The 230,686-nt window shown below is 43.8% G+C and carries 235 protein-coding genes, 3 rRNA genes, 2 pseudogenes and 1 riboswitch (2 of these 241 only partly in view); of the genes and pseudogenes, 38 read left to right on the top strand and 202 right to left on the bottom strand.

Translation table 11 applies throughout. The features are described 5' to 3' along the window. The 87 genes from ACZ444_RS07445 to smc form a co-directional block, all read right to left on the bottom strand. Nucleotides 1-1,093, bottom strand: the 5' portion of a protein-coding gene (locus ACZ444_RS07445) for an ABC transporter ATP-binding protein (RefSeq protein WP_382357321.1). Its footprint begins 437 nt before the window's first position; 1,093 of the gene's 1,530 nt are visible here — the first part of the coding sequence; it begins with the start codon at nt 1,091-1,093; the stop codon falls past the left edge of the window. 323 nt (nt 1,094-1,416) lie between these two features. Continuing rightward, nucleotides 1,417-2,535, bottom strand: a complete 1,119-nt coding sequence (locus tag ACZ444_RS07440) for a BMP family lipoprotein (protein ID WP_382357320.1) — start codon at nt 2,533-2,535, stop codon at nt 1,417-1,419. A 98-nt stretch (nt 2,536-2,633) separates the two neighbouring features. Next, nucleotides 2,634-3,359 (bottom strand): GntR family transcriptional regulator, encoded by a 726-nt coding sequence (locus ACZ444_RS07435; RefSeq protein WP_464433230.1) that lies wholly within the window; start codon nt 3,357-3,359, stop codon nt 2,634-2,636. Nucleotides 3,360-3,566: 207 nt separating this feature from the next. After that, nucleotides 3,567-5,870, bottom strand: a complete 2,304-nt coding sequence (locus ACZ444_RS07430; RefSeq protein ID WP_382357370.1) for an FtsK/SpoIIIE family DNA translocase — start codon at nt 5,868-5,870, stop codon at nt 3,567-3,569. A 129-nt stretch (nt 5,871-5,999) separates the two neighbouring features. Next, nucleotides 6,000-6,203, bottom strand: a complete 204-nt coding sequence (locus ACZ444_RS07425) for a YlzJ-like family protein (protein ID WP_382357318.1) — start codon at nt 6,201-6,203, stop codon at nt 6,000-6,002. Between the two features lie 7 nt (nt 6,204-6,210). Beyond that, on the bottom strand, nt 6,211-6,942 hold the full coding sequence (locus tag ACZ444_RS07420; protein ID WP_382357317.1) for a ClpP family protease: 732 nt from the start codon (nt 6,940-6,942) through the stop codon (nt 6,211-6,213). Between the two features lie 117 nt (nt 6,943-7,059). Continuing rightward, nucleotides 7,060-7,929 (bottom strand): 4-hydroxy-tetrahydrodipicolinate synthase, encoded by an 870-nt coding sequence (dapA, locus tag ACZ444_RS07415; protein WP_382357369.1) that lies wholly within the window; start codon nt 7,927-7,929, stop codon nt 7,060-7,062. Nucleotides 7,930-7,992: 63 nt separating this feature from the next. Next, a complete protein-coding gene (gene dapG / locus ACZ444_RS07410) occupies nt 7,993-9,225 on the bottom strand; it encodes an aspartate kinase (RefSeq protein ID WP_382357316.1) in 1,233 nt (410 codons plus the stop codon). Between the two features lie 13 nt (nt 9,226-9,238). Then, a complete protein-coding gene (gene asd / locus ACZ444_RS07405) occupies nt 9,239-10,285 on the bottom strand; it encodes an aspartate-semialdehyde dehydrogenase (protein ID WP_382357315.1) in 1,047 nt (348 codons plus the stop codon). Nucleotides 10,286-10,339: 54 nt separating this feature from the next. Then, nucleotides 10,340-10,924, bottom strand: coding sequence for a dipicolinate synthase subunit B (gene dpaB / locus ACZ444_RS07400; RefSeq protein ID WP_382357314.1), 585 nt, complete (start codon nt 10,922-10,924; stop codon nt 10,340-10,342). Further along, on the bottom strand, nt 10,924-11,814 hold the full coding sequence (gene dpaA, locus ACZ444_RS07395; protein ID WP_382357313.1) for a dipicolinic acid synthetase subunit A: 891 nt from the start codon (nt 11,812-11,814) through the stop codon (nt 10,924-10,926). Before dpaA ends, dpaB begins: the two co-directional genes overlap by 1 nt. 129 nt (nt 11,815-11,943) lie before the next feature. Continuing rightward, complete coding sequence (locus ACZ444_RS07390; RefSeq protein ID WP_382357312.1) at nt 11,944-12,189, bottom strand: YlmC/YmxH family sporulation protein; 246 nt, start codon at nt 12,187-12,189, stop codon at nt 11,944-11,946. Nucleotides 12,190-12,244: 55 nt separating this feature from the next. Further along, the gene (locus ACZ444_RS07385) at nt 12,245-13,474 is read right to left on the bottom strand and encodes a M16 family metallopeptidase (protein ID WP_382357311.1); all 1,230 of its coding nucleotides are present in this window, start codon (nt 13,472-13,474) and stop codon (nt 12,245-12,247) included. A 30-nt stretch (nt 13,475-13,504) separates the two neighbouring features. Next, the gene (locus ACZ444_RS07380) at nt 13,505-14,461 is read right to left on the bottom strand and encodes a polysaccharide deacetylase family protein (protein ID WP_382357310.1); all 957 of its coding nucleotides are present in this window, start codon (nt 14,459-14,461) and stop codon (nt 13,505-13,507) included. A gap of 93 nt (nt 14,462-14,554) precedes the next feature. After that, nucleotides 14,555-16,678: a polyribonucleotide nucleotidyltransferase gene (locus ACZ444_RS07375; protein WP_382357309.1), complete on the bottom strand. Its 2,124-nt coding sequence runs from the start codon at nt 16,676-16,678 to the stop codon at nt 14,555-14,557. Nucleotides 16,679-16,793: 115 nt separating this feature from the next. Further along, nucleotides 16,794-17,063: a 30S ribosomal protein S15 gene (rpsO, locus tag ACZ444_RS07370; RefSeq protein ID WP_382357308.1), complete on the bottom strand. Its 270-nt coding sequence runs from the start codon at nt 17,061-17,063 to the stop codon at nt 16,794-16,796. 125 nt (nt 17,064-17,188) lie between these two features. Continuing rightward, a complete protein-coding gene (locus ACZ444_RS07365; RefSeq protein WP_464433782.1) occupies nt 17,189-18,142 on the bottom strand; it encodes a bifunctional riboflavin kinase/FAD synthetase in 954 nt (317 codons plus the stop codon). A 9-nt stretch (nt 18,143-18,151) separates the two neighbouring features. Beyond that, nucleotides 18,152-19,048, bottom strand: coding sequence for a tRNA pseudouridine(55) synthase TruB (gene truB, locus ACZ444_RS07360; RefSeq protein WP_382357306.1), 897 nt, complete (start codon nt 19,046-19,048; stop codon nt 18,152-18,154). Nucleotides 19,049-19,132: 84 nt separating this feature from the next. Continuing rightward, nucleotides 19,133-19,426, bottom strand: coding sequence for a 30S ribosome-binding factor RbfA (rbfA, locus tag ACZ444_RS07355; protein WP_464433825.1), 294 nt, complete (start codon nt 19,424-19,426; stop codon nt 19,133-19,135). 84 nt (nt 19,427-19,510) lie between these two features. Then, nucleotides 19,511-19,789, bottom strand: coding sequence for a DUF503 domain-containing protein (locus tag ACZ444_RS07350; RefSeq protein ID WP_382357304.1), 279 nt, complete (start codon nt 19,787-19,789; stop codon nt 19,511-19,513). Next, nucleotides 19,786-21,960 (bottom strand): translation initiation factor IF-2, encoded by a 2,175-nt coding sequence (gene infB / locus ACZ444_RS07345; protein ID WP_382357303.1) that lies wholly within the window; start codon nt 21,958-21,960, stop codon nt 19,786-19,788. The genes ACZ444_RS07350 and infB overlap by 4 nt, the downstream gene beginning before the upstream one ends. A gap of 20 nt (nt 21,961-21,980) precedes the next feature. Continuing rightward, complete coding sequence (locus tag ACZ444_RS07340; protein WP_382357302.1) at nt 21,981-22,280, bottom strand: L7Ae/L30e/S12e/Gadd45 family ribosomal protein; 300 nt, start codon at nt 22,278-22,280, stop codon at nt 21,981-21,983. Next, nucleotides 22,270-22,551, bottom strand: a complete 282-nt coding sequence (gene rnpM, locus ACZ444_RS07335) for an RNase P modulator RnpM (protein WP_382357301.1) — start codon at nt 22,549-22,551, stop codon at nt 22,270-22,272. Before rnpM ends, ACZ444_RS07340 begins: the two co-directional genes overlap by 11 nt. 12 nt (nt 22,552-22,563) lie before the next feature. Further along, a complete protein-coding gene (gene nusA, locus ACZ444_RS07330) occupies nt 22,564-23,721 on the bottom strand; it encodes a transcription termination factor NusA (protein WP_382357300.1) in 1,158 nt (385 codons plus the stop codon). Nucleotides 23,722-23,736: 15 nt separating this feature from the next. Next, nucleotides 23,737-24,207, bottom strand: coding sequence for a ribosome maturation factor RimP (gene rimP, locus ACZ444_RS07325; RefSeq protein WP_382357299.1), 471 nt, complete (start codon nt 24,205-24,207; stop codon nt 23,737-23,739). Between the two features lie 267 nt (nt 24,208-24,474). Next, on the bottom strand, nt 24,475-28,767 hold the full coding sequence (locus ACZ444_RS07320) for a PolC-type DNA polymerase III (protein ID WP_382357298.1): 4,293 nt from the start codon (nt 28,765-28,767) through the stop codon (nt 24,475-24,477). 176 nt (nt 28,768-28,943) lie between these two features. Continuing rightward, nucleotides 28,944-30,203, bottom strand: coding sequence for an RIP metalloprotease RseP (gene rseP, locus ACZ444_RS07315; protein WP_382357297.1), 1,260 nt, complete (start codon nt 30,201-30,203; stop codon nt 28,944-28,946). Nucleotides 30,204-30,292: 89 nt separating this feature from the next. Next, nucleotides 30,293-31,084, bottom strand: coding sequence for a phosphatidate cytidylyltransferase (locus tag ACZ444_RS07310; protein ID WP_382357296.1), 792 nt, complete (start codon nt 31,082-31,084; stop codon nt 30,293-30,295). A gap of 15 nt (nt 31,085-31,099) precedes the next feature. Next, on the bottom strand, nt 31,100-31,861 hold the full coding sequence (locus tag ACZ444_RS07305; RefSeq protein WP_382357295.1) for an isoprenyl transferase: 762 nt from the start codon (nt 31,859-31,861) through the stop codon (nt 31,100-31,102). 504 nt (nt 31,862-32,365) lie between these two features. Then, nucleotides 32,366-32,923: a ribosome recycling factor gene (gene frr / locus ACZ444_RS07300; protein WP_382357294.1), complete on the bottom strand. Its 558-nt coding sequence runs from the start codon at nt 32,921-32,923 to the stop codon at nt 32,366-32,368. A 2-nt stretch (nt 32,924-32,925) separates the two neighbouring features. Then, entirely contained in the window at nt 32,926-33,648 is a 723-nt protein-coding gene (pyrH, locus tag ACZ444_RS07295; RefSeq protein WP_382357293.1) for a UMP kinase, read from the bottom strand. 101 nt (nt 33,649-33,749) lie between these two features. Then, nucleotides 33,750-34,640, bottom strand: coding sequence for a translation elongation factor Ts (gene tsf, locus ACZ444_RS07290; RefSeq protein WP_382357292.1), 891 nt, complete (start codon nt 34,638-34,640; stop codon nt 33,750-33,752). An 88-nt stretch (nt 34,641-34,728) separates the two neighbouring features. Next, nucleotides 34,729-35,526 carry a 30S ribosomal protein S2 gene (gene rpsB, locus ACZ444_RS07285; protein WP_382357291.1) on the bottom strand — a complete coding sequence of 266 codons (798 nt, stop codon included), beginning with the start codon at nt 35,524-35,526 and terminating at the stop codon, nt 34,729-34,731. 168 nt (nt 35,527-35,694) lie between these two features. After that, nucleotides 35,695-36,096 (bottom strand): DUF6115 domain-containing protein, encoded by a 402-nt coding sequence (locus ACZ444_RS07280; RefSeq protein WP_382357290.1) that lies wholly within the window; start codon nt 36,094-36,096, stop codon nt 35,695-35,697. Nucleotides 36,097-36,231: 135 nt separating this feature from the next. Then, entirely contained in the window at nt 36,232-37,002 is a 771-nt protein-coding gene (locus tag ACZ444_RS07275; protein ID WP_382357289.1) for a FliA/WhiG family RNA polymerase sigma factor, read from the bottom strand. Nucleotides 37,003-37,052: 50 nt separating this feature from the next. Continuing rightward, nucleotides 37,053-37,532 (bottom strand): chemotaxis protein CheD, encoded by a 480-nt coding sequence (locus ACZ444_RS07270; protein WP_382357288.1) that lies wholly within the window; start codon nt 37,530-37,532, stop codon nt 37,053-37,055. Between the two features lie 4 nt (nt 37,533-37,536). Then, nucleotides 37,537-38,175 carry a chemotaxis protein CheC gene (locus ACZ444_RS07265; protein ID WP_382357287.1) on the bottom strand — a complete coding sequence of 213 codons (639 nt, stop codon included), beginning with the start codon at nt 38,173-38,175 and terminating at the stop codon, nt 37,537-37,539. Between the two features lie 82 nt (nt 38,176-38,257). Next, a complete protein-coding gene (locus tag ACZ444_RS07260) occupies nt 38,258-38,851 on the bottom strand; it encodes a CheB methylesterase domain-containing protein (protein WP_382357286.1) in 594 nt (197 codons plus the stop codon). Continuing rightward, nucleotides 38,848-39,717, bottom strand: a complete 870-nt coding sequence (locus tag ACZ444_RS07255; RefSeq protein WP_382357368.1) for a MinD/ParA family protein — start codon at nt 39,715-39,717, stop codon at nt 38,848-38,850. The genes ACZ444_RS07260 and ACZ444_RS07255 overlap by 4 nt, the downstream gene beginning before the upstream one ends. Then, nucleotides 39,707-40,837, bottom strand: coding sequence for a flagellar biosynthesis protein FlhF (gene flhF, locus ACZ444_RS07250; protein ID WP_382357285.1), 1,131 nt, complete (start codon nt 40,835-40,837; stop codon nt 39,707-39,709). Before flhF ends, ACZ444_RS07255 begins: the two co-directional genes overlap by 11 nt. Beyond that, entirely contained in the window at nt 40,834-42,870 is a 2,037-nt protein-coding gene (gene flhA / locus ACZ444_RS07245; protein ID WP_382357284.1) for a flagellar biosynthesis protein FlhA, read from the bottom strand. Before flhA ends, flhF begins: the two co-directional genes overlap by 4 nt. Nucleotides 42,871-42,893: 23 nt before the next feature. Then, a complete protein-coding gene (flhB, locus tag ACZ444_RS07240; RefSeq protein ID WP_382357283.1) occupies nt 42,894-43,982 on the bottom strand; it encodes a flagellar biosynthesis protein FlhB in 1,089 nt (362 codons plus the stop codon). Nucleotide 43,983: 1 nt separating this feature from the next. After that, nucleotides 43,984-44,763 carry a flagellar biosynthetic protein FliR gene (fliR, locus tag ACZ444_RS07235; RefSeq protein WP_382357282.1) on the bottom strand — a complete coding sequence of 260 codons (780 nt, stop codon included), beginning with the start codon at nt 44,761-44,763 and terminating at the stop codon, nt 43,984-43,986. Nucleotides 44,764-44,766: 3 nt separating this feature from the next. Continuing rightward, nucleotides 44,767-45,036, bottom strand: coding sequence for a flagellar biosynthesis protein FliQ (gene fliQ / locus ACZ444_RS07230; RefSeq protein WP_382357281.1), 270 nt, complete (start codon nt 45,034-45,036; stop codon nt 44,767-44,769). 15 nt (nt 45,037-45,051) lie between these two features. Beyond that, nucleotides 45,052-45,717, bottom strand: coding sequence for a flagellar type III secretion system pore protein FliP (fliP, locus tag ACZ444_RS07225; protein ID WP_382357280.1), 666 nt, complete (start codon nt 45,715-45,717; stop codon nt 45,052-45,054). Continuing rightward, the gene (locus ACZ444_RS07220; RefSeq protein WP_382357279.1) at nt 45,710-46,345 is read right to left on the bottom strand and encodes a flagellar biosynthetic protein FliO; all 636 of its coding nucleotides are present in this window, start codon (nt 46,343-46,345) and stop codon (nt 45,710-45,712) included. The genes fliP and ACZ444_RS07220 overlap by 8 nt, the downstream gene beginning before the upstream one ends. A gap of 14 nt (nt 46,346-46,359) precedes the next feature. After that, nucleotides 46,360-46,722, bottom strand: a complete 363-nt coding sequence (locus ACZ444_RS07215; RefSeq protein WP_382357278.1) for a response regulator — start codon at nt 46,720-46,722, stop codon at nt 46,360-46,362. 24 nt (nt 46,723-46,746) lie between these two features. Continuing rightward, nucleotides 46,747-47,889: a flagellar motor switch phosphatase FliY gene (gene fliY, locus ACZ444_RS07210; RefSeq protein WP_382357277.1), complete on the bottom strand. Its 1,143-nt coding sequence runs from the start codon at nt 47,887-47,889 to the stop codon at nt 46,747-46,749. Beyond that, on the bottom strand, nt 47,882-48,877 hold the full coding sequence (gene fliM, locus ACZ444_RS07205) for a flagellar motor switch protein FliM (RefSeq protein ID WP_382357276.1): 996 nt from the start codon (nt 48,875-48,877) through the stop codon (nt 47,882-47,884). Before fliM ends, fliY begins: the two co-directional genes overlap by 8 nt. A gap of 70 nt (nt 48,878-48,947) precedes the next feature. Beyond that, complete coding sequence (locus ACZ444_RS07200; protein ID WP_382357275.1) at nt 48,948-49,367, bottom strand: flagellar basal body-associated FliL family protein; 420 nt, start codon at nt 49,365-49,367, stop codon at nt 48,948-48,950. 18 nt (nt 49,368-49,385) lie between these two features. After that, nucleotides 49,386-49,577, bottom strand: coding sequence for a flagellar FlbD family protein (locus ACZ444_RS07195; RefSeq protein ID WP_382357274.1), 192 nt, complete (start codon nt 49,575-49,577; stop codon nt 49,386-49,388). 46 nt (nt 49,578-49,623) lie between these two features. Next, the gene (gene flgG / locus ACZ444_RS07190; RefSeq protein ID WP_382357273.1) at nt 49,624-50,442 is read right to left on the bottom strand and encodes a flagellar basal body rod protein FlgG; all 819 of its coding nucleotides are present in this window, start codon (nt 50,440-50,442) and stop codon (nt 49,624-49,626) included. Between the two features lie 72 nt (nt 50,443-50,514). Next, complete coding sequence (locus tag ACZ444_RS07185; RefSeq protein WP_382357272.1) at nt 50,515-50,898, bottom strand: TIGR02530 family flagellar biosynthesis protein; 384 nt, start codon at nt 50,896-50,898, stop codon at nt 50,515-50,517. Nucleotides 50,899-50,903: 5 nt separating this feature from the next. Further along, nucleotides 50,904-51,401 (bottom strand): flagellar hook assembly protein FlgD, encoded by a 498-nt coding sequence (gene flgD, locus ACZ444_RS07180; RefSeq protein WP_382357271.1) that lies wholly within the window; start codon nt 51,399-51,401, stop codon nt 50,904-50,906. Then, a complete protein-coding gene (locus tag ACZ444_RS07175; RefSeq protein WP_382357270.1) occupies nt 51,398-52,885 on the bottom strand; it encodes a flagellar hook-length control protein FliK in 1,488 nt (495 codons plus the stop codon). Before ACZ444_RS07175 ends, flgD begins: the two co-directional genes overlap by 4 nt. Before the next feature lie 39 nt (nt 52,886-52,924). After that, on the bottom strand, nt 52,925-53,515 hold the full coding sequence (locus tag ACZ444_RS07170; protein ID WP_382357269.1) for a MotE family protein: 591 nt from the start codon (nt 53,513-53,515) through the stop codon (nt 52,925-52,927). Then, nucleotides 53,499-53,966, bottom strand: coding sequence for a flagellar export protein FliJ (gene fliJ / locus ACZ444_RS07165; protein ID WP_382357268.1), 468 nt, complete (start codon nt 53,964-53,966; stop codon nt 53,499-53,501). Before fliJ ends, ACZ444_RS07170 begins: the two co-directional genes overlap by 17 nt. Nucleotides 53,967-53,968: 2 nt before the next feature. Next, nucleotides 53,969-55,282, bottom strand: coding sequence for a flagellar protein export ATPase FliI (gene fliI / locus ACZ444_RS07160; protein ID WP_382357267.1), 1,314 nt, complete (start codon nt 55,280-55,282; stop codon nt 53,969-53,971). Further along, on the bottom strand, nt 55,279-56,043 hold the full coding sequence (gene fliH, locus ACZ444_RS07155) for a flagellar assembly protein FliH (RefSeq protein ID WP_382357266.1): 765 nt from the start codon (nt 56,041-56,043) through the stop codon (nt 55,279-55,281). The genes fliI and fliH overlap by 4 nt, the downstream gene beginning before the upstream one ends. Continuing rightward, entirely contained in the window at nt 56,036-57,046 is a 1,011-nt protein-coding gene (fliG, locus tag ACZ444_RS07150; protein WP_382357265.1) for a flagellar motor switch protein FliG, read from the bottom strand. Before fliG ends, fliH begins: the two co-directional genes overlap by 8 nt. A 14-nt stretch (nt 57,047-57,060) precedes the next feature. Further along, nucleotides 57,061-58,668 (bottom strand): flagellar basal-body MS-ring/collar protein FliF, encoded by a 1,608-nt coding sequence (fliF, locus tag ACZ444_RS07145; protein WP_382357264.1) that lies wholly within the window; start codon nt 58,666-58,668, stop codon nt 57,061-57,063. 116 nt (nt 58,669-58,784) lie between these two features. Beyond that, entirely contained in the window at nt 58,785-59,096 is a 312-nt protein-coding gene (gene fliE, locus ACZ444_RS07140; protein ID WP_382357263.1) for a flagellar hook-basal body complex protein FliE, read from the bottom strand. A 64-nt stretch (nt 59,097-59,160) separates the two neighbouring features. Then, nucleotides 59,161-59,619: a flagellar basal body rod protein FlgC gene (gene flgC, locus ACZ444_RS07135; RefSeq protein WP_382357262.1), complete on the bottom strand. Its 459-nt coding sequence runs from the start codon at nt 59,617-59,619 to the stop codon at nt 59,161-59,163. A gap of 2 nt (nt 59,620-59,621) precedes the next feature. Then, nucleotides 59,622-60,017, bottom strand: coding sequence for a flagellar basal body rod protein FlgB (gene flgB, locus ACZ444_RS07130; RefSeq protein WP_382357261.1), 396 nt, complete (start codon nt 60,015-60,017; stop codon nt 59,622-59,624). Nucleotides 60,018-60,376: 359 nt separating this feature from the next. Beyond that, a complete protein-coding gene (gene codY / locus ACZ444_RS07125) occupies nt 60,377-61,156 on the bottom strand; it encodes a GTP-sensing pleiotropic transcriptional regulator CodY (protein WP_382357260.1) in 780 nt (259 codons plus the stop codon). A gap of 35 nt (nt 61,157-61,191) precedes the next feature. After that, nucleotides 61,192-62,586, bottom strand: a complete 1,395-nt coding sequence (hslU, locus tag ACZ444_RS07120) for an ATP-dependent protease ATPase subunit HslU (protein WP_382357259.1) — start codon at nt 62,584-62,586, stop codon at nt 61,192-61,194. A 15-nt stretch (nt 62,587-62,601) separates the two neighbouring features. Then, nucleotides 62,602-63,147, bottom strand: coding sequence for an ATP-dependent protease subunit HslV (gene hslV / locus ACZ444_RS07115; RefSeq protein WP_382357258.1), 546 nt, complete (start codon nt 63,145-63,147; stop codon nt 62,602-62,604). Between the two features lie 22 nt (nt 63,148-63,169). Next, nucleotides 63,170-64,069 carry a tyrosine recombinase XerC gene (xerC, locus tag ACZ444_RS07110; RefSeq protein ID WP_382357367.1) on the bottom strand — a complete coding sequence of 300 codons (900 nt, stop codon included), beginning with the start codon at nt 64,067-64,069 and terminating at the stop codon, nt 63,170-63,172. 335 nt (nt 64,070-64,404) lie between these two features. Then, nucleotides 64,405-66,489 (bottom strand): type I DNA topoisomerase, encoded by a 2,085-nt coding sequence (gene topA, locus ACZ444_RS07105; RefSeq protein ID WP_382357257.1) that lies wholly within the window; start codon nt 66,487-66,489, stop codon nt 64,405-64,407. 88 nt (nt 66,490-66,577) lie between these two features. Then, nucleotides 66,578-67,276 (bottom strand): DNA-processing protein DprA, encoded by a 699-nt coding sequence (gene dprA / locus ACZ444_RS07100; RefSeq protein WP_382357256.1) that lies wholly within the window; start codon nt 67,274-67,276, stop codon nt 66,578-66,580. A 260-nt stretch (nt 67,277-67,536) separates the two neighbouring features. After that, nucleotides 67,537-68,439, bottom strand: a complete 903-nt coding sequence (gene sucD, locus ACZ444_RS07095; RefSeq protein WP_382357255.1) for a succinate--CoA ligase subunit alpha — start codon at nt 68,437-68,439, stop codon at nt 67,537-67,539. Nucleotides 68,440-68,479: 40 nt separating this feature from the next. Continuing rightward, on the bottom strand, nt 68,480-69,640 hold the full coding sequence (sucC, locus tag ACZ444_RS07090; protein WP_382357254.1) for an ADP-forming succinate--CoA ligase subunit beta: 1,161 nt from the start codon (nt 69,638-69,640) through the stop codon (nt 68,480-68,482). A 143-nt stretch (nt 69,641-69,783) separates the two neighbouring features. After that, on the bottom strand, nt 69,784-70,056 hold the full coding sequence (locus ACZ444_RS07085; RefSeq protein WP_382357253.1) for an EscU/YscU/HrcU family type III secretion system export apparatus switch protein: 273 nt from the start codon (nt 70,054-70,056) through the stop codon (nt 69,784-69,786). Then, nucleotides 70,053-71,303, bottom strand: a complete 1,251-nt coding sequence (locus ACZ444_RS07080; protein WP_382357252.1) for a hypothetical protein — start codon at nt 71,301-71,303, stop codon at nt 70,053-70,055. The genes ACZ444_RS07085 and ACZ444_RS07080 overlap by 4 nt, the downstream gene beginning before the upstream one ends. A gap of 16 nt (nt 71,304-71,319) precedes the next feature. After that, nucleotides 71,320-72,099: a ribonuclease HII gene (locus ACZ444_RS07075; protein ID WP_382357251.1), complete on the bottom strand. Its 780-nt coding sequence runs from the start codon at nt 72,097-72,099 to the stop codon at nt 71,320-71,322. 142 nt (nt 72,100-72,241) lie between these two features. Continuing rightward, nucleotides 72,242-73,096 carry a ribosome biogenesis GTPase YlqF gene (gene ylqF / locus ACZ444_RS07070; RefSeq protein WP_382357250.1) on the bottom strand — a complete coding sequence of 285 codons (855 nt, stop codon included), beginning with the start codon at nt 73,094-73,096 and terminating at the stop codon, nt 72,242-72,244. A 10-nt stretch (nt 73,097-73,106) separates the two neighbouring features. Then, nucleotides 73,107-73,667 (bottom strand): signal peptidase I, encoded by a 561-nt coding sequence (gene lepB, locus ACZ444_RS07065; RefSeq protein ID WP_382357249.1) that lies wholly within the window; start codon nt 73,665-73,667, stop codon nt 73,107-73,109. A gap of 160 nt (nt 73,668-73,827) precedes the next feature. Then, a complete protein-coding gene (gene rplS / locus ACZ444_RS07060) occupies nt 73,828-74,172 on the bottom strand; it encodes a 50S ribosomal protein L19 (RefSeq protein ID WP_382357248.1) in 345 nt (114 codons plus the stop codon). Between the two features lie 117 nt (nt 74,173-74,289). Beyond that, nucleotides 74,290-75,027: a tRNA (guanosine(37)-N1)-methyltransferase TrmD gene (trmD, locus tag ACZ444_RS07055; protein ID WP_382357247.1), complete on the bottom strand. Its 738-nt coding sequence runs from the start codon at nt 75,025-75,027 to the stop codon at nt 74,290-74,292. Then, entirely contained in the window at nt 75,027-75,539 is a 513-nt protein-coding gene (gene rimM / locus ACZ444_RS07050; RefSeq protein WP_382357246.1) for a ribosome maturation factor RimM, read from the bottom strand. The genes trmD and rimM overlap by 1 nt, the downstream gene beginning before the upstream one ends. A 4-nt stretch (nt 75,540-75,543) precedes the next feature. Next, the gene (locus ACZ444_RS07045; RefSeq protein ID WP_382357245.1) at nt 75,544-75,939 is read right to left on the bottom strand and encodes a YlqD family protein; all 396 of its coding nucleotides are present in this window, start codon (nt 75,937-75,939) and stop codon (nt 75,544-75,546) included. A gap of 86 nt (nt 75,940-76,025) precedes the next feature. Further along, on the bottom strand, nt 76,026-76,253 hold the full coding sequence (locus ACZ444_RS07040; RefSeq protein ID WP_382357366.1) for a KH domain-containing protein: 228 nt from the start codon (nt 76,251-76,253) through the stop codon (nt 76,026-76,028). A gap of 20 nt (nt 76,254-76,273) precedes the next feature. Next, nucleotides 76,274-76,540, bottom strand: a complete 267-nt coding sequence (rpsP, locus tag ACZ444_RS07035) for a 30S ribosomal protein S16 (RefSeq protein WP_382357244.1) — start codon at nt 76,538-76,540, stop codon at nt 76,274-76,276. A 136-nt stretch (nt 76,541-76,676) separates the two neighbouring features. Beyond that, complete coding sequence (gene ffh, locus ACZ444_RS07030) at nt 76,677-78,020, bottom strand: signal recognition particle protein (protein WP_382357243.1); 1,344 nt, start codon at nt 78,018-78,020, stop codon at nt 76,677-76,679. Between the two features lie 11 nt (nt 78,021-78,031). Then, nucleotides 78,032-78,349 (bottom strand): putative DNA-binding protein, encoded by a 318-nt coding sequence (locus ACZ444_RS07025; protein WP_382357242.1) that lies wholly within the window; start codon nt 78,347-78,349, stop codon nt 78,032-78,034. A 67-nt stretch (nt 78,350-78,416) separates the two neighbouring features. Next, the gene (gene ftsY / locus ACZ444_RS07020; protein WP_382357241.1) at nt 78,417-79,424 is read right to left on the bottom strand and encodes a signal recognition particle-docking protein FtsY; all 1,008 of its coding nucleotides are present in this window, start codon (nt 79,422-79,424) and stop codon (nt 78,417-78,419) included. Between the two features lie 14 nt (nt 79,425-79,438). Further along, on the bottom strand, nt 79,439-83,005 hold the full coding sequence (smc, locus tag ACZ444_RS07015; RefSeq protein WP_382357240.1) for a chromosome segregation protein SMC: 3,567 nt from the start codon (nt 83,003-83,005) through the stop codon (nt 79,439-79,441). A 149-nt stretch (nt 83,006-83,154) separates the two neighbouring features. Between smc and ACZ444_RS07010 the strand changes: the two genes are divergently transcribed. Then, nucleotides 83,155-83,379 (top strand): DUF1128 domain-containing protein, encoded by a 225-nt coding sequence (locus ACZ444_RS07010; RefSeq protein WP_382357239.1) that lies wholly within the window; start codon nt 83,155-83,157, stop codon nt 83,377-83,379. A gap of 76 nt (nt 83,380-83,455) precedes the next feature. Here ACZ444_RS07010 and rnc read toward each other — a convergent pair whose 3' ends face one another. The 7 genes from rnc to recG all read right to left on the bottom strand — a co-directional run bounded on the left by rnc (nt 83,456) and on the right by recG (nt 90,026). Next, nucleotides 83,456-84,142, bottom strand: a complete 687-nt coding sequence (gene rnc, locus ACZ444_RS07005) for a ribonuclease III (protein WP_382357238.1) — start codon at nt 84,140-84,142, stop codon at nt 83,456-83,458. Nucleotides 84,143-84,251: 109 nt separating this feature from the next. Continuing rightward, the gene (gene acpP / locus ACZ444_RS07000; RefSeq protein WP_382357237.1) at nt 84,252-84,491 is read right to left on the bottom strand and encodes an acyl carrier protein; all 240 of its coding nucleotides are present in this window, start codon (nt 84,489-84,491) and stop codon (nt 84,252-84,254) included. Between the two features lie 55 nt (nt 84,492-84,546). Continuing rightward, a complete protein-coding gene (gene fabG, locus ACZ444_RS06995) occupies nt 84,547-85,287 on the bottom strand; it encodes a 3-oxoacyl-[acyl-carrier-protein] reductase (RefSeq protein WP_382357236.1) in 741 nt (246 codons plus the stop codon). Then, complete coding sequence (gene fabD, locus ACZ444_RS06990) at nt 85,287-86,228, bottom strand: ACP S-malonyltransferase (protein WP_382357235.1); 942 nt, start codon at nt 86,226-86,228, stop codon at nt 85,287-85,289. Before fabD ends, fabG begins: the two co-directional genes overlap by 1 nt. 2 nt (nt 86,229-86,230) lie before the next feature. Next, nucleotides 86,231-87,232, bottom strand: coding sequence for a phosphate acyltransferase PlsX (gene plsX / locus ACZ444_RS06985; protein ID WP_464433761.1), 1,002 nt, complete (start codon nt 87,230-87,232; stop codon nt 86,231-86,233). Continuing rightward, on the bottom strand, nt 87,216-87,809 hold the full coding sequence (gene fapR, locus ACZ444_RS06980; protein ID WP_382357233.1) for a transcription factor FapR: 594 nt from the start codon (nt 87,807-87,809) through the stop codon (nt 87,216-87,218). Before fapR ends, plsX begins: the two co-directional genes overlap by 17 nt. A gap of 183 nt (nt 87,810-87,992) precedes the next feature. Further along, a complete protein-coding gene (recG, locus tag ACZ444_RS06975) occupies nt 87,993-90,026 on the bottom strand; it encodes an ATP-dependent DNA helicase RecG (protein ID WP_382357232.1) in 2,034 nt (677 codons plus the stop codon). A 229-nt stretch (nt 90,027-90,255) separates the two neighbouring features. On the opposite strand from recG, the gene ACZ444_RS06970 reads away from it, so the two are divergent. After that, the gene (locus tag ACZ444_RS06970) at nt 90,256-91,539 is read left to right on the top strand and encodes an NCS2 family permease (protein ID WP_382357231.1); all 1,284 of its coding nucleotides are present in this window, start codon (nt 90,256-90,258) and stop codon (nt 91,537-91,539) included. Nucleotides 91,540-91,611: 72 nt separating this feature from the next. On the opposite strand, the gene ACZ444_RS06965 is transcribed toward ACZ444_RS06970, so the two are convergent. Together ACZ444_RS06965 and ACZ444_RS06960 are read right to left on the bottom strand one after the other, a co-directional pair. Continuing rightward, nucleotides 91,612-93,276, bottom strand: coding sequence for a DAK2 domain-containing protein (locus tag ACZ444_RS06965; RefSeq protein WP_382357230.1), 1,665 nt, complete (start codon nt 93,274-93,276; stop codon nt 91,612-91,614). Nucleotides 93,277-93,330: 54 nt separating this feature from the next. Then, complete coding sequence (locus ACZ444_RS06960) at nt 93,331-93,693, bottom strand: Asp23/Gls24 family envelope stress response protein (protein ID WP_382357229.1); 363 nt, start codon at nt 93,691-93,693, stop codon at nt 93,331-93,333. Nucleotides 93,694-93,940: 247 nt separating this feature from the next. Between ACZ444_RS06960 and rpmB the strand changes: the two genes are divergently transcribed. Beyond that, nucleotides 93,941-94,129 carry a 50S ribosomal protein L28 gene (gene rpmB, locus ACZ444_RS06955; protein ID WP_382357228.1) on the top strand — a complete coding sequence of 63 codons (189 nt, stop codon included), beginning with the start codon at nt 93,941-93,943 and terminating at the stop codon, nt 94,127-94,129. A 106-nt stretch (nt 94,130-94,235) separates the two neighbouring features. Here rpmB and spoVM read toward each other — a convergent pair whose 3' ends face one another. The 14 genes from spoVM to ACZ444_RS06885 all read right to left on the bottom strand — a co-directional run bounded on the left by spoVM (nt 94,236) and on the right by ACZ444_RS06885 (nt 109,460). Further along, nucleotides 94,236-94,319 (bottom strand): stage V sporulation protein SpoVM, encoded by an 84-nt coding sequence (spoVM, locus tag ACZ444_RS06950; RefSeq protein ID WP_382357365.1) that lies wholly within the window; start codon nt 94,317-94,319, stop codon nt 94,236-94,238. A 56-nt stretch (nt 94,320-94,375) separates the two neighbouring features. After that, on the bottom strand, nt 94,376-95,017 hold the full coding sequence (locus ACZ444_RS06945) for a thiamine diphosphokinase (RefSeq protein WP_382357227.1): 642 nt from the start codon (nt 95,015-95,017) through the stop codon (nt 94,376-94,378). Between the two features lie 4 nt (nt 95,018-95,021). Beyond that, a complete protein-coding gene (gene rpe / locus ACZ444_RS06940) occupies nt 95,022-95,684 on the bottom strand; it encodes a ribulose-phosphate 3-epimerase (protein ID WP_382357226.1) in 663 nt (220 codons plus the stop codon). Between the two features lie 3 nt (nt 95,685-95,687). Further along, a complete protein-coding gene (gene rsgA / locus ACZ444_RS06935; protein WP_382357225.1) occupies nt 95,688-96,569 on the bottom strand; it encodes a ribosome small subunit-dependent GTPase A in 882 nt (293 codons plus the stop codon). Beyond that, nucleotides 96,570-98,582, bottom strand: coding sequence for a Stk1 family PASTA domain-containing Ser/Thr kinase (pknB, locus tag ACZ444_RS06930; RefSeq protein WP_382357224.1), 2,013 nt, complete (start codon nt 98,580-98,582; stop codon nt 96,570-96,572). It abuts the gene before it with no gap. Beyond that, the gene (locus tag ACZ444_RS06925; protein WP_382357223.1) at nt 98,582-99,337 is read right to left on the bottom strand and encodes a Stp1/IreP family PP2C-type Ser/Thr phosphatase; all 756 of its coding nucleotides are present in this window, start codon (nt 99,335-99,337) and stop codon (nt 98,582-98,584) included. The genes pknB and ACZ444_RS06925 overlap by 1 nt, the downstream gene beginning before the upstream one ends. Nucleotides 99,338-99,382: 45 nt before the next feature. Further along, complete coding sequence (gene rsmB, locus ACZ444_RS06920; RefSeq protein ID WP_382357222.1) at nt 99,383-100,732, bottom strand: 16S rRNA (cytosine(967)-C(5))-methyltransferase RsmB; 1,350 nt, start codon at nt 100,730-100,732, stop codon at nt 99,383-99,385. Then, nucleotides 100,733-101,674, bottom strand: a complete 942-nt coding sequence (gene fmt, locus ACZ444_RS06915; RefSeq protein WP_382357221.1) for a methionyl-tRNA formyltransferase — start codon at nt 101,672-101,674, stop codon at nt 100,733-100,735. Between the two features lie 28 nt (nt 101,675-101,702). After that, nucleotides 101,703-104,111: a primosomal protein N' gene (priA, locus tag ACZ444_RS06910; RefSeq protein WP_382357220.1), complete on the bottom strand. Its 2,409-nt coding sequence runs from the start codon at nt 104,109-104,111 to the stop codon at nt 101,703-101,705. Then, nucleotides 104,108-105,316, bottom strand: a complete 1,209-nt coding sequence (gene coaBC / locus ACZ444_RS06905; RefSeq protein ID WP_382357219.1) for a bifunctional phosphopantothenoylcysteine decarboxylase/phosphopantothenate--cysteine ligase CoaBC — start codon at nt 105,314-105,316, stop codon at nt 104,108-104,110. Before coaBC ends, priA begins: the two co-directional genes overlap by 4 nt. Nucleotides 105,317-105,389: 73 nt before the next feature. Continuing rightward, a complete protein-coding gene (rpoZ, locus tag ACZ444_RS06900) occupies nt 105,390-105,590 on the bottom strand; it encodes a DNA-directed RNA polymerase subunit omega (RefSeq protein ID WP_382357364.1) in 201 nt (66 codons plus the stop codon). Between the two features lie 7 nt (nt 105,591-105,597). Next, nucleotides 105,598-106,215, bottom strand: a complete 618-nt coding sequence (gene gmk / locus ACZ444_RS06895; RefSeq protein WP_382357218.1) for a guanylate kinase — start codon at nt 106,213-106,215, stop codon at nt 105,598-105,600. 11 nt (nt 106,216-106,226) lie between these two features. Next, a complete protein-coding gene (gene remA / locus ACZ444_RS06890; RefSeq protein WP_382357217.1) occupies nt 106,227-106,493 on the bottom strand; it encodes an extracellular matrix/biofilm regulator RemA in 267 nt (88 codons plus the stop codon). A gap of 312 nt (nt 106,494-106,805) precedes the next feature. Further along, the gene (locus ACZ444_RS06885; RefSeq protein ID WP_382357216.1) at nt 106,806-109,460 is read right to left on the bottom strand and encodes a calcium-translocating P-type ATPase, SERCA-type; all 2,655 of its coding nucleotides are present in this window, start codon (nt 109,458-109,460) and stop codon (nt 106,806-106,808) included. A 213-nt stretch (nt 109,461-109,673) separates the two neighbouring features. On the opposite strand from ACZ444_RS06885, the gene ACZ444_RS06880 reads away from it, so the two are divergent. Then, nucleotides 109,674-111,380, top strand: coding sequence for an Rqc2 family fibronectin-binding protein (locus tag ACZ444_RS06880; RefSeq protein WP_382357215.1), 1,707 nt, complete (start codon nt 109,674-109,676; stop codon nt 111,378-111,380). A gap of 106 nt (nt 111,381-111,486) precedes the next feature. Here the strand turns inward: ACZ444_RS06880 and ACZ444_RS06875 are convergent, their stop codons facing one another. The 31 genes from ACZ444_RS06875 to ACZ444_RS06725 all read right to left on the bottom strand — a co-directional run bounded on the left by ACZ444_RS06875 (nt 111,487) and on the right by ACZ444_RS06725 (nt 145,167). Then, complete coding sequence (locus ACZ444_RS06875; RefSeq protein ID WP_382357214.1) at nt 111,487-112,347, bottom strand: LysR family transcriptional regulator; 861 nt, start codon at nt 112,345-112,347, stop codon at nt 111,487-111,489. 75 nt (nt 112,348-112,422) lie between these two features. Then, the gene (locus ACZ444_RS06870; protein ID WP_382357213.1) at nt 112,423-113,811 is read right to left on the bottom strand and encodes a solute carrier family 23 protein; all 1,389 of its coding nucleotides are present in this window, start codon (nt 113,809-113,811) and stop codon (nt 112,423-112,425) included. A 137-nt stretch (nt 113,812-113,948) separates the two neighbouring features. After that, the gene (gene pyrR / locus ACZ444_RS06865) at nt 113,949-114,491 is read right to left on the bottom strand and encodes a bifunctional pyr operon transcriptional regulator/uracil phosphoribosyltransferase PyrR (RefSeq protein WP_382357212.1); all 543 of its coding nucleotides are present in this window, start codon (nt 114,489-114,491) and stop codon (nt 113,949-113,951) included. Nucleotides 114,492-114,662: 171 nt separating this feature from the next. Continuing rightward, nucleotides 114,663-115,580: an RluA family pseudouridine synthase gene (locus tag ACZ444_RS06860; RefSeq protein ID WP_382357211.1), complete on the bottom strand. Its 918-nt coding sequence runs from the start codon at nt 115,578-115,580 to the stop codon at nt 114,663-114,665. Further along, the gene (lspA, locus tag ACZ444_RS06855; RefSeq protein ID WP_382357210.1) at nt 115,549-116,043 is read right to left on the bottom strand and encodes a signal peptidase II; all 495 of its coding nucleotides are present in this window, start codon (nt 116,041-116,043) and stop codon (nt 115,549-115,551) included. The genes ACZ444_RS06860 and lspA overlap by 32 nt, the downstream gene beginning before the upstream one ends. Nucleotides 116,044-116,167: 124 nt before the next feature. After that, on the bottom strand, nt 116,168-118,924 hold the full coding sequence (gene ileS, locus ACZ444_RS06850) for an isoleucine--tRNA ligase (protein ID WP_382357209.1): 2,757 nt from the start codon (nt 118,922-118,924) through the stop codon (nt 116,168-116,170). Nucleotides 118,925-119,250: 326 nt separating this feature from the next. Next, nucleotides 119,251-119,778 carry a DivIVA domain-containing protein gene (locus ACZ444_RS06845; RefSeq protein ID WP_382357208.1) on the bottom strand — a complete coding sequence of 176 codons (528 nt, stop codon included), beginning with the start codon at nt 119,776-119,778 and terminating at the stop codon, nt 119,251-119,253. A 134-nt stretch (nt 119,779-119,912) separates the two neighbouring features. Then, nucleotides 119,913-120,689: a YlmH family RNA-binding protein gene (locus tag ACZ444_RS06840; RefSeq protein WP_382357207.1), complete on the bottom strand. Its 777-nt coding sequence runs from the start codon at nt 120,687-120,689 to the stop codon at nt 119,913-119,915. 12 nt (nt 120,690-120,701) lie between these two features. Then, nucleotides 120,702-120,965, bottom strand: a complete 264-nt coding sequence (locus ACZ444_RS06835) for a YggT family protein (protein WP_382357363.1) — start codon at nt 120,963-120,965, stop codon at nt 120,702-120,704. A gap of 6 nt (nt 120,966-120,971) precedes the next feature. Continuing rightward, entirely contained in the window at nt 120,972-121,406 is a 435-nt protein-coding gene (locus tag ACZ444_RS06830; protein WP_382357206.1) for a cell division protein SepF, read from the bottom strand. Between the two features lie 15 nt (nt 121,407-121,421). Then, a complete protein-coding gene (locus ACZ444_RS06825) occupies nt 121,422-122,093 on the bottom strand; it encodes a YggS family pyridoxal phosphate-dependent enzyme (protein WP_382357362.1) in 672 nt (223 codons plus the stop codon). 23 nt (nt 122,094-122,116) lie between these two features. Further along, nucleotides 122,117-122,911, bottom strand: a complete 795-nt coding sequence (pgeF, locus tag ACZ444_RS06820) for a peptidoglycan editing factor PgeF (protein WP_382357205.1) — start codon at nt 122,909-122,911, stop codon at nt 122,117-122,119. A gap of 50 nt (nt 122,912-122,961) precedes the next feature. Then, nucleotides 122,962-123,234, bottom strand: a complete 273-nt coding sequence (locus ACZ444_RS06815; protein ID WP_382357204.1) for a YlmC/YmxH family sporulation protein — start codon at nt 123,232-123,234, stop codon at nt 122,962-122,964. Between the two features lie 197 nt (nt 123,235-123,431). Beyond that, entirely contained in the window at nt 123,432-124,211 is a 780-nt protein-coding gene (gene sigG, locus ACZ444_RS06810; RefSeq protein WP_382357203.1) for an RNA polymerase sporulation sigma factor SigG, read from the bottom strand. A gap of 120 nt (nt 124,212-124,331) precedes the next feature. Then, the gene (sigE, locus tag ACZ444_RS06805) at nt 124,332-125,051 is read right to left on the bottom strand and encodes an RNA polymerase sporulation sigma factor SigE (protein ID WP_382357202.1); all 720 of its coding nucleotides are present in this window, start codon (nt 125,049-125,051) and stop codon (nt 124,332-124,334) included. A gap of 78 nt (nt 125,052-125,129) precedes the next feature. Continuing rightward, on the bottom strand, nt 125,130-126,050 hold the full coding sequence (gene spoIIGA / locus ACZ444_RS06800; RefSeq protein ID WP_382357201.1) for a sigma-E processing peptidase SpoIIGA: 921 nt from the start codon (nt 126,048-126,050) through the stop codon (nt 125,130-125,132). 305 nt (nt 126,051-126,355) lie between these two features. Beyond that, complete coding sequence (gene ftsZ / locus ACZ444_RS06795) at nt 126,356-127,510, bottom strand: cell division protein FtsZ (RefSeq protein WP_382357200.1); 1,155 nt, start codon at nt 127,508-127,510, stop codon at nt 126,356-126,358. 103 nt (nt 127,511-127,613) lie between these two features. After that, on the bottom strand, nt 127,614-128,897 hold the full coding sequence (gene ftsA / locus ACZ444_RS06790) for a cell division protein FtsA (protein ID WP_382357199.1): 1,284 nt from the start codon (nt 128,895-128,897) through the stop codon (nt 127,614-127,616). A gap of 223 nt (nt 128,898-129,120) precedes the next feature. Then, the gene (locus ACZ444_RS06785) at nt 129,121-129,966 is read right to left on the bottom strand and encodes a cell division protein FtsQ/DivIB (protein WP_464433754.1); all 846 of its coding nucleotides are present in this window, start codon (nt 129,964-129,966) and stop codon (nt 129,121-129,123) included. A 173-nt stretch (nt 129,967-130,139) separates the two neighbouring features. Continuing rightward, nucleotides 130,140-131,252, bottom strand: coding sequence for a stage V sporulation protein E (gene spoVE / locus ACZ444_RS06780; protein WP_382357197.1), 1,113 nt, complete (start codon nt 131,250-131,252; stop codon nt 130,140-130,142). Between the two features lie 106 nt (nt 131,253-131,358). Continuing rightward, nucleotides 131,359-132,708 carry a UDP-N-acetylmuramoyl-L-alanine--D-glutamate ligase gene (murD, locus tag ACZ444_RS06775; RefSeq protein ID WP_382357196.1) on the bottom strand — a complete coding sequence of 450 codons (1,350 nt, stop codon included), beginning with the start codon at nt 132,706-132,708 and terminating at the stop codon, nt 131,359-131,361. Continuing rightward, nucleotides 132,705-133,670 (bottom strand): phospho-N-acetylmuramoyl-pentapeptide-transferase, encoded by a 966-nt coding sequence (mraY, locus tag ACZ444_RS06770; RefSeq protein WP_382357361.1) that lies wholly within the window; start codon nt 133,668-133,670, stop codon nt 132,705-132,707. The genes murD and mraY overlap by 4 nt, the downstream gene beginning before the upstream one ends. Before the next feature lie 60 nt (nt 133,671-133,730). Continuing rightward, complete coding sequence (locus tag ACZ444_RS06765) at nt 133,731-135,095, bottom strand: UDP-N-acetylmuramoyl-tripeptide--D-alanyl-D-alanine ligase (RefSeq protein ID WP_382357195.1); 1,365 nt, start codon at nt 135,093-135,095, stop codon at nt 133,731-133,733. Then, nucleotides 135,095-136,576 carry a UDP-N-acetylmuramoyl-L-alanyl-D-glutamate--2,6-diaminopimelate ligase gene (locus tag ACZ444_RS06760; protein ID WP_382357194.1) on the bottom strand — a complete coding sequence of 494 codons (1,482 nt, stop codon included), beginning with the start codon at nt 136,574-136,576 and terminating at the stop codon, nt 135,095-135,097. The genes ACZ444_RS06765 and ACZ444_RS06760 overlap by 1 nt, the downstream gene beginning before the upstream one ends. Before the next feature lie 147 nt (nt 136,577-136,723). Beyond that, on the bottom strand, nt 136,724-138,658 hold the full coding sequence (locus ACZ444_RS06755; protein ID WP_382357193.1) for a stage V sporulation protein D: 1,935 nt from the start codon (nt 138,656-138,658) through the stop codon (nt 136,724-136,726). Nucleotides 138,659-138,786: 128 nt separating this feature from the next. Further along, nucleotides 138,787-140,970 (bottom strand): penicillin-binding protein, encoded by a 2,184-nt coding sequence (locus ACZ444_RS06750; protein WP_382357192.1) that lies wholly within the window; start codon nt 140,968-140,970, stop codon nt 138,787-138,789. A gap of 15 nt (nt 140,971-140,985) precedes the next feature. Continuing rightward, nucleotides 140,986-141,363, bottom strand: coding sequence for a cell division protein FtsL (gene ftsL, locus ACZ444_RS06745; protein WP_382357191.1), 378 nt, complete (start codon nt 141,361-141,363; stop codon nt 140,986-140,988). Continuing rightward, nucleotides 141,360-142,340, bottom strand: a complete 981-nt coding sequence (rsmH, locus tag ACZ444_RS06740) for a 16S rRNA (cytosine(1402)-N(4))-methyltransferase RsmH (RefSeq protein ID WP_382357190.1) — start codon at nt 142,338-142,340, stop codon at nt 141,360-141,362. Before rsmH ends, ftsL begins: the two co-directional genes overlap by 4 nt. A 31-nt stretch (nt 142,341-142,371) precedes the next feature. Continuing rightward, entirely contained in the window at nt 142,372-142,803 is a 432-nt protein-coding gene (mraZ, locus tag ACZ444_RS06735; protein WP_382357360.1) for a division/cell wall cluster transcriptional repressor MraZ, read from the bottom strand. Between the two features lie 239 nt (nt 142,804-143,042). After that, nucleotides 143,043-144,668: a bacillithiol biosynthesis cysteine-adding enzyme BshC gene (bshC, locus tag ACZ444_RS06730; protein WP_382357189.1), complete on the bottom strand. Its 1,626-nt coding sequence runs from the start codon at nt 144,666-144,668 to the stop codon at nt 143,043-143,045. A gap of 118 nt (nt 144,669-144,786) precedes the next feature. Next, nucleotides 144,787-145,167, bottom strand: coding sequence for a DUF3397 domain-containing protein (locus ACZ444_RS06725; RefSeq protein ID WP_382357188.1), 381 nt, complete (start codon nt 145,165-145,167; stop codon nt 144,787-144,789). A 160-nt stretch (nt 145,168-145,327) separates the two neighbouring features. On the opposite strand from ACZ444_RS06725, the gene ACZ444_RS06720 reads away from it, so the two are divergent. Then, complete coding sequence (locus ACZ444_RS06720) at nt 145,328-145,798, top strand: N-acetyltransferase (RefSeq protein WP_382357187.1); 471 nt, start codon at nt 145,328-145,330, stop codon at nt 145,796-145,798. Between the two features lie 108 nt (nt 145,799-145,906). Here ACZ444_RS06720 and ACZ444_RS06715 read toward each other — a convergent pair whose 3' ends face one another. The 3 genes from ACZ444_RS06715 to ACZ444_RS06705 form a co-directional block, all read right to left on the bottom strand. Beyond that, entirely contained in the window at nt 145,907-146,392 is a 486-nt protein-coding gene (locus ACZ444_RS06715; RefSeq protein ID WP_382357186.1) for an RsfA family transcriptional regulator, read from the bottom strand. Nucleotides 146,393-146,584: 192 nt separating this feature from the next. After that, entirely contained in the window at nt 146,585-146,761 is a 177-nt protein-coding gene (rpmF, locus tag ACZ444_RS06710; protein ID WP_382357185.1) for a 50S ribosomal protein L32, read from the bottom strand. 35 nt (nt 146,762-146,796) lie between these two features. Then, the gene (locus tag ACZ444_RS06705) at nt 146,797-147,327 is read right to left on the bottom strand and encodes a YceD family protein (RefSeq protein WP_382357184.1); all 531 of its coding nucleotides are present in this window, start codon (nt 147,325-147,327) and stop codon (nt 146,797-146,799) included. A gap of 171 nt (nt 147,328-147,498) precedes the next feature. Here ACZ444_RS06705 and ACZ444_RS06700 point away from each other — a divergent pair, with 171 nt between their 5' ends. Continuing rightward, nucleotides 147,499-148,710 (top strand): nucleotidyltransferase, encoded by a 1,212-nt coding sequence (locus tag ACZ444_RS06700; RefSeq protein ID WP_382357183.1) that lies wholly within the window; start codon nt 147,499-147,501, stop codon nt 148,708-148,710. 42 nt (nt 148,711-148,752) lie between these two features. Here ACZ444_RS06700 and ACZ444_RS06695 read toward each other — a convergent pair whose 3' ends face one another. Then, complete coding sequence (locus tag ACZ444_RS06695) at nt 148,753-149,775, bottom strand: SepM family pheromone-processing serine protease (protein ID WP_382357182.1); 1,023 nt, start codon at nt 149,773-149,775, stop codon at nt 148,753-148,755. A 224-nt stretch (nt 149,776-149,999) separates the two neighbouring features. On the opposite strand from ACZ444_RS06695, the gene ylbJ reads away from it, so the two are divergent. Then, on the top strand, nt 150,000-151,208 hold the full coding sequence (gene ylbJ / locus ACZ444_RS06690; protein WP_382357181.1) for a sporulation integral membrane protein YlbJ: 1,209 nt from the start codon (nt 150,000-150,002) through the stop codon (nt 151,206-151,208). A gap of 44 nt (nt 151,209-151,252) precedes the next feature. Here the strand turns inward: ylbJ and coaD are convergent, their stop codons facing one another. The 7 genes from coaD to ACZ444_RS06655 form a co-directional block, all read right to left on the bottom strand. Beyond that, nucleotides 151,253-151,732, bottom strand: a complete 480-nt coding sequence (gene coaD / locus ACZ444_RS06685; RefSeq protein ID WP_382357180.1) for a pantetheine-phosphate adenylyltransferase — start codon at nt 151,730-151,732, stop codon at nt 151,253-151,255. Nucleotides 151,733-151,747: 15 nt separating this feature from the next. Next, nucleotides 151,748-152,302 carry a 16S rRNA (guanine(966)-N(2))-methyltransferase RsmD gene (rsmD, locus tag ACZ444_RS06680; protein WP_382357179.1) on the bottom strand — a complete coding sequence of 185 codons (555 nt, stop codon included), beginning with the start codon at nt 152,300-152,302 and terminating at the stop codon, nt 151,748-151,750. A 417-nt stretch (nt 152,303-152,719) separates the two neighbouring features. Then, nucleotides 152,720-152,980: a YlbG family protein gene (locus ACZ444_RS06675; protein ID WP_382357177.1), complete on the bottom strand. Its 261-nt coding sequence runs from the start codon at nt 152,978-152,980 to the stop codon at nt 152,720-152,722. Nucleotides 152,981-153,025: 45 nt separating this feature from the next. Further along, nucleotides 153,026-153,460 (bottom strand): YlbF/YmcA family competence regulator, encoded by a 435-nt coding sequence (locus tag ACZ444_RS06670; RefSeq protein ID WP_382357176.1) that lies wholly within the window; start codon nt 153,458-153,460, stop codon nt 153,026-153,028. A gap of 55 nt (nt 153,461-153,515) precedes the next feature. After that, nucleotides 153,516-153,749, bottom strand: a complete 234-nt coding sequence (locus tag ACZ444_RS06665) for a YlbE-like family protein (protein WP_382357175.1) — start codon at nt 153,747-153,749, stop codon at nt 153,516-153,518. Between the two features lie 9 nt (nt 153,750-153,758). Beyond that, nucleotides 153,759-154,175 carry a YlbD family protein gene (gene ylbD, locus ACZ444_RS06660; protein WP_382357174.1) on the bottom strand — a complete coding sequence of 139 codons (417 nt, stop codon included), beginning with the start codon at nt 154,173-154,175 and terminating at the stop codon, nt 153,759-153,761. 101 nt (nt 154,176-154,276) lie between these two features. Continuing rightward, a complete protein-coding gene (locus ACZ444_RS06655; protein ID WP_382357173.1) occupies nt 154,277-155,341 on the bottom strand; it encodes a CAP domain-containing protein in 1,065 nt (354 codons plus the stop codon). Nucleotides 155,342-155,683: 342 nt separating this feature from the next. On the opposite strand from ACZ444_RS06655, the gene ACZ444_RS06650 reads away from it, so the two are divergent. Together ACZ444_RS06650 and ytvI are read left to right on the top strand one after the other, a co-directional pair. After that, complete coding sequence (locus ACZ444_RS06650; RefSeq protein WP_382357172.1) at nt 155,684-156,049, top strand: YugN family protein; 366 nt, start codon at nt 155,684-155,686, stop codon at nt 156,047-156,049. 197 nt (nt 156,050-156,246) lie between these two features. Then, nucleotides 156,247-157,305, top strand: a complete 1,059-nt coding sequence (ytvI, locus tag ACZ444_RS06645; protein WP_382357171.1) for a sporulation integral membrane protein YtvI — start codon at nt 156,247-156,249, stop codon at nt 157,303-157,305. Nucleotides 157,306-157,331: 26 nt separating this feature from the next. Here the strand turns inward: ytvI and ACZ444_RS06640 are convergent, their stop codons facing one another. The 7 genes and pseudogenes from ACZ444_RS06640 to cyoE all read right to left on the bottom strand — a co-directional run bounded on the left by ACZ444_RS06640 (nt 157,332) and on the right by cyoE (nt 163,728). Beyond that, a complete protein-coding gene (locus ACZ444_RS06640; protein WP_382357170.1) occupies nt 157,332-157,787 on the bottom strand; it encodes a DUF420 domain-containing protein in 456 nt (151 codons plus the stop codon). A 108-nt stretch (nt 157,788-157,895) separates the two neighbouring features. Then, on the bottom strand, nt 157,896-158,825 hold the full coding sequence (ctaG, locus tag ACZ444_RS06635; RefSeq protein ID WP_382357169.1) for a cytochrome c oxidase assembly factor CtaG: 930 nt from the start codon (nt 158,823-158,825) through the stop codon (nt 157,896-157,898). Nucleotides 158,826-159,014: 189 nt separating this feature from the next. Continuing rightward, nucleotides 159,015-159,338 carry a cytochrome c oxidase subunit IVB gene (gene ctaF, locus ACZ444_RS06630; RefSeq protein WP_382357168.1) on the bottom strand — a complete coding sequence of 108 codons (324 nt, stop codon included), beginning with the start codon at nt 159,336-159,338 and terminating at the stop codon, nt 159,015-159,017. A 3-nt stretch (nt 159,339-159,341) separates the two neighbouring features. Then, nucleotides 159,342-159,965 (bottom strand): cytochrome (ubi)quinol oxidase subunit III, encoded by a 624-nt coding sequence (locus ACZ444_RS06625; RefSeq protein WP_382357167.1) that lies wholly within the window; start codon nt 159,963-159,965, stop codon nt 159,342-159,344. A gap of 1 nt (nt 159,966) precedes the next feature. After that, nucleotides 159,967-161,820 carry a cytochrome c oxidase subunit I gene (gene ctaD, locus ACZ444_RS06620; protein WP_382357166.1) on the bottom strand — a complete coding sequence of 618 codons (1,854 nt, stop codon included), beginning with the start codon at nt 161,818-161,820 and terminating at the stop codon, nt 159,967-159,969. Nucleotides 161,821-161,835: 15 nt separating this feature from the next. Further along, complete coding sequence (coxB, locus tag ACZ444_RS06615; RefSeq protein ID WP_382357165.1) at nt 161,836-162,903, bottom strand: cytochrome c oxidase subunit II; 1,068 nt, start codon at nt 162,901-162,903, stop codon at nt 161,836-161,838. A gap of 133 nt (nt 162,904-163,036) precedes the next feature. Next, a pseudogene (cyoE, locus tag ACZ444_RS06610) lies at nt 163,037-163,728 on the bottom strand (heme o synthase). 631 nt (nt 163,729-164,359) lie between these two features. Here cyoE and ACZ444_RS06605 point away from each other — a divergent pair. Then, nucleotides 164,360-165,283, top strand: coding sequence for a COX15/CtaA family protein (locus ACZ444_RS06605; protein ID WP_382357164.1), 924 nt, complete (start codon nt 164,360-164,362; stop codon nt 165,281-165,283). Between the two features lie 16 nt (nt 165,284-165,299). On the opposite strand, the gene pyc is transcribed toward ACZ444_RS06605, so the two are convergent. The 3 genes from pyc to ACZ444_RS06590 form a co-directional block, all read right to left on the bottom strand. Next, the gene (gene pyc, locus ACZ444_RS06600; RefSeq protein ID WP_382357163.1) at nt 165,300-168,743 is read right to left on the bottom strand and encodes a pyruvate carboxylase; all 3,444 of its coding nucleotides are present in this window, start codon (nt 168,741-168,743) and stop codon (nt 165,300-165,302) included. Beyond that, nucleotides 168,710-169,912 (bottom strand): putative lipid II flippase FtsW, encoded by a 1,203-nt coding sequence (gene ftsW, locus ACZ444_RS06595; protein ID WP_382357162.1) that lies wholly within the window; start codon nt 169,910-169,912, stop codon nt 168,710-168,712. The genes pyc and ftsW overlap by 34 nt, the downstream gene beginning before the upstream one ends. A gap of 145 nt (nt 169,913-170,057) precedes the next feature. After that, on the bottom strand, nt 170,058-170,339 hold the full coding sequence (locus tag ACZ444_RS06590; protein WP_382357359.1) for an Fpa/YlaN family protein: 282 nt from the start codon (nt 170,337-170,339) through the stop codon (nt 170,058-170,060). A 284-nt stretch (nt 170,340-170,623) separates the two neighbouring features. On the opposite strand from ACZ444_RS06590, the gene ACZ444_RS06585 reads away from it, so the two are divergent. Next, on the top strand, nt 170,624-170,830 hold the full coding sequence (locus tag ACZ444_RS06585) for a YlaI family protein (RefSeq protein WP_382357161.1): 207 nt from the start codon (nt 170,624-170,626) through the stop codon (nt 170,828-170,830). A gap of 34 nt (nt 170,831-170,864) precedes the next feature. Here the strand turns inward: ACZ444_RS06585 and ACZ444_RS06580 are convergent, their stop codons facing one another. After that, complete coding sequence (locus tag ACZ444_RS06580) at nt 170,865-171,173, bottom strand: YlaH-like family protein (RefSeq protein WP_382357160.1); 309 nt, start codon at nt 171,171-171,173, stop codon at nt 170,865-170,867. A gap of 148 nt (nt 171,174-171,321) precedes the next feature. On the opposite strand from ACZ444_RS06580, the gene ACZ444_RS06575 reads away from it, so the two are divergent. Continuing rightward, complete coding sequence (locus ACZ444_RS06575) at nt 171,322-171,492, top strand: DUF5325 family protein (protein WP_382357159.1); 171 nt, start codon at nt 171,322-171,324, stop codon at nt 171,490-171,492. 13 nt (nt 171,493-171,505) lie between these two features. Here the strand turns inward: ACZ444_RS06575 and ACZ444_RS06570 are convergent, their stop codons facing one another. Both ACZ444_RS06570 and ACZ444_RS06565 read right to left on the bottom strand, forming a co-directional pair. Beyond that, nucleotides 171,506-172,315 (bottom strand): inositol monophosphatase family protein, encoded by an 810-nt coding sequence (locus tag ACZ444_RS06570; RefSeq protein WP_382357158.1) that lies wholly within the window; start codon nt 172,313-172,315, stop codon nt 171,506-171,508. 209 nt (nt 172,316-172,524) lie between these two features. Continuing rightward, entirely contained in the window at nt 172,525-172,722 is a 198-nt protein-coding gene (locus ACZ444_RS06565; protein WP_382357157.1) for a hypothetical protein, read from the bottom strand. A 203-nt stretch (nt 172,723-172,925) separates the two neighbouring features. Here ACZ444_RS06565 and ACZ444_RS06560 point away from each other — a divergent pair, with 203 nt between their 5' ends. Further along, nucleotides 172,926-173,543: a YktB family protein gene (locus ACZ444_RS06560; protein WP_382357156.1), complete on the top strand. Its 618-nt coding sequence runs from the start codon at nt 172,926-172,928 to the stop codon at nt 173,541-173,543. A 209-nt stretch (nt 173,544-173,752) separates the two neighbouring features. On the opposite strand, the gene ACZ444_RS06555 is transcribed toward ACZ444_RS06560, so the two are convergent. The 6 genes from ACZ444_RS06555 to ACZ444_RS06530 form a co-directional block, all read right to left on the bottom strand. Next, nucleotides 173,753-174,022 (bottom strand): UPF0223 family protein, encoded by a 270-nt coding sequence (locus ACZ444_RS06555; RefSeq protein ID WP_382357155.1) that lies wholly within the window; start codon nt 174,020-174,022, stop codon nt 173,753-173,755. 484 nt (nt 174,023-174,506) lie between these two features. Continuing rightward, nucleotides 174,507-175,913: a dihydrolipoyl dehydrogenase gene (gene lpdA, locus ACZ444_RS06550; RefSeq protein ID WP_382357154.1), complete on the bottom strand. Its 1,407-nt coding sequence runs from the start codon at nt 175,911-175,913 to the stop codon at nt 174,507-174,509. A gap of 3 nt (nt 175,914-175,916) precedes the next feature. After that, nucleotides 175,917-177,176, bottom strand: a complete 1,260-nt coding sequence (locus ACZ444_RS06545) for a dihydrolipoamide acetyltransferase family protein (protein WP_382357153.1) — start codon at nt 177,174-177,176, stop codon at nt 175,917-175,919. Nucleotides 177,177-177,198: 22 nt separating this feature from the next. Next, complete coding sequence (locus ACZ444_RS06540; RefSeq protein ID WP_382357152.1) at nt 177,199-178,176, bottom strand: alpha-ketoacid dehydrogenase subunit beta; 978 nt, start codon at nt 178,174-178,176, stop codon at nt 177,199-177,201. 3 nt (nt 178,177-178,179) lie between these two features. Next, nucleotides 178,180-179,262, bottom strand: coding sequence for a pyruvate dehydrogenase (acetyl-transferring) E1 component subunit alpha (gene pdhA / locus ACZ444_RS06535; protein ID WP_382357151.1), 1,083 nt, complete (start codon nt 179,260-179,262; stop codon nt 178,180-178,182). A 368-nt stretch (nt 179,263-179,630) separates the two neighbouring features. Next, the gene (locus tag ACZ444_RS06530; RefSeq protein WP_382357150.1) at nt 179,631-180,380 is read right to left on the bottom strand and encodes a YkyA family protein; all 750 of its coding nucleotides are present in this window, start codon (nt 180,378-180,380) and stop codon (nt 179,631-179,633) included. Nucleotides 180,381-180,680: 300 nt separating this feature from the next. Between ACZ444_RS06530 and def the strand changes: the two genes are divergently transcribed. The 3 genes from def to rnjA all read left to right on the top strand — a co-directional run bounded on the left by def (nt 180,681) and on the right by rnjA (nt 183,684). Further along, the gene (def, locus tag ACZ444_RS06525; RefSeq protein ID WP_382357149.1) at nt 180,681-181,232 is read left to right on the top strand and encodes a peptide deformylase; all 552 of its coding nucleotides are present in this window, start codon (nt 180,681-180,683) and stop codon (nt 181,230-181,232) included. A 571-nt stretch (nt 181,233-181,803) separates the two neighbouring features. Continuing rightward, nucleotides 181,804-182,013, top strand: a complete 210-nt coding sequence (locus ACZ444_RS06520; protein ID WP_382357358.1) for a DNA-dependent RNA polymerase subunit epsilon — start codon at nt 181,804-181,806, stop codon at nt 182,011-182,013. 3 nt (nt 182,014-182,016) lie between these two features. Then, nucleotides 182,017-183,684, top strand: coding sequence for a ribonuclease J1 (gene rnjA / locus ACZ444_RS06515; RefSeq protein WP_382357148.1), 1,668 nt, complete (start codon nt 182,017-182,019; stop codon nt 183,682-183,684). Between the two features lie 113 nt (nt 183,685-183,797). Here rnjA and ACZ444_RS06510 read toward each other — a convergent pair whose 3' ends face one another. The 3 genes from ACZ444_RS06510 to ACZ444_RS06500 all read right to left on the bottom strand — a co-directional run bounded on the left by ACZ444_RS06510 (nt 183,798) and on the right by ACZ444_RS06500 (nt 188,230). After that, entirely contained in the window at nt 183,798-184,457 is a 660-nt protein-coding gene (locus ACZ444_RS06510; protein WP_382357147.1) for a potassium channel family protein, read from the bottom strand. 176 nt (nt 184,458-184,633) lie between these two features. After that, nucleotides 184,634-186,472 (bottom strand): ABC transporter ATP-binding protein, encoded by a 1,839-nt coding sequence (locus ACZ444_RS06505; protein WP_382357146.1) that lies wholly within the window; start codon nt 186,470-186,472, stop codon nt 184,634-184,636. Between the two features lie 9 nt (nt 186,473-186,481). Then, complete coding sequence (locus ACZ444_RS06500; RefSeq protein ID WP_382357145.1) at nt 186,482-188,230, bottom strand: ABC transporter ATP-binding protein; 1,749 nt, start codon at nt 188,228-188,230, stop codon at nt 186,482-186,484. A 220-nt stretch (nt 188,231-188,450) separates the two neighbouring features. Between ACZ444_RS06500 and ACZ444_RS06495 the strand changes: the two genes are divergently transcribed. After that, nucleotides 188,451-189,287, top strand: a complete 837-nt coding sequence (locus ACZ444_RS06495) for a mechanosensitive ion channel family protein (protein ID WP_382357144.1) — start codon at nt 188,451-188,453, stop codon at nt 189,285-189,287. A gap of 63 nt (nt 189,288-189,350) precedes the next feature. On the opposite strand, the gene cbpB is transcribed toward ACZ444_RS06495, so the two are convergent. Together cbpB and fadH are read right to left on the bottom strand one after the other, a co-directional pair. Further along, nucleotides 189,351-189,803, bottom strand: a complete 453-nt coding sequence (gene cbpB / locus ACZ444_RS06490; protein ID WP_382357143.1) for a cyclic-di-AMP-binding protein CbpB — start codon at nt 189,801-189,803, stop codon at nt 189,351-189,353. A 155-nt stretch (nt 189,804-189,958) separates the two neighbouring features. Then, entirely contained in the window at nt 189,959-190,726 is a 768-nt protein-coding gene (gene fadH, locus ACZ444_RS06485; RefSeq protein WP_382357142.1) for a 2,4-dienoyl-CoA reductase, read from the bottom strand. Nucleotides 190,727-190,901: 175 nt separating this feature from the next. Here fadH and ACZ444_RS06480 point away from each other — a divergent pair, with 175 nt between their 5' ends. From ACZ444_RS06480 to ACZ444_RS06465, 4 genes are all read left to right on the top strand, one after another. Then, the gene (locus ACZ444_RS06480) at nt 190,902-191,756 is read left to right on the top strand and encodes a metallophosphoesterase (protein ID WP_382357141.1); all 855 of its coding nucleotides are present in this window, start codon (nt 190,902-190,904) and stop codon (nt 191,754-191,756) included. A gap of 111 nt (nt 191,757-191,867) precedes the next feature. Next, complete coding sequence (locus ACZ444_RS06475; protein ID WP_382357140.1) at nt 191,868-192,446, top strand: SCO family protein; 579 nt, start codon at nt 191,868-191,870, stop codon at nt 192,444-192,446. A 132-nt stretch (nt 192,447-192,578) separates the two neighbouring features. Beyond that, nucleotides 192,579-193,058: a YkyB family protein gene (locus ACZ444_RS06470; RefSeq protein WP_382357139.1), complete on the top strand. Its 480-nt coding sequence runs from the start codon at nt 192,579-192,581 to the stop codon at nt 193,056-193,058. A 132-nt stretch (nt 193,059-193,190) separates the two neighbouring features. After that, nucleotides 193,191-193,403, top strand: a complete 213-nt coding sequence (locus ACZ444_RS06465; protein WP_382357138.1) for a hypothetical protein — start codon at nt 193,191-193,193, stop codon at nt 193,401-193,403. 5 nt (nt 193,404-193,408) lie between these two features. On the opposite strand, the gene ACZ444_RS06460 is transcribed toward ACZ444_RS06465, so the two are convergent. Both ACZ444_RS06460 and ACZ444_RS06455 read right to left on the bottom strand, forming a co-directional pair. After that, entirely contained in the window at nt 193,409-193,735 is a 327-nt protein-coding gene (locus ACZ444_RS06460) for a hypothetical protein (protein WP_382357137.1), read from the bottom strand. A gap of 260 nt (nt 193,736-193,995) precedes the next feature. Beyond that, nucleotides 193,996-194,175, bottom strand: coding sequence for an FbpB family small basic protein (locus tag ACZ444_RS06455; RefSeq protein WP_382357136.1), 180 nt, complete (start codon nt 194,173-194,175; stop codon nt 193,996-193,998). A 261-nt stretch (nt 194,176-194,436) separates the two neighbouring features. On the opposite strand from ACZ444_RS06455, the gene ACZ444_RS06450 reads away from it, so the two are divergent. Next, nucleotides 194,437-194,772 carry a PilZ domain-containing protein gene (locus ACZ444_RS06450; RefSeq protein WP_382357135.1) on the top strand — a complete coding sequence of 112 codons (336 nt, stop codon included), beginning with the start codon at nt 194,437-194,439 and terminating at the stop codon, nt 194,770-194,772. A gap of 547 nt (nt 194,773-195,319) precedes the next feature. On the opposite strand, the gene ACZ444_RS06445 is transcribed toward ACZ444_RS06450, so the two are convergent. Both ACZ444_RS06445 and ACZ444_RS06440 read right to left on the bottom strand, forming a co-directional pair. Further along, on the bottom strand, nt 195,320-196,684 hold the full coding sequence (locus ACZ444_RS06445; RefSeq protein ID WP_382357134.1) for a TrkH family potassium uptake protein: 1,365 nt from the start codon (nt 196,682-196,684) through the stop codon (nt 195,320-195,322). A 166-nt stretch (nt 196,685-196,850) separates the two neighbouring features. After that, nucleotides 196,851-197,255, bottom strand: coding sequence for a YwpF family protein (locus ACZ444_RS06440; RefSeq protein ID WP_382357133.1), 405 nt, complete (start codon nt 197,253-197,255; stop codon nt 196,851-196,853). A 296-nt stretch (nt 197,256-197,551) separates the two neighbouring features. Here ACZ444_RS06440 and ACZ444_RS06435 point away from each other — a divergent pair, with 296 nt between their 5' ends. The 7 genes from ACZ444_RS06435 to ACZ444_RS06405 are packed head-to-tail and all read left to right on the top strand — an operon-like array spanning nt 197,552 to nt 201,253. Further along, nucleotides 197,552-197,758: a DUF1657 domain-containing protein gene (locus tag ACZ444_RS06435; RefSeq protein ID WP_382357132.1), complete on the top strand. Its 207-nt coding sequence runs from the start codon at nt 197,552-197,554 to the stop codon at nt 197,756-197,758. Nucleotides 197,759-197,806: 48 nt separating this feature from the next. Next, complete coding sequence (locus tag ACZ444_RS06430) at nt 197,807-198,268, top strand: YhcN/YlaJ family sporulation lipoprotein (RefSeq protein ID WP_382357131.1); 462 nt, start codon at nt 197,807-197,809, stop codon at nt 198,266-198,268. Between the two features lie 18 nt (nt 198,269-198,286). Then, nucleotides 198,287-198,766, top strand: a complete 480-nt coding sequence (gene spoVAC / locus ACZ444_RS06425; RefSeq protein ID WP_382357130.1) for a stage V sporulation protein AC — start codon at nt 198,287-198,289, stop codon at nt 198,764-198,766. Between the two features lies 1 nt (nt 198,767). Further along, nucleotides 198,768-199,784: a stage V sporulation protein AD gene (gene spoVAD, locus ACZ444_RS06420; protein ID WP_382357129.1), complete on the top strand. Its 1,017-nt coding sequence runs from the start codon at nt 198,768-198,770 to the stop codon at nt 199,782-199,784. Further along, complete coding sequence (spoVAE, locus tag ACZ444_RS06415; RefSeq protein ID WP_382357128.1) at nt 199,781-200,131, top strand: stage V sporulation protein AE; 351 nt, start codon at nt 199,781-199,783, stop codon at nt 200,129-200,131. The genes spoVAD and spoVAE overlap by 4 nt, the downstream gene beginning before the upstream one ends. A gap of 8 nt (nt 200,132-200,139) precedes the next feature. Next, nucleotides 200,140-200,343, top strand: a complete 204-nt coding sequence (locus ACZ444_RS06410; RefSeq protein WP_382357127.1) for a DUF1657 domain-containing protein — start codon at nt 200,140-200,142, stop codon at nt 200,341-200,343. Between the two features lie 52 nt (nt 200,344-200,395). Next, a complete protein-coding gene (locus tag ACZ444_RS06405; protein WP_382357126.1) occupies nt 200,396-201,253 on the top strand; it encodes a DUF421 domain-containing protein in 858 nt (285 codons plus the stop codon). 32 nt (nt 201,254-201,285) lie between these two features. Here the strand turns inward: ACZ444_RS06405 and ACZ444_RS06400 are convergent, their stop codons facing one another. The 9 genes from ACZ444_RS06400 to ACZ444_RS06360 all read right to left on the bottom strand — a co-directional run bounded on the left by ACZ444_RS06400 (nt 201,286) and on the right by ACZ444_RS06360 (nt 208,953). After that, nucleotides 201,286-202,269 (bottom strand): zinc-binding dehydrogenase, encoded by a 984-nt coding sequence (locus ACZ444_RS06400; RefSeq protein ID WP_382357125.1) that lies wholly within the window; start codon nt 202,267-202,269, stop codon nt 201,286-201,288. Continuing rightward, entirely contained in the window at nt 202,250-203,209 is a 960-nt protein-coding gene (locus ACZ444_RS06395) for an ArsA family ATPase (protein ID WP_382357124.1), read from the bottom strand. The genes ACZ444_RS06400 and ACZ444_RS06395 overlap by 20 nt, the downstream gene beginning before the upstream one ends. 64 nt (nt 203,210-203,273) lie before the next feature. Further along, a complete protein-coding gene (locus ACZ444_RS06390) occupies nt 203,274-203,531 on the bottom strand; it encodes a cory-CC-star protein (RefSeq protein WP_382357123.1) in 258 nt (85 codons plus the stop codon). A gap of 68 nt (nt 203,532-203,599) precedes the next feature. After that, nucleotides 203,600-205,342: a carbon starvation CstA family protein gene (locus tag ACZ444_RS06385; RefSeq protein ID WP_382357122.1), complete on the bottom strand. Its 1,743-nt coding sequence runs from the start codon at nt 205,340-205,342 to the stop codon at nt 203,600-203,602. 110 nt (nt 205,343-205,452) lie between these two features. Further along, nucleotides 205,453-205,617 carry a hypothetical protein gene (locus ACZ444_RS06380; RefSeq protein ID WP_382357121.1) on the bottom strand — a complete coding sequence of 55 codons (165 nt, stop codon included), beginning with the start codon at nt 205,615-205,617 and terminating at the stop codon, nt 205,453-205,455. Between the two features lie 2 nt (nt 205,618-205,619). Then, a complete protein-coding gene (locus ACZ444_RS06375) occupies nt 205,620-207,041 on the bottom strand; it encodes a hypothetical protein (protein ID WP_382357120.1) in 1,422 nt (473 codons plus the stop codon). 200 nt (nt 207,042-207,241) lie between these two features. Beyond that, entirely contained in the window at nt 207,242-207,814 is a 573-nt protein-coding gene (gene thiT, locus ACZ444_RS06370) for an energy-coupled thiamine transporter ThiT (protein ID WP_382357119.1), read from the bottom strand. A 119-nt stretch (nt 207,815-207,933) separates the two neighbouring features. Next, nucleotides 207,934-208,034, bottom strand: a riboswitch (TPP riboswitch). 81 nt (nt 208,035-208,115) lie between these two features. Further along, a complete protein-coding gene (locus ACZ444_RS06365) occupies nt 208,116-208,478 on the bottom strand; it encodes a hypothetical protein (RefSeq protein WP_382357118.1) in 363 nt (120 codons plus the stop codon). A 19-nt stretch (nt 208,479-208,497) separates the two neighbouring features. Next, nucleotides 208,498-208,953, bottom strand: a complete 456-nt coding sequence (locus tag ACZ444_RS06360) for a DUF6884 domain-containing protein (protein WP_382357117.1) — start codon at nt 208,951-208,953, stop codon at nt 208,498-208,500. Between the two features lie 223 nt (nt 208,954-209,176). On the opposite strand from ACZ444_RS06360, the gene ACZ444_RS06355 reads away from it, so the two are divergent. Together ACZ444_RS06355 and ACZ444_RS06350 are read left to right on the top strand one after the other, a co-directional pair. Further along, on the top strand, nt 209,177-211,129 hold the full coding sequence (locus ACZ444_RS06355; protein WP_382357116.1) for an aconitate hydratase: 1,953 nt from the start codon (nt 209,177-209,179) through the stop codon (nt 211,127-211,129). Between the two features lie 179 nt (nt 211,130-211,308). After that, nucleotides 211,309-211,659 (top strand): thiol-disulfide oxidoreductase DCC family protein, encoded by a 351-nt coding sequence (locus tag ACZ444_RS06350; RefSeq protein ID WP_382357115.1) that lies wholly within the window; start codon nt 211,309-211,311, stop codon nt 211,657-211,659. A 26-nt stretch (nt 211,660-211,685) separates the two neighbouring features. Here the strand turns inward: ACZ444_RS06350 and ACZ444_RS06345 are convergent, their stop codons facing one another. From ACZ444_RS06345 to ACZ444_RS06335, 3 genes are all read right to left on the bottom strand, one after another. Beyond that, complete coding sequence (locus ACZ444_RS06345) at nt 211,686-212,507, bottom strand: VanW family protein (protein WP_382357114.1); 822 nt, start codon at nt 212,505-212,507, stop codon at nt 211,686-211,688. A gap of 84 nt (nt 212,508-212,591) precedes the next feature. Continuing rightward, on the bottom strand, nt 212,592-212,843 hold the full coding sequence (locus ACZ444_RS06340) for a hypothetical protein (protein ID WP_382357113.1): 252 nt from the start codon (nt 212,841-212,843) through the stop codon (nt 212,592-212,594). A gap of 247 nt (nt 212,844-213,090) precedes the next feature. Further along, entirely contained in the window at nt 213,091-214,305 is a 1,215-nt protein-coding gene (locus ACZ444_RS06335; RefSeq protein WP_382357112.1) for an NAD(P)/FAD-dependent oxidoreductase, read from the bottom strand. A 169-nt stretch (nt 214,306-214,474) separates the two neighbouring features. Between ACZ444_RS06335 and ACZ444_RS06330 the strand changes: the two genes are divergently transcribed. Further along, entirely contained in the window at nt 214,475-215,128 is a 654-nt protein-coding gene (locus ACZ444_RS06330; protein WP_382357111.1) for a DNA-3-methyladenine glycosylase family protein, read from the top strand. A gap of 257 nt (nt 215,129-215,385) precedes the next feature. Next, a complete protein-coding gene (locus ACZ444_RS06325; RefSeq protein WP_382357110.1) occupies nt 215,386-215,661 on the top strand; it encodes a hypothetical protein in 276 nt (91 codons plus the stop codon). A 54-nt stretch (nt 215,662-215,715) separates the two neighbouring features. Here ACZ444_RS06325 and dacB read toward each other — a convergent pair whose 3' ends face one another. The 4 genes from dacB to ACZ444_RS06305 form a co-directional block, all read right to left on the bottom strand. Next, nucleotides 215,716-217,194, bottom strand: a complete 1,479-nt coding sequence (gene dacB / locus ACZ444_RS06320) for a D-alanyl-D-alanine carboxypeptidase/D-alanyl-D-alanine endopeptidase (protein ID WP_382357109.1) — start codon at nt 217,192-217,194, stop codon at nt 215,716-215,718. 177 nt (nt 217,195-217,371) lie between these two features. Next, complete coding sequence (locus tag ACZ444_RS06315; protein ID WP_382357108.1) at nt 217,372-217,614, bottom strand: stage VI sporulation protein F; 243 nt, start codon at nt 217,612-217,614, stop codon at nt 217,372-217,374. A gap of 199 nt (nt 217,615-217,813) precedes the next feature. Further along, nucleotides 217,814-218,254, bottom strand: coding sequence for a GNAT family N-acetyltransferase (locus tag ACZ444_RS06310; protein WP_382357107.1), 441 nt, complete (start codon nt 218,252-218,254; stop codon nt 217,814-217,816). Nucleotides 218,255-218,281: 27 nt separating this feature from the next. Beyond that, nucleotides 218,282-218,515 carry a YppG family protein gene (locus tag ACZ444_RS06305; RefSeq protein ID WP_382357106.1) on the bottom strand — a complete coding sequence of 78 codons (234 nt, stop codon included), beginning with the start codon at nt 218,513-218,515 and terminating at the stop codon, nt 218,282-218,284. Nucleotides 218,516-218,679: 164 nt separating this feature from the next. Between ACZ444_RS06305 and ACZ444_RS06300 the strand changes: the two genes are divergently transcribed. Further along, complete coding sequence (locus ACZ444_RS06300; protein WP_382357105.1) at nt 218,680-219,471, top strand: DUF2268 domain-containing putative Zn-dependent protease; 792 nt, start codon at nt 218,680-218,682, stop codon at nt 219,469-219,471. 24 nt (nt 219,472-219,495) lie between these two features. On the opposite strand, the gene ACZ444_RS06295 is transcribed toward ACZ444_RS06300, so the two are convergent. After that, the gene (locus ACZ444_RS06295; protein ID WP_382357104.1) at nt 219,496-219,828 is read right to left on the bottom strand and encodes a hypothetical protein; all 333 of its coding nucleotides are present in this window, start codon (nt 219,826-219,828) and stop codon (nt 219,496-219,498) included. A 202-nt stretch (nt 219,829-220,030) separates the two neighbouring features. Here ACZ444_RS06295 and ACZ444_RS06290 point away from each other — a divergent pair, with 202 nt between their 5' ends. Together ACZ444_RS06290 and yjcZ are read left to right on the top strand one after the other, a co-directional pair. Beyond that, the gene (locus ACZ444_RS06290; protein WP_382357103.1) at nt 220,031-220,135 is read left to right on the top strand and encodes a YjcZ family sporulation protein; all 105 of its coding nucleotides are present in this window, start codon (nt 220,031-220,033) and stop codon (nt 220,133-220,135) included. A 272-nt stretch (nt 220,136-220,407) separates the two neighbouring features. Continuing rightward, nucleotides 220,408-220,581 (top strand): annotated as a pseudogene (gene yjcZ / locus ACZ444_RS06285) (sporulation protein YjcZ); the annotation flags it as partial. An 86-nt stretch (nt 220,582-220,667) separates the two neighbouring features. Here the strand turns inward: yjcZ and ACZ444_RS06280 are convergent. Further along, on the bottom strand, nt 220,668-222,140 hold the full coding sequence (locus ACZ444_RS06280; protein ID WP_382357102.1) for an MDR family MFS transporter: 1,473 nt from the start codon (nt 222,138-222,140) through the stop codon (nt 220,668-220,670). 336 nt (nt 222,141-222,476) lie between these two features. Between ACZ444_RS06280 and ACZ444_RS06275 the strand changes: the two genes are divergently transcribed. After that, the gene (locus ACZ444_RS06275) at nt 222,477-222,611 is read left to right on the top strand and encodes a YjcZ family sporulation protein (RefSeq protein WP_382357101.1); all 135 of its coding nucleotides are present in this window, start codon (nt 222,477-222,479) and stop codon (nt 222,609-222,611) included. Between the two features lie 130 nt (nt 222,612-222,741). On the opposite strand, the gene rrf is transcribed toward ACZ444_RS06275, so the two are convergent. The 3 genes from rrf to ACZ444_RS06260 all read right to left on the bottom strand — a co-directional run bounded on the left by rrf (nt 222,742) and on the right by ACZ444_RS06260 (nt 227,737). Next, nucleotides 222,742-222,857 (bottom strand): 5S ribosomal RNA (gene rrf / locus ACZ444_RS06270). A gap of 129 nt (nt 222,858-222,986) precedes the next feature. Further along, nucleotides 222,987-225,912 (bottom strand): 23S ribosomal RNA (locus ACZ444_RS06265). Nucleotides 225,913-226,170: 258 nt separating this feature from the next. Further along, nucleotides 226,171-227,737: ribosomal RNA gene (locus tag ACZ444_RS06260) — 16S ribosomal RNA — on the bottom strand. Together the 16S, 23S and 5S rRNA genes form the textbook arrangement of a ribosomal RNA operon. 394 nt (nt 227,738-228,131) lie before the next feature. Between ACZ444_RS06260 and ACZ444_RS06255 the strand changes: the two genes are divergently transcribed. Beyond that, entirely contained in the window at nt 228,132-228,875 is a 744-nt protein-coding gene (locus ACZ444_RS06255; protein ID WP_382357519.1) for a hypothetical protein, read from the top strand. A 42-nt stretch (nt 228,876-228,917) separates the two neighbouring features. Here ACZ444_RS06255 and leuS read toward each other — a convergent pair whose 3' ends face one another. Further along, nucleotides 228,918-230,686 carry the 3' portion of a leucine--tRNA ligase gene (gene leuS / locus ACZ444_RS06250; protein ID WP_382357520.1) on the bottom strand. 646 nt of this gene lie beyond the right edge of the window, so only the last 1,769 of its 2,415 coding nucleotides appear in the window; its start codon lies off the right edge, out of view; the stop codon is at nt 228,918-228,920.

Below are 230,686 nucleotides of genomic sequence, written 5' to 3'. Positions count from 1 at the left end.
GCTTTTGGTAGTACGTTTGCAGCACCATATTTTCACCAATCGTAAAATCCAGAACAAGTCCGTATTTCTGCCGGTCCTGAGGAATATGGCCCACTCCGCTCTCAGTCACTTTACGGGGAGATAAATTGGTGATATTTTTGTTATTCAACGTAACGGTGCCGGATTCGGCTTTATGCAGACCGGTAATCGCTTCGACTAATTCAGATTGGCCATTGCCGTCCACACCAGCGATTCCAACAATCTCACCGGCACGCACTGAAAGATTTAAATCTTTCACCATAGCAACTTTACGATTATCTTTCACCTTTAAATCTTCAACCTTCAGGACAGTTTCTTTTGGCTCAGCCGGTTTTTTATCTGTATGAAAACTAACGTTGCGGCCTACCATAAGTGACGCCAATGCATCCGCAGACGTATCAGCTACATCAACCGTATCGATTCCCTCACCTTTGCGAATCACAGTACAGCGGTCAGCACTGTCCATAATTTCCTTCAGCTTATGTGTGATTAGAATGATCGACTTGCCTTCAGCAATCAAAGAGTTCATAATTTCTTTCAGTTCAGTGATCTCCTGGGGCGTCAGAGCTGCAGTAGGCTCATCAAAAATTAATACCTCCGCACCCCGGTACAATGTTTTAAGAATTTCGACACGCTGCTGCATACCAACGGAAATATCACGGATCTTAGCTGAGGCATCTACACGCAAACCGTAGCGATCCGACAATTCCTGGACGTCTTGTTCAGCTTTTTTTAAATTAACCTTCCCAAATTTAGTCGGTTCATTTCCCAGAATAATATTTTGTGTAACCGTAAAAGGTTCTACAAGCATAAAATGCTGATGCACCATACCAATGCCCAGTTCATTCGCAACGTTCGGGTCTGTAATATTAACAGGTTCGCCATTGACGCGAATTTCTCCTTTTTCCGGCTGATAAAGTCCGAATAATACATTCATCAGCGTCGATTTGCCAGCACCATTCTCACCTAACAAAGCATGAATTTCCCCTTTTTTCAGCCGGAGGGTAACACGATCATTGGCAACAACTCCAGGAAATTCCTTGCGAATATCGATCATTTCGACGACATAATCCACGTTTATCACTCCTAAAATCAACGATCACGTAGCTGCATTCAAAATTGCCAAAAGAAAATGTCTTTCCAGCATCTTTTCATTTGGCAATTTCAGCTATGACGTTGTGCCGCTCTATGGAAAAGAGGCTGGGACATATTTATATAACAGAAAACCGATCAGCCACTAAAACGCCAGTGTCATGAGCGCCGAAAATAGACACCGTTTTCCGCGGACGAGATGAGTCTTTGTTCCCGCAGAGTCTGCATATATTTCCTGTGCGCTTTTTTGATATCACACGTGTTAGAGTTAATAAATTCGTTATTCCCAGCCTCTTTCAATCTGTTCTACAGTGAATCCAGATAATCATCCAGTTCATCATGTGTTTGCGGAACATCAACGTCACCGTCAATGATTTTTTGTTTCCAATCCGCTGCGGCTTCTGCAATCTCATCTGTATAAGCTTCATCATTTGTATCCACTAAACCAACACCGTTATCTTCAACACCGAATTCTAAAACGTCGCCGCCAGGGAAGTCATCATCCATGGCCATGTTGCTAACCTGCTGAACAGCGTTATCAACGCGCTTAACCATAGATGTTAAGGTGACATTTTGATCGCCAATCTGGCCTTCATCGTACTGGTCACGGTCGACTCCGATGACCCAGATATCACGATCCGGATCACTGTTTTTAATATCTTTCGCTTGTGCAAACACCCCATTGCCTGTTGCGCCTGACGAATGATAAATAATATCAATGTCTTCATTATACATACTGGAAGCAATCAGTTTTCCGTCATCTGGCGCATCAAAGGCACCTGCATATTGAACATCCACTTCAATATCAGAATCAACTGTTTTAACACCTGCTACAAAGCCTGCCTCAAATTTATTAATCAGATCGGAATCCGTACCGCCAATAAAGCCAACTTTACCGGTATTGGTTTTATTGGCTGCGGCGACACCTGCAAGAAAGGAACCTTCATGGTCAGCAAATGTGATACTGGCAACGTTATCGCCTTCAACTACTGAGTCAACAATTGCAAAGTTTGTATCGGGATATTGATCAGCAACATCGCTGATGGCATCTTCCAGTTTGTAACCGATACCAAAAACCATATTATAATCTTCACGAACCATCCGGTTTAAGTTTGGTTCGTAGTCGGAATCATTATTTGACTGGGCATAATCAAATCCTTCACCTTTTTCCAGGTCATGCTCTTTTCCCCATTCCTGCAAGCCTTCCCACGCAGATTGGTTGAACGATTTGTCATCAACACCCCCAACATCTGTTACCAGACCGGATGAAAAGTCGGCTGTTTCACCTTTAGCTGTTTCACTTTTTTCGGCATCTCCATTATCGGAACTGGAGTCCTCATCGGCAGAATCTCCCCCGCCACAAGCTGCAAGTACAACCCCAAAAGTCAGCAGCACCAGCAGCATAAGTGATTTTCGGTTAGTCAATTCAATTCCCCCTTATTATTTAATAATACTAATATTGGCAAAACTAAAACGCAATTGGTCAGGCTATCACCTCCTCCTAAAAGGGTCTATGAAACCCTTTACATTCGCTTCCTTACAACATGAAAACTGAACATATCAGGCTGAAAGAAATTGGCCGAATACAGAACCGGCTCATCATTGGCTGTATAATGCATTTGCTTCAACAGCAACAGCGATTGGTCAGGATGACATCGCAATATATCATGAATGCGTTCATGATAACTGACAGGTTCTATATACGTTACAGCATAAGCAACATGTTTACCGGAATAGGCCTCCATTAGTTTAAAAATTGAATCTGACTCGTTAACATGATCCAGCGGAATGAGTCCTTCGGGCAATTTATCGATACAAAACACAACTGGCTGATCATCTGCTGTCCGGACACGTTCAACTTTTGCCAGGGTTTGAATGTCTTTTGGTGAAAATTTAAGCTGCTCTTCCCTGGTCGGTTCCTGGAACTCTGTTGATAAAAATTGTGAACCCGGAACCTTGCCTGATTGCTCTATCATGTGTGTCACACTATACAATTGCTCGATGCCAGAGGAGAAAATGGGCTTAGGATTGACAAACGTTCCAACACCATGACGGCGTGTTAAAATAGTTTCCTCTTCCAGGATGCGTAATGCCTCTCTGAGTGTTGCACGTGAGACACCAAGATCATTTGCCAGTTCAAATTCAGAAGGGAGTTTTTGTTTTGCATGATATTTACCGTTTTCGATATCATGTTTAATCTGATCAATTACTTGTAAGTATAGATGCCGTGAATCATATTTCAGCGACACAGTATCCCTTCCTATCTTTTAAAATATAAGAGCAGTTCGAGAAATCTGACATCTGACGTAAGACTCTCAAATTTGCCATAATTGTAACATGCCCTACATCATAAATAAACACATTTATAGAATGATTTTCTAAAATTTTAAATTTGATAAAAAATACCAAATAGCAGCATCTCTAAATCATGTCTAGATACCGCCATTTGGTAAGACCTAAGACGATTTTTCCTCCTGAGATTGGGTAGCCAGTACTTTTCGTGGTTTGCTTCCTTCATAAGGTCCGACGACCCCATGATCTTCCATCGCATCAATTAAACGCGCTGCTCGATTATAGCCGATCCGGAACCGCCTTTGCAGCATCGAAACACTGGCACTCTGCATTTCTATAATAAGCTGCACCGCGTCATCATACAGGTCATCATCCACATCGGATACTGTTTCACTTGGCTCCTCCGGCATCATGTCATCCTGGTAGGAGGCCTTTTGCTGATCAATACAGTAATCAACGATCCGTTCAACTTCTTCATCTGACAGGAATGCTCCCTGTACCCTGATTGGTTTTGACGAACCAACCGGCATGAACAGCATATCACCGCGGCCCAGTAATTTTTCAGCACCACCAGCATCAAGGATCGTCCGCGAATCTGTTGCTGAGGAAACACTAAAGGCAATACGAGACGGGATATTGGCTTTAATGACACCTGTGATAACATCCACTGATGGCCGTTGTGTCGCCAGAATAAGATGGATACCAGCTGCGCGGGCCATTTGTGCCAGTCTCGTAATCGCTTCTTCTACTTCATTAGAGGCAACCATCATTAAATCGGCCAGTTCATCCACCAGAACCACAATATATGGGAGATTGGGCTGCCGGTCCTCGTCTGCAGCTGTCTCATTGAATTTACGGATGTAGTCATTATACCCCTCGATATTACGTGTCCCTGATTCTGAAAAAAGTTCATATCGCCTGTCCATTTCAGTTACAACTTTTTGCAGCGCATTGGAAGCTTTTTTCGGATCAGTCACAACAGGCGTCAATAGATGAGGAATACCATTATAGACATTCAGTTCCACTTTTTTCGGATCAATCATCATCATTTTAACTTCATGCGGTTTAGCCCGCATCAGAATCGTTGTAATAATCCCGTTCACACAAACACTTTTTCCGCTTCCTGTTGCACCAGCAATCAGCATATGCGGCATTTTGCTTAATTCTGAAATAATGGCCTCACCGGAAATATCCCGTCCAAGCCCGAATAATAGTTTGGAAGATTGATTTTGTGCTGTTGTGTCCAGCACTTCCCGCAGTGACACCTTCGCAACGTCCTGATTGGGCACCTCAATTCCGACAGCTGATTTCCCGGGAATGGGTGCTTCAATCCGAATATCTCTCGCTGCCAGTGCCAATGCCAGGTCATCATGCAAATTGACAATCTTGCTCACCTTGACACCAGCTTCAGGCGAAATCTCATACTTGGTAACTGCAGGACCAACATGAACTTTTGTCACTTTTGCCTTAACATTAAAGCTCTGAAATGTCTGCTCAAGTTTTCGGACAGTTGCCTGAATTTGCGACTTTTCCTGCTGCTGGGAATTTTGAACAGGCTCAGCAAGCAGATTGACGGACGGTAATTCATATTCCCGGTTTTCTGTTTCTGTCATGGCAGATAAGCTTTCCGGTTCCATTGTTATGTCGTCCCCATCATTCGTTTCTGCACCAGATGGGTCTTCGCCAGGTGGGTCTTCATTTTCAGCGATCTCCTGTGCATTATATGAATAAGCAAAGTCTGTGAAATCCTGAATAACTGGCTCGTCCTGATCAGGTTTCTGATCAGATACCACCTGCTGGTCAGAAACATCTTCATTATCTGGACGATTACGAGACGAACGAACTGCTGACATACGACTTCTGATACTGCGAACCATGTTGGACAAACGTTTTTGCCATGCCGCAAAAAAGCTTCCCAATGAAAACTCAGTCATGACTATAATTCCGATTAAAATCGAAAAGACGGCGACAATTTTAGCGCCAGCCGAGGAAAACAAAAAATAACAGAACGTGAAAAGAACGCCTCCGATCATCCCCCCGCCGGTTTGTAATGCCCCGATTTCACCATTTGCATAGGCAAAGAAATGATCCCACGTAGCCCGCAGAATAGACGACTCGTCCGAGGAGACAAGCCAGCTCTCATACGTCTGAATATGTGTCAGAAGTAAGAGACCACCAAAAATGATATAAAAACCAATCATTTTTTTATGGCTAAAGTCAGGGTAGCGACGTTTTACCATCAAAAGAACACCGGTCACAAGCAGCAACAAGGATGCTACAAAATACCAGATTCCTAGAAAAAAACGAAAAATATGTTCAAGACCGCCCGGTATAGCCCCATCACTTATCGCACTGGCGCCACTGCCAAAAATCGCTAAAAATATAAACAATAGTCCAAGTAATTCCGATTTTACCTGCTTGTTCAATTGACGCTTCTTTTTCTTGCGTTTTTTCTTTGCCACAATCATCACCTCACTTACGATCGCGAGTGCTTTATAAACATGTCCTAATGGAATAATCAACCCCTGCCGGCTTGCAGGCAAGGGTCGAATGACAATTAGTTCCATTATAGCACAGAATGCAATCATTCGTGCTGTTCAGCGCAGCATTGTACCAGGCAGATAGTCCGAATTCATAAAATCCTGTGGATCACTGGACAGTAATTGCAGTACTTGATAGCTGCCATCGTCCATCTTTTCAACGTATAGTTGTTTCCCTTTATACGACACACACAGACGTTTTTCGAACGCTTCACTCGAATCTGGAAAAATATCGGTTGTTGCTAAAGGCGTGTGTAACATGGGGGATTCACTCGCTTTCTGATGTTTTTTTATCCTTAATCATTTCGTTTAGTTTGACCGTAGCTTGACCGACACCGCCAATACCGTCGATTAACCCGTATTCGACTGCATCAGTCCCCACAACATTCGTTCCAATATCCCTGGTCAGATTGCCGCGTGCAAACATGAGCTCGTTAAACTTATCTTCCTCGATATTCGAGTGCTGAACGACGAAATTAACGACACGCTCCTGCATTTTATCGATATACTCAAATGTTTGCGGCACACCAATAACTTGGCCATTCAGCCGAATCGGATGAACAGTCATCGTGGCTGTTGGTACTACATAGGAGTAATCAGCCGCGACAGCAATGGGAACACCGATAGAATGACCGCCTCCCAGTACAATCGACACAACCGGTTTCGAAACAGAAGCAATCATTTCTGATAGTGCGAGACCTGCCTCAACATCACCGCCGATTGTATTCAGCAAGACAATCAGCCCTTCAATTTCAGGATTTTGTTCCACAGAAATAAGCTGAGGCAGCATGTGTTCATATTTCGTTGTTTTATTTTGGGCCGGAAGTTGCATATGTCCTTCAATCTGGCCAATGATTGAGATGACATGGATATTGGAATCCGGCGCCTGAGCAACGTTGGATTGACCTAATTGCTGGATTTTCTGCACCAAAGATGAATCATTATTTTGCTCATCCTGTGATTGATTCTGATCATCTTGCTTGGATGATTCTTTGTCCATTATAACCAACTCCTTTTGCATACTTAACTAGTTACACGTCTCTATGCGGTAGTATGGGACTAATGGATGTCAACCATGCAGGCAAAATAAAAAATATCGGTACAAAGACCGATATTTTTAACTTTCAATTAATGTTTTTAAATGGGTTCTTTCCGTATCAGTCAAAGGAATTAATGGCAGTCTTACACCGCCCGTTTCCACACCTTTCATGGTCAGAGCTGTTTTCACCGGAACAGGTGAAGGCTGAGCGAACAGCCCTTTCATGACCGGGAGCAATTGACGATGAATGCGGGAAGCTTCTCTCACATTGCCTGCCTTATGGGCGTAAACCATTTGCTGAAGATCATTCCCAGCAATATGGGATACGACCGATATGACACCATCTGCACCAACTGAGAGCATAGGCAGTGTCATACTGTCTTCTCCGCTGTAAACACTGAACTCATCAGGTGTTTGGTCAATAACAGCAGACACCTGGTCCAAATTACCGCTTGCATCTTTAACAGCCGTTATGTTGGCAATCGTGCTGAGACGCGTAATCGTATCAGCCGTCATGTTAACAGCCGTACGCCCTGGCACATTGTAGAGTATAACCGGCAATGATGTTTCCTGAGCGATGGCTGAGAAATGCTGGAAAAGTCCTTCCTGATTGGGCTTATTATAATAGGGTGCCACCAGCATAACGCCATCAACACCCACTTCTTCAGCTGATTTGGTCAGTGTCACCGAGGCATGGGTATCGTTGCTGCCAGTTCCTGCAATCACAGGAACCCGGTGATTGACGACTTCAACGGTATGCTTGAATAAAGCAACTTTCTCATCTGCCGAAAGCGTTGGTGATTCGCCGGTTGTTCCTCCAATCACCAAACCTTCACTGCCATTATTTAGCAAATACTCAATTAAAGCAGTTGCCTTGTCAAAATCAATTTGATTATCCGTATCAAATGGGGTTACCATCGCTGTTAAAATTCTACCAAAGTCCATGATCGAACACCTTTCTTCATCAAAAAATGTTTAGAAAGAGCTATTACTGTACTTGCTGTATACCATTTATACAAGATTTTTTTCCAGGGTGTTCAAGGCAAAAACATCGTGCAGTGCATTCACAGCCGTCTTCAGATCCTGTTGATGAATAAGCACCCATATGGTTGTATGACTGTCAGCAGACTGCAAAATCTGCACACCTGCATCTGTCAACGACTGTACGATTTTGGCGGCAACACCTGGTTCGCCGGTCATTCCTGCTCCAACCGCAGACACTTTCGCACAGTCTTCGGTTATTTCTGGATAAAAACCCAGCGTCTTTAAAATGCTGACCGCTTTTTCGGTATGGGTATCCGGTACTGTATAAACAACACCGGTCGGTGAAATATTGATAAAGTCAACTGAAATACCTGCTTCAGCCATCGCTTTAAAAATGTCAGACTGCATTGCATTAGAATCTTTTTTCGTCTGAACGCTGATTTGGGTTATGGAAGACATATGGGCTATGCCGGTAATTAGCCTGTCAGGGATATCTGTTCCCAATTCCTGCGAACTGGATGCGGTGATTAATGTTCCTTCATCCTCAGCGTAGGCCGAGCGCACACGCATTGGGATTTTAGCTTGCATCGCAATTTCGACAGCTCTTGGATGGATGACTTTAGCACCCTGATAAGCAAGGTTACAAATTTCCGTATAAGTGACGATATCCAGTGATCTGGCTGAAGCCACCATGTTCGGATCAGCGGTCATAACACCATTCACATCTGTGAAAATTTCGATGCGCTCAGCATTCAGACCCGCGCCAATGGCAGCAGCTGTGGTATCGCTGCCGCCTCTGCCAATCGTAGTGGTATCACCAGCGGGGGTCTGACCCTGGAAACCGGCTACCACAACAACATCATGATTATGAAATTCATCATACACACGATCAGGTTTAACTTCCCTGATTTTGGCTTCGTTAAATTCGTCATTGGTCAAAAAGCCTGCCTGTGATCCTGTTAGAGCTGTAGCATTGATATGGTTTTTCTGCAGTTCATTTGATAAGACAACTGATGCAATTGTTTCGCCGCATGACATAAGCAAATCAAGTTCCCGATTGCTGTTATAGCTTTTCGGAAAATCAACCAGATCAAGCAATGAATCCGTTGCATATGGTGCAGGCTTTCGCCCCAATGCAGATACCACAACAACGACTTTATAATTGTTCATAAGCGCATTTTTAATATGCTGAATAGCATGCATTCGATTATCTTCTGACTGAACAGAAGTCCCACCGAATTTTTGAACTAATATCTGCATTGTTCCACCTCTTCTAAAACCAGTTATGATTGTTTAAATGTTCCGCAATTTGAATCGTATTCAATGCTGCGCCCTTGATCAGATTATCAGACACGACCCATAAATGGAAGCCGTTAGCCTCATCCAGATCTTTGCGGACACGCCCAACAAAAACGTCTTCTTTATCAGATGAACTGAGCGGCATTGGATATGTTTGTGTATCAGGATTATCCTGGAGCACAATTCCTTCCGTTTTTTCCAGGACATCCCATATATCGCTTACCGTCACGTCCTGCTGATCAACATTAAGATAGACGCTTTCAGCATGTGATGTAAAAATTGGCAGTCTGACACAGGTTGCCGCTATGGCCAGATCGTCATGATGGAGAATTTTTTTCGTTTCGTTAATCATTTTCATTTCCTCAAAGGTGTAGCCATTTTCTTGAAACGTATCAATTTGCGGCAATGCATTAAATGCTACGGGATAATGGCTGGATTCGTCTTTAACCGGCAATTGTGCCGCGGTCATCTCCTCACCATTCAAAAACTGCCTTGTCTGGTTCTCAAGTTCATCATTCGCTGCATTGCCTGCTCCTGATACAGCTTGATACGTCGACACAATCACACGTGACAGACCAAATGCATCCTGTACTGGCTTTAATGCAGCAGCCATTTGAATGGTTGAACAATTTGGATTGGCAATGATGCCCTGGTGTAATCGGATATCGGCTTCATTAATCTCCGGCACTACTAATGGTACGTTCTGGTCCATTCTGTAGGCACTTGTATTATCAATGACAACCGTGCCATGTTTCACTGCCTCTGGCGCCAATTTTTTCGAAACGGAGCCGCCCGCAGAAAACAAAGCGATATCCACATTCCGGAAACTTTCCGGCTGTGCCTCCTCCACAGTTAATTCCTGATTGCGAAAGGACACTTTTTTACCAGCCGAACGTTTAGAGGACAGCAATTTCAGTTCATTAATTGGAAAATCTCTGTTTTCAAGTAATTGAATAATTTTTTCACCAACAGCACCGGTAGCTCCAACAACTGCCAGATTCACTGGTTTCGTTTCAGCCATGCTATAAGACACCTCACTAAAAGTTTGTTTCGTTTATTCTATCATATTATCATCTCAGTGAGGAATAATTACTGGCTGACGCTGCTGATTATTGAGTGCCGAAGCAACGGTGTCCTGTAATAAGGTCATATCTGAGACGAGTGAGTTCGGTTTCTTATAGGGATCATCCTGGCCATAAGGAATAAAGTAGAAATATTGAGTTGCCATAAGACGCATCAGATTAACACCATTTAATCCAAGAGCATCATTGGTCGATATCCCCAGCACAATCGGATTTTGATTCCTTATAGTTGCTTTAACAGCCATTAATACGGGTGTATCTGTCAGAGCATTGGCTAACTTGCTCATCGAATTGCCCGTTAAAGGGGCTACAACCATGCAATCAAGCGGCAGCTTCGGTCCGAGTGGTTCAGCCTCAGGTATTGTTTTAATAGCACGCTTCCCTGTGATAGACTCAATTTTTGCTACATGATCAGCTGCTTCGCCAAATTTGGTATCTGTATTCTGTACCGTATAGGAAACAATCGGGATGACATCTGCACCACTTTCCACTAGTTTTTCCAGCTGTGGAAATACTGCTTCATATGTGCAATGTGACCCTGTTATACCGAAACCGATTCGTTTTCCATTCAAGTTCATTAGCCATTCTCCTTCCGTTTAAAATCAGCTAAAAATTGTTTCACAACATCCGCCAGAATCTTCCCGGCGGTTTTTGGGGCAACAACACCTGGCAGACTTTTAGCTAACACTGCTTTAATACCGCGTTTTTGGGCATAGTCGAAATCTGTTCCGCCTGGTTTCGAAGCAAGATCAAAAATAATACCGTGCGGCGGCAAGTATTGAATAGCATCTTTCGTAACGACTTGAGCCGGGACTGTATTGATCAATAAATCGCAATCACGGGTATGCGCGTGCAATTCATCAAATGGGATAGCTGTGTGCCCCAATTCCGTTATTCTGGCTAAATCCATAATACTTTCGGCACAAACGGACACTTCAGCCCCTAAAGCCGCAAACTTGTTGGCAACCGTATTACCAACCCGGCCAAATCCAACCACAATAACACGTGATGCATGAATCGTATAGTCTGTATGTTCAATCGCCATCATAATGGTTCCCTCAGCCGTTGGAATCGAATTGTAAATAGCCACATCGTCCCGGTTAAGCAAGGAAATCAGCGATAGGTTGGTTTTATTAATGGCGTTAGTCAAATAGTCATTGGTGATGCCGGTGAAAACCACCGTTTGATCATTTAAACTGGCAAACCATTCATGCGTAAGTCTGATGGTTTGACTGGAAAAAACCGTTTCCACATAGCCATCCTGATCCGTCCCGGTAATTGGTAAAATCACAGCATCAAGCATTGTTTGTTCCAAATCGGCAAAGTCTGTCTGATCCAATCCTGTAAAGCCCTGCTCGAGTTTGTCAAAACCGACTAAATGAATGGAGACATCCGGCAATGTCTGCAACTGGCGTATTAATTCAAGATAACGGGCATCCCCGCCTATTACAGCAACGTGTTGCGTCATAACTGAAACTCCCTCCACACAGTGTTCCAATCGATACTCAAATATAGCTTATGTTCTTATGAATGTTTAGTGATTACGACACATAAAAAAACTGGCGCCATTTTAAATAGCACCAGTTTTTTATGTTTTTTACGGCAAATCGTCGCCGGCTTCGATCATAATCATATCTTCACCAATTTTACGGATCGAGGTCCAGCTGATTTTTGTTTCTGAACCTTCTTTTTTCAGACCGAACCATTTATAATTCGGGAGAACAAAAGATTCAATCTGTCCGGATGACTCGTCGATTTCGAGATCTGTCTGCCCCAGCACACCAAGGCGTGATCCCTGATTGATGTCTACAATCTCCTTAGAGCTCATATCTTTATAGCGCATTAAGCCACCTCCTGCACCGTCGTACATATATATGACAGGAGACAGGAAATGATGCTCAGGAAATAACCGACTCCGGTCCAATTAGTGCACTGGATGGGGCGGGACGGAGAACTGAATCAATCACGGAACGTAATTTATCATGTGTAACAGCATCAATTTCAGTAATCATATCATCCATTGAGCGATGCTTATTTAGCAATAACTCGTTCTGGCCATTGCGGCTCATCCGGCTGCTTGTACTTTCCAGGCTCATCATCAGATTGCCTTTCAGCTGTTCCTTGCTGTTAGTCAGTTCTTTATCCGTCAGGCCATTCTGGATAAGATCATCAACCGTTCGATTGATCGTCTCCCGCAGCTTTGGCAGCTGTTCTTTGCCAGTGCCGGCATAAATCGTCAGCAGTCCATTATCCAAAAAAGAGGCATGATAGGAAAAAACGGCATAAGCCAGCCCCTGTTTTTCCCTCACTTCCTGAAACAGGCGTGAACTCATACTTCCGCCGAGAACATTATTCAGTGTGATCAGGCTGTACATGTTTTCATCATCGACAGGCAGACCATGATACCCGAGGCATAAATGAGCCTGCTCGGTATCCTTCTGACGCTCAATTTGCCTGCCCAAAAATTCAGGGCGTTCCAGTCCGATATGCTTAGCCTCGCTCGCCTCAAAGCGGCTGAAATAGTCTTCAGCTGTCTGAATAAATGTATCATCCGCATTACCAGCAATGGAAACGACCACATTATCAGGTGTATAACGTTCATTGATATAGGTTTTCAGGGTTTCCGGTGAAAACGACTGCAGCTGTTTTTCTGATCCCAGTATCGGATAACCCAGCGGATGATCGCCAAATGAGGCATGTGCCAGCAAGTCATGCACCATATCATCAGGCGTATCTTCATACATTCTAATTTCCTCTAAGACAACTTTTTTCTCGCGTTCCATTTCCTCTTCATCAAACGTCGAATTAAAGAACATATCTGCCAGTATTTCCAGTGCTTCTTCTTTATGCGTATCCATAACTTTAGCATAGATACAGGTATATTCTTTCGATGTCATGGCATTAACCTGACCGCCAATGGCATCAAACGCTTCAGCAATATCCTGCGGCGAACGGGTGTTTGTTCCTTTAAAGAACATGTGTTCCAGAAAATGCGAAATACCATTAATATTTTCCGTTTCATTCCGTGATCCGGTTTTAATCCATATGCCAATCGTCACCGAACGAACGGACGGAATGCTTTCAAAAACAATCCGCATCCCATTTTGACTTGTATGTTTTTCAATCAATGTTCTGCCTCCTAATAAGCGGCCTAAAGACTATCTTTCGCTGCTTAGTAACGTATTAACCGTTCCAAAACGATAGCCGTCTTCTTCAATATGTTTAAGCAGTGAATCCAATCCTTCAGCAATTGACGCTGTTGGATGCATCAGCAGCATCGCACCGGGATGAATATTCCTATCCACCCGATTAAGCATAACAGAAACGGAAGGGTTCTTCCAATCAACCGTATCAACGCTCCATAAAATTGTTTGCATATTCTGACTGGCAGCCGTTTCAACAACCAAGTTATTATAATCACCACTTGGCGGGGCAAGCAATTGAGGCGTTTCACCTGTTATCGCTTCCAGAATATCGTTGGTCTGATTAATTTGTTTCAGGATGTCCTCCTGAGATAAACGGGACATAACTGGATGATTATAAGCGTGATTTCCAATCAGATGGTCCTGTTCCTCAATCATTTTGACGTAATCTGTATTGTTCTTCGCCCATTTGCCTTCAATAAAAAAGGTGGCTTTAACGTCATGTTCTTTTAACGTGTTTAAGATAGCCGGAATATGTTCTGTCCCCCATGCTACGTTAATTAATAACGAAACCATATCCTTATCCGAATGGCCGCGATAAACCGGTGCGGGCGGCAAGTCATCCATCGTTACGTCCGGTTCGATCTGGTCATAAACGAGCAATGTGTCCTCGAATCCATCCTGGTCTTGCATTTGCTCATAGGATTCATCAAGATTTACTTCCACGCCATTGCGTCCGGGCATTTTCTTCCAGACTTTATCAATTACCGCGTTTTGGGGATCTTCTTCATAGTCTTCGCTTTTATGTTTTATCTTATTATAGAGCGGATCTTTGTTTTGGGCTACACTTTCTACTGCATCAGAAAATGTGGCCATTTGTTTCGGCTCAAACGGACTGTCCATATAATCGAATGATACAGCAACAATCAGGATAAACACACATACATGAATTAACGAACGATAGCTATGCATCTTTGATCCCCCCTCATTCACACATATGTGAAAATGGACAGGTTATGATACATAAAAAAAGAAACTGGGTTTCCAGCTTCTTGTTTCGTCTGATTAAGACTGTGATTCTTCCTGTTCTTCGTTCTCTTCCCGTTCCTCTTTCAGTATCGCCCGGCGTGACAGATTAACGCGTCCCTGATTATCGATTTCTTTAACTTTAACTGTAAGCTGATCACCAACGGAAACGACGTCTTCAACTTTTTTAGTATGCTCTTCAGCCAATTCAGAAATGTGCACCAGGCCATCTTTGCCTTTAAACAACTCGACAAACGCACCAAATTTTTCAATACGTTTAACGGTGCCTGTATAAACTTGTCCGACTTCCACCTCTCGGACGAGATCTTCAATAATCTGTTTGGCTTTTTGATTCATCTCTGCATCAGGTGACGAGATGTAGACACCGCCATCCTGTTCAATATCGATTTTGACACCAGTCTCTTCAATGATTTCATTAACCTGTTTTCCGTGCGGTCCAATGACATCACGGATTTTATCCGGATTAATGGCCATTGTCATTATTTTAGGGGCATATTGTGACAATTCAGCTCTTGGCTCTTTAATCGCCGCCAGCATCGTGTCCATAATTTGCATGCGCCCTTTTCTGGCCTGTGTTAAAGCTTCTTCAAGAATATTCTTGGATAGGCCTTCAATTTTGATATCCATTTGCAGCGCCGTTATCCCATTTTCTGTGCCGGCTACTTTAAAGTCCATATCGCCAAGCGCGTCTTCCATACCCTGAATATCCGTTAAGATCGTATAATCGTCTCCTGATTTCACCAGTCCCATGGCTATTCCAGCAACAGGTGCTTTAAGTGGAACGCCTGCATCCATCATAGCCATCGTACTGGCACAGATGCTGGCCTGTGAGGTTGATCCATTAGATTCCAGCACTTCAGAAACAAGGCGGACAGTGTAGGGAAATTCCTTTTCGGACGGGATAACTTTTTCCAGTGCTCGTTCACCCAGAGAGCCATGCCCGATTTCCCGGCGTCCCGGTGCTTTAATTGGGCCTGTTTCGCCAACACTGAACTGTGGAAAGTTATAATGGTGCATAAAACGTTTGGATTCCTCGAGATCAAGGCCATCCAGCACTTGCACATCACCAAGAGCTCCCAATGTACAAACACTCAGTGCCTGAGTCTGTCCACGTGTGAACAAGCCTGATCCGTGCGTTCTCGGCAAAATATTAACACGTGATGATAATGACCGGATTTCGTCGACCCCGCGACCATCTGGCCGGACTTTTTCTTTGGTTATCAGACGGCGGACTTCTTCTTTAACCATATTATCCAAAATGGCCTTGACTTCTGAAATAACCGTCTCATCTTCGTCTTCGAAACCTGCTACCACATCATCTTTAACCTGGTCAATCGCCTCATCCCGGGCCTGTTTTTCCCTGGTCTGAATGGCTTCATGCAGTTTGCCCCGTGCTTCTTTATCCACTTTGGCAGTCAGATCTTCATCGGGTGTATCAACACTGAATTCCTGTTTTTTAACGCCAACCGCTTCAACAATCTTTTCCTGAAACTCAATCAGACGGATAATTTCCTGATGTCCGAACATGATCGCGTCAAGCATGACATCTTCAGGAACCTCCTGAGCATCAGCTTCAACCATATTGACGGCATCCTTTGTTCCCGCCACGGTCAAATCAATATCACTGTTTTGTTCTTGTTCAACCGTTGGATTAATCACAAATTCACCATCAACACGGCCAACATGTACACCCGCTATTGGTTCCGAGAATGGAAGATCTGAAATAGCAAGGGAAATCGAGGAACCAATCATGGCAGCCATTGGTGCTGAACAATCCTGGTCAACACTCATCACCGTGCTGATAACCTGAACTTCATTACGGTAACCATCCGGAAAAAGCGGGCGGATTGGACGATCAATCAGACGTGATGTCAGTGTAGCCTTTTCACTCGGCCGTCCTTCCCGTTTAATGAATCCACCGGGAATCTTGCCGACCGCATATAACCGTTCCTCATAATTAACTGTTAACGGAAAAAACGGCAAATCTTTGGGCTTGTCAGATCCTGTCGCCGTCGCCAAAATAACTGTGTCACCGTAACGGACCAAACATGCACCGTTTGCTTGTTTTGCGAGTTCTCCGGTTTCAATAGTTAATGGCTTACCGGCTATTTCCGTAGAGAACTCTTTTTTCTCTTCTACCATGCGTATAGCAACTCCTTTCTAAAACATTTACTGCTTTCATTTTATAGTTAATAAGCGCAAATGTAAATTTCATATGTGTAAGTAGAAAAGAAGCAGGATTTCTCCTGCTTCTTTCTTACCGGCGTAGGCCGAGTCTTTTAATTAAATCACGATAGCGTATGACATCTTTTTTACGCAGGTAGTTCAGCAGATTACGGCGTTTACCTACCATTTTCAAAAGACCGCGTCGTGAATGATGATCTTTTTGATGAACGTCCAAATGCTTGTTCAATGTCGTGATTTCTTCGGTCAGTACAGCAATCTGTACTTCCGGAGAACCTGTATCCGTTTCATGAACCTTATATTCATTGATAATCTCATTTTTACGCTCTTGTGTAATGGCCATCAGGTTCACCTCCATTATTAAATATAGCCCCATTCCCCCAGCAATCGCCGGAGTTACGATTTGCCGAGCGATGGTTTACTTAACCTAGCATACATTTTTTATGTTCAGAATGCAAGATGTTGCGATCATCTTTCGTGATAAAAAAAGTGTCTAATGGCCGTTTCATCTTTTTCCATTTGCTCAATCAGCTCTTCTCTGGTATCAAACTTAACTTCATCCCGCACATAGTGATGCCATTCCAGAACAAGCTCTTCACCATACAGATCTTTGTTATAATCGAATATGTTCACTTCAACAATGGGTTCATTCCGGTCTGCCGTAAAGGTTGGGTTATAGCCTAAATTGGCCATTCCTTCATAGATATTATTCTGCCAAACCACTTTCACAGCATAAACCCCGACTTTTGGCAGCAGTGCATCAGAGGAAATATCCAAGTTGGCCGTTGGAAAACCAATTGATCTCCCTCGTTCATCACCTTTTTTAACGGTGCCGCGAACACTCAGCGTCCGGCCCAGCAGCCGATTAGCTTCTTCCAGATTACCGGATTGCAGCAGTTCTCTTATGCGGGTGGAACTTATTTTCTGTTCATCAGATGTGACCTGCTCTATGATCGTTACATCGAATGCACCCCTTGAGTGATCTTCAAGAGTTCCAGCATTCCCTTTTCCCTTATGGCCATAGGAAAAATCAAAGCCAGCTGCTAAATGCTTAATATTCAATTGAATGATAAAGTGATCAATAAATGCCTGGGGGTCCAGAGAAGCCAGTGTTTTATCAAATGTAATAATGTATAGGCGGTCGACCCCGAGCTCCTGCAATATTTGCTGTTTTTCCGCCAATGGTGTAATGTACTGTACTTGCTGTCCATCGTTTTTTAATACACTGGAAGGATCCGGATGAAAGGTGATCACAGCACTCTCTGAATTCGACTGTCTGGCCTGTGTGACAGCTGTATTGATCACTTTCTGATGCCCTTTATGAATACCATCAAAAAAACCGATGGCAGCAGCCGTTTCCGGCAGTTTTTCCCCCGAAAAGGTATGAGGATACGTTAGTGTAATTGTCCGCAACTTTGTCACCTGCACTTTTTAGTCATCATGAAAAACGCGTAACGGTTTTATCATATGACTGTTTTTTTGATCTATTTCATACAGAGCGATAACTTGCTCATTAAACATGACCAGAAAAGGACCAGATTCCGGCAGTTGGGCGGGCTTGGTCAGTTTTTGACCGTGATAGACCCGTTTTTGTGTCTGTTCGTCAACTGTCGTACGCGGCATGTGTGCAAGACAGCTGCTGATGGGGAGCAACAGCTGCTTTTGTTCATTTAATTTGACAGCCTCTTCGATATCCTGGAATGTAACTGTATTCTCTTGGAGGATCGTTCCTGTCCCCGTCCTGTATAAAGCAGACATATGAGCCGGATATCCAAGTTTCTCACCAATATCAACACAGAGGGTTCGGATGTAAGTACCCTTTGAACAAACAACTTTTAGCCAAAACCGGTTAGCATGCTGCCTCGTCTCAAGCATGTCAAGCTGATGAATGACTGCCTGCCGCTCCGGACGCTGCACTGATTCATGATCCCGGGCATATTCATAGAGTTTTTTGCCATTAACTTTAACAGCCGAGTACATCGGCGCAATTTGTGTTATATTTCCGCAGAATAATTGTAACACGTTTTCGATTTCCTGTTGAGATGGAGACTTCGACACTGATTTTTTTTCAACTGTCCTGCCGTAACTATCTTCCGTTTCAGTAGCAGTTCCAAGCGTCACCTCTGTTATGTAGGTTTTATCTGTATCTGTCAAAAAAGGTGTCATTTTGGTCGCATGCCCGATACAAATCGGTAAAACACCTTCTGCTTCCGGGTCAAGCGTTCCTGTATGCCCAACTTTTTTCAATTGAAATAAGCGGCGCACTCTCGCCACACAGTCGTGCGAGGTCATGCCCTTTGGCTTCCATAAAGGCAAAATGCCATTCATATTACCAGCTCCAATTAGTCATAAACACTGGACAAGGAAAAATCTGACTCTTAAATGAGTCAGATTAACCTGCCATAATACTGCTTATTCATTCAAATCACGCAGTATTCTTTCAATACGATTGCCATATTCATAGGCTTCATCAAATTCAAATGTTATTTCCGGTGTCTTTCTCAGCCGTATGCGCCTGCCGATTTCTGAACGCAGGAATCCATTTGCTTTAGCTAATCCGACAAGCGTATCCTGTTTTTCTTTATCATCGCCAAACACGGTGATGTATACTTTGGCCTGCTGCAGATCACCGGTGACGTCCACGTCTGTTACCGTGACAAACCCGATGCGCGGATCTTTCAATTTTTGACCGATCAGCTCGCCCATTTCTTTTTTAATCTGTTCTGCGACACGATTGGCACGTATACTCAATTTAAATCACCTCAATCAACGGAGGCACATCTTGCTTTATCAGCGACGTTCTGTCTCCGTAATCGTACGTTCGATTTCAATAAATGTGTCAATCAGTTTTAGTGCGGCCTGAAGCACTTGCTCAGCATGTGTTTTATCAGTCGAAACTGTCACGATTCCGAACTTTGTCCGCTGCCATAAATCCTGATAATCCAGTTCGGTTACAGCAACATTCAACTCTTGACGCAGCTTAGCGGTGATGCGTTTAACAACCGAGCGTTTCTGCTTAAGTGAATGACTCTCATACAGCCAGCATTGCACCTCGGCATACATAATCATGTGCGCTCAATTTCTTCCATAACAAAGGCTTCCAGCGTGTCGCCCACTTTAATATCATTAAAGTTTTTAATGGTTATGCCGCATTCGTAATTCTGGGCTACTTCTCTGGCATCGTCTTTATAGCGTTTCAAACTGTCAATTTCACCTTCAAATTGAACGACACCGTCGCGGATAATCCGGACACCTGCATCACGTGTCACCTTGCCGTTCGTTATATAACTGCCGGCAATGGTTCCGATTTTGGATACTTTGAATGTTTCACGAACCTCAGCCTGACCAATAACTTTTTCTTCATATTCTGGATCCAGCATGCCTTTCATGGCAGATTCAACTTCCTCCATCGCCTTATAAATAACACGATGCAAGCGAATATCAACTTTCTCATTTTCTGCGGTTTTTTTCGTGCTGGCATCAGGACGCACATTGAATCCAATAACAATGGCGTTAGAAGCTGAAGCCAAAATGATATCGGACTCTTTAATGGCTCCTACACCAGCATGAACAATCTTGACATTAACGCCTTCAACGTCGATTTTTTCAAGTGATGATGCCAGGGCTTCAGCTGAACCTTGGACGTCAGCTTTAATGACAATATTAATTTCCTTCATCTCACCCTGTCTAATCTGTTCAAAAAGATCATCAATACTGACCTTGGCTGATTCTGTCCGATTTTCCTGGATATGCTGCTGCTGACGTGCTGCCCCAACCTGACGTGCTTTTTTCTCATCCGTAAACTTAAGGAATGGATCGCCCGCCTGCGGAACATCATTCAGTCCGGTAATTTCAACTGGCATCGAAGGATCGGCTGTTTTCACACGTTCTCCCTCATCGTTAACCATCGTCCGGACACGGCCAAATGTATTACCGACAACAACGGCGTCACCTACGTGTAAGGTGCCGTTCTGAACGAGTAGTGTCGCAACAGATCCTCTTCCTTTTTCCAGTTTAGCTTCGACCACTGAACCAGAAGCATTAGCATTTGGATTGGCTTTTAATTCTTCCATTTCAGAAACAAGCTGAAGCATTTCAAGCAGTTCATCGATCCCTTCCTGCTTAGTCGCCGACATATTAACAAATATTGTCTGGCCTCCCCAAGCTTCCGGAACCATTTCATACTCAGTCAGCTCCTGCATAACCCGGTCCGGATTAGCGCCTTCTTTATCGATTTTATTAACAGCAACAATGAGCGGCACACCAGCTGCTTTGGCATGATTAATAGCTTCTGCTGTCTGCGGCATCACACCATCATCAGCAGCGACAACCAATACCGCAATGTCGGTTACCTGGGCACCGCGGGAACGCATACTCGTGAATGCTGCGTGGCCCGGTGTATCCAGAAACGTAACTTTTTTACCATTCGTTTCAACTTGATAAGCACCGATGTGCTGTGTAATACCTCCAGCTTCATCAGCGGTTACTTTAGTATGACGAATAGCGTCCAGCACCGTTGTTTTGCCATGATCCACGTGCCCCATAATCGTCACAACAGCCGGACGTTCCACAAGATCGGCCGGGTCATCCTCCTCAAGATATTTATCAAAGTCTGTATCATCTAAAATAACTTCTTTTTCAACTTCTGTGCCAAACTCGTCGCATAATAATTCGACGGTATCGTCATCAAGGTCCTGGTTTTTGTTAGCCATGACACCAAGCGACATTAATTTTTTAATAATTTCAGCTATTTCTTTATTCAGCTTCTCAGCTAGATCACTGACCGTCAGCGTGTCGCTGTACGTTATTTTAGACGGTGTTTCCTTAACTGGCTTTTGCCGGCCTTTGGACTGCTGGGATTTTCCTGATTTTGAATGCTGCTGTCCGCCTTTTCGATTATTAGCCTTTTGTTTCTTATGTTTGGCTTGGTCACGTCCATTTTGCCGTTGTTGCTGACCTTGACCTTTTGATTGTTTATTGTTCGGCTGAGATTGCTGTTTGCTTTGATTTTGCGACTGTCCAGATGCGCTGTTTTGCTGTTGCTGTTCGTTTCCTTTAGTATCTGCAGCTGCTTCCGTTTTTCCCGAGGCAAACTTTTTATCCAGTTTTTCCATTGTTTCGGTTGAAACAGTTGACATGTGACTTTTAATATCATAATTTAAATCATTTAAATATTGAATGACTTCTTTACTCGACTTATTATTTTGCTTTGCATATTGATATATACGCATTTTGCTCATAGATCCACCCCCAAGATTAATTATCCCAGCAGCGATTTGATTTTGGTAGCGAACCCCGCATCCAAAATAGCAACAGCTACCCTCTGGGATTTTCCAACCGCATTCGATAATGTGTCCCGATCGTCGACAATATTATATGGTATATCGAAAGTATGGCATTTATTTGTTATTTTTTTTCGCGTCCGGGGCCCGACATCATTTGCCAGCAGAACGAGTTCTGCACGCCTTTTTTGTATATCCTGCACAATGGCGTCCTCTCCCAGTGAGCATTGCCTCGCGCGATGGGCCAGTCCGACAATGTTAAGATAGTTATTTTTCATCTGGACCGTCCGTAACAAACTGCCTTAATTCTTCATACACCGAAGAATCAATGGCCGTATCAAGCTGCCGGCTTAGTATGTCATTTTTTTCGGCTTTGTCAATAACAGCCGGGTCATTGGAGAGATAGGCACCACGGCCGTTTTTTTTGCCTGTCGGGTCAACAAAAACGTCGCCTTCTTTATTGCGTACGATACGGATCAAATCTTTTTTTGGTTTCAATTCATTTGTGACAACACATTTCCTCTGTGGTATCTTTTTCTTTTTGACCATGCCAATGCCTCCTTATTCAAACAAGTCTTCATCTATGTCAGAATAGGACACGCCGGCCAGATCATCGTCATCATCGTTAATAGCCGAATAGGAAAAGGCTGACTGACTATCGTCCGCTTCATCAATAAGGCCTTCTTCAAGTGCTTCGGATTCACTTTTGATATCAATTTTCCAGCCTGTCAGTTTTGCGGCCAGACGAGCATTCTGCCCCCGCTTGCCGATGGCCAGTGACAATTGATAGTCCGGAACAACCACAGTTGTTGCCTTATCATCCTCATCAACCAGCACGTCGACAACTTTAGATGGACTCAAGGCATTGGACACATACACAAACGGATCCTCGGACCATTCAACAACATCAATTTTTTCACCTTTTAATTCGTCGACAACGACCTGAATCCGCTGCCCTTTCTGTCCGACACATGAACCGACAGCGTCAATTTCCGGATCATCAGCATGCACAGCTATTTTGGAACGGTCACCTGCTTCTCTTGCAACCGATCTGATTTCAACCGTCCCGTCATATATTTCTGGCACTTCCATTTCAAACAAACGCTTCAATAATCCGGGGTGGGACCGTGAAATATAAATCTGCGGACCCTTACTTGTGTTTTCGACCTTGTTGACAAACACTTTCATGCGGTCGTGCACATAGTACTCTTCTGTAGGCATCTGTTCAGATTCAGCCAATTTAGCTTCAATTTTACCTAAATTGACATAAACAAAGCGGTTATCCTTGCGCGAGATAATACCGGTCATGACATCCTCTTCCCGATCAGCATATTCACTGAATATCACACCGCGTTCAGCCTCGCGAACACGCTGAGTGACAACTTGTTTAGCGGCCTGGGCAGCTATTCGCCCGAAATCTTTCGGTGTCACTTCAACTTCGATAACATCTTCAGCTTCATAATTCGGATCGATTTCCCGCGCTTCTTCAAGAGAAATCTCCTCCTGAGTATTTTCCACTTCTTCAACAACTGTTTTTCGGGAATAAACACGCATTGATGCCGATTCTTCATCAATGTCAACCCGGACATTTGCAGCTGAGTTAAAATTCTTTTTGTAAGCAGAAATCAAGGCGGCTTCCAAAGCCTCCATCACAATATCTTTATCAATGCCTTTTTCTTTCTCTAAATAATCAATTGCATCAAATAGCTGACTGTTCACTTTGTCATTCCCCCTTCACAATGATACCGCCAGTCTGGCTTTGGCTATTTTTTGATACGGTATAGCAACCTGTTTGTTATGGCCTTGCAGGTTATAAGCTATAACGGCTGTTTCATCGTTAAATTCGTGCAGCGTTCCTTCATACTCCTTGTCGCCGTCAATGGGTTCATAAAGTTTAACGTAGACGTTACTGCCCACATTTGCGGAAAAATCCTGTTTAGATTTAAGCGGTCGCTCAACACCTGGTGATGATACTTCGAGAAAATAAGAACCTTTAATCAGATCTGACTGATCGAGCTTGTCACCTAATTGTTCAGAAACTGTCGCACATTCATCAATATCAACGCCGTTTTCTTTATCAATGTAAACACGAAGGAACCAATTCTTCCCTTCCTTTACATATTCAACATCAACCAATTCCAACCCTTTTTCCTGCAGAATAGGTTCGGCTAATTGTTCTGTTGTTTGAACAACTTTAGAACTCATAGAATCCTCCTTATTCAGTTGTTGTTAACCTTAATATAAACCACACATAGTGCATATTATTTCAATTTAAGACACTTCTTAATATAAAACCCCTGCCAGAGGATGGGCAAGGGAAGCTGCGTGGTGCGAAACCAGTTGTATGAATAACGAGTGGGCAAAACCCACTCGTTAGTCCTGCAAATTCCATACTTTAGAACTATAGCATACGTAACGTGATGTTGCAAGAAATGTAATGTCTGACGTTGACAGTCAAAGGCGCTCCGCTGCTTAAAACAGAGATAACTGGTTTTGATCAGCCATTCCTTCAAGACAGCCATGGTTATCCAAATATTCCAGCACCGTTTTGGAAATTTTGCTGCGCTGCCGCAAGTCTTCTTTGGACAGAAACTCACCATCTTCCCGCGCTTTAACGATATTGATAGCGGCATTGGTTCCAAGACCTTCAACAGCATCAAATGGCGGTATTAACGTATAGCCATCCACAATAAATTCGGAGGCTTTTGATTGATACAGATCCACCTTCTGGAATGAATAACCCCGCTCACACATTTCCAGCGCTACTTCAAGGACTGTGAGAAGACTTTTTTCTTTCGGCGGAGCATCATTCCCTTTGGCCATGATCTGCTCGATACGTTTCCTGATCGTTTCGGAACCTTTGACCATCGTATCCAGTTCAAAGTCGCCGGCTCTTACGGAAAAATAGGCGGCATAGAAATAAATAGGATAGTGCACTTTGAAGTACGCGATTCGTACAGCCATTAACACATAAGCTGCTGCGTGGGCTTTCGGAAACATATACTTGATTTTTTTACATGACTCAATGTACCAATCAGGAACACCGTGATTTTTCATTTCCTCTATCCATTCATCTTTCAAGCCTCTGCCTTTGCGGACATATTCCATAATTGTAAAGGCAAGTGATGAATCAAGCCCCTTATACAGCAAGTAAACCATAATATCGTCCCGGCAGCCGATAACATCCGGCAATTCGCAAATGCCGTCATTAATCAGCTCTTCAGCATTTCCGAGCCATACATCTGTACCATGTGACAGCCCGGAAATGATAACCAGCTCGGCAAAGGTGCTCGGCTTCGTATCTTCAAGCATTTGCCGTACAAACCTGGTTCCAAACTCCGGAACACCCAAAGTCCCCGTTTTACAATTAATTTGTTCAGGTGTGACACCTAATGATTCGGGTCCGGAGAAGATTTTCATGACATCCTCATCATCAGTTGGAATCGTTTTGGGATCAATTCCGCTCAAATCCTGAAGCATGCGTATAACGGTCGGATCATCGTGACCGAGTATATCTAATTTTAATAAATTGTCCTCAATCGAATGGAAATCAAAGTGTGTCGTCTGCCATTCGCTATTCCGGTCATCAGCCGGATATTGAATCGGCGTAAAATCAAAGATTTCTTTATCCTCTGGCACAACGATGATGCCTCCTGGATGCTGGCCAGTTGTTCGTTTGACACCTGTACAGCCCTGGACAAGACGATCAACTTCTGCATTTTTATAAACTAATTCATTGTCGGATGCATAGCCTTTCACATAGCCATAAGCCGTTTTGTCGGCAATTGTGCCGATTGTTCCGGCACGATAAACCTTCTCTTCGCCAAACAGAACCTTGGTATAATTATGAGCAACTGGCTGATATTCGCCGGAAAAATTCAAATCAATATCCGGCACTTTATCCCCTTTAAATCCAAGGAATGTTTCAAATGGAATATCCTGACCGTCTTTCGTTAATGGTTCACCGCATTCCGGGCATGGCTTATCTGCCAAATCAAATCCACTGCCGACGGAGCCATCTGTTATAAATTCATGATGATGGCACGTCTCGCAGACATAGTGCGGCGGCAAAGGATTGACTTCCGTTATTTCAGACATCGTCGCAACCAGCGACGAGCCGACTGAACCGCGCGAACCGACTAAGTAGCCATCATTAAGCGACTTTTTGACCAATTTATGTGAGATTAAGTAAATGACCGAGAAACCATTTCTAATGATACTGGAAAGTTCGTTCTCCAGCCTGTCAGTTACGATATCTGGCACGGGATCACCGTAAATTTGTTTAGCACGGTTATAACAGAGATCGCGTATCTCCTGGTCAGCTCCCTCTATCTTGGGTGTAAACAAACCATCCTGCACTGGCGAAACGTCATTGATTGATTCTGTGAGCCTACTTGGATTCGACACAACAAGTTCGTTTGCCTTGTCTTCACCCAGAAACTGAAAACTTTCCAGCATTTCATCTGTCGTCCGAAATGGTGTGTCCGGCAGCGTCTGACGGTTCAGAGCATTGCCGGGCTGTGACGAAATTAGAATTTGCCGGTAGATTTTATCATGGTCTTCCAGATAATGGGGATCACCTGTTGCGATGACAGGCTTGTTCATACGTTCGCCCATAGCCGTCATTTTCGCGATAATATCAAGAATTTGCGACTCATTCTGGACAAGTTCCTTTTCGATCAGGTGACTATAATTCGCAGGCGGCTGCACCTCGATATAATCATAGAATTCAGCTGCTTTTTCCGCTTCATCAGCTGACTTCTGCATCATCGCTTCAAACACTTCGCCATCGTCACAGGCGGTACCGACGAGAATTCCCTGGCGCAATTTCTGCAGAACAGATCTTGGTATACGCGGGACCCGGTAAAAGTAATTAATATGCGCATAAGAAACAAGCTTATACAGATTTTTCATGCCTTCTTGTGTCTGCGCCAGCAAAATGCAATGGGAGGGACGCGACCGTTTGTAAGCATCACCTTCACCCATATGACTATTTAACTGCTGATGGTTGGTGATGTCCTGATTCAGCAATCCTTTAACGAGTTTCCAGAGCAAATAGCCGGTTGCTTCAGCATCATAAATAGCCCGGTGATGCTGGGTAAGTTCAATATCCAAATGCTTGCACATCGTGTTCAGGCGGTGATTTTTAAGGGTTGGATACAAAAACCGGGACAATTCAAGCGTATCGATCACCGGATTAGTCGTTTTAGGATAATCAATCCTTTGGAATCCCTGATCCAGAAAGCCGATATCAAAGCTGGCATTATGGGCAACGAGAATACCATCAGCCATCCACTCGTGAAAGTCTTGTAACACCTTGCCGATTTCCGGCGCGTCCTGGACCATATCATCTGTTATCCCGGTTAAATCAGTTGTTGTGTCCGCTAATGGGTGATGCGGATTAGCGAACGATTCAAACCGGTCGATAATTTCTCCCTGATAGACTTTCACAGCTGCAAGCTCAATGATTGTGTCATAAACGGCGGAAAGCCCCGTTGTTTCCACGTCAAATACAACATACGTCCCCTCAGCCAAATCAGCATCCCGTTCGTTATAGGCAATGGGCACACCGTCATCAACTAAATTTGCCTCGACCCCATAAATAACCTTAATATTATGTTTCTCCGCGGCTGCGTGTGCTTCCGGGAAACCCTGCACACCACCATGATCGGTAATCGCCACTGCCTGATGCCCCCAGCTGGCAGCTTGTTCAATCAATGTCGTTGGTGACATCACAGCATCCATTTGACTCATCGTCGTATGAGCATGAAATTCGACACGTTTACCGCCCTCTGGTGCCGTGTCCTGACGTTTTTCAACTTTGACTTCATGGATATCATTTGCCATCATAGCTAATTCATTGGTGTACATATCGGTTTGAATACTGCCGCGCGCTTTAACCCACATGCCTTCTTGCAACAGTTTAAACGTTTCAGCATCTTCGTCACCTTTGGAAAACATTTTGATTTGTAATGAATCCGTATAGTCTGTCACCTTTAGAATCAATAAACTTCTGCCCGAACGCAACTCCCTGATTTCTGCCGAAAAAACGTAGCCCTGTACGGTTATCCGGCGTTCTTCTTCCTGAATCTCCTCCATTTGGGCAGGTTCATCCTGTATTTTGTAGCCAAGCATCACCGGTTTATCCTGGGCTTCCTTTTGTCTGGCCTGATCACGCTTTTCTTTCTCTTGAACAGTCTTTAAGACAAGTTCCTGATCTTCCTTCGCCTTTTGTTCCTTAAATTTCTGCAGTTCATCTGTTTCCGCTTTGACATCCACCTGCAAACTAAAAGGCGGTGCGCCGATTTTTTCACAAAAATCCTGAAAAGGCTTTTCAAGGCGCTTTTTAATGGCTTTGCCCTCCGCGTCACTTCTTGCCGTTAACATAAGGTTATTATGTTTAATCTCAGGCGTCTGCTGGGATACAAGTTCTTTATAACCTGGCGATAAATCGGAAATGGACTGAAGAAACTGCGACCAATAAGCAACAATTGTCTCACTATCTGTCTGTTTTTCCACTGTATATAAAGTCAAATCAATGGCTGCAAATTGTTTAAATGTCTCCTGCAATCGGGATGAGAACAGCGCATATACGTCAGTCGGCAGCAAATGGTTGACTTGTATATGAAAATGCCAAAGCTGTGTTCGTTTATGCACTTCCAGCTTAACTAATTGACTGTCCTGAAAATGATCACTGACAGTCTCTTCGGGAATCCCCAACTGCTGCAGCAATAGTGTCATTTTTTCCTGTTTTGAGATACCCATACGTACTTCCTTTCGATTTTTAATGACTGATGTCCATTATAACAGAAACCCTTGCCGAAAGATGCAGACAAGGGTTCGATGCCTTTTATAAAAGACTTCAGGGATATGGCAGGCCGCGCTATCGTGTCAACTGCTGATAAACAGTCATTTAAACGCTCTTACCAGGCTGTCTGGCGCTACAAAAATAACCGCTGTATATCATTCCACGTGACGACAATCATGAGCAGCATCAAAAGAGCAAAGCCGATAAAATGAACAACGCCCTCTTTCTGTGGATCCACCGGCTTGCCGCGAACAGCTTCAATCCCAACAAACAATAAGCGGCCGCCATCCAGAGCTGGAATTGGTACTAAATTCACAATTCCCAAGTTCACACTGAGAATCGCCGTCCACATTGCGAATGTCGCGAAGCCTGACTGGACAACCTGATTCGTCGCGTCATAAATACCTACAGGACCGGACAGAACTTCAAGAGAATATTGGCCGGTAACGAGTTTAAACAGATTTGTCAGAATCAGTTTTGTTGTATCGTAAGCTTTTTCAAATCCATACGTAAATGACCCAAAGAACGATCTCTCAAATGCATGGTCAACACCTACCTGGCCAATAGCCATCCCCTGTCTTTCTAATTTATCAGGTGTTATGGTCACCATTTCCGTGCTGTCATCGCGCTGAAGTGTCATTGATAATTCGTCTCCTGGATGATCCTGGACGATTTTTGTGAATTTATCCCATGTGCTGACGGGGGTGCCATCAATCTGAATGACTTCATCCCCAGACTGAAGGCCAGCCGTATCAGCGGGACTGTCTGCTTTAATATCAGTTACTTTAGCTTCGTCGACAGGTATACCCTGGACTAACCCAATGACAATGAAAATAACAATGGCCAGCAGGAAATTCATCATAGGTCCTGCAAACAGCTGCATAGCCCGTTTACCGGTGCTTTTTGAGGCGAATTGTCTGTCATAAGGAGCAATTTGCGTTTCTTCCTCATCCATTATAAAAGAGGCTTTGCGATCCACCTCAAACGTGAATTTTTCATCCTCCTCATCCGGTTCATACCCTTCAATGACCAGCTCATGATCCAGGTCAGTATGTTCCAGCTCGACAACACGTGCCTGAGGATGTTTTGCTTTGTTATTTACAATAATTTTATTGACATTTCCCTCGTCATTAAATTCCAATCCGACCTGCTGACCTGGTTTCAGATCAATAATTTCCGGGTCGTCCCCGGCCACTCGCACATAACCGCCAACGGGGAGCAAACGGATCGTATAAACCGTCTCATTTTTCATGAAAGTGAATACCTTTGGTCCAAATCCGATAGCAAATTCACGTGCCAGCATGCCGGCCCGCTTGGCAAAAATCAAATGGCCGAATTCATGAATAAAAACAAGCAGACCAAACATACAAATAAAAGCTATGATTGTGGTCAATCGCAGCACCTTCCTTTTGATAATAAGGGTAAGGATTGAACGTTTCGTCCGAATCGATTATCGTCCTGAAACAAACAATTGCCGTTATCCTAGGCAAAAAATTGGATGACATGAAGCAGTGGTAAAACAAACACAAGGCTGTCCAGCCGGTCGAGAATACCGCCATGACCCGGCAGTATTTTTCCGGAGTCTTTCACATCATAATGCCGTTTGTAGGCAGACTCCACCAGATCACCAATCTGACCGGCCGCTGAAGTAAGTATCGTCACCATGATCACCGTTATCATACCATACGAAAACGGGAAGACAATATGAAAAACAATGCCAACAATGACAGACAGAATGACACCGCCAGCTGCCCCTTCAATCGTCTTATTCGGGCTGATTTCCGGCCAGAGTTTGTGCTTTCCAAGTGTACGTCCGCAAAAATAAGCACCTATATCCGTCGTCCAGATCACAAGCAGCACATAAAAGATATTGGTCAACCCCGTAACGCCAGTACCATCACGAGTTACCATCAGGTAGAAAAAGCCCATTCCGACATAAATAACCGTCAATAGGACAAAACCAGCATCGTCAAATGTAAATGTATTCTTAGACAGCACCGTATATGCCAGTAAAAGTAATGCCAGCACTGTGATCATTTCTGTTTTATGAAAGGTTTCCAGAAAATCAGCTGATCCAGGCAGCATAATAAGCCATAAACCTATAACAGCAGCGATTATCGGAAAAAAGCTCATTGTCCGGCGCATACGGACCAACTCTAAGAGTGCAATCGAGGCGAGCAAATAAACCAGCACATTAAAGGCCGTACCGCCAATCACGACAAAAGGTATAAAAATAACAAATGCTGCAATAGCTGTCAGAATGCGTTGTTTCATATCATGTTCATCTCCTTAAACGCCGCCGTATCGCCTTTTCCGTTGCTGATAATCAGTAAGAGCCTGCCTGAATGTATCTGCCGTAAAATCGGGCCATAAAATATCTGTAAACCAGAGTTCAGAATAAGCACACTGCCATAACAGAAAATTGCTCAGACGCTGTTCACCGCTTGTGCGGATTAACAAATCCGGATCCGACAAGTTGTTTGTGTAAAGATACCGGGACACCACATCCTCATCCAGTTCATCGAGTGAGAGAGCTGAATCATCCACATCCGCAGCGATTTGTTTGATCGCTTCAATCATTTCATATCGGCTGCCATAGTTTAGAGCAAAATTCAGTAATAAACCATCATTCATCATTGTCTTAGACTTAGCGTCATTCACAGCATCTTTCGTATGATCTGGCAGAACAGTTGAATCACCTATTGTTTCAACCCGTACATTATTTTCGATCAGCTCGGGCAAGTAGATATGTAAGAACTCTTTCGGCAGACTCAGCAAATAATTCACCTCTGACGTTGGCCGCCGCCAATTTTCTGTCGAGAAAGCATATAATGTCAGAGTTTCGATATCGCTGTTGGCTGCTGCTTTGGCCACGTCACGGACAACATCCATACCTGCTTTATGACCAGCTATGCGCGGCAATCCCCGTTTTTTGGCCCATCGTCCATTACCGTCCATTATCACAGCGACATGCCTTGGCATATTATCTGAATCAGATGTTTCATTCGCCTTCGATTCTTTCTGTTTAAAAAAGGGAATTTTCATTGACATAATTTGTCCTCCGATATCACTGATAATGCTAACGCACTCTGCAATCCTAACCACCGTTAACTGCCAACCAGCTAATAACAGGCCAGTGTATTTTTCTATTAGGGTAAGTCACCATTATATCACGTTCAGTCAAAGATTTTATAAAGAATTCCTTAAAATATAAGAAAAACCTGACTCAGAGTGAATCATTTAGAGTCCAGCGCTTTTCTTGTATTTTAAACAAAACAATGGTTTTCAAATTCGCTAAACCAAGATAGATGCTGGAAACAAAGGGGCTGGGACAAAAGAGTCTCTTATCAAACAAGCTTGAATAACTAGATTAACCTGGCAGGACCAATCATTTGCTCCGGAAATGGACGTCACTTTCCGCGGGTAGCTGGTGAGCCTCTCTTCCCGCAGGAGTCAACGCATATTTCCTCCCGCCAATCTTAATATTATTCGTCTTCAGGATTGATAAGTACCGTTATGTCCCAGCCTCGTTGCATCTTACCTGCTCAAGGTCACTTAAAACGCCATTATTTCTTTTTCCTTATCTTTGACAAGATCGTCAATTTTCCCAATATGCTTATCGGTTTCTTTTTGCACATCGTCATACGCTTTCTTCAGATCATCTTCCGATAAGTCACCATTTTTTTCGTCTTTTTTAAGCTGGTCGTTGGTTTCACGACGAATATTTCTTACTTGCACACGCGCTTCTTCGGCATATTTCCCGACAACTTTCGTTAACTCTTTGCGGCGTTCTTCGGTGAGTGCAGGAATATTGATACGAATGACGCTGCCATCACTGGACGGGGTTAAGCCTAAATCGGCCTTTTCAATGGCTTTTTCAATGTTCGATATGGCTGATTTATCAAAAGGTGAAATGACCAGGAGTCTTGCTTCCGGTGCTGATATATTCGACAACTGATTCAACGGTGTTGCCGCACCATAATAATCAACCACGACACTGTCCAGAATAGACGGATTGGCCCGTCCGGCCCTTACAGTTGCCATACTTTTTGAAAAAGCCTTTACGGCCTCTTCCATATTATTCCTTGTATCTTTTATTATTTGATCGGACATGATCAGTCCCCCCTTATTCTTGTGCCAATAGGTTCTCCTTGTACAACACGCCTGATATTGCCTTCTTCAGTTATGGAAAAGACGATTAATTGAATATCATTATCCATGCAAAGGGAAGATGCTGTCGAATCCATAACACCCAGACCTTCATTCAGCATTTGCATATACGTTATCTCTGAGTATTTTTCCGCATCCTTATTTAATTTCGGATCATCTGAATAGACGCCATCAACGTTATTTTTAGCCATGAGGATAACTTCAGCTTCGATTTCCGCAGCTCTTAATGCTGCTGTTGTATCCGTTGAGAAATAAGGATTTCCTGTTCCTGCAGCAAATATAACAACGCGCTTCTTTTCGAGATGGCGGATAGCCTTTCGTCTTATATAAGGTTCTGCAACCTGCCGCATTTCAATGGAGGTTTGCACACGTGTAGGGATACCATTTTTCTCCAGGCTGTCCTGAAGGGCCAGGGAATTCATAATCGTTGCAAGCATTCCCATGTAATCGGCTGTCGTACGATCCATTCCCATTTCACTTCCGATTTTGCCGCGCCAGAGATTACCGCCTCCGACGACGACAGCCACTTCCACACCTAGATCAGCAATCTCTTTTATGTGCAATGCTATCGACTGAATGACGCTTGGCTCAATGCCATTGCCTTGTTGGCCGCTTAACGCTTCGCCACTTAATTTTAGTACAACTCTGCGATATTGGGGTGTCGTCATGATTACCTCCATCGGAATGATTTTTTTCAGCATTAAGCTGTTTGCAAGCCAAAAATGAGCAAAGGAGGAGACAGCCTGATTGTTTCTTATCTCATCTTACTTTATTGCTTCATTTGATTCTTGACTTCTTCAGCAAAGCTTTCTTCACGCTTTTCAATACCTTCACCGACGTCGTAGCGGACAAATGTACTGACGGATGCCCCATTATCAGCGACATATTTTTTCACTTTTTGATCAGGATCTTTAACAAAATCCTGCTCCAGCAGACAAATTTCCTCAAAGAATTTATTGAGACGGCCTTCAACCATTTTCTCTACGATATTCTCTGGTTTACCTTCTTCGAGTGCCTGCGTTTTCAGGACCTCGCGTTCATTGCTGACTTCAGCTTCCGGCACGTCCTCTTTTGATACATAACGCGGGCTGACAGCAGCCGCATGCATGGCAATGTCTTTTGCAATACTGTCATCCTGAGTGCCTGATAGCAGTGTCAGAGCACCAATTGAACCACCCATGTGAAGATAGGTGCCAAATGCTTCATTGTCTGTCTTGTTCAGAAGTGCGAAACGGCGAAGAGAAATTTTTTCACCTATTTTCCCGACAGTTACATTAATATATTGTTCGACTGTATCGCCATCCTGATTGCCGTGCAGTTTTTGCTGCAATGCTTCATCGACTGTTTCAGGTTTTTGTTTAACGATATGAGTGCCGATTTCTGACAGCAATTGTTTAAACTGATCATTTTTTGTAACAAAATCTGTTTCACAATTGACTTCCAGAAGTACGGCTGTATTGCCATCTACTTCGATATGGGCCATACCCTCAGCTGCAATGCGGTCAGCTTTTTTAGCTGCTTTAGCCATGCCTTTCTCGCGCAGAAATTCCATGGCGCTGTCCATATCGCCATCCGTTTCCTGCAGAGCTTTTTTACAATCCATCATACCTGCACCGGTTTTTTCGCGTAGATCTTTAACCAATTTGGCCGAGATCGCCATAATGATTCCTCCTTATTGTTATAAATAATGCGTTGTAAAAAAAGGTGATAAAAGGCTCTCATCCCCTTATCACCTGTCCTTTTACAACCTACTCTTTATTCGTTTCAGCTTCCTCAGAGGTGCTTTCAGCGTTCTCAGCATTTTCCTCTTCCGGCTTTTCCTGTTCTGCTTCAGACTGAGCGTCATCCGCAACTTCTGTTTCTTCACCTTGTTTTACTTCCAGAATGGCATCTGCCATTTTAGAAGTCAGCAGTTTGATAGCACGGATAGCATCATCGTTTGCCGGGATGACATAGTCAATTTCATCCGGATCACAATTGGTATCAACCATTGCGATGATTGGAATGTTCAATTTATGAGCTTCAGCGATCGCGATGCGTTCTTTGCGCGGATCAATCACAAACAAGGCATCCGGCAAATGCTCCATGTTTTTAATGCCGCCCAAAAATTTGACAAGGCGATCTTTTTCTTTCATCAATCCCACGATCTCTTTTTTCGGAAGTACTTCAAATGTACCGTCTTCTTCCATACTTTCAATATCTTTAAGACGTGTAAGACGTGTGCGGATTGTTTGGAAGTTTGTTAGTGTGCCGCCCAGCCAGCGCTGGTTCACAAAATACATACCTGAACGGGTTGCTTCATCCCGAACTGAGTCCTGTGCTTGTTTTTTCGTTCCTACAAACAGAATTGAACCGCCATTCGCAGCGATATCCTTCACATAATTATAAGCTGTATCCACGCGTTTAACTGTTTTTTGCAGATCAATGATGTAGATACCGTTACGTTCTGTGAAGATATATTTTTTCATCTTCGGATTCCAGCGGCGAGTCTGATGGCCAAAATGCACACCAGCCTCAAGTAATTGTTTCATTGAAATAACTGACATTAAAAATTCCTCCTAATGGTTTTTTCCTCCGCTTCAGATCATTTTTGTATAAAGACCAAAATGAATGGCACCCGATATACAAATCACCGAGCGTGTGTAGTCATGTTTAGCTTCGAACGCAAACACAGTTTTACACCAAAATAAATATATCATAACAATTATACCCAATCAAGTATTATTATAAGCCTTCTGATTCATTTTAATAATCAATTCGGCTTCTGTATGACCACAATTATGCTGACGAGCTATCTCCTCGATGCTGAACCCTTTATCGTGGAGCTGCAGGATTTTAGCTTCAAGTGATAACGCTGTTTCATCTGTTACGCTGTCCGTTTCGGGCGTATAAGGATTTTTTGTTTCTCCCTCTGTTTCAGGCTGTTTAGAACTTTCCTTCTCTCCCGCAGGTTTTGTATCATTGCCTGTCGCCGCAAGCGTGTGTTCCAGCTCCCTGTTCTCCTGCTTAATATCCTGTAAAGATTGTTCAAGAAGTTCCGTCACTTCTCTGGCATTGTCCTGCTGCAGCGACTGAACCTGCTTAAACAATTTATAAATAATCGATAATGTTACCACGTGTAAGCATAAACTTAAAAAAATCAGTATTGACGTCATCATACCCCTCGATCCATCATTTTAATCATCCATTATAATTTAGCATGCATTGTATTTGAACGATACAGATTTTGGATTATGCCGTCTTTTCGCAAGTCATGTATTGGCTTGGATTTTCTGCAGTGACTTTCGCAGTTTAAATATAGCTTTTCGATGTATTTGTGATATTCTGGACGTCGTCAATTCCAATACGCGACCAATTTCTGTTAATGTCAGTTCTTCTTCATAAAATAGACTGACCACCATTTGTTCATTTTGATTGAGATTTTGCATGCTTGAAATCAGTTCATTTTTCAGTTCCGATTGCAGCATTGATTTATCCGGCTGTAATGCATCCTGATCTGGAATCGTATAGCCAATGCCTTCTTTATAATCATTGTTTGGTTTCTCTTCAATGGATAAAATATTCGCTGCCAGTGAATGCTTTACAGTTTCCTCCACGTCTTCCATTGACAATTGCAGCTTCTTTGCAATTTCTTCAGACGTTGGCTCGCGCTGATAGACTTGCTTCAATACTTGTGATGTTTGTTCTACTTTCTTCGATTTCTCCCGCATAGATCTTGGCAGCCAGTCTTCTTTTCGCAGTCCATCAATAATAGCACCACGAATACGAAAGGAGGCATATGTATCAAATTTCAATTCCCGTTTATGCTGAAACTTTGTCAGGGCATCATACAATCCCAGCATCCCGAAACTTTTTAAATCATCCTTGCTGACATTAGGCGGAAGATGGCTGCCGATCCGTTCAACGTGAAAGCTGACCAGATACATATAATAATAAATTAGATCATTCGCAGCCTTCGAGTCATGATTTTCCAGCCACTTCTTCCATAATGATTGGATCAGAGGAGGTTCATTTGTCGCCATACTTCAAAGCTCCCCCTTTACTTTAAAAGCCAGACTTCTGCAGTTCAGTATCAAATAATGGTTTCACCTTTATAAACCGTGCGAATGCTCAGCATCCCATCTGCTGGATTAAATTCAATCGTTCTGCCGGAATGTCCCCCAACATCCATAGCTTCGGGCGTTATATGATGACGTAACAACGCAGCCTGAACAGCCTGTACATTTTTGTCGCCAATTGAATCCTGGTTAGATGCAGAATCAAACATTTGGGCTCCACCAGCCATTTTAGCCTTTAAGGCATATTTGCGGGCACCAATAGAACACACTTCGTCCATTAAACTATCAACAGCTGTATCTGCAAATTTTAAAACATTCTTCTGAGACTGTTTAGCCAGCTTCGAGTCAGGAAGCATAACGTGCGCCAGTCCAGCTGCCTGTTTAGTCAAATCATAAAGAATCACACCAACACAGGATCCAAGACCAGATGTTTTGATCCTGTCTGGTGCCCTGACAGTTTGTAAGTCAGCAATCCCAACCTTTATTATTGTCATCTTTTCACTCATTTCCGGCCATGCCCAGTGCTCTAAATAATGTGGCTAATGATTCCGGGTCAGGCAGGAATAGAAATTGCCCGTTAACCGGATTTTTTTGCCCGCTGTAACGTATAACCGTGTCAACGATCAGCACATAATCGGTCGATCGTGATACGTCAATAACAGCATCGGACAGAATCGCCCCGGCCATATCAATCTGCAATTGCGGTACCGATGGCTGAATATGCAGTCCGGTGAAATCAGAGATTGCCGACATATAAGATCCGGTCAGAATGTTGCCGATCTCTTTAAAGACAGATGCTCCAAAGAGATTTGTTTCATCCTGATCAATTAATTGAACATGCTGCTCATCCGACGCATACTTGACAAAGGTCTCGGCTTCATCAACAGCCAGCATAAAATAAACTTTGCCGCAAACGTCACCGGATATATGAATCAGGGTGCTTGCGACCGGACTATCCGGTCCCCCCATCCAGTCCAGGATATCTGCAAACGGAACAATATCAACAAACGGGACCTCCATATCTATTTTCTTATTCATTAAGGATGACATAGATGTAGCAGCGTGTGCTGCCCCAATATTTCCTGCTTCCCGCAGAGCATCCATTTGCATAGCAGACAGACCATTACCTTTATCCATTTACTCAACCTCCTGCTGATTTGATTCAATTCTGTGCATCTTCTCCAGTTCAGACCGCTGGGACAGCGCCAGCAATTATTAGTCACAATCGCGGGCGTGCTAAATGATGTATCAGACCTCCGATTTGCTGAATTGGTACACTATAGGTGACCAGCCGTGTATCCATGGCAGCTTTCGGCATACCATAGACGACTGACGTTAGTTCAGACTCAGCCACGATAACCGCCTGCTGATCTTGCATTTTCAGCGCCTTAATGCCTTCTGACCCATCACGTCCCATTCCGGTTAAAACAGCACACATTTTTCGGACATGCTGCAAACGGGCGAGCGATTCAAACAATACATCGACTGACGGCCGCTGTCCATGCCGCTTTGCATCCCGGGTCAGTTCAATTGAATAGTCAGTCCCGCTTTGTTTGACGGTCATATGATAATCACCCGGTGCGATATAGGCTGTAGCCGGTTCAATGATTTCGCGTTGGGTCGCTTCTTTAACACGGATAGCCACTGTCTGATCAAATCTTGCAGCAAGTGACGCTGTAAACCCTGGCGGCATATGCTGAGCAATTAAAACAGGTGCAGCGAAATCGCCGGGCAATTCAGCCAGCACACACTCAAGCGCTTTTGGACCGCCTGTTGAGGCGCCGATTCCAGCAATCGTGTTGAACTGTCTCATCGTTTATCACCTGACATGAACATTTTCAGTTTTTGCACAAAGGATCGCGATAATTGCTCATTTGTCGTGTCATCACGCAGGTAATCACTTGTCAGCTTTCTCATGGCCCGCGAAACAGCAGCTTTATCATTTAACAGGATATAAGGGACTTGCTGAAGAACAGCATCTGAAACTGTGCGATCATCTGGCAGTGTTCCCAGCAGCCGAATATGATGGTTAAGAAATTGCTGGACGACACGCTGGAATCTCACAAGCGCTTTCCGGCCATTTTTCACAGACGGGGAACGATTCATAATGAGCGATATGGGCATATTCCAGCGGCTGTGGACAATGTGCTTGATCAGTCCGTAAGCATCTGTAATGGAGGTCGGTTCAGGGTTAGCTACCACCATGCATTCATCTGAAGCCATAACGAATGTCATGGTCTCTTCTGATGCTCCTGCACCCATGTCAAAAATAATATAGTCATATAAGTATGTAACATCGTCAAATGCCTGAAAAAAATAATCCTGTTCTTCCGTACCCAGCCTAAAGAAGTCATTCAAGGCTGATCCCCCTGCCACATAGGCCAGTCCAAGGGGACCTGTTTCAATAATATCCTGAATGGCTGAACGATTGGCAAACATATCAATAATTGTTGCTTTCGGATCCAGACCAAGCAGGATATCGAGATTGCCCATGCCAATGTCAAGATCAAACAACAACACTTTTTTATCGTGATGCAGCAGATCCAAAGAAAAATTTAAAGCAACATTTGATTTACCTGCGCCGCCTTTTCCGCTTGCAATGGCGATTGTTCTGGCTGTTCGTTCAGATTGATTGTCTGCAAGTTTCTGCCTTAGTTTGCTAGCCTGATCACCTGTCATGCCTATCACCTGCGATCAAATCACTAATTAATCGCGAAGACGGCTTCACGATATCGTCCGGCACGTCCTGGCCATTGGTCAGAAAAGCCACACCCAGACTATTTGGCAAAGCAATATTCAATATACTCCCATATTCGCGTGTTTCATCCATCTTGGTGAAAACGACCTGGCTGATCGGCAAATGCTGAAACTGTTCATATATGGCTGTCATATCTTTAGCCTTGGCGGTCAGGGAAAGCACCAGGCAAGTACGGGTGCTCGCGTTAAAAGTAATTGTCTGCTGCAAATCCTGAACATGTTTTTGTTCCATAAAATTCCTGCCAGCTGTGTCAACCAGAATTAAGTCGCTGGAAGCCAGTTTTTGGACAGCTGCCTGATAATCCTCTGCATTATAGATAACTTCCAGCGGGATATTTAGAATCTGAGCGTACGTGTTTAATTGGTCAATAGCTGAAATCCGATACGTATCAGCTGTCATAAGCGCTACTTGTTTTTGTTCATTCATAAGCGCCGATGAAGCAATCTTAGCAATCGTGGTTGTCTTACCCGCCCCTGTTGGGCCAACAAACTGAATGATTTGCTGTCCCTGCAAATCTGTGCCGTGATTCAGTGTGCTTAATTGTCTTTCAATTTCAGAGCTCACGTCCTGCCAAATACGCTCCTGATCCTCTAGCAGGCCGTTATTTGTTTCATGATCACGGATCACATTCTCCATTAGATTCTGTGCCAGCTTTTCATCAACTTCCTGCGCCAGCAAATGATGATAAATAACCTGATAGTCCGGCGGATAATCTGCACCGTCTGCTGTTTGCGTTTCGACCAGTTTCCGCAGCTGTTTCACTTCATTTAAAACAGGATCATTTTTTGAAGGCGTTTGCTTGTCTGTTGTTTTAGTCACAGCAGCCGCTTCCTTCTTATGGTGGTTTTCATGTTGAGACTCAGGCTGCGGCTGGGGGTCCAGTGCAGCAATCACCTCGATATGCCGCTTTTTAAACAGTCCCAGGAAACCGCCCCGGAATACGTCTCTTGAATTTAAAATAACTGCCTGAGAACCAAGTTCTTTCCGAATACGATCCATCGCCTCAGGCATGCTCGGCGCTACGTACTTCTTCACCTTCATTCTGGATTCACCACCCCAATACTCTGTACGTTCACACTAGGCTCCAGATCGTTATAAGATAACACGGCGACTTGCGGCAGGAATCGTTCCACGAGCTGCTGCAAGTACATTCTAACGGCCGGTGAACATAAGACAACAGCTGTTTCTTCCTGCAGTGTCATCTTTTCAGCTTCAGCGTGAATGGCCTTGACAATTTGCTCCTGTGAATCCGGATCCAGTGCTAAATAATTGCCATACTCTGTCTGCTGAATATTTTCTGCAATCATTTTTTCGACCTGACCTGATACGGTGATAACATTTAATGCCATATCATCACCCGCATACTGTTTGGTGATTTGCGGTGCCAGTGCCTGTCGGGCATATTCGGCAAGCAGATCTGTATCATTGGTCATTTTGCCAAAGTCAGCAAGCGTTTCAAAAATAACCGGCAAATTACGTACGGACACGCTCTCCCTGAGCAATTTGGCCAGTACCTTTTGAATGTCACCAACCGATAATGGTTCGGGTGTCACTTCTTCGACCAGAATCGAATAACTTTCTTTCAGATGATCAATTAACTGTTTTGTTTCCTGACGCCCCAGCAGTTCATGTGCGAAACGCTTGATAACTTCAGTAATGTGAGTTGAAACAACTGACGGCGGATCGACAACTGTGTAGCCGGACAGTTCAGCTTCATCCTTATCATCTTCACTAATCCATTTAGCGGGCAGCCCAAACGCCGGTTCCTTTGTATCGATTCCCTCAATTTCTTCATCGTCCATTTCCGGTGACATGGCCATATAATGATCCAGCAGAAGTTCGCCGGAGGCCGCTTCATTTCCCTTGATATTCAAACGATAAGCGTTCGGCTCCAGCTGAATATTATCCCTGATCCGCACGACCGGTACGACAATACCAAGTTCAAGTGCCAGCTGCCTGCGGATCATCACAATCCGGTCAAGCAAATCGCCGCCCTGATCTTTATCGGCAAGCGGTATGAGCGCATATCCAAATTCAAACTCAATCGGATCCATATTTAACAGATCAACGACATTTTCCGGTGTGTTCATTGACTCGGATTGCTCAACCTGCTTGTCTTCTTCAGATTCGGATGCGGCCGGTTCTTCCGTTTGCCTTTGCAGTGTATACCCGCCTAAAGCCAGTAAACCAGCAATGGCAACTGCTAAGAAAAAATTGATCGGGGTGAAACTAAGGAGAAAGATCGTTCCTGCCGCAATAAACAGCAATTTTGGAAATTGCAACAACTGACCTGTCACTTCACTTCCTAAATTACCCGTTGTTGTTGTTTTGGTAACGACAATACCGGTTGCGGTCGCAATGAGCAAAGCAGGCATTTGACTCACCAGGCCATCCCCAACTGTCAAACGCATATAAGTATTCATAGCTTCGGTGAACGTAAAATCCTTCTGTACCATACCAATGATTAAACCAAAGATAATGTTGATTAGAACAATTATAATTCCAGCAATGGCATCGCCTTTAACAAACTTGCTGGCACCATCCATTGCGCCGTGAAAATCAGCTTCTTTTTCCACCTTCTCACGGCGTTCCTTGGCCTGCTGCTCGGAAATGAGCCCAGCATTCAAATCCGCGTCAATGCTCATTTGTTTACCGGGCATAGCATCAAGGGTGAAACGCGCCGCTACCTCGGAAACCCGCTCTGCACCCTTTGTGATAACAAGAAATTGGATAATGACCAAAATAACAAACACGACAAAGCCGACCAGTGCATTATCACCGATCACAAACGAACCGAATGTATCGATGACACCACCGGCATCAGCTTCCGACAAAATGGAACGCGTTGTTGAAACATTCAGTCCGAGACGGAACAATGTCAGCAATAATAACAGCGACGGGAATATAGAAAATTGCAGGGCTTCCTCCGTGTTCATAGACACTAGTATCACAATCAGTGCAAGTGATATATTACAAAGTATTAAAATACTTAAGAGCCACCCAGGAAGTGGCACAACAAGCATAACAATGATAAGTATAACACCTAGCAAAACGGATAAATCACGTGCTTTCATGATTGGCTACTCTCCTCATGGCCTTAAACTTTTTGCTCTAGTCTGTAAACATAAGCCAGTATTTCGGCTATTGCTTTATAAAATGTCTCTGGTATGACCTCGTCAATTTCCGCAGTGTCATACAGTTCCCGGGCGATTGCTCTATCTTCTACCATCATGACGTCATTGGCTTTTGCAACCTCTTTGATTTTCTGAGCAATCATGTCAGCACCTTTGGCTGCTATGTAGGGAGCAGATGCTTCGGTCTCATCATATTTAATGGCTATCGCATAGTGTGTCGGGTTGGTAATGACAACATCAGCTGATGGCACCTCGCTCATCATGCGTTTATTCGCTATGTCACGCTGCTGCTGCTGCCGTTTGGATTTAATCTGCGGATCGCCTTCCATGTTTTTATGCTCGTCTTTGACATCTTTTTTGGACATTTTAATATTTTTTTCAAAGTCATATTTCTGATAAACATAATCCAGAACTGACAAGCACAGCAACGCCAGACCTGCTGCGACGCCCATGATGATGGTTACTCGTTTGAAAAAGGCGACCGCATTGTCAGCTGTCTTAAAAGCAAGCATGAACAGATCACCTTTAAAAATCCAAATAATCAAAAATGTGGTTGCCCCTATAAAGGTTATTTTCAATAATGACTTTAACAGCTCAATAAGAGCCCGTGCTGAAAAAATACGCTTAGCACCCTGAATGGGATTGATTTTGTTCAGATCAGGTGACAGTGGCTCTGTCGTAAACAAGAAACCGATTTGCGTCAAGTTAGCTGCCAGTCCTGCGAGAATAGCAGCAAGCATAACCGGGGCCAGTACTTTGCCCATTTCAAGCGCCCCTTCTTTCAGCACGCGACCCACTGATTGAGTCGTCACATCCCAATGAATATATTCTGTGAATGTGTGCTGATATAACGACGACAGGTGTTCCATCATAAAGGTTCCCATGGCAAATAAAGTCATAAAACAGAAAAGCATGAGAAAGGCTGTATTGATATCCGTACTTTTTGCCACTTTACCTTTTTTTCGCTCATCCTGGCGCTTTTTGGGTGTCGCCTTTTCGGTTTTTTCCTCTGCTCCAGCAAAAAATTGCAAATCCAGCTGCATTAACCGCATTCTAGCCACCTCCGAACAAACGCATCAAGTCCCTCATAGCCGTGAACATGGTTTCAAAAACATGCTGAACCAAAACAACATACAGGCTGAGAAACAGGAAGATAACGACAAAACTGACAAAAATCTTTAACGGCAGACCAACAACAAACACGTTCATCTGCGGCACCGTTCTGGCTATAATCCCTAAAGCCACATCAACCAGAAACAAACAGCCAACGATTGGCATAGCCATCTGGAAAGCAATTAAAAACATCTGATTAAATGTCTCGATGATAAATTGCGCTATTCCTGCATTTTCAAACGGTATAAAAGCATCTATTGGAATTAGCTCAAAACTATTGAAAATCCCATCTATTAATAAATGGTGACCATTGACCGATAATAGAAACATAAGTGCGATAATATTAAAATACTGACCAATCAGCGGACTCTGGGCACCTGTTTGCGGATCAACCACATTGGCGATGGCAAAACCCATCTGAAAATCGACGAACCCGCCGGCGATCTGGACGGCTGCAAGAATAATATAAGCCAAGAGACCAATCAGCAAACCGACAATAGCTTCCTTCATTAGCAGCAAAAAATACGTGTAATCGACCGGAACGCCGGAGATATCTACTGTATAATACATAATGAGTGCCAAGAAAAATGAAAAACCAATCTTGAACGGTGTCGGTATTGTCGCATATGAAAATAAGGGCAGCGTGACAAAAAATGCAGAAATCCTGACAAAAATAAGAAGGAAAACCGGTATAGCTGAAAGATTAATAAGTTCCAGCATAGGCTACCCTGTAAATTGATTCAAATTCTGATAGAGATTCGCTGTAAACTCAACAACTTGTGTCAGCATCCACGGTCCCAGGAATACGAGACCAACAAAAACGGCAACAATTTTAGGGATAAACGCCAGGGTCTGTTCCTGAATCTGTGTTGTTGCCTGAAATATGGCAACTAACAGGCCGACTGCCAAAGCCAAAATCAGCAATGGACCGGCGACGAGCAAAATAACATAGACACCGCGTTCGGCCAGAGAAATAACAAATTCACTGCTCATGATAAACCACCTGCCTTAAAAGCCTTGCAGCAAGGAATCAGTAATTAAATACCAGCCGTCAACAAGCACAAACAGCAAAATCTTAAACGGTAACGAAATCATAACAGGCGGCAGCATCATCATCCCCATTGACATCAGGACACTTGCTACGACCATGTCAATAATCAAAAACGGCACGAAAATCATAAATCCCATTTGAAAGGCTGTTTTCAGCTCACTGATGGAATATGCTGGGACAAGTGTCGTCAGAGGAATATCCTCAACTGTATCGGGCTGTTCTGTACCAGCATAATCCATAAATAACTCTAAATCCTTCTCCCGTGTATGGGACGCCATGAAATCTTTAAATGGCACACTTGCTTTATTATAAGCCTCTTCCAGCGAAATATCGTCTGCCATAAGCGGCTGCAGGGCTTCATCATTCACCTCATGCAGTGTCGGTGCCATAATGAAAAACGTTAAAAACAAGGCCAGTCCAATTAACACCTGATTGGGCGGCATCTGCTGGGTTGCGAGTGATGTTCTGACAAATGATAAAACAATAATAATGCGTGTAAAACTTGTCATCAGAACTAAAATACTTGGTGCAAGCGATAGAACCGTTAATAAGAGCAATAATTGTACTGACGTCGATACATTGTCTGGGTCCGTTCCTGAGAATATATCCACCAATTCATTCATCGTTATCGTCCTTCTGTTTCGGCTGATTCATTAGCGAATGACGGGTCTTTTTCAACTTATCCAGTTCAGTCGCAAAAAGATCTCTGAAATGATTTGTCTGATCGCCATTATTTTTCTGAGTATTCCTGGATTGAAATAGAGCCGGCAAACGATTTGTCGTGTGATGATTATCCGCATGATCATTAGAAGCCTGATCTTGTTTCACATCATCTTCACTAAGTTCCTGCAAAAGCTGAACATTATCACCGACCCCCACCATGAATACTCTCGATCCAATCCGGAGAAGCTGAACAGATTTATTAGCACCGACTGAAGCACCACCGATATTCTCCAGTCCCTTAAAGTTCTGAAATCGTTTGCTGCGTTTCTGCAAAATCTTTAAAAGAAAATAGATTAATGCTAAGACAAGTACTAATGCGAGTACCATTTTTACCAGATTAATAGCTAATGACCCAGTCTCAGGCTCATCTGCCTTGTTCTCCTGCTCTGTCTCAGCTGGATCAGTCTGTTCGCAGTCGTCATTTTCAATACAGTCTTTGACATTTGATTCAGCTAGCACCACATCTGTTGGGACTGCGATAAACCATAGACCAATCAAACATAGACCAGCCATTATTCTCAGTTTCATAAGACCACTCGTTTCTAGCCCAAGACCTTTTGTATGGCTTCGATAACCCGGTCACCTTGAAAAGGTTTGACAATAAAATCTTTTGCTCCAGCTTGAATAGCATCAATTACCATGTCCTGCTGCCCCATGGCCGAGCACATGATAACGTTAGCATCGGGATCGGCTTCCTTTATTTCCTTTAAAGCCTCTAAGCCATCTTTTCCCGGCATCGTAATATCGAGTGTCACAAGATCTGGCTGCAATTCCCGGAATTGATCAACAGCCTTCTGTCCGTCTTCTGCTTCCCCGATGACTTCAAAATCATTTTTAGTCAATATATCTTTTATCATCATCCGCATAAACGCTGCATCATCAACAATTAAAATACGTTGTTCCATTGTTCTAGCACCTCCCTGCTCAAATCACTTCAAAGTCTTAAGACGATCTGTCCGGCTCATTATATCTGTTACGCGCACACCAAAGTTTTCATCGATAACAACAACTTCACCTTTAGCAATTAATTTATCGTTAATTTTGATGTCCACTGGTTCACCAGCAAGTTTGTTCAATTCAATCACGGAACCAGCCGCCAGCTGCAGAATATCCTGGATCGTTCGATTGGTTCGACCCAGTTCGACCGCGACGTCCAGTGAAATATCCAAAAGCATATCCAGATTTTGTTTTTCCGTTTGACTAAAATCTGTCTGCTCTAATTCAGAGAATGCAGCTTTTTGAACCGATGCCGACTCCTGCCCTACTTTATTACCCAGATAATGTGGCTCTTGATCAGCCGTCTCTGGCTGCTCAGGGGCTGTTTCTGCTGCTGAGTGGTCGGCTGCAGCGGCAGCAGTTTCAGCTTCAGCCGGTTCCTCATCAGCCTCAGTCTTATCAGCAGATGAAGCCATTAATTGATTAACCAGCTGCCTGGCAAAGAACAGCGGGATAAGCTGCATAATGTTCGAGTCAATTAACTCGCCAACTTTCAGACGAAACGATACTTTAACTAAATGATCCTCACCAGGAGCTGTCTCGGAGCTTTGACTGTCACCATCTTTCTCCACCTGGATCGTTGGCGGTGAAATATCGATTTTCTTATTAAATACCGAGGACATGCTCGTTGCCGCTGTCCCCATCATTTGATTCATCACTTCCTGAACGGCACTCAGCTTAATCTCCGATAACTCCTGTTCCGGCGACGTCCCATCGCCTCCAAGCATAATATCAGCAATTACCGCAACATCTTCTGAATTCATCAAAAGGATATTTTGTCCGTCGAACCCTTCGGAATAATTAACATTAACTTGTACCTGTTCCGATTCAAAGGCATCAGCTAATTCTTCTTTTGTAATGATGGAAACATCAGGTGTTGTAATCTCTACTTTTTGATTCAGTAACGTTGACATAGTGGTAGCCGAACTGCCGAATGAAATATTGCCGATTTCCCCAAGCGTATCTATTTCGACAGGGGAAAGCAGCTCCGAATTGGTCAGCTCCGCCTCATCATCGTCACTGCCAACCTTTAATAATGCATCAATTTCATCCTGGGAAAGTTGATCATCACTCATCGTTGTCCCCCCCTTGGAATTCCTCAAGCACTTGTACAGCCATTTTATTTTTTGATTTACCGGCTTGTACAGAAAATTTTGGCTGATTATTTATTTGCAATTGCAGTGGTTCATTTATTGACTTGTCCAGTGCGATGACATCATCCTTATGTAAATGCAGCAATTGACTGACACTGATCGTTGTTTCGCCCAGCAGTGCTTTCGCCTCAATTCCCGTTTCCTCAAGTGTCGCTGAAATTTTTTCATAAGATTCTGAATCCTGTTCATGCGTGTTCGACTGCATCCAATGATGAAGTGACAGTTTTGGAATAATGGGCTCCAGTATAATGTGCGGAATGCACAGATTGATCATACCGCTTGTTTCACCGACAGTGATGTTAAGTGACACGACAATAACTGTTTCATTCGGTGACACCAGTTGTAAAAATTGCGGATTAACCTCAAAATCTTCCAGAATTGGGTCAATGTCAACAATTGATGACCATGCTTCGTAAAGACATGTACTGGATTTTTCAAACAGCTGTGACATGAGCATTGATTCAATTTCTGTCAAATTATCCACTTTGTTGATGCTGCCGCCTCGTCCACCCAGTTGCCTGTCAAGCATCGCATAGGCAATATTTGGATTAATTTCCATTAAGATTCTGCCATCCAGGGGCTTCATACTGAACACGTTCAATATCGTCATTTTGGGAATTGAACTGATAAATTCCTCATAAGGAATCTGATCCACAGAAGCCACTGAAATATCAACATATGTGCGCAGTTGAGCTGAAATATACGTTGTCAGCGAACGCGCAAAATTTTCATGGATTCGTGCCAGGTTTCTGATCTGGTCTTTGGAAAAGCGCAGTGCCCGTTTAAAATCATAGACACGCACTTGCTGCTCAGTTTCTTCCTGTTTTAATTCATCTGCGTCCATTTCGCCTGATGATATAGCCGATAACAATGTATCAATCTCATTTTGGGAAAGGACATCCTCTGCCAAAAAACGTCACCTCCATCATGGCGTATCCAGCCTTAAACCTTTAATTAAACTTAAGCCGGGGTCGTACTGTCTACTGCAGAACTTTATTCGTGGTATAAACATCCGTGATCTGACCCTTTTCCATAACATCATTCAATTTTTGCTGGACAGTGTCTTCCAAGTCAGACAGTCCCGACTTAAAATCGTCACTTTTCATTTTTGCCAATTCCTTAATCAGCATATTTTTTAATTGAAAATCCCGTTTCACCACTTCTTCTTTAGCCTTTTCACTTCCAGTCATAATTTGGAATTGAATGCGGACAAAACTGCCATTTTTCAGGTCTGTGGTGATTTCCTCTGTTTCATAGGAATTCTCCAGCTGTTTATCCAGCGATTGAGCATCACCCTGATCGGACTCGTCTGTCATACTAAACATGACGACAATGGTAATCCCCGATGCCAGTAATAAGAAAATAAGCGTTGTGATCATCGTTTTGGCAAGCTTGCCCATAGTTTTCACCTGCCTTTTCTAGCGGCCGGTCAAACCGATTTGCTTGTAATAAGCTGTCGCCAGCCGCAAAACATCAGATTCGGCCTCTTTGACAACAAGTTTTTTCCCGTTGCTTAATGTAATCGTTGTATCCGGATGGGATTGTACTTGCTCAATCCATAAAGCATTTAATGTAAAACGATCGCCATTTAATCGTGTGAGCTGAATCATATCAAGGCGGGAGCATCCTGATTAAGGATGCCCCCTTCCCCCTTATTTAGCGTTTTAGATTGACAAGCTCTTGCAGAATTTCATCGGATGTTGTAATAATGCGTGTGTTGGCCTGGAATCCACGCTGCGCTGTAATCATATTTGTGAATTCATCAGACAGATCAACGTTCGACATTTCCAAAGCACCGCTGACAATGGACGCAGCACCATTCTTTTCAGGCTCTACCAGATTGTCATCGTTATCCGTGTTAAGCCCAGCGTTTTCCGTATTTGTATACAGACTATTCCCCGTCTTCTCAAGCCCTGCTGGATTGGAAAATTGAGCAATCCGTATTTGCTGACTTTTATCAATATTTCCATCCTCGTCAACATAAGTTACCGTGCCATTCTGCTCAATGTTGATGCTTGTAGCTTCATCTGGAATTTTTAATTCACCATCTGTGCCGTTGCCATCACCTTGTAAATAATAACCATCAGCATTGACGATATCGCCATCTTCATCCATATAAAAATTGCCGGCCCGTGTATAAGCAGTGGTTTCATCCGGCTTTTCGACAGCAAACATGCCGTCACCTTCCAGCTGCAGATCAAGCGGATTATCTGTTCGCTGACTGGAGCCTTGTGTATGCAGGTCATCGATCGTTCCCACTTGTGAGCCGAGGCCGACTTGTGAGGGGTTCACACCGCCGCGGTTATCTGTTGGGCCGGATGCCCCTGTTGTCGTCTGGCTCAGCATGTCCTGGAATGTCACCCGGCCTTTTTTAAACCCAGTCGTATTAACGTTGGCAATATTATTTCCGATGACATCCAGTTTTTCTTGAAACCCTTTCATGCCGGATATCCCAGAATACATCGAACGTAACATGAAAATCTCTCCTTTAGCTGTTTTGATTCTGATATCAGTGCTGCATTCAGTCGGTCAGCAGCTCCGGCTTCCTTAAAGGTCCGCCTCGCTATTGATCAGAATCGTGCCATTAATATTTGTGAAAATTTTGCTCGCCGCCTCTGCCTTATGCATGCCCGTAATCACGGTGTTATTTTTCGTACTGACCAGTAAAGCTGTTTCATCCGTCAGCACTAATGAATCCGTCACACCTTTCTGCCTGGCTTCAGACACTTTGTCAGTCATGGCCTGCCACTCAGCTTGACTAATCGTGATACCGCGCTCATCCAGTCTTTGTTCGGCATGCTTGCTGAGTTTGAGCTCCTGAACATCATGCAATACATCTTTGAAGGCTGAAGACGGTTTAGGCTCACTGGACTTGGGAACGGATCGTCCCGGTGCAACCGGCTGCTGCAGCTGGTGCAAACGATGATCCATGTCCATCAGCTTCCCTGAGATTCCTTATCTATGACACTATCGCCGCTATAACTGTTATTATTACCTGCTTCCGACGTGCCCACTTTCACAAGAACATCAGCGTAAATATTCTCACCATTAGCCAACTCCAGAACCGCTTTTCCCTTGTGTTGACCAACCGCCGTTACTTGAGCAGTCGCTGTATCCTGCTTTTCACCTGTTTCTTCGTCGTAACGCTGGTAAGTAACAGACTGATCTATCAGATGACTGTATTGCAAAATCGGCGATACGTTTTGTTTTTGGCTCAGTTTGTCAATGGAATCAGCCATATTCATAGTTTGCTCCAACTGTGAAAAAGTTGCCATCTGTGAAACAAACTTGCCTTCATCCATTGGACTTGTCGGGTCCTGGTTTTGCAGCTGGGTCATTAAGATTTGAAGAAAACCATCTTTACCGATTTTCGGACTTGGTTCGCGTGCATTTGATTGGTTTTGCAAATACAGTGATGAATCTACTGACGTCATAACGTCACCTCCTCGCCGGTCATAATCGCCTCTAATTCGTCATCAAAACTGTCGTCATCATCTTCTTCATCCTCTTTCTGTCCGGAATGTTCGGATTCTTCCTGTTCATCACTGTCCATAGGCTGACCGTGTTCGTCCTGCAGATTTGACTGTGCCTCCTGAGCCGTTGAATCCTGCTTTTCGATCATGACCTGCTGTGGCGAAAACATATTCTTGAGCTGATGCATGTTTGTCTCCAGCATATCTTTTGCGGCAGCGGTTGATACGACAATCTTCACTGTCATTTCCCCGTTCAGCTGTGTCAGTTTAACCTGCATATCGCCAAGATTATCAGGACGCAATGAGATATTGAGCTGCGATGCCCCGTTGGATGTCTTTAAAAACGAGCTTGTTTTCATGACCTTTTGAACTTGATCCATTAATTGCTGTCCAGCAGGCTGGCTGTTTTGCGTTTGGTTTAAATGAATAACATATTGTTCAACCTTGGACATTGGAAGCGACGATGACATGACTGCTGCCTGTTTAGGTGCTGGTTTATCCTGTGTCTGTATCGCATTCTGCAGCCACTTGGCAACATCACGATTGGTTACTTTAGCATTTGTATGGTATTGCTGTTTCATCGTGAATTGCTGCCTTTTTTGAAATGATTGAACTAAGTCCTTCCAGATTTTTTGATTCTTATCATCATGACCAGAGATGGTTTCCAAAACATTGCCTGGCTGTTGGTGCGTCTTCTTTGCCAATGCTGACCATTTTTTCAGCAACTGTAAAAGTTCTGGTGCTGCTTTTGACAAACTCGCCTGATCATTTATTTGATTAAGCTGCTTGTCAGCAGCAGCAAATAATAATTTAAATTGCTGTTGTACCGTTTGTCCGTCACTGCCTATTTGAGACAGTTTAGGCATCGTCATGTGAACAGGGATCTTTTGCTCTTCTGACTGATTAGCTTTTCCGGCTTTGCCATCCAAATCTGTGAGCAGTTTTTCGATAGCCGCTTGCAGGTTCTCTGGCATATCACTCAGCTGTGCATCTTTGCCTTCTCCAGTCAGTTTTTCCATGACGTCTTCCGGAATAGCCATTCCCTGTTCCGATGACCCGTCCCCATCACCTAGCTTAGTCAGAGCCTCCTGCAGATTCTCTAGCATGTCACTCAGCTGTGCATCTTTGCCTTCTGCAGTCAGTTTTTTCATGACGTCTTCCGGAATGGCCATTCCCTGTTCCGATGACCCGTCTCCCTCTCCTCCAATAAGATTCGCGATAAGTTGCTGCAGCGCATTTTCTGCTGATTCACCCTGGTTCTGCTGTTTTTGCTCATCGTTTGATTGTAAAAGCTGCTGCACTTCAGTCTCGCCGTCTTCTTGAGCGGTCTTCAGAAGATGCTGAAAGGGACTTGTTTCACTTTCTGCTGACGTGTGACCATTTGCTTGCATTGTTATTTCCTTTGTCTGCAAAAATGGCTGTAACATTACTCCGGCTGTATTCAATCGTTCACCCCCTTTCAAGTAAGAATCACTTTATTCCGTCTAATTAACAAACCTTTTCGTTAAAGTCGCCGCATAGTCAGCATCCATAGCATCAAAAATATCGCCTCGTGCGTCATTGGACAGCTCCTGCAGAATGGAAACCGCTAAATCCTGTTCCATTGCCTGTAAAACACGAGCAGCCTGCTCATTATCCATGTCGGAGAAAGATGATGCGATGTCTCCGACGGCATCTGGTCCATCCTGTTTAGACGACTCATCACCGGCATCATCTTCTTTAGAAATCTTGTTGTCTTTTAATTTAGCATTACGCTGTTTCAATTCAGTAATATTTGATTCCAAAATAGAAATCTCCCCATTTAATGAGTCAATTTTATCGTCTTGTTTATCGACCTTTTCACGCAGCTTGGCTCCCGCCTGCTTGTCATGCTGTTCCTGATCATCTGAAAGAACATCCGATACAACCGGAATATGACTGGCTTTTTCTTTTGCCCATCCTGTAACATCAACACCTGCCATCGTCATTATCATAGCAACAAGGAATAATACAATAAGTCCGGGTATCACAATTACAACAAGAAACCACAGCAACGGATTCATTTTCTTTTTGTCATATTCAGATTTCTGTACCATATGTCTCACCTGTTTTTTGGCTCATATACTGTTGCATCGACATCTCATCCATTGCAGCTTCTTCTTGCTTTTTAACGACAGCCGCGCTATCACGCTGGCGCTTTTCGATCAGCTTTTCAAATTTCTTCATTTCCACATAAGCTTGAGATAGGTGTTGATGTTTCGTTTCCATATTATTTCGGGCGCGCTGTACATGGTTCTGCAAATCTGTAATCTGTTCAGTTAAATTTGCAATATAATCAGCCTGTTCCCGAACTTTGTTAATGGGGACCGGTTTCTGTAAGCATTGCTCATAGGCTGCCTCAGCTGTTTCTTTTTTCCGGAGCAATTCATACAACTCGGTTGCCACATTTTCAAACTGATCAATCGATGTCTGATAGGCTTTTTGAGCATGATCCTTTTCATTTTCCCTAATATGCAGAACTTTCGTAAGCGCAGCTGTTTCCGTCATTATCAAGCCCCTCCATTCAGCAGCGTTTGCATTTGACTGATTGACTCATCCATTGCGTAATAGTCGTCAGTTCCCTGTTTTAAATAGGCCTGAATTTTCGGGTGATAGGTAATAGCACGATCAATGGCCTGATTTGTCCCGCGTTTGTAAGCGCCAATCTGGATTAATTCACGGTTCTCTTCATAAGCTGCTATCAGTTCTTTAATTTGCTGTGCCGCGTCCAGATGTTCTTTTGTCACAATACTTGTCATAACCCTGCTGATCGATTGCAAAATACTGATAGCCGGAAATTGACCTTGTTCGGCCAAATTCCGATCAAGAATAAAATGCCCATCTAAAATGCCCCGCACGCTATCGGCAATGGGTTCGTTCATGTCATCCCCATCAACAAGCACCGTATAAAAAGCGGTTATCGATCCCTGACTGCTTGTCCCTGTACGTTCCAGCAATTTCGGGAGTGTCGAAAAAACTGAGGGTGTATAGCCTTTCGTCGTTGGGGGCTCACCTGTCGCCAGGCCGATTTCACGCTGTGCCATCGCCACGCGCGTTACCGAGTCCATCAACAGGTTCACCTTATAGCCCTGATCCCGGAAATATTCACTGATAGCTGTGGCCGTATAGGCACCTTTAACGCGCATAAGAGCCGGCTGATCTGATGTTGCGACCACAACGACTGACTTTTTCAGCCCTTCTTCACCGAGTTCGCGGTCAATAAATTCACGAACTTCGCGGCCACGTTCCCCTATTAGACCAATCACATTAATATCTGCCGTGCTGTAGCGGGCCATCATCCCGAGCAATGTGCTCTTGCCAACGCCGCTTCCAGCAAAGATACCAATTCGCTGACCTTTTCCAACTGTCAGCATTGCATCTATAGCTTTAACACCTACTTGAATTGGCTCTGATATGGTCGGTCTGTCCAGAGGATTCGGCGGTGGCTGCTCTGTTAAATAGCTGGTTAGACCTTTAGGCAATGCCGAACCATCCAAACATTCACCAAGCGAATTAATGACTTGACCAATTAGACCCGGACCGACCTTCACCGTAAGTGGTTTCCCGGTTGACTCCACCAGAGAACCGGGGCCGATTTCGCTAATTGACCCATATGGCATCAACATAATCGTTTCGTCTCTGAAACCAACCACTTCGGCCATGATCACGGGTGCATGCGACGGACGATGAATGTAACAAACTTCTCCAATATTTGCCTCTGGTCCGCGCGATTCAATCATCAAACCGACAGCCCGCAATATTTTTCCATAGCGTTTAAACAAATCTGTCCGGTCAATCGCATCAAAATATTTGGTCATATTCATAGATCATTCTCCATACCGATTTCCCGTAATGTTGTGCGCAGTTGTTGCAATTGCGCATCAATACCAGCGTCAATACGGCCAAATGGATGTTCAATCAGGCAGCTTCCTTCACTTAACGTATCATCAGCATATATGGAAAGAACCGTATCTTTGCCGGTAAAGCTCGTAAGCTCGTCTTTTTGCCGGCTGATCAGATCATAATCAGCTGGATTCAAGTACAGTGCGACATTTGATTTATCTCTTACTGTCTGGATTGCTGATGTTACAAGCGGCATCAAGGATTCGGGCTGTTCGCTTAACTGCTGATGCATGATCTTTTCCGCGATATGAACGGCTAAATCCAGCAGCTGGTCATGACTCTCATCAAGGGTCTTATAATAGTCGTGCTGTGCCGCTTTAACAGCGTCATTAGCATTCGATATTAATTGCTGGTAATCATCCTGGCCACGTTGTAATCCCTGATTAAACCCGTCAGTATATCCTTCCTGTCTGGCCTGTTCGATATATGTCTGTTTTTCCTCTTTCCAAGCCGTTTGCGCAGCTTCAATTTCAGCATTTGTCTGGTCGATAACTTCCGTTTGTCTGACCTTTAGCCGTTCCAATTCCTCTTGCGCCTGTTTTATTTCTGATTGAACAGTCTCGTGTTTTGTTTCACTAGCATCTGCCAGCGTGGCATCAGCTGAATGTCTGCCGCTCACAGGCCGGACAGTAATACGTCTTTTTCCAGTTATTTCGGACTGTTTTGAAATGCGATCAGACAATGATATCGTCTCCTCCGCCACGTGCAATGATAATTTCGCCAATTTCCTCAAGATGACGGATAGACTCAACAATTCGCATTTGTGCATCTTCTACATCACGCAGCCGGACAGGACCCATGAATTGCATTTCTTCTTTAAATGTTTCTGACATTCGCTGGGACATATTCTTAAACACTGTCTCTTTAACCTCTTCACTGGCCGTTTTCAGTGAAAGGCGCAAGTCCTCATGGTCAACTTCCCGGATAACACGCTGAATAGCACGATTATCCAGCACAATAATATCTTCAAACACAAACATGCGTTTTTTAATGTCCTCTGCCAAGTCAGGGTCCTGAATTTCCAATGTATCAAGAATTGTCTTCTCTGTACTTCGATCAACGCCATTTAAGACTTCAACGACTGACTGAATACCGCCCGTCTGAGTATAGTCTTCAGTACCTGATGAGGAAAGTTTACGTTCCAACACCTGCTCAACCTGATTAATAATCTCCGGTGATGTCGAATCCATTGTCGCAATACGTTTAGCTACTTCTGCTTGCATCTCCTGCGGCAGTCCGGACAAAATCTGTCCGGATTGTTCTGAATCAAGATAGGATAAAACAAGAGCTATCGTCTGCGGATGTTCATTTTGAATGAAGTTCAGCACCTGCTGCGGACCGGCCTGACGAGCAAAATCAAAAGGCCTGACTTGTAAAGATGACGTCAAACGATCAACGATATTTGTTGCTTCCTGATCGCCAAAGGCCTTCTCGAGAACCGTTTTGGCATAACCAATACCACCCTGTGAAATGTAATCCTGTGCAATTGCCATCTGATGAAATTGATTCAGGGTATCCTCCTTGACATCGGGTTGTACTTTTCGAACTGACGAGATAGCCAGGCTCAGGCTTTCAATTTCTTCCGCAGATAGATGTTTATAAACTTGTGCCGATACGTCGGGCCCCAGTGAGATTAATAAAACAGCCGCCTTTTGTTTACCGGACAACGCCTCTTGTCTGGGCATCTGCATCTTCCTCCTTAATCATCTGAAAGCCAGCTTCGCAACAATTTAGCGAAATCTTCCGGGTTTTCCTGCGCCATTTTTTCTAATTGCTTCGTCCGCTTAACAGATTCAGAATCCTCGGCACTCTCCATTTCCGGTACGTCTGGCTCAGTTTCTTCGGTGACAGTACTTTCAAAAACCGTTTCCTCGTTTTTCTTCTGTTTTCTGTTTCGCAGCAGCATCACAGCTAAAGCAATAATAATGGCCAGCAGGGTCCCGCCAACAACATACATCCATACCGGGATAGCAGGAGATGGCTCTGGAGCATCAAAGCTTTCACTGAATTCCTGAAACACGATCGATGTTTTCTCTTCCGGGTCGATATTTTCATCGTAATCGCCATCAATGGTTGTGCTAATAACCGAATCCAAAATTGATGAAATACCTGAACTGACCGTTTCCTGTTCTGGATTCGACAAATACTGCACATTGCCATCGCCGTCTTGTTTATTTTTCGCTTCATCGACAGCAACTTGAATACCTAGATCGCGAACTTTATAAGGACTCTCGGCAATTTCTTTACGGATCCGGTTATACTCGTTGTTAACCGTTTTTTTGGACACCTCATAGTCGCCATTGTCACCTTCTTCGGATGCCTCATAATTAGGGATATCGCCATCACCTGTTCCGGGCTCACCACCAGCAGGCGGCTCACCCTCATAGGTTTCTTCGACTGTTTTGATGCTTACAGGCAAACCCTTCATTTCCTCTATATCAACCGGCTTAACCAGCTCTTCAACCCGGCTTTCCTCAGTAAAGTCAACATCAGCTGTCACTGATACAATGACGTTATCACGGCCAACCATCGTTCCCAGCATTTGCTGGACCCGCTGCTGGACATCTTTTTCGATATTTTTCTTAACATTTTGCTGATATGTATATGTATCTTCTTTACCGGTACCAAGCTGTGAATCCTGATCGTAATATTCAAAGTACTGGTTCATGATACTGATATTGTCTTCATTCAGATTCGGAACAGCCTTCGCAGCCAAGTGATATAAGGCACTGATTTCATTTCCTTTAAAATCGTAGCCGGGCTCTGTGTTAATCACAATTGATGCGCTTGCTTCCTGTTGGGATTCACTGACAAAAACAGGATCTTCCGGCATATTGATCATAACGTCAGCATCACGAATACCTTCGACACCTTTGATCATATTAGCCATTTCATTTTGCATAGCGTCCAGCTTGATCATATCGAATTCATTATCCGTTATCCCCCAGGAAGCATTATCACTGAAGAACGAATAATCAATGCTGCCACTATCCGGTATTCCTTCACCAGCCAGATCAACAAGCAGTGAATCAACTTTCTCCTCAGGAACTTTTATTGTGGTTCCGCTGCTTTCGACCTCATATGCAACACCTTTGGAATCTAATTCATCTTTAATCTGACTGATTTCCTGAGCGGATAAGTCATTATACAGCGGCACAAATTTTGAACCAGAGACCAGTAGAATAATAGCTATAATGATAATAAGAACGATCGCAATCGAGCCTATAAATATTCCTTTTTGACTTTTGGAACGTTCAGTCCAAAAAGACTTAGCCTTATCTTTTGCTTCTATTATTTTTGTCTTCATAAATTTTTCCCGCCAAATTCTAAAAAAGTCAATCAGATAATAAGCAGGCTTTAATATCTGATTCTAGTACCTAACTATTTAACATAAATTAACGTTCTAACCATCAGCCATATTTGCTAAATTTGCATACGCATAATTTCATTGTAAGCATCAATCACTTTACGCTGTACTTGGGCAGAAGCTTTCAAAGTGATTTGTGACTTTTGGGCCGATAGCATAACATCGTGCAGATTTTCGGTATCGCCTTTAGCCATTGCCTCTGTTTTTTTATCTGACGTAATTTGAGCATCATTAACATTGTTAATAGCTTTTTTTAACGAATCAGCAAAATCCTGCTGTGCTTCGCTCGGTGATACCGCCTGCTTGACTTGGTCAGCATCTGGTTTAACAGCTTGACTGTCTGGAATGCCATGCAAAAATCCACTCATCGAAATACTCCTTTCCTGCAACCTTGTATGTTACAAGCCACAATTCCAAATGGGAGTGTTAGGTTTATTTTCCGATTTCAAGGGCCTTCATCAGCATATTCTTACTGGCGTTAATAGCTGTCACATTAGCCTCATAGGATCTGGATGCTCCCATTAAATCCACCATTTCCTTCAAAGGATCAACATTCGGCATCTCTACATAGCCGTCAGGTCCAGCATCCGGATGGTTTGGGTTATATTTCTGTTTAAACGGGGAATCATCTTCCGTTATTTGCGACACTTTAACGCCTGAACCCGTACGAGACGTTTTCGAATTAACAGCCTGATCCAAAAAGGATTGAAAATTATCCCCTTTTGGTTCCATTGTCACCATCTTTCGCCGATATGGTTCATAAGTGCCGTCTGCATTCATGTCTGCCCGTGTCGTTTGCGCATTCGCTATATTCGATGAAACAACATCCATCCGGAGACGCTGGGCTGTCAATGAACTGGCACTTGTATTTAAACTATCAAATATCGACATCACTAACTGCCTCCTCCAATAGCCGTTTTAAGACTGGACAATTTACCATTCAGACGATCGACCAAGGCCTGATAGTAAATTTGATTTTTCGCCAGATCCGCCATTTCCTTATCTACGTCCACGCTGTTTCCATTGTGGTTATACGTCGTGTTGTTTGTCGTTGTAGAAAATGACTGATTCGTATTCGATTGAGAAAATGGTATATGTTCGGGACGGGTACGTTTAGCTGCTTGTGGTGATGTCATTTCCTGCTGTAAAACGTTCTTAAAATCAACATTTTTCGCTTTATACCCAGGTGTATCCGCATTAGCAATATTGTTGGAAATAGCACGATTCTTAGCGGAAGCATACTGGAGAGAGTTATCCAGTGTTTGCACGACGCCGGAGAACATCCCCATTGGACTCCCCTCCTAACATTGTTTTAAAACTTGTTTCCTCTTCGCCGGAATATCCCGCAAACATTCAGGCAGGATTGTCAAATCAATTCTTCATTTGTCAAGTGAACCAGCATAGTAACCAATCTTATCCATATCGTCATTGTAATGTAAAATAGTGTAAAAGTCTATCATGATTCGACATTTTTTTCTCTTCATGAATACAATTAGTTTGAAATTCCTATGACTTTGTCATTAGTTTGTCAATAAATTGTTGTTTAGTAGCTAATGAGGAACTTGCATACTAAATCAGATCCAATAAAAAAACGATTATCATGATGATAATCGTTTTTTATCTTGCCATTTACTTTTTAGCGGACACCTTATTTTGAACGCAATTTCTCCAGCTCGACCAGGAATTTGTCATTCAGCACTTTAATATATGTTCCTTTCATACCAAGTGAGCGGGATTCAATAACACCAGCGCTTTCCAGTTTGCGTAACGCATTAACGATAACAGATCGTGTAATGCCGACTCTATCAGCAATTTTACTGGCAACAAGCAATCCTTCGCGACCATTCAATTCTTCGAAAATATGATCGATGGCTTCCAGTTCACTGTACGAAAGCGAACTAATGGCCATTTGAACAACTGCTTTACTCCTGGCTTCCACTTCAATTTCTTCGGTTTTTTCATGCAGCATCTCCATGCCGACAACAGTAGCACCATATTCCCCGAGCAATAGATCATCTTCATTGAAGCTTTCCGATAATCTGCTCAGCACTAATGTACCTAACCGTTCGCCACCGCCAATAATTGGAACAATCGTCGTCAGACCATCTTTAAACAGTTCACGGTTTTCAACCGGAAATGCTGTGAAAGGACTGTCTATATCCAAGTTGGCTGTTGTTTCAAAAATGTTAAATAAACCGTGCGTATACTCCTCAGGAAATTGACGTTCTTCCAGCATTGATTTCATACGCTCATTCTCAATTTCCTGGTTGATCGCATAGCCTAATAGCTTTCCACGGCGGCTAAGGATGAAAATGTTGCCTTTAATAGCATCCTGAAGCGTTACAGACATATCATTAAAGTCAACTGGCTTACCACCGGTTTTTTGCAGCATGGCATTAATTTTTCGAGCTCGTTCTAATAATTCCATTTTCCATTTTCCTCCATTCATCACTAACGTACCATCTATAGAATAAATTGGCTTAAGTCTTTGTTTTGTATAATGCTGCTGAGTTTATCATCAACATAGTTTTCTGTGATTTCAATCGTCTCCATATTAATATCAGGCGCTTCAAACGACAAATCTTCCAATAATTTTTCCAGTATCGTATGCAGTCTTCTGGCACCGATATTATCTGTCTCCTGATTCACCTGAACAGCAATTTCTGCCAATCTGTTCACAGCATTGTCAGTAAACGTGACATTTATACCTTCTGTTTCCAACAATGCTGAATATTGTTTCAATAATGCATTGGATGGCTCCTTCAGTATACGTTTGAAATCTTCGACAGCAAGCTTCTCAAGTTCAACCCGAATCGGAAATCTCCCTTGAAGTTCCGGTATTAAATCGGATGGCTTCGCTGTATGGAAGGCTCCAGCAGCAACGAACAGCATATGATCCGTTTTAACTGAGCCGTGCTTCGTCTCAACGGTTGACCCCTCAACAATTGGGAGTATATCCCGTTGTACACCCTCACGTGAGACATTTGCGGAATCATCCTGCTTACCGGAGACTTTATCAATTTCATCGATAAATAAAATACCGGATTGTTCAGCACGATCGATGGCTTCCTGTGCCGCCTCATCCATATCGACAAGTTTCTGAGCCTCCTGAGTCGTTAGCACTTTTCTCGCTTCCGAAACAGGAAGTTTGCGCTTTTTCTTTTTATTGGGCATGAATTTGCTGAATGCATCCTGCATGTTCATACCCATCTGTTCCATGCCTGATCCCTGCAGCATATCAAACATCGATGGGGGGGTCTCCTCCATTTCAACTGTCACAGTTCTATCTTCCAATTCGCCTAATGCCAGCTGATGTTCCACTTGTTTGCGTTTGTTTTTAACCTCATCACTCTGCTCTGTCTGCTCATCTGATTCCTCTTCCTCATTCTGACCCGAAAATAACATTTCGAACGGGTTTTTGACACTATTTTGTTTTTTTGTCTGAGGAACCAGCAGTTCAACGAGCTTTTTATTAGCTTCCTGTTCTGCACGGCCTTTGACTTCTTCCATTTTTTCGTCTTTAACCATTCTCAAAGCTTGCTCAACTAAATCCCGGATCATTGATTCGACATCACGTCCAACATAGCCAACTTCGGTGAATTTAGTTGCCTCCACTTTAATAAACGGAGCACTGACCATACTGGCTAAACGCCGGGCAATTTCCGTTTTGCCAATCCCTGTCTGACCAATCATGAGAATGTTTTTCGGAACTATTTCATCCTTGATTTGCGCATCAAGTTTCATGCGCCGATACCGATTTCTTAACGCCACAGCAACTGACTTTTTGGCTTCAGCCTGACCGACAATATACCGGTCGAGCTGTTCCACAATTTGTTTCGGGGTATAATCTATTCCCATGCAATCAAGGCCTCCTTAATCAATTGTTTCCAGCGTTATGTGATCATTTGTATAGATACAGACTTCGCCTGCAATTTCAAGAGATGCCTGGGCGATTTCTTTAGCTGACAAGCTGTCTGTGTGCCTAACTAAAGCCCTGCCCGCACTCAATGCGTAGTTTCCGCCGGATCCAATCGCCAGTATGCCATCATCAGGTTCGATGACTTCACCAGTTCCTGATACAAGAAACATCTTATCCTTATTCACGACAATCAGCATGGCTTCCAATTTACGCAGAACCTTATCACTGCGCCATTCTTTGGCCAGTTCAACAGCTGCTCTGGCAAGGTTGCCATCGAACGTTTCCAATTTCCCTTCAAATTTTTCAAACAGTGTAAATGCATCCGCGACTGATCCGGCAAATCCAGCCAGCACCTGATCTTTATATAACCGGCGCACTTTCTTTGCTTTATGTTTCATAACAACGGCATCACCCATTGTTACCTGACCATCACCGCTCATCGCACATTGCCCATTATGTCTAATAGCAAAAATCGTTGTGGCATGCATACCTTCCGTCACGTGCACCACCTCTTTCAAGTAATTATTCTTTTGCCCGCGGATGACTATCCATATACACTTCCCGTAAATGATCTTTTGTAACGTGTGTATAAATTTGGGTGGACGATAAGTTTTCATGCCCCAAAAGCTCTTGAAGTGTCCGGAGATCGGCGCCTTCATTCAGCATATGCGTCGCGAATGTATGCCTGAGTTTATGAGGATGAACATGGACCGTCATTGCGGCATTTTCTACCATTTTATTTAAAATCATCCGCATTCCCCGGGCAGTTAACGGACCGCCTCTGGCATTTAAAAAGACAGCATCAGGAGAAGATGTTGTCTTTTCCAGCAATTTTTCACGTCCATCATTAATATAATGTTCCAAAGCCGTTTCTGCAAAGTGGCCAAATGGGAGATACCGTTCTTTATTGCCTTTTCCATTAACAAACATTGTCCCAATCGTAAAATCAATGTGCCCAAGCTTAACATTCTGGCATTCGCTGACACGTATGCCTGTGGCATAAAATATTTCGAGCAACGCTTGGTTGCGCTGACCAAGTGGATCATTTAAATCACTGACACTAAACAGTTTCTCCAATTCTTCAGTATATAAAAAACCCGGAATTGGATGTGTTGTTTTCGGAAGACTGACATAAATAAATGGATTAGCTGTTACTTGCTCGTGACGCTCCAAAAAACGATAAAAGCTTTTCAGACTGGAAATTTTTCTGGAGACGGACCGGCGGCCAAGTTTTCGTTTATATAACCTGGTCAGATACACACGAATAATGCGTTGATTAACATCTTCAAGTGAGCTGATCTGTTCCTCTTCTAAGAACGCAAAGAAATCCTCCAGATCATCCACATAAAAACGAACTGTATAGGGTGACGCATTTTTCTCAATTTGCAGGTATTCGGTAAAGTCTGTCAAAAAATGTCTCATTTCCATTAGAACTACACCCCGCCATACAGCTAATAAATCATATCACATTTCAAAACCTGCAGCAACTAATTTAACAGAATTATATTAAAATTCAAAAACAAACACAGTTCGATTAACTCTTAGCTAATTTGTCACCACTGCTATACTTTAAAAAGTCAAAGCCTGATCTGTCAAGCATCTACCTTAGCAATGCGCTATTATAGCTCTTTCGATTTAAATAGTCAATCAACAGATTAATGAATGTAGGAACATTTCGTTATTTATGACAGAATTGTGTCCGCAGAGGCTTTTGTGATTATAGAACACAAGAAAAACTGCCTGGTTTAAACAGGCAGTCAATTATCAACACTTTCTTTATAATCACACTGGGTACACTGGACTCTTGTTTCCTTTTTCGTTTTCTTTTCTACAAGCAGTGAACCACATTTTGGGCAAGGTCTGGCAATCGGTTTATCCCAGGAGACAAAATCACATTCCGGATACCGATCGCAGCCATAAAATTTCCGGTTTTTTTTCGATTTCCGTTCAACGACATCACCCTTTTGACACTTGGGACAGGTGACACCAATTTTCTTTAGAATCGGTTTTGTATTCCGGCATTCAGGAAAATTGGAACAAGCCATAAACTTGCCGTAACGCCCCATCTTATAAACCATTTCATGACCGCAATATTCACAGTCTATCCCAGCAGGCTCATCCCGTATCTCGACCTTTTCCATTTCCTGTTCCGCTTTTTCCAAACGTTTCCGGAAGCCGCTGTAAAACTCATCGAGCACATTGATCCATTTGGCCTTTCCTTCTTCGACAGCATCCAGGTCGTCTTCCATTTGGACCGTAAAATCAACATCGATGACTTGCGGGAAAAATTCTTTCAGGATATCCATGACAATCGTTCCCAGCTCAGTTGGGACAAAACGTTTACTGTCAAGTTGTACATACCCTCTCCGTTGTATTGTATCAAGAGTGGGAGCATACGTTGACGGACGTCCTATTCCTTGCTCTTCCATTGTCCGGACAAGTCTTGCTTCAGTAAATCTTGGCGGAGGCTGTGTAAAGTGCTGATTAGGTGTAATGTCTGTTGCATCAACAATCATACCCTCCGTTAGTTCAGGGAGCAGTTTATTGTCACTTTTTTTCTTGTCATCTGTTCCCTCAACATACACTTTCATAAACCCGTTAAATTTTAATTTTGAACCATTTGCCCGAAACTCAATCCCATTATTAAGCAAATTTACGGTCATTGTATCCATAACAGCGGGCGCCATCTGACTGGCAAGGAACCGTTCCCAGATCAATTTGTAAAGACGGTACTGATCACGTGACAGCGTCTCTTTTAATGATTTGGGGTCCCGGTTCACGGATGTCGGCCTGACAGCTTCGTGAGCATCCTGGGCACCCTGCTGCTGCTTGCCTTTGCCTTTATTCGGAGAGCCCAAATAGTTTTTGCCATAAAGTTCCTCAATATAACCTTTAGCCTCTTGTTTGGCCGTTTCAGCTATACGGGTGGAATCGGTACGCATATAGGTGATCAAACCCGTAGTACCACCATTTTTTTTACCCAGGTCAATTCCTTCGTACAATTGCTGGGCTACCATCATCGTTTTCTTGGCTTTGAAATTAAGTTTACGAGCAGCTTCCTGCTGAAGTGAAGATGTGGTAAACGGTTTGGATGGATTACGTTTGCGTTCCTTTTTCGTTACGTTATTAACGGTGAATTTATTGCCATCCAGCTTGTTGGTGATGTTTTTGACATCGTTCTCGGATTTCAGCTCCTGCTTTTTACCATCGAAACCATAAAAAAAGCCTTCAAAAACATCTTTATCTTTTTGAAATTGTGCGTCAATTGACCAATATTCTTCTGATTTAAAATTTTCAATTTCCTTTTCGCGGTCAATGACCATTTTAAGTGCAACAGATTGCACTCTTCCGGCGCTCAAACCTTTTTTGACTTTTTTCCATAGTAATGGACTGATATTATAGCCGACCAGTCGATCAAGAATACGCCGTGCCTGCTGAGCATCGACAAGATCACGGTCTATCGAGCGCGGATGCTGAAATGATTCTTTAATCGCTTCTTTTGTAATTTCATTAAAAACAACCCGGCATTTGGTATTTTCATCAATATTCAGTGCATAGGCCAAATGCCAGGCGATAGCTTCACCTTCGCGGTCAGGGTCAGCAGCCAGATAAACTTTTTTAGCTTTTTTAGCAGCTGACTTTAATTCTTTCAGCACATCCCCTTTACCGCGAATCGTTATATATTTCGGATCAAACTGATTATCAGGATCAACACCTATATAACTTTTCGGCAAATCACGCACATGTCCCATGGATGCTTTCACTGTATATTTCTTTCCCAGATAGCGTTCAATTGTCTTAGCTTTTGCCGGTGACTCAACAATCACCAGATAATCAGACATAGCATTTCCTCCCGGAGTTGCATTCATACATTTAATGGAAAATCTTTACTAATACTAAATAGTTATGCTGTGTTTGTCAAATACGTTATCATATGCCCCAATTCGGACCAATTCCTGTCCAGTCCTCTATAATATCCCCTGGCTCCTGGACGAGTTTCGCGCCATCCTGTATCATACGGTGACATCCAGCTGTCTGCAATGCTAGCGGTGAACCAGGAAGAGCGTAAACATCTCTGCCCTGATCAAGAGCCTGATCAACCGTAATTAACGTCCCGCTTTTTTCGGTGGCTTCAATTACAAATGTAGCAAAACTCAAGCCGCTGATAATCCGATTCCGCTCGGGGAAGTGATGACGTTCCGGCGGGATATCGGGAGGATATTCCGATAAAAGCAGTCCTTCAGCGGCAATCTTTTGGAAAAGCTCACTATGCTGTCTGGGATAAATATGATTAAAACCACTGCCCATAACAGCAATTGTCGGCCCATTATGGTTAATAGCGAGCTTATGGGCATAACCATCAATTCCTGCTGCCATACCACTGACAATAACCCAATCGTTCTGGATTAAAGGCAGCACAAACTTATTCATTTTCGAAGCCGCTTCAGAGGATGGACGTCTTGTGCCAATCACACTCAGGAGCGGCTGCTGCGTCAATAAATCGATATTACCTAAGGCATACAATACCAGCGGCGCATCTTTAATAGTTTTTAACACATAAGGATACACGGCGTCAACTATCGTTATCACAGTAATAGATTTAAGATCTTGCTGAATACGTCGTTTCAATGCGGGATTTTTAAGGTCAGAATGAAAGAGAGAAGCTTTGTTCAGAGGCAGCGAAAAAAATCGGCTGATTTCTGAGGCAGTCAGATGATAGATCGTTTTCAGCGAGGAATCATAATGAATAAATTTACGAATAGTCCTGCGTGTGATACCCCGGCATCTGTGAATATGAATTAACCGCTTACGCATTAATTCCAATCAATCACACCCTTTTTGATAATTGGAACCCAAAGATCGCCATCTTTGGGTTCCTGTCTATAACATCAGTGAGTTTTGCATTTTTCCTGCAAGCCGTTTTCTTTTAATACGTTAATCATTGTTTCGCCAATGACGGCTGGCGTATCAGCTGTCGCGATTCCGCATTCATTCATGATACGGATTTTTTCTTCAGCCGTTCCTTTGCCGCCGGAAATAATAGCACCAGCGTGACCCATCCGTTTTCCTGGAGGGGCTGTTGTGCCGCCAATGAAGCCAACAACCGGTTTGTCCATATTAGCATCAACCCACCGGGCCGCTTCCTCTTCTGCTGCACCGCCGATTTCACCAATCATAACAACGGCTTCTGTCTCTGGATCATCATTGAAAGCTGACAGAGCATCAATAAAGTCCGTACCAATGACCGGATCACCGCCAATGCCGACAGCGGTCGTCTGTCCATAGCCGGCCTCTGATAGTTGATGAACAGCCTCATATGTTAACGTGCCTGATCTGGAGATAACGCCAATATGGCCTTTTTTATGGATATAGCCCGGCTGAATACCAATTTTACATTCATCGGCTGTAATCACACCTGGGCAGTTCGGTCCAACAAGCCGTGTCTTCTTGCCTTCCATCGCACGTCTAACCTTAACCATATCCATAACCGGAATATGCTCCGAGATGCAGACAACAAGATCTAATTCAGCGTCAACTGCTTCCAGAATCGCATCCGCTGCTGCTGGAGCCGGAACATAGACAACTGAAGCATTCGCACCTGTTTCATCAACAGCGTCCTGAACAGTGTTAAAAACGGGAACACCTTCAACTTCAGTGCCACCTTTTTTCGGTGTAACACCGCCTACAATATTTGTTCCGTATTCAAGCATTTGTTTCGTATGAAATTTGGCTGTGCCGCCTGTAATTCCCTGTACAATCACTTTAGTGTTTTGATCAACATATACACCCATTTTCGTCCGTCCTTTCCTTGATTATTGTCATTTGGCCACGTTATTTAACCGCGGAAACAACTTTTTCTGCACCGTCTGCCATAGATGCGGCCGATGTAATATTCAATCCTGATTCATCCAGAATTTGTTTGCCTGATTCGACATTAGTGCCTTCGAGACGTACGACAAGCGGGATTTCGAGACCCATTTGCTTAGTCGCTTCTACGACACCTTCAGCAATGACATCGCATTTCATGATGCCGCCGAAAATGTTAACAAAAATACCTTTTACGCTTGAATCGGACAGAATGATTTTGAATGCTTCAGTTACCTTTTCGGCCGTTGCGCCGCCGCCAACATCAAGGAAGTTAGCCGGATCGCCGCCATAATGTTTAATAATATCCATTGTTGACATAGCAAGACCAGCACCATTGACCATGCAGCCAATATTGCCGTCGAGTGCGACATAGCTCAAGCCGGATTTGGATGCTTCAATTTCTTTATCATCTTCTTCACTCAGATCCCGCAGCTCCGTAAGATCCTGCTGACGGAACATAGCATTATCGTCGAAATTCAATTTAGCATCAAGTGCCATCACTTGGCCGTCACCTGTTGTCACGAGCGGGTTGATCTCAGCAATGGAACAATCTTTTTCCACATAGACATCATAAAGCCCCATCATGAACTTCGCAGCTTTACCGATAAGCTCGTCCGGCATATTAATATTGAACGCCAGTCTGCGTGCCTGGTAGCCAGCAAGTCCGACGACAGGATCAATGACTTCTTTGAAGATTTTCTCCGGAGATTCCGAAGCTACCTCTTCAATCTCAGTTCCGCCTTCTTCGGATGCCATCATAACAATGCGTGAAGTGGCACGATCCAGAACCAGGCCAACGTAATATTCACTTTGAATATCTGATCCTTCTTCAATTAATAAACGCGTCACTTCTTTTCCTTCAGAGCCAGTTTGATGTGTAACAAGCTGTTTGCCCAAAAGCTCTTCAGCATAGGTGCGCACGTCATCCACGCTTTTAGCCAGTTTGACGCCGCCGGCATTGCCCCGTCCGCCGGCGTGAATCTGTGCCTTTACAACCTTTACATCACTATTAAGCTTCTGTGCCGCCTCAACGGCTTCATCAGCTGTATAGGCGACATAGCCATTCGGCACATTGACGCCGTATTCACGTAAAACATCTTTGCTTTGATATTCATGAATGTTCATCTTTCATCCTCCCATCATATTTCAATGCACTGCTATTGTATAAAAAAACAACTAATTTCACAAGAAATAGCGGCTTATGACTGATTTTGTCTCCAAGTCTGCAAGGAAACCTCCGTTGCAATCAGCCCAGATTTGAGACCATCTCACTCACGTCCCATACGCTGATCGGTTTTGTACACAAAGGCAAATACTTCTGCGACAACCTGATAAAGCTCCTCAGGTATCGTTTCATTAATATTCAATTCGGCGAGCAGCGCAACCAGCGACGGATCTTCATGGACAGGGACCTGGTTATCATTGGCTTTTTGAATAATGGTCTCAGCTGTCAGTCCTTTACCGGAAGCTGTAACTCTTGGAGCCTGTTCATGGCTTTCTTCATATCGCATCGCAACGGCTTTATGACGTTGATCTGTCATATATGATAATCCACCCCCATGTATGGTTTCTGATAAGCTGTCCTGATAGCTTCATCTCCCGCTGGTTTGGTTTCATAGATTGGTTTAAATGTAACGGCAGAAAGCTTATAATCAGCGGCTTCCAGTCCTTTCTTCAGTACGGGTCTCAATACTGAGGCTTTCTCGGTCATAAGCTGATCCTGATCATTATAAATGGTTAGCGCAACAGCCCGTTTTTGGACGTGCATATCAATAATGGTTTCATTTAAATTCGTTAGATTTAAGTAAAATAAAATACGGCATGAGTCAGGGTTAATCGCACCGCTCTCTGTTTTGTTGCTGGAGAATTCCAGTTGTATATCTCCGGGCAATTGTAAGGGCGCCCCGGGCAGGTACATATTCGCTTGAATCGCATAGGAGGTTTCATTAACGGACTGAATTTGCATACCGTTCAGAAAATGTAAAAGCTGCTGTGACTGGTTATGAAGAACACCATCATTTTGCGAAACCATCTGCATCAGCATGGACTTGAGGGTCATTCCTTGCCTATGAAATTGATTGCGGGCAAGCTGATTTTCATAGGTTAAACCAGTTACGTCAAGCATTTGCTTAATCTCGCTTAAAAACTGTTCTTTTGGTGAGGTCACTTGATCCCCTTTCCCAAGCAGTTGTGTTAAGCGATACATCAGCTGCTTTTCAAGTTTGCTTGGATCAGGATTTTCTTGCAATTGCTGCAAGAGCGACTGCAATTGGTCAGATAACGCTGTTGTGTTCATCGAGACAAGGGCCTTGTAAACTGATTCTGTAATTGGCAAACCTGCTGACAGCATACCTTTCAGGGTTTGGTGTGCCTGCGCATCACTTTTATGACTATGTAACAGCTGGAAGGCCTGTTTCAACTGCTCTTTTGTAAACGGGATTTTTTCATCCACAAGCGTCTGAGCCAAATTCACATTAGCCTTCGATGTTTTCAGGCTCAACTGCTGCAGCAATGCAGTGGTACTCCCGGTTTCCTGTTTTGGAAGCTCCTCACCGATAACGCGCAAATGAACAACATCCTCTGATGGCTGCACCTGGAAATGGTATTTCCCGCCAGATGATAATGGGGCTTCAAGCTTTGCCATTAGTTTCTGCGAACCCAATTGAATTTGCGCCTTTTGATTTGGATACAGCTTCACAACGTCACCTTGAATAATTTGCCCGGGCCTTAATGTCCGGGCTTTACTGGTCACATTGGCTGTTGATGAAACGCGGTTATGAACGTGCATAAAACCCTCTCCCTGTCTATTTGGCTGCATCACGTACAGGAGCAAAGGTACGTCTATGGTAGGGTGAAACTCCCCGTTCCTTCAATGTCTCTAAGTGCTGTTTGGTCCCGTACCCCATATTGGACTTAAAACCATACTCGGGATAGTTCTCAGCTATTTCCTTCATTAATTGGTCCCTGGTAACTTTAGCTAATATACTGGCAGCAGCAATGGAAATACTCCTCTGGTCACCTTTTGTAATAGCGTCAGACGTTGTTGGCAGCTCATGAAGCGGCACGGCATCAATCAAAATATGGTCCGGAGATGGGTCCAGCTGATCAACAGCCTCATACATAGCCCGGTTGGCTGCTTCAGAAATATTGATCACATCAATCGTCTGATTATCAATGATGGCAATGCCATAGCTCACAGCTGCCTGTTTGATAAGAGTAAAATAATCATTGCGTACTTTTTCAGTTAATTGTTTCGAATCATTCAGCCCAAGCAGTTTGAAGTCCGGCGGCAGGATGACAGCTGAGGCAACAACCGGGCCTGCCAGTGGACCGCGTCCTGCCTCATCTATGCCAGCGATATAATGACAGCCTTTCGCATAGAGCGCCTGTTCATAGCGTGACATACGGCGGAAATTTTCTTCCAGCGCCTGTTCTTGCAGCCTTTGTCGCTCATACTGTTTAATCAGTTTTTGCACACCTTTGCGGTTATCAGATTTCAGTTCGTTTAGCCAGCTTTCGTCAATATGACCGGCGGCAAATAATTGTTTCAGTTGCGCTATTGAATATTGTTTCAAATGAATCACCTGCACCTGTTGTATTTATATCGGCTGATCGTGAGAAAAGTGAAGTGTGAATGCTTCTAAAGGTTTAGCAGTCCCCAGCCAGTTGCATCAGCGCTGCAGGCAGCCATTATATCAGCCTTTTAAAAAAGACACCTTCCGGATATTAAGCGTTACCCGGCGGTGTCTCAAATGTAATTTTTCCGAGTTTACCTCCCCGCAGATCCTGTATAATCAAACCAGCTACTTTATCAAAATTCACATGCCCGCCTGATTCCAGTGCACCACGCTTTTTCCCGATAGCAACGAAGATATCCCACATATCGTCCATATCAGGTGCAATCCCGAAGCGTTTTTCCAATTGTTCGGGAGAGTGCGCCTGGACATACTGAATGACAAAAGCAGTCACATCATCTAACGGCAGCAAGTGATCTTTAATAGTGCCAATCGCAGCGAGTCTGTAACCAACAGCTTCATCTTCAAATTTCGGCCATAGAATCCCCGATGTATCAAGCAGTTCAAACTCATTTTTTATTTTAAGCCACTGCTGCTTGGTGGTAACGCCGGGTTTGTCGCCGATTTGTGCAATCTTTTTATTAGCAAGGCGGTTGATCAAAGTTGATTTTCCGACATTCGGAATACCAAGAATCATAGCTCGGGATGGGCGCGGATTAATGCCTTTTTCTTTTAATTTATCAAGACTTGCCTGGCCTAATTTCTTGCCTGTTTGAATAACCTGCTTAATATCGCTCATGTCATTAACATCAATGGCAATGGCCAAAATTCCCTGCTCTTTAAAGTGAGCAAGCCAGGCTTCTGTCAGCTCATCATCTGCCAGATCCTTTTTCATCATAACAATCATTTTAGGTTTTTGCTGTAAAATGGACTGCAACAGCGGGTTTTGTGAAGACAATGGCGCCCGTGCATCAATTAGTTCGATGACAAAATCCACTAAAGACACGTTTTCTTCCACTTCACGCTTAGCCTTAGCCATATGGCCCGGATACCACTGTATCGTCATGATAATCACCCTAATCGTGTATTAATTGGAATCGATCTAGCGGCCAATAAACCAAACTGGCTTTTCCGATAATCTTATCCATCGACACAAGCCCCAAAATCCGGCTGTCAGTTGAATTGTTCCGATTATCACCCAGCACAAGCACATGGTTATCAGGGATTGTTTCATAGCCGCCAGGGAGCTGCTCTAAATCAAAATCATTCGTCAGCGTCTGATAAGACGGCATATGCTCTTTTCGCTCCTGCAGAAAAGGTTCTTCCACTTCATCACCGTCAACATATAATTGATCATCTTTAACAGTAATATGTTCACCAGGCAGACCGATAACCCGCTTAATAAAATCTTTTTTTTCTGAAGCGTGAAACACAACAACATCAAAACGATCAGGTTCATGTATATCGTAAATAAATCGATTGACAACCATCTGATCCCCGTTATGCAATGTCGGCTTCATGGATGGCCCATCCACAACGATCGGGAGAAAAAGAAAGGTTCTTATGATTAAAAATACACCCAGAACGATCAATAACGTTTTAAGCAAGTCAAGCCATTCGCCCTTTAATTTTTTCATAGACTCCCACCGCCTGCTACTAATATCTCTTCATTAATGTTATATGAACAGTGTCATATGATTCATGCCTGTCAGGGACTTTCGGGCATCCTGACAAAAGTAAAAAGAGGCTTGCGTGAATACACCAAGCCCCTTTACAAAGTCAATTTCAACTGACGGATTAGCGACGTTCTTTAATACGTGCTGCTTTTCCGCGCAGATTGCGAAGATAGTACAGTTTCGCACGGCGGACAAGGCCACGGCGGGAAACTTCAATTTTCGCAAGGCGAGGTGAATGCAGCGGGAATGTACGCTCGACACCGATACCGTAAGAAATCTTTCTCACAGTAAATGTTTCACTGATTCCGCCGCCTTGGCGTTTGATGACAACACCTTCAAATACCTGTACACGTTCACGCGTGCCTTCAACAACCCTGACGTGAACTTTGACAGTGTCACCTGCACGGAATTCAGGATGATCGGTACGAAGCTGATCTTTCGTCACTTCTTCGATAATGCTTTGCATCCTGCTTCACTCCTTCCAACCAATGCTCATATCACACTAAGGACAGCGGAACATCGTTTTTTTCGCTTCTAACTAATGTAAGCACAATAGATACTATACCATATTGGAAATGCGAATTCAATCTTCATTTTGCTGGATTTTCCGCAGTAATTCGCCATCCTTTTCCGTTAAGTTCTCCTTAACAAGCATATCAGGCCGGCGTTCATACGTTCGCTTCAGTGACGCTTCCCGGCGCCATTCAGCAATTTTGGCATGGTCTCCTGATAAGAGCACTTCCGGCACTTTCATACCGCGAAAGTCAGCCGGGCGTGTATAATGCGGATGTTCAAGCAAACCCGATGAAAATGAATCTTCTGCCGCCGATTCTTTGTTCCCCAGTGCATCTGGAAGCAGTCTGACCACACTATCGATCAGGACCATCGCCCCAAGTTCACCGCCGGTTAAAACATAATCACCAATCGATATTTCATCGGTAACAAGGTGCTCGCGTATGCGTTCATCATACCCCTCGTAATGGCCGCAAATCAGCACCAAATGGTCTTCTTCTGCCAGCTCCTCTGCTTTTGACTGCTGATAAGGCTCACCCTGGGGGGACAGTAAAACCACACGAGGTTTTGTTTGCCCGCCGCTCGTGAGCGCATCAAGTGTATCAAACACCGGCTGCGGGGTTAAAACCATGCCAGCGCCACCGCCATATGGATAATCGTCAACTTTTGAATGCTTGTTTGCCGAATAATCACGAAAATTAACGAGGTTGTAATTAAATGCAGCGTTGTCCTGTGCTCTTTTTAAAATTGAAGCGTTCAAGACACCTTCAATCATTTCGGGAAATAAAGTTAAGACATCAATATGCATTAATCCAGCAGTCCTTCCATAGGTTCAATGACCACCTGGCGAGATGAGACATCAACCTGTTTAACAACATCTTCAATATAGGGAATAAGCGCGTCCTGGCCACTCGCTCGTTCAATCACCCAGACATCATTAGCACCTGGAGCAAGGATTTCCTTAATATCGCCGAGATAATCACCGTTCGTCTGATACACAGCACAGCCAATAATCTCATGATAATAAAACGCATTTTCTTCCAATTCCGTGAGCTGATCACCTGTGACTTTTAAATAAAGCCCTTTAAATGGCTCGACATCATTAATCGAGTCAAAACCAGCAAAGTGCAGCAGATCAAAACCCTTATGGGAACGGTAGCCATCGATGGTGAACGTTTGTTTAGTGCCATTTTCAAGCTCCACAAGCAGCTCATTGCCGTAAGCAAAACGCTCCGGAAAATCAGTGATGCGCTGTACTTTCACCTCGCCTTTGATACCATGTGTATTCACAATTTGTCCTGCATTAAACAGTTCTGTCATGTCATCACCTGCTATTTTCAATCCGGACAACGACATCGTCTTCAATGACAATAACCGCGGCTTTCATCACATCGTCCCAGTGCGATCCAACATCGACTTCAACAAGCGCATCAACTTCTTTTTCGGTTATTTCACTGCCCATTTCCAGAATCGCCAGTTGTTCTGATTTAAAATCAACCGACTCCATTTTTTCCTGGCGTTTTTCGATCTCTTTTTGAAATCGTTGCGACAGCTCCTGTTTGGACATTGTATGCTTATTTTCCTGTTTACGCTGTTCAAACTTAAGTTGTTGACATTCTTGTTCAAGCCGCATTTTCTGATCATAGAAATTATTCCGCAATTTAGCCTTGCTTTTTTCGGTAATAATTTGTTTAACCTGGACCTTTTTAATAATTTGCATGTGGGATCCCCGCTCTCATTAAACGTGTCCGGACTGGAATAGTTCCATATATTTGTTTTAAAAAAGGGAAAGGCGGGCCTCTCCCTTTACATAATATCCAAATGAATACGCTTTTCTGCTTTAGGTCTGGCAGCATAGACCAGTGTACGAATTGATTTAGCAACCCGTCCGTTTTTGCCGATCACCTTCCCGGCATCGCTCTCATGGACAGTCAAATGGTACACAATTTTAGTGTCTTCCTGCATTTCAGTCACAGCAATAGCCTCTGGATGATCGACAAGGGGTATCACAATCGATTCAATAAGGCCGGTCATGATTATCAATCACTTAACACTTAATTCTTTTGCTCGTGAAATTTTTTCATGATGCCTTGTTTTGAGAAAAGATTACGGACCGTGTCGCTCGGTTTTGCACCATTTGTCATCCAGTTCATCGCTTTGTCCTCATCGATTTTAACTTCAGTTGGATTGACAACTGGATTGTATGTTCCAATTTGTTCAATAAAACGTCCATCTCTTGGTGAACGTGAATCAGCTACAACAATTCGATAAAATGGATTACGCTTTGAACCCATACGTTTCATACGAATTTTAACTGCCATAATGTCACCTCCGTTATGTTTGTTTCACAATTTTAGATTCTAACAGATCACCTTACATCTGTAAAGTGTTTATCCATTACAGATTAATCATTTTTTGAACCAGCTGGCCAGCAGTCTGAGCAGCGCCGCTTCAGAACTACATAAAAGGCAGATTCATACCTTTGCCTTTCTTCCCTTTTTGTGTGCCAGTCATTTGTTTCATCATTTTTTTCATTTCATTAAACTGTTTCAGCAGCCTGTTCACCTGAGATACAGACGTTCCAGACCCTTTGGCAATCCGTTTTTTTCGGCCTGCGTTCATAATAGACGGATCCTGACGTTCATCTTTGGTCATAGACTGGATAATTGCTTCGATATACACAAGCTGGCTCTCATCAATCTGGGCATTTTTCAAGCCCTTCATTTTATTTGCACCAGGGATCATATTCATCAGATCATCCAGCGGTCCCATTTTCTTAACTTGATCCATTTGCTCCAGGAAATCATCAAATGTGAAGGAGGCTGTACGCATTTTTTCTTCGAGTTCTTTAGCCTGCTTTTCATTCACATTTGTTTCGGCCTTTTCAATCAAGCTCAGGACATCGCCCATTCCAAGGATGCGTGAGGCCATACCTTCAGGCTGGAACGCTTCCAGCTGATCCAGCTTCTCACCCATGCCGGCAAATTTGATTGGTGTATCCGTAACGGCTCTTATGGACAGAGCAGCACCGCCGCGCGTGTCACCGTCCAGTTTCGTCAAAACAACACCGGAGACCGCTAATTGATCATTGAAACTTTCTGCCACATTAACAGCATCCTGGCCTGTCATGGAATCAACAACAAGAAAGGTTTCATCCGGCGTTACAGCGGCTTTAATCTGTTCCAATTCAGCCATCAGGTCCTCATCAACATGGAGCCGTCCTGCCGTATCAATGATGACGTAATCGTTATGCTCTGCTTTTGCCTGCTCAACAGCTTCGCGAGCGATAGCCACCGGATCAGCATTTGTTCCTTTTGAAAAGACAGGTATATCAAGCTGTTCGCCGACCGTCTCCAGCTGATCAACCGCTGCCGGCCGGTAAACGTCAGCGGCTGCGAGAAGCGGTGAACGGTTATGTTTTTTTCGCAGGTAATTGGCAAGTTTGCCGCCCGTTGTCGTTTTGCCGGCACCTTGCAGCCCAACCATCATAATAACAGTAGGCGGGTTATCAGCAACGGCTACCGTGCTCTGTTCACCGCCCATCAGCTCGGTTAATTCCTCCCTGACGACTTTAATAACCTGCTGGCCGGGTGTCAGACTTTCCATGACTTCCTGTCCAACGGCGCGTTCTTTTATCCGTTTCACCAAATCTTTAACAACTTTAAAATTAACATCTGCTTCCAAGAGAGCCAGACGCACTTCCCGTGTCATATCCTTAACGTCCTGCTCGGAAACCTTACCTTTGCCGGTTATCTTTTTCATCGTACTTTGTAAACGATCGGCCAATCCTTCAAATGCCATTAAGGTTCCCCCTACTCTAATTCTTTTAATTGACTGATGAAGATCCTGAAATCTTGATTTTCCGCTTGCTCATCCATTTGGTCTAAAATGACCATGCGTTTTTGAAAACGATCATAAAGCATCAGTTTTTCCTCATAGGATTCAAGCATGCTTTCGGTCCGCCGTATATTATCATAAACCGCTTGACGCGAGACCTGCAGCAATTCAGAAATTTCACCGAGCGAATAGTCTTCACGATAATACAAATCCATATATTGACGCTGTTTAGGGGTCAGGAGCGGTTCATAAAAATCAAATAAGTAATTAATGCGCGTTGTTTTTTCCAGCAAGCCATTCACCCCTTTAAGCACAAATTCCTTGCGTTGTTAAGTGAAACCTCTTTACAAGAGTTTACCATCATTCCGTCTCATCTTCAAGCAGATCTGCAAACAAACCATAGACAAAGGCATGTGCATCAAATGCTTGAAGGTCATCAACTTTTTCACCTAAACCGGCAAATTTGACAGGAATATTAAGTTCATTGCGGATGGCCAGCACGATACCACCTTTAGCAGTTCCATCCAATTTCGTCAGTATAATACCTGAAACATCCGTGGCTTCAGAAAATGTTTTTGCCTGGCTCAAGGCATTCTGGCCTGTTGTAGCATCAAGTGTCAGCAATACGTCGTGCGGTGCATCAGGCACTTCCCGTTCAATAACACGCTTCACTTTGGCCAGTTCATTCATTAAATTCACCTTGTTCTGCAGCCGCCCTGCCGTATCACAAATTAAAACATCAGCCTCGCGGGATCGCGCCGCTTTAATACCATCAAAAATAACGGCCGCCGGATCGCTGCCTTCACGCTGTTTAATAACATCCACACCAGTCTTTTCGCCCCAGGCATCCAGCTGTTCAATCGCACCAGCGCGGAACGTATCACCGGCGGCCAATAAGACATGTTTGCCTTCCTGTTTTAACTGATAAGCCAGCTTGCCGATTGACGTCGTTTTGCCAGCGCCATTCACACCAACAACAAGAACAATAGACAAGCCGTCTTCCTGCAAGTTCAGTTTCTCAACTGTTTCATCATCATCACCGTAATAAATCTCCACAAGTTTTTCAGAAATGACATCCTTCATCTCTCGTGTATCTTTGATATTTTGCCGTTTCACTTCCATTTTCAATTCCTCGACAAGTTCCATGACAGTATTAATGCCAACATCTGCTGTAATCAGCACTTCTTCCAGCTCTTCAAAAAAGTCTTCATCGACTTTCCGGTAGCGGGCAACCAGATCATTAATCTTACTGGAAAATGAATTGCGGGTTTTTTCCATACCTTCTTTATATTTTTGAGAAACATCCTCTGTTTCCGGATTATTTTCTTTTTGTTTAAATTTATTTTTTAATTTATCCATGAATCCCATGCAGCCGTTACCTCCTACGCATTGATAAGCTCTTCTGTCTCTTCCAGCCTGACGGAAACGAGACGTGACACCCCTGATTCCTGCATTGTGACGCCATATAAGACATCCGATTGTTCCATTGTTCCTTTACGATGCGTAATGATAATAAATTGCGTATCCTGACTATATGTTTTTAAATATTTGGCAAAGCGGACAACATTCGCTTCGTCAAGAGCCGCTTCCACCTCGTCCAATACACAAAATGGCACGGGACGAACACGCAATATAGCAAACAATAAAGCAATCGCAGTTAACGCTCGTTCACCACCGGAAAGCAGTCCAAGATGCTGCAGTTTTTTCCCAGGCGGCTGCGCAATAATCTCGACCCCGGTATCAAGCAAATTTTGAGGATCACTCAGCTGTAATTCTGCCTTTCCACCGCCAAATAATTGTTTGAAAACAGTAGTGAATTCCGTTTTGATTTGTCCGAACGTGTCACTAAAACGTTTTTCCATTTCCGCATCCATTTCCGCAATGACAGTATGCAGTGTCTGTTTAGCCTCTACAAGATCACTTTGCTGACCGGATAAAAAGTCATAGCGTTCAGATATGCGATCATATTCATCAATGGCGCCTAAATTAACCGTCCCCAGCTGGTCAATCGCCTGCTGAATAGATGCGACCATATTTTGTGTTTCTTCGATATTGTCTGTTTTATCATAGGACTGTCTGGCCTTTTCAAACGTCATCGTATAATCATTCTGCAGCTTAGACAGACGGTTTTCCAGTTCAACGTCAAGACGATTAGCCTTAACATCTTTTTCCTGAATCAACTCTTTAAACGCCTGATGCTGCTTCGTTTCCTCTTTAAGTTCGCGGTCCTGCTCCTGCAAACGCTGCGTGCGCTGAGAACGATCCGAACGCATGGTTTGAATTGTTTCAGTGATTGTTTCTTTATGCGCCTTCGCTTCAGAAATCGCTGCGTCGATATCGTCCTCAGTCTCTTTCGATTTCTCAGCCGTCTGCAGGTCATCCAAATCTTTTTTATAACGTTCGTACTGCTCCCTGGCGTCATTTAACTGTGATTGCACGTCGTTTGTCTTGTTACGCTGGTTTTTTAAACGTTCTTCCTGTTCAGCAAGCGTGACTTGCGCCTTTTGGTAGTCATCCTTTAATTGCTCCAGATTCTCCTGATAAGCTGACTCCTCTTCCGACAGCTTATCTATCTTCTGCTGGGTTTCTTCCAGCTTGCCGGAAATCGCGGCAAGTTCTTGTGCGAGCTGTTCGTCACGGGCTTTCAGATCGTTCGTATCTTGCTCAAACTGCTGATTATCCTGATCATAACGCTCTAAATTATCGTTCAGTGAAGCAAGCTTCATCTCTGCTTCTTTAAATGCCGCATGACGTGCCTGCAAGTTTTCCTGCTCTTGGTTCAGCTGACTTTCTTTTGCCGTAATGGCTTCTTCCAGCTGACTTATCTCCTGCTTTTGCTGATCAACCTGCTGTTGAAATTCCTGTGTTCTTTGCTGATAATCCTGAAGTTTTTCGGTCACGTCCTGCAGGTCTTTTTCTCTCGTGAATAACGATTGTTTTGATTTCTTCTGGGCACCGCCGGACATGGAACCTCCTGGGTTAACAACATCCCCTTCCAATGTCACAACCCGGTGTTTCCGCTTAACAGCACCAGCCAGTTCATTGGCATCTTTTAGCGTCCTGGCGACCAGCACATGGCCCATTAAGTGGCTGACCGCTTTCTGAAATGCTGATGAGACAGTTACAAGATCGCTGGCTACCCCAATGAAACCGGACTGATTTTCTGCATTCGCAAGCATCTCACGTGATACAAAGCGTTCCTTGATGGAATTGAGCGGCAAGAAAGTTGCCCGGCCGCTATTTGTTTCTTTCAGCCATTCAATGGAACGGCGCGCTGTCTGGTCATCGCTGACAACGACATGCTGGGCTTGTGACCCCAAGACGGTTTCAATCGCTGTGATATAGGTTTTGGGAATGTCAATCAGCTCAATCATGGCACCCTGGACACCGGATAGTTTCCCATCCTCGCGTGCTTGGAGAACAGCTTTAACACCGTTGAAAAAGCCTTGAAAGTCTTCCTTCATGTCTGTAAGCATTTCCTGTTTGGACTTCAGCTTTTCAATATGCTGATAACCCTGGTTCAGTTTCGACTGCGCTTCCTGAAAAGCTTGACGTTTCTGTGCCAGCTGGTTTTTCTCCTGCTGCAATGATTCCGATAGGGCCTGACATGTTTTTTCCTGTTCAGAATAATCCGCTCGCAGCTTTTCCAATTTCGCGCTAAAATCTTCCCGGTCTGCCAGCAAGTCTGCAAATGTCTCCGCTTGTTTCTTTTTCTTCCCATCAACCTGGTTCAGTTGTTCCTGGATTGATTGTTTTTCATTGCGTTTGGCAGCCTGCTCATTTAAGTTCTCGATATAATCTGCTTTCAGTTCCTCAATTTGTCCGCTGATATTTTCCCTGTCAATCGACAGTTTTGACTCCAGTTGCGTTACCCGCTGTTTTGTATCGTCGCGTGTTTGTTTTAGCGAGGCGAATTTTTCATTTTCCTGTTTGTATTCATATTCGAGTTTGTCAACCTGCTCAGATGCTTCTTGTTTTTGTGCGGTGAGCTTATCAAGGTTTTCACTTAAGTGCTTTGTCCGTTCATCGAATACTTGCTTTTTTCCTTCATATTGCTCCAGGTTTTCCGTTGCAGTTAACAAATCCGCCTGATACTGTTCGATTGTTTCATCGAGTTTCTGGAGTTCCTGCCGCTCCTGTTCAAGTTCAGCCTCTTTTGTCTGAATAGCCGTATTCTGTTTCAATTCGTCATCTTTTTCTTTTTTCAATTCATCCAAAAGACCCTGCCACTCACCATGGAGCTGTTCAATTTCTGTTACGAGCAGGGAAATTTCCTGCTGCTTCAATTGTTCTTGTTTATCTAAGTATTTCCGGGCTGTTTCCGCCTGTTCTTTCAGTGGTCCGATCTGTTGGTCAATTTCCTGAATAATATCTTCCACACGATACAGATTTTCCTGCGTTTCGGCTAATTTATATTCCGCTTTTTTCTTACGCTGCTTGTACTTTAAAACACCGGCAGCCTCTTCAAAAATAGCGCGCCGTTCGTCAGCTTTCGAGCTGAGTATCTCTTCAACCCTTCCCTGACTGATGATTGAAAAGGATTCACGACCAAGCCCGGAATCTATAAATAAATCAACAATATCTTTTAAACGACAGGATTGCTTATTAAGATAAAACTCACTCTCCCCAGAACGATAGACGCGTCTGGTAACACTCACTTCTTCATAATCAAGCGGCAATGTTTTATCACTATTGTCCAAGACAAGTGTTACTTCAGCAACATTAAGAGCCCGCCTTGTATCACTGCCCTGAAAAATAACATCTTCCATTGTGGTCCCTCGTAAGGACCGGGCTGACTGCTCCCCCAGCACCCATCTAATCGCTTCGGTTATATTACTCTTTCCGCTTCCATTTGGGCCAACCACAGAGGTCATACCAGGAACAAAATCAACGCTGATCCGTTCTGCAAATGATTTAAAGCCCACACTTTCCAATCGTTTCAAATACATAGCTATTCTCCTAGTTTCGCTTACGTTTGTGCAGCATTTCGCGTTCTTGGGTTGGCATTTTAACGTGTTTATTTTATCATATAGAAAAGGACAATAGAAGGCACAGCTGACACTATAAGCAATGCAAAGCCCTTTAAAGGAGTGTTCACATGAACCTGGAAAATCCGACGCGGGAAAATTTGAAGCATATTCTGAATGAACTGGCTGATCAATTAGACGTCGTCAATCGTGAATTAATGGAAGCCGATGACTATGATCTGGATAAATATGAGGATATTAAGTTTATGTATGATATGGTGAAACAAAAAGGCTCTCTAAGCCCTTCTGAGACACAAGCATTCATTACGGAACTTCGGGCGGTCAGGAAAGCGTAATTTTTAACAAGCATTCTGGTTAAACCATAATAAAAGGCTGGTGCTCAGAGTATAAGCATACAGCCTTTATGCATCATCATCTGCTGTCTGATGTGTCCAGTGTGTCTTTAGCAGCACGCTGTTCGGCCTCTTTTTTGGTGTGACCTGCTCCCTCACCTGAGACGGCATTATCAATTAATACCTGAGCCACAAATTCCTTATCGTGGGACGGGCCTTTCTCATCAGCAATGACATACGCAATACTGTGATTTCCTTCCTGCTGAATTTCTTCCTGCAGCTTGCTCTTATAATCCATCGCATGTGAAAAAGCACCGGTGTTTATTTTCGGATAAACATAGTGTTCCAAAAACGTGATAACCGCGTCATAACCCTGGTCTAAATACAGGGCACCAAGAAAGGCCTCAAACACGTCTGCCAATATGGCTTCTCGCTCACGGCCCCCTGACTGTTCTTCGCCCCGCCCGAGCAGAAGATAATCACCAAAATGGAGGTTCCTGGAGAACTCAAACAGGGACGCTTCACACACAATCGAAGCGCGCCATTTCGTCAAATCCCCTTCAGGCAATTGGTCTTTTTGTCTGTATAGATATTGGGAAACACCCAATTCCAGGACAGCATCGCCCAGAAATTCCAGACGTTCATTATCCGATATGGCTTCCTTCCGATGCTCATTCACATAAGATGAATGTGTGAAGGCTTGTCGCAGCAGTTCTTGATCGTTAAACGTTATACCCAGCTGTTTTTCCAATTGTAACAGATTCATTTCGATTCTCACCACTTAGTATGAAGGTTAGCATCATTGTACTGAAGATGTACAAGGTTGTAAATAACAGAAGTCCCGCATCGTGCGGGACTTCATTTGAATGCTATCGTTATGATTGGCTGCTGTTTATGTATTCGACAGCCGCACCAACTGTATTGATCTTTTCAGCTTCTTCGTCAGCGATTTCAATGTCAAATTCATCTTCAAGTTCCATAACAAGTTCAACCACATCAAGTGAATCAGCTTCTAGATCCTCTTTAAAAGATGCTTCCATCGTCACTTGTGATTCTTCAACTTCCAATTTATCAACAATAATATTTTTTACTTTAGCAAATACATCGTCTGCCACGGTTTGTTCACCTCCTTTCAATTAATAAAAATTCATACGGGCTCGACTGCTAATGTTACATTACCATGCCGCCATCAATATGGATGGTCTGACCCGTAATATAGTTCGCGTCATCAGATGCCAAAAAACGAACCGTACGTGCCACGTCTTCCGGTTCTCCCAGTTTTTCCAGCGGTATCAGCGACAGCATCCCATCTTTTTGTTCGTCCGTCAAGGCATCTGTCATCTCCGTTGAAATGAAGCCAGGTGCAACCGCATTAACACGGATATTGCGGGAAGCAAATTCCTTAGCAGTCGTTTTCGTCAAGCCGATGACACCCGCTTTAGCGGCTGTATAATTGGCTTGTCCGGCATTACCGCTCACGCCAACAACCGAGGAGACATTAACGATCCGTCCGGCTTTTTGTTTCATCATCTGGCGTGATACGGCTTTCGTGCACTGAAAGACACCTTTCAAATTCGTATTAATAACCTGATCAAATTCGTCTTCCTTCATGCGCATTAACAAATTATCCCGGTTAATGCCGGCATTGTTTACCAGGATATCCAGACTTCCAAATGCATTAACGACTTCCTTCACCATGGCTTTAGTTTCTTGTTCAGAAGCCACATCAGCCTGAATCTTACACGATTTTACACCTAATGCCTCAACCTCTTCAACCACTGATTGTGCACGGTCTTCGCTGCCTGAATAATTAATCGCTACATTCGCCCCTTGCCGTGCCAGTTCCAGAGCGATTTCCCGGCCAATACCGCGCGAAGCACCTGTTACGAGGGCACTTTTTCCATTCAGCATCAGGATTCCTCCCTGTACCATGTTAAGAACTGCTCCAATGAGTCCGGATCCTGAACGGCAAATGTTTTCGCCTGACGGTCAATTTTCCGGACTAAGCCGCTCAAGACTTTTCCGGTCCCGGCTTCAACAAAAGCATCGATTCCTTCGTCAAGCATATGACGAACCGATTCCTCAAAACGGACCGGTGAGTACATCTGCCTGAGCAGCAAATCTTTTACGGTATCCTTTTCTGTGACAGGTTTCGCCGTCACATTGGCATAAACCGGTATACTGGCATCATGAAAATCAACCTTTTCCAATTCTTTAGCAAATTGGTCGTTAGCCGATTTCATCAGCCTGGAATGAAATGGCCCGCTTACATTCAGCGGCTTGATCCGTTTAGCACCATTTTCCTTCAGCAGCGGCTCAGCTTCCTCAATGCCTTCTTTAGATCCGGAGATGACAATCTGACCCGGGCAGTTTAAATTAGCCAGATCAACTGTCTTGTCAGAGTCCAGCTGATTCAATGCCGCCTCAATTGCTTCCTGCGACATGCCCAGAACGGCAGCCATGGAGCCTTGTCCTTTTGGAAAGGCCTCTTCCATCAGCTTCCCTCGTGCGGCAACAAGCGGCAGTGCTTCTTCAAGTGACATGGCTCCAGCTGCAACAAGTGCGCTGTATTCTCCCAGACTGTGTCCAGCAGCAATAACCGGCTGAACATTGTGATCTATCAGAGTACGGTAAACAGCTATCCCTGATAAGAGCAGGGCTGGCTGGGCGTTCTCTGTGTCAGTCAATTCTTCAGCAGGCCCTTCAAACATCAGATCAGTTAACTTTTTGCCCAGGAGTTTATCAGCTTCTTGAAAAAGTTCCTGTACGGCTGGATAGGCATCATATAGCTGTTTTCCCATGCCCACCGTCTGGGAGCCCTGTCCTGGAAATAAAAGTGCAACACGTTTCATGTCTATTCCCCCTTATCCCATTCAATCGATTCAACGGTCGTTTTAATTGTATCAGACACATTGTTTTCCACCATATTGACAGCCTGTTGAATCGCGTTAAAAAAGGCACGGCTGTCCGATGATCCGTGTGCTTTAATAACAGGTGAGGCAAGACCAAACAAGCCCGCTCCACCATATTCTGAATAATCCATTTGACTTTTAAGGCCTTTTAAATCATTTTGAACCATACTTGCTGCCAGTTTAGTCTTAAGCGATGACTTGAATGTCTGCTTCAAGAGTGACAACACGGTCATAGCCGTTCCTTCAATCGTTTTCAGCGCAATATTGCCGCTGAAGCCATCCGTGACAACTACATCAGCGACACCGGATAAAAGATCACGGGCTTCCACATTCCCGATAAAATTTATGGGAGCATTCTGCAGCTGGTTAAAAGCCTTGCGTGTCAAATCGTTGCCTTTTCCGTCCTCTGTACCTATATTCAAGAGCCCAACGGCTGGATTTGAAACAGCTCGAACTTTCTCTGTATAGACCGAGCCCATAATGGCATATTGTACAAGATTATGCGGCTTAGCATCAACATTTGCACCAACATCCAAAAGCAAGAAGCCTTTCCCGTCATTAGTCGGAAGTGTTGGACTTAAAGCCGGACGGTCAATGCCGCGGATTCGTCCCACAACAAATAAACCGGAACTCATCAGGGCACCAGTATTCCCCGCCGAAATGCATGCATCAGCCCGGTTTTCTTTGACTTCCTTTGCCATCAGCACAAGCGGGGCATTTTTTTTGTTCTTCACAGCCCGTACTGGCTCATCATCAGCCGTAATAACCTCATCTGTATGAACTATGTCGATTTGCCGGGAATCTGACAAATACGGCTTGATTTTTTCTTCATCGCCGAAAAGCGTTATCTGCAGATTATCTGTAGCAGCTACTGCCTTTTCCGCACCTTTCACAACGGCTTCGGGTGCGTTGTCGCCTCCCATAGCGTCAATGGTTATCCTCATATCCAATATCCCCTTCTGTATCGCTGGTACGATACATATGAAATAAACCGGTGAACACTTTTTCACTATCCACAAAACTGTTCACCTGTATGGTTGTTAAACCTTTATCAGCCAAATCATCAACAAAGGCCTTTGCAACAACCCGTTCACCTGTTTTCACCTGTCTGGTGAACTTAATTTCTGACTTAGCTGTTAGTGCCAGTTCATCATTAATGACAGCAACGGCCAATGAATTGGCTTGGGCAAACAAATGATGACCACGCGCGATTTTATTGCGGGAAAAGGCGTGTTCCTCTTTAATATCCAAAATAGAAATGGCACGGTTATCTAACTCAAGGTCAATAATTTCGCCAATGACTTCATTCAACGGTAAAGCTTTCACCGTTTCATTCCACTCATCCGCAGCGACAGATTTAATTCGCTCGCGAAGTTCAGGAATCGCAAGCCCCATCCGGTCAAGTCTGATAGTCTGTATGCTTACAGCAAACTTTTCCGCCAAATCCTCATCCGTTATAAATGGGGTTGCTTCAATGGTTTCTTTTAACAATCGCTGTCGTTCTATCTTACTGATTTTCATTTACAGCACCGTCCAAATAGGAAAAACCAGATAGTTGTCCAGTCAAGTGGCGCCACCATGCTTTTCCTGTTAATGATTGCTCGAATACATGGCATCCTATGACTTGGTACTAATAGTAATATATAATACCGCTTATATCTATGCAAGTCATCGCTACTATTATCGGTTAAATGACCAGAATCTTTAATCTAATTTTTCCTGAAACACAGCTTCTTGTTCCAAATACTGCTGCAATTGCCGGCATTCCGGATCATGCTCAAGCATGCCATTTTCAATAATTTCTTCTGCGTCCTTGCGCGCCGTTTCCAGTGCCCGATAGTCATGGATCATATCGGCTACTTTAAACGCCGGAAGGCCGCTTTGTTTTTTTCCAAAAAAATCACCGGGGCCGCGCAGTTTTAAATCCCGCTCCGATAACTCAAAACCGTTATTTGTTTCTGTCATAATCCGCATCCGCTCTCTCCCAGTTTCGCCTTTTGGATCTGCAAGCAGAATGCAGTAACTTTGCTTATCACCGCGGCCTACACGTCCCCTGAGCTGATGGAGCTGGGAAAGGCCAAATCGTTCAGCATCATAAATCACCATAGTGGTTGCGGCAGTGACATTAACACCAACTTCCACAACCGTTGTTGAAACAAGAACGTCCACATTACCAGCGGCAAATTGCTTCATAATGCTGTCTTTTTCGTCGGGCGAAAGCCGTCCATGCAGCAGCCCGACTGTCAGCGCCCCCGAATAAAATGTCGCCAGCTGCTGATACAAATCAACCGCATTTTGAATGTCCAGCTTGTCTGATTCCTCAATCAGCGGACAGACGACATAGGCCTGTTCACCCTGCTCAGCACGCTTTCCAATAAACGTGAGAACACGGTCCAGCGTGTTTTCTTTAGCCCAGTATGTTTCAATCGTCTTTCGGCCTGAAGGCATTTCATCAATAACGGAGACATCCATATCTCCAAATGCTGTTATCGCAAGCGTCCGCGGTATTGGTGTAGCAGTCATAAATAAGACATCCGGATTCAGCGCCTTTTCCCGTAAGGCACGGCGCTGCCGGACTCCGAAACGGTGTTGCTCATCCACAATTGCAAAACCCAGATCATAAAAGGTAACATCATCCTGAATCAAAGCATGTGTGCCAACCACAATGTCTATTTCCTGACGTGCTATTCCAGTAAGTATTTCCTGTCTCTTTTTTCCCTTTACAGATCCAGTTAACAAGGCAACAGAAGCCTTGTCGTCAAATGTTTCCTGGAGCGATTGAAAGTGCTGTTCGGCTAATATTTCTGTTGGAACGAGCAATGCCCCCTGTTTACCAGCAGTAATGGAAGCATAAAGACATACTTCAGCGACAGCTGTTTTGCCTGAACCGACGTCACCCTGCAGCAGCCGGTTCATGCAGTAGGGCGATTTCATATCAGCTAAAATTTGCTTTAATGCTTTATTCTGGGCATCAGTAAACGAAAACGGGAACTGACTGATAAACTGTTTCAGGGTGGCCTGCTCGAAATGCTGCGCGTTCCCTGAACTCGATTCCCGTTTCAGCTTACGGAGCAGTTGCATCTTAAGCTGAAACAATAAAAATTCTTCATAAGTGAATCGCCTGCGGGCATGCTTCAAGTCTACACGGCTTTCAGGGAAATGCATCGTGGCAACAGCTTGAGGCCGATCAGGCAGCTTATAGCCTTCCAGGTAACGGACTGGCAGCAATTCCGTAATGGTTTGCTGATCAGATGTGAGTGCGCTGCTGATAGCTTTTTTGAGCACACCATTCGTTAAATTGCCTTTCAGGGAATATACTGGCTGAATCGTATTTTGCTGGTCAGCCGGCCCTTTTTTGTAATGACTGACAGTTATCTGCAGCCGGTGGGCATCCCATTTGCCAGTTAACGTCACCGTGTCACCCGAATTCAATTGGTTTTTGGCAAATGAACGATTGAACATGACCGCTTTCACTGCCACCCCTTCCACGTCGACATTAAATGACAGACGGGATTTTTTCGGGCCATAAAATTGAACGGAAGGCGGGTAAATAACCTTGCCCTCAATGGTCACTTTATCATCATGAATGAGTTCGCTGAGCGGTTTAATTTCGGTGACATCATAGCGGTAGGGAAAATAAAACAGCAAATCTTCCACGGTGCTGATACCTATTTCGCCAAGATCAGCAGATGCTTTTTCTCCGACACCCTTTAGAACTGTTACGGGATCACTTAGCATATTCCTCACTCTTTTCAAACGGGCATTCATACGTATTATTCACTGTGTTCGCTGGATCAGCTCATACTGGCATATAAAGATCCAGCGATGTTCCATAATTCTCAGCACGCTGTATATATGTACCTTCTTTGCTAATTATAACAAAAACGCTTATAATATTCACGGTGGATGGTGCATTTATTAAATGTGCGATCGGGTGGGAGAGGGCTCGTAACAGTAGAGGATATAGATGTCTAAGCAAAACAATTCGTTATCACAGGATCAGAAAGGAAAATGGCGCTCGGAACTGACCGCCGGGCTGATCGGCTATTTTACAACAGTCTACATTGTCATGGTCAATGGGGCCATGCTGAGCGAAGCAGGATTGACACTGGAAAGCGGAATGATTGCTACGATTTTGGCTAGCTTTGCTGGGTGTATCCTAATGGGGCTGTTTGCTAAACTCCCACTCATCCTGATTCCAGGTATGGGTATTAATGCTCTGTTTGTCTTTTCTATCGTAGAAAGCACGAGCCTTTCCTTTCATGAAGGGCTGGCAGTTATTCTAGTTGCTTCAGTGTTATTTATCTTTGTCGCTCTGACACCTCTGGGTGCTATTTTAAAAGAGACGATTCCCGAATCTTTAAAACATGCGATTACGGTCGGGATTGGTTTTTTTCTGATACTGATTGGTCTGGAAAAAAGCGGGCTTATTGTAAGCGGCAAAGAGACGATCATTACCATCGGCGACTTTTCTTCACCGGAAGTGATTGTTGGGCTTTTAACCTTATTTATCGCGGTTTTTTTATTCATGAAAAATATACCAGCGAATTTTCTGGTAACCATTATCGCCGGCACAATCATCGCTTACATAGCAGGTGTGATGAACACAGCACAGCAATCCGTTGACATTCATATGAATGAGCTGTTATTTTTCCCGTCATTTTCCGCACTGAACGAGCCTGATTTTTGGCTGTCTGTTTTTCCGCTGACAATTGTCCTTATTTTTGAAAACATGGGGATTTTGCACGGCCAGCTCCATATGCTTAACCGACAGAACAGCTACAATCGGGCTTTTCAGGTAACAGCCTTTTCGTCACTAATGTGTGCGTTCTTTGGCACATCGCCGACTGTGTCGACAGCAGAGAACGCCGCGGTGATTGCTTCCGGCGGAAAGACAGGAAAAACAGCGGTGATAACAGGCTTGCTGTTTCTCGCAACACTTTTTATGATTCCGTGGATCACGATGATACCTGACACCGCCATCAGCCCCGTCCTGATTATCGTGGGCGTACTAATGGCGCAAAATCTTCGGAATATACCGCTGCATGATTTATCAGAAGCGCTGCCTGTATTATTTATTGCTGTCATGATCCCGTTCACATACAGCATTGCGGACGGGATGGCATTTGGCTTTATCACTTACCCGATTGTGAAAACAGCGGTTGGTAAGCGAAGCAGCTTATCAGGCAGTCTGCTTATTATTTCCGCTTTATTTCTATTCTATTTTGTCATTAAAATAGCGGGTATCTAAAAAGACCTCCCCCGCAGTAAAATGCACCCTATATTAAGGGCATTTTACAGCTGGGAAGGTCTTTTTTAGCCGTTATTCCAGTGCAAAGATAAACGAATAAACGGGCTGTTGACCGTTATGCGTCTCGATTTCCAGTTCATCAAAATTTTGTTCCACATAGTGCGCAATTGCCTGAACGTCATCACTGCTGGCATCCTCACCCTGTAAGATCGTGAGAATGTCATCGGTGTCCGTTATCATGTTTGCCAGCAGTGCTTCAGCCACCTGCTGCTTATCCGGACTCGACACTTTGATAGTGCCATCCGCAATTCCCATGAAATGACCTTTTTCGATCGTCATGCCGTCAATCTGGGTATCACGGACAGCGTATGTAACCTGACCCGTTTTGACTTCACGACTGGCAGTTTCCATGGCGTCGTGATTATCGCCAATTGCCATCTCAGGATGAAAAGCTAGAAGACCACTGATCCCCTGGGGAATAGTCTTTGTCGGAACAACGGATGTCGCAGCCTCTGCCAGTTCAGCCGCTTGTTCTGCCGCCATAACGATATTTTTATTATTCGGCAAAACAAGCACATTTCGCGCATTTGCTCGATCGATCGCTTCAGCAATATCCTGAGTGCTGGGATTCATCGTCTGACCGCCTTCGATCACAACTGTTGCCCCAAGGCTTTCAAACAACTCTTTAATTCCGGATCCTGTTGCTACCGTCACAATCCCATAAGCAGTCTTTTCCCCGGACTGCTCCTGTTTAAATTGCTCACCGACAATCGACGTATGCTGTTCACGCATATTATCGATCTTTATATGTGTTAACGAACCATAGCGCTGGCCTATCGTCATAACCTCGCCCGGATATTCAACATGAATATGTATTTTAGCAAGTTCATCATCTGAAACAACCAAGAGCGAATCACCATATTTGCTCAGCTCCTGCCGAAAAGCTTCCTCGTTAAATGGCTGCTCTTTCAGCTTGTCCGCATCAAATTGCACCATAAACTCAGTGCAATACCCATATTCAATGTCCGCTGTATTTATTATATCCTGCGCAATTTTGTGATGCTCAGCATTAATTATGGCATCCATATTAACATCATCGGCATTCTGTTCTGGTACGTCATCACCATTAAGAGCTGCCAGAAAACCTTCGTAGATCGTCACCAGGCCCTGGCCGCCTGAGTCAACGACACCAGCTTCTTTAAGAACAGGAAGCAACTCTGGCGTGCGCTTCAGGGAAGCTTTTGCTTCTTGTACAACGCACTCCATTAAGACAGTAATATCTTTTTCCGTTTCTGATTCAACAACTGCTGTTTCAGCTGCATCTTTAGCAACCGTCAAAATGGTCCCTTCGACAGGTTTCATGACAGCTTTATAGGCCGCTTTCACACCACTATCCAATGCGTTGGCCAATCCTTCTGAAGTCAGAAGCTGCTGATTATCCAGCCCCTTGGCAAATCCGCGGAACAATTGGGATAAAATCACACCCGAATTCCCGCGCGCTCCCATCAGAAGCCCTTTGGAAAACGCGTCAGCCACTTCGGCAATATCCCCGCTCCCCAATTTTTTGACTTCATCCGCACCAGATGTAATGGATAAGTTCATATTGGTACCGGTATCTCCATCAGGCACCGGAAACACATTTAAAGCATCTATCTTATCGGCGTTATTTTTCAAATGGCGGGCACTTGCCTGTACCATTTGAGTGAAAATTGCGCCATCTAAGGATTCCTGCGTCACAATACGTTCCTCCCTCATAACTGCAATAGACCTGAATGCTGTCCGGAGACACGATTATTCCCTGGCCACCCGGACACCTTGAATATAGATGTTTACCGAATCAATCTCCAGACCCAATGATTTACTGAGTGTGTATTTCACCTGTGATTGAACATTATGTGCCACTTCCGATATTTTGGTTCCATAACTGACAATAATAAACATATCAATATGCAGATGATCGTCTTCTTGTCTGACAATCACACCTTTTGAAAAGTTCTCTTTTCTGAGCACTTCAGCAATACCATCTCTTATTTGACTTTTCGATGCCATCCCGACAATGCCGTAGCATTCCACAGCTGCACCACCGGCAATCGTCGACATGACATCATTGGTGACCGTGACCTGGCCATCATTTGTATTCATCTCGATGGACATTTGTTAACCTCCTCAGAACCAGCAAATGTAAATTGAATACGAATTATAGCATATTTTACTATACCTATACATTGAATAAAAGCATACCGCGACTGAATTGCAAAATAACCTCTTATAACAATGAATCATTTTCATAAGTCTGTCAAGTGATTTTTCTTGATTAAGCAGCAGCAGTAATTGCATCAATAAGCCAAGTATGATAAATTAGGAGAGCAGTTTAGGAAACAAGTGAACAGGAGGTATAAACATGTCTAGAAAATGTGCTGTAACCGGTCGCCGCACCCATACAGGGAACAATCGGTCCCACGCAATGAATGCTAATAAACGCAAATTTAAATCGAATGTCCAGAAAGTGCGCATTATGGTAGACGGCAAACCAAAACGGGTTTATGTATCTGCACGCGCCCTGAAGTCTGGTAAAGTACAACGCGTTTAATTAAGTGATTTTATATTCTCATATAGGAAGCATCCGTATAGGATGCTTTTTTATATGAGAAAAAAGCTTCTGCCATATTATGACAAAAGCTTATTAAACCCTGCCTTTATTTACCCCTTTTAAATACATCTGCAACCACTCGGACAAACCCGCCTATAAATCGTGGGAGCTTAATTGTATAAAATTTCATAAGTTCTCAGCCTCCTCTGTATCCAAACAAACTTTCAATACAAAAAATCAGGATGTCTAACCATCACAACTCTTTATTATTAATAGTATGCCTTCATCAAATGAAAAAGTACCTGAATTTGAAATCAGCCTGTTAGAAATACAGCGGGTTGACCCCCAAAGAAGCGTCTTATCCGCAAGCCCGTAGTAAAAGCCATGAAGCGTCAGGCCTTTTACCTGCTGGGTAAATGGTATAAAGGAAATCGTCGGGTAGTCCATGTCATAGCGAATTTCGTGTTCACCGGGCATGGCTAACTCAAGCTGATTTTGCTGATCAATGATAGCACCTGATACGTTTCTGCTTTTCATCGGATACAGTAATTGCATATTGATTAAGGCGTGATCAAGCCGCCCACCCGTTACCCCAAATAAAGAAATGGTTTCGGCATGCAGATCATACGCTTTATTGAGGGCAATATCCAGGTCCGTCTCTTCCTTTTCAACAGGATACTTCTCAAAAACATCCGCACCCCTCTCAACCTTGGCCTGCTCGTCAAAACTCATTGAATCAAAATCACCGACTGCATAATCCGGCGTGATCCCTTTTTCCAGCAATACCAGTGCGCCGCGATCAGCTCCGATCCACACATCTGGTTCGCAGTCTGAAAGATCAGGAATCAGCTCCACTGGACCGTTTCCCATAATCGCAATGTGTGACACGATGTTAATCGCCTCTTTCAGAAGCCTGAAGCAGATTGCTTATAGCCTGTTTGCGGTCAGCCTGTTTAAAAATAGCGCTTCCTGCCACCAGGACATCTGCCCCAGCATCGGTACATTGTCTAATTGTGTCACGATTAATCCCGCCGTCAGCCTCAATTTCCAGATTTAGCTGATTGGCCTTCCGCCATGCATCAATCTGTTCAATTTTATGTACAACCTGCGGGATAAACGATTGGCCTCCGAAGCCTGGATTCACCGTCATCAGCAAGACAAGATCAACATCGTTCAGAATATCCCGGACCATTTCAACAGGCGTTGCCGGATTAATGACAACACCGGCTTTTGCTCCACTATCCTTTATAAGCTGAATGGTCCGGTGCAAATGAGGGATGACTTCCTGATGAACCGTTATGATGGATGCCCCGGCCTCAGCAAAAGCTGGAATGTACTGATCCGGATTTTCAATCATTAAATGGACATCAAGCGGCAGGCTGGTATGCGGCCTGATCGCATCAACAATGAGCGGTCCGATCGTAATATTCGGGACAAAATGACCATCCATGACATCAACATGGATATAATCAGCCCCACCTTCTTCAACATCCCGTATTTCCTTCGAGAGCTGCGCGAAATCAGCTGATAAAATAGACGGTGCAATTTTCGTCATAGATTAATACCTCGGCTTTCGTGAATAAATTTCCTCTAAAAAGCGCAAATAGTGTTCATATCGGCTGGAGGCTATATCACCATTTTCCACGGCCTTCTTGACAGCACATTGTGGCTCATGATTATGCAGACAGCTGCGAAACTTGCACTCCCCCTGCCGGTGGCGTATTTCCGGAAAGCAGTCCCGCAGTTCATCTGCCTCAATATCAGCAAAATCAAGTGTGCTAAAACCTGGCGTATCAGCCACAAGACCTCCACCCGCTTCAACAAGTTCAACGTGCCGGGTTATATGTTTTCCTCTGCCCAAACTCATCGATATATCGCCTGTTGCAAGCTGCAGTGAAGGATTCAGACTGTTCAACAGCGATGATTTGCCAACGCCTGATTGCCCGGCCATAACGGATACACGCTCCGTTAAGTAAGATCTTAGCCTGTCTGAAATTTCCTGCTCCTCACCAGATATTAATTCCACGAAATACCCGATTTGTTCGTACACTGTTTGATAGTCAAGCAGGTTTCTTTGAGCAATTTCCCCAATGAGATCCTGTTTCGTCAGGAAAATAACTGGTTTCATTTTTTTCGCTTCAATCGACACAAGAAAACGATCCAATAAAAGTGGTTTAAACTCAGGCATATCAGCTGAACTGACAAGGATAACCTGATCAATATTGGCAACTGGCGGACGGATTAGCTTATTTTGCCTCGGGTTAATCGCCAGGATGTAGCCTTCATCAGGCTTCGGTGCCTCGAATTCAACAAAATCACCGACAAACGGTGTGATCTTTTGTTTACGGAAGATCCCTCTCCCGCGACACTGATACACATTACCAGACGATTGTACATAATAGAAACCGCTGATTGCTTTAATAATTCTTCCTTCAGCCATCTAGTCACCTGCCACTTCTTTATACGAAACTGACTTATCGATTACAACCTGATCATCACGCATTACCTTGTATTCTCCAACACTGCCGGGCGCAATCGTTAAGGGGATCTTAAGCTCTTTGTCATCGGTGATCGTGTACGTCTCATACGTTTCATCTATGGAATGGTTGCTATCCCCTATATAAACGGACACGGTTTGTTCAGGCTTCTCATCCTGATTTTTCATTTCCTCATCTGGACTATACGGAACATTAAGTGTCACCTCATGATTAACAGGCGGCTTTTCTTCAGGCCCGTTGGATATGGTAACTTTCACCGTATCGCCTGCTTTCATTTTCGTTCCTGCTTCTGGATCCTGATTGATGACGTTACCTTCTGATATATTGTCCGATGCTTCCTCTTTAATGACAACATCTAAACCTTGGTCTTCTAATGTATCGGCTGCTTTTTGTTTAGTCATGCCGGCTACGTTATTTAAATGGATCGGGGCCGAACCCTTACTAACATCAAAAATGACTTCCGTTTCTTCTGGAATGACATCAGTTTCAGGCGAAGGATGTACTTGGGAAACGATTTTCCCTGGCCCATGCTCATCCGAGTAATCCTCTTTAGCTGTTATATTGTCAAAGCCTTTATTTTTCAAGATGCGTTTAACCTGGTCATAATCATCTCCGGTATAATCAGACATGGTCACGGTTTCTTTTCCCTGACTAACCATCATCGTCACCAGCGTATCTTCATTCACCGTACTTCCGGCCTCCGGATCTGTTTCAATGACCTGGCCTTCATCTATCTCCTCTGAATAGTCCATCTCGCGTTTTGTATCCAGGTTCGAATCACGCAATTCAGTCAATGCTTCTTCATAGTTCATACCGCTTACGTCAGGAATATCAACATTTCCAGGCAGTAAAAAGAACGTGGCAGCCCCGGCCGCTAATACAAGAGCCAGAATGCTAAATAGGATCGGCCATTTTTTTCGCCGGCGCTTTTTGGCGACTTTTTCCTCGCCGCCAGATCCCTTATCCGTTTGCTCTGTTTTGTTATCAGAATGGGGTTTCGTATCCTCATTTGACGAATTAACCGTTGTATCTTCATACGCATTCGACTGCATAGCGTCATCCGTTATGATAGGAATTGCTTTTGTTTCATCGCCTTCCTCGGCTGGCGGCATAAATTTTTCCTCGTCGCGCCTGTCAGGGTTGAGTGCTGTATCCAGATCACGCTCCATATCATCAACTGAATCATAACGGTGAAATGGATCCTTCGCTGTAGCTTTTAAAACACTATTTTCAACACTTTGAGGTGCATTCTGGTTAAATCGTTTAACCGAGGGTGTATCATACTGTAAATGCATTAAAGCGATCGAGACAGGTGACTGTCCTGAAAAAGGGAGACGTCCTGTTAATAACTCAAACAAAACAATGCCGAGTGAATAAATATCCGATTTTTTAGTGGCAGCACCACCGCGAGCCTGCTCAGGTGATAAATAATGGACGGATCCCATCACAGAATTGGTCTGAGTTAATGCTGTCGCACTCAAAGCCATTGCAATGCCAAAGTCAGTCACTTTAACATTGCCATATGTATCAAGCAAAATATTCTGCGGTTTGATATCCCGATGAATAATATCGTTGGCATGGGCATGCGCAATCGCGGAAGCAATTTGTTTCATAATTGCCAGCGCCTCTGCCGCATCGAGTGGTGCATGCTTCTGAATATACTCCTTAAGCGTCAATCCATCAACGTACTCCATCGCCATAAATAAAATTTGCTCATCTTCACCGACATCGTAAATGTTAACAATATTGGGATGAGACAAGCTTGCTGCGGCTTGCGCTTCCCGGTCAAAGCGAGCAATAAACTCCTCATCGTCAGCATAATCCATACGCAATACTTTTATAGCCACTTGGCGGTCAAGAATAAGGTCTTCTGCCAGATAAACATCCGCCATACCACCGCCGCCAATGGCCTCCACGACCTTATAGCGCTCATTCAGCAGGTGACCAATAAGCATTACGCATCACCTGCTTGCACACGGTCGTCATGGCGGATGATAAGAAGCGAAATATTGTCCTCACCGCCCTGTTCATTGGCTCGTTTAATCATGTCATTCCCGATTATGTCAGGTTCCTGTTCTTTTTGCATAAACGTCTCAATTTCGTTATCTGTTAATTTATCCGTCAGTCCATCAGTACACAGCAGAAGCTGATTGCCAGACGTCCATTCGATTGTCTGAACATCAGGCACGGCAACGCCTTCTGTTCCCACTGCCTTCAGCAGAACATTTTTACGGGGATGCTGTTCAGCTTCTTCCGGACTGATTCGACCGGATCGCACCAGTTCATTAACCAGAGAATGATCCTCTGTCAGCTGCTTCAGGCCCTGTTCGCTGTGCAGATAGCACCGGCTATCACCAATATGCGAAACAGTCATAAATTGATTTGTGCAGACAGCCGCAACCACGGTTGTACCCATACCGGCATATGCCTCATGTTCCAGAGCTTCTTCATGTATCGCACGATTCGTTTCCTGAAGTATATTGGTTAACCATGTCTCGGTTTCTTCGGCGGAGTTTAAGCCAGTCAAAGGTTCCCACTTATCCCGTATGAAAAGCGTTGCCATCCGACTGGCTACATCACCTGCCTGGTGACCGCCCATCCCATCGGCAATGACCGCAAGCATCTGACCGGCCTCATTATAAAACACACCGCCATCATCTTCATTATGATCCCTGATTTGGCCTTTGTCTGTCTGGAAATATTCCTTCATTTTTTCACCTCTCGACAGCAACCTGTCCACTTTAAATTGCAAGTATCAAGCCTTTCGTTTAAGCCGCGTGATGAAAAATCCATCAGTCGAAAACGTCTGCGGAAACAGCTGCAAGCCATTTTCCGTGCAGCCGGGTGACTGCCGGATCTCGGCAGGCAATTGTTCAAAAAAACGTTTGTCCACAACAAAATTGGTACTAGTGGCCAGGAAATTTGTAATGACATCATTATTTTCTTTTTCTCCAACTGTACAAGTACTGTAAAGCAGCAAGCCATCTGGTTTTAACAGGGGAGCCACTTCTTCCAGTATAGCAAGCTGAATTTCCGCTAGCCGCTCACTGTCCCTTTCTTCCTTGTGGTACTTAATATCCGGTTTACCGCGGATAACGCCAAAACCCGTACAGGGAGCATCCACCAGAATCCGGTCAAAACGTTCTTTTTTGTACTGTTCCTGCAGTTTACGAGCATCACCGGCTTGGGCATTGATAATTGTTAGATCAAGCTGGGCTGCTTTTTGCCTGACTTGCTTCGCCTTTTTGGCTTGCAGATCATAAGCGGCAACGGTCCCGTCGTCCTGCATTTTCTCAGCAGTATGCGTTGCCTTGCCGCCAGGTGCACTGCAGGCATCCAATACGTCCAGACCCGGTTCAGCATTAAGCATCTCCGTTACCAGCATTGAACTTTGATCCTGAATCGTTACATAGCCTTCCTGAAAAAGCCATGTATGTATTATATTGCCTTCATCAACAATAATGCCTTGATCGGAAAAATTCGATTTGCGGGTTGAAAAGCCAAGTTTATACAGTTCATCCATTGCCCTGTCACGTGTGATTTTTAACGGCTGCACCCGGATACTCAAAGGCTTTCGTTCAAGATTGGCACGGCACATGTCTCGTGTCAAATCATAACCGTACACATCCAGCCAGTTCCTTACGAGCCATATTGGGTGGCTTGTCTCCACAGCCAGCCGTTCTGCGGCGTCCTGAATAGCATCTATATCAGGAACACCCTGGCGCTGCACGCTTCGCAGAACACCATTCACAAACGAGACAATGCCTTTATGACCGCGACGTTTGGCAATTTCCACCGCTTCGTGTATAACCGCATGGTCTGGGACCTTATCCAGAAACTGCATTTGATAGACAGACATCCGGAGCAACATACGGACCCATAACTGCAGCTTTTTGCGTGAATGGATAAAAGGCTTGAGATAATAATCCAGCGTTAATTGACGCTGAATGGTCCCATAGACAATTTCTGTCAAAAGTGCTTGATCGTTTGATGAGATGTTTTGAGCTTTGATTTCTTGATCTATCAGCAAATGACTGAAGCCGCTATCCTGTTCAATGCGAACAAGCAGCTGAAGAATGGTGTCTCTTACATGATAGTCAGTCATTTAATCCCCCATTAACGTACCTGTTTTAATCCGATCCGATGAGCCTTGCAAGTACTGGTTAACACTCATGCGCTTTTTACCGGCGGGCTGAATTTCAGTCACTTTTATACCCTGTTGATCACCACAGACAACGATAAAAGCGTCATCGCCGATAATCTGGACAATCTCACCCGGTTCGCCTGTATAGATTGTATCATCCATTTCACCCCACCAGATTTTCATAACCTGGCCATTATACGTTGTAAAGGCAACCGGCCAGGGATGCAGCCCTCTAATGTGATTATAAATCACCTCGTGTGACTCGCGCCAGTTTATTTCTTCCTGCTTGCGCTTGATTGTCATGGCATAAGTTGCTGAATCGTGATTTTGACTGACAGGGCTAATATTTCCGGCAAATAAATCAGGAAGCGTATCAGTTAGGAGACGTGCTCCTGTTTCAGCCAGTTTATCATGCAGTATGTCTACATGGTCATTACTTTTAATCGGCACGGTCTCCTGGCTGATAATATCACCTGTATCCATTTTTTCATCCATATACATAATGGAAATCCCTGTCTCCTGTTTGCCTTGTAAAATCGCATGATGAATCGGAGCACCGCCTCGCAATTCCGGCAGCAGGGACGCATGTACATTAATGCACCCAAATACCGGCGTTTCAAGTATGGCCTTCGGTAAAATTTGGCCGTAAGCAGCCGTTATGATAATGTCCGGTTCATAGTCAAGAATCGTTTGGTAATCATCTTTCAGTTTTTCTGGCTGCAATACCGGTAAAGCGTGTTTCTCTGCTGCCTCTTTGACTGGGGGAGGTGTCATCACTTTTTTGCGGCCTTTGGGACGATCCGGCTGTGTCACAACCAGCATTGGCTTACAGTCTGTCTTAATCAGGGCCTCCAGAATCGGTACAGCAAAATCAGGTGTCCCCATAAAAATAACACGTTTCATCCAACTCACTCCTTTCCGTTAACTATATTTACATTAACTGGTATGGCTGCATATCCACAGATATTTGCAGGTCTCGTTTACGCATATCATCGGCAAATTGACGAATAATTTTATTAATTAATGCGCGCAGCTCTGGCTCATGCTTGTATTTTATCATGCATTGGTAGCGGTAGCGATCTTTTACCCGGGCTATTGGTGACGGAGTTGGACCCAGGATAACGGTATCCTGACGCACATACTTCCATAGTTGTTTGGCAATTTGCTGGGCAGTCTGTATAGCTGTAACATGATTTTCATGAGAAATGGTGACTAAAGATAAAAACATGTAGGGCGGATACTGAAATCTTTTCCGCATCTTCATCTCCTGCTGGTAGAACTGCCAGTAATCATAGCGGCTTGCCAGTTCAATACTGTAGTGATCTGGTGTATAGGTCTGGACAATAACCTCACCAGGCAAATCATGTCTGCCTGCACGTCCGCTCACCTGTGTCAAGAGCTGGAATGTTTTTTCGGATGCTCGAAAATCCGGCAGGTTAAGCATGGAATCAGCTGTTAAAACGCCAACAAGCGTGACATTTTCAAAATCAAGCCCTTTGGCGATCATCTGGGTTCCCAGCAAAATATCTGCTTCCTGGTTAGCAAATTGATTGAGCAGTTTCTCGTGGGCTCCCTTCCGCTGGGTTGTATCAACATCCATTCTTAATAGGCGTACCTCGGGCATCAATTGTGTCAGCGCCTCTTCTATGCGTTGTGTTCCCGTTCCAAAAAAGCGGATTAAATCACTGCTGCACATAGGGCAATACATGGGCACAGGCTCTTCATATGAACAGTAATGACACCTGAGCTGATTGCTGTGTTTGTGAAATGTCAGCGCAATATCACAATGTGGGCATTCCCGGACGTGACCGCATTCCCGGCACATGACAAACGTAGAATAGCCGCGCCGGTTTAACAAAAGAACGACCTGCTCACCACGGCTGATGCGCTGTTCCATCGATTCCTTTAAATGCCGGGAAAACATAGTGCGATTGCCTGCATGCAGCTCCTCGCGCATATCCACAACATGAACATCCGGCATTGCTTTATCATTCGTCCGTTTGCTCAGAGTCTGTAAGTTATAAACGCCTTTATGCGCTCGCGCGTAAGACTCCAAAGCTGGTGTCGCACTTCCCAAAACGACAGGACAATGATGGTAATCGCCGCGATGGATTGCTACATCGCGCGCATGATAACGGGGCTGATCTTCCTGTTTATAGCTGGTTTCATGTTCCTCATCAATAATGATGATACCCAGGTTTTCAAATGGAGCAAACACGGCTGATCTGGCTCCAACCACCACCTGAACTTCGTTTTGCTGAACGCGTCGCCACTCATCATATTTCTCACCCTGGGATAAACCGCTGTGCAGGACTGCGACATTGGAACCGAACCTAGCTTTAAACCGGTTAACCATTTGCGGTGTTAAAGAGATTTCCGGCACCAGTACAATCGCTTCTTCCCCACGGTCAATAACCTCCTGGATGGTCTGTAAATAGATTTCCGTTTTTCCGCTGCCCGTGACGCCATGCAGAAGAAATACCTCGTGCGCATGATCCCGAATTCTGTGCAGAACAGGTTTGATAGCTTCGTGCTGTTCAGATGTCAATTCAAGCGGCTCCGTTCTGTCAAACTGAGTTTGCGCATACGGGTTCCTGTAGACTTCTTGTCTGAACGATCTGAGCAAGCCTTTAGAAATCAGTGTGTTAATTGTGGCCCGTGTCGTGTTAAATTTTTTCATAACCGTCTTTAGCTTGATTTCCTGTGGCTGTTCAATAAAAAAAGTGAGTAACTGCTGCTGCTTTTTCGCCCTGTCTGACATATCCTGCAGTGCCTCTTCCAGCAGATGCGGTTCTCGTGCCGGCTCCAGATATGTGACATATTTCTTTGTCACACGTGACTTAACCAAATAATGAACCGTTATGTCCCCATCCTGTATAGCTTTTTGGACTTTTGAAAAACGGACATGTCCGTTATCCAGCTCTTCATACGGAACAAAATCCCTGCCGGCAAAAAACGCTTCGAGTTCACTGGAAAGCGAATCCTGACGCAGGCGTTCAAGTTCTTTTTTATAATTTGCTTTTAAGACTTGCGGCAACATCGCCTGGTACGCTGTAATATATAAGCTCAACGTTTCTTCAGCGAGCCATTTGCCGAGATCAAGCAATTCCGGTGTCAGGATTGGGGTCAAGTCAAGAACATCCGCCAACTCTTTAAGCTTATCGAAGGATGATTCATCTGCTAAGCTCACGACATACCCCATGACCTTACGCGGACCAAAAGGAACAATGACGCGCATGCCAGGCTGCAGAATGTCACGGAAACGTTCGGGTATCGTATAGTCAAATGTCTGATTAATTGAACTGGCCGGCACATCAACAATCACATTCGCAATCGTCACGTTGTCTCAGCCTTCATATCACGAGCGATTAACAGCATGATCTCCCGAGCGATAGCCTGCTTGGATTTTAGTGTCAGCTCTTGTTTATCCTGGGCGCTGTTAACATAGGTTACGGCATTGGTATCGCCTCCGAAACCAGCACCATCAGCCCCTAGATCATTAATGATGACAGCATCGAGTTTTTTCTGTTGCAATTTTCTTATGCCGGCGTCCACCGGATGTGTGGTTTCCGCTGCAAAACCTGCCAGAAATTGCTTGCCCTTTAAATTACCAAGAGACTGCAGAATATCCTTTGTCCGCTCCATGTCAATGCGCCAGTCATCTGACTGTTTTTTCAGTTTTTCATTATAGGCGTGTTTCGGCTGATAATCCGCAACGGCAGCTGCTTTAACAACAATATCACTCTGCGGGAAATATGCATGCATTTTCTGATACATCTCTTCTGATGTGACGACATCAACGCGGTTAATCTGCTGATGGCGCGTTGTCAGACTTACCGGACCGGCAACCAGAGTCACGCTGGCACCTAAACTTGCTGCTTCCTCTGCCAGAGCAAAACCCATTTTTCCTGTGGAATGATTTGTGAAGAAACGGACAGGATCGATTTTTTCCTGTGTGGGACCTGCGGATATCAGCACATGTTTGCCGGCCAGTGGAGCATCACCTGAATAATGCTCGTCTACTGCTGTCATAATGCTTTCCGGCTCTTCCAGTCTTCCTTTGCCGACATAGCCGCACGCCAAATAGCCATCCCCCGGTTCGATAAAGTGATAGCCCCAAGCATCAAGCTGCTGCATATTCTTCATTACAGCGGGGTGTGCATACATATGGACATTCATCGCTGGTGCGATATAAACACTGGACTGTGTGGCAAGAAGGACAGTTGACAGCATATCATCAGCGATTCCGCCTGCAAGTTTTCCAATAATATTAGCTGTTGCCGGTGCAAGAATCGTTATGTCAGCCCAGTCAGCTAAGTCAATATGGGCAATTTTTTCCGGATCTTTTTCATCAAAAGTGTCTGTATAAACCGGGTTTCGTGATAGAGCCTGAAATGTCAGAGGTGAGACAAACTTCTCCGCATTCCGGGTCATAATCACTTTGACTTGTGCCCCCTGCTGTGTCAGTTTGCTCGTTAAAGCACACGCTTTGTAAGCAGCAATACCTCCTGATACACCAAGAAGTATGTGTCTATTTTGCATCATACGCCACCCTCCCGGGAAACATGTCAAAACATAAACCCCCCGCAGGTTAAACAGCGGGGGGTTGCGAGACGCTTTATTTGCTATCTTCTTTTACGAACACTTTTTCCGCCATCACTTCTTCAAGTGCCTGACCAACGTACTTATTTGATTTCGGATGATCGACCAGGACTCTATCTGTTTCCTGTATCTCCCGTGCACGCTTAGCTGCAATCGTAGCCAGTGTGTATTTAGAACTGATTTTTGTCTGTAAATCATCAACAGATGGTTCCAGCATGGACATATTAGGATTCCTCCTTTAATATTTGCTTATATTGTCTCGCGATTCGCTCGCGCTTGCAATGTTCACTTTGGATGATGGACTGGATCTTGGAAACAGCTGTATTCACATCATCATTAACCACAACATAATCGTAAACGTCCATCATGTCAATCTCATTTTCCGCTTCTTTCAACCGGTTCAATACGGCATCCTGCGATTCGGTTCCCCGTTCAACAATCCGGTTTTTTAATTCCTCAAGACTGGGAGGGAATAGAAAAATGAAAACGCCCTCTGGAAAATTTTCTTTCACCTGTACAGCACCCTGCACTTCAATTTCCAGAAAGACATCCTTCCCGCTCCGCAATGTATCTTCTACATAGCGCCTCGGTGTTCCGTAATAATTGTTGACAAAACGGGCATATTCCAAAAGCTCTCCATCCGCAATGAGCTGTTCAAATTCATCATTTGTTTTGTAAAAATAATCAATGCCTTCAGCTTCCCCAAGCCGTTTTTCCCGGGTCGTCATGGAAATTGAATACGCCAGATCATTTGACTGCTTAAACAGGTCCTTTCTGACGGTCCCTTTTCCCACACCTGAGGGGCCGGATAAAACAAATAAAATGCCTTTTTCATCAAGCAAAACGTTTCCTCCTAGCTATTCTCGTCTACAGCATCTTCATGACTGATAACGCGCTGTCCGACAGTTTCTGGCTGTACAGCCGAGAGAACAACATGGTCGCTGTCTGTTATGATAACAGCACGTGTACGCCGCCCATAGGTGGCATCCACCAGTTTCTCTGCGTCACGTGCGACCGTAATGATTCGTTTAACCGGCGCCGATTCCGGTGACACAATTGAAATGACCCGGTTAGCTGAAACCACGTTTCCGAATCCTATATTGATTAATCGTAAACTCAAATTGGCTCCCCCTTAAATGTTTGCGTATCAACGTCTCTTTTCTCTCTGTCGACGGAATCAGTTCAAAATGATTAATAAACCTATTATAATGTAAATAAAAGTCAGAACACAAGCATTTGCCATCTTACAGGCAGCTGCTTAAACGTGACGGCGATCGCAATGGGGATATCTCTTAATCAAGCACGTTTCTATATAACGTCATTATACCAATTATGACAATAAAGAAAAACCCTTCTTGTCTGCGCGTCCCCAGCGAATAGAGTTACCCTCTAACGCATAGGGGCGCTGTGCTTAAAAGAAGGGACATAAACCTTATTTTTTACTGAACCCGAATAGAACACTCGGGATGACACTTAAACCAAGAACAAGCACCCAATCTCTCACGCCCAGAGCAGTTGTATGAAAAATTGGCTGTAAAGGCGACCAATAGATAACGACTAAAAGCAGCAGAATGGATGACAGGACTGCCAGCACTAAAAACCGGTTTTCAAATGGATTTCTGGCAAATATTGAATGCTCACTGCGGCAATCAAAAACATGAATCAGCTGAGCCATCACCAGTGTCGTGAAAGTGATCGTCTGGGCATATATCAATTGATCCGGATCACCCTGAAAGGCCATCATAAAGGCAGTCAGAGCAGCAATTCCGATCAAAAAACCGCGACTGATAACTTGAAAACCAAGACCTCTGGCGAAGATGCCTTCTTTTGGATTCCTTGGACCGCGCCGCGTGACATCGTTTTCTGGCTGATCCAGTCCCAGGGCCATTGCCGGCAATCCATCTGTGACCAAATTCACCCATAAAATCTGTACCGGCACTAGCGGCAGCGGCATAGCTAACAGCATCGCCAAAAGCATGACTAAAATTTCCCCAACATTAGAAGCCAGTAAATAACGGATGAATTTGCGGATGTTTTCATAGATATTACGTCCCTCAATAATTGCCGACTTAATGGTCGCAAAATTATCATCCATTAAAATAAGTGACGAGGCTTCCTTCGTAACATCTGTCCCACTATACCCCATGCTGATTCCAATATCACTAGCCTTAATTGCCGGGGCATCGTTCACGCCATCACCGGTCATAGCAACAATATGACCTTCCTCCTGAAACGCCTCGACAATTTTAAGCTTGTGTTCCGGGGTCACCCTTGCAAACACGTAGACCTGGTCAATAACGTCACGCAGTTCTTCAATTGACATAGCATTCAGCTGCGCACCATCCAGAACCATGCCGTCTTCCGGAAGCAGATTCAGTTCTCTTGCAATGGCGCGGGCGGTTTTTTCATGGTCGCCCGTGATCATGACAGATTTGATGCCTGCTTCACGGGATTCGGCAATAGCTGATTTCACCTCTTGTCTTGGCGGGTCCATCATGCCGTATAAACCGATGAATGACAGATCATTTTCCAGTTCCACTGAATCCAAAGGTGTGTTTTTCGCAAGTGGTTTCATACCTATTGCCAGTGTGCGCAATGCCTTTTCCGCCATGTTATCAATTGCTCGTTCGATTGACTGCTGATCATCCCGCTGCATTTGCTTTCGTCCGTGTTCATTCATGACGTAAGCTGATCGCGGCAGAAGAACTTCAGGGGCGCCTTTCGTAATCAAAAAGCGCATTTTATTGTCATCTTCAACGACTACACTCATCCGCTTACGTTCAGAATCAAAAGGCATTTCTCTAATAATTCGGTAGTTATCCTGAAGCTGATGCGACATGTCAAGTTTTCGGGCGGCCACAAGCAACGCACCATCTGTGGGATCACCATCAACATAATAATGGCCTTTCTTAACCATTAATGAAGCATTATTGCACACCATGCCATAAAGAAACATTTGTTCCAGATTCGGAAAGTTCCTGTCAACTTTGTCCTGCTCCAGATAAATATCACCTTTTGCCTTATAGCCTTCCCCCGTTACATCAAGTGTTTTATGATTGAGAAAAACTTCTTTAACCGTCATTTTATTTTCCGTCATGGTACCTGTCTTGTCTGAACAAATAACTGAAGCACAGCCCAGTGTTTCAACCGCCGACAGTTTCCTGACAATAGCCTTCTTCTTAATCATACGCTGAACACCCAGCGACAGAGCAACGGTCACAATAGCCGGCAGCCCCTCAGGTATGGCGGCCACGGCCAGCGATACGCCTGCCAGAAACATATTGTAAACCGAGTGACCCTGATAAACACCGGCCAGGACAACTAAAGCTGTCAAAAGGAGTGCTACTGCAATCAGAATTTTACCCAGTTCAGCAAGTTTATGTTCAAGCGGTGTTGTTGTTTTTTTCGTTTGGGTCATCAGCGATGCAATTTGTCCCATAACGGTACGCATACCTGTACCAACAACGATTCCTGTTCCATTTCCTCGCGTCACAATTGTATTCATAAACCCCATATTTACTTGATCCTGCGCTTCAAGCTGATCTTTCGAAATCGGGGATGCATGTTTCATAACCGGCAAGGATTCGCCGGTTAAAGCTGATTCTTCTGTTTCCAGATGATTAGCCTGAGTCACCCGGATGTCAGCTGGCACCCTGTCACCACTGCTAACCCGCACAACATCACCTGCTACCAAATCCTGTGACAGGACTTTTTGCCACGTCCCATCACGCAGTACCGTAGCCACAGGTGCTGCCATTTCTTTTAATTTATCGAGCGACTTTTCCGCTCTTTGTTCTTGAAAATAGCCGAGAATTCCATTAACCAGTACGATGATGATAATAGCTATTGCATCAACATATTCCCCCAGCATGCCGGCAATAAGTGTAGCGGCCAGAAGTACCAGTACCATGAAATCCTGGAATTGTTTCAAAAAAATCAGCCATCTGGATGTTCTTTCTTCTGAGGCCAGCCGATTTTCACCATCCTGTCTCCGGCGCTTGTCCACTTGTTTATCCGACAGGCCCTGCTTTGTCGTGACGTGCAATTTTTGCTCGACCACATCCACATCCATCTGATACCATTTCATCCTGCATTCCCTCCAGCTTCATCAGGAAAATCTTTTGCGCGTCAGTCTGTATACCAATATCTATGCAGACTTGTCTGGAAACATGCTATACTGACATTATGAAAAGCAGGCGGATTTGATACAGATGTTTTGCTGCTTGCATGCTGATCAGCATGCGTTACAAGAGCCTCTCGGGGCTAACGGTTCGTCTGGAATACAAGGAGAAGTGATTAGATGCCATATGATGGAATTGTTACCCGCGCGGTTACAAACGATCTGCAGGAAAAGATCATACCAGGGAGAATCGCCAAAATACATCAGCCTACAGATACAGAGCTGATTATCACCATACGCAGTCAAGGGCAGAACCATTCACTTCTGTTGTCCGTTCATTCGGTATATGCCCGCATGCACGTGACACATGAGACCTATCAAAATCCAAAAGAACCTCCAATGTTCTGCATGCTGCTCCGGAAGCACCTGTCTGGTGCCGTCATTGAATCGCTTGAACAATATGGCATGGAGCGGATTATTACACTTTCAGTCCAGTCCCGGAATGAGATAGGGGATATGACGAGCAAGAAACTGGTTATCGAATTGATGGGCAAACACAGTAATATCACGCTTGTTGATGGTGATAGAGGGCATATTTTAGACAGTCTGAAACACGTGCCGGCCTCACAAAATCGTTACCGGACCATTTTGCCGGGGCATACCTATCGACTGCCGCCTAGCCAGAACAAAGCTGACCCATTGCAAATCAGCAGTGAAGCATTTATTCAAAAACTGGACTTCAACAGCGGGAAAGTAGGCAATCAGATTGTCGGAACAATCATGGGCTTCTCGCCTTTTCTCGCCGAGGAAATTGCTTATCAGGCAAAACTCGGGTCGATTGAGGCGTATCAGAACGCATTTGCCAATATGCAAGAAGCCATAAAGACGAACCGCTATTCACCCGGCATTTACAGGAACGGGAAAGAAGACTTTCATGTATTGCCGATCACACATGCAAACGGTGAAGCAGACGTGTTTAGCGATCCAAATTCAATGCTTGATGCTTTCTTTTCCGGTAAAGCTGAACGCGACCGGGTGAAGCAGCAGGCAAAAGATTTATACCAGTTCCTAAAAAATGAGAAAGACAAAAACAACCGGAAATTGAAAAAACACGAAAAAACATTAAAAAAAGCAGAACATGCCGCTACCTATCAGCGTCTGGGTGAGCTTTTGACCGCTCATATGCATCAGGTTAAACAAGGTGACAAGGACGCTCAGGTGATCGACTACTATGACCCGGAACAAAACACGATAACCATCGATTTGGATCCGAACAAAACGCCAAGTGAAAATGCCCAGAATTTCTTTAAAACGTATCAAAAATTAAAAACATCAAAAGACAAGGTGCAGCAGGAAATAGTTAAGGCCCAACAGGAGATCACTTACCTGGATCAGCTGCTGCAGCAAATTGATACCGCGCGTCTGGCTGATATAGAAGAAATCCGTGATGAACTAAGAGAAGAAGGCTATTTGAAGAAACAAAAGCAGGGAAAGCGCAAAAAGAAACCGGCAAAGCCCAGTCCGGAACGGTTCACCACATCCGACGGGACGCCCGTTTTGGTTGGTAAAAATAATAAACAGAACGACTATGTAACTATGAAGATGGCAAACCGTGATGACATCTGGCTGCATACTCAAAACATCCCTGGATCACATGTCGTTATCCGCGGCCAGGATCCTGCCGATGAGACATTACAGGAAGCAGCCCAGCTGGCAGCTTACTTCAGCAAATCATCCCAGTCATCATCTGTTCCTGTTGATTACACCAGAGTACGGCATGTATGGAAACCAAATGGCTCCAAACCAGGCTTTGTTACGTACAATAACCAGAAAACATTATTTGTCACACCGGAAAAACGGCTGATTGAAGCATTGAAAGATGGATGACCAGCTATCCATCTTTCAATGCTCCTGAAACGTCGTGCAAAACGCTATCCTCTGTCCTGACACAGAAAATCAGTCACAGCGCTTGAATAAGTCTCGTGATAGATGCTTAAATAAATGTTTCATTCGAGACTGCCTTCAAAAACTGATCAACTTGCGGTAAACGGCGCACTCCTTCCTGATAACAGACCCAAGTAGCGCGGGTAATGGTCTTACCATCCAGCATAAGCGGAATATGCGGATAATCATTCATTAACGAAGCCGAAACACTTCCGGGTAAAACAGCCATTCCCAGCCCCTGTTTCATAAATTGCTTACATGTTTCAATCTGGTCCACATGAAGCATCTTAATTGGCTGAATTTGCGCCTGGTGATGATAAAGCCAATTATCAACGAGTTCATGCATACTATCATCACTTTTGAATGAGATCAGCGGCCGTTCCTTTAGTTTATCTACAGGAAAGGGCTGGGTATCAAACATGTATAAGGGATCGTCAAACAATAAGTCATTAACGGTTTCCTTCAGCTTTTCTCCCCGTATAATACAGACATGATAGTTTTTATATTCCCGTTTAATCGACTCGCTGAGACCGGTTACCAAATCAACAGCCACTTTTGGATAGGCTGCTGTAAATTTACCCAGAATCGATGGAAGAAAACGCTGACTGACAAGTGATGAACAAGCAATTGACAAGCGTCCCTGGACATCGCCGCTTGATTCAGCAAGTGCATTCATGATGGTGTTTTCCTCATCCATTACTTTCCGGGCGTGCTGCAGAATCATTTCACCAGCCGGTGTCAGCAGTAGACTTTTGGATGTGCGGATAAAAATCGCCCCTCCAAAATAGTCCTCAATATATTTGAGTCGCTGCGTCACTGCCGGCTGGGAGATTAAGACAGCCTTTGCCGTCCCGCGAATTGTCCCGACTTCATTTAATTTCAGCAGTAAAGCATAATCATCTATCTTCATCATGAAACGCCCCAATTAATAAGGATAGTTAATATAACCATTATTATAACGCATTGGTTTCATAATGACTATGACTTACGCCGCACTGTCATCATGATCAGATTCGGCTGTGTCCATGTCAGCAAACATCGTGCCATTGCCATAACCTTTTTCTTTACCCGGCAGAACGAGATTGAGCAAGACCCCAATAATGGCTGACAAAGCCATGCCAGCAATTTGCAAGTTATCTGTCAGCTGAATGAAGGCACCACCTACACCAATAACGAGAATGACAGAAGCAATCACCAGATTTCGCTTATCACTTAAATCAACCTGATTATCAATCAGCATTCGCAGCCCATTTGACGCAATAATTCCGAATAAGAGAATCGAGATTCCGCCAATCACAGCAGAAGGGATGGAACTGATTAAAGCCGTAATGAGACCAATAAATCCAAAACAGATGGCAAAGACAGCAGCTCCTCCGACGACAAAAACACTGAACACGCGTGTTATCGACAAAACACCAATATTTTCACCGTATGTGGTATTGGGCGGTCCTCCCAAAAGAGATGCAATAATGGTTGCCGCACCATCACCCATAATGGAGCGGTGTAAGCCTGGTCTTTCCAGGAAGTTGCGGCCAGCTACTTTGGAAAGTACCATTTGATCACCGATATGCTCAGCAATGGTGACCAGAGCAACAGGTGCCATTAACAGGACGATGTCACCACTGATTATTTCAAACGGTGAATAGTCAACAAATGGTACGACGAATTCCGGTAATTTAAATAAAGCCTGGAAAAATTCACTTATCGATCCTGAAGAAGTGATAGCAGCCCACTCCGTTTCAACTTCTGCTGTATCGACAATTCCCTGAACAAGAGCAAAGCCATAGCCTGCCACAATGCCGATTAAAATCGGAATCAAACTGAAGAAGCCTTTAAAATAAATGGACGCGATAATCGTAACCGCCAGCGTAAAGAGTGCCACACTGAAATGCGTTATACTATAAACATCTTCATCCGGTCCTGGCAGGTACATGGACATATCAATCGCTGTTGACGCGAGTCCCAGACCAATAACGATAATAACAGGCCCAACAACGACCGGCGGTAACAGCCTCATCAGCCAGTTCATGCCTGACAAACGAATAAGCAGTGCGACAGCACCATAAACCACACCCGCCAGAAACGTTCCAATCATGGCACCAGCTGGGCCGCTTGCAGCACTTGCCCCAACAATTGGTGCGATAAACGCAAAACTTGATCCCAGATAAGCTGGAATCTTCCCTTTTGTAATCACCAGGTATGCCAGTGTCCCCAAGCCGCTTGAGATCAAGGCTACTGCGGGTGATAAACCAGTCAGAAACGGAACCAGAATGGTTGAACCAAACATAGCAAATAAATGCTGCAGACTGAGAATGATCCACCTTCGCAGTCTCGGTATTTCATGAACATCCATCACCATTTTTTGCTCGCTCATCTAATCGCCTCCTGTTTATGTTCAAGTCACAAAAAAACCTCTTTGCAAAAGGCTGCAAAGAGGTAAACGCATCCGTGACGACGCATCCTGTAAGCAACCTTTTAAATCTCTCGGGATTTAATTAAAGGTCAGCTGATTTAGTTTTCATATAGGCTGACATCATCCTGTCCGTCCACTTCCTGGAGCTGCACACTGACCACTTCTTCACGAGATGTCGGAATGTTTTTCCCGACATAGTCGGCTCGTATTGGCAACTCCCGGTGACCCCGGTCAACCAGTACGCCCAGCTGGATCTGTGAGGGCCTGTCAATATCCATAACAGCATCCAGCGCGGCCCGGACTGTCCTGCCCGTATAAAGCACATCATCGAGCAGGATTACTTTTTTATTATATAAGGATGTATTAATCAATGTTTCCTTTAAAGCTGGCTCCCGGTCGTCAGTCACTTCAGTCAAATCATCACGGTATAGCGTAATGTCCAGTTCACCTGTCGGCACCGTGACACCTTCAATCTGCTGGATCTTGCCCTGCAGCCGTTTTGTCAGCGGAATACCGCGTGTTTTGATACCGGTCAGCACAAGATCGCCGCCTCCCTTATTTTTTTCAAGAATTTCATGGGCTATCCGTGTTAGTGAACGATCCACGCCAGCCTGATCAAGCAAAACTGTTTTTTTCCGCAATTATCATCACTCCTCCCTAAAACTGAAAAATCCCTTTCACCAATGAGGTAAAAGGGATTTTGTGCGTCATCTGTGTCTGTTGAACAGACGGCACGCTACCGCTACCTTTTAAGCCTCACCGGACCAAAATTAAAGGTGCATTATGACATTAAGCATAGTTTGGCAGACCTTTCAGCTCCTGTCAACATCTTTTTTTAATTGGGCTAACAATTCCTGAAAGTATTCCGGTGCTGCGACATCGAAATAAAGCGGCTCGGCTGTTCTCGGATGATTAAACTGCAGCGATTTCGCATACAGCACCTGCCCACCGGTATCCAGAGTCTTTCGAGGCCCGTACTTCGGGTCTCCTGCAATCGGATAACCACTATATTTCATATGAACACGAATCTGATGTGTGCGGCCGGTTTCCAGCCGGCAGGATACATGCGTAAAACCATTAAACCGTGCCAGCACGCGAAAATGTGTAACAGCATCTTTGCCAGTCTCAACAATGCCCATCCTTTTCCGATCATTTGGATCCCGGCCAATTGGCGCATCAATCAAACCTGTTTCATGATTTATCACGCCATGAACAACGGCTTCATACTGCCGTTCCATTGTTTTCGTCGATAGCTGCTCTGCAAGATTGATATGAGCCTGATCATTTTTGGCCACAGCTACCAGCCCGCTTGTATCCTTATCGATACGGTGAACAATGCCCGGCCGATTGGGGCCATTAATCTCAGATAGATGATCACAATGATGCAACAGCGCATTTACCAGTGTGCCGTTGCTGTGTCCCGCTGATGGATGAATGACCATTCCCCTTGGCTTGTTAACAACGAGCAAATCGTCATCCTCATAAACAATTGACAGCGGAATGGCCTCCGGTTCAATCGCCGTTTCCTCCGTTTCAGGCAGGGACCATTCAATCATATCCTCCGCCTGACACTTATAATGTGCTTTAACACGGCCATTATTAACATGGACATGCCCATCCGCGAGCCAGGTTTGCACTTGAGAACGCGAGATGTCACCTATCAGCTCCGTAAGCAATTTATCGACGCGCTTATTCTGTTCATTTTCTGTCACCATGTGCTGATTTGTCATGTCGCTTTTTTTCCTTTCTTTCGTCATTAATAGTTATGATAATAACCAGAATAACACCAACGACCAGGGCTGAATCGGCAATGTTAAATATAGGATAGTCGTAGCTGAAGATTATAAAGTCAAAAAAGTCTACCACTTCATGCCGGAATAACCGGTCTATAAAATTCCCAATAGCCCCTCCGAGAATGACACTCAGCGCAATTGCCAGCAGCCTGCTATCTTTAGCATAGTGCTGCATAAAGTAAATGATGCCAGCAACAACGATGACGGTGATGATATAAAAAAGCCCCATTTGTCCTTGCAGAATGCCCCAGGCTGCCCCGCTATTACGATGTGACGTTAAATAGAAAAAATGCTCAATAACGGTTATCTGGTCACCCATTTCCATCGTTTTAACGACTGCCCATTTGGTCAGCTGATCAACGGCAATCACCACTAATGCCAATATGTAATATAAATACATGTAAGTTCCTCCGAGTCATGTCTTCGTTACTGCCAAACGATCTGCAGTTTATAACAATGCTGAAAAGGGTCTGACTTCTGGAACGGGATCGTAAAAGTCAGACACCTTTTCAGATTTTAATCAATTACACACTGTAATGCTCTTTTACAATACCGGCACACCGGGAGCATAAATCCGGATAATCCGTGTCGTTGCCAACAGATTCATCAGCTGTCCAGCAGCGTGCACATGTCTCACCAGGATGCTTTTCAACTTGAACATTAACAAATTGGTAATCGCCGGCCTCAGGGGCGTTGTCCGTTAAGACAGCCTCTGAAACAATGAACAGCTGGTGCAGATTGTTAATACTTTCAAGCACATGTTTAGTCTGATCATCTTTAGGGACAATGGTGATTCTGGCTTCCAATGGTTTACCGATAACTTTCTTTTCCCGAGCTTCCTCCAATGCCTTCAAAACGTCATCCCGGATGTCCATGAAGTGATCCCACTTCGCTTTTTGATCACCAAAACCGATAATTTCCCTTGGCTCTGGAATGTCCGTGAGCTGTACACTTTCTTCTGCAGCACCAGGGATATAATCCCACATCTCATCAGCTGTATGTGGAATGATCGGTGTCAGCAATTTCACCAGGGTTGTTATGATTTCATAATAGGCAGTCTGGATGCTCCGGCGCCGGGGACTATCTGCTGCTTCGATATACAGAATATCCTTGGCAAAATCGAGATAGAAAGAACTTAAGTCACCAGCACAGAAATTATGAATCGCCGAATACACCGGTGAAAACTCATAGATGTCATAGTTGTCGCGAGCCCGTTTCAGCATTGTTTGCAGACGGTGCAGCATATAACGGTCAGCTTCTTCCATTTCCGCTTCCGGAACGATGTCTTTTTGCGGGTCAAAGTCAGCTAAATTGCCCAGCATAAAGCGGACGGTATTACGGATTTTGCGGTAACCCTCGGACACTTGTTTCAAAATCTCCTGAGAAATACGCACATCGGACTGATAATCGACGGATGACACCCAGAGACGGAAGATGTCGATCCCCAATTGTTTCTGCAGTTTTAGCGGATCCATAACATTCCCGAGTGATTTGCTCATTTTTCGGCCATTGCCATCCAGTGTAAAACCGTGACTGATAACAGCTTCATATGGTGCTCTGCCAGTAACAGCCACAGCTGTGGAGATAGATGAATTGAACCAGCCGCGGTACTGATCACTGCCTTCAAGATAAACATCAGCTGGACGCTGCTGATCCGTTCGTTCGTTTAAGACAGCTTCATGGGAAGAACCTGAGTCAAACCAGACATCCATAATATCCGTTTCTTTGGTGAATATCCCATTTGGACTGTGTTCCGACGTAAATCCATCAGGCAGCAAATCGCCTGTTTCCCATTCAAACCAAATATTTGAGCCATGTTCCGCGAATAATTGTGAAACATGCTGGATGATATCATCCGTAATCAGTGGCGTTCCATCTTCAGCATAAAAGACAGGAATAGGTACGCCCCATGTGCGCTGACGGGAAATACACCAATCAGCACGGTCGCGAACCATATTATAAAGCCGTGCCTGACCCCATGATGGATACCATTGAATACGGTTAATCTCCTCAAGAATGTCCTGACGAAAATCTTTAATCGAGGCAAACCACTGTGACGTTGCACGGAAAATCGTCGGTTTTTTCGTACGCCAATCGTGCGGATACGAATGGGTGACAAACGCCAATTTGAGCAGCGAACCGGACGCCTCCAGTTTTTCAGTCACCAGTTTATTTGCTTTATCATAAAACACCCCTTCAAAACCAGGTGCTTCATCTGTGAAACAGCCTTTGTCATCAACAGGGGACAACGGTTCGATACCATAGGAGCGTGACATATAGAAGTCATCTCCCCCATGTCCCGGCGCTGTATGCACGCAACCAGTCCCGGCATCAGTTGTCACATGTTCGCCCAGCATGACCAGTGAATCACGGTCATAAAACGGATGCTTTGCTACAACACGCTCGGCGCGGTCGCCTTTAAATGTTTTAATGACGTCTGGTGTTTCCCATCCCAGTTCGTTTGCGATGGTTTCCAGCAGCGCCTCAGCGACTATATATTTTTCACCATTAACAGCAGCCACCACATATGTCAGTTCCGGGTTCAGTGCAATCCCAAGATTAGCCGGAATCGTCCATGGTGTTGTTGTCCAAACGATGAATTTTTCGTCACCATCAAGTACATCGTTGCCATCTTTGACGTCAAAAGCCACATAAATGGATGGCGAGCGTTTATCGTAATATTCAATTTCTGCTTCAGCCAATGCTGACTCAGATGATGGTGACCAGTAAACCGGTTTAAGTCCCCGATAAATATATCCTTTTTTGGCCATCTCACCGAACACCCTGATTTGTGCGGCCTCATAGTCATTTGTAAGCGTGATATACGGATTTTCCCAGTCACCCCGAACACCCAGCTTTTTGAACTGTTCACGCTGATTATCGAGCTGCTTCATGGCATAGTCGGCGCACTTTTGCCGAAATTCCGCGATACTCATTGTTTTATGGTCAACATTTTTCTTTTTCTTCAAAGCCGTTTCAATTGGCAGGCCATGTGTGTCCCAGCCAGGCACATAAGGAGCGTGATAGCCGCTCATGGACTTATAGCGGGTGATAAAATCTTTCAATACCTTATTAAGTGCATGTCCGATATGCAGATCGCCATTAGCAAATGGCGGACCATCGTGCAAAATAAACAACGGACGGTCTTTAGTACGTTCCATATCTTTTTCATAAATATGGTCGCTCTCCCACTTTTTTTGCCGTTCTGGTTCTTTATTAGGCAAGTTTCCGCGCATTGGGAACGCTGTATTTGGCATTAATAGCGTGTCTTTATAATCCATTTTGTCACTCCTTCGTGTAATTCGTTAAAAATAAAAAATCTTCTCATCCAAAAAGGAACGAGAAGACCCGCGGTACCACCCTTATAAACTTAAAAATGATTTATAGCTATTTTTAAATTCACTTGAGGATTCGTAACGTGAATAAGCCGTTCATTCCTACTTCGATTCAGAATAAATACTCGGGAGTGATGGTCAGGATACACCACTGCTTCAGGCTTCCACCATTTCCTGATTCGCTGGACAGATCAGTATCCCTCATGTCTCCGTCTTCATATGGCATATTAGTTTATAAGCATTATATGTAAAATAGCCGTAAACGTCAAGGTCTAGCTTTTGGTTTCTGCATATTTCGACGCGTCTTCGCTGTAGTCCGGATTTTCCTCGTCTTCTTTCTCAGTGAATAAATCATCCCAGTCACCTGAATCAATGACATCGAGCTGTGCTTGCACGAGCGATTTCAATCGCGTTCGGAAAACATTTGCCTGTTTTTTCAGTTCCTCTATATCCATTTCAATCCGTCGTGACTTATTCAACGATTCATTGACGATCCGGTCAGCGTTTTTCTCAGCTTCCTTAATGATAAGTTTGGATTCTTTCTGGGCATTGCCTTTCAAATCCTCCGCCGTTTCCTGGGCGGCCAGAATCGAATTATTAAGTGTGCTCTCAATACTCGTGAAATGACTCAGTTTTTCATTCAGTTCATCCACTTTTTCCTGCAATTCTTTCTTCTCGCGAATCGTAACTTCATAGTCTTTAATAACCTGGTCCAAAAATTCGTTCACTTCATCTTCATCATAGCCTCGAAAACCTCTTGTAAACTCTTTATTATGAATGTCCAGCGGTGTTAATGACACGCAGGGCACCTCCTTCAATGCTTCCCGATTATTAAAAGATGCGGGTTCATCCAACCATCCGGTTCCGTTTTACATTCGCCTTCTAAAGACAGTAATTTCGACAGAAACACTAAAAATCCTGCTATTTCAGCCAATTATTTTAAAATTGCAGCGGTAATACTGACCTTATCTTTTTTCGTATAACCGTTAAAGCTAACCAGCCTGCTCCGACCTTTCCCCCGGATCGAAATCATGTCACCTGCATCCACCGAAAATTTGCGGTCGTCAATCACTTGATAATTAACCTTTACATAGCCTTTTGCGATCATGTCGGCTGCCGTTTTTCGGGAGAGGCGATAAATAGCTGTTACCACTGTATCCAGCCGCAATGAGGTGACGATATGATCAGATGTCACCCAGTCTCCGCTTCCGGCCACCGCAGATGACAATGGCTTTTCCGAGAGACGTGTATGTGTATGCTTGATTTCTGTCAGATTGGTCAGAACGAAAGGGGCCATTTCCTGGGCCGTTATAATTTGAACCAAACCATTCTCAACTATAATATCGCCGAGTTTTTGGCGCTTAAGTCCGATAGACAGAAAAGCACCCATTACATCACGGTGAGTAAGACTGACAAATTTTGTGTGATAAGTTCCCTGCAGCAAGGTGAGCTGAAACGCGTCTTCTGTCACTTCTTCATACTCTGGGGCAATGATGACCCGCTGCCGCTCAGCATTTATGCTCCCGCCGTGTTTCAGAACCCTCAGATCCATCATGCTTGTCCCAGTAAGCATGTCAACAATTTTCTGTTCGCGCGGGTTAAGAAAATCCGTCAGTTTGCTTTGGTATGTTTTTTCCACCTGGTCCAGCCAGGACAGCACCTGATCAATAAAAGGCTGCTCTTCTTTTCGAAAATGCTGATAGATATCCATGACTACGAACCTCTAAAGCCAGCTAAACAGGACAGGCAGTCCAAGACTTCTGGCAAAAGACAGAACTAAAATGGCTACAATTGGGGAAATATCAATCATACCAATTGAAGGGATAATGCGCCGGAACGGTTCAAGATACGGTTCACAGATTTTGGTCAAAAAAGTGCCAATTGATGATTCGCGTGCCCCGGGGAACCAGGACATAAGTATATAGATTATTATAGCAAAACTGTACAGTTCCAACGCCACTGACAGCAGGCTGAATAGTGATTGCATCATTTGCTACCATCCTTTATTATGTTCTTCGTTTTCTTCAAGAAATGCCTCGGTAATGGAACCCGAAACGTCGACATTATCAGGTGCACACAGGAATGTTTCGTCACCAAGCTTTTGGATATCGCCATTAACAGCATACACGGTTCCACTGAGGAAATCGATGATACGTTTGGCTTGCTGGTAATCAACCCGCTGCAGGTTAATAATGACGGCTCGTTTGTTAACGACATTATCAGCTATTTCCTGTGCCTCATTGTAATTACGCGGTTCACATAACACAACTTTCGATGCCGGCCCTTCCATTGCCGTTAAGTTAACCACGTTGCTTTTTTTGGTCTGCTGTTGCTGAGGATCGTTCATATCCATTGATTCCTCTTCATCAACATACTCATAATCATCTTCCATTGTGAAAAAAGTCTTTATTTTATTTTTAATACTCATTTTGTCACCCCGTTTTCAAGCTCCTACAAGCTTGGACCCGATGCGTATATGTGTTGCCCCTTCTTCTATTGCAATCTGGTAATCATTGCTCATGCCCATGGACAAATACGGACAAGGAGCATGAGGAAGCTGCTCAGCCTTTACAGTATCCCTTAGAGAAACCATTTCCCTGAAAAAACGGCGCAGACGCTGTTCATCGTCTGTGTACGGCGCCATTGTCATAAGGCCAGCTATCCGCACATTTTCCAAGTTTTTCAGATCTTTAATAAACGCTAGTGTCTCATCAGGTTTAAGGCCATGCTTTGTTTCTTCGCCGCCCACATTCACTTGAACAAAACAGTCTGCCGGCTTTTCAGCACGTTTATTAATTTCTTTGGCCAGCGACATCCGGTCAAGCGAATGGATGGCATCGACTTTTGTGATCACGTCTTTGACTTTTTTTGACTGCAGTGTACCAATGAAATGCCAGGCAGCTCTGTCCTGTAGACGGGTCTGCTTCTCTCGCAGGCCTTCCAGGCGATTTTCACCAAGATGACGGACTCCTGCATTCACAGCTTCTTCTGCACGTTCTATTGTAACATATTTCGTCACACCAATGATGGTAATTTCATTGGGACTGCGATTACTATTAGCACAAGCTTGTTGAATATTAGCATTGATTTGGCGTAAATTAGCTGCAGCATCCATAATAGCCATGTCCTTCCCGGTAATCATTTTTCATATCCAATATAACCAAGCATTCTCCCAGTATTTCCACGGCTGCGCCGGTGCGAGAAAAATAGTGATTCATCTCGGAACGTGCAATAATTTGTTACGTCTATATTATGACGGAAAATACCTTGTTGTAAAAGGATTTCGATGTTTAATTGCTTCAAATCAACCAAAAAACGGTGATCATCCAGGGATGTTACGGTCTTTTCGCGCAGCGCACTGGGAATATGACGAATGACTTCTTCATCCACCTCATAAACATCGCGGGAAATACATGGTCCAATGGCAACAAGCATCGCTGCAGGATCAGCTCCTCTTGCCTGGAACGCTTCAACCATTTTTTGACCCATACGGGCAACAGTTCCTTTCCAGCCAGCGTGCGCCAAGCCGATATAACCTGTAACCGGATCCAGAAAGAAGAGCGGAACACAATCGGCAAATACGGCTGTACAGAGTATCCCCGTTTTATGTGTTATCAGACCGTCCGTTCCCTTTAATGACGCTGTATAGTCAGCTGCACCTTTGCCCTTGTCTTTTTCAGTTACAAAATGGGTCTTTGTCTGATGTATTTGTTCGCCGGCAACCCAGCTTTCCAGGGGGAATCCGACACGACTTGCCAGCTGTCGCCGATTATTTATGACTTTATCCGGCTGATCGTTTGTATATAATCCCATGTTGAGCCTTTCTTGCTCGCTGTTATGTGTTGTAAAACCAGCTTTCAGCCCTGGCACTCGATGCTCCCATTCCGTGAGCGCCAAATTTATATCTGTCTGCTGCTGAAACGGCTCTAGCATGTATAGCCTCCTTCTATCTACCTTGACCCTATTTTATCATACTTCTGTGATTATTCGAGCAATTGCTGGTCCGGATATAAAGAAGGAGACGTTATCTCGTGAACTAGAATCACATCGGTACCGATCACTTCAATATAATGCCAGGGTATAATCATTTCATCCGACTTAGCGAAAAAACCTGATGCTTTGTCTTTAATCGGGATCACGAGTGCTGTAATTTTTCCCAAATCGCCGTCTACTTCCAGATCAGATATGTGCCCAAGCCGTTTCCCGCTGGTCATCACAATAACTTCTTTTACTTGCAGTTCAGATAACGTTATCATCAAGTTCACCTGCCTTATTAAGGCATTATATGCATACATATGGGCAAAATATTATGCTGGCAGCTGCCCAAAAACGACTGAGCAGGAAAACAAGAAAAAGACCCCAAATTAATGTTGAGGTCGTATGCAGCCATTATTGAATTCTGCTCTGAAATGCTATAAGTGCAGCACTGCTATTTGCTGTTTACCGTTCTATATTATTCGAACATTTCTTTATTTACCTGGTCAATCGCCGACTTCTCCAGCCGGGAAACCTGAGCTTGTGATATGCCGATTTCATCAGCGACCTCCATTTGGGTTTTTCCTTGAAAAAACCGTTTATTGAGGATTGAATTTTCACGGTCATCAAGCTGATACATGCCCTCTTTCAAAGACAGTTTGTCAACCCATGCCGAATCTTTATCTTTATCATCACTCACCTGGTCCATGATATATATCGGATCGCCGCCATCATTGTAAATGGGCTCAAAAAGGGAAACAGGATCCTGTATAGCATCCATGGCAAATACAATTTCGGAATGATCAACCTCCATCTCTTTAGCGATTTCCATAGCGGACGGTTCTCTGGAGGTTTTATTAATGAGTGTTTCTCTGACTTGCAGTGCTTTGTAAGCGGTATCCCGCAAAGATCTTGACACCCGAATCGGATTATTATCCCGCAAATAGCGTCTGATTTCACCGATAATCATTGGGACAGCATACGTGGAAAACTTTACATTATGGCGCAAATCAAAATTATCGATTGATTTCATAAGTCCAATACAGCCAACCTGAAATAAATCATCACCATATTCACCGCGATTATTGAAACGCTGAATAACACTTAGCACGAGACGTAAGTTGCCATTCACCAGTTCCTCCCTTGCTGCTAAATCACCATCTTGTATTCGTTTAAATAATTCACGCATTTCACCATTCTTTAATACGGGTAACTTTGATGTATCAACTCCGCAAATTTCGACTTTATGTTTTGTCATGATTCACCCTCCTGATGGAAATGCTGTTCATGAGCAGTATCTCCGCGGAGGATGGTTTTTATGCAGTCAGGTATGATGACTGGAACGTGATAATTCGCCTGAAATCACGTCTCACGTAAGTCACACCATTTTATTAAATTCTTTTTGCAGACGCCGGATAATTTTTTTCTCCAGACGGGAAATATAAGATTGTGAAATGCCCAGCATATCTGCTACATCTTTTTGCGTTTTTTCTTCCTGACCAATCAGACCAAATCGAAGTTCCATAATCTCTTTTTCCCGGGGGTTTAACTGTGTCAGAGCATTTTTGAGCAGATTTTTATCGACATTGGTTTCAATATCCCGGGTAATGATATCTTCATCAGTGCCAAGCACATCTGACAGCAATAATTCATTGCCATCCAGATCAATATTCAAGGGCTCATCAAAGGAGATTTCAGACTTTAATTTATTATTTCGCCTTAAATACATTAATATCTCATTTTCAATACAACGGGAAGCGTAAGTAGCCAGTTTAATTTTCTTTTCAGGATTGAACGTATTGACTGCTTTAATCAGCCCGATAGTGCCAATACTGATCAGATCCTCTATGTTAATCCCGGTGTTTTCAAACTTTCGGGCAATATAGACAACCAGCCGCAGATTGTGTTCAATCAGCATAGCTCTGGCGGATTGGTCACCTTTCGGAAGCAATTCCAATAAACGTTTTTCTTCTTCTTTTGATAATGGCGGCGGGAGGGCTTCACTGCCGCCTATGTAATAAATCTCATCCGTTTTAAGTCCCAGCTTAAACAGCAGTTTGTACGCCCATAAGCGCAGACGAAGTTTTAAAAGTTTCAACTTGAGTCGCTCCTTTCCAGTTTTTTAAATCAATGTCAGTACCTGAGCATGCTTTCTGATCAAGACACAATCTAACCTTCAGGCTGAAATGGGTACAGCATTTTTAATGATTTGCGGATGCAATAAACAATGATAAGATTGGTCCTTTGTTAAATGAGCAAATTGAATACCGATCAGCACTTTTCGTGTTTGAATCTCATCGTCATTATAGACAAGCGTCACCTGTTCTGGTTTAAGTGCCAGCATGAACGTGCGGCTGCCGCCCACACCCTGGAACGGAACAATTTGCAAGCGATTTTCCCAGTCATTTGGAAGAACACTGAAATCTAATTGGTCATGAGCCGTTCTCAGCATATCCCACTCATAATCAGTGAACCATTGCTTTAGAAAAAAGCTGTCACATACAATCACTGGCTTTTTGGTCAAGGGATCCGACAGTTGATTTCCACTGTCAATATACCCTGTTGTCGTATAGCAGCTCTGGCCGATTTGAATCGTAACCGGACATAATTGATCATACCGGATTTTTTCCGCTGTATGCTTGTCCATACGGTTTTTTGTGAAATACCATACAAGCGGAAATCCTGTCAGTACAAATCCCCAGCTGACCGGATCACCATAACCGGCATTAAAGGTCAATGCACCACCTGCTGACAGTGAAACCGGGCTCTGAAGCAGAAAATGTATGGCGATTAATCCACCTCCTATGGAAAATGTTGTGAAATAAAATAGAAGCAACCGTTTTATTAGCTGATAAATGGTATGAATCCGAAAACTGCATACAATAATGATAATGGAGTACAGCAATTTACCTGGCAGTGTCGTAAAGAATGAGGACGGATAATACACCATTAAAGGCACCAGCAACGACGCAACAAAAGCACCGAACATGATCCGCAATTTCCTTGTGCTGTCCTTTGCCAGCATCTGTGTCAGCATAAGCAGCATCATATCCAGAAAAAAATTCAAAAGCCAGACGGCATCCAGATAAATGGTCACACAGATATCTTCCCTTCACGCGTCTTATTATTTCCACGAGCACCTATTCAATTTTCATAGATCTTCTACCAACTAGTATAGTAGTCTCTGACAGCAAAGTCTGTCAGATTATGTACAGAATGAAGGGCTAATTTTAACGACTTTTCACATAACATGTCGTTCAGGAAAAACGTTCGAAGTATTCTTTATAAAAGCAATCAGTAATTTCATTTCCAGGAGGTACTTTTAGAGATCAATAAAAAAGCAATCAGATCTGATCTGATTGCTTTTTTATCAGGGTATTCCTTTTCGGGACAGAAACGTTCCTATCTGTTACGATTCCGGTTGCGTAAGAAGGCAGGAATGTCCAATTCATCATCTTGGTTATTTGGACGGCTCTGCTGATTCTGCCGCTGATTATTTCCCTGCTCACGGGATGGCTGGGATGACTCATCAGAAGATTTTGTTGCGGCATGCTGATTATGGTTAATAACCGGACGCTGACGAGGCCTGTCATCCTCTTGCTGGTTTTCCTGAAAGCCCGTTGCCACAACGGTTACAATAAGTTCATCTTTTAGATTTTCGTTAATCACTGAACCGAAGATAACATTAACTTCATTATCTGCAGCTGATGTCACCAGGTCGGCAGCCTCCTGGACTTCATAAAGGCTTAAATTAACGCCGCCTGTAATGTTCATCAGAATGCCGCTGGCTCCATCGACGGATGTCTCCAAAAGCGGTGATGAAATAGCCTTCTTGGCAGCATCTTCAGCTCTATTTTCGCCTGTTGCAATTCCAATGCCCATCAATGCAGACCCTTTATCAAGCATAATCGTTTTCACGTCAGCAAAGTCAACATTGATGAGTCCAGGCTTGGCAATTAGATCCGATATACCCTGGACACCCTGGCGCAGTATGTTGTCAGCTTCACGGAACGCCTCCAGCATTGGCGTATTTTTATCAACAATTTCCAGCAGACGGTCATTCGGAATAACAATGAGTGTATCGACACTTGCCTTTAACGAATCGATACCAGAGCTTGCCTGTGTCGACCTTCTTTTGCCTTCAAACGTGAATGGCCGAGTGACCACACCTACTGTCAAAGCTCCAACTTCCTTGGCAATATTAGCAATGATAGGGGCAGCACCTGTACCTGTACCGCCGCCCATGCCAGCTGTTACGAAGACCATATCAGCACCCTGCAGCGCCTCTTCCAGCTGTTCTTTATTTTCTTCAGCAGCCTTTCTGCCCACTTCCGGATCAGCGCCGGCGCCTAACCCGCGTGTCAGTTTTCCGCCGACTTGTAATTTTGTTTCTGCTTTTGACAGATCTAAAGCCTGGGCGTCAGTATTAACGGCAATGAAATCAACGCCTTCTACACCATGTTCAATCATACGGTTAACAGCATTGCTTCCGCCACCGCCAGCACCTATAACTTTTATTGTTGCTAATTGATCCATATTCGTTTCAAACTCTAACATACATCCGTTCCTCCTAAATGCTGAATTGCATCACATTAAATACTGTCATTGCTGGATGAGCACACCTGAATACAGATTTTCATAGACTCATAACTTTCATTTGTTAATCAAAGAAATACTTAAATAGATTTGCAATACCCGATTTCTTTTTCTTCTTCGGTTCAGCTGGTGCATCTGAGCCACCTGTGTTTCGTGCCCGTTTTGGTTTAGGTTCATCCTGACTGGCCGCCACAGGAGGCAATAATTCTTTTCCTTGTATTTTCGCATTATGATACGCAAATTGCAAGATACCTACGCCTGCCGTGAATTGCGGTTCTCTTACACCTATATAGTCAGGAATAGCAACCCGGACATTAGCCTGAAACAAATCCTGAGCCAGTTCCATGACACCTGGCATTTTCATGGTATCACCTGTCAGAACATAGCCTCCAGGCAATTGCTGGTAACCCATGCGACGTATTTCGCGTTCAGCATAGGCATAGATTTCCTCCAGTCTGGCTTCAATCATATCGGCGATCTGCAGCTGGTTAAATGTCTCTTTATGATTACTGCCGATAATGGTCACATCAAACGTTTCATCTTCTCGGGCATCATCATAAAAAGCATGTCCATAGTTCAGTTTTATGTCTTCAGCATCTTCCGTCGATGTCTTTAGGCCAATAGACAAGTCTTTGGTAATGTTGTCGCCCCCCAAAGGAACGACACTTGTCCCTGCCAAATAGCCATTTTCAAAGATGGAAACTGTCGTAGAACCACCGCCCATATCAATTAAGGTGACACCGAGATTTTTCTCATCTTTGGACAAGGCCACTGTTCCCGCAGCGAGTGTCTGCAAGCAAATATCAGAAACATTCAGCCCTGCGCGTTCCACACATTTCAAGAGATTATGCAAGACGGTTTTGGAACAGGTGATTATAGTTCCTTCCATTTCCAGTCTGACACCAATCATCCCGCGCGGATCAGTTATTTCATCTAGTCCATCGACAATAAACTGTTTCGGGATCACATCAATAATTTCACGTTCCGGTGGTATTGAAACAACCTGGGCTCCATCGATCACCCGTTGAATGTCGTCATCACCTATTTCGCGATTTTCGCTCTGAACAGCTACAACACCATGGCATGACTGCAGTTGAATGTGACTGCCGCTGACACCAACGACCACACTGTCAATATGCATGCCAACCATTCGTTCTGCCTGTTCTATTGCACTGCGTATCGAATAAACTGTTTCATCAATGTCAACAATCGCACCTTTTTTCAGTCCATTTGATCCAGCTGTCCCCACACCAATAATATTCAGGGAATCATGCAGCACTTCACCAATAATCACTTTTATTTTTGATGTACCTATATCAAGACTCACTAGTATTTCACCGTTGTTCAAAGAAAGGCACCTCCTGGTTCAAAAGCATCTGACCTATCACTGCAATGACGTTGTTTAAAGCACACTTGCGTTTTAATCAGATGGTTTCTCAGTTTAGCTATATAAGCCTGTAGTCTATTATTTTAAACGAATACATGTGAAATGAAAATATATATTAATCATTTCTAGAGAAAAACAGCAAAAACCTTGTATTTTCTTGATTTTTATTCAGGATTCACACCTATTAAGTGCTGTTATCCGAATTATTATCGGATATCTCAGCATTATGCTCTGAATCAAACTTCTCAAAGTAGACACCTTCGCCTATATGTATAATTCCTTCATCACTGGCTGATTCCAGCTGCTGAACAATCGACGGATAAACGCGCATGTTGTCAGCAAAATGTCTGATCGTGCTGTCAACTGTGTAGCCATCATTCATAAACAGAGTAATTTTATCCTGATTGTTATCAGTTGGCTGCCAGTGGATTTCAGATATCAGGTTAAGAATCGCTGCGGGTAATTCGCCCAATTCTTTTGCCATTTGCTGTAAATGATCTTCTTCGGTAAAATCAATTAAAAACGGCACATTTCCACCGATAGACGTTTGGTCTGTATCCTGTAGAAGCTTGCCATTTCCTGAAATGGGAATCTGTTCATTATCGCGTTTGACAGAGCCAACAAAGTTTACTTCAGTAACCTTAATATCAACGGTCCATGGCAAATCGCGATTGACTTCAGCCTCTTGAATAACCGGATTTTCCTGGAGTTTTTCGCGGGCATCTGTCTTGTCAACCGTCCATATATTTGTTCCGGTTTGAATACCAGATATGTCAATCACCTTACTTTCTTCCACTATCGAATTGCCGGAAGCATTTATTGTTTTGATATCACTGAGCGGTGATTGCAAGTAGACAATGACGGCAATTAAAATAAAAAAAAGTGACAAATAGAAGATAAGACGGCGATTGGCTTTCTTTTTACGTTCCTGTTTCAATGTGGGAATACGATCTTCAATTGAAACGACATTTTTTTTGCCCATCCAGTTTCGTCCCTTATTTTCATAATCAAATTCTAATACCATAATCATGTTAAAATCCCAGTTCAAACGGGATTTGCTACAGTCATACACTATTCATAATAACCAGAAAAAAAGGCATCTGCTTGTGCCTTTTTATACGTGCATATCTGATTATATCATATATTTCGTTAATATAACCAATAAACTTTTTTCCAATTAAACTGTTTTTCTGCTGAATCCATCTACATTCTGGCGTGCCGGCTGATATTTAATAAAATGCCCGCTGAACAAAGGGTCAATACCAGTGATGACCCGCCGTAACTTAAGAAAGGAAGCGTAATACCAGTCACGGGAATCAGCCCGATAACAACGCTGATGTTAATCATAACCTGTATGGATAGCATCGAAACAATGCCAAGTGCCAAAAACTTCCCATGGGCATCTGGTGCTTCCAGTCCAGCTTTGATGCCACGCCAGAATAATAGAGCGAACAAAACAAGGACAAAGGTTCCACCCAGAAACCCTAATTCTTCGCCAATAATTGAGAAAATAAAATCCGTTTGGGGTTCGGGCAGATAAAAATACTTTTGAATACTGTCACCCAGACCAAGTCCCATTAAACCGCCGGGTCCGATGGCATATAATGATTGGATAATCTGGAACCCGTCCCCTAAAGGGTCCTCCCACGGATTGATAAAGGCTGTGACCCGGCTCAGCCGATAAGGGGCCGAGACAATCAGCAGAATAAAGCCAGCCAGTCCTATGAGACCAAGTCCCAAAAAATGCAGCAGCCTGGCACCAGCAGCATAAATCATGACCATGCATGTCCCGACCAGCACAATCCCTGTACCGAGATCCGGCTGCAGCATAATAAGGCCAAATGCTGTGAATACTAGAATTAGCGAAGGGAAAAAGCCTTTTTTAAACGATGTAATATACTTTTGCCGCGAAGATAAAAAAACAGCCAAATAAATAATCAGACCGAGTTTCATAAACTCTGCAGGCTGTATACTGAAAGCACCAACACCAATCCAGCTCCGCGCCCCGCCTCGTATCATACCAATTCCTGGGATCAGAACAGCCAGTAATAATATAAAACAAACAAGCAAAATAACGCTGCTATATTTTTTCCAGGTACTGTAAGGAATCATCATAAATACAAACATCCCGATAATGCCGACAGCTGAAAACAGAAGCTGGCGTTTAAGATAAAAATACGGGTCATCAAATTTATAATCTGTCCATACATAAGACGAACTGTAAACCATTACAATACCAATCAGCAACAATAAAAAAATAATCCCGAGCAGTGCGTAGTCAGGTTTGTTTTTGGAGGAAAAAAGTTGGCGAAACAAAAAAACACCCCGTTTCCACATAATTGGATGGAGGGGCTGTCTTAGCTGCTTATCATGTGATTGGCCACAAAAGGAAACTGGCCTTTCTATTTATGTAAACAAGCCCCTACACTAATGTATGCACGGCTTGTATAAACATGTTACCTCTTTCAGCAAATGTCTGATACTGATCCCAGCTGGCACAAGCTGGTGAAAGTAAAATAACGTCATTATCTTTTGACAGATTATAAGCTTGCTTAACGGCATCCGCCATTGTATAAACGTTTTCTATACTGTCTACACCCGCTTCTGCCGCAGTTCGCGCTAATTTATCCTGCGTCTCACCTATCAGGACCATCCCTTTGACATTTTTTAGGTAAGGCTTCAAATCATCAAATTCGTTGCCGCGGTCAAGACCGCCAGCAATCAGAATCACAGGCTGCGTAAAGGCGTTTAATGCCTTCTGTGTCGCAAGCAGATTCGTTGCCTTAGAGTCATTATAAAATAATCGGTTGTTTAGATTTGTCACAAACTGAAGCCGGTGTCTCACCCCAGCAAACGTTGTCAGGACATCCGCAATTGCCTCGTTAGAAGCACCGCTCAGCTTGGCAGCACAGATAGCAGCAAGAATGTTTTCCAGGTTATGATCACCCGCCAGGGCTATATGACGCTTTGCGATAATTTCTTCATTTTTGTAGTAAATACTTGTCTCATCGGCCCAAGCTCCTTCATTAAGCCGTTTAGTTAAAGAGAAAGGAATTTTGACCGATTCAGCAGACATGACAGCTTCTGCGACAACAGCGTTATCAGCATTATACACTAAATAATCATCAGTTGTCTGATTAATAAAAATCCTGCTCTTGGCATTTTTATAATTCTCAAATGTCTTATGGTAATCAAGATGCGCCTCAAAAATATTTAAAAGCACCGCTATTTTAGGTTTAAATCTGTTAATCCCCAGCAACTGAAACGATGATAATTCCAGAACCAATTTTTCATCTTTTTCAAGTGCTTGAGCTGCTTCTGAGGCAGCATACCCAATATTACCGGCAGCTTTAACAGGTTGATGGCCTTTTTGCAGCATCTCCGCTGTAAGCGTCGTGGTCGTTGTCTTGCCATTGGAACCAGTGATCCCGATGATATCAGTATCAGCCAGGCTTCCGGCAAGCTCAATTTCCGTCATGATCGGGATACCCCGGCTAGAGGCCTCCTGCAACAGTGGCATATCATAAGTGATCCCAGGATTTTTAATGATGGCATCAATACCATCCAGAACCTCTAGAGGATGTGAACCTGTTATAACCTCAGCTCCCATTGCTGTCAATTCCTGAACCACCGGATCATCCAGTGCTGTATGTTTATCGTTAACACGCACATGCTTTTCGTTTTGCAGTAATAGCCTGGCGGCAGCCGTTCCGCTCTTCGCCAAGCCCAATACAAGTATATGACTGTAAGGGAAATTTTTTAACTCTTTCAACCTATCCACACCTCAATATATATACCGAGCGCTGCAAAAATCAGACCAATCATCCAAAAAGTGGTCACAACGCGCCATTCTGACCACCCCAGTAACTCATAATGATGATGCAGCGGACTCATTTTAAAAATTCGCTTTCCAGTTATCTTAAACGACAGAACTTGAAGAATGACTGACAGCGTCTCGATAACAAACACGCCGCCTACAATCACTAAAATGATTTCCAGCTTCGTTAAAATCGCAATAGCGGCCAGACCACCGCCTAGGGCAAGTGAGCCTGTATCCCCCATAAATACTTTGGCAGGATGGGCGTTAAAGACTAAAAAGCCCAATAGAGCGCCAACTGCTGCTAATGCAAAGATGGCGATCTCGTTTTGCGGGATCCCATACCAGGCCAGTATCCCAAAAGCCCCAAACGCAATCGCTGCCGTACCTGCAAGCAGTCCATCGAGTCCATCCGTTAAATTAACGGCATTGGATGCCCCAACGAGCATCACTATGGTCAAGAGCGCATAGCCCCAGCCAAGATCCCACTGGACAGAGGTGCCCGGAATTTGAATGTAGGTAGCATAATCATTCATATGTAAAATAAAATAAAAGACAAGTGCTATCACAATTTGTCCTATCATTTTCTGTTTTGACGTCAGACCCAGGTTTCGCTTCATCGCGACTTTAATGAAATCATCCAGAAACCCGAGAAATCCGTAACCGGCCATCACAAAAATAAGCAGCCACGTTTCATAGCCAATCGAGCTACTGGATTTACCGACCATAATAAGCGATGTGACAGCAACACTGATAACAATCATAACACCGCCCATCGTAGGCGTACCGTCTTTCTTCAGATGTGACTGGGGTCCTTCGTCCCTAATGCTCTGACCAAACTTCAAACGCCGTAAAAAGGGAATGAAAATCGGTGACAGAAGGACGGTGATCAAAAATGATATCGCAATTGTCATCATTAATACATAGATACTCACTGTTTCTCCTCCTCTTGCAGCAACCGTCCATAGTTTTTTCGTTCATTCACTGAAATGGTCAACCAAAACTTCAAATTGCATGCCTCGTGACGCTTTGAACAAGATGAGCACACCATCTCTGGCATACGCCGCAACAGCATTCTCAAGCGTTTCTTTTGAAGCAGCATGCCGGCAATCAATTGATGGATAGCGCTGCTTGACAGCTGAGGAAATCTCACCGGCATGGTTTCCTATTGTAAAGACAGCAGTGACAGAAGAATCAATGCTGTCTGCCACTGAACGGTGCAGCTGTTTGGATCTGTCGCCAAGTTCAAACATATCACCCAGAATGAGCACTTTTTCATTGAAGCCTCTCAGATGTCTGACAACGTTGATACTTGCTCTCATAGACGTCGGTGAGGCATTATATGCATCGTTAATTAGAGAAGAACCATTTCTGCCGTTTATTAATTCAAACCGCATAGATGTCTTCTCCGGTGCCGACAGACCCTGTTTAATTTTCGCATGGTTTATGTTGAGCAGTTTGCCAATCGTAACCGCAAATGCTGCATTCAGCGCATGATGCCTGCCGAGCAGCGGGGTACTGTAGTCACAATCACCGGACAGCTGAAACCATGTCGAGTTGATTGTTACATTTACCGCTTTGATTATGACGTCATTGCTGTCACCAAAACCGCACGCCAGAACATGAGGCTTGTCGTGAACACTGTTTAACAGCTCCTCATCACCATCAATCAATAAACAACCTTGATCTGTCATGCCTTGAACAATTTCGAGCTTGGCTTCAGCAATGCCTTCTCTTGAACCTAAGTATTCAATATGTGACTCACCAATATTTGTGATGACAGCATAATCAGGTTTAGCTATGTGACTAAGTGCAGCGATTTCACCTGCATGATTCATACCCATTTCCGTCACGACTACTTCGGTATCGGCCGGCATGGATAAAATCGTCAGCGGGACACCAATCTGGTTGTTCAGGTTACCTTCCGTATAGTGGGTTTTAAACGATGTCCGGATAATTGAGGCAAGTAAATCTTTTGTTGTTGTCTTGCCATTTGACCCGGTTACAGCAATAACTTCAGGTTTCACCAGGTCCCGATATGCTGTTGCAAGCTGTTGCAGAGCAATCAAGGTGTTTTCCACGTAAAAAACAGGGAAATCATCCGGTAAAGCAATGGGCAGCTGTTTATTTTTTTGCCACAGTACTGCGACAGCGCCATTACTGACAGCCTGCTCCACATAATCATGGCCGTCAAAACGATCGCCGGTTAAAGGAACAAACAAAGCGTTCTCAGTTTGCTTTCGGCTGTCGGTCGTCACCTCCAGAATCGCAATTGCCGTCTTGAATGCTTCTTTGCCCTGGCCAGTCATAGTCTCTGCAAGCCACTCTGTTGTAAACAGCATCATTGATCCTCCTTCAGATTCCGGCTCTGAATCGCTTCCTGTGCCACTTCGCGGTCGTCGAAATGATGCTGAGTATGATGGATTTCCTGATACGTTTCATGCCCTTTTCCGGCAATCAAGATAATGTCGCCTGTTTCTCCCTGATTAACGGCGCGGGATATAGCTTCCCGCCGATTTTCGATTATGACATAATTATCTGTCTGACACCCGGCAGCCATGTCATCCAAAATCGCCAGTGGAGCTTCCGTACGCGGATTATCGGATGTGAAGATAGCCTGATCCGCGTACTTAAGGGCAATCGATGCCATTACTGGCCGTTTTGCCTTGTCACGATCACCGCCGCAGCCAACAACGGCATAGACGTTATGTTTAGTAAAGCCTCGAATCGTTTGCAGCACGTTCTCTAATGAATCAGGCGTATGAGCATAGTCGACAATAACGGCATAATCCTGATCCCCGTCAACTGGTTCAAATCGGCCACTCACACCTGACATTTGATCAAGTGCCTTTTTAATAACCGCAAGCGGTATTCCAGCACTTATGGCAGCAGCACTTGCCGCCAGCATATTATACACATTGAATTGACCGATCAGGCTGCTGTTAATTAGCACAGAACCAGCCGGTGTGTTTAAGGTAAATGTGGTTTTCATTACATCTAAATAAATATTGTCCGCTCTTACCTGTGCATCAACTCCGCAGCCGTACGTTAAAATATGCTGAGCTGTGCTTTTCTTCAAAAAGCCGCTGTGAGCATCATCCTCATTTATAACAGCAAACTTTTTTTGGTTGCTGTTATAAGTATTCCCTAACTGGGCAAACAAAAGACTTTTGGCATGTAAATAATCATTCATATCGTGGTGATAGTCCAGATGATCCTGTGAGAGGTTTGTAAACACAGCTATATCAAAATCGCAACCGTGAACCCTTCCCATATCCAAAGCATGGGAGGACACCTCCATGATAGCTGTTTCAACGTGTTCATCAACCATGTCCTGAAATGTTTTTTGTAACGAGAGCGCATCAGGCGTTGTATTATCGACAGGATAAGCATTATCTCCAATTTTCTTTTGAATGGTTCCAATGACACCTGTTTTCTTTTCAAATTCTTTAAAGATCGACTCCAGCAAATAAGTGACCGTCGTTTTGCCATTCGTTCCAGTAACACCAATAAGCGGGATTTGCTGTGTAGGATACCCATAAAATCTGACAGCCATTTTAGCCATTATCCGGGATGTATCGGCCACCTGGATAACCGGAACAGAGGCTGTCACTTCTTTTTCTGAAAGAATTGCAGAGGCCCCCTGCTTCACAGCTTCTTCCACAAAATCATGACCATCAACTGTATAGCCTGTGATACAAACAAACAGACTTCCTTCTGTAACCTGTCTGGAATCAGCCTTAACTGTATTAATGTCGATTTCGCTTATATCACCGTCTGCATAATAAAACGGCAATACCTCAAGTAAATCCTGTAATTTCATACCAAACACCCTATTCTGAACTGCATTCGTAAGCAGTAACCGGTACACACCGGTTACTGTCTTCTGAAGTTAACATTTCTCGTTATCAGCAGGATGAATACCTGCACTGAATAAGTTCCACCTTATTATAGCAAAAAAACGAGCGGTTCACGATGCATTTTTGTCAGATAGATAAATTCTAATTTTTTCTCCTTTTTCAACTTTTGTACCCGGGTTTGGTTCCTGATCGACAATATAGTCCCCCGAACCGCTCGTTTCAATCGATAAGTTTGTCTGGTATTCCATCAATTCATGTTTATCGATGCCTATCAGATCCGGCACTTCAACTTTGGGTTCATCCGGCCAAGTATACTCTTTTTCTGGTCCCTCATCACGTGGTTCTACATCCATCTCTCTTAAGCTGTCACCAATAATATTGCCCACGATCGGTGCTGAAACAACACCGCCAAATTGAGAGGTGTCTTTCGGATTATCCACCGCTACATAGACAACGATTTCCGGATCATCAGCTGGTGCGAATCCCATAAAGGAGACAATATAGTTATTTGCCAAGTAATTGCCATCAGGACCTACTTTCTGAGCAGTACCGGTTTTACCGCCAACACGGTAGTCATCAACATAGGCAGAACGGCCAGTTCCCTCAGCAACAACCGTTTCAAGTGTTTTTCGCACCTCTTTCGATGTATCCTTAGAAATAATATTTTCTTTTAATACAGGTTCCTCTTCCTCCACGACTTCTTCCGTTTGTGGATCGAGCCATTTTTCTGCTATATGGGGCTCATATAATTTACCGCCATTGACCGCTGCGGAAACAGCCATCACCTGCTGAATTGGCGTTACCGAAACGCCCTGACCAAATGACGTTGTAGCCAGTTCAATCTGCCCAATATTATCGGGGTCAAATAGAATGCCATTTCCCTCTCCTCGCAAATCAACGCCTGTTTTCTTTCCAAACCCGAAATCATCAATATAGCTGAATAATCTTTCCTTGCCAAGGTCGAGTCCCATTTGGACAAATCCGGGGTTACAGGAATTCTGTACAACTTCGAGATACGACTGGCGTCCGTGCCCGCCGCTTTTCCAGCAATGCAGCTGTGTCCCATCGACAGAAATAGCGCCATCATCATAGAATTCGTCTTCATCTAGGTCAACGACATTTTCTTCAAGCGCCGAGGCCAGCGTAATAATTTTAAATGTGGATCCTGGCTCGTAAGTTTTCCATATCGGCAAATTGCGGTCATATATTTCCGGATCAGTATTTTGATAATTCTCCGGGTCAAAATTAGGCCGTGTCGCCATTCCCAATACCCCGCCGTTATCAGGGTCCACTGCAATGGCCAGAGCACCATCCGGATCATATTCTGAGACAGCAAGATCCAGTTCCCGCTCCATAATCGTCTGGACGCTAGAGTCGATTGTTGTTTTCAGGTCCATACCATCTTCTGGCGCTTGATAATCATCTGCTATTTGATCGAGTTTCTGGCCTTTGGCATCTGAATAAAATGATAAACTGCCTGATTCACCATCAAGCTTGTCATTATAATACTGTTCCAGCCCCATCAATCCCTGGTTATCGATACCAGCAAATCCCAGCACATGAGATAAATAATCGTCATAAGGATAATGACGCTTCGAATCTTTTGCTAAGTAGATCCCGTCTAAATTCAATGTTCTGAAAGCTTCTTCCTGTTCATCGCTTATTTTTCTTCCGTCCGGGTGCACTCTTGTATAAACAGCATCCTTGGTTACATAGTCGTAGGCATCCTGTTCGGAGATACCAAGTATATCAGCCATTTCCTCTGCTGTGTTCTGTGGATGTTTGATTTGTTTCGGAACGACAATCACGGAAGGGGCGGTCACATTTTCCGCTAATACATCACCATGCCTGTCCAGGATGTTTCCGCGTTCCGGCTCAAACGTGATATCCCGGCTCCATGATTCATCGGCAAGTTCCATCAGGTCATCTCCCAAAACAAATTGCACATAGCCAAGACGGACAGAAATAATCGTGAACATTAGCAAACCAGCAAGAAAAACGAAAATCATACGTTTCCTTACCGTTACAGACGATACACGCTTCATGATCAAACCCCTTTTCGTATTCATAGGTAGGCTTGTATTACAGTATGAAGACGATAAAGGGAATAGAACTCACACTGGCTGTCATACATAAAAAAACATGCCATGTCCTCTAAAAGGACATGGCATATTTATGGCGAGCTGCTTGCATCATCGTTTTTTTCCGCCGGGGACTCATCAGGCGGCTTTAGTTCAACACCGAGATAGTCACCTTTTGTCAAATCTTGTCCTTCAGCAATACTTTGTTTAACGACATAACCATGCCCCATTGGTTCGAAATCCAAGTCCAGCAAGTCAGCAAGTTCTGAGATATCTCTGAGTGACCAGCCGGCTATATCCGGCATCTTCGGCTCATTCGTCACGAGAATGATTCGATCACCTGGCACCAGTTTATCACCTTTAACCGCACTGGCTTGTTTGATCTGATTGCCAGAGCCAATAACTGACACATTCAGCCCTGTATCAGCTAGTGCATCCTTAACAGCGCCGGTCTTGCGATTCATGATCTGCGGCAGCTTAACTGGCTCAATCTCTTTCGTCGTTTTCTTGTCTGGATCAATGTCCAAATAATGCAAGCTGCTCCGCATAACATTTTTAAAGATAAACGAGACTGGAGCTGAACCTGTTTCGTCACGGGCAATATCAGGCTGTTCAACCGATACATACACCATTAATTGCGGATCATCCTTGGGTGCCATGCCTAGAAAGGAAAACCGGCTGTTGCCATGACCCCTTAGCAAGGTGCCATTTTTATAGAGCTGTGACGTTCCGGTTTTGCCCACAACATTGTATTCTTTTAGCCGATATTCCTTGCCAGTCCCGTTCTCTGAACTGACTACTGATTGCATAAGATTAAGCATCTTGTGTGATGTGTCTTTGGAAATAGGTTTAGAAACAACGTTCGCTTTTTTATCATCTGCCTTATCACCAGAGGATCCATCAGAGGGTTTGGAAATCACATAGGGTTTCACCATTTTGCCCCCATTGGCAAAGGCGCTGGCTGCCTTCATTTGCTGAATCGGTGTGACAGTACTGGCCTGACCAAATGCTGTTACAATTTTATCACGCGGATAGTTATAAACGAGTTTACCAGTTTTTTCACCGGGTAGATCAATGCCTGTTTTGCTATCGAAGTCAAATGCCTTCCAATAATCCAGGAATTTCTCTGTACCAATCTTTTCCCACAAAAGCTTGGCTGCGGCAACGTTGGATGAGCGGGTAAATCCTTCATCATATGTAATGGATCCCCAGCCTTCACCGCCATTATGATCCCTGATCGGCGTAACGCGATCACTAACTTTATATGTTCCTGACTTAAACCATTCGTCACCCTGATAGACGCCTTCTTCAATGGCAGCTGACCATGTAAACATCTTCATAGTCGATCCGGGTTCAAATGGTGTGGCAATGGCATCATTATACCAATTTTCGACATCCGCGGGATTGTTGGGGTCATAGCTCGGCCGATTGCTCATAGCCAGTATCTCCCCGGTTTTTGGATCCATAACCGTTGCCGTCATGCTTTCAGGATCATATTTCTTGTCCATTTGCGTCATCGCATCTTCCAGTAATGTCTGTATTTTCTGGTCAATAGTCAGGTGAATATTGTTGCCGTCCTCAGCCGGTTGTACAACTTCGTTCGGATGTAATAACTTTGTGTTGTAAAAATCATGTTCATAGGAAATAGAGCCATCTTTACCAGTGAGTTTGTCATTCATTTGCTGCTCAATTCCGGTAACACCGTTAAATGTTTTATCGTCCTTTCGGGCAAAACCAATGATATGGGAGGCAAATTTGCCATTCGGATAATAACGTATAGGCTCTTCTTTAAACGTAATACCCGGCAAGTCCAGCTTCTCTATCTTTTCCTTTGTTTCCTGTGATAAATCTTTGCCAGCCGTCCCAAATTCCACTTGAAACCGGTCTTCTTTAATCCCTTTTTTTAGTTCCTGGAGCAGATATGATTTATCGGCATCCAGTATAGGGGCCAGTTTTCCAGCCGTTTTACCGGGATTTTGAACATGATGCGGGTTATCCTCATTCTGCGTACGTGAATCATCAACAATCGCCTGCATACGATAGGCAGGACGGTCATAAGCAAGGGTCATGCCATTCCGGTCATAAATTTTCCCTCGTTCAGCATCAAGCGTGTGAGATGCTGTTCGATTTTCTTTCGCCATTTTTTCCAATGAAACACCATCAATTTCACCCGTAGCTTGAATATAAAGAAACCTGCCGGCTATCAGCAAAAACAGCCCACTGAATAAAACCATTAATATACCGGACATGATGCGTGCATTCTTATTTTTTCTCATAAACATGCGCCTCGTTTACTTACTGTTGTACGCTGTTGCCTGTTTTACCTTAGCATCCTGTATTTTCAGACCATTTTCTTTAGCAATGCGAGTGATCCGCTCAGGGCGCCTCAATTGTTTTTCTTTATAAACGAGTTCTTCATTGGTCACTTTTTGCTGTTCGACGGTCTGTTCCAGCGATTCCACTTTCCTGTTTAACGTATCTGTCGAAGAGGCAAAAGAGACAATATAGATACAGGAAACGATCAGTATTGCTGCAGCTATCATATACAGCACCTTTTCTCCCTTTGTAATCCAGCGTTTTTTGGCGACCCGGACAACCGTCTGCTTGTCCTGGTCCGGTTCCGTTGATGTATAAGTTGATTCCCAGCGGCGGGCGAGATTATCATTCAAGATTTTTTCCACCCCTCTTCATATGTAAAGTCGTCATCCCAATCATCAATTTTTTCGGCAATCCGCAGTTTAGCTGAATGTGACCGCCTATTGTCATTTTGTTCTTTTTCCCCGGGTACAATCGGTTTTTTATTAACCAGTTCAAACGGCGGCTGATGGTCATCTGGTATAACGGGTAAGTTTTTTGGAACAGGTTTTGCTGTGCTCCATTTTTTGAACGCTTGTTTACAAGCCCTGTCCTCCAGTGAGTGAAAAGAAATCACGGCAATCCTGCCATTGATCGCAACTGACCTCGCTGCCTGATGCAGAGCATCACTGAAAGCGCCCAGTTCGTCGTTAACAGCAATCCGCAATGCCTGAAAAACACGTTTCGCAGGATGACCGCCTTTTCTGCGGGCCGGGGCGGGAATTGCCTCTTTAATCAGATCCACCAATTCATAAGTCGTTTCAATGGGGCTCGTTTGTCTTGCCGTTTCAATTTTACGCGCGATTTGTTTGGAAAATTTCTCTTCACCATAATGAAAAAATACCTTCACCAACTGCTGATAAGACCAGTTATTGACGAGCTCCTGAGCATCCAGTTCCTGGTTCTGGTCCATTCGCATATCCAGCCTGGCATTATGCTGGTAGCTAAAACCCCTCTCACCACGATCAAGCTGTGGAGAAGATACCCCGAGATCGAACAGGATGCCATCAACATGGTTAATGCTGTTGGCTGCCAAGTAATCTTCCAGTCTTCTGAAATTAGCATGAATGAACCGGACGCGATCCTTGTACGGATGCAGACGGGATTTGGCAGCTTCCAGAGCTTCCAAATCCTGGTCAAAGGCAAGTAATTTACCTCTATCACTCAGCCGAGCGGCGATTTGTTCGGCATGACCACCGCCGCCTGCCGTGCAGTCTACATATATACCGTCTGGTTTTATAGCCAGTCCATCGACAACTTCGGTTTCTAATACACTGTTGTGATCAAACATGCATGTCACCCGTCTTCTGTCTTAATAGGTTTTAGATGTCAAAATCAAGCAGGTTCTCAGCAATATCACTGAAAGATTCCTCCGAATTACTGAAATAATCATCCCAGTTTTCCTGTGCCCAAAATTCCACACGATCAGACACACCAATGACAACACATGCCTTATCAAGGGATGCATAGTCCCGAAGAGGCTGTGGAATGTTTATTCTTCCCTGTTTGTCTACCTCACATTCCACAGCTCCTGAGAAGAAAAATCTGGTAAAGGCACGAGCGTCTTTTTTTGTTAGCGGGAGTTTCTTCAATTTTTCTTCAAGTAATTTCCATTCATCCATAGGGTAGGCGAACAAGCATTTATCCAGTCCACGGGTGACAATAAAACTCTCTCCAAGCTTTTCACGAAACTTGGCTGGCACAATGATGCGTCCTTTCGTATCAATAGTGTGCTGGAATTCACCCATGAACACAGCAAGCCACCCCACCTTCTTACACACATGTTACCACATTCCCCCACAATTCACCACTGTATTTTGAAATTTTATTTATCAAAGCCTGAAATAAACCAAACGTCATGCACTGATTGGCCCAATACAGGTTCCATAAATACAGCATTTTGTTATAAAAAAGGGCTCTGGCGTTATATCGGCATAAAAAACCTTCCACCGCTTCATTTGCAGAAGTGGTGGAAGGTGGGGAAATAATAGGCTTATAAATAAACAAGGTGGTGATCGGCGTTGAATGAACATGTTTCTTTAGCCAAATCATTGATAAAACAGGGACCATATTCATTCAGCCACCATAATGGGTTCCAGATCCGTTCCTGAAGGCCGTTATGCGGACGAACAACCTGCTGAACAACATCAAATTCATTCAGCTGCTGTGCATATTGGTCTTCAATAGCACGGTTTATACGACTTTCCAAGTAGTCAATATGCTCATTCAGATAATAAAGATTTTTATCAGCTAGTTCCCCTATATCAGTACGTGTATCTCTTGCAATATCACGTATGGGTTTATGAGCCTGATCAACAGCTTCTTTAACTGAAGCTGTAAGCTGTTGCAGAGGCGGATTGCTCCGCGCAGCCAGCCACTGGATTTTAAACGATTCGGTACCTTGATTAACGGCACTTGCAGCATTGAGGTTGTGCTTCTGGATCACCTTTTCCACACGACGGTCAACGAATGTCAGCGACAAACGCGGAAGAACCGGTGGCATTTCCATATCAACCGCATCAAAGGCAGGCTTTAAAGCAGACCAGTAACCAACTTCACCAGGTCCTCCAATAAAGGCAAGCGTCGGAAATAGCCATTCCTGCATCAGCGGCCTGGTCACCACATTATTGCTGAGCTGTTCCGGATGGTAACTAGCAGTCGCACGCATCTCATCTGTTGTTAATAAAACGTCTCCCTGCTTGCCTATCCAGTTCCCTTCCTCATCTCTTAGCAACAATCGCCGATCCAGTCCGTCATGATAAAAAAGATGGGCATCATCCGGGTTTGTCTCCAGAGACACAGCATACCCCTTTTGGTTCAGTATATTTAATGCCTTGTTGACACCTGTGGCAATCGCGCTTTGCTTTTCAATCAGTTCAAGAAAATGATCCTGTTCTATCTTTCGCAGGCCGGGGTCAGCTGAATTTACAAGCACAAGACCTTCATCAGTAAACAATTGATAAAGGACTCTGGCAAAGAAGTCAACATACGTCACGGACTGCTGTAAACAGTTTTCAATGGACTGGTACAAATTTTGCGTATAACTTGTCTCACGCAACTGCTCGAACAGCTGATCAACCCAATCATTCGCAGCTGATTTATCAATAGCAATATCCGACACCGACGTATTCTCAGTAACCTGCTGTGCCAGTCTGTATTTGCTCAGCCCTTTATCTTCCGGCAGATAAATATGATCAATCTCAGCGAAATCATGGTCTTCCCCAGCAATCCAAAAGACAGGTATAACCGGTTTTCCAAGCTCCTCTTCCTGCTTTCTGGCAAATTGTATGATCGAGATGATTTTATTAACGGTATACATCGGCCCTGTCAAAAGGCCGGCCTGCTGACCGCCAATAGCGACAACACTATCATCACCCTTTAAGCGTTCTATATTGCGAAACGTTGCTTCAGGAGCATCCCACCGCTGATTCATCGTGATTAATGCATCAGCCAGGCGGCTGCGGTCGATTGATTTTTGCTGTAAGCTGTTGGCTCTCGAACGGTACGTGCCTTGAAGGTATGGGTCATATGTAAAATGTTCCATTATATTTTCGCGTTGCTGGCGATAATCATTAATGAGTGTACTCTGTTCCGTTAATGATATGGGTGTGATCCGCATAAATCGCATGCTCCTTTTAATCGTAGTCATTATCGCAGTCAAATCTGTCCATTATATATTGTACATAAACGCGCGACCAGATGCATTTAATCTGTTTTCATGGTTAAACTATAACGAGTTAGAACGAAAGAATCAATCCGGTCAAAACAAGCAGACAATACAATCCCAAAAACAGCAGGAAGCAAATTCGCCAGAAAAATGTAAAGACATTCCGAAAGACAATTTCCTGACGCAGCTTCCAATGCACAACCACAATAATTGTAAACAGCGTTAATAATAATGCTATCATAACACCTGTAAACGATTGGCCAAAAATAATGTTAAACATTACGAGAACCGCTATAAGATAAAACGCGGTTGTCCAGTCGACTGCCGTATGAACAGCTCGCGATTTATGTTTGTAAACATTTAGGCTGACAGCATAAACAAACAAGGTTGCGATAATGGGCAGAGTCACCACAAAAGCCAAGATATAAACAGCAGTATCCCAGATTATCATCAGTTTTGTAACCTCTTTTCCAAATGAACAGCCTCTAACAGACTGACAATTTTAGCGAAAATACACAATCTCACGTTTCTGCCATTCCATTTATAGCACTTATATATTATAATTAATTATAAAGTATTTCTAATACTTCTGACTCAGGGAGGCTGATAATTTGAACGTTGAGCGACTTTTAATTAATTACAAAACACTGGAGCAATTTAAGCGATTTAAAGAATATGGCAATCAGGAATTGTCCATGCTCGAGGATTTTCAGAATAATATTATTGAAAATGACAGTGAATCACCGTTTTACGGGATCTATATGGGACATAATCTGATTGCCCGGATGAGCTTGTACAAAGTTAAAGCCAAATATGATGCTTTCTTCCACCCGCCCCAGGATTATCTTGAACTGTGGAAGCTGGAAGTTTTACCGGATTACCGGGGCAGAGATTATGGAAAGGCCATGGTGGATTTTGCTAAACGTTTTCAGATGCCGATCAAGACAAATCCACGGATTAATTCGCACGGCTTTTGGGAAAAGATGGGCTTTCAAAAACCTAAGTATGAAATGGAAAGAGATCTTGGCGGAAATCCGCTTATCTGGATGCCCGAAGGTGTTCAGGAAAAACAGGATACATGATACAGACGTTCGCTATGTATTACAGTTTCAATAAACATTTGACTGATACTAGTGTTCTAATAGAGTCAAGACATGAATGAACCGTCTTTGCATTCATGTCTTGACTCATTATTTATAAGGTTTCCTGACCCAATTCCATAACTTGCCCATTTCTTCCCATGCCTGATCATAACGGCGCAATTGTTCCTTCAGGGCTGTATTTTCCTCTATCAGCTGTTTTTGTATAAAATCCTGTTCATGATGCATAAACTGTTCATCCCCAACAGGAAAATGGCGCATCCGTTTCAATAATGAAATAGCTTCTGCAATCGGATCGTTCCCACCCGGGATATCATTTTGACAATCCTCTTCCAAAGCTATTTTCTGGCTATTTTGTTTCCGCTCTTCCCGCGCTTTATCGATAGCATCCGCATATTCTTTTCGAATAGAGGCATTCCAGCGGAAACCGCATGCAGCAGATGTTCGTGATAACTGTCTCCCCACTTCATTAAAGGCTTCAAGTTGCGTTTTCCCTTCGCGTATATGACGAAGAACGGTATCCGCCAGCAAATTGTCTTCATCCTCTGTCCAGGCGTCCTGGCGTGTTGCATTCATAACATCCCTCCTCATGCACTCGCTAATAATGTATGCAAAAGGTAGGCATGATAGAATTCTACAATTAAAATCATCACAAAATAACCTGTGGCGCTATTGTCATAAACCAAGACCAGCAACACTGATTCAATGTGCTATTACACAAAAACAGATCACGTATGATGTGATCTGTTTACTGTCTTATTCATTCAATTAATTACTGGCGATAACTTCCCTGCCATCATAATGTCCGCAAGATTTGCACACATGATGCGGTTTTGTCAGCTCACCACAATTTGAACATTCATTAAGGCCCGGCACCTGCAAATTTTTATGCGTACGGCGCTGATTTTTCACCTTTTTCGATGTTTTTCTTTTTGGTACTGCCAAGTCTCACACCTCCTTCAAATGGATAAAGAAAGACACTACTTTTTCCCTTTATCTTCATCTTCCAGTAAAGAAGCCAATTTTTGCATACGTGGATCGATGGACGAATCCTCATCCTCTTCAGAAACCAGTTCCCATCCTTCTCCTTTTAACGGAGCTTGGCTAAGAACATTATCATCATCGGAAAATACGCGATAAGGAAGCGCCAATAAAATGTTTTCTTTGATCAATGGTGTTAAATCAAGAACATCCCCTTCAATTGGATGACTGTCACTATCTGAGTCCTCTTGTGTATCAGCAAATTCGTTAAAAACCTCAAAAGCACTGACACTCAACGGATAAGGAACATCAACCAACGTACGGGCACACGGCAAAATCACGTTGCCGTCAATGATGAATGTGAAGATGAAGTCGTCGCCCTGAACATCCACCTTTCCGCTGACATGAACCGATCCAATCGATCGAATGTCATTATTCATCGTTTCGAGTTCAGATACATCCACCTGATCATCAAAAGCAAAAGGCTCCTTATGGGTATTTTTTCTAATCTCTCCTACAGAGAATTTCATATGACCACCTCGAGGCAACAAGCATAATTTTAAAAGGAAAACACTGTTTTGTCAATATATTATCTTTATTCAGCTACTGCCATGATCATCCCAATCAAACCATATTACCATGCACTATAACACGTTTTTTGGTATAATACACACTAATTCGATATATGAGGAGCTGAAACGATGCAGGCTTGCGGTTTAATTGTTGAATACAATCCTTTTCACAATGGTCATAAGTTTCATATTCAGGCATCCAGGCAAGAATCCGGAGCGGACTGTATCATCGCTGTTATGAGCGGTCCATTCCTCCAGCGTGGCGAACCAGCCATTATTGATAAATTCCACCGAACGAAGGCAGCTTTAGCCGCTGGTGTGGATATTGTCGTAGAGCTCCCTTATTTATATGCCGTCCAAAGCAGTGACCTGTTTGCCCATGGGGCTGTGCAGACATTACATGAACTCGGTGTATCAAGTATCTGTTTTGGCAGTGAGTCCGGGGACATATCGCACTTCACCAGAGGATATGATCTGCTGAACCAGTATCAGACTTCCTATCAGACGATGCTGCAGACAAAATTAGACCAGGGGCTGGCCTTTCCGGAAGCTAGCCGTCTCGCTTATGAAACAATTGGTTTAACAACTGGCGGAATCGACCTGGCCAAGCCGAACAATATCCTTGGTTTCAGTTATGTTAAGGCGATTTTTAACAATCACTTGTCAATTGAACCCTTAACCATCAGCCGGTTAAACAGCGATTATCATGATGAGCACATGACTGGCTCTGTTGCCAGTGCCACAAGCATCCGACATGAACTGTTAAAAAAAGGCCATATATCAGCAGATGCCGCAAATAGTCTCCCTGAAGAAACTGTCAGTCAGCTCCAGACCTATCAGGCAGAAGCGACCAGTTGGCATACATGGGAGAATTACTTTGACCTTGTCCATTATCGGGTCATGACAATGACTGAAGAGGAACTCGCAGCCATTTACGGTGTGGACGAAGGCCTTGAACACCGGATTAAAAAAACAGGGAACAAGGCGACGTCCTTTCAGGGCTGGATCGGGATGATTAAAACAAAACGCTACACTTGGACAAGACTGCAGCGTATATTCACACATATTCTAACCAATACACGAAAAACGGATGCAGCATCTGTTAAACATAGTCAATCGGTCCCCCATGTCAGATTGCTGGGGATGACCAAAACGGGGCAAACTTACTTGCACAATTGGAAAAAAGCCATGAATGTCCCGCTCATTTCAACATTAGCACGTCAGGATAACCTGATAGCAGCCACAGATGAACGAGCGAGCCATGCCTACTACAGCAGTCTCCCTGCTGCAAGGAAACGGGCGTTTCAGCACCAGGAGCTTGAGCCGCCCATTATCCTCTGAGAGTATCAGCCATCGGCCAGAGAGAGCTGCTACGTCTTATGATCAGGCAGAATCAAGATCTTCGAGATACTCTAATGCATCTTGAAATGTGTCGACGGGGACGATGTCCATATCTGTATTAATTTCCTCAGCTGTTTTAACGGCTGCATGATAGTTGGAATCCTCAGCCCCATCATTGCTGTTGGCAAAAAAGATTTGACAGCCTTTATCATCTGCGGCGATCACTTTTTTGTCAACCCCGCCAATAGGGTGCACATTTCCTTGATAGTCAATTTCCCCAGTTCCGGCAACTTCATAACCCTTCGTCAAGTCTTCTTCAGTCAGCTGATCATACATTTCCAGAGAAAACATTAAGCCAGCACTTGGTCCGCCAATCTCGCCACTGGAAAAGTTAACTTCCGGATCAACCGCCACACTTCGATCTGTCACAAGCCGAATGCCAATGCCAGCTTTTGTGTCTTCATCCGAGAATTTTTCCAGACTAATATCTTCAGTCATTGTTTCCTTATCACGTTTGAATGTCACAGTGACCGTGTCGCCAGGATTTTTCGTTTTCATGTAGTCAAGTAAATCATTGGTTTCTTCGACGTTGTTTCCATCAACCTTTTTAATGTGGTCACCTGCCTGTAATTTATTATCGGCTGGCATGTTGTCAACAACCGATACAACATAAACCCCATTGTAATTGATCGTAATAGTCTTATCAGCCGCTTTATAAGCAACAACTTTGGCTGCCTGCTGCGAACTTTCCATCATCTGCAGCTGGGCATGAAAATATTCATCCTCTGATACCCCTTCCGGTCTCACGTCTTCAAGAGGCATAACTTCTTGATTTGGAAGAAGTTTCGCCCATACATACTGTACAGGGGTTGCCTGTCCGCCGCGAACGGTCACAAGGTGCATGTCCCCCTTGCTTTCATGGCCATTTTCCACCTTCACAATCGGGTCAAGCGAATCTGCACCACCCGGCTTGTAAATATAATAAGGAAGTTTATACGTTGAAATAAAAAATGCAATGCCTATAACAATCACGAGGGCAATAATATGTTTTTTTGTGATCCTCACAATTAAGCTCCTTTCAATTCCGCGTCATCCTGACTAGTCAAAAGTGTATGTCATAAAACAGCACGGTATGTGCGTATATTGGTAGAGACTTGAACAAGTTGTTAAGGCTTCTGACAGATCTGAACAACCAAACAAACATACAACTATAAAACTAAAGCTAGCGTTATTTTACTACTAACAAATAGAGAAGTACAGCAATTATCAATTCGACAGGAGGCTGACCCTTGAAACAAAAATTCAAAACCATTGCCCTGTCCGGAATAACTGTGTTCCTGGCCTTATCCCTGATTATATACCCTGATCAGTCGCTGGAAGCCAGTGTCCGCGGGCTGAACATATGGTGGGAAGTTGTTTTCCCTTCACTGCTCCCTTTTTTCATCACTGCTGAATTACTAATTGGCTTCGGATTCGTAAAATTTATAGGCGTCCTGTTCGAGCCCATTATGCGTCCATTATTTAATGTACCTGGTTCTGGAAGCTTTGCCTGGGCTATGGGAATGGCCAGTGGCTACCCTACCGGTGCCAAAATATCAGCCCGGCTTCGTGAGGAAGGACAGCTGACAAGAATTGAGGCGGAACGGCTTGTATCCTTCACGAATGCCTCCAGTCCTTTATTTATATTTGGTGCTGTTTCGGTCGGTTTTTTTTACGACGCAAAACTTGGGGCTGTTTTGGCGGCGTCACATTATATTGGTAACGCGCTGGTTGGCGTCTGCATGCGATTTTACGGACGGAAAAAGGAAATGAATAAAACGAAAACAACAAAACAGAAAACGTCACTCAGGCGAGCATTCAGAGAAATGCATCAGACCAGACTGGCCGATTCACGACCATTTGGCAGGGTTTTCGGTGATGCGGTCCTGAATTCAATCCAAACATTAGTAATGGTTGGCGGTTTTATTATTCTCTTTTCGGTTTTCACAAAATTAATCTATATTGCCGGCGTCTCGCCGCTTATCGCAACAATCCTGCAACAACTATTACAATTGCTGTCATTACCAGTCGACCTGGCCATGCCCATATTCTCCGGCTTGTTTGAAATTACACTCGGAGCAGACATGATTTCGCAGACTGAGACAGCAGCATTAATGGAAAAAATAATTGTCGTCAGTTTCATATTAGGATTTAACGGGCTATCTGTACAAGCTCAAGTTGCCAGCATTCTGGCAACGACAGACATCCGATTCGCACCATACTTTTTTGCAAGAATACTGCACGGATTATTTGCTGCTGTACTCGCTGTATTATTTTACACACCTCTATATTTAAATCGGCCATCGTTTAATTTTAGAGATGTACCCGTTTCCAATAACCCTTACAGTGAGCCATGGTTCAATCTTCTACATTATCTGGCTGAAATTGGTCCAATCGTCTCCTTCAGCGGATTACTGCTGGCTATTTTGATTCTGATCAAACGAATGAGGCCTTCATAAAAAAAGATGTTGACCCAGTGCGGCAACATCTTTTCCAGCTAATGCTATTGATATTTTTCTTTTAACGCTTTTTCAACAGACTGCGGGACCAGATCACTAACTTCGCCCTGATATTTGGCCACTTCTTTAACGATACTTGAACTTAAAAAAGAATAACGATTATTTGTCATCATAAACAATGTCTCAATCGTATCATCAAGCTTCCGATTCATGGATGTGATCTGCAGCTCATATTCAAAATCACTGACAGCCCGCAGACCCCGCAGAATCGTATCCGCCTGATGTTTTCTGGCATAATCAATCAATAGCCCTTTACTGGTATCTACTGACACATTACCTAAATGCGCCGTCGATTCTTCCAGCAGAGAAATCTTCTCCTGATCCGAGAAAAGAGAGGATTTAGACTGATTCGTAAAAACCGCTACAATGACATGGTCGAATATCCTCGAACCGCGTTCAATAATATCCAGATGACCGTATGTCACTGGATCAAAACTTCCCGGACAGATCGCTAATTGCCCCATCGGAAATCTCCCCCTTTAGTTGCCTTGAAAAATGGTGACGCCTGTCGTGCCGTTATACGTTTCCTGTTTCATCGTTGCCAAGTGATTAACCTGGCCGGATAAAAGCTTAGAAGCATCATGCTCACAGTACAGAAAACCATTTGGCTTTAACAGCTGCAAACTGCTGATGCGATCCAGCAATTTTTCGTAGTTGACTTTCTGATAAGGCGGATCAAGCAGTATAAGGTCAAATTGAAGATCTCGTTTTGCAATAGCATTCAGTGCCCGAAAAGCATCAGTCCGAAAAATTTCAGTCCGGTCATCCAGTTTCAGCTTACGCATATTGTTATGTATAGTACGTATAGCTTTCGGATAGGCATCGACGAAGAGAGCATTGCTCACACCTCTGCTCAATGCTTCAATCCCCAGAGCACCACTGCCCGCAAACAGGTCAAGACACAATCCGCCTTCAAAAAAGGGACCCATAACCTGAAAGACAGACTCCTTAATTTTATCTGAAGTCGGCCTTGTAACGCTCCCCGGCACAGACTCCAATGAACGTCCCTTATGTGAACCAGAAATTACCCGCATGCAACCACCTCAATGATTTATCATAATCGTATTCGGAAAAATTCGCAAGCATCTAAGCAAAAATCCCCAGATTATCGCCAGATGTTTTTACTTTTACAAACAGATAAGCCATTACGCCAGCAAAAAATATAAAAACAGGGTATAAATAACAAATTCTTGTCCATAATAATAAATGAAACAGCCCATATTTGCTTGGCTGTTTCAAAAACACGGAGAAGACTTACACTTCCCCATAAGTTCTTCCTCCGGTTTCTCCTCTCCCTTTGCCTTTTTGTTTTCTGAGGAGAAAACAAAGGGACCTGCAGAGTTATTTCTGCAGGTTTTTTTATGCCGAAGCCTTTCTATTTAGTTGCCAGTCCAAGCAAAAGACCTTTGCAGCTTGATTATGTAATAAGCAGCAAAGGTCTTGTTAATCTATTAATTATTCTGTTTAGCCTCATCTGGTTTAACGTTTTCGAAATTCGTCCGCAAAAAAGGCTTATATGAGTACTGCACTTCAGTAATGAATGGAAATTGCAACAGCTTAGCCTCGACCTGTTCAATCGTGTCCTGATTCACATAAATGACAGCATACTTCTGTCTCTTGGACACATAAAGCAAATGGCCGAAACGTTTGATATGTTTAATATTTTTCATATGCTGAAACCAAATCATTAGTCCTTGACGATTCACTCTCATTAATTATCCTCACCATCGCAATATTTACCCAGCTCAAAGCATGAATCAGGATGCACTGCAGCCGCAGCTTCCTCCGCTGCCGCATCCGGCATCCGTCAGAGCAGCACCGTCCTTGGGCGCCTTGATGCCATCACTGACGCTAAAAGCAATGTATTCACTGATGTCATCAAGCATCTTCTGTAAATTCCGCTCAGCAATCTTAAATTGCGCCACTTTCTCATGCATATCCATTTCGCGTTTAGCAGTCCGCACTTCTTTCATGATCTTATTAAAATCCGGATGGTACCTGCCAAAACGCTGCACCTCATCGTACTGTTCCTTCATATCGTTAAAAGCCTTGATCAGCTGTTGAGCTTCTGCATCGTTATTAAGTGCTTCACGGGCATCTTGATAGGATTCCATAACATCTGACTTCAGAACCATGTTACTAACCACATCAGAATAATCAAGAATGTCTGCGTACTCCATTGTCCCTATCATGATTTCACCTCCACTATTATCGTATCACGTCTTGTGGAAGAAAAAAACAGGTAACCTACTCTTTCAGCGCTTGAGCCAGATGAATCAGCATGTTCGCATTTTGCAGCTGGTTCTCGATTCGATTAACCTGCTGTGAAAACGTTTGGCCATGAAACTGCTTTGAAGCTTTTTCGAGATCTTGCATTCGCTGTGGATCTTTGGTTAAATAGCGATACCAAACAGGATTAAAACGAACAAATTGATGCAATTCAGGATTCTGTCTTAAATAGTTATAAATAGCTGGCTGCATAAAGCACCTCTAATCCTTGAAGATACTGAAGAGATTTTGGTTGCTGGAGGGATCCTGATTATTGGTCGGCTGTTGCTGGGATTCATTTTCCGACGGCTGAAACTGACTCAAAAGCCCCTGAACAGTTGAAATCGTTTCGTTGAGATTCTGTACCTGGCTTTGCACTTTATCCATATCGACTTTCTCCGACATTTGGATAAGCTTATCCATCCATTCGGCTTTCCCCTGTTTGGTCCGCGCCGATTGTTTACCGTCCGTCCTTTCTTTAAACTGATCCCAAAATGGGTCATCTTCCCCAAGTAAAGCCCATTTTTCATAATAGGTTTGCAAACTTTGGCCGTTTTTTCGCACTTCTTTCACTAACTTTGGGTTCTTTTGTAAAAAGGCTTTAAACTCCCTTACACTCGGATGCAGGTTATTACTCATCACACTCACCTCTTACAATAGCTGTTACGCATAGTTTATGAGTCATCAGCCGTCAATGTGCAAGATGACACAGAGAAAAAAGCTGCGTATGCGTTGGACCATTAGTCTTTATTAAGGAAGTTTTGCGTATAATAAGACCGATGAACCCCAGCACCCAGATGAGTAAAATCGTCATTCAATAATGCTTTACGGTGATCCTCACTGTTCATCCATCCATGAAGAGCACTCTCAGCATCAGGATACTGTGCTGCAATATTTTCACCAGCTGTCTGATAAAAGACTTCTTTCGCCGCTAATCGCTCTTTCAGCCCGTCTCCATCCTGGCTGTAATGAGAAAAATAATGATTTTCTGCCATATCACGGCTATGCTCATAGGCGACATCGCTAACCGATTCATCCCACTTCAGAGGTGATTTTTCGTGCTGGTAACGAACAACATTTGTTAAATAAAAGATTTGCTGTTCAGCTCCCTCTTCAATTTGTGTCCACTGGTCATCGGTAAATTCCGGATCCTCCGGCATATCACCGCGATACTTAATTTCATAAGGCTGGTGCAATAGCAGAATATCAGCTGACAGCAGCCGGACAGCAGATAATTCATTCATAGAGGTGTCAAAATAAAGTTGTAAAAACACATTATCGGACACTTTCACAAGCGGCCTTTCCTGTATATCTGCGTCGTTCAGCCGGAATGTGTAGCTGGACATATCTTTGTCATAAGTGATCTCCCGGGAAAAATTGAAAGCATCATCTGCCGCCTCATAAGTTTGTCCAATTGTCACCGGTTCGACGGCCAGATCATTGCCCAGCGCGTAAACAGACGCAACGTGATGCTCTTTAATCCCAAATTGAACATACTGATCCTCGCCATCTGTATAAAGCCAACGTTCATACCCGTAAGCACTTAAATCTTTTCGCAAAGGCTCACCCAACTTTTTTTCCAGTTCATCGGCAGATTTAGTCATCCATTGATAAATGTCACCTTCCAGCGGTACAGCAGAACGTTTTTCAGGTACTTCTTTCGATTCAATTTTCGTCTTGTTTTGTTCCAGAACATGAGGATGGCCCGTAGTTGTGCTATCCTCGCCGATACTACTTTGTGCTGAAACATAATAACCAACGGCAGCAAGAACCACCAGCAGAACAATCACTCGTATAAATCGCAAGGTATTTCTCCTTTTATAAATTGATTGCTGTTACAATAATTTGTATGTACAAGCACCCGCACATATGCCCGGAAACCTGAAAAACAGCTAAATACCTGACGCTCAGGCAACTATGTATTTGGAAAGCAAGCTTCGTCAGAACGATTTTCGCCATGTAACTATTTTCATAATACTATATCATGAACCTGAAATCATATAATTAAACAAATTTGTAAGCTATGTTGATCTGTTTGGTGAAAAGAAAAAACAGAAGTACTTATTCACCACTTCCCTTTTTGATTGCAAGCAGCGGCTATTTTTATTATGATTAAAGTGATTAGGATAATTTTGCGAGGTGGTAAAATGAATCTGGAGAATACAGGGATTGAGGAGAAAACCGTTAATATTAAACCGCTGGACCGTCTGATGGGGCATCATGCTTTCATTCGTGCTGGACAATGGGACTACGAACGTGTCACATACGATTATAAGATTGGGTCCAAAGAGAATAACATTACATACTATATCCGTATACAGGGCTATGCCATCGAAGGCGATGTGGATCTTGGCAATGCTGTTATTCAGCTTAAAACACCACTTCTCGGAAAGCATTATTATCCGCATGGTGTGGAATATGGTGAAGAGGAAAATTTTCCAGAGAATCTGGTTGACCGGGCTCACAGTCTGGTCACTAGAGTTAAGGAAGCTATTGACCAACAAGAAAAATAAACAGAGAATCTTACCAAACCAACTGCTTTAATCATCAGAGTAAGCGGTTGGTTTTTCTTAAGTGATCCATACGGCTGCAGCCTGTTTTGCAGATTACATACCAAATACAGTTGTCATGGCAATACGATACTGCTTATCACTCTCACTAATAATACACGTTTCGATGAGGCAAGAATGAAAGGAGATTTCCGTTTATTTTGTTTGGATCTATTACAAAACGCCAATGGACACTTATTTTCCTGGCGATCATTCTATTGCTCACCCTGGTTTTTATACTGCCAATCGCTATCCCTTTAGTTATAGCATTTATAACAGCCTTAATTCTTAATCCTTTCATCCGTTTTATGCAGAGAAAAATAAAAACTGGAAGAAAAACAGCTGTTATAATGGCTTTTTTAATATTTTTAGTGTTTTTGGGGATCAGTGGCGCCTTTATAGTGACAACAGCTGTTACACATGTCGTCAATTTTGTTGAAGACATCCCTTCTTACATTACAGAGTTAAATCAAATTTATGATACATGGGAAGCAAGCTTTAAAAATTATACAAAAAACCTTCCCGATGAGTTTTATGAACAAGTTACCGGTACCATCGAAACACAGCTCATTTCAATCAATGAAACCTTAAAAGAAACGATTACCATTGACCGGCTTGCACAATTCGTCGCAAGCATCCCTCAATATCTGATCAGCTTTATCGTTTATTTAATTGCCTTGTTTCTATTTATGCTTGAAATGCCGGCACTTAAATCGAAATTCTATAATTTACTGAGGGACGAAACAGCTGAAAAAGTATCTTTCATGAATAGAAGACTTATTGATGTCGTGACAGGATTCATCAAAGCACAATTCCTTGTGAGTCTTCTCATCTTTGCCGTCGCATTGGCTGGACTGTTCTTAATAACACCAGATGTTGCCATCTTAATGTCTGTCATCATATGGATCGTCGACTTCGTTCCTATTATCGGTTCAATTGCTATTCTTGGCCCTTGGGCGCTGCTTGCTTTCGTAGCAGGTAATATATCGCTGGGAATTCAATTGACTGTCCTGGCAATTATACTGCTGGTCATCCGCAGAACCGTCGAACCAAAAGTCATGGGCCAGCGTATTGGCTTGTCACCACTTGCTACATTGATTGCGATGTTTTTAGGAATCAAACTGCTAGGTCTGCTTGGGTTTATTATCGGTCCTCTAATCCTTATCGCCTTTAATTCCGCCAGAGAAGCCGGTATAATCAAATGGCAAACCAAAATTTAAAAGTGTGCGGATAACCGCACACTTGTTTAACCTCCCAATATAGCTTTAAGCATACTTGTTGTCTCCCCGCTATCATAAATGATGTAGAGCAAAAGATAGACCATAACACCAGTAATGGCACTTAAAAACCAAATGACACTTGTCACTGGGCCAACTTTTTTATGAATATGAAACTTCCGTTTAAATGCCAGGGTCAGCGTAACCACTCCAAATATGGCACTTACTGTCGCAAGCGTTATATGGAAGATTAAAAAGATGGTGTAATAGATCTCAACATCCTCAGGCCCGCCAAAACTGGTATTTCCGATAAAGGCTGTTCGGGATACATATATTGTAAAAAAGAGTAATGCACTGATGGCTGCTGAAATCATTGTGCGCTTATGTGCCTTCACTTTTCTTTTAGCAATAAACACCCATCCGATTGCAACCAACACAGCGCTTATGACAATAAATGTTGTACTGAGGGTCGGTAATAATGGCATATATTTTAAGTCACCCTTTCTAAGCGGAATTCATCTGCGAAACAATCATCATGATCGCATATCCTTCTATACCGCTGATTAACTTAACAGCAGAACATTGCTGCTTCGCTATGTTTGCGTTTGTCCCTTTCCTTGTTCATACGGCTGATCTGGCAGTGAATCCACTTTTTCAGGATATTGAGCAAATCCTTTAAAAAATACAATTGCCAATAGAATGCCATATGTGATTTCCTGCATAAGTTTCATAACAATACCGCCCAATTGCTGATCTTCCCTTATTGTAAACGGAGAAAACATTTCTGGACCTGAAATAGCAGGATTTAACCCCTGCAGCACATCAGGTGGTACACATAGAGCCAAGGCCTGTATCCACGAACCTTCTGATGTGTAAGTTGCGTAAATGGGATCCGTCGCAAAAATCAGCAGTGCACAAGCAGGCGTTATCAAAACGCCATTGGCAAAGATATAAAATATTTTACCTAAAGGTGACATATAATTGAATTCTTTAAACGGAGCTAATATTGGCCACCAGACAATAAATGCCGCTGCTAAAATAATGAGAGATATAGATGAGTGCACCATTTGTGATGTCTGCGAAAACTCAAATATAGCCGGAAAATGATAAAGCGAAAACAGGACATTAAATAATAACAACGAAATAACAGGTTTGGTCAGGACTTTAAGCACAGGTTTGACGCCCCGGCGGTTAACAACTTTGTCCCATAACCAAGTTGGAATACCTTCGATGATAAATATCGGAAATACAAGATAGTAAATAGCCATTTGCACCATATGGCCTGTCAGCATGATATGGCCCAATAAATCAACAGGTGCTCCCTTAACCGCATATAATAGCAGCAATCCGCCATAAAAAAAGAGCTGCTGTTTCATTGACGGCCGGTCCTGCCCTGCTCCGCCAAATTTATGACGATATGGGCCGGTCACAAAATAATACAACAAGGCAATCCCCAAAACAAATGAGAGAAAATAAGGGCTCCATAACGCACGAAAACCAAATATTTGTAAATCCAGCCACATTTAAATTCACTCCGTTTAGTACCTAGGATACGGTACTGTTTAGTATAACGCATTTAACCGTCAGACAAGCGACGGATATGTGACAATTTCCTAAAGAATAATACAGGACCGGGGCCGCCCCGATCCTGTATTAGGCAAGCGGCAATTGAGAGTCTAAGAAGCAGAAATGTCTCTTTAATCAGCTCTCCATCACCACCATGTAATGACACTTAGTGCCGCAAGGGTCAAAGCAGCAGCAAACATACCTCCGTACATCATAACAGCCGGCATCGTATGATCTTTATCCTTCAGGTGCATAAAATAATACAATTGAAAGCCCACCTGCACGACTGCCAGGAACAAGATCAATGGGATGGCAACCATCGCATCCATGGCATCGGTTGCCACGACAGCGAAGGCAATGATCGTAAACAAAATCATAATCACAAATGAGATCAGCTGTTTTTGCATCTCTTCTTTTTTCTTTTGCTTTTCAAATGGTGTGGATTGATTGGAATTTGAGTTCTTTGTCATACATTAACCCACCTTTCCCATGAGATACACAACGGTGAAAATAAATACCCAGATAACGTCAATAAAATGCCAATATAGACTGAATGTGTAATATTTAGGCGCATTGTACAAGTTCAAACCGCGTTTGGCATTACGAAGCATAATGGCAATAAGCCAAGCGATTCCAAATGTGACGTGTCCGCCATGAAAACCAACTAATGCATAAAAAGCTGACCCAAAAGCTGATGTCTGAAACGTAAAATCGTACTCAGTAATATAGTGGGTGAACTCGTAAATTTCGCATCCCAAAAAGGCTATACCAAGAAGTGCTGTAATGCCCAGCCATAGCTGCATTTTTTTAAACGCATTATTTTTCATATGATACATCGCGTAGACACTTGTCAATGAACTGGTTAAAAGAAGCATTGTCATAATAAAGACAAGCCCCAGTCCAAACAGCTCGTCGGCTGCCGGACCGTCAGCAGTTGAATGTCTCAAAGCAATAAATGTACCAAATAAACAGGCAAAAAGAACAGTCTCACCACCCAGGAAAAACCAAAAACCTAAAAATTTGTTTTTGCCCTCCTGAGTAGCTTTTTCTGGTTCACTCGGCATCGTTTCCGGGTTCAAGGAATGATCATGACTCATATTAGTCAGCCTCCCTTTCAAGTTCTTCTTTTGGTATATGGTGACCATGATCATCTTTAAGTGATCTGATTAGCATACTGCCCAGTGCAACGGCCATTCCGCCAAATAACAAAATGTATGCCCAGTTATAATCAGTCTGATAAATGAACCCAAAGCCGGCAATAAACAGACCCAGAGACATTATGAAAGGCAAAAAGGATGAATTTGGCATGTGAATACTTCCCAGTGGTTCAGCTGGTGTCGGCGTTCCATTTCCTTCCATTTTTTCGATCCACAATGCATCTAACCCGCGAACGAGCGGTGTCTGTTTAAAGTTATACTCAGGCGCCGGAGAAGCCACTGTCCACTCAAGTGTTCGGCCATCCCACGGATCAGCCTCAGCCCGCTCATGTTTCACAGCAGAATAAATGGCGTTTATCAGAAAGACAATGACGCCAAAGGCCATAAAGAATGCTCCTATCGTACTGATTAAGTTACCTAAATCAAGCTGCTGGTCTTCGAAATATGTCCAGTAACGACGCGGCATTCCCATTAGACCAAGGAAGTGCTGAACCATAAAGGTTAAATGGAAACCGATGAAAAATGTCCAAAATGTCAGTTTGTTCATTCCTTCGTGCAAAACACGTCCAAACAGTTTCGGCCACCAGTAGATAAGTCCGGCAAACAGACCAAATATCGTACCGCCGACAATAACATAGTGGAAGTGTGCTACGACAAAATAGGTATCATGATACTGATAGTCTGCCACAACAGTCGCTACCATAACACCAGTCATACCACCGATCGTGAATGACGGAATAAAACCTAAAGCCCAGAGCATCGGACTTTTCAGTGATATGCTGCCGCCCCACATTGTTGCAAGCCAGTTGAAAATTTTAATCCCTGTTGGCACCGCAATCGCCATTGTCGCAAGAGCAAAGATCGAGTTCGCTACAGGTCCCAGTCCAACTGTAAACATGTGGTGTGCCCAAACCATAAAGCCGAAAAAGGCAATCAAGATCGTAGCAAACACCATCGCCGTATAACCAAACAGCCGTTTTTTGGAAAAGGTCGAGAATATTTCACTGAACACGCCAAATAGCGGCAAAATCAAAATGTAAACTTCCGGGTGGCCAAATATCCAGAAGAGATGCTGCCAGACAATCGCATTACCACCGAGACCGACATCAAAAAAAGCAGTCCCGAACATGCGGTCAAACATCAAAAGGAACAATCCAACTGTTAAAGCCGGAAAGGCAAATAAAATTAGAACACTTGCTACAAACACTGTCCATGTAAACAAAGGCATGCGCATATAGGTCATACCCGGTGCACGCATGTTAATAATGGTTACCAGAAAGTTAATCCCGGCCATTAGTGTTCCAGCCCCAGCTATTTGCAGACCAAGAACATAGAAGTCAACACCATGTCCCGGTGAGGTGACTGAAAATGGTGCATATGCCGTCCAGCCTGCATCAGGTGCTCCTCCTAAGAACCAGCTGAAGTTTAGCAAGAGACCACCAAAGATAAACAGCCAGAGCCCTAAAGAGTTCAAAAATGGGAAAGCTACGTCTCTAGCTCCAATTTGTAAAGGAACAATGGCATTCATTAACGCAAAAATCAGTGGCATGGCAGCTAAAAAGATCATCGTTGTACCGTGCATTGTCATCAATTGATCATAAAAACCTGCACTGACAAAATCATTTTCAGGTTTAATTAACTGAATACGGATAGCCATGGCTTCAAGCCCACCAAGCAGGAAAAAGAAACCTCCGCCGAACAAATATAAATGTGCTATTTTTTTATGGTCGACTGTTGTTAAATAATCCCACAGGACAGCTCCGAAACCCCTCTTTTGAGCAGTTGCTACACTCACAGTTTAATACCTCCTTTAGTCATCGTCTTCACTGTCACTCACGGTATCTGGTGTGACGTCAGTTGGCTTCAATTGCAATAGATACTCTGCAATCTTACCTGCCTCGTCTTTAGATACGTCCGGGTATTGCCCTGTCATCTTATTACCCGGTTTTATCGCCTCTGGATCCATAATCCAATCAACGACATTTTCTTTATTTAAGTCTTTGATGCCAGCAAGACGCGTCCGATTACCAAAATCAGTCAGGTTTGGACCAATTTGTGTTGGTGACGATCCAATCGCGTGGCAAGCTGTACAGTTCTTTTGTTCAAACAGCGATTTACCTTCCCGAGCCACAGCTTTATCAGGTTCCGCGTCCGGATCCGCATTTTCCATGTCATCTGTCCATTGGTCAAATTTATCCGGACTCACAGCAATGACTTTAAAGTCCATCAATGAGTGAGAAGGTCCGCAGAATTCGGCACATTTACCGTAGTAAACGCCTTCTTCTTCAGCTTTCAGATACATGGTATTCTCATTATCCGGATTGACGTCCATTTTACCCGAAAGAGCAGGAACCCAGAACGAGTGAATAACATCAGATGACATCATATTCAAATATACTTTCTCTCCAACCGGGATATATAAATCCTGACTTGTCTGGATTTCTTTACCTTCATAATTGAAATGCCACCAGAACTGATTGCCTGTTACTTCTACATTCAAGTGGTCACTTGCATCTGATTCATCAGCCAGATCAAAGGTAGCCATTATTGTTGGCACAGCTATAATCAGCAACAGAATAATTGGAATAACGGTCCATATTGTTTCCAGCGTCTTATTGCCTTCTACCTGCTTTGGAATATAGTCTTCCTGGCCTTTCTTTCTGCGGAAGCGGATCAGAACAATTGTAAACACAATCACAACAACAGCCAGAACGAACAGCATAACGACCGTCGTTAGAATAATTAAGTTAAATGAAATATTTGATCCATAACCTTTTGGATCAAGCGCAGTCAGGTTCTCTTTGCCGCAACCCGATAAGATCAGCGAGGTTAACGCTAACAGAGAAAACGCCCGGAGTTTACCCATCCAACCTTTCATGTATTCATACCTCTCTTTCTCCTTGTAACTTTCCATTTAATGAAATTTGCACACACAAACGCTGTTAATTGAAAGGGAGTTCCATAGTAACGACAACCATTAATAAACACAGGACCACTAAATAGTTTAATGACTAAACAAATATTTTATTAGCCCACTTCAAATCATTTTTTGTAAAAAATCCACTGAATCCTAATGCCAGCCACCCGATATTAAGAACAGTCGCGATTATTATAAATGCAGGGCCCAAAAAGCCCATTAAAAATGGGAGCGGCAATAAACAGGTAATATATACCATAATTTGCCGTTTGGTTATGGCAAAATCGTGTACAGCGGGCAGCATTGGTATAGACGCAGTCTTGTAGTCCTTCGTTTTTTCATGGCTAATGCTAAAAAATGCGGTGTCTGCCAAATAAACATAATAAGAAATAATACAAAGGCTATTATATCCAGGCCAGGATCAACAGCGCCCCAGCCGATCAATGGCGGAACAGCACCTGAGACACAACCGATAATAGTGTTAAGCGTGTACCTGCGTTTGGACCACATGGTATACAAAAACACGTATACAAACCAGCCAGCAAAAGCTATCAAAGCAGCCATTTCAGTTGTAAACAAAAGAAGCACCAGTCCCAGGACACTTGCTGAAATTCCCAACCAGAGAACATAATTGAGCGAAATACTGCCTGTAACTGTGGAACGTGTTTTTGTCCGGGACATAACGGGATCAATATCAGCGTCATACCAGTTATTTAGCATATACCCACCAGCAATGACGAATGCACTCCCAGCCATTGTCAGCACCAAAACAGGCCAGTTTGCCATAAAAGAAACATTTGTAATGTAACTGGCCAGCCAGAAACCGACGATTGCTGTGATTAAATTCGAGATGACAATACCAGTCTTTGTCAGAGCTTTAAACTCTGATAAGAATGCTGCGGGATTTTGTTGCCACATAACGGGCTTCTTGTCTGATAAAGAAACCGTTTTATCGTTATTCATTAATAATCATCCCCCCCTTTTCAAACTAATCACCATAAACATTTTGGCTATGTGCATTCTTTATTATGCCTGATCATCCCAAAATTATCCTCCAAACCAACCATATTATATCATGAAATGCCGTTGCGATCTATTAGACATTTCACACAACTGATTGATTATGACGAATTTGTGAAAAAATGGCGCACTTAAAACGAAAGGCTTGAACAGCCTTGAACAATTCAACCAGCTAACTATGTAGTTCAGGCAAATTCTGCCTATATTATTTATAGCAAACAACAGTCAACATTGCAACTTTCTTCTAAATTTCTGTCATAAAACAGACAAAATCGTGTCAAAATGGAAGATATCACACTAAAATGACAACCGTCACATAAATTTCAGTTGTCCCTATAAGGATCACATATTATGATGTAATAAGACTTGTTCATATTATGTAAAGTGAGGCAAACTTATGGTTAAAATATTAAAGTGGCTTTCAATCATTGCGTCATTGGGAATGATGTTTGTTCTAATCGGCGGATCACTTGTTACCAAGACCGACTCAGGTATGGGCTGTGGCAGCAGCTGGCCGCTCTGTGAAGGACAACTGCTTCCTTCTGATATTACTCCGAAACTTATTATTGAGCTTGCTCACCGTTTCATTTCCGGTATTATGGGATTTGTTGTATTGGCATTATCTATCCTGTCATGGATTTATCTTGGCCATATACGAGAAGTTAAGTTCCTTTCATTTATGTCGTCGTTTTTCCTTGTTTTGCAAGCTCTTCTCGGTGCGGCAGCTGTTATCTGGAATCAATCCGACTTTGTAATGGCAACACATTTTGGGATTTCACTCATATCCTTTACAGCTGTATTTCTTCTGATGCTTTTGATCTTTGAAATCGACACAAAATTCGATGCTAAGACATTAATCATTCAGAAAAAACACAGAGTTGAACTTTACTTGCTAACTATATATACAATCGCCGTTGTCTATACCGGGGCATTAGTACGGCATGTTCAAGCGAGTATGGTATGCGGCAGCTGGCCGTTCTGCAACAATCAGAATCCGCTGGCGTTTGGCGATTACAATTTCTACCAATGGATACAAATGGGCCACAGAACCGCTGCAGGTATCCTGTTTATATGGACAATTGTTTTTGCTGTCCGCATGATCAGACAGTACCGGTCACATCGCATTATGAATTACGGATGGATTGTGACGGCATCTTTGATTATATTGCAAGTGTTTTTTGGTGCCATGAATATTTTCACCAATATAAACCTGGTCGTTTCCTTAGTGCATTCATTTGTCATCTCTGTCTATTTCGCCATGCTTTGTTACTTTATAATCCTCTCAACAAGAAGTGCCAAACACGAAAAAGGCAACGGCTAAAACCGCTGCCTTTTTTCTATTCAAATTCAATCAGTAAGTCATTAACGGCTATAGCATCCCCGTCACTGACATAAATGTCCTTGATCACACCGGAGAATGGTGCCTGAACGGTTGTTTCCATCTTCATAGCCTCGTTTATCAGCAAATGGTCGCCTTTCTGTACTTCGTCGCCTTTGTCGCAAACCACTTTAACAACAGTTCCAGGCATTGTAGCACCTATCTGTTTCTCATTGCTGTCATCAGCCTGAGGCCGTACAGCAACCTTTGATTGAACATTTTCATCTTTAATGATCACCTGTCTTGGTTGGCCATTCAATTCAAAATAGATAACTCGAGTGCCATCTGAGCGCGGCTCGGAAATCGAGACAAGTTTCACAAACAATGTTTTTCCCTGCTCAATTTCCACTTCGATTTCCTCATCCAGTTCCATCCCATAAAAAAATGTCAGCGTATCAAGTACAGAAACATCACCGTATTTTTCCTGGAATTTATTATAATCCATAAACACTTTAGGATAGAGTGCATTGGATACCAAATCAAATTCAGTAACCTGCCGATCCAATGTTTTGAATAACGCATCACGTTCCTGCTTAAAGTCAATCGGATCAAGCAAGGCACCTGGACGATCGTTAATAGGCTCTCTTCCTTTTAGAATGATACGCTGCAGCTCTTTGGGAAATCCCTGATACGGCTGTCCAATATAGCCCTGAAAAAATTCGATAACCGACTCAGGAAAATCAATTGATTCACCCTGTTCATAAATATCATCTTCGGTCAGATTATTTTGCACCATGAATAAAGCCATATCCCCCACTATTTTGGAAGACGGCGTCACTTTAATAATATCGCCGAACATATCATTAACACGCCGGAACATTTTTTTAACCTCGTTCCAGCGATCTTCAAGACCAACTGCCCTGGCCTGCTGTTTCAGGTTACTGTATTGCCCGCCAGGCATTTCATGAAAATAAACTTCTGTATGCGGGGCTTTTAAGCCGCTTTCAAAATCCTGATAATGCGTCCGGACACCTTCCCAGTAATGGGATAATGTTTCAAGTGAATCAAGATCAATGTCTGGCTGTTTAGTTGTTCCATCAAGTGCATGATATAACGATTGGGCACTCGGCTGAGATGTCAGTCCAGCCATTGGCGCATTGGCCACATCAACGGCATCAACACCCGCATCAATGGCACGTGCATACGTATAAATACCATTGCCGCTTGTATCGTGGGTATGCAAATGAATAGGCAGATCGACCGTATTCTTCAATGTATTAACAAGCTGATAAGCTGCCTCCGGTTTTAATAATCCAGCCATATCCTTAATACCCAGGATATGCGCGCCTGCATGTTCAAGCTCTTTAGCCAGATGTTTATAATAGTCAAGATCGTATTTGCGGCGTCCAGTATCCAAAATATCAGCTGTATAGCACATCGAGGCTTCAGCTATTTTGTCATTTTCTCTGACGGACTGAATAGCCGGTGTCATACCCTCAAGCCAATTCAAGCTGTCGAAAATGCGAAAAACGTCGATTCCGGCATCAGAACTTTTCTCCACAAATTCATGAATGAGATTATCGGGATAATTTTTGTAGCCAACGGCATTACTTGCCCTCAGCAGCATTTGCAATAGAACATTCGGCATTTTTTCCCGCAATGTTAATAGACGCTGCCACGGATCTTCTTTAAGAAAGCGGTAAGCCACATCAAATGTGGCACCTCCCCACATTTCAACAGAAAATAATTCAGGCAGCATACGTGCCGTTGGCTCTGCAATCTGTGTTAAATCTTTTGTTCTGATCCTTGTCGCCAGAAGTGATTGATGAGCATCACGAAATGTCGTGTCTGTCAATTTCACTTTCTTTTGTCCCTTTAGCCAAGACGCGAGACCATCAGGGCCATACTGATCCAATAGCTGCTTTGTCCCTTCCGGCATAGCTGCATCATGATTAATCGCCGGTACAGGCGGCGGTGTCAATAATGGCTTTTTCTTATCCGGTATGCCTTCAAACCCATTCACAGTTGTCTCAGCAATATACGTTAACATTTTCGTCCCACGGTCTTTTCGTCTTGGGAAAACAAATAATTCCGGTGTCTGGTCAATGAATGTTGTGTTGTATTCACCCGTCAGAAATTGTTCATGAGAGATGACATTTTCTAAAAAAGGAATATTGGTTTTGATCCCGCGAATGCGGAATTCCTTTAAATTTCTGACCATTTTTTGAGCAGCTTGCTTAAACGAGAGAGCCCAAGTGGATACTTTCACGAGTAATGAGTCATAATGGGGAGAAATTACCGACCCCTGAAAGCCGTCACCCGCATCAAGCCGTACCCCAAATCCGCCACCTGTACGGTAGGCCATAATTTTCCCGGTGTCTGGCATGAAATTGTTGAGCGGGTCTTCTGTCGTAACGCGTGACTGTATAGCATAGCCATGTGTGGTAATGTTTTCCTGATGTGGGATTTCGATAGAAGTATCATGTATATGTTTCCCGGAAGCTATTTTTATTTGTGTCTGAACAATATCAATGCCCGTAACCATTTCCGTGATGGTGTGCTCAACCTGAACACGAGGGTTAACTTCAATAAAATAATACGTATCATCCGCTACTAAAAATTCAACTGTACCTGCATTAAGATAAGCAACATTTGTCATGAGCTTAACAGCATCTTGTGCAATATCATGACGCAGGTTTTCCGGAAGAGAGACGCTCGGTGCTACTTCAACAACTTTTTGGTGCCGGCGCTGAACCGAACAATCCCGCTCAAATAAATGCACAATATTCCCGTGTTGATCACCAATCACCTGCACTTCAATATGTTTGGGATTCTCAATCAATCTCTCAACGTAAATCTCATCACTGCCAAAAGCAGCACGCGCTTCTGATCTTGCCCGTTCATATGCCTCCGCAAGCGAATCTTCATGGCGGATGACCCGCATACCGCGTCCACCGCCTCCCAGCAACGCTTTAATCATGATCGGATAACCATATTTCCTGCCGAAATCACGCACCTCATCGAGCGATGAAACTGGAGCGTCACTCCCCGGAATAACAGAGAGTCCGGCGTTTAGTGCTTGCGTCCGTGCTTTAACTTTATCACCAAACATATTTAAATGCTCACTCGTCGGGCCAATGAAAATAATGCCTTCTTCTTCGCATCGCTGGGCGAATTCAATATTTTCTGACAAAAATCCGTAACCTGGATGAATGGCATCAACTCCTACCTTCTTGGCAAGCTCAATGATCCCTTCAATGTCCAGATAGGCGTCGATCGGCTTCTTTTCCTCACCAACTAAATACGCCTCATCAGCTTTATAACGATGATAGGAGCCGATATCCTCCTTTGAATAGACCGCAACTGTCCGAATATCCAGTTCGGTACAGGCCCGAAACACCCGTATAGCGATCTCTCCACGGTTAGCCACTAGAACCTTATTGATCTGTTTTCCCTTTGCCATGTTCTTCCTCCTTTATTAGAGTATTGTTTTTCGTCCTCTTTCTCATTGCCAGGCGCAGGGGCCTGCTCATTCCGTCTTACAGATTTGGCGATATTGTTCAATATCCCCATTGATGCCATCATTACCAATAGTGACGAGCCGCCGTAACTGACAAACGGCAGCGGGATACCTGTGATTGGCAGAATACCACTGATGGAGCCAAGATTAATAAACGCCTGAAATCCTACCATTGAAGAAATGCCGATTGCCAGTAAAGCTCCAAAAGTGTCAGTACACTTCCTCGCTATGAACAGCCCTCGCAGAACAATAGCGGCGAGCAGTCCGAGCACAATCACCACTCCGATGAACCCTAATTCCTCAGCGATAAGCGCCATAATAAAATCCGTATGAGGCTCCAGTAAGTATCCCAGTTTCTGAACGCTTTGCCCGAGTCCTTCACCTGTCAGGCCGCCATTGCCAATAGCCAGATAGGATTGGACCAAATGGTAGCCATCATCACCTGGATCCTCAAACGGCTGATAAGCACCAGCAAATCGGCTGATTCGCTCATCAGTTGCCATACTGGGGATGGCTGCAGCAACCAAAATAAGCCCAACCATTATAAGAATCGACAAATGTTTGAACCGGATACCAGAACTGAACATCATCGATCCAGCAATCAATAGTATAATAACAGCTGTGCCAATATCAGGCTGCTGGATAACTAAGCCTGTGATAATAGCAATCAAAATCAACGGCGGTAACACGCCTCTGTTAAACTCATTTATATAGGCCTGTTTTTTGGAATAAACAGAAGCAAGATATATAATCAGCCCCAACTTGGCAAATTCAGCAGGCTGCAGACTGAGAGGTCCAAAGTCAAACCAGGATTTGGCATTATTAATCGTAATGCCAAATATCAGCACTGCTGCGAGCAGGATCAGAACAAGAATCATAATCATTTTAGTCAGCCTCTGATAATACCTGTACGGAATAGCACTGGTCAAGATGAACACGGCTACCGCCAAAACAAACCATTGGCTCTGTCTGACTAAATAAAAAGTGCTTTCATGTTCTTGTTCTACTGCCAAAACCATACTCGCACTGTAGATCATGATAATTCCGAATGCTGCTAAAACGACAGGCGTTATCATTAATGTGAAATCATAATCTTTGACTTTCTTTAACATCCGATTTCTCCCCAAGATATTTGATAGCAACAGCTTGTTTTATATGATGATTGCGTCATTCGCTTGCATATTGTGCACACGTACTTAAATAAAAAAACCTTGCCACCGTCTGATCAGGCAAAGTTTTTACAGCACTGCTTCATCATTACACGGTATTTTGTGCTGCCTCGTGCAATTTATTAAGCTCTCTTTCCAAATTTTCCATAAGTGCTTTACCTTCATTCTCATCAATCAAGTTCAGCCGCACAGCGAAGTCAATTTCCCGTGAAAGACCAAACATCTGTGTATCCAGCACCTCTTCATATAGAGGACACTGCGGCATTGTCAGGTTTTCAATCTGTACTTCAATCAGCTGGTGAATTTGGGCGGCATCTGCTTTCAGAAGTGCATAGGCTTTGTCGCGATGTGTTTCTGTCACCTCTCGAATCAATACTATCCCCCCATTAAAAAGACTGTTTTAACTTAATAATACCGTTTGTCCTGCGAAAATGCAAATGAAATTTTAAATAGAGATGGTGTTTTTTTAAAATGAACGATCTTTCTTTATCCTATCAACTGGGCAGTGAGCATACCCTTGTATTACTCATCCCGGATTTATTGAATAAATAACGTTTAAGAGATTAAAGTGATCCGATATTTGTTTACCTGGATGTCACAAGTCTTCCGCCTGTGTTAAAGTAATAACAGGAACCTATTGAGAGGTGACAGACAATGAAAGCACAATGCATTTTATGCGACACCGTAAACGATTTGGAAGATGACTCACTGAAAGCTAAACGTCTGCGCAATCGCCAGGTTAATATGTATTTATGTCCAGAATGTTATGAGCGGATCACTAATAAAACAAAAGAAAGATATGCGACCGGAAATTTCCGGTTATATAGCGACAACAGCAGGAAGAAAAAAGATCTCATCTAACATATAGCCAAAACTCCCCAATCAGGGAGTTTTTTTATGATACCTGCTTCGATTTCCTCTCTCTGTATAACCGTAGACGATAAATACCCAGAACAGCACAAATAATAATCAAGCTATCTGTAATCGGATAGCCTGTCAAACTGAAAAAGTTCAAGATAAGTGTTCCTAACATGAGCAGTATATAAACCATAACAGACTTTAAAACAGGCAATTCTTTTGCAAATCCGAGTTTATAAGCAACTGCAGCAAAAATCAGATTAGCTATGTAAAACGTCCAAAAAGCATTAAGACTATCCAAGTGTTCTATAACGAATTCATATACCAGACTATAACTTGTACCCATTCCTACCCCCCATTAATTGAGCCGTGAAACTCAATAGTCTATCTTACTTAGTATACTAAAAAATCAGCTTGGTCGCCAGTTAAAATCGTCATCTTTGCTTCTGATCGCTCATTCGTGTATACTGGACTACGGAAAATGAGGTGTCTAAATGAAAAATATTAACATTCCAATGCTGCTTCTGGCCACACTTGTCATTTTAATGTTTGTCCTTGTCGGTATCGCAATTGCTTTCCGCAATATATGGCTTATTTTACTGTTTATCTTACTTGGCTGTGCCTTTATGGGATTTGGCATAACGCTTAAACGCAGGAGAAAGTGATGTTTCTGAACCGTCACTTTCTCCCTTTTTTTATATAATCCTCGACAATATTCTCCTGAATCGCCGGGTTGCAAGTTAAAACGGATCCTTTCTGCAATAGATTAACCGAATCGCCAAAAGCATTCATTGTGTTCCCGCCTACTTCATCGACAATAATAATACCCGCTGCAATATCCCAGGGGGCTAATTCCATCGTCATATAGCCATCCATAATCCCTTCTGCAACCGCTGCAAATTCCAGTGCGGCCGACCCATATGTTCTTGTCCCTCTGACAGTTTTAACTAAATTCTGCATGACTGTTTCATTAACAAGTCGATTCTCACATAGCCAGAAATGATTCAGACTTAAAATCGCTTCCTTAAAATGCTTATGTTTGTTTAAAGGCAGGAGCCCCTTCTCATTTCTATATGCCCCTTCCCCTTTTTTAGCACTGTAGAGGACATCAGCCATCACATCATAAATTAAGCCGATTTCACCAATACCATCATGGTAGATGCCAACTGATATAGCAAAATTCCGTTTCTGATGCACGAAGTTCATGGTCCCATCGATCGGGTCGATAATCCAGACAGTGCCATCAAGTGCGCTCACTTCATCACCGTAGCCTTCTTCGCTGATAATGCGATGATCAGGAAATGTTTCTTTTATACGCGTCATGAAAAAATATTCCGTATCACTGTCCATTGTCGTCACCAGATCATTGGGGTTCGATTTGGTTGTGACTGTCAGCGGATCGCTAATATTGTCCCGGATCTCCTTTCCTGCTTCAAGCACCCATCCCTTTGCCTGTTGATAGATTGTTTCGCGATCATCCCAATTCATCTGCAAGCCTCCAGTCATTGATTTAAGCCCATCATACCAAATAAATGACTGAGAAGCATGCTCACTGATTCATCCCTGACTATAAACGCTATAAGTCAGCGATTCAGGGAATACAGGCATATGTAAATGTGGGGCCCCTTTTGTTACAGGTTTTCCTTCAGAACACAACACATCATTCAAACGTTTAGATTCTGACTATCTGCGCTGCCTCATGCGTCATCATCGCTGAATGCCAGCAGCTGCAAACGCAAATGTTTCAGTTTTTCTTTGGATCGACTAATTTGAACGCGTTCTTTTGCCTGGATAGCATCGTACAGAGTCATGAGTTCATAATCAATTTCCAGTCGAAGGACAGGCAGGTCTTCCCGATTTGTTTGCTTTTGAAGATCCTCTATGACATATTTCATGTCATCCACAACCTTTCAAATAACTTAAATTATTTATATGCTTTAAGCTGGCAAGACGTTCCTAAACCATCCATTCTCAGCATAAAAACGCGATTATCTATATGGACAGTATATGGGAAATACAGCTGTTATAACTTGACTGAATTTTGTTTTTGCTTAATAATACTACTTGAATGGATTGGATTGCAGAAAGGATGAGTAGCATGGTGCTTGCTGAATTTACAAGCCAAGACTTTCAAACGTTTGAGATAGATGGTCTGGAAGAACGTATGGAAGCAATACGCTCAAACATCCAGCCGAAATTCCAACGTATTGGTGAAGAACTTGACCGGGACATAGCAGACATAACCGGCCAGGACATGTACGTTCATATTGCCCGGCATGCACGGAGAACTAAAAATCCGCCAAATGATACATGGATGGCCTTTTGTCATGATAAACGCGGTTATAAAAAACACCCGCATTTTCAAATCGGTTTGTGGGATGACCATTTATTTGTTTGGCTTGCCTATATTTATGAGCTTCCAGATAAACAAAAAATGGCTGAATCATTCTTAAACCACATTGACGATATTCGTCAGTCTGTCCCGGATGATTATGTCATTTCGCTTGATCATACAAAAAAGGATGCAAAAAAACTTGCAGACATTGATTTAGAACAAGCTTTTAGCCGATTTCGGGATGTGAAAAAAGCTGAGTTTCTCATTGGAAAGCACTATCAGCCGGATGCCCCTGTTTTAAAAGATGAACAAGCCTTTTTATACGACGTGAAAACAACATTTAAAACGCTTCTTCCGCTGTATCAGCTATCAATGGTATAGAAGACTGAGACATAACAAACCTTATCAATTTTAATGAGATATGATATTAAATACTGGAAGTGAAGGAAATACAACAAGAGACCCTTGAAGGAACGGCATTGATGAACCTCCGCAGTCCACAGCGTTGCGAAGATTGACCAGCCGTTCACGGCTAGGACGTATACTATTTCCAGCCGGATTTTTGTTTAGTGAAACACGTTCATCCTGTCTTAGGACATTTTAATGGTTTTTGTTTCGCTGTTCCGCGCTTCCTTAACAACTGGAAAACTGGCGTAGCCTGATGCCCGTTCAAATTCCCGAAAATACGTTTTTTCCTCACTCTTACCCGGGACAACCTGTTTGAATTTCTGGTAGGCGGCCAGCAGTTCCTCCCGGTTAACATTTTGTTCATAAGCCTTTTCGACGCAGGAAAAGAAATGGACCACATCGATCACTTCCTGCGTTGACCAGCTGTCATCCAATGGGTAATGATAATCCATTGCTGTCAGTCACCTCACTTATAACTGCTTATCCAGCAGCAGATATTTCGTTGCATTTGCATCTGAGTGGCTATGGTTGATTTCTTTCCTTTCCAATGCCACGCCTTTATCATATCATGCTTAAAGTTTTTCTGGCGAATACACCCTTTGTATGAGAGACAGGCTGAGGACTGCTCGTTCTCACTCTTACGCTTAGAGTGCAGCGACAAATGAAGATGAAAGCAAAGTCCGGTCATTTCGTTGTTAAAACATTCAAACAAGAAAAACGGGAACCGGAAAGATGGAAAACCGCGAAAGTCCTAAGCACAAAAAACCAGGGTGCACATCAGCATCCTGGGTTTTTATATTTAATCACCATCATATTGCATCTGTTTTAAATCCTATTCACCTAACCAGTCCAACTCCTTGAACCTATACATAAAGACTATGAAAAAAATGAGGGCTGCATCACCTGTGCAGTCCTCACTTTTCACCGCAGATTGACTTACATCGTATGAATCGGTGTACCCAATGCGACGTCAGCTGCTTCCATCGTTACTTCGCCAAGTGTTGGATGAGCATGAATCGTTAGAGCAATATCTTCAGCTGTCATGCCCGCTTCAATAGCCAAGCCGATTTCTGCAATAACGTCACTGGCATTTGGACCAACAACCTGCGCACCAATAACCAGACCATCCTCTTTTCGCGTAATCAGCTTCATGAAACCGTCTGTCTCATTCAAGGACAAGGCACGGCCATTGGCACCAAATGGAAATTTGGATGCTTTCACATCGAAGCCGGCATCTTTCGCGTCCTGTTCGTTGTAACCGACACTTGCAAGTTCCGGATCGGAGAAGACAACAGAAGGCATTGCTAGATAATCGACTTCTGATTTTGCACCGCTGATAACTTCAGCTGCTACTTTCCCTTCATACATAGCTTTGTGGGCAAGCGGCAAGCCATCGACTATATCGCCAATAGCAAAGATGTTAGATACATTGGTGCGGCGCTGTTTATCCGCTTTAACAAGGCCTTTGTCACTCACCTCAACACCAGCATGTTCTAAACCTATTTCTTCTGTATTTGGTTTACGTCCAACCGTGACAAGTACATAATCAGCATCAATCGTTTCTTCTTTGTCATTGACGCTATAGGTTACTTTAACACCTTCATCTGTTTCTTCAGCACTTTTTGCCATTGCTCCGGTAACAATATTAACATTTTTACTTTTTAAACCTTTTTGGACAGGTTGTTTAAGCTGCTTCTCAAATGCGGGAAGGATCTCTTCTGTTCCTTCGAGAATCGTTACCTCTGTACCAAAGTTGGCGTAGGCTGAACCAAGCTCTATTCCGATATAGCCACCGCCGACAATAACCATTTTTTCCGGAATTTCCTGCAGACCCAAGGCTCCGGTGGAATCAAGCACGCGATTGGAGAACTTGAAATTCGGTATTTCGATTGGTGTCGATCCCGTTGCAACAATACAGTTATTAAAAGTATATGTCTGGGAATTCTTTTCATCCATTATTCTGACAGAATGTTCATCAACAAAGTACACCTCACCTTTGACAATATCTACTTTGTTGCCTTTCAGCAGACTTTCCACACCTGAGGTTAATTTATTAACGACAGTGCCTTTCCATTCCTGGACCTTGGAAAAGTCAACTGAAACATTCTCGGTCGTGATCCCCATATCTTCATTTCCGCCGGCAGCCTGTGCCTTATGGCCGGCTTCGATCAGTGCTTTAGATGGAATGCAGCCAACATTCAGGCAAACACCGCCCAAATCACCTTTTTCTACAATCGTCACGTTCTGACCCGACTGTGCAGCGCGAATAGCAGCCACATAGCCGCCAGGTCCTGCGCCCACTACTAGTGTGTCCGTTTCAATTGGAAAATCTCCTACAACCATAACTTAAGCCTCCATCATAATTAATTGTGGATCATTCAGCAGCCGTTTAATTTGATTCAATGACATTTGACCGGTTGCACCATCAACAATCCGGTGGTCAAAACTCAAGGATATTGCCAGTACCGGAGCAACGACAATCTCACCATCACGTACAATCGGTTTTTCCTGGATGCGGCCGAGACCCAGAATAACGGCTTCAGGGTAATTTAACACTGGTGTAAACCATTGACCTCCAGCTGAACCGATATTAGTAATTGTATTGGAAGCCCCTTTCATTTCATCAGGTGCCAGTTTACCACTGCGGGCTTTATCTGCCAACTCGTTAACTTCCTGCGATATAGCAAACAGTGATTTGCGGTCGGCATCTTTAACAACTGGAACAAGCAAACCTCGATCCGTATCAGCAGCGATACCGATATTGTAATAATGTTTATAAACAATTTCATTCGTGTCGTCATCAACCGAAGCATTCAGGATCGGATATTTTTTCGAAGCCGAAATTAATGCTTTGGCGACATATGGCAGATAAGTCAGTTTGATTTCCTGTTCTGCTGCAATCTCTTTGAATTTCTTACGGTGTGCAACGAGTTCAGTTACATCAACCTCATCCATGAGTGTCACGTGAGGTGCTTTGCTCTTGGAATTGACCATAGCATTAGCAATTGACTTCCGCATGCTGGTCATTTTCTCCCGCGTTTCCGGATACTCAGCTTTAGCTGGTTCTGCTGCTTTCGGCTGTTGTTCATCTGTTTCAGCAGCAGGCTGACTGCCGCTTAAGTATTGATCAATATCTTCTTTTAGAATACGGCTATTTCTTCCGGAACCTTGCACTTCTTGAATGCTAACGTCATTATCACGTGCATATTTCCGGACAGACGGCATAGCAATAACGCGTTTATCATCAAGGGATGATGCCGTTTCAGCCGGCTGCTTTTCAGCTGCCGTATCATCTGTTTGTTTATCGTCGGCTGATTGAGCGGATTCTTCCGATGCCTCTGATTCCTCTTCATCGTCATCCTCATAACCTTCTGCATCAAATGAGATAAGCGTGTTGCCAACAACGGCTACCTCACCCTCACCCACATGAATTTTGGTTACGGTTCCATCAACCGGGGACGGAATTTCGACAACAGCTTTATCATTTTGGACTTCACAAAGCACATCGTCTTCTTGAACCTCGTCGCCCTCTTTAAAAAACCATTTAGCTATTTCGCCTTCGTTAATCCCTTCACCAATATCCGGTAATTTAAAATTAAATGCCATTGCAGTGACCTCCAATCATTCGTTAAAAGTTGATAACATCATTTACTTTTTGGATGACATCTTCATATGATGGCAGCCATATTTCTTCTGCCTGTGAAAATGGATAAACTGTATCTGGTGCTGTCACACGCATAACAGGGGCTTCTAAGTGGAGGATAGCCCGCTCCTGTATTTCTGATACAACATTTGCAGCAACACCTGCCTGGCGCTGTGCTTCCTGAATCACAACAGCATGATTGGTTTTCTTAACGGACTCAACAATTGTCTCTGTATCGAGCGGTGAAATCGTCCGCAGATCAACCACTTCTGCTTCAATATTATTATTTTTCAGTTCATCTGCTGCCTTCAGGGCTGTGTGAACCATAGCACCATAGGCAATAAGTGTAACATCCTTGCCTTCCCGTTTAATGTCTGCCTTATCAAGATCTACCGTATAAGTTTCGTCTGGAATTTCTTCACGGAATGACCGGTAAAGTTTCATATGTTCCATGAAAAATACGGGATCATTATTACGTATAGAAGAAATCAACAAACCTTTCGCGTCATATGGCGTTGAGGGTATAACCACTCTGAAGCCAGGCTGCTGTGCAATCAGGCCTTCCAGGGAATCCGCGTGCAATTCTGGCGTATGAACGCCGCCTCCAAATGGCGTGCGTATTGTAACCGGTGCCGATTTAGTGCCTCCTGAACGGTAACGCATACGTGCCGTCTGACCATTCAGCGCATCCATCGCTTCAAGAATAAAGCCAATGAACTGTATCTCAGCAACCGGCCGGAAGCCTTGCAGCGATAGTCCCAGTGAAAGACTGCCGATACCAGATTCGGCAAGCGGTGTATCAAAAACACGGTCTTCGCCGAATTCATCCTGCAGTCCTTCTGTAGCACGGAATACGCCGCCATTTTGGCCAATATCTTCACCTAAGAGAAGCACATTGTCATCATCTTTTAATTCATGATGCATGGCGTCCGTAATAGCCTGGATCATTGTTTTTTGTGCCATGGTTTACTTCGACTCCTTTTCTTTGTATTCTTCCATCTGCTCTTGCAGGTTGTGTGGAAGTTCCTCAAACATATTACCAATTAGATCGGTTACTTTCTGTTTAGGATAATTATCTGCTTCTTTAATGGCCTTTTTGATATCAGCCTTAGCGTTCTCAATAACCTGATTTTCCTCATCTTCTGACCATATGCCCTTGTCATTTAAATACTTGCGGAAACGAATAAGCGGGTCTTTCTTCTCCCACTCGTTTGTCATATCCTCTGTGCGATAACGTGTCGGGTCATCCCCGGCCATCGTATGCGGACCGTAACGGTATGTCTCCGTTTCAATCAGCGTTGGTCCTTCACCATTCACAGCACGTTCACGGGCTTTTTTCGTAGCCGCATAGACTGCAAAAACATCCATGCCGTCCACCCTGAAACTAGCAATACCGGCTGCCACACCTTTTTGAGCCAGTGTTTTTGCGTTTGTCTGCATATTAACTGGAACCGAAATAGCAAACTGGTTATTCTGTACAAAGAAAATGGCTGGAGCACTGTAAGCCCCTGCGAAGTTGATTCCTTCATAGAAATCACCCTGGGATGTTCCGCCGTCACCTGTATATGTAACAGCGACTGCCTGTTTGCCGCGTTTTTTAAGTCCCAGCGCTACACCAGCTGTCTGCGTATATTGGGCACCAATGATAATCTGCGGACTTAACGCATGAACATCCTCAGGCATCTGGTTGCCAGCATAGTGTCCTTTCGAGAACAGAAAAGCCTGATACAGCGGCAGGCCCTGCCAAATAAGCTGTGGAACATCACGATATGCGGGCAGTAAATAGTCTTCTTTTGTTAAGGCAAAGTGACTTGCTAACTGCGAAGCCTCCTGGCCTGCTGTCGGTGCATAAAAACCCAGCCGTCCCTGGCGGTTAAGCGCAATTGAACGCTGATCCAGCACACGTGTATAAGTCATACGGCGCATCAGTTCTTTTAGATCATCGTCTGATAAATCGGGCTTCCAGTCTTCATTCACTATCTCGCCGTTTTCATCAAGAACTTGAAACATTTCAAATTGATCTTCAATATTTTCAAGCACGTCTTTCACGATCGTTCACCTCTTCCTTTCTGTTTAACTGTTTATAGTCTTTTCCAGCCTTTCTGAATTATGAATGAAACAGTACCTATTTGTTTTAACGTTTCCCGGTTTTGTCCGCTTGTAATCATAACGTCCGCGCATCGGAAAAACTGTTGCAGTTAAAAAACAAAAATTAATGATACAATTCATGATCCTGTATTAATTATAGCCCACCGACAGTTATTTCGTCAATTAACATAATTAAACATTGATCATAGTTACGAGGATGTCACCGTTAACACGAATACAGCCCCTGTTCTATGGTGTTCTGTTATAATAAATATACTAAGCTGTATTAATTGCAATAGCCTTTTTTCGAAAAAAAATCAGATGATTAATTAATCATCTGATTCCTTTTGCTTATCCTGCTGTTCATCATCTTGCTTATCCTGCTGTTCATCATCACCGCTGCCTTCGCTGTCATTTCCTGCGTCTTCGTCATATTCAACGTTGACTCCGGCGGCACTGTAAAATTCTTTTTTACGTTTGTTATATTTAGCGGTCAGCTTATTGAATTTTTTGTTTTTGTCAATAACCGCCTCATAATTGTCATTCAGTTTTTTGATATGTTTAGTCAGCGCTTCCTGCTCCAAGTCTTCTTTTTGAAGCATTTTATACAACTTTTGTTCCTTTTTGAGTGACTTAGAGTAAGATTCATGCAGTTTATCGTACGCATCATAGCGATTCATCATGACGTCATACATGTCTTCGCCTTTCTCACTGGCTGCATCGTCCTCAAGCTCTGAAAGTGTGTCTTTAACGCTGGAAAACTCCTCTTTGGAAGCCTTCATACTTTCCTGTTCATTGTCAATTTTATCCTGTCTGGTGTTAATATTATCTAGGGCCTGTCCGGCCAGTTTCTTGATTTTATCGAAATCCTCCATGCTCAAATCACGGACTTTTCGATAGATATCCTGCTCCTCCTGTTCCAGTTCAACAACGTCATCCTGCTGTTTTTCAAAATCCTGCTCCAGTTCGACTGCTTTCTCCAAATGATTGTATATTTGTTCAGATGGTGCAGTACCGCTGCAGGCAGACAGCATTATTAAACCGAATAAACCAATGAATAATGGCTTTTTCCATAACACAATACATTTCTCCCCTCAGACCAGTTTACTTGTCTTTTAGTATATCATATGATGTTCAAGCAGTGGTTTAATTCGAAACTTTTCCCTTTCAAATACTGCAATTTTATCATACACTTCATTATATTATGTTAAAATTGCAGTATGAAAGATTGACTGGGGAATGGATAGTAACGTGCTAATATATAAACAATTAATGACCGATTTCGATGACATGATAGCGGGAAAGTGAGCTGCTAAAATGTAAGGTGTCATTTTAGTTTCTAATTAACACTAAAGAATCAGCTAGGGAGTGTTAGACCAATGATTACAATGGATGATATTGTTCGTGAAGGGAATCCAGCTCTGTCTAAAAAAACAGAGGATGTTCCTCTTCCGCCATCTGACGAAGATATACAACTCTTAAATGACATGCTGACGTTTCTTAAAAACAGCCAGGATGAAGAGACAGCCGAGCAATATAATTTACGTCCAGGCGTGGGACTTGCTGCGCCACAGCTGGGACTGAACAAACGGATGTGTGCTGTACACTTTGAAGATGCGAAAGAGAAACTTTACAGTTATGGCCTCATTAATCCAAAAGTTGTCAGCCATTCGGTTGAACAGGCTTACCTGACGGACGGAGAAGGCTGTCTTTCGGTTGACCGTGATGTAGAAGGTTATGTGCCCCGCAGTGCTCGTGTCACAGTTAAAGCGATCGGCACCGATGGCAAAGAACTTAAATTACGGCTGCGTGGCTATCCTGCGATTGTCGTGCAGCATGAAATCGATCATCTGCATGGCATCATGTTTTATGATCATATTAATACAGAAAACCCATTTGCCACTCCGAACAATGCCAGACCAATTGACTGAGATTCATCTGCAGGGATCTGTATTTAATAGGTTCCTGTATCGTTTTACATAAAACTTGCAAATATAACCTTAAGACAATCACGGGAACCAATTCGCTGAAAATGTTAATGCTTTTTTAAATAATGACGTTGTTTTAATTTCAAATTAGAGCGATTCGTATTATACTGTGTAATTAAGAGGGATTGGATCGGCAGAACGTTTTTTATTGCTTTTCTTACACGCTGGGTGGAAAACATTGCATTTATTTAAAACCACCGAAAGAAAAAATGAAAAACACTGGAAACAGTTTTTGAGCTTAGAGCGCGTAACTTCGAATCAAACACATGTCCCGGAGACATCTGCGTGCTCACTGCACTGAAAGCTTACGGCCTGAAAAATAATTACTGTGACCTCTAGCGGAATCAGGACGGTGATGCAGTCACTGGCAGTTGTTCATCAGGAAACACGCCATACTGCAGACAAAATAGAAAAGCAGCATCTGCTGCTGTATAACGGAAAAAAGAATGAACAGTTCAGGAATGACGGATGCACACTATTTAACAAAAGAACAATTATGTTAGGAGAGATAATAATGGTTTTTAAAGTTTTTTATCAAAAAATGCCAGATGAAATACCTGTACGCGAACGTACTGAAACCTTATACGTTGATGCAGAATCTGAATCAGAAGTACGCCATAAATTAGCCGGCAAGTATACAAATATTGAGTATATTCAGGGTCTTGATGAAGCACATTTAGCTTATGAGAAAAAATCTGATCATTTTAAACTGGAGAACCTCTAAGGCATGAAATTTGTCAAAAATGATCAGGCGGCGGTTTTTGCATTAGGCGGACTCGGCGAAATCGGGAAAAACACTTATGGCATCCAATTTCAGGACGAAATCATCCTGGTTGATGCCGGAATTAAATTTCCTGAGGACGAGCTTTTAGGTATTGATTATGTTATTCCGGATTATACCTACCTGACGCAAAACCAGGACAAAATTAAAGGTTTATTCATAACACACGGGCATGAGGATCATATTGGAGGCATTCCATACCTTTTGCGTGAAATAAATGTGCCCATTTATGCAGGAAAACTTGCGGCCGGCTTAATTCGCAACAAACTTGAAGAACATGGCTTACTGCGCAACACCAAATTGAACACCATCCAAGAAGATGATGTGATCAAATTCCGTAAAACATCCGTTTCTTTTTTCCGTACGACTCACAGTATTCCTGATTCCTATGGCATTGTGGTCAAAACGCCTCCGGGCAATATTGTCCATACTGGTGATTTCAAATTCGATTTCACACCTGTAGGCGATCCTGCCAATCTGACAAAAATGGCTGAAATCGGCAGAGAAGGCGTGCTTTGCCTCCTTTCAGACAGTACAAACAGTGAAGTACCAGGTTTTACAATGTCCGAACGCGTTGTTGGGCAAAACATCCACGATATTTTCAGCAAAGTTGACGGACGGCTGATCTTTGCCACATTCGCGTCGAATATTTATCGTCTGCAGCAGGTCGTTCAAGCAGCGGTCAAGCATGACCGGAAAATTGTTGTATTTGGCCGGAGTATGGAATCGTCTATCCGCATTGGCCAGGAGCTTGGTTATATTGAAGCGCCCGATAATACATTCGTCGAAGCGAATCAGATTAATCGTCTACCAGCTAATAAAGTAACGATTCTGTGCACGGGGTCACAGGGCGAGACAATGGCAGCTCTGTCCAGAATTGCTAATGGCACACACCGCCAAGTCCAAATTAATCCCGGTGACACGGTTGTTTTTTCATCGTCGCCGATCCCAGGCAACACTGTAAGCGTAAGCAACACCATTAATAAACTTTATCGTGCAGGTGCTGATGTCATCCACGGGCCACTGAGTAATATCCATACATCCGGTCATGGAAGCCAGGATGAACAGAAGCTGATGCTCAGACTAATGCAGCCAAAGTATTTCATGCCAATTCATGGTGAATACCGGATGCTTAAGGAGCACATGAAGCTTGGTGAGGCATGTGATGTCAAACAGGAAAATTCATTCATAATGGATAACGGTGATGTCCTGGCTCTGGGCAATGATAATGCGAAAATTGCCGGAAAAATCCCCTCAGGCGCCATATATGTTGATGGAAGCGGAATCGGTGATATCGGTAATATTGTCCTGCGCGACCGCCGCATTCTGTCTGAAGAAGGCCTGGTTATGATTGTGGTCAGCATCAACATGAAGGAATTCAAAATTGCTTCAGGTCCCGATATCATCTCTCGCGGTTTTGTGTATATGCGAGAATCGGAGGATCTGATCAAAGAGGCTCAAAAACTGGTTGCCAAACACTTGGACAAAGTCATGGAACGTAAAACAAGTCAATGGTCTGAAATCAAAAACGAAATAACCGATACCATTGCACCATTCCTCTTTAAAAAGACAAAACGCAGACCAATGATTCTGCCTATTATTATGGAAGTCTAAGAGCGATAACCATGGCGCGCATTGGTGTTAAGTTAAAAAGATGGCATGAAATAATTTCATGCCATCTTTTTTATCGTGCTGACGCTGCACTGTTTATTTAACGGTTTCCTTCATCAAAACACTAAATGCCTTTCAAATCGGGAAAGATCATTATCTGCCCCAATGATAATAAGCGTATCATCCTCTTCCAGCACATCATCAGCTGCCGGAGACACGTTAATAGAATCCTCGCGCTTAACAGCGACAACGTTACAGCCATACCTGGCTCTGATATCCAAATCAATCATTGTTCGTCCGTCCATCTTTTTACCTGCCTTCACTTCAACAATACTGTAATCATCCGACAATTCCAGATAATCAAGAATGTTGCTGGAGATTATATTACGGGCAATACGTTTTCCCATATCCCGCTCCGGATGAACAACCTGATCAGCACCAATACGGTTTAATATTTTCTCATGATAATCATTTTGCGCTTTTACGGTTATTTTTTTAATGCCAAGATCAGTCAGGACAACAGTTGTTAAAATGCTGGCCTGGATATTATCACCGATAGCGACGATAACATGATCAATATTTTTAATGCCCAGATCCTTCAATGTTGCTTCATCTGTTGAATCTGCAATCACAGCGTACGATGCTATATTTTTGAACTCATTTATCTTGTCCTCATCAGCATCGATCGCTAATACATGCCTGCCTTCTTCGCTGAGTTCTGTGCATATACTGCCGCCAAAACGGCCTAATCCAATTACGGCATAATCACGTTTCATTCCGGTTCCTCCAAAAGTCATTTGTCCTAAGTTTATCACACCAAGCGTTATATGGCATCAGAGAACTATCTTAATTATGCGGTTTTGCTAAACCATTTTTCACGCCTTGATGTCATACACTGTGCTGCGTCCCAGCCTGGATTCACTGCTATGGGCAATGCTTTTGTGTCAAGGAGTCAAATCGCATCGAGCATGTCAAATTGAGACTTAACCAATTCAAAATACGTTCCGTGCTGTTGCATTAATTCATCATGACTGCCATTTTCCAAAATCCGGCCGTTTTCCAAAATAAAGATATTATCCGAATCTCTGATTGTTGACAGGCGATGAGCGATAATAATAGCTGTTCGTCCCTCTAGTAATCGCTGCAGTGCCTCCTGGATTTTAACCTCGGTTTCAGTATCAATACTGGCTGTTGCTTCATCCAGTATGATAATTTTCGGATCAGCAAGCAATGCCCGGGCGAATGATAACAGCTGCCGTTCACCTGCCGAAAGAATATTGCCGCGCTCTTCTACTTCTGTATCATAACCATTTGCCAGTCCCCAGATAAAAGCATCAGCCCCTACCATTTGTGCCGCCTCAACGACTTCATCATGGGTTGCATCCGGACGGCCGAAACGAATGTTTTCCATAATGGTGCCGGAAAAAATAAACGTATCCTGCAGGACAACACTAATGTCACGACGCAAATTATCTAAGCGAACATCACGCAAATCATAGCCATCCACTTTGACAGCCCCTTTTGTCGGATCATAGAAACGGTTGATCAAATTAGCAATGGTGGACTTTCCGCTGCCGGTATGACCCACAAGTGCGATCGTCTCCCCTGCTTGAACATCCAGCGATATATCCTCTAAAGCAATCCGGTCACTATCATAAGCGAATTGAACATGATCAAATGTAATAGCCCCTTGAATGTCAGCAATATCAACAGCACCTGGTTTATCAACGACATCCGGTTGCTCATCAAGGAATTCAAAAATACGTTCCGAAGCTGACATTGCCATGAGCAGCTGATTATACACCTGCCCCAGACGTGAGATAGGTTCCCAGAACATCCCGATATAAAAGCCAAACGCGACAAATGTTCCGATAGCAATGCCGCCATTTGCCTCACCCTGAAGGATAAGAAAGGCACCGTAGGAAATCAGAATAATTGTGCCCAGTGCATTACACATTTCCACGACAGGGCCAAACATGGCACTCTTTTTAACCGCTGTGCGCCATCCTTTGAAATTATCTGTATTAAGTCCTTCAAAATAAGCGCCATTTGCTGCTTCCTGGGAAAATGACTGCGTGATGCGTATACCCTGAATGCTCTCATTGAGATGGGAATTCATTCGCGACTGCTGGATGCGCACATTCTGCCACGAACGCCGAATATTACGCCTCAGCTTTGTAGAAATATAAAACATGATCGGCAGCACGACCATAATAGCCAGTGCCAGTTTTGGACTTAATACCAGCAGAATCACAACAATTCCAACCAGCATGACCATATCCATCAGCAAATTGATAATACCGTTCGTGAACAGATCCTGCAGGGAATTAGTATCATTCATAACTCTTACAATAATTGATCCGGCTGAGCGTCTGTCAAAAAAGCGGTGTGATAATCGCTGAATATGGGAAAATAAGTGCTGACGCAAATCATAAATGACATTTTGCCCAAGTATATTCACCCATTTAATCCGAAAAATATTGCCGACATAGCTCAAGACATATAAACCAGCAATAATGATTACAAGATAGGTCAGCATGGTCATATTTTGATTGGCAAGAATGTGGTCAAAAGCTACTTTACCAATCAGGATCGGAACAATCAGCCGGACAGCTGTCGAAATAAACATCGCTATAACGGCACCGGGCAAGTACGTTTTGCTGTACGGACGCAAATAGCCCAGTAAACGCCACATTTGCTTCCAGTTAAATGGTTTCTCAACAGCCTGGTCAACCGTATAATAAAAGCGATTTAGATGACGGTTTTCATTCGTTGCCTCTTTCACTGTCATCCCCCCCTGTTATGTTGATGTTTCCAAGACTTGTTCTCGATCCTGATACTGAATATTATAAATACGTTCATATGGTCCTTGATTGTGAACTAATGTTTTATGCGTGCCCCGCTCAACGATTTCACCATTTTCCAGGACAAGAATTGCATCCGCATGTTTTACTGAGGCTATCCGATGCGCGATAATAAAGGTCGTGCGTCCTTTCATCACTTCTTTTAATGCTTTCTGGATTTTAAACTCGGTATCCATATCAACCGCTGATGTTGCATCATCGAGGACAAGAATAGCTGGGTTAATACATATGGCTCTGGCAATCGCTATACGCTGTTTTTGACCACCAGACAGCCCCATGCCGCGCTCGCCCAGCATCGTGTCATAACCGTTCGGCATTTGCGAAATAAAATCGTGTGCCTGTGCCCTTTTTGCCGCATCTATAATCTGCTCTTCTGAAATAGATGGGTCACCATAACGGATATTTTCTCTGATCGTGGTGGAAAACAAAAAGGACTCCTGCAGGACAAAACCGATTTGCTGACGCAGAGCTCGCAGCTGGTAATCAATCACCGGCCTCCCATCTATCAGCACCTCACCCTGCTCAGGTTCATAAAAACGAGGGATGAGCTGTGTGATACTTGTCTTCCCTGAACCAGTTGCCCCCATCAGTCCGATAATCGTTCCAGGCGGAGCATCGAAATTGATTTGTTTAAGAGCCCTTTCATCATTTTGCGTATACGTTAGGGTGACGTCCCGGAATGTGACATGCCCAGTAATTGGTATGTCGACAGCATCTTCTTGATCAATTACGTCTTCTTTGGCATCCAAAATTTCCAGAATCCTCTCCCCGGATGCTTTGGCCTGAGAATACGTATTGATAACAAACCCGAGATCCACCAGTGGGTCCATGATATACCAGACAAGACTAAAAAAAGCGACTAATGCTCCCAGACTGAGATCGCCATTCGCAACTAGGGCACCGCCAAAAGCCAGCAATAAGACAACACATATATTTCCGATTAATTCCATAACAGGAAAGTACCTTGACCAAATGCGTGAGGTGAACAAATAATGCTGTCTGTAATCTTCATTACTGTCAGAAAACCGGCTGATTTCAAAATCCTCTTTCGAGAGCGATTTCACGGTGTCCATCCCGCTGACATTTTCCTGTACGCGGGTATTCAGGCGTCCGAATGAACGGCGAACGCCCCTGAATGCCGGATGCACCCGTCTGTCAAATTGAAAAACTACCACTGCTAAAAAGGGTATAGAGGCCATTGTGATCAGTGCAAGCGGTATGGAATAGTAAAACATGACTCCCAGACTGAATAAAATCAGCATCGTAATCTCCACAAGGTCTGATATGCCAGAGGAGATAAAATTACGAACACCATTCACATCAGTTGTCTGACGTGCCATAAGGTCGCCGGTTCGGGCGTTATCATAATATTTAAAAGATAATACCTGCAGCTTGTCGTATAGGGCTTCCCGAATTTTATACACAGCGGTTACGCCAAATAGATCTCCCGTATATTGATGTATGAAAGCCGAAATGCTTTTCACAATCATAATCAGAAAAAAACCACCCGCAATATACGGAATGAGGGAATACCGTTCCATAAGTACTACCTCATCAATTGTTAATTGCAGAACAATTGGGTACACAACCGTTATAGCCACGACCACTAACAAAAAAGCCAGCGACGTGAATAAATACTTTTTATAAGGCCAGAAAAAGGGTTTTAATCTTTTGAATATGTCCACTGTATTTTCCCTCCCCTGATGTCATTTCATAATATCTAATATAACTCTTGTTAACTCAAAAATCTATACTTTTGTAATATTTTTTATTTTAATTAAATTAAAATTGACTGACTTGTATAGCAAAAAATGTTACAAAATGTTTTTTATATGTCGATTCAGGGTAAATTATAATTATATGGTTGCTTAAAACCTAAAAACATCACAGAAAGGAGAAAACAAATTGGATATATTTGGTATATCGTTTGACCTGAACAATTTGCTGAGTGTTATCGTTCCAGCTTTATTAAGAATTGTTTTGCTGATTTTATTGTTTATCATTTTAAACCCAATCGGTAAGAAGCTAATTGAAAAAATCATGCATAAAGCTGGTGAGAATCAAAAAATTTCGCCGTCACGCAGTAAAACCCTGGAAAAACTTTTAATCAATGTGTTTTCCTATGGCTTAATTTTCGCCTTTATTTTAATGCTGTTTGCCGTATTTCATATTCCCATCGGACCATTGCTTGCAGGCGCCGGGATTGTTGGACTGGCTATTGGTTTTGGCGCTCAGGGGCTGGTCAGTGACGTTGTGACCGGATTTTTTATTCTGCTGGAGCGTCAGCTGGAGATAGATGACTATGTGACAACGGCAGGTTATGATGGCGTTGTCGAAGAGGTAGGCCTGCGGACATCCAAAATCCGCAGTTTTGATGGTACGTTGAATTTTGTACCGAATCGTTATATAGAAGGGGTAGCTAACCATTCGCGCGGCAATATGCGTGCGCTTGTGGATATCAGTATCCGTTATGATCACAATATTGATAAAGCCATTGCGATACTGGAAAACGTTTGTGCTGAATTTAAAGACGATGAGCGTTTTAAGGAAGGCCCTGATGCTATTGGTGTCCAGGGTTTTGGTTCGTCTGATGTTGTCCTGCGTGTCGTTGGTCAGACCGAAAATGGTCTCCAATGGGAATGCGAGCGTGCCATGCGGAAACAAATAAAAGAGGCCTTTGATGAGGCAGGCATTGAGACACCATTTCCACAGACCGTATCGATTCGCAACGAGGACGCATAGCAACAAAAACTTCGGTTCTTTCAATTGAACCGAAGTTTTTATGATCAAAGTAGGTGGTAGTCACTACTCTGTGTCTGTTTTAAATGAATAATAATCACGCTTTAATTGTTTTAGAATAACACGTCTTGTTAATAAACCGTCAAAGTAGCCCTCTTCATCAGCAACACAAACAAATGGGTAATTGATCACAACTTTTAGCCCTTCTAAAAATGAATCCGTTGTTTGTAAGCAGGGTATCTCCGTATTCATGGCTTCCTGTACTTGTATATCAGACAGCGCTTCCATTTCAAAACGCTCTAGTCCTAATACGTTATTTAAAATCGATGTTTTACCTATCGTTCCAATCAGTTTATAGGACGAATCCAAAACAGGTACTGCTGAATAACCGGACTTAACCAGTATAAGCAGTGCATGCTCCAAAGGATTGTTCAGCTGAACATGTGCAACCTTTTCCGAGGGAATCATTAAATCACCAATAACGATATCTGTGAGCTCTTTATCTTGTGTTGCACTCATGTGAAACACTCCCTTTCAATACTGAACGCTGAAATGTCAGCATGATTGACTGCACTTCCAGTCTATCACAAGTCATATGAGAGCAACATCGTTATGGTTGCTTTGTATTGAAAGAATTTGTAAAGAACAGGCTGGTCATCCACACATCTCTTGCTTTAAAACGGGAATTCGTTGAGCCATTGACCTCCATCCATAGTGACCACTTCACCATTTATATAGGCAGCCTTTTTCGATAAAAGAAAGTAAGCCAGATCAGCTATTTCTTCTGGCTGACCTAAACGTTTTAACGGTACTGAATGAAGTGTTCGCTTAGCAGCTTCTTCTGATTGAAACAATTTCTCAGCACCCCCTGTTCGTTCAATCGGTCCAGGTGCAATGGCGTTAACGCGAATACCATATTGACTCCCCCACTCTACCGCGAGCGTCCGTGTCAAATTCAAAACACCTGCTTTAGCAGCAGATGAGTGAGCCACACCTGCTCCGGCATTCCACGCATAGGTAGCAACCATATTAAGAATAGATCCTGTCATACCCTGATCCATCCAATACTTACCCACCTCACGGCTGCAATAAAATGTCCCGTTCAAGACAATATCTATGACCGCGTTCCACCCATTAACGGATAATTCTTCAGCAGGTGCGATAAAATTTCCCGCAGCATTGTTAACAAGGTGGTCAATCGTACCAAAGTGATCAACGGCCTCTGTCACCATTCGCTGAACATCTTCAGGTTTTCGTACATCCATGGAAATTGTGTGCACATTCCCTGCCTCCGCCTCATCGAGTTCCTTTTTAGCCTCGTTCAGCCGTTCTTCATTCCGTCCAGTTATGACAACATTCGCTTGTTCCATCACAAACTTTTTAGCTATTGCTTTACCCATACCGCTAGATGCGCCAGTCACGATAACTGTTGGTTGTCTCATGTCAATCCCTCACCCTTTTTATAGTGTCATATCTATTAACATCATAATTTGAATTGACATAAAAGTCAAAAATTAAAGAAATAGACTTGTTTAATAGTCAGCAGAATATTCTCTGTCATGTTAAAATACATTGTGATAGATAAAATGCTATAAAACTCCTGAAAGGCAGACGCTTATGAACAGACGCGCTTTTTTAAAAAAATTGTTTGGCAGTTTTCTTGCCTTTGCCGGATTGAGTGGCGGAACCTATTACTATGCACGGGACATCGAACCGAGTTTACTGAATGTTCAGCAGGAAACACTCGTCTCAGGCAAACTACCGAAGACATTTAACGGTTTTAAAATCGTTCAGTTCAGCGATACCCACCTTGGCTATCATTATTCAATAGACCAATTTGCGGAACTTGTAGACACGATTAATCATCAGAAGCCTGATCTCATTTTATTCACCGGAGACCTTGTTGACAGACCCGACACGTATGACTGGGGGGATGATCTGGTGATACTGCTGCAGAAACTTAAAGCAGCTAAGGGAAAATACTGGATATATGGCAATCATGACCATGGTGGCTATGGATCAGATATTGTTAAAAAAGTGATGAATCAGGGCGGATTCACCTTGCTGAAGAATGACTCGACAGAAATAATCTCCAGAAATAAACCCATTGTGCTGGCGGGTATTGATGATGTGATGCTGGGAAAACCGGATCTTGAGCGCACACTCGCCGGCACTGACCAGACATTGTTCACAGTTCTAATGGCGCACGAACCGGACTATGCCGATAACACCGTTCACTTTCCTGTCGATGTGCAATTATCCGGACACAGCCATGGTGGACAAGTGCGTATTCCTTTTTTCGGACATCTGTATACTCCGCTATATGCCCGAAAATATGTTGATGGAAAACACAATTTCGAAAATGGACCATTAACACTTTACGTGAGCCGCGGCATTGGGACAACCCGGCTGCCCTACCGTTTTCTCTGTAAACCGGAAATTCAGGTCTACACACTGCAACAACAAAACTAACAGCTCACTCTCATACATGATGTGTCCCCAGGTTTATTTGTAACAATTTATCCATAGTTTTCTCCCGGCAAACATGCTATTCTGAAAATGGACAATGAATGGGGGATCGGTATGACTAAATTCAAGATTATCTTTCCATTATTACTGTTCATCGGGCTCTTAAGTGCATGCGGTGAGCAGTATGATGGCGATTTTTCATATAAAGTACGGGACTTCACATTTACAAACCAGGATGGAAAAGAAGTTGACAAGAGTGATCTGGAAGGGAAGTTCTGGATCGCGGACTTTATTTTCACCAATTGCACCTCGGTTTGCCCGCCTATGACAGCAAATATGGCCTCTTTACAGGACCAGCTAAAAGACGCAGGTCTCCAGGATGATGTTCAGCTCGTTTCCTTCAGTGTCGACCCTGAACACGATACGCCTGAGGCATTAAAAGAATACGCCCAACAACGCGGCGGAACAACAGACAATTGGGATCTGCTGACAGGCTACGATTTTGATACAATCAAGAAGTTTTCAGTTAAGTCATTTAAATCTATTTTAGAAAAGCTGCCTGATTCGAATCAATTCATGCATGGAACAAGCTTTTACATTGTAACCCCTGAGGGAGAGGCAATTAAAAGCTATAACGGAAAAAAAGCCAGTAACATGGAAAAAATCGTTGCGGATATCAAAGACATGATGTGATCTTTTTAAATCATAAAAATAACATCTGCAGCGTAATCCGGTCTTTAAAAGATTGAAATAGGACGGGCTTTACGATACGATAGACATATGTAATGAAGGCTGTTTTAACTATTTCGAGAAAGGGGCATATGAATGAACGAATATGAGTCTATTCCGCTTGATGAGCTGGCGCAAGCACTCTTCACCATCAACCGCCATGCCAAGACTGCGCCAGAGCCCAAGCATCTTTATACGATTAAAAAGGAATCAATTAAACGTCTCTTGAAAGAAAGCCGTGCTGAAAAAATCGGCCTGCACTTTTCAGATCATCCAAAGTTTAGTAACCAGAACTCCACACTTCTTGTTAAAGTGGATAAGTATTTCTTTCATATACCTCCAGCCAAAGATGACTTCAGACAGCTTGACCATTTGGGCAAGCTGGATCAGAACTATCGCAATCCTCCCACCAGGATGTCACTTTCACAGGCGAAACGAATCGTCTATCGTCATATCGATTGGCAGCCACCTAAAAAACAAAAGTCTCAACCCTATAAAAGATCATCTCATTTCACGCCTTCATCGCTCGGGCAGGCTGAACGTTCCCCCAAAAAATCATTTCATCGATCCCGGTAAAACGCCTGTGCGCCCAGGCGTTTTTTGATAATTCAAGGGAACTGCCACAAATAATAGATTTGTCCGTCATCTTTTCCTAATATCTGAATATTTTGTAATGAGGGTTTAGTCTAAATAAAGGAGGTATACGATATGACAATTGAAATGGAAGATTTCTTGTACGAATTGAAAAGCCATGCTGAACACACTCACACGTTTAAAGATGCATTTGAACGCTTATCTCCTGAGGAGCAGGAGAAGGTCGCTGCTTTGGCCCCATCAGGAAAAGCAATGCCTGCGCAGGAGCACCAAGTGATCATCGATTGGCTGAAACAGATGCGGCAGCAGTATGATACGACGCAATAGTGCACCTACTGCACACGGTTTTTTTTGTTCCGGAACATATGCTGGACAGCATGAACCAGCACCAGACAACCGCCAAAAACAGCCAGGCTGCGCAGAACTTCCTCCAATAACAGCATTTGAAACATACTCGTCAGAACAATTCCGCCCAGCAATGAAATCAGCATGACAAAACTAGTCATTAGATAGCTTAATAATTTAATTGCATTTGAAGCTATAACCCAATTGATGAATAAGCGAATCAGGATATACAGCACAACGATACTGCTGAAAATGACCACATAGGTCCCGTCAGCGGATGCCGGAAGCAGTTCTTTAAGGCTAGTAAATGACATGGTCAAATCTCCCCTTCCCAATCTTCATATTAGTCAATATGGCCCAATTGAGACCTGTATATACTCTATATGATTTGATTGGCTGAAGAGAATTTTGCTGTTTGGCCGGATTATTTAATGAAAGAAAACGGCTGGGACAAACGTATTTTTTATGACTAAAACCCGAACAGCGGCATAGACTTCGCGCTTTCCGCGGGCATCTGGTGAGCTTTTCGCCTGTTATGTCCCAGCTCCTTTTATATTTGAAGTGCTGATGCGTCTTATTGTATGTTATCCTTAAAATTATAATGTTCCTTGGCTTGATCCTTTGTCGCATTTTCCTGATGTGCATCATTTCTATCAGAATGTTTATCAATTTGTTTTATTTTTCGTTCGTTTTCCCATAATTCTTGCTCATATTGTTTAACGAGATCTTCAAAGCTCAGATAAGCTGGACGCATATTCATACACCCCCTTACTAAGGTTAATACCATTATAACCTATTGGGTTACCTTCGTATCAGAATTATTTGAACACTTTTTAACAACTGGTGTAAGGAAACGTTCATCTCTTGGCTGATGATCAGTGATTAAAATCAGATTTTAAGGATGAGAGAAGAAGCGCTATTACTGCGGGCAGACCCATGGAGAAAAAGTCAGGGAAACCAATACATAATAAGTTTCAGCTTAAGAGACGTTTACTTCTGGAAGGAGTTGTCCTGAATGCATTTCAAACGGAATGAAGCCTATCGTTATACATTTGCCAGCCCCATTACTGGTCAATTAACCGTTAACAATGGGCGTATGGATGTTGACGTGCTTGATATCAGCCACGAGGGAGCCAGATTATACTGCCGGCATGCTGTCAGCTTACATAATAAGACAGCCATAAGTCTATCATTCCAGCTCAACGATACACCATTCTGGGCTGAAGGACACATTGCGTGGATTAAAACGTATCCCCATTCAGCTGACCTCGGCGTCATCCTTAACTCCGATGATGCGTATAAACAAAGCATGACACAAGAACTAAAGAAAATCGCCAGGCAGGAAAAATAGCCGCGCAAAAACGTCCGGTTATCACGGGCTTCAAGTGGTTTATGGCGCCATTGCTGCACGGAGACTTAATAAAGGGGCTGGGACAAAAGTGCGAACCACTTGCGTGACTGAACCGCTGCGGAAAGACACGTCGCTTTCCGCGGGCGGCTGGTGAGCCTCCTCACGCTGTGGCGCGCTCCGGGGTCTCACCTATCCTTTGCTCCCGCAGGAGTCTCCGTCTTTTCCTCCGCTGAATCGGAGCATTGTTCGAAGTTTGAGCTATTCGCTTTCGTTTTGTCCCAGTCCCTTTATTATAATTGATGAGCGTCTATCAAAGCATCATGTAGCAGCACTGGAACACCGCTAAAGCAATGGCTGCAGACAGGGGATAGATTATTCATTATCAAACATACAGTAACCAATGTTAAGTGCAAGAATTCCAAAACAGACAACGCCAAAAACTGTTTCCAACATTTTGTTTACCTCCCCTCAATGGTTAGATTCTTTTTCCATCATACCAATTTATACGTGTTAAATAAAGTGAAACTTGACGCCTGACAACAGCAACTTATCCGATAATAATTTTCTCTTTGGGATAACGATAATTGCCGGTTGTTTTATTATCCTTGAAGATCAAAAGGAATGTGAGTATTCCAACCCTGCCGATGAACATCAAAATCATAAGAACAATTTTGCTGAACATTGTCAGCTTTCCCGTGATACCAAGTGACAATCCCACCGTTCCAAAAGCAGATGTGACTTCAAACAGAATTTTTGTCAAATCAAATGGCTCGACAATTGAAATAATAATGGTTGAACCCAATACAAATATAAACGCCATCAGCATCACGGTTACAGCCTTCATCAAATCGTCGTTATAGACTTCTCGATTAAACAAACGAACCCTGCTCTTCCCTCTTGCGTAGGTAAAAATAAACAGCATTGCCAGAGCAAATGTTGTTGTGCGGATCCCTCCGCCAGCACTGCTTGGTGAGCCACCGATAAACATAAGAGCCGACATAAATAATTGATTGGGCTCTGTCAACTGGCTGACATCCAGGGTGCTCAAGCCGCCGCTTCTTGTCGTAACGGATTGGAACAGTGCGTAAAAAAACGTTTCATGCCAGGATTTATCGGCAAAAAAGTCCTTGGAATCGAGCAAAAGAATAATCACTGTACCAATAAAAACGAGAGCCAAAAACGTCAGCGAAGTCACTTTCGTAAACAACGTAAACTTAAACGACTTGTCACTGGGGTCTCTTCTGGAAAATAAAAATGCCTTCAGTTCTATCAGAACCGGATAGCCGATTGCTCCGAAAACGATCAGCAGCATATTAATAAATTGGACAAAGTAATCATGTTTAAACGGAATAAGGGATTGACCAGTAATATCGAAGCCACCATTTGTCGTTGCACTAATGGCTCCGAAAAATCCTTGAAAATAAGCCTCTTTCACAGTCGGAAAATACTGCAGAAAGTACGTCCCGAGAATCAAAAAACCAATAAATTCAATAACAACAATAACCAAAAGAATTTCTTTCACAAGCTGGACAATCCCAGAGAATGTTGTCTGATTCTGGTCAGCAACAATCAGCCGGCGTTCCCGAATACCGATCTTTTTACCGATAATAACCCATATAAAAGTGCCAACGGCCATGACGCCCACTCCCCCTAATTGGAGAATGACGGCAAGCATTGTAATACCTGTTGTACTAAACACCTCGGGCAGCGTGACAGTGCTTAACCCGGTTACGCTAAGTGCACTGACAGCCGTGAACACGATATCAATAAACGCCGGATCAGCACTGTCCTGATGAGCGACTGGCAACACGAGAAGGGCCGTCGCAAATAAAACAGCTATAAAATAAAACACAAATATTAATTGTACCGGAGACAATTGATTAACCCAGCGGACAAATGAACGTTTTAACATAGCGGACTCCTTGCATCTTCACTAATATTATTGACCGATATCTGTACTTTAACAGCATAACAGGACATCTTATGTTTGTCTTCAATAGCCAGGCAGCATATTTTGACATCAGCCCATTTCATACGTTACAGCGAAATTGACCTTCTTGCCCTTTTTTCAGCTGTCTTTAGTCAATTTGTTCCTTGAACTTATGTAATAGTGCCTCGCCCTGATAGCCCTGCTCAATTAGCGACTTTAGCTCTTCCTCAATAATTTCTTTGCGCTGGTCGACAATTGTTCCAATAAACAGGACATTCATTTTGTCCCCGATTAGATTAACATCGATAACCGATGTCATAAAAGTCGCAGGTGTATTATTCTCCTTTGTAATTTTCACTTCAATCAACACGTCATTTTCACTGTCATACATGTTCTGAAAAAAAGCAAGGTAACTCTGGTCCACATACGCTTCTATAACCCACTGGTTTTTCTCGTCTTCACGATTAATGATCAGACCATCCAAAAGCGTGACCGGCTCCTCCAGCATATCATTGTCAATAATTTTTAACGAAATAAGCTTGAACGTTTTCATGTCTTCACTCCCATGGACAGCAGATTCTTTAAGTACAGAATCGTCTTTTCAAATCTTGTCAAATTTTATATATCGTACGCTTAAGAACAGTTTAACAAAAACAGTCAGCAATTAATATCCACATCGTTAAGGTTTTTGAGGTGTCAGCCATAACACGACAAAAAGGTAAAAAGTAGTAAGCATAATTAAGTGCGGTATCTAGAAATATAAGGGGTGAAGTGAAGAAAAACGACAACAGATCACGTCTTTTTCAATTCACTCGGAGGGAGACTCAAATTCACAAGGAGGAACAATAAATGACTGTTGCAACACAAGTTAAACAAACAATCGCCGGCCTTAAAAGTGCTCAGGCAAGCTTTGAACAGTTCGCACTCGAAACACAAAATAAACAAGCTAAGAAGACGTATGAGAACGCTGCTCAGCAAACACAGAACATTCTGCAGGATGTTGAACCGCGCATTCAGCAAATTGAGCAGGAAGAACCGCAGTATAAAGGATTTTAAAAACAACTTGGGGCTGGCCTATCAGCCCCCCCAATTGGGAGGTCAGGAATGAAAGCCGTAAAACTATTGGGGACTATTGGACTTATTTGCTCATTGTGTTTATTAATTGGCTGTACATCCAACCAGGATACATCAAAAAACGATCGTGATGTCCATTTTAATACCATTTCCACCAGCGATTTGGATCAATCAGTTTCCAACCAGGCTAAAAACAGTCTTAGCAAACTTAAGGGGTTAACTGACATTAACGCCATTAACACAAATAAGCAGCTGATTGTAGCGTTTGAGACTAAACAACGAAAACGTCTTCGATTAACAAAAATTCAACAGGATGTGCAAAAAAAGCTGGAAAATGAATTTCCAAAATGGGAAGTCGAGGTTTCCACCGATAAAAAACTCGTTTTGGAAACTGAAAAACTTGAAGGGAAACTAAGCGACAATGCTATTTCCCGAAAACAACTGCAGCAAAAAACAAACCATCTTATTAAATTGATGAACGAAAAAACGTAAGAAAGCGTGAGGATATGTATGGCAGATAAAAAAAAGAAAAAATTACCGCCAAGTGCACAAACGTATCAGGCCTTTGCTCAAGAGCGGGAAGTCAAAAGTTCACTGCTCAAAAACTGTCTTAAAGCTTTTTTTGTGGGTGGTTTCATATGTCTTATCGGCCAGATCATTTCCACCATGTATGTTTACTTTTTTGATTTCACTGATTTAACGGCCAGCAATCCAACAGTCGCTACACTCATTTTTATAACAATGCTATTAACCGGGTTCGGTGTTTATGATCGAATCGGGCAATTTGCAGGTGCCGGAACCACGGTTCCCGTAACCGGCTTCGGAAATTCAGTGATTTCAGCAGCCATTGAGCACCGATCCGAAGGCTTCATATTAGGTGTAGGCGGCAATATATTTAAGCTCGCCGGCCCTGTCATTGTGTATGGTGTGTTTTCTGCGTTTGTCATTGCCTTAATTAAAACGATTTTGCTGAAATGGGGAGGTTTATAATATGTTAATCGGACGCAGTACATGGCTTTACAACAACCAGCCGGTCATCATTTCCACAGGAACAGTTGGCGGTCCGTTCGAGGCAAAAGGCAATATTCCAGAGGCTTTTGATCGACTGCATGGCGATATGTGGCTGGAACAGTCTTCGTTTGAGAAAGCGCAGCAAATTATGATGGAAGAAGCAAGTGAGATCGCCATTACAAATGGTCAGATTCAACAAGAACAAGTAAATTTCTTTATAAGCGGTGATTTAATCAACCAAATCACCCCCAGTAATTTTGCTGCTGAAACGCTTAATATACCATACTTTGGACTCTTCAGTGCTTGTGCTACCTCCATGGAAAGTCTGGCTTTGTCGGCATTAATTATTGACGGAAACGGCGCCGACTACATTTTAAGCGGAACAGCCAGTCACAATGCAGCAACGGAAAAACAATTTCGTTATCCAACAGAATATGGCGGCCAGAAACCCCCGTCAGCTCAGTGGACAGTCACTGGGGCTGGCTGTGCATTGGTTGCTAAAAACGGAAACGGCCCCCGCGTCACTTCGGCAACAGTCGGCAAAGTTGTTGATATGGGGTTAACCGATCCCTTCAATATGGGTGCAGCCATGGCTCCAGCGGCTGTCGATACGATTGAAACACATCTGAGAGAGCGCAATGTTGAGCCTTCATTCTATGATCTGATCATCACTGGTGACCTTGGTCATATTGGACGCGAGATTTCCCTCGACCTTTTGCAGAAAAAGAACATCAACATTACAGAAGATATGTTTCAGGACTGCGGTCTGACCGTCTACCGGGAAGGACAGCCGGTTCTCTCAGGTGCAAGCGGTACAGCAAGTTCAGCTACTGCAACCTACGGACATTTTCTGAAATTAATGGAAAAACAGCAATTGAATCGAATTCTTGTTGTCGCAACAGGATCCCTTCACTCACCTTTAACTGTGCAGCAAAAAGACTCCATTCCCTGTATTGCTCATGCTGTTTCCATTGAATCAGGACGTGATATGCCATGATCTTTCTTTGGGCCTTTATTGTCGGCGGTCTCATCTGTGTGATTGGCCAGATTATGTTTGATGTATTTAAGCTCAATCCAGGGGTTACGCTGACGATTTTTGTCGTTGCTGGCGCCATTTTAGATGGCTTTGGATTATATGAACCATTAATTGATTTTGCAGGTGCCGGCGCAACCGTTCCTATCACCAATTTTGGCAATCAGCTTGTGCATGGTGCTATGCAGGAAGCAGAGGAACACGGCATTATCGGCGTTTTAACAGGGATATTTGAAGTAACGAGTGCCGGCATTTCCGCCGCCATTATTTTTGGGGTCATTGGAGCTATTATTTTTCGACCGAAAGGATAAATTAAATTATGACAGTCAGTTCACAAGTAAAAGGGTGTTTCGCATCCGTTAAAAGCATTGAGGCAAGCCTGGATACGCTCATTCATAAAACACAAAATGAAGAAGCGAAAAAAGCTTTTAAAGATGCACAAGCTATGGTGAACACCGTACAGGCAGATTTGGAAACCCAAGTCCTCTATCTGACTAAAGAGGAACCGCAATACAAAAGCTAACGATAAATGTGACAAATCATCAGCCGCATAACATCGGAAAAGGAGTGATACCATGCCCACCTGGATAGATATTTTAATTCGTTCAGTTGTTTTCTTAGTCCTTTTGTTTTTGATCACTAAAGGACTCGGTAAAAAACAAATGTCACAACTGAATATTTTTCAGTATATCACAGGGATTGTTATTGGGAGTGTGGTTGCCATTACCATAACGGATCCCACCACCAATCCTGTTTATGGCATACTTGCATTAGCAGTTTGGTTTTTGCTTCCCATAACCGTCGAATTTTTATCGATCAAAAGTAAATCTTTTCGTAATTTCTTTCAAGGTAAAGAAACGATTTTAATTCAGGATGGCAAGATTCTGGAAGATAATTTAAAAAAAGAACGTTTGACCATCGACGATTTGCTTGGGGAACTGCGGAGCAATCAATTTTTCAATGCATCTGATGTTGAGTTTGCTGTACTGGAACCAAAGGGGAAAGTAAATATTCTTCCCAAAAAAGAAAACCAGCCGGTGACACCAAAAATTCTTGGTCAACAGGCAACACCAGAGAAAGAACCGCAAACCATTATTATGGATGGCAGCGTATTGCTTGAGCCTTTAAGTAATGCGTCTCTGAACAAGGAATGGCTGGAAGCAGAACTGGCAAAACAGGATGTCAGCTTAGAGAATGTATTTCTTGGCCAAGTGGACAGTGACGGCCAGTTAACAATTGATTTGTACGATGATCAATTAACACCCGCAGAACCTACGGAAAAACCACTGCTTTTGGCCAGCATGAAAAAGTGCCAGGCTGATCTCGAAGTATTTGCCCTGGCAACAAACAACCAGCATTCAAAGCAGCTTTATAACAATAACAGCAAACGAATGCAGCAGGCCATTGATTACGTAAACCATCATTTAGAATAGAACGCTTCTCAGGCTGCTGCATTCATACGGTCTTATTCGCTTATCTGTAAAGCGATTTTCCCAAATTGCTCACTAGCTTCTAAATAATCAATAGCTTCCTGGGCCTCATCCAGCGTATACACCCGGTCAACTACTGGATGAATCTGGTGCGCATTAATAAGATCGAGCATAGCACGCAGCTCTTCCTGGCTGCCCATCGTTGACCCAATCAACTGGTATTGGCCGTAGAAAAAGGCGCGCAAGTTCAATTCAATCGTATCCTCCGTTGTGGCACCGAATGTCACGAAACGTCCACCCTTTTTCAGCACATCAAGTGAACGGTTAAACGTCGCCTTGCCAACACTGTCAATCACGAGATCAATCGTTTCTTCCTCAAGCTCGGCTGGCCAATCGCTGGCCGTATCCAAGGCTCTGTCAGCGCCCAGATCAAGAGCCTGCCTGCGTTTTTCCGCGTTTCGGGACGTCACAATAACACGTGCGCCAGCAAGACTGGCAAATTGTATAATGTAAGTTGCCACACCGCTGCCGGCTCCGGGCATGAACAAAGTATCACCTTTCTGAATCTTTCCTTTTGTCATTAAAGCGCGGTATCCCGTCATCCCTGATAAAGCCAGAACACCGGCTTCTTCCCAAGACAGATGTGCGGGTTTTCTTTCCACTTGTTCTGCTGGAAGAATAATTTTTTCCGCAAATGTTCCGTGATCAGGCATTCCTAAAATATCAAATTGTTCCGGCGGTGCCACACTATTGTCATACCAGCCAAGGGAAGGATTGATAATGACCTCATCACCGGCTGCAAATGCCTTGACACCTTCACCAGCAGACTCAATCACTCCCGCACCGTCAGAACCCATGATCAGCGCCCCAGCATCAGAATCTCTTCTGCCGGGTACTGCGACGTCGCGCCGGTTCATTCCTGCTTTTTTGATAGCTACGACCACCTGGCCATGATCGGCAAACGGCTCAGGCATCTCTTTTAATTTTAATTGTCCGTATTCATGTACGAATGCTTTCATGTTTTTGTGGCTCCTCCCAAAAATAATAACTGTACGTTTCCAGTTGTTCCTGTGTTACGATATCATAGGGAAATAGTGGTATATATATCTTCTCCTGCTGACTGAAAGTTTCGCTGATCAGATCCAGGTATTGCTGTTCGTGCTCTTTCCGCTGCAGCATAAATTGACCATCTGCATTTTCCGGCAACACTTTATTTATGATTAATGTTTTCACATGCAAATGGTATTGGTCGAGTAATTTGATTGCCTTTTCCGTTTCCACAATCGGCAGACGATCCGGATTAAGAACAAAAACAAAACCAGTTGTACCATCATCAAGCAATATATCGCGTGCTTTAGAAAAACGATCCTGGCGTACTTTGAGCACATCATAAATGGGATCTTCAACCGGCTCGCCATCATTGAGCAGCTGCGTGTAATTATCATTTGTCTTCTGCCGTTTTTTCAGCATGCCCTCAATCCAGACACCCATCAATTCTGGTAATGACAAAAGCCTGATCGTATGACCTGTCGGTGCTGTGTCAAAAATGAGCTGGTCATAATGCTCACGCTGTTCCAGTATAACCGAAATGAGTCTGTCAAACAAAGCAGCTTCCTCTGCTCCAGGAGAAGATTTAGCCGTATTCAGCTGACGATTGATTTCATCCATCCGGCTTGCCTGCACGACATTTTGAATATTGTCTTTGACACCTTTAATATATTCCTCAGTCTCTGCGACGGGATCAATTTCCAGTCCATCCAGGTTTGCGGCTATACGTGTTATGCTGCCACCCACCGTTTGATCAAAAATATCACCTAAATTATGAGCTGGATCTGTCGAGACAAGCAGTGTATGACTTCCCTGCTGGGCCGCTTTCCATGCTAAGGCAGCAGCGGAAGTTGATTTCCCGACACCGCCTTTGCCGCCGACAAAAATGACTTTTTTCTCTAATATATGCATCCTGTCTACGTCCTTTCTGCCTGATTGCAATAATGTCAGATCACCTGCTGATACCCAGCACTCTTTAGCAGCAGCGGACACCAGTTAAAGGCGACTTATCCATCCCCATACGCAAATGCCAGTCATGAAAGTCTTCCAGCATATACGGATAAAGTTCCAGTGTGTAATAAAAAACCGGGTTAGGAATGCCGATCATTTCAGAATACAGCAACAACAAAAACAAATCGTCCTGTTCCCGCAGTTCTCTGGCGATTTCCTGACGATGCGGCATACTTAAGACTTCTTCATAAAGTGACGCCGCTTTTTTCAGCTGCCGCAGCATAAAATCACGCCTCCATTCATGATTAAAACGACTCCGACTGAAACAAGATTTCTCCAGATAGGTCAGTTCTATTTTGCATTTTTGTCGAAGTCATCCTGATTCGTGTTGCCGCTTAGTGCCGTAAAGGCTGACAATACGATCCAGACGGCAAAGACAAATATAATAGCACCAAGGATGAACAAGAGCATTGATGGATCAGTGCCAAACCATGACCACTCAAACAGCACTTGCTGGAACATCGCATATAATGTCATGAACATGACAAATATCATTGGAATAAGCGTTATTAGATAGTTGGTTCCTCTTCTTTTCAGCCAAATGGAGATCAGCAGCAGACTGATTCCCGCCAGCAGCTGATTTGCCGTGCCAAATAACGGCCACAAAAGATAACCTCCAGAACCAAACCCTTTTGATCCTTCTGGCAGCAGTACAAGAATCCCACTGGCAATCACCGCGATTAAAGCAGATACATGCGTTTTAGATAAAGCGGGCACGTTGTATTCGATCCCCAGCTCAGCAATAATATACCGCATCAGGCGCACACATGTATCCAAAGAGGTGGCGGCAAAACTGACAACAATAATTGCCACAATTGTTGTCGCAATTTCCGTTGGAATCAGCAGCCCGGATGCCAGCACACTCGCGCCTTCCACAAACATATTCAGACCCATCTCATTAGCTTGTGCAAAACTGCTGTACGTTTCCAAAAACGCGTTCTCGCTGCTAAAAAGTGTGACGACTGCTATTATAGAGACAAGTGCTAGTGTCCCTTCACCAACCGCCCCGAAGTAGCCAACCAAACGGGCATCCGTTTCTTTGTTCAATTGTTTTGATGATGTCCCGCTTGACACCAGTCCGTGAAACCCTGATATGGCGCCGCAGGCTATTGTAATAAACAAAAGCGGAAACCAGGACGTATCTGCGCCCGGATTTGTCATCGGTGCCGTTATTTCCGGGTTGGTAAACAAGAGTCCCAGATACAGAATTGCCAAACCGACAACAAGCTGATGTGAATTAATAAAATCACGCGGCTGAAGAAGCTTCCAGACGGGCAGTGTCGAAGCAATATACACATAAACCATTAAAATGACAATCCAAATCATAAAAGCACTGTTTACCGCACCGAGTCCGAAAAGCCCTTCACTGCCCTCACCGCCGAAGTATTGAACAATATCAATCTGCAAAAAGTCAACTCGGCTGGCCATGATTGCTGTCAGATACATAGCCCCTAGAGCTAATAAGGACGGTACAAGCATCCTGGCCTTGCGTTTATAAACAGCGTAACCAATCCATATTGCCAGCGGTATTTGAATAAATACTGGCAGGACACTCGTTGGGAAGGAAATAAATAAATTGGCAATCACCCAGGAAAAGACAGCATTAACCATTAAAACGAGAATTAAAATGATAAATAGAAAGAGTATCTTAGAACGCTGACCTATCAGTTTGTTAGCCAGTGAACCAATTGACTGGCCTTTATTCCGGACTGACAGCGCCAGTGTTCCAAAATCATGAACCCCAGCAGCAAATATTGTGCCCAAAATCACCCATAAAAGAGCAGGAAGCCACCCCCAATAGACAGCTATAGCCGGCCCCATTATCGGCGCGGCGCCTGCCACGGATGTGAAGTGGTGCCCCCATAAAACAAATTTGCTGGTCGGTACAAAATCGACATCATCCCGATACCTATGCGCTGGCGTCACATAGTCTGGATCCAGACGGAAAATTCTTTCAGAAATAAATTTAGAATAATAGCGATAACCCAGTGCAAACACAGCCAGCCCAATAACCGCTACAATAATCCCATTCATCTGATAGCCCTCCTTGTCATGACCATTATAAAAAGACTTATCAGAATCTATGTACTATAAGTCAGAATAATACAACTTCTTAAACAATAACTGAAATAAGGATCCCAACATCAGACATCTTTTAGCTTAAAAAGCAATCTCACTAATAATGGTACAAAGCGAACATAAGCAAAGGGAAAAACTAAAGACGAAACATAGGTGAGACCCACCAGCGCACGAGGGGTCCCACCAGCCGCATCGACTTCAGTCTTATGAACACCCATTTTTTCGCTCATAATCAGAAAATCACTAAGGCTGCTAGAGCAGCTGTAATTAAGCCAAGCAAAACCGGAAGAAAGTTTTTTCGAACCAGGTCCATAACCGATACACCGCAAAAACCAGCAATCGCAATCAAGGACGACCACGCAACGATTGTTCCGCCACCGGTCCAAATCGAACCCATTTGACCGATCGCAGCGAGTGTTCCAGAATCAATCGACGACGTTTCCAAGGAAGCTGCCAGTGCCCCTGTCAGCGGCAAACCGGAAAATCCTGAGCCATCAAGTCCGGTAATAATACCTATAACCAATATACTGACGGCACCCAGCAAGGCATTATCCGGAACATGCTGCTGTGCAGCCTCAACAAGATCAAACAAGAACCCTGGCGCCCCTTCCTCGATACTGAGTATAGCACCGGAAAAATCGGAACTGCCCAGGAAGAAGAAGCCAGCAATCGGAATGACCGGTCCCATTGCTTTAAATGCAAAAACAAAGCCTTCTGTAATATGGTCCGCAATCGTATCCAAGGCTTTTTGGCGTCCAAATGCAATCGTTGACAGTAACAGCAGGACGACGGCCACACCACCAACAAAAGCCGCACCATCGCCACCTTCAAATCCAGACATTCGTCCGGAAGAAAGCTTCGAAAACATCATGTAAATCACAACCGCCAGCATAGCGATTGGAACCAAAACAGCAAACATTTTACTCCACATGGTGACGTGCCGCGATTCTGTTTTATTAAGAGGCTCGCCAGTTGTTTGGATCTGCTCCCCTTCGAGCTCATTCAAATCGCTGTCTTTTGATCGAATGGTTTTTCTGTAAAATACGTACGCGAATCCAATGGCCACCGCTCCGGCGATGAGTGATAAAACAAGTGCCTTATCAGCGACAACCGATGTTTCGATCCCGGCCGCTGTTGCAGATACATTAGGCGCCACTTGAACAATGTAATCGGAAGACAGTGCCATACCCTGGCCAGCCAGCGCAACAGCAACAGCTGAGGTCATAGCCGGAAGACCTGAGCGGATGGCGGCCGGAACAAGCAAGGCACAGATGAGCGGTACAGCAGGTGTTGGCCAAAAGAATAAGGAAATGACATAAGTAACACCCACCAGCAGGAAAAAGGATACATGCCCATTAACCATAAATTTCTGGATGGGCTGAATCATTCGCCTGTCAGCTCCTAAATCTCTCAACGAATGCAGGAGAGCCATCATAAATGTAATAATCAAAAATATATTAAACAGCTCTTTCGCAGCCACTAGATTAGCATTGAAAATGACCGTAAAACCATCCACCAGACTGCCCTGATATACCCAGGCAATCACAAACGTTCCAAGTAGCGACGGCAGGACAACGCCGCGGCGAAAGATCATCGTCAAAATGATCGCTAATGTGAACAGAGCATATAACCAGTGGGCCAGGGTTATCTCCACTTTAAACACTTCCTTTCTATCTGTGCTCCAGCCTATGCACGTTGAAAGAAAGCGGTGAAAACATCCATTTTGAATTGAACGCGAACTGCGGAAATGCACTGAATCGTTGTTATGAACGAAATAAAAATAGCCCTCTGTCGCAGAAGGACTATTTTTTAAATTCCGGTTCCGTAACATAATGTGAGCGGCATTGAACCAAATCAGGCTGTTTTTAATAACATTCTGGGCTGTTTATGAAATAGAAGAAAAACGACTGCTGCACTGATGACCAATGACGGAATGATATACGATATATTATAGAGCAATGAATAGACCCAGACAGATTGACCTTCCACAGCTGAATTAAAGAAGGCAACCCCAGCCGCAAAGTGAGCCAAAAACCGCAGTGAACTGCCCAAAATCACCCCAAGTGTTATATACGTAAGATAAACAGTTGTTTGCCCCGATTGAATAGCTTTTTGCACCTGCTTGGCAAAGATTCCAGCAAATCCAATTACCGTAAAGGCAAGGGCATAGTCAATGAAACCCTGAAGCGGGGTCAAGACGTAACCAGTCCCAGCCGCAACCTGCAAAATCCCCCACAAAAATCCTGACAAGAGCCCGCCTTTAAGACCCCAGCGAAATGCAAGTATAAATACAGGAATCATCGCCAATGAAATGGATCCGCCCTGTGCCCAGATTTTAAATGATAGAAACGGAATGACATCCAGCAACAAGGCCAGAGCTGTAAAGACAGCCACCTCAATTAAAAACAATGTGCGGTTTGAACGCATCGAACTCCTCCCCTTTTTGCCGGCAGCCTGTGCCGCCTGAATATGTTAAAAAACACAAAAAAAGCAATGCCAAGGGGAAGCTTTCTGATGGGAAAACTCCGCTCACATTGCTGCTGATCCATCAAAAAAGCCGCCATCCCTGCGCTAGTACTAACTAACAGGTTCGAAGGGTAAGAACTAACTCGTTCACTCTCAGCCAAAGGCTCCCCTTGAAGGCTTCTAACCTATGCTTTTTTTGCTGAATATATTATATCATACACCACACTAATTACAAGACTGTTCTGAATTCGGGGGGGTTCTATTATGATTTGTGCTTGGTATCTCTGCGGGGCGTCTGACTATATCCCTGCTGTCGTTGTAGGGGTATAATACCGTTTGTGATTTTACTGACTATAGCCATAAATATAAGTCCCGCTGCTGCGATTATGATCATGACAGCAAAAAATTGGATTATGAAGGCACCTATGCTGCTGGAAACAGCTGCTGTTATATAGCGACTGCCATAAAACAGCGTAACACCAGCAATGCTGATAATGACAATGAATGTCAGAACCGTCCCTGCCAATTGCCCCAACCGAAGTTTTTTCCAAGTATCTTTATATTTAAATGCGGCATAAATTAAATAAACAATTACAACCAGTGAAACAAATATTATTCGCGTCATTACCATCAGCTCCTGTCATTTAATGAACCGGTGTGTGTGCTTCCACCGCCCGTTTGAGTGCCTGCAGAATATAGCCGATCCCGCCGTAGTTCGCGAGCGGAAAGACCCTTGGCATACCATCAGGAAATGTTCCGTTTATCACAGGCTTGTATTTTTGACCTGTCAGCACCACAAGCCTGTCAAATTGTTTCAGCTGTTTTTCGTCTGCCTGGCATATTAATTGCGCATACGAGACAATCTCATCACTGTTTTGGTTAAACGTCACATCATACGGACCATCAACGATATCGTCCGCAAATAAAAACCCGTGTTTAGCTGACAGAATCACCCATTGATCAGTAAACATTTCTGCATATTGCCGCGTGCGTTTGTGCAGTGTACCGGTATAAGCATTTTTTGCGGGCACAGCCCCCATTTCCGGATGATTGTCCCAAATCTTTTTCCGGCCACATGGAATAATACTTAATTCCTTCATCTCGTTTCACTCCTATTTACATAAGTATAGCATGTTAACCAGAGCTGCAAAAGACAAATCGTTTTATAACGCTTGATTGCAATTGTTTGACCTTCAGAACTAACAATTCTATACTCGATGGGAGAAAGTAATAAATAGAAAGTACTTAAGATTGCTTTTCTGTTTGATTGCTTATTTACAAGGAATGACATTGTACAGTTATGATTTAAAAGGAGGAACCACATTGGCTTTGAATGTTGCACAAAAACTGATCAAAGATCACGTCGTTTCGGGCGACATGAATGCCGGGTCAGAAATTGGTCTGCAAATCGATCAGACACTGACCCAGGACGCCACAGGAACCATGGTCATGCTTGAACTTGAAGCGATGGGCCTGGACTATGCCAAAACCGAAGCTTCAGCACAGTATGTTGATCATAATCTAATCCAGGAAGATAATAAAAACCCTGATGACCATCTGTTCTTAGAAAGTTCTGCCCAGCGCTTTGGTCTTCACTTTTCAAGACCCGGAAATGGGGTTAGCCATCCTGTTCACATGCAGCGTCTCGCCGTACCTGGCAAGACTTTGCTCGGCTCGGACAGTCACACATGTGCTAACGGCTCAATGGGCATGCTTGCCATGGGTGCAGGCGGTATTGATGTGGCCATGGCCATCGCAGGTGAACCATTCCATATCACGATGCCTCAAGTTATGGGCGTTAAACTCACAGGTGACTTGCCTGACTGGGTAAGTGCGAAAGATGTGATCCTGGAAATGCTCAGACGCCATGATGTTAAAGGCGGCGTCGGAAAAATTATTGAGTACTATGGACCAGGACTTGATCATTTATCAGCCATGGATCGCCATGTCATTGCCAATATGGGAGCAGAACTGGGCGCTACAGCAACTGTTTTCCCATCGGATGACGAAGTTAAAAACTTCCTCGAACACCAGGGCCGCGGTGATGACTGGGTTGAAGTGACAGCCGACGAAGATGCTGCCTATGATATCTATGAAGAGATCAATCTGTCTGAGCTTGAACCTTTAGTTGCCCAGCCATCCAGTCCGGGCAAAGTTGTTCCAGCCAAAGAGATTGCAGGCACGCCGATCTATCAGTCCTACATTGGGTCGTCAGCCAATCCAGGATACCGCGATTTCGCTGTAGCAGCCGAGACTGTTAAAGGCCGTAAGATTGTTAATGGTGTGTCACTCGACATTAATCCGACATCCAGACAAATGCTTACCGACCTTGTAAGCAATATGCATATTGCCAATCTGCTGCAGGCTGGATCCCGATTGCATCAGGCAGGCTGCAATGGCTGTATCGGAATGGGGCAGGCACCTGCATCCGGACGAAACAGCTTACGGACAACACCACGTAACTTCCCAGGCAGATCCGGCACAAAAGAAGACAGTGTTTACTTATCCAGTCCGGAAACAGCTGCAGCATCTGCACTAACAGGTGAAATAACGGATCCGCGGACATTGGATATGCCTTATCCGAAAGTCAAAGATCCGGCTGAAACCAATAATGTGGATGACAGTTTACTGGAAAAACCGCTGCCACGGGAGGATGCTCAGAAAGTTGAACTGGTTAAAGGACCAAATATTGCCTCCATCCCAGCTATGGACAGTATGCCTGACAAACTCGAACTGCCTATAATGCTTAAAGTCGGCGACAATATTTCGACCGACGAAATTCTGGCCGGCGGTGCCCGCGTCCTGCCATATCGCAGTAACCTGCCGGAAATCGCCAAATTTACGTATGAAAATGTTGATTCAACATATGTTGACAGAGCTATGGAAGTCCGCGAAGAAACCGGGCATGCCATTGTTGGCGGATTTAACTATGGTCAAGGCTCAAGCCGTGAGCATGCCGCGCTCGCACCAAGATATCTCGGTCTGCGTGCCGTCCTTGTTAAAGATTATGCCCGTATACACTGGCAAAATCTGGTTAACTTTGGAATTCTGCCACTTCAATTCACTAACGAAGCTGATTACGACAAGCTTGAGCAAGGAGATGTTCTCCAGCTTAATGATTTGCGAAATCAAATTCAGAATAACGACCAGATCAACGTAACACTGGCTAATCAGGGTGAGGAAGTTACTGCTGAACATAACCTATCCGAACGCCAGCGTGAAATTATCCTGGCCGGCGGCTTGATCAATTGGATCAAACAAAAACAAGATGCTTAAACAAGAGAAGCCTATCTGTGTTGAAACAGATAGGCTTTTTCATGTATTAAATAGTTGCTTTGCCGTTTTATTAATTTATAACGTGCTTCAACGCCGCAACGGTTTCATGTTACCATAAACATAATGGAAGACTTCAGCCAAACAGCCAGCATAATTAGTATCAGAGCGGGGGTTAGCATATGATTATTTACTATGACAGCTACTGTAAACTGTGCTCACATTCGTCTGTCATTTGGAAGAAAATGGACCGAAGACAGCGACTACATTTTTCGTCTTTTCGAAATCTTGATCATTATCCAAAAGAGATGGAACAAAAACTGCATGTCTATAACCGAGGCAAGTGGTTTAAAGGGTATGATGCCATCATTGCCATAAGCAAAAAATTGCCGCTTCTATGGTTGAGTGTTCCCATATTGACCGTACTTAAATGGATCGGGTTGGGTGACTTCGTTTATAACACCATCGCTAAACACCGACAAATGGTACCAGTGAACCAATGTGATGCGGACGGATGCCAAATAAAATCCTGAGGGGAGAATGCTTCAAAGCCCTGCTATCATGACTTAGAACTTAAAACAACAACGTTCATATGTCCATCCGCTGCGGAAGCCTGCAGTAAAACCGGCTTTTTACGCCGATTAATAAATGAGAAGTCAGGGCCGTTCCAGCTAATTGTGGCATCACGGCCTGACGGTACATACGGAACACTGCGGCTATGAGAATAACGCTCCTTAATCTCTATCCCCTTTAAGTCAACAGCATTATATAATGTCGATGAAACCTGACAAATACCGCCGCCAATACCCTCAGACAACTCCCCTTTAATAATAACCGGAGCCTGTTTGTATCCTTTTTCTTTCGTACGTTTACCGACCACATTATTAAAGGAAAAACGCTCACCAGGAAACACAACCTGATTATTAATCGCTTCAGCAGCCAGTTCAATATTGCGTGAACGTTTCCTGTTCTCCGGCTTAAAATCTGTTGTATAATGACCGATCTCCTCTTCGCGAATGTCAGCAAGCAATTCACTGTCCACTCGAGGATAAACAGCCCTTACAGGTGTTTCAATTCTATTCTCGCCTTCTTCGTAAAAGTATTCCTGGAATAGTTGCTGAAATGTTCGCCGGTCTAATGCCTCACCAGGCTTTTCCTTAATAATATGACCGTCATCATCCAGCTTCGCGTTAATCGGATCTTCATATAATTTTTCATTCAGGATATCCATTTGCAGTTCCAGTTTTGGCTGATCAATCAATAAGCGATCAGCATAGCGCAGTTCAAAATCCTCCTTAACCAGTTCGTCCACAACTTGATTGTTGTCAATTACCGTAAATGGAACAGCTGTCAATAAAAAAGACAAGATAATGGTTGTCATTCTAACCACCTCCTGTCCGGTAGCATTTGATACTTAATTAAAAACATAACACCATAACATTAATAAAATCGTTCAATGCATTAGCTAAACGACGTAAATAACAAAAATAACAATGACCAACACTAGTGTAACCCCATAAATAGCCAACTGTAATGGAATATTATGCTTAAGTGAAGAGGATTCATATTCACGGGATCGCGCCAGTTCATTTTCTGCGGTATCACCCTTATCTTCCAATTTATTCATTTTATTTTCTTCCTGTCTAAAAACATACAACGTCCCGCCCAATGCCGCAATAAATAAAACTGCCAAGAGACTTATCAAGCCAACAATCATAACATCTCCCCCTTTGTAAGTCTATTCCACGAATGAAAAATGAATGACATCGCTGCTAATTATGGATATATAAAAACAACCACCCCGTTATGCAGCAGGATGGTTGTGATAGTTATGGTTAGTTACTAACGGAAGTCTCGCGTATCTTCAAGCACGCGTGTGGCTGCTGTGTAGCCCGCAACCGTTGCCAATACCAGTAGTAGTCCATATAAGATTCCATTTTTCATAATAGTCCCTCCTCACTGAATTACCACATGCGCAGTTTGCCTTTTTTCAAGACGAGCTTCGGTCCGCCAAGCAGGAACAGATAACGGTTATCAATGACCTTTTTCATCGATACAGCTGGCTTACTATATAATTTATTGTCGTTAAATACCGTTCCCATAGCATCTGTTTCACCCAGGGATGCAACAGTTCCTTTATCATCAAAGATAAATTTCTTCAATGGCTGATGTCTAAGCAGTGCTTTCAGATTATCTGAGCACGTATCTGCGTGCTGCATAGCTGCCTGAGCAGTTGGCGGGAATGGTTTTCCTGCTTCTTCATCCATTACCCATGCACAGTCACCGAGGATGAAAATATTCTCTTGTCCTGGTGCACGCATATCGCCATTAACCGTTACTTTACCTTTGGTTAATTCAAATCCGGATTTCGAGAGAACCGAGCTTCCGGTTACGCCGCCTGTCCAGACAATGGTGCCAGCTTTAATTTCTTCCATATCGTCACCTTCGCCGATAACAAAACTATTCTTCTTGCACTCAGAAATTTTGGCACCTTCCCGGAATTCAACACCGCGGTCTCCCAGAGATTTCTTAGCATAAGCAACTAGTTTATCATCAAAACCAGGCAATACACGCGGCGCAGCCTCTACGTTGACAATTCGCGCTTTATTCTGATCAATATCATATTTCTTGCATAGTTCAGGAATTTTTTCAGCCAGCTCACCAACAAGCTCAATACCTGTAAATCCGCCGCCGCCGACAAGAACAGTCAGATCTTCATCTTTCGGATTAGGATCTGTGCTGTATTTAGCAAATTGGTATTCAATCTGTTCGCGGATCATACGGCTGGAATCCATATCTGTTATGGAAAAAGCATTTTTCTCCATACCTTTAATACCAAATGTGTTGGTTTCAAATCCAAGCGAAATGACGAGGTAGTCATATGTAACCTCACTGTTTGCCAAAACAACACGATTCTCATCTTTTTTCACTTCAACAACGTCATCATAAATCAGATTGACTCGTGACGGATTGATTACATCACTAATCATAATACGAGCCTGGTTCTGATTTATCGTTCCGGCAGCAACTTCATGAAGCCATGTTGTCTGAAAATGATAATTATGCTTATTAACAAGTACAATTTCTGCTTCTTCTGGACTCAGCTTCTGTGTGAGCCGTTTTGTTGTCATCATACCGGCGTAACCAGCACCGAGAACGACGATCTTTGGCTTACTCATATACATCCACCTTTCTTAATGGCAAGTGCTTCGGTTAAAGCCTATTTTTCATTGCACTAGTATGATAACAAAATCAGCCGATTTAGGCTAGCAATTCAATCTTAAAAGATCTCTTTTGTCAAGCACTGCTGCAGCCGTTAAAATGAATATAGTAAATGTGAGGTGACTTATGCCATCGTTTGTTATCCAGCCATCAGACGAAGCTGTTCAGACATTAGCCGCATCTGATGCTCAAATGCAGAAACTTATCACGGTCATCGGAAAAGTTGTTGTCCCGATGCGCCCAGACTATTTCCGGTCATTGGCCCGCTCAATTACCGGGCAGCAGATATCGGTCAAGGCTGCCGAAACCATTTTCAGCCGTTTGGAAAAACGTGTTGAGGGTCATATGACACCTGAGATGATCTGTCAGGTTTCTGATGACCAATTGCGTGCAACTGGTTTATCCGGTCAGAAGACGCGTTACCTGCGTGACCTTGCTGCAAAGATTCAAGACGGCACAATTGACTTTACACATCTGCATGCTTTAACGAATCAAGCCGTCATTAAACAGCTGACAGCGATTAAAGGCATTGGCAAATGGACAGCTGAAATGTTTTTAATCTTCTCGCTGGGACGCATGAATGTGCTGGCCACTGACGATGTTGGTCTTCAGCGCGGAGCTAAATGGCTGTATGATACTGATGAATCAACGCGCAAACAAATTTTGCTTGATAAACAAAAGGTCTGGACACCGCATTTGACCATAGCATCCTTCTATCTATGGAAAATTGTCGATTTAGGCTACGATAAAGCATACCTTTCAATTGAAGACATAACCTAGAGTTCAAAACTAAGCGACTCAATCCGCCCAGTCACCCATTTTGGCGTGCGTACATGCCTGATGTGACATTAACGTTCTCGGCACGACGTAATCCCTCTGGCTGATCTGCTTTTCAGTACGTCCAATCCCCTCCATTTGACGACAAAGTACAATTTATAGAAAAAATTTGAATTACCCATACATATTTTAGTAATGCTTGCGGCATAGTAACAACAGAGCGTTATACAGCTCGAAAATTTTATTGGAGGTTGATACACATGGCACAACAAAATCAACAACTACAGCAGGCTGTTCAACAGGCTGAACAGGCTCAGCAGGCTGTCCAGCAGGCACAATCAAGTGCAGATCCGCAACAGCTGCAGCAAGCACAACAGCAAGTTCAGCAGGCTGAACAGCAGCTGCAAAATGCCCAACAGCAATCTGGCGCACAGCAACAGCAGCAGGATCAGCAGCAAGTTCAGCAAGCTCAGCAGCAGCTGCAGCAGGCGCGTCAGCAAGTGCAGTCCGCTCAGCAAAACAACAGCAATCAATAATGATTCCGGCCTGCAGCCGTCATTAAAAAGGGGTCCACACAATGTGGGCTCCTTTTAATTGCGGTGAGCTATAATGTCAATAATGTTATCCTCAATTTCTGGTCCATCTTCTTCATCAAGCAAGTTATTCAAGAGTATTGAGAAAATCAATTTTTCGCCTTGAATGGTCTCCATATATCCTGAAAGTGTGCTCACCCCGTCAATGGTTCCGGTCTTAGCCCGGACTGTCCGCTCAGTCATGCGATTCTGCAGTGTGCCGCCTATCAGCCGTTCAGACGCACCGGCTTTGGGCAATGCATTCAAATACGTCTTAAACCATGCCTTCTCCTGCACGTTGTACAGCAATTCGGTGATGTCATTAGCCGGCAGCAGATTCATATGGGAAATGCCCGACCCGTCCCGGATCATTAAAGAAGAAGTGTCCACACCTAAGCCGGCTATTTCCGTTGTCAGCACATCCAGTCCTTCTTCCCAGCTGCCTTCATCATGAACTGTTTTCCCCAGTTCTTTAACAAGCATTTCAGCATGCGTATTGTTGCTTAATTTCATAAATGGATTAAGCAACTCACTTAGCGGCATGGACTTGTCCGTATACAAAACAGCAGCTTCTTCCGGGGCCTGGCCAGTTGTTATACGCCCTGTCCACGTTATCCCTTCATTTTTCAATGACTGACGGAATAAATCAAGAGCATAGCCTGTTGGGTCCCAGACAGCGATCCATTCTTTAACACCTTCTGACCCGGCTGGTATCATGCCCTTGACGTGAATGGTGTTCCCACCGTGTTCGCGCTCAACCGTCAGTGTTTCATTACCAGCTGCTGTTATTGTTTTCGCATCATTTGTTACCTGAACATGAGACGTCTCGGGTTTTACTGTGACATCTGGCTTCTCACCGGATTGACCAGGATGCACGTCAACCGTGACACTGCCAGCGTTATAGTCCGCGTCAGGCGAAGCAGTCAAAGCGGATATTTGGGCACCGTAGTACCACTGTTCATCACTCCAAATGAGATCATGTGACAGTCGTTTGCTGTCGTACCATGTATCATCTGCTGCAACGTCACCATCAATGACGTTTATGCCATTTTCTTTCACCTTTTGAGCCAATGCGGCAAAATCTTCAGCCAGGAGCGTTGGGTCTCCCTTACCCTTCAGATAGAGATTACCATTCAGTCTTTCACCTGAGATAGAACCATCTGTTAAGAGCTGTGTCGACACTTTATAATCTTTCCCTAACGCAGACAGCGCCGCAGCGGCCGTTAACAATTTCAAATTGGAAGCCGGGCGCAGACGAATATCCCCCATATGATCATATAGTTTTTCACCTGAGACAGCATCACGAATACTTATCCCTGTAATGGTACCCTTAAGCTTGGCTTCATGGTTAATATAGTGCTCAAGGTTTTGAACCATGGCGGTTGATTTCCCTCCCTCTTCTGCTAATTCGGCTGTTGACCTAACAGTTGTTGATTCAAGTCCCAAAACAACGACACATAAAATAAGTATTCCAAAACTAAGACGTTTAGTCGTCATACATGCGTCACTCCAAAAAAACGGCCTTTTGTTCTACCAATTCATTATAAACAGTGCAAACGCCTGTCTAATTTTCAATGATAGACTTGTTGCTTCTGTTTTATACATGAATACTTAAACACTACGATGTCACACAAAAAATCCCCCTGCCACCACAAGGCGCAGAGGGTACAATTTTTACAGCATTTTGGAAATCGTTGAGCTATCCACTTTTCCTTTTTTATCGGTCAATGTTTTAACAATCTTGTCTTCAGTACTTTTTGATACTTGTTTATTAGCTACTTGTGCCACTTGTTTAATAAGACGCCTGACATTTTGTTCTTCTGATAAGTCGGTGCTGTTTACCGACTGGGCAAGCTGCTTAATATCATCGCTTTTAACACCGGTTTTCTTTTCAACTTGTTTAAGCATGTCATCCATTCGAGTCCACCTCCTTAGAGCATTATAGAATTATTCTATGAAACTTCTGTACAGGAGGAAAGGCGTATATAGGTGCCATCGGAGAAATGTGCTGATGTCCCAGCATACGAAATCTAAGGATATAAAAACGCCATTTGGGCAAGGAGCAGTTGCCGCGAGACCGCCAACTGCATCACAGCGGTCTCTATAACCAGTGCGTTTATTTCAATCTAAGCGAAAGCAGTGACGATACTTCCTGAAATCCGAGTTCTTCATATAAAGATTTTATAGAATTTCCAGCGAAGACATTGAGCATCACAGTGTCAAAATCCGCTTCCTGCAAATGTGCAAGTGCTGCACGGCATAAATCTTCAGCAATACCCTGCCCCCGGTAATGCGACAGGACATACAATTCCGGTATCATACCTGCTGGTTTATCCTGATAATGATCAATTGTGCTTCCCACAGCAATCCATCCCATGAGCACGTCCTGCTCTGCATACACCAGGTAATAGCCGCCCTGTTTTAAAAATGGTTCGACCATTTGAAAAGCCTTTTCGTCTGTCGGCGGGATATGACCCATGCTGGCCTCTTGTAATACATGCAGGGCGTACGCCATAATTTCCTCAAGTTCACGCTGATTGGCTTTGCGTATAGTCATCTGTTAACACCTCTCTCCCAGCATTAATCAGCGCTTAGTAAATTTCGTTATTAATGGACTGATCTGACCATATAATTGACCGACTTGCTGAGCAACCGTCGTGATTTTATCAATATCCATATTGCCGTCCTGATCTTGAAATTGCTTGAGTATCAATTGCGTTGTTGAGGGTTTTGAAGGGTATGGTACTGGCGGTTCAGGCTTATGCATTGCTCCGTGCGGCATTGGGACCGGTGGACCTGGCCTTCCTGAGTTGATCATTCGAACACCTCCCCATTAACTATTTGTAATAGTCTATTCAGCTGGCAGCAAAAATGAAAAGGTTAAACACCTAACACGTGAGAACTGAGTATTATGTATGTTTCATAACGGCTTGATCCCGCATACCATACTCTTATAGGATAAAAAAGGTTAGGAGTATGCATATGAGTGTCATCCGAACAGACAGGTGGCTTACAGCTCAGCACAGGCCAGTTAAACTTTGCAGAAAACTGACACCATACTTCCAGGAAACTGTTTCATCAGACCATATCCATCAGCACTTGAGTTTGCACGGTATGTATAGGAAACCACTTAAAGATAACGACAATTTCATCAAATCCCTGCAGAAACGTGATATTTGGCGAATTGTAGGACAGGAAGAAAAACAATTGCGAGAAGCGTGGGATGGACCAACTGTTCCAATCTTTATCCTGCCTGCTGATCCTGGCAATTGCAAACTGCGACATGAACTCAACGGCAAATCGGGGCTCAGTTTTCCTGATAAGGTCTTTTTATTTGTTTCCGAGCATAATACAAAAGATGAAATCAGAGCACTGTTTACTCATGAATACAATCATGTCTGCCGCTTGGCTAAATACAACAAACAAGAAACCGATTATTTACTTCTGGATACAGTCGTTTTGGAAGGACTGGCTGAGAACGCTGTGCGTGAAAGACTCGGCAGCTATTACAACGCGGACTGGACATCCTACTACTCAAAAAAGAGACTGGAACACATATGTAAACACTTGATTTTACCAAATCGGAATGTGCCCAAATCGAGTCCAAAACATGAACAGATTCTTTACGGCCTTGGACCCCTGCCGAATATGGCCGGTTATGGCGCCGGCTATTATCTTGTCCACCAATATATGATCGCCAATGACTTATCATCGCAGGATTTGCTCACAATTAAACCAGAAGACATTATTCATAAAACAGACGATGCAACTTAGCATCGTCTGTTTTGCATGTCACAGCTAAAAGAAGGGCAATAAAGCTAACGTGCCAATCGCCCCTAAGGCAATACCAAAACCGAATCCAGAGTTGGAACCATATCCATAGCCTGGACCGTAATTTGGTCCATAATTCGGACCATAGTTTGGACCATAATTTGGGCCATAACCAGGACCATAATAACCGCCATACCCAAAGCCGCCTAACCCCCTCTGTGAGCGAAGAGGCTGTAAATATACACGATGACGATCAACATCATGAATAAATCCACAATGAACATAACCGTCATGTGTCGAAATCCTGACTGGTCTGCCTTTATGCCGGCAGCAAAGATCATAATAATGATTAACAGACATTATGTCACCTCCAAATCCATTTGAGACTTACAGCATTATATGAGGGATACTGCTATTCAGTAAGGGCTATCACATTAAATGGCTAAAAGGCATCACATCGCTTATATATAAGCCCATTTCACATAAACCGGGCTAACAACCCATGTCATTGCAGGCTAAACAGCATACATTATTAACAAATGGTTATGGAGGTGTTTTAGCAATGAATGAATTTGGAGGCGGAGCAGGCTACGGCGGAGGTTTCGCCTTAATTGTTGTTTTGTTTATTCTGCTGATTATTGTAGGTACTGCATTCGTTGGCTATTAATGCCAACAGTATAAAAATTAACTACCTTTAAGGAGGAGTTTCATATGGCATTTGGTAATGTTCCTGGATATGGTTACGGCGGTGCTGGCTATGGCGGTGGCTACGGCTACGGTGGCGGCTACGGTTATGGCGGCTCTGGACAGTGTGGATGCGGTAATTCTGGACACTATGCAGGCGGTGGCTATGGCTACGGCGGTGGCTACGGCTGCGGCGGCGGATGCAGTGTTACCGTTCCAGGATACTGCACTTGTGTACCCCTAGGCGGCTATGGCGGTGGCTATGGCTACGGTGGCGGCTTTGGTTATGGCGGCGGCTACGGTGGCTATGGCGGTAGCTATGGTGGCGGCTATGGCGGCGGCAGCTACGGCCGTGGTTCCGGCGGCAGTTTTGCCCTGATCGTCGTCTTATTTATCCTGCTAATCATCGTAGGCGCTGCATGGTTTTAATTAAGTAATCTAAAAAAATCGGGCTGCCGAAATAACGGCAGTCCGATTTTTTGTGTTAATTAAATCACTGTTAGTTTCATAAAAAATTAACGCATGTTGGCATTCTGACCATGAATCTGCCTGACAATTTCCTTCTCTTTCTTCGGCGGGTGAAGGAACAGTGCTAAAATGAACGCAATCAACGCAAGAATCGTACTGCCCATGAATGCCCATTCAAAACCATTAACTTGTGCCATTCTCCCGAGTAATTCCTCTGGCACATTAGCTTCCGGTACAAACCTTTGCGATCCCATGGCGACGAGTGTAATAAGAACAGCCGTACCAATTGACGCAGAAATCTGCTGCATCGTGTTAGCTAAAGCCGATCCATGTGAGTACCATCTTGGCGGAAGCTGGTTCAAAGCTGACGTCATAACTGGCATCAGCACAAACGATAAACCAAACATACGGATGGCATAAATCGTTGATAAGTAGGCAAATGTCGTATCCAGCGACAACCGGGTAAACATAAACGTTGTCACGGTCACAATACCAAGTCCAATTAATGCAAGCCATTTCGCACCATATTTATCAAACAGACGGCCGGTAATCGGAGACATTAGACCGATAACAGCCGCACCCGGCAGCAGCATCAAACCAGATTTAAGCGGTGAGAAATTTAAAACGTTCTGCATGAATAACGGCATCAATGTTTCAGCACCAATTAAAGACACGAGAACAGTCATTGTAATAACAATCGCCAGCGTAAAAACTCTGAATTTAAATACCCGGAATTCTAACATAGGTGTTTCCAGAACAAGCTGCCTCCAGACAAATAAAACAATGATCGCAACGCCAATAATGATAGCACTGATAACAATAGGACTCCCCCATCCCTTATCTGAAGCCGTGCTGAACCCATATAAGAATGAGCCGAATCCGATTGACGACAAAATAATTGATAGCACATCGATTTTTGGCTTCCGCAGATCGGTTACGTTTCGCAAAAATAAAGCCGCAACTGTAATGGTTACAGCAACAATCGGCAGAACTGTTATAAACAGCGAGCGCCAAGTAAAATGGTCCAAAAGCCAGCCTGATAGTGTTGGGCCAATAGCTGGGCCAAATGCAATCACAATACCAATCATGCCCATGGCCGTACCACGCCGTTCAACTGAAATAACTGCCAGCAGGACTGTCATCAACAACGGCAGCATGATTCCGGAACCTGCTGCTTGTACGACACGTCCTAACAGCAGAACTGAAAATACAGGAGCAACTGCTGAAATAGCGGTGCCTAAACCAAATAGGCCAATAGCCGTTAAGAATAAACCTCTCGTAGTAAACCGATCAATTAAAAACGCTGAAACAGGTATCATGATGCCATTCGCCATTAAAAAGGCCGTTGTCATCCATTGTACCTTTCCCTGTGAGATTGAAAAAGCGTCCTGAATCGATGGAAGTGCCGTTGCCAATAATGTTTCATTAATGATCCCCATAAAAGCACCAGTCAGTAAAGCAGCAATCATTAATGCCTTTTGTTTTCCCGGCAAATCCCACGATATTCCTGTATCACTCATATAAATACTCCTTTCTGCATCACAAATGACCCTATTATCAAGGACAGCTAAAAAACATATGAAGTCTATCGCCGTCTTTAACATTGAATCTATATTTTTATGGTGCTTTGTATTATTAATTTCAACCAAATGATTTTAACATTGCAGTATTTTTAAAACAACTAATTAATATACAATAAACTAAAAAAATTTCGAACTGTTTATTACGAAAGTATCGTTCATATTCGGAGAACGGGCAGACCTGCTTCAGTTATACATTCTTTAATAAACATGGACTTCGTTCACACAATCAGTCAGTCCATGAATAGTATATTAGTGTCCTTTCCTAGGAGGTGAATGGGAATGAATGCAGAATGCGAAGGATATGGCGGCGGATTTTCCTTGATCGTTGTCTTGTTCATCCTTCTTATTATTGTTGGCACCGCCTACGTTGGTGGTGGCCTTGGCTGGAGCTACGGCAGCTATTACTAAGACGCCAGCAAGACATCTTTGACTGGATTAAGTGGCTGCCCATTTATTCAGACTTTTTTAAATACAAAGTGTGTGCTTCACCTGTTGCAAAATAAAAAACTGGAGCAACTAAATGCTCCAGTTTTTTATTGCCTGGCAGCGTCCTACTCTTGCAGGGGTCAAACCCCAACTACCATCGGCGCTGGAGAGCTTAACTGCTGTGTTCGGCATGGAAACAGGTGTGTCCTCTCCGCTATCGCCACCAGACCTTATGCTGTTCTTTTATTCTAATGAAGCACAGAAACCATTATAAGCATTTTTAATTCAAAATGCAAGAGGTTTTTTAAACCTTTGCACCCTGAAAACTAAATAAGAGAACCATCAAGCTGCATCCTGTTAGTTAAGTCCTCGATCGATTAGTATCCGTCAGCTTCACGTGTCGCCACGCTTCCACCCCGGACCTATCAACCTCATCGTCTTTGAGGGATCTTACTCACTGGACGTGATGGGAAGTTTCATCTTGAGGGGGGCTTCATGCTTAGATGCTTTCAGCACTTATCCTGACCACACGTAGCTACCCAGCCGTGCTCCTGGCGGAACAACTGGTGCACCAGCGGTGTGTCCATCCCGGTCCTCTCGTACTAAGGACAGCTCCTCTCAGACTTCCAGCGCCCGCGACGGATAGAGACCGAACTGTCTCACGACGTTCTGAACCCAGCTCGCGTACCGCTTTAATGGGCGAACAGCCCAACCCTTGGGACCGACTACAGCCCCAGGATGCGATGAGCCGACATCGAGGTGCCAAACCTCCCCGTCGATGTGAACTCTTGGGGGAGATAAGCCTGTTATCCCCGGGGTAGCTTTTATCCGTTGAGCGATGGCCCTTCCATGCGGAACCACCGGATCACTAAGCCCGACTTTCGTCCCTGCTCGACATGTAGGTCTCGCAGTCAAGCTCCCTTGTGCCTTTGCACGCTTACGAATGATTTCCAGCCATTCTGAGGGAACCTTTGGGCGCCTCCGTTACCTTTTAGGAGGCGACCGCCCCAGTCAAACTGCCTGCCTGACACTGTCTCCGGACCGGATTACGGTCCAGGGTTAGAATGTTCGTACAGCCAGGGTGGTATCCCACGGGTGCCTCCACGTAAGCTCGCGCTCACGTTTCCACGGCTCCCACCTATCCTGTACAAGCTGTACCAACATTCAATGTCAAGGTGCAGTAAAGCTCCACGGGGTCTTTTCGTCCTGTCGCGGGTAATGCGCATTTTCACGCATCGTATAATTTCACCGGGTCTCTCGTTGAGACAGTGCCCAAGTCGTTGCACCTTTCGTGCGGGTCGGAACTTACCCGACAAGGAATTTCGCTACCTTAGGACCGTTATAGTTACGGCCGCCGTTCACTGGGGCTTCGGTTCGCCGCTTCGCGCCAGAGGCGCTAACGCTTCCCCTTAACCTTCCAGCACCGGGCAGATGTCAGCCCCTATACGTCGCCTTGCGGCTTCGCAGAGACCTGTGTTTTTGGTAAACAGTCGCTTGGGCTTCTTCACTGCGGCTCAGGACTCGGCCCTGAGCACCCCTTCTCCCAAAGTTACGGGGTCATTTTGCCGAGTTCCTTAACGAGAGTTCTCCCGCTCACCTTAGGATACTCTCCCTGCCTACCTGTGTCGGTTTGCGGTACGGGCACCTGTGAACTCACTAGAGGTTTTTCTTGGCAGTGTGAAGTCAGGAACTTCGGTACTCAATTTCCCTCCCCGTCACAGCCTGGAACCATTGGCCGGATTTGCCTGACCAATTTCCTCACTGCTTGGACGCACATTTCCGACAGTGCGCATTCCTTATCCTTCTGCGTTTCCCCATCATTCAAATGCTCACGAGGTGGTACAGGAATGTCGGCCTGTTACCCATCGCCTACGCCTTTCGGCCTCGGCTTAGGTCCCGACTAACCCTGAGCGGACGAGCCTTCCTCAGGAAACCTTAGGCATTCGGTGAAAGAGATTCTCACTCTTTTTTCGTTACTCATACCGGCATTCTCACTTCCAAACGCTCCACCAGTCCTCACGGTCTGACTTCACAGCATTTGGAACGCTCTCCTACCATTGTTCCGAAGAACAATCCGCAGCTTCGGTGATACGTTTAGCCCCGGTACATTTTCGGCGCAGAGTCACTCGACCAGTGAGCTATTACGCACTCTTTAAATGGTGGCTGCTTCTAAGCCAACATACTGGTTGTCTGAGCAACGCCACATCCTTTTCCACTTAACGTATACTTAGGGACCTTAGCTGGCGGTCTGGGCTGTTTCCCTCTCGACCATGAACCTTATCACCCACAGTCTGACTCCCAAGGCTATGTAGCCGGCATTCGGAGTTTGACTGAATTCGGTAACCCGGTGAGGGCCCCTCGTTCAATCAGTGCTCTACCTCCGGTACACGCTCCTTGAGGCTAGCCCGAAAGCTATTTCGGAGAGAACCAGCTATATCCGTGTTCGATTGGCATTTCACCCCTACCCACGCCTCATCCCCGCATTTTTCAGCATACGTGGGTTCGGGCCTCCAGTCAGTGTTACCTGACCTTCACCCTGGGCATGGGTAGATCACACGGTTTCGGGTCTGCGACCGTATACTCAAATCGCCCTGTTCAGACTCGCTTTCGCTCAGGCTCCGTGTCTTCCACTTAACCTTGCATACGATCGCAACTCGCCGGTCCATTCTGCAAAAGGTACGCCGTCACCCATTAACGGGCTCCGACTACTTGTAGGCACACGGTTTCAGGTTCTCTTTCACTCCCCTTCCGGGGTGCTTTTCACCTTTCCCTCACGGTACTGGTTCACTATCGGTCACCAGGTTGTATTTAGCCTTGGGAGATGGTCCTCCCGTATTCCGACGGAATGTCACGTGTTCCGCCGTACTCAGGATCCACGCCGGAGGAAATCGCTTTTCGGCTACAGGGCTCTTACCCTCTTTGGCTGATCATTCCAAATCAATTCGCCTAAACCATTTCTTGATAACTCCGATGGCGTGTCCTTACAACCCCGGAAAGCAAGCTTTCCGGTTTGGGCTGTTTCCGTTTCGCTCGCCGCTACTCAGGAAATCGCGTTTGCTTTCTTTTCCTCCGGGTACTGAGATGTTTCAGTTCCCCGGGTATGCCACCTGCGCCCTATGAATTCAGACACAGGCACTGTCCCATTACGGACAGTGGGTTGCCCCATTCGGAAATCCCCGGATCACAGTCTGCTTACGACTCCCCGAGGCATATCGGTGTTAGTCCCGTCCTTCTTCGGCTCCTGGTGCCAAGGCATTCACCGTGCGCCCTTGATCACTTAACTTAATAAAACATTCGTTTAAACGAACGTCTGGATGTCGTCTTGAATGGTTTGCTCTTATTTAGTTTTCAAGGTGCAAATGTGCATCTCTGCACAAAGCTTCTATCTGCAAGCATCACAGTATGTGATAACTTAGACAGATGAGGGTTTGCTCCCTCAAAACTGAACCAAACAACCAGAGTAGCTGAAAACAGATATCGATCCGGCCGATACTGCCGCGCTAAGCGACAAGCACCGGCTTCCATATAATATCTTCCTTAGAAAGGAGGTGATCCAGCCGCACCTTCCGATACGGCTACCTTGTTACGACTTCACCCCAATCGTTGGCCCCACCTTCGGCGGCTGGCTCCAAAAAGGTTGCCTCACCGACTTCGGGTGTTGCCAACTCTCGTGGTGTGACGGGCGGTGTGTACAAGGCCCGGGAACGTATTCACCGCGGCATTCTGATCCGCGATTACTAGCGATTCCGGCTTCATACAGGCGAGTTGCAGCCTGCAATCCGAACTGGGAATGGTTTTATGGGATTTGCTTCACCTCACGGCTTCGCGTCCCTTTGTACCATCCATTGTAGCACGTGTGTAGCCCAGGTCATAAGGGGCATGATGATTTGACGTCATCCCCGCCTTCCTCCGGTTTGTCACCGGCAGTCACCTTAGAGTGCCCAACTTAATGCTGGCAACTAAGCTTAAGGGTTGCGCTCGTTACGGGACTTAACCCAACATCTCACGACACGAGCTGACGACAACCATGCACCACCTGTCACTCTGTCCCCGAAGGGAACACGGTATCTCTACCGCCATCAGAGGATGTCAAGACCTGGTAAGGTTCTCCGCGTTGCTTCGAATTAAACCACATGCTCCACCGCTTGTGCGGGCCCCCGTCAATTCTTTTGAGTTTCAGCCTTGCGGCCGTAATCCCCAGGCGGAGTGCTTAATGCGTTAACTTCAGCACTAAGGGGCGGAAACCCCCTAACACCTAGCACTCAACGTTTACGGCGTGGACTACCAGGGTATCTAATCCTGTTCGCTATCCACGCTTTCGCGCCTCAGCGTCAGTTACAGCCCAGAGAGTCGCCTTCGCCACTGGTGTTCCTCCACATCTCTACGCATTTCACCGCTACACGTGGAATTCCACTCTCCTCTTCTGTACTCAAGTCCTCCAGTTTCCAATGACCTGCCGCGGTTAAGCCGCGGGCTTTCACATCAGACTTAAAAGACCGCCTGCGCGCCCTTTACGCCCAATAATTCCGGACAACGCTTGCCCCCTACGTATTACCGCGGCTGCTGGCACGTAGTTAGCCGGGGCTTTCTGGTCAGGTACCGTCAAAATACTGCCCTGTTTGAACAGTATCTGTTCTTCCCTGACAACAGAGTTTTACGATCCAAGGACCTTCTTCACTCACGCGGCGTTGCACCGTCAGACTTTCGTCCATTGCGGATGATTCCCTACTGCTGCCTCCCGTAGGAGTCTGGACCGTGTCTCAGTTCCAGTGTGGCCGATCACCCTCTCAGGTCGGCTACGCATCGTGGCCTTGGTAGGCTTTGATCCCACCAACTAACTAATGCGCCGCGGGCCCATCTGTAAGTGGCAGCCTGAGGCCGCCTTTCAATCCCTCACCATGCGGTGAGAGGTGTTATCCGGTTTTAGCTCGCGTTTCCACGAGTTATCCCGGTCTTACAGGCAGGTTGCCCACGTGATACTCACCCGTCCGCCGCTCGTTCCACAGGCATCACCCCCGAAGGGGATCTGCCTGCTTCCCGCGCTCGACTTGCATGTATTAGGCACGCCGCCAGCGTTCGTCCTGAGCCAAGATCAAACTCTCCAATAAATAAGAGAGATGCAAACGACTGACACCGATCAATCGTTTTATCTCAGCGTTCATAATGTCTCAAAAAGCTTCATCCAATCATATGAACACATATGACCGGGTGCCTCTTACCTGACATCTGTTTCAGGCTGGTTGTTTTGTTCAGTTTTCAAGGAGCAAATAATGTCGTTTCTTCAACAACAAAATCATTATATCATCACGATTAGTGGCTGTCAATCAGTCATTTATCTATGATTATTCGCTGTTTTTTGCTGTTCTTCGCTGTCTTTCAGCGACAAACACAATAGTACTACAGTTTAAAATGGAAGTCAATAATCGATTAAAATAAATATCTAAAAGTGCATATATAAACGCCAAATTTCACAAACTAAATCATATTAGAGGTGAAAATGGAATGACTTTAATTATCGCAGCATTACTGCTGACAGGTTTCTTAATGCCCTCACCAGCTACAGCAGAGGAAACTGAGCCACATTCCCAAGAGATTCATATATATCAAAAAGATGTTGCCGGCAATAATGCTCAAGAAACGGTCAAACTGCTCGGAACATCATTGGGATCAGACTCAAATTACAATACCATAATAAAGACCCATATCACAAATACTGAGGGCGATGACTGGGAAATTTCCTATGAAGGCGGCTATAAGCCTTACATTCAGTTTTACGATTTGAATCATAACAATGTTAATGATCTGTTTTATCAAAGTGAAACTGGTAACGGCGATTCACATCATTACCACTTGCATACGTTTGAAAATGGTCAGCTAACAGAAATGAAACTTCCTGAACAACAATCTATAAAAGCTGAATTTAGAGATGATTTTCAGATTGCAGTCCAGATTGATTACAAACAGGAGCCATCACTTATTAATGTAGCAGATAAAGCGTCAGCTTATATTCGAAAGGGTATTTATAAAGAGAATGGCGACGTGAAGTCTGATGCATCACCAATCATTGCTCCCATCGCCCGGTTTGAACCTGTTCAAGTGAGTGATTCTCAAGGCTATGGGCTAAAAAGCCGTCAGCAGATAAGCGGAACCGATCGATCCGATAAATTGGGAACGATCGAGACATTGTGGTATTACGAAAATGGCGAGTGGATCATTCTAGACACTGACTGGAAACCATCTGACTAAACAAAAAGGATCCCATTCGCGGAAGAATGAGATCCTTTTTGTTTAATTTGCAACGATATTCACTAATTTGCCCGGAACCACAATCACCTTGCGCACTGTTTTTCCTTCAAGCTGTTCTTGAATACGTTCATTCGCCAAAGCCTGTTTCTCCAGTTCTTCTTGTGATATATCCTTAGCCACGTTCATTTTAGCCCTAACCTTACCCATAATCTGTATGACAATTTCAACCTCGTCCTCGACTAATTTAGCTGGATCATAGGCCGGCCAGTTCTCATACGTGATTGTTTCCGTATGACCAAGCAGTTCCCATAACTCTTCAGATACATGTGGCGCAACAGGCGAAAGCATTTTAACAAATCCTTCAATATAACCCTTTGGAACTTCATCTGCTTTATAGCTTTCATTAATGAACACCATCAACTGAGAAATGCCTGTATTGAAATGAAGCTGCTCAAAGTCTTCTGTTACTTTTTTGACGGTTTCATGGTACACCTTATCCAGTGGCGTGTCATGACTCACCGGCACAATGTTATCCGTTATGCCTCTGTCTTCTGTTACAATCAGGCGCCATACCCGGTCCAGAAAACGCCGTGCTCCGTCGAGACCATTCGTTGACCAGGCAACTGCAGCGTCGAGCGGTCCCATAAACATTTCATAAAGCCGGAGTGTATCGGCACCGTGTGTTGTGACAATATCATCAGGGTTAATAACATTTCCTTTGGATTTACTCATTTTTTCATGGTTTTCCCCATGAATCATACCCTGGTTGAACAATTTTTGAAATGGCTCTTTTGTTGGAACGACACCAATGTCATAAAGAAATTTATGCCAGAACCGAGCATATAATAAGTGAAGAACCGCATGCTCGGCACCACCAATATAAATGTCTACCGGCAACCATTGTTTAAGGGCTTCTGGATCCGCCAGCTGCTCTGGATTATTCGGGTCAATAAAACGCAGAAAATACCAGCAGCTGCCAGCCCATTGCGGCATGGTATTGGTTTCCCGGCGTCCCTTCATACCCGTTTCCGGATCAACAACATGAACCCAGTCACTATTAGCAAGCGGTGATTCACCATTACCAGGCGGTTTAATCTCGTCGAGCGCTGGCAGCTCCAGCGGCAGTTCGTCTTCCGGCACGGCGCTCATAGACCCGTCTTCCCAATGAATAATTGGTATAGGCTCACCCCAGTAACGCTGTCTGGAAAAAAGCCAGTCACGCAATCGATAAGTAACCGTTCCGTTCCCTTTTCCGTGCTCTTCCAGCCAGTTCGTCATTGTCGTGATGGCTTCATCCTGCATCAGACCATTGAGAAAATCGGAATTAATATGCTCCCCCTCACCGGCATACGCTTCTTTGGTCAAATCGCCACCGGACACAACTTCTTTTATAGGCAGGTTAAATGTTTGTGCAAATTCATAGTCACGCTCATCATGACCCGGAACAGCCATTATCGCTCCTTCACCATAGCTCATTAGCACATAATCAGCTATCCAGATCGGCATTTTTTCATGATTAACGGGGTTGATCGCATAAGCGCCAGTGAATGCGCCCGTTTTTTCTTTCGCAAGGTCTGTCCGTTCCAGATCCGATTTCGTTTCGATTTCTTTTAAATAGGCTTCGACTGCCTCCTTTTGAGCAGGCGTAACGATCTTTTCAACAAGCGGATGTTCTGGTGCAAACACAGCATAAGTTGCTCCAAACAAGGTGTCAGGCCTTGTAGTGAATACTGTGAATTGCTCTTCATAGCCGGCAATATCAAATATGACATCAGCACCTTCCGAACGGCCAATCCAATTGCGCTGCATGT

It is taken from the genome of Lentibacillus kimchii (assembly GCF_055381965.1).
Note: the sequence above shows the minus strand (reverse complement) of the source record. Positions and strands in the feature narration are given on the sequence as shown.

Bases quoted from the DNA above. Each gene is read 5' to 3' on its own strand.
- flhB (WP_382357283.1), bottom strand. From the start codon at position 43,982: ATGCGGTTAATGCAGCTGGATTTGCAATTTTTTGCTGGAGCAGAGGAA.
- ACZ444_RS06560 (WP_382357156.1), top strand. From the start codon at position 172,926: ATGGTGCTTGCTGAATTTACAAGCCAAGACTTTCAAACGTTTGAGATA.
- spoVAE (WP_382357128.1), top strand. From the start codon at position 199,781: ATGATCTTTCTTTGGGCCTTTATTGTCGGCGGTCTCATCTGTGTGATT.
- rpsO (WP_382357308.1), bottom strand. From the start codon at position 17,063: ATGGCCATTACACAAGAGCGTAAAAATGAGATTATCAATGAATATAAG.
- ACZ444_RS07045 (WP_382357245.1), bottom strand. From the start codon at position 75,939: ATGCAAATTATTAAAAAGGTCCAGGTTAAACAAATTATTACCGAAAAA.
- truB (WP_382357306.1), bottom strand. From the start codon at position 19,048: ATGAATGGCATTTTGCCTTTATGGAAGCCAAAGGGCATGACCTCGCAC.
- ACZ444_RS06290 (WP_382357103.1), top strand. From the start codon at position 220,031: ATGAATGAATTTGGAGGCGGAGCAGGCTACGGCGGAGGTTTCGCCTTA.
- ACZ444_RS06390 (WP_382357123.1), bottom strand. From the start codon at position 203,531: ATGCTGCGGCAGCTGAAAAAAGCGGCGTCACTTTATGAAGAAGTCTTA.
- ACZ444_RS06430 (WP_382357131.1), top strand. From the start codon at position 197,807: ATGAAAGCCGTAAAACTATTGGGGACTATTGGACTTATTTGCTCATTG.
- ACZ444_RS06640 (WP_382357170.1), bottom strand. From the start codon at position 157,787: ATGCCATTATTACCGACCCTCAGTACAACATTTATTGTCATAAGCGCT.
- ACZ444_RS07420 (WP_382357317.1), bottom strand. From the start codon at position 6,942: ATGGACAAAGAATCATCCAAGCAAGATGATCAGAATCAATCACAGGAT.
- fliE (WP_382357263.1), bottom strand. From the start codon at position 59,096: ATGAGTGGATTTTTGCATGGCATTCCAGACAGTCAAGCTGTTAAACCA.
- ACZ444_RS06330 (WP_382357111.1), top strand. From the start codon at position 214,475: ATGCCATCGTTTGTTATCCAGCCATCAGACGAAGCTGTTCAGACATTA.
- ctaG (WP_382357169.1), bottom strand. From the start codon at position 158,825: ATGTGGCTGGATTTACAAATATTTGGTTTTCGTGCGTTATGGAGCCCT.
- xerC (WP_382357367.1), bottom strand. From the start codon at position 64,069: ATGAGACATTTTTTGACAGACTTTACCGAATACCTGCAAATTGAGAAA.
- rnpM (WP_382357301.1), bottom strand. From the start codon at position 22,551: ATGGTCAAAAAGAAAAAGATACCACAGAGGAAATGTGTTGTCACAAAT.
- lpdA (WP_382357154.1), bottom strand. From the start codon at position 175,913: ATGGTTGTAGGAGATTTTCCAATTGAAACGGACACACTAGTAGTGGGC.
- ACZ444_RS06840 (WP_382357207.1), bottom strand. From the start codon at position 120,689: ATGGATATCTATCAGCATTTTCGAAAAGAAGAGCAGCCTTTTATTGAT.
- ACZ444_RS06670 (WP_382357176.1), bottom strand. From the start codon at position 153,460: ATGATAGGGACAATGGAGTACGCAGACATTCTTGATTATTCTGATGTG.
- ACZ444_RS07310 (WP_382357296.1), bottom strand. From the start codon at position 31,084: ATGAAACAACGCATTCTGACAGCTATTGCAGCATTTGTTATTTTTATA.
- rpsP (WP_382357244.1), bottom strand. From the start codon at position 76,540: ATGGCAGTTAAAATTCGTATGAAACGTATGGGTTCAAAGCGTAATCCA.
- coaD (WP_382357180.1), bottom strand. From the start codon at position 151,732: ATGGGGCAATTAGCGATCTGTCCGGGAAGTTTTGATCCAGTGACATAC.
- ACZ444_RS06565 (WP_382357157.1), bottom strand. From the start codon at position 172,722: ATGAAATATGTCATAGAGGATCTTCAAAAGCAAACAAATCGGGAAGAC.
- ACZ444_RS07425 (WP_382357318.1), bottom strand. From the start codon at position 6,203: ATGTTACACACGCCTTTAGCAACAACCGATATTTTTCCAGATTCGAGT.
- dapG (WP_382357316.1), bottom strand. From the start codon at position 9,225: ATGCAGATATTAGTTCAAAAATTCGGTGGGACTTCTGTTCAGTCAGAA.
- ACZ444_RS06570 (WP_382357158.1), bottom strand. From the start codon at position 172,315: ATGAATTGGGATGATCGCGAAACAATCTATCAACAGGCAAAGGGATGG.
- ACZ444_RS06540 (WP_382357152.1), bottom strand. From the start codon at position 178,176: ATGGCACAAAAAACAATGATCCAGGCTATTACGGACGCCATGCATCAT.
- spoVAD (WP_382357129.1), top strand. From the start codon at position 198,768: ATGTTAATCGGACGCAGTACATGGCTTTACAACAACCAGCCGGTCATC.
- ffh (WP_382357243.1), bottom strand. From the start codon at position 78,020: ATGGCATTTGAAGGATTGGCCGATCGTTTACAAAGTACGATGAAAAAG.
- ACZ444_RS06765 (WP_382357195.1), bottom strand. From the start codon at position 135,095: ATGCTGTTTACAACAGAGTGGCTTGCAGAGACTATGACTGGCCAGGGC.
- ACZ444_RS06585 (WP_382357161.1), top strand. From the start codon at position 170,624: ATGAAAGCACAATGCATTTTATGCGACACCGTAAACGATTTGGAAGAT.
- lepB (WP_382357249.1), bottom strand. From the start codon at position 73,667: ATGAAAAAATTAAAGGGCGAATGGCTTGACTTGCTTAAAACGTTATTG.
- rsgA (WP_382357225.1), bottom strand. From the start codon at position 96,569: ATGGCTGAAGGAAGAATTATTAAAGCAATCAGCGGTTTCTATTATGTA.
- ACZ444_RS06880 (WP_382357215.1), top strand. From the start codon at position 109,674: ATGCCATATGATGGAATTGTTACCCGCGCGGTTACAAACGATCTGCAG.
- ACZ444_RS06875 (WP_382357214.1), bottom strand. From the start codon at position 112,347: ATGAAGATAGATGATTATGCTTTACTGCTGAAATTAAATGAAGTCGGG.
- ACZ444_RS06675 (WP_382357177.1), bottom strand. From the start codon at position 152,980: ATGAGAGTGAATCGTCAAGGACTAATGATTTGGTTTCAGCATATGAAA.
- flgC (WP_382357262.1), bottom strand. From the start codon at position 59,619: ATGTCGATATTTGATAGTTTAAATACAAGTGCCAGTTCATTGACAGCC.
- ACZ444_RS06410 (WP_382357127.1), top strand. From the start codon at position 200,140: ATGACAGTCAGTTCACAAGTAAAAGGGTGTTTCGCATCCGTTAAAAGC.
- rsmH (WP_382357190.1), bottom strand. From the start codon at position 142,340: ATGTTTGATCACAACAGTGTATTAGAAACCGAAGTTGTCGATGGACTG.
- rimM (WP_382357246.1), bottom strand. From the start codon at position 75,539: ATGACAGAACTGTTTAATGCAGGACAAATTGTGAATACACATGGTATC.
- rnc (WP_382357238.1), bottom strand. From the start codon at position 84,142: ATGAATCTGTTACAATTGGAAAAACAGCTGGGTATAACGTTTAACGAT.
- rpe (WP_382357226.1), bottom strand. From the start codon at position 95,684: ATGACGAAAATTGCACCGTCTATTTTATCAGCTGATTTCGCGCAGCTC.
- fliG (WP_382357265.1), bottom strand. From the start codon at position 57,046: ATGCCCAGACAAGAGGCGTTGTCCGGTAAACAAAAGGCGGCTGTTTTA.
- ACZ444_RS06885 (WP_382357216.1), bottom strand. From the start codon at position 109,460: ATGAAATGGTATCAGATGGATGTGGATGTGGTCGAGCAAAAATTGCAC.
- fliY (WP_382357277.1), bottom strand. From the start codon at position 47,889: ATGAGTGATGATCAACTTTCCCAGGATGAAATTGATGCATTATTAAAG.
- pgeF (WP_382357205.1), bottom strand. From the start codon at position 122,911: ATGCTAGAGCCGTTTCAGCAGCAGACAGATATAAATTTGGCGCTCACG.
- hslU (WP_382357259.1), bottom strand. From the start codon at position 62,586: ATGGGAATAGATTATACCCCGAAACAAATTGTGGAACAGCTCGACCGG.
- thiT (WP_382357119.1), bottom strand. From the start codon at position 207,814: ATGCGTTCAAACCGCACATTGTTTTTAATTGAGGTGGCTGTCTTTACA.
- dpaA (WP_382357313.1), bottom strand. From the start codon at position 11,814: ATGACGCAACACGTTGCTGTAATAGGCGGGGATGCCCGTTATCTTGAA.
- mraY (WP_382357361.1), bottom strand. From the start codon at position 133,670: ATGATGACAATTGCGATATCATTTTTGATCACCGTCCTTCTGTCACCG.
- ACZ444_RS06830 (WP_382357206.1), bottom strand. From the start codon at position 121,406: ATGAGTATTAAAAATAAAATAAAGACTTTTTTCACAATGGAAGATGAT.
- ACZ444_RS06665 (WP_382357175.1), bottom strand. From the start codon at position 153,749: ATGCAGCCAGCTATTTATAACTATTTAAGACAGAATCCTGAATTGCAT.
- ACZ444_RS06505 (WP_382357146.1), bottom strand. From the start codon at position 186,472: ATGACAGTGAAAGAGGCAACGAATGAAAACCGTCATCTAAATCGCTTT.
- pyc (WP_382357163.1), bottom strand. From the start codon at position 168,743: ATGGCAAAGGGAAAACAGATCAATAAGGTTCTAGTGGCTAACCGTGGA.
- rsmB (WP_382357222.1), bottom strand. From the start codon at position 100,732: ATGACTGACTATCATGTAAGAGACACCATTCTTCAGCTGCTTGTTCGC.
- ACZ444_RS06605 (WP_382357164.1), top strand. From the start codon at position 164,360: ATGGTTAAAATATTAAAGTGGCTTTCAATCATTGCGTCATTGGGAATG.
- ylqF (WP_382357250.1), bottom strand. From the start codon at position 73,096: ATGACGATACAGTGGTATCCGGGCCATATGGCTAAGGCTAAGCGTGAA.
- ACZ444_RS07260 (WP_382357286.1), bottom strand. From the start codon at position 38,851: ATGAGACAGTTCAACACGATTGCTGGAATCGGCGCCTCAACAGGCGGT.
- ACZ444_RS06295 (WP_382357104.1), bottom strand. From the start codon at position 219,828: ATGTCTGTTAATCATTATTATGATCTTTGCTGCCGGCATAAAGGCAGA.
- ACZ444_RS07275 (WP_382357289.1), bottom strand. From the start codon at position 37,002: ATGGCGACAAATGAACCTCCTCTGATCCAATCATTATGGAAGAAGTGG.
- ACZ444_RS07080 (WP_382357252.1), bottom strand. From the start codon at position 71,303: ATGCACGTTCATAACCGCGTTTCATCAACAGCCAATGTGACCAGTAAA.
- ACZ444_RS06750 (WP_382357192.1), bottom strand. From the start codon at position 140,970: ATGAGAAAAAATAAGAATGCACGCATCATGTCCGGTATATTAATGGTT.
- ACZ444_RS07085 (WP_382357253.1), bottom strand. From the start codon at position 70,056: ATGACAGATCAACGTCATAAAGCCGTTGCGATGCGATATGAAGAAAGC.
- ACZ444_RS07040 (WP_382357366.1), bottom strand. From the start codon at position 76,253: ATGACCGGCCTTATTGAATCGATTGTGATACCCCTTGTCGATCATCCA.
- ACZ444_RS07200 (WP_382357275.1), bottom strand. From the start codon at position 49,367: ATGGGCAAGCTTGCCAAAACGATGATCACAACGCTTATTTTCTTATTA.
- ACZ444_RS07195 (WP_382357274.1), bottom strand. From the start codon at position 49,577: ATGATTCAGCTCACACGATTAAATGGCGATCGTTTTACATTAAATGCT.
- rpsB (WP_382357291.1), bottom strand. From the start codon at position 35,526: ATGTCAGTTATTTCAATGAAACAATTACTTGAGGCTGGTGTGCATTTT.
- ACZ444_RS06815 (WP_382357204.1), bottom strand. From the start codon at position 123,234: ATGATAACGTTATCTGAACTGCAAGTAAAAGAAGTTATTGTGATGACC.
- ftsW (WP_382357162.1), bottom strand. From the start codon at position 169,912: ATGTTAAAGAAAGTCAAAGATTATGATTTCACATTAATGATAACGCCT.
- ACZ444_RS06480 (WP_382357141.1), top strand. From the start codon at position 190,902: ATGAACAGACGCGCTTTTTTAAAAAAATTGTTTGGCAGTTTTCTTGCC.
- ACZ444_RS06305 (WP_382357106.1), bottom strand. From the start codon at position 218,515: ATGATCAACTCAGGAAGGCCAGGTCCACCGGTCCCAATGCCGCACGGA.
- ACZ444_RS06705 (WP_382357184.1), bottom strand. From the start codon at position 147,327: ATGAAATTCTCTGTAGGAGAGATTAGAAAAAATACCCATAAGGAGCCT.
- ACZ444_RS06300 (WP_382357105.1), top strand. From the start codon at position 218,680: ATGAGTGTCATCCGAACAGACAGGTGGCTTACAGCTCAGCACAGGCCA.
- flgG (WP_382357273.1), bottom strand. From the start codon at position 50,442: ATGTTACGTTCGATGTATTCTGGGATATCCGGCATGAAAGGGTTTCAA.
- ACZ444_RS07220 (WP_382357279.1), bottom strand. From the start codon at position 46,345: ATGAAACTGAGAATAATGGCTGGTCTATGTTTGATTGGTCTATGGTTT.
- lspA (WP_382357210.1), bottom strand. From the start codon at position 116,043: ATGTATTTATATTACATATTGGCATTAGTGGTGATTGCCGTTGATCAG.
- ylbD (WP_382357174.1), bottom strand. From the start codon at position 154,175: ATGAGTAATAACCTGCATCCGAGTGTAAGGGAGTTTAAAGCCTTTTTA.
- rpoZ (WP_382357364.1), bottom strand. From the start codon at position 105,590: ATGCTGGAACCATCTGTTGATGATTTACAGACAAAAATCAGTTCTAAA.
- sucC (WP_382357254.1), bottom strand. From the start codon at position 69,640: ATGAACATTCATGAATATCAAAGCAAAGATGTTTTACGTGAATACGGC.
- ACZ444_RS07255 (WP_382357368.1), bottom strand. From the start codon at position 39,717: ATGACAGGTGATCAGGCTAGCAAACTAAGGCAGAAACTTGCAGACAAT.
- flgD (WP_382357271.1), bottom strand. From the start codon at position 51,401: ATGACGTCAGTAGATTCATCACTGTATTTGCAAAACCAATCAAATGCA.
- rimP (WP_382357299.1), bottom strand. From the start codon at position 24,207: ATGAGTTCTAAAGTTGTTCAAACAACAGAACAATTAGCCGAACCTATT.
- ACZ444_RS06350 (WP_382357115.1), top strand. From the start codon at position 211,309: ATGATTATTTACTATGACAGCTACTGTAAACTGTGCTCACATTCGTCT.
- ACZ444_RS07320 (WP_382357298.1), bottom strand. From the start codon at position 28,767: ATGGGTATCTCAAAACAGGAAAAAATGACACTATTGCTGCAGCAGTTG.
- ACZ444_RS06715 (WP_382357186.1), bottom strand. From the start codon at position 146,392: ATGAATGCAACACGCCAGGACGCCTGGACAGAGGATGAAGACAATTTG.
- fliQ (WP_382357281.1), bottom strand. From the start codon at position 45,036: ATGAGCAGTGAATTTGTTATTTCTCTGGCCGAACGCGGTGTCTATGTT.
- ACZ444_RS07270 (WP_382357288.1), bottom strand. From the start codon at position 37,532: ATGACAATAATAAAGGTTGGGATTGCTGACTTACAAACTGTCAGGGCA.
- ACZ444_RS06760 (WP_382357194.1), bottom strand. From the start codon at position 136,576: ATGAAATTACAGGATTTACTTGAGGTATTGCCGTTTTATTATGCAGAC.
- ACZ444_RS06455 (WP_382357136.1), bottom strand. From the start codon at position 194,175: ATGCGTCCAGCTTATCTGAGCTTTGAAGATCTCGTTAAACAATATGAG.
- ACZ444_RS06545 (WP_382357153.1), bottom strand. From the start codon at position 177,176: ATGGCATTTAATTTTAAATTACCGGATATTGGTGAAGGGATTAACGAA.
- ACZ444_RS06700 (WP_382357183.1), top strand. From the start codon at position 147,499: ATGCAGGCTTGCGGTTTAATTGTTGAATACAATCCTTTTCACAATGGT.
- fmt (WP_382357221.1), bottom strand. From the start codon at position 101,674: ATGAAACGTGTTATTTTTATGGGGACACCTGATTTTGCTGTACCGATT.
- ACZ444_RS06625 (WP_382357167.1), bottom strand. From the start codon at position 159,965: ATGAGTCATGATCATTCCTTGAACCCGGAAACGATGCCGAGTGAACCA.
- plsX (WP_464433761.1), bottom strand. From the start codon at position 87,232: ATGAGGATAACCATTGACGCTATGGGAGGCGACAACGCACCCGAAGCC.
- ACZ444_RS07305 (WP_382357295.1), bottom strand. From the start codon at position 31,861: ATGTCAATGAAAATTCCCTTTTTTAAACAGAAAGAATCGAAGGCGAAT.
- ACZ444_RS06835 (WP_382357363.1), bottom strand. From the start codon at position 120,965: ATGCAATCACTATTCAGCCTGCTGTCAGTGGCGTTGGAACTGTACAGT.
- rpmB (WP_382357228.1), top strand. From the start codon at position 93,941: ATGTCTAGAAAATGTGCTGTAACCGGTCGCCGCACCCATACAGGGAAC.
- ACZ444_RS07430 (WP_382357370.1), bottom strand. From the start codon at position 5,870: ATGATTGTGGCAAAGAAAAAACGCAAGAAAAAGAAGCGTCAATTGAAC.
- ACZ444_RS07010 (WP_382357239.1), top strand. From the start codon at position 83,155: ATGAACCTGGAAAATCCGACGCGGGAAAATTTGAAGCATATTCTGAAT.
- asd (WP_382357315.1), bottom strand. From the start codon at position 10,285: ATGGCTGAAACGAAACCAGTGAATCTGGCAGTTGTTGGAGCTACCGGT.
- dacB (WP_382357109.1), bottom strand. From the start codon at position 217,194: ATGACGACTAAACGTCTTAGTTTTGGAATACTTATTTTATGTGTCGTT.
- ACZ444_RS06315 (WP_382357108.1), bottom strand. From the start codon at position 217,614: ATGGATGACATGCTTAAACAAGTTGAAAAGAAAACCGGTGTTAAAAGC.
- fliF (WP_382357264.1), bottom strand. From the start codon at position 58,668: ATGAAGACAAAAATAATAGAAGCAAAAGATAAGGCTAAGTCTTTTTGG.
- ACZ444_RS06465 (WP_382357138.1), top strand. From the start codon at position 193,191: ATGACAATTGAAATGGAAGATTTCTTGTACGAATTGAAAAGCCATGCT.
- ACZ444_RS06925 (WP_382357223.1), bottom strand. From the start codon at position 99,337: ATGAAGGAATATTTCCAGACAGACAAAGGCCAAATCAGGGATCATAAT.
- ACZ444_RS06650 (WP_382357172.1), top strand. From the start codon at position 155,684: ATGAATCTGGAGAATACAGGGATTGAGGAGAAAACCGTTAATATTAAA.
- ACZ444_RS06470 (WP_382357139.1), top strand. From the start codon at position 192,579: ATGAACGAATATGAGTCTATTCCGCTTGATGAGCTGGCGCAAGCACTC.
- ACZ444_RS07265 (WP_382357287.1), bottom strand. From the start codon at position 38,175: ATGGATAAAGGTAATGGTCTGTCTGCTATGCAAATGGATGCTCTGCGG.
- ACZ444_RS06365 (WP_382357118.1), bottom strand. From the start codon at position 208,478: ATGACGCGAATAATATTTGTTTCACTGGTTGTAATTGTTTATTTAATT.
- topA (WP_382357257.1), bottom strand. From the start codon at position 66,489: ATGTCTGATTATCTGGTGATTGTTGAGTCACCGGCAAAAGCTAAGACA.
- ACZ444_RS06475 (WP_382357140.1), top strand. From the start codon at position 191,868: ATGACTAAATTCAAGATTATCTTTCCATTATTACTGTTCATCGGGCTC.
- ACZ444_RS06575 (WP_382357159.1), top strand. From the start codon at position 171,322: ATGAAAAATATTAACATTCCAATGCTGCTTCTGGCCACACTTGTCATT.
- ACZ444_RS06460 (WP_382357137.1), bottom strand. From the start codon at position 193,735: ATGTCATTTACTAGCCTTAAAGAACTGCTTCCGGCATCCGCTGACGGG.
- ACZ444_RS06825 (WP_382357362.1), bottom strand. From the start codon at position 122,093: ATGGATGCTGCAGCTAATTTACGCCAAATCAATGCTAATATTCAACAA.
- fabD (WP_382357235.1), bottom strand. From the start codon at position 86,228: ATGAAACGTGTTGCACTTTTATTTCCAGGACAGGGCTCCCAGACGGTG.
- codY (WP_382357260.1), bottom strand. From the start codon at position 61,156: ATGGAATTATTAGAACGAGCTCGAAAAATTAATGCCATGCTGCAAAAA.
- ACZ444_RS07380 (WP_382357310.1), bottom strand. From the start codon at position 14,461: ATGCATAGCTATCGTTCGTTAATTCATGTATGTGTGTTTATCCTGATT.
- ACZ444_RS06385 (WP_382357122.1), bottom strand. From the start codon at position 205,342: ATGAATGGGATTATTGTAGCGGTTATTGGGCTGGCTGTGTTTGCACTG.
- coaBC (WP_382357219.1), bottom strand. From the start codon at position 105,316: ATGATGCAAAATAGACACATACTTCTTGGTGTATCAGGAGGTATTGCT.
- ACZ444_RS07170 (WP_382357269.1), bottom strand. From the start codon at position 53,515: ATGGTACAGAAATCTGAATATGACAAAAAGAAAATGAATCCGTTGCTG.
- ACZ444_RS07375 (WP_382357309.1), bottom strand. From the start codon at position 16,678: ATGGTAGAAGAGAAAAAAGAGTTCTCTACGGAAATAGCCGGTAAGCCA.
- ACZ444_RS06960 (WP_382357229.1), bottom strand. From the start codon at position 93,693: ATGTCCATCGAGATGAATACAAATGATGGCCAGGTCACGGTCACCAAT.
- ACZ444_RS06440 (WP_382357133.1), bottom strand. From the start codon at position 197,255: ATGAAAACGTTCAAGCTTATTTCGTTAAAAATTATTGACAATGATATG.
- ACZ444_RS06755 (WP_382357193.1), bottom strand. From the start codon at position 138,658: ATGAAGCGTGTATCGTCTGTAACGGTAAGGAAACGTATGATTTTCGTT.
- ACZ444_RS06335 (WP_382357112.1), bottom strand. From the start codon at position 214,305: ATGAGTAAGCCAAAGATCGTCGTTCTCGGTGCTGGTTACGCCGGTATG.
- frr (WP_382357294.1), bottom strand. From the start codon at position 32,923: ATGTCCGATCAAATAATAAAAGATACAAGGAATAATATGGAAGAGGCC.
- flhA (WP_382357284.1), bottom strand. From the start codon at position 42,870: ATGAAAGCACGTGATTTATCCGTTTTGCTAGGTGTTATACTTATCATT.
- ACZ444_RS06310 (WP_382357107.1), bottom strand. From the start codon at position 218,254: ATGACTATACGCAAAGCCAATCAGCGTGAACTTGAGGAAATTATGGCG.
- recG (WP_382357232.1), bottom strand. From the start codon at position 90,026: ATGCTAAGTGATCCCGTAACAGTTCTAAAGGGTGTCGGAGAAAAAGCA.
- ACZ444_RS06400 (WP_382357125.1), bottom strand. From the start codon at position 202,269: ATGAAAGCATTCGTACATGAATACGGACAATTAAAATTAAAAGAGATG.
- ileS (WP_382357209.1), bottom strand. From the start codon at position 118,924: ATGGATTATAAAGACACGCTATTAATGCCAAATACAGCGTTCCCAATG.
- ACZ444_RS06405 (WP_382357126.1), top strand. From the start codon at position 200,396: ATGCCCACCTGGATAGATATTTTAATTCGTTCAGTTGTTTTCTTAGTC.
- ACZ444_RS06360 (WP_382357117.1), bottom strand. From the start codon at position 208,953: ATGAAGGAATTAAGTATTATTCCATGTGGCCGGAAAAAGATTTGGGAC.
- fliJ (WP_382357268.1), bottom strand. From the start codon at position 53,966: ATGACGGAAACAGCTGCGCTTACGAAAGTTCTGCATATTAGGGAAAAT.
- ACZ444_RS06520 (WP_382357358.1), top strand. From the start codon at position 181,804: ATGGTTTTTAAAGTTTTTTATCAAAAAATGCCAGATGAAATACCTGTA.
- ACZ444_RS06275 (WP_382357101.1), top strand. From the start codon at position 222,477: ATGGGAATGAATGCAGAATGCGAAGGATATGGCGGCGGATTTTCCTTG.
- bshC (WP_382357189.1), bottom strand. From the start codon at position 144,668: ATGCGGATCACACCCATATCATTAACGGAACAGAGTACACTCATTAAT.
- ACZ444_RS06325 (WP_382357110.1), top strand. From the start codon at position 215,386: ATGGCACAACAAAATCAACAACTACAGCAGGCTGTTCAACAGGCTGAA.
- fliI (WP_382357267.1), bottom strand. From the start codon at position 55,282: ATGAATATGACCAAATATTTTGATGCGATTGACCGGACAGATTTGTTT.
- pknB (WP_382357224.1), bottom strand. From the start codon at position 98,582: ATGCTTATTGGTCACCTGCTGAATGAGCGCTATAAGGTCGTGGAGGCC.
- rbfA (WP_464433825.1), bottom strand. From the start codon at position 19,426: ATGGGCGAGCTGATCGGTCAAAAATTGAAAGATCCGCGCATCGGGTTT.
- coxB (WP_382357165.1), bottom strand. From the start codon at position 162,903: ATGAAAGGTTGGATGGGTAAACTCCGGGCGTTTTCTCTGTTAGCGTTA.
- ACZ444_RS07350 (WP_382357304.1), bottom strand. From the start codon at position 19,789: ATGATTATGTATGCCGAGGTGCAATGCTGGCTGTATGAGAGTCATTCA.
- ACZ444_RS06380 (WP_382357121.1), bottom strand. From the start codon at position 205,617: ATGAGCGAAAAAATGGGTGTTCATAAGACTGAAGTCGATGCGGCTGGT.
- ACZ444_RS06970 (WP_382357231.1), top strand. From the start codon at position 90,256: ATGTCTAAGCAAAACAATTCGTTATCACAGGATCAGAAAGGAAAATGG.
- ACZ444_RS06510 (WP_382357147.1), bottom strand. From the start codon at position 184,457: ATGAAACGTGATTATGCCGTAATTGGATTAGGCCGTTTTGGCGGCAGT.
- ACZ444_RS06340 (WP_382357113.1), bottom strand. From the start codon at position 212,843: ATGATTGTTGGCTTGATAAGTCTCTTGGCAGTTTTATTTATTGCGGCA.
- sigG (WP_382357203.1), bottom strand. From the start codon at position 124,211: ATGACAAAACATAAAGTCGAAATTTGCGGAGTTGATACATCAAAGTTA.
- ACZ444_RS06860 (WP_382357211.1), bottom strand. From the start codon at position 115,580: ATGACAAATCAGCACATGGTGACAGAAAATGAACAGAATAAGCGCGTC.
- rnjA (WP_382357148.1), top strand. From the start codon at position 182,017: ATGAAATTTGTCAAAAATGATCAGGCGGCGGTTTTTGCATTAGGCGGA.
- ftsZ (WP_382357200.1), bottom strand. From the start codon at position 127,510: ATGTTAGAGTTTGAAACGAATATGGATCAATTAGCAACAATAAAAGTT.
- dpaB (WP_382357314.1), bottom strand. From the start codon at position 10,924: ATGAACTTGAATGGAAAACGAATCGGTTTCGGTATAACAGGGTCACAT.
- fliR (WP_382357282.1), bottom strand. From the start codon at position 44,763: ATGCTGGAACTTATTAATCTTTCAGCTATACCGGTTTTCCTTCTTATT.
- fliP (WP_382357280.1), bottom strand. From the start codon at position 45,717: ATGAATGAATTGGTGGATATATTCTCAGGAACGGACCCAGACAATGTA.
- ftsY (WP_382357241.1), bottom strand. From the start codon at position 79,424: ATGGGATTCATGGATAAATTAAAAAATAAATTTAAACAAAAAGAAAAT.
- infB (WP_382357303.1), bottom strand. From the start codon at position 21,960: ATGAGCAAAATGCGTATATATCAATATGCAAAGCAAAATAATAAGTCG.
- tsf (WP_382357292.1), bottom strand. From the start codon at position 34,640: ATGGCGATCTCGGCCAAATTGGTTAAAGATCTACGCGAAAAAACCGGT.
- ACZ444_RS06345 (WP_382357114.1), bottom strand. From the start codon at position 212,507: ATGACAACCATTATCTTGTCTTTTTTATTGACAGCTGTTCCATTTACG.
- fabG (WP_382357236.1), bottom strand. From the start codon at position 85,287: ATGCTGAATGGAAAAAGTGCCCTCGTAACAGGTGCTTCGCGCGGTATT.
- ACZ444_RS07340 (WP_382357302.1), bottom strand. From the start codon at position 22,280: ATGAAAAATAACTATCTTAACATTGTCGGACTGGCCCATCGCGCGAGG.
- spoVAC (WP_382357130.1), top strand. From the start codon at position 198,287: ATGGCAGATAAAAAAAAGAAAAAATTACCGCCAAGTGCACAAACGTAT.
- fadH (WP_382357142.1), bottom strand. From the start codon at position 190,726: ATGAGACAACCAACAGTTATCGTGACTGGCGCATCTAGCGGTATGGGT.
- trmD (WP_382357247.1), bottom strand. From the start codon at position 75,027: ATGCATATTGATGTCTTAACTTTATTTCCCGAAATGATTGAAGGTGTC.
- ACZ444_RS07215 (WP_382357278.1), bottom strand. From the start codon at position 46,722: ATGGAACAACGTATTTTAATTGTTGATGATGCAGCGTTTATGCGGATG.
- ACZ444_RS07390 (WP_382357312.1), bottom strand. From the start codon at position 12,189: ATGCGCTATAAAGATATGAGCTCTAAGGAGATTGTAGACATCAATCAG.
- ctaF (WP_382357168.1), bottom strand. From the start codon at position 159,338: ATGACAAAGAACTCAAATTCCAATCAATCCACACCATTTGAAAAGCAA.
- ACZ444_RS06785 (WP_464433754.1), bottom strand. From the start codon at position 129,966: ATGATTATGGTATTAGAATTTGATTATGAAAATAAGGGACGAAACTGG.
- ACZ444_RS06870 (WP_382357213.1), bottom strand. From the start codon at position 113,811: ATGAGCGAGCAAAAAATGGTGATGGATGTTCATGAAATACCGAGACTG.
- def (WP_382357149.1), top strand. From the start codon at position 180,681: ATGATTACAATGGATGATATTGTTCGTGAAGGGAATCCAGCTCTGTCT.
- fapR (WP_382357233.1), bottom strand. From the start codon at position 87,809: ATGAAAATCAGTAAGATAGAACGACAGCGATTGTTAAAAGAAACCATT.
- rsmD (WP_382357179.1), bottom strand. From the start codon at position 152,302: ATGCGGGTAATTTCTGGTTCACATAAGGGACGTTCATTGGAGTCTGTG.
- ACZ444_RS06555 (WP_382357155.1), bottom strand. From the start codon at position 174,022: ATGGATTATCATTACCCATTGGATGACAGCTGGTCAACGCAGGAAGTG.
- ACZ444_RS07185 (WP_382357272.1), bottom strand. From the start codon at position 50,898: ATGGATCATCGTTTGCACCAGCTGCAGCAGCCGGTTGCACCGGGACGA.
- ACZ444_RS06450 (WP_382357135.1), top strand. From the start codon at position 194,437: ATGCATTTCAAACGGAATGAAGCCTATCGTTATACATTTGCCAGCCCC.
- sucD (WP_382357255.1), bottom strand. From the start codon at position 68,439: ATGGGTGTATATGTTGATCAAAACACTAAAGTGATTGTACAGGGAATT.
- ACZ444_RS06435 (WP_382357132.1), top strand. From the start codon at position 197,552: ATGACTGTTGCAACACAAGTTAAACAAACAATCGCCGGCCTTAAAAGT.
- ACZ444_RS06255 (WP_382357519.1), top strand. From the start codon at position 228,132: ATGACTTTAATTATCGCAGCATTACTGCTGACAGGTTTCTTAATGCCC.
- ACZ444_RS06395 (WP_382357124.1), bottom strand. From the start codon at position 203,209: ATGCATATATTAGAGAAAAAAGTCATTTTTGTCGGCGGCAAAGGCGGT.
- flgB (WP_382357261.1), bottom strand. From the start codon at position 60,017: ATGGGGATGTTCTCCGGCGTCGTGCAAACACTGGATAACTCTCTCCAG.
- ACZ444_RS06725 (WP_382357188.1), bottom strand. From the start codon at position 145,167: ATGATAATCTGGGATACTGCTGTTTATATCTTGGCTTTTGTGGTGACT.
- ACZ444_RS06445 (WP_382357134.1), bottom strand. From the start codon at position 196,684: ATGTTAAAACGTTCATTTGTCCGCTGGGTTAATCAATTGTCTCCGGTA.
- flhF (WP_382357285.1), bottom strand. From the start codon at position 40,837: ATGAAGGTGAAGAAGTACGTAGCGCCGAGCATGCCTGAGGCGATGGAT.
- cbpB (WP_382357143.1), bottom strand. From the start codon at position 189,803: ATGAGTGCAACACAAGATAAAGAGCTCACAGATATCGTTATTGGTGAT.
- rplS (WP_382357248.1), bottom strand. From the start codon at position 74,172: ATGCAAAGCATTATCGAAGAAGTGACGAAAGATCAGCTTCGTACCGAT.
- spoVM (WP_382357365.1), bottom strand. From the start codon at position 94,319: ATGAAATTTTATACAATTAAGCTCCCACGATTTATAGGCGGGTTTGTC.
- ACZ444_RS06280 (WP_382357102.1), bottom strand. From the start codon at position 222,140: ATGAGTGATACAGGAATATCGTGGGATTTGCCGGGAAAACAAAAGGCA.
- pyrH (WP_382357293.1), bottom strand. From the start codon at position 33,648: ATGACGACACCCCAATATCGCAGAGTTGTACTAAAATTAAGTGGCGAA.
- ACZ444_RS06580 (WP_382357160.1), bottom strand. From the start codon at position 171,173: ATGGGTACAAGTTATAGTCTGGTATATGAATTCGTTATAGAACACTTG.
- smc (WP_382357240.1), bottom strand. From the start codon at position 83,005: ATGTATTTGAAACGATTGGAAAGTGTGGGCTTTAAATCATTTGCAGAA.